The organism is Zunongwangia atlantica 22II14-10F7 (assembly GCF_002094855.1).
Taxonomy (GTDB): Bacteria; Bacteroidota; Bacteroidia; order Flavobacteriales; family Flavobacteriaceae; genus Zunongwangia; species Zunongwangia atlantica.
The window spans coordinates 1-230686 of the sequence record NZ_ARYN01000005.1 but is presented as its reverse complement, the minus strand read 5'-3'; the positions used below and the strand labels follow the sequence as shown (position 1 = coordinate 230686).

The following is a 230686-nucleotide window of genomic DNA, read 5'->3' as shown; positions in this document are numbered from 1 at the left end:
GAGATTAGGACGTTTTTGTATCAAGCATTTTTTAATAAAATGTGCCTGGCATTGCGTAATGATTTAAGCGGATTGCGAAAAAAGAAAAATCAATTCCAAAATCCTAAATTTTAATAAAGCCTTAAACCATCTTTAGCAGTACTTTAAGCTATTGCTTCTAATTTTAGCAATGATTTTATTTGAGATTCTAAATTTGTTAGAAATAATATCCAATATTAATATTGAATCTTGCTTCCCATTTTGGATCTGGATCACCGGTAGAAAATTCGTTATCAAAATCGCCTCCTAACCAGGAATGATTGTATCCTGCAGCATAATCGATATATGTGCTTACCGGCCCCGAATTAATTAGCACACCCAAAACATTCATATAAGAATCGCCAAAACCATCGATACGTTTGTGCATATATCCAAAATCATTGTATATCTCTATTTTTTCTACAAAATCTCTATTGATATAGAAAAGGTGTGAAACTCCAAAGTTGTAGATCTCAAAATTTGTAGCCACTTCGTACGGAGTTCCATAGGCGCCCATTTGGATAATATTTCTGGTTTCTCCGGGAGCATTAGCAGGATCAAATTCTGCTTTTGTAGCCTGTGCTTTTATAAACCAGTCATCAGATTTATATTCGTAATGAATGGCTAGGGCATATCGATTTCCGGTTTCTGTAGTTTCAATATTATACAATCCGCCATATTGTGCAGATAAGCCCACTTTATGCATGGCATCTAAATTGGGTTTGTAAAGAATCTTTCCGGTTATCTGATTTACTTCTTTATTATTACCAACCACATCATAAGAATATCGATTGGGTGAAGCCGGTGAATTATTACCAAAAGTTAGTTCTTCAGCATTTTTAAAAAATCCTGCATGATACTCGAACATATCACCCATATACGAATATCTAATTCCCATATCATAATCGTCTTCTAAACCAACGTAGTATGGTAAATTTAAAAACCAGTTATGAGAATTATAGCGCTCAATACCAAAAGGAACCTGTACTAATCCCATTTGTATTTCGCGCTTGTCGTCTAACCTATATCCAAGCCAGCCCTGCTTCAAAAAACCGCCACCAAAAGCTTCTGAATAAAGTCGATATTCGGCATTTACATACAGGTTTTTATAGGAACCATTTACGGCAAGCCGAAAAACATCAAAGCCAAAATCGCCTCCTCTTTCTTGCATTTCTGGTTTCCAGGAAGAGAGATTGTAATTAAAACGTAAGGCGCCACCAATATCTAATTTCGGTTTTGGTTTCTCATCATTTTTTTCCTGAGCAAAATTTTGATAGGGGAGTAGAATGCTAAATAATAGAAGTGGAAAAAAGTAGTTTTTGAGTAATAGTTTATTCATAGGATACTTTTTTGTTTAAGTTACTATGAATAATTATTAATTTTGTTAAAAAGATAAAATTTTAATAATTAATTAAAGTTTAAGACAGAAAAAAGCCTTCTATGAGCATAGAAGGCTTTAAATAGAAAATTATAAACAAAAAACAGAATTAGACTACAAATTAAGATTGTGCAAGCTGAATCATAATGGCAAGTTCTTCCGCTAACTTATCGGTGTTGCCATTCCAACCTACAGATTTAAATTTAATACGGCCATCAGGTCCTACTACAAATTTTGTAGGAATTCCTGAAACTCCATAAGAATCTACCACTTTAAAATCATTGCTATCTTCAACTTTTTCATCCATTAAAACATGAAAATCATATTCATTATCAGCAATAAATTCGGTTACTTCTTTCATACGAACATCTGGAGTTTGTCTCTCCCAGGTATCAATAAATAAGAATTCTACGTTTGGATTATCTTTATGTGCAACCACGGCTTTTTGCATTCCCGGGAACGACATTTTACATGGTCCACACCAGGTTGCCCAAAAATCTAGAACAACGGTTTTTCCTTTTAATTCTTCTAAACTAACCTCGTTACCATCAAGATCTTTTAGAGCAAATTTGCTAGCATCCTCGTCGATCATCATTTTTTTGATATCGCTTTTAGCTTTTTCATGCCCTTTTTCTTCAAGCATAGCTAACTCGTCTTCAAATCCAGAAGCATCACCACTTGCAGTATAGGCTTCCTTATAGTATTCTTTTAATTTTTCAGAACCTTTATTTTCAGCAATAAAATCGGCCGCCTTTTCCTTGGCAACACCGTATTGCTCATCTTCAACTAAATATTGAATGTATTTTTCGGTAATATCAGCATCGGCCATTTTAGAATTGGTAGCCATTTCCTGATATTTAATCGCTTCTTTTAAATCACCTTGCTTATACATTATTGTTGCATAAGTGTCGCTATACATAGATTTTTGATAATCTAGATTTGCATCGAATTGCGAAGCTGTCTGAGTTTCAGATTTTTCTTTTTTAGGATCGATATTATCTAAAATAGCTAAAGATTTTTTAGAAATTTCCTGGGCTTGATCCAGGTTTTTGTTTTCTTCAACTAATTTCCAGGCGATACTATTATATGCTGAAGCTACTCTTCCTTTTTCAGAAATTTTTGAAGCATATTCCTGTGCTTTGTCAATTTCACCTTCGGCAGCCAGTTCACTTGCCAGCATCGATAACATATAGCTTCTATAAACGTTATCTTTTCCTATTTTATCTTCGTAATCTTTGAAAACTTCTTCTTTAGCATCAATACCTTGTGACTGATACATTTTTTGGTAATAGCTAGATGTAGCCATAGAACCTTTTGGAAATTTTTCAGGAATCAAACTTCTTAAAGAATCTGCAGCTTCTTTATTCCCTACAATAGCATTTACTTGATATAAATTGGAGTAATCTCCTTCGGTTAACGAGTCGTTTTCTTTTGCAGCCTCCATTTGCTTTTCAACAAAAGCACTGGCTTTTTCTTTGTCACCTTTAATCATGGCGATATAAGAAAATGCCCATTTTGTTTCTAAAGAAGGATCCTTTTCAAAATCACTTTCATAGCTGGCAACAATAGAATCTTTAGGTATTTCTACACCTCCGTAGCGCTCACCCAGCCCGTAAAAATTTGCGATCTGCGAAGTACTTCCAGATAAAGGATTGCCTTCTTCATTATATAATGGTAATACAAATCCAGCTTTATTGTTATTATCGTCTATATTGTATTGCTTGAACTGAAATGAAATAGCCGTAGCCGTATCTGGAATTTTAATGCTTGAGGTGTAAAGCATAGCCGAATCCTTAAGCTCTATATCTTCTGGATATATCCCGGTACCAGTCATAAAATTGATGATACCTTTTACCTTCTCATCTTCGGTATCTGGGATACTATCCTTAGATGCATAAGTTATTTTAATTTCATCTCCCGGTTGTGGAAATTCTTTACTTATATGTAAAGCCCCTATATCTTTCCCTTTATCTTCAGGTTCGCTTTCACAAGACGTTAAAGCGGTACATAAAGCTATTGCGGGTAGTATTAATTTTTTCATATTATGATTGATGTTTTTATGTGGTGCGTATGAAAATAGTTAAAAAGAGTTAAAGTTTTATGTTTAAGCGTTGATTTAACATTTAATCTGAATATTGAATAATATAATCGTTTTTAAATGAGTAAAGCGTAAAAATGCGCCCTGATTTTATCAAAAACAAAAAGGCTCTGTTAGCAGTTTTTAGATTACAGAGCCTTTTTTAGAAATAAAATAAATTTCTAATTAGAAAGCATTAATGGTTTGTCTTATCGCAACAAGATTAGTCATTAATTGTTCTAAATATTTTAGGTCTAGCATATTAGCGCCATCACTTTTTGCATTTGCAGGATCAAAGTGCGTTTCTATAAATAATCCATCTACATTATTTACAACTCCGGCTCTGGCAATGGTTTCAATCATATCTGGTCTACCACCGGTCACTCCGCTGGTTTGGTTAGGCTGTTGTAAGCTGTGCGTAACATCTAAAACCGTAGGGGCAAACTCGCGCATGGTTGGGATACCTCTAAAATCTACGATCATATCTTTGTAGCCAAACATAGTACCACGATCTGTAACCATTACTTGCTCATTATTACAGTCGGTTACCTTAGTTACCGCATGTTGCATCGATTCCGGACTCATAAACTGACCTTTTTTTAGGTTTACCGTTTTTCCGGTTTCAGCGGCGGCAACTACAAGATCGGTCTGGCGAACAAGAAAAGCCGGAATTTGTAGAATATCAACATATTCTGCGGCTAATTTTGCGTCGCTAATTTCATGAATATCGGTAATCGTTGGCACTTTAAAAGTTTCAGAAACTTTTCTAAGGATCTTCAAGGCTTTTTCGTCACCAATCCCGGTAAAACTATCGATACGAGAACGATTCGCTTTTTTAAAACTTCCTTTAAATACGTAAGGAATTTTCAGTTTATCGGTAATTTCAACAACTTTTTCAGCAATTCTTAAAGCCATTTCTTCACCTTCGATGGCACATGGCCCGGCAAGAAGAAAGAAGTTATCAGAATCGGCATTATGTATTTGTGGTATATTTTCTAATTTCATTTTTCGAGAATTAATTCAGCAAAGATAACTTAATCAAATTTGCCAACCATATTTTTAGTTTGACAGATATTTTTTTAGTACAAGCCGATATTAGTTGTTTTTAGGGTTAATTTTTTCAGCTCTTTAATAGAGTATTGACGATTATTTAACCTGAATGCTCATTAAAACAGCCTATTTTTGTGCAAAATAAGCCCTACAAACCTTTTTAAATAGATTTTCAGGAAGTAAAACCTTCAGTTTTGTATTGTTAATGCTTCTTTTTTAATCTTTTGAGTGTTTGTTTGAAGCCAAAACCCCAAATTTCAGAAAAAATGAGCTTTTTTAAGATCGATATTATGCGTTTTAGTTTGTTGTTTTTCAGTTTTTTTATGCTGAATTGTTTTAACGGAAACGCGCAGAAAAAGCAGGATGCTGAAGTCTTTTCTTCGGAAGTTAAATCTACAAACTGGAAAGAAATTAAAGACTTTAAAACTTCTTACGATAAAGATGAAATTTCAGATAACCAGGATTATGAAAATCACCCAAAACTAATGGGAATAGTAGATGTAGAAGAAGCCTCTGGTTTGGCATATTCAGTAAAAAATCCAGGAATGCTTTGGACGCATAACGATTCTGGCAACGATAACGAGTTGTTTTTAATTAATGCCCAAACAGGCGAGCTTGAAGCGACTTACGAAATAAAAGGGATTAAAAATAAAGATTGGGAAGATGTAGAGGTAACTATCGATCCCAGATCTGGCGAGCCTTATATTTATATTTCAGATACCGGCGATAATAAAGAGAAGCGCTCAGATTATAAAATTTATCGTTTTAAAGAGCCTAAATATAAAAAGGGCGATAAAAAAGAAAAGTGGAAGCCAAAAGATTTATCTAAGATCAAATTAAAATACCCCGATAAAAACCATGATGCCGAAGCTCTTTTTGTAGATCCTTTTACGCTGGATATTTTTCTGGTCACCAAAAGAGACTCCAGATCGATTGTTTATGTGTTGCCATTTCCTGCAAAAAAGGAAAAAAAGAATAAATTAATTAAAGTTGGTGAGCTTTCTTTTAACCGAGTTTCTGCAGCCAATTTTTCATTAGATGGGACCAGGTTGGCGATAAAAAATAGGGAAGAGATTTTTTATTGGGAGCGGGGAACGGCCGAAACCATTTTTGAAATGTTACAACGTGAACCTCAAAAAGCGCCATATATTCCCGAAGTACAGGGTGAAGCGATAAGTTTTGATGAAGAAGGGAATTATTTTACATTAAGCGAAGCGGCCAACCAACCTGAAGATGCTAAGCTTTACAAATATTATTTAAAAAAATAGTAGTCGGTTTTATCGAATTTTAACTCTAATTTTTTTAAGTGAAAGTAGACAGACTTTAAAAATTTATTCTTCAAATAAATACCTCAGGGACTTGCCTTAAGTGAGTTTGCTATTTAAAATAGTATTCGGTTTTCCATATTTATTTATTCCTAATAGTGGGCGCGTATCTTTGTGAATTTATCTTTATTTCAATTTTAAAACTAAAGCTGCTTTGTAAGTATTTGTGAAACAAATTGTTACTTTTAAATTATTTTTTTCAATAATATTTATTTGGCGAAAAATAGCTGTATATTTGCGCCCTTTAAAAACAGGCTTTTATGGCAGCTATTAAAAATATTGCAATTATTGCGCACGTAGACCACGGTAAAACTACCCTGGTTGATAAGATCATGTATCATTGTCGTTTATTTAGAGAAAACGAGAATACAGGTGATCTTATTTTGGATAATAACGATCTTGAGAGAGAGCGTGGTATTACCATTACTTCCAAAAACGTATCTGTAGTATATAAGGATACAAAGATTAACATTATCGATACTCCTGGTCACGCCGATTTTGGTGGAGAGGTAGAGCGTGTGTTAAATATGGCAGATGGTGTTTTACTTTTAGTAGATGCGTTTGAAGGGCCTATGCCACAAACTCGTTTTGTACTTCAAAAGGCCATCGATCTTGGTTTAAAACCATGTGTGGTTGTAAACAAAGTAGATAAAGAAAACTGTACTCCAGAAGAAGTTCACGAAAAAGTATTCGATTTAATGTTCGAGCTTGGAGCAGAAGAGTGGCAGTTAGACTTCCCAACAGTTTATGGTTCTGCTAAGAACAACTGGATGAGTGAAGACTGGAAAAACCAGACAGAAAATATCGAGCCATTGTTAGATATGGTGATCGAGCATATTCCTTCTCCAAAAGTAGATAAAGAAGGAACACCACAAATGCTTATTACTTCTTTAGATTTCTCTTCTTTTACAGGACGTATTGCCATTGGCCGTTTACAACGTGGAATCTTAAAAGAAGGAATGAATGTTTCTTTGGTAAAAAGAGACGGAACGATAAAGAAAACCAAGATCAAAGAACTTCATACTTTTGAAGGTCTTGGAAGACGTAAGGTAGAAACAGTTGAAGCTGGGGATATTTGTGCGGTTGTAGGATTAGAAGGCTTTGAAATTGGTGATACTATTGCCGATTTTGAAAATCCAGAGGCTTTAAAAACGATTGCTATCGACGAGCCTACAATGAGTATGTTATTTACCATTAACGATTCTCCTTTCTTTGGTAAAGACGGTAAGTTTGTAACGTCTAGACACATTAAAGAAAGACTTACAAAAGAATTAGAAAAGAACCTTGCATTACGTGTTAATGAAACAGATAGTGCAGATAAATTTATGGTGTTTGGTCGTGGGGTACTTCACTTATCAGTACTTATTGAAACCATGCGTCGTGAAGGATACGAATTACAAATTGGGCAGCCACAGGTAATTATCAAAGAGATTGATGGTGTTAAATGTGAGCCTGTTGAAGAATTAACGATCGATCTTCCAGAAAATGTTTCTGGTAAAGCAGTAGAAATGGTAACCCTTCGTAAAGGAGAAATGCTATCTATGGAAGCTAAAGGAGATCGTATGGTTTGTGAATTTATCATCCCATCTCGTGGAATTATAGGTTTACGTAACCAGTTATTAACCGCAACTGCCGGTGAAGCAATTATGGCACACCGTTTTAAAGAATATCAGCCGTTAAAAGGAGGAATTCCAGAGCGTTTAAATGGATCTTTAGTATCTATGGAGAAAGGAACTGCAATTCCTTATTCTATCGATAAACTTCAGGATCGTGGTAAATTCTTTGTAGATCCGGGAGAAGATATTTACGAAGGTCAGGTTATTGGTGAGAACTCACGCCAGGATGATATGGTAGTGAACATCACAAAAACCAAAAAACTTTCTAACGTACGTTCTTCAGGAGCAGATGAAAAAGCGAAAATCGTTCCTGCAATTAAGTTCTCTTTGGAAGAAGCTTTAGAATATATTCAGAAAGATGAGTATGTAGAAGTAACTCCAAATCACTTAAGATTAAGAAAGATCTTCTTAACTGAAAACGAAAGAAAAAGAAATAAGATTATCTAATCGATATTTTTATACCGAAACAAAAACCTCACAGTACTAAACTCGTGAGGTTTTTTTGTTTAGTTGACAGTTGACAGTTCACGGTTTACAGCTGTCAGCGATCAAAATTTAAAATTCGAATAGTTTTATCCTATCTCTTGCCTCCTGATTCCGCAAATTCCAAATCTTTCAATAATTTTCAAATTCGGAATTCGATATTCATAAAATCGTTCATCACATCACCGCATTTTCAAATTATCAAATTCATATTTCAGCATTCAACATTCAACATTCAACATTCAACATTCAACATTACCACATCATCACATTATCACATTTTCAAATCATCACATCATCACATTATCCAAGTCTCTTGTCTCACATCTCACATCTAACGTCTAGTATCTAGAAAAAAAAGACCAAAATTTTAACGAATATTGAATCCTATAAAATCATCGTTTCTGTTGAATAAAGCTGGCGATTTAGCTATTTTTGCATCGTGAAATTCTTGTTTCCCATATTCGCGTTTTTGATTGTTATTCGGCCTGCTTTTCCGGTAGTGGAATATGTGCTGAATTACGATTACATAAGCAAAGAGCTTTGCGAAAATAAAGACCGTCCTGAACTGGCTTGTAATGGGAAATGTTATTTGATGCAGGCTTTAGCTGAAGCTTCAGAAAAAGAATCACAGCAAAAAAAGGAAACTTCAGCAAAAAAAATAGAGATTCCTTTATTTTATGCTGAAAAACAACTGATTTTAAATACCAATTTCGATACTGAAGCGATTGCCCATAACTTCGTTGCAAAACCTCAGTTTTATCAATATTATTCTCTTCAGGATTTCTTTCACCCTCCAATCATTTAAGTTTTCTCGATATTCGAGAATTTAAGGATCAATTTTTAGACTATTCAGAAAATTATTTCTGAATAGTAACTATGTATTTTTAAAAACTTAAAAGTTTAAGATGAAAATTTCAATAAAACTAATCTATAGATCGGCTCTAATATTAGGCCTTACATTAATCGCTGTTTCCTGTGCTGAAAGTACTTCAGCTAAAAAAGAACAGTACGAAGAATTATTTCACCAGGTGTTGGACGTTCACGACGAGGTGATGCCTAAAATGGGTGATATTCCAGAAATTTCGAAAGAACTAAAGGCGATCGCCGATACCAGTAGTACAGCTGAGAAATATCTAAAAGCCGAGCAAAAACTACAGGAAGCCGATAAGCTAATGATGGATTGGATGCATAGCTTTAGCGACGAATTTGTGAAGAATAAAGCGAAAGTTCAAAAAATGACTAACGAAGAACTTCAGCAGCAAATCGAAGCTTTACAGGAAGAACTTGGCGATGTAAAAGCAATGCAGCAAGCTGTAGATTCTAGCATAAAAAACGCACAAGCGCTTACTAATAAATAAGTTTTTCGAATGCGATATTTAGGCTTTTTCGTAGCCTTTTTTATCCTGCTTAAACCCATAATGCCCATTTTCGACTATATTTTCAATTACGATTATATAGTAACCGAATTGTGTATTAATAAAGATCGGCCAGATCTCGCCTGTAATGGTAAATGTTACCTAATGCAGTCGCTGGCCCAGCAGGCAGATGAAGAGCACGAAGAAAAACGCGGAATCTTAGCCAATAGATACGAGCTGCCTTTGTTATATTTTGAAGTTGATGAGGTGATTTTCGATGAAAAACCAGTCAATTTTAAGAAAGCTGAAAAGCAGCAGTTTGCTTATCTGGCACTTTATACTTTTCTCTTTAATAAGAGAATGGTAAAACCTCCTATTGTTTAAAAATTCATTTTAAAAAGGCTAAAATCGGCTTACGCAATAAGACCGACAGCCATAGCTATGTCTGAAATTTCCTAAATCAAATAAAGTTTTTGGAAAAAGGCATAGTGGAAAAATACTATTTAAAATTACTTAAAAAGCACTTCAAAATTTAAACAAAATGAATTTTAATTATATAAAAACTCTTGTAATACTTCTTGCTATTTCGTTAACCGCCTGTTCTTCAGATGACGATGCAGTAAACAATCTAGGTGGCGAAAATAATGTACGTATCGAATTTGATGCCGGTGTTAATGGCGATGCACTTTTGCTTGGTGCCGCTAGTTATACGAATTCTAACGGCGAAAGTTTAACGATTAATCGTTTCAATTATATCGTGAGCAATTTTGTGCTTATCGATGCTGAAGGAACCGAATTTACCTACCCAAAAGATGATAGTTATTTTGTAATAAGTGAGGAAAATGAGCTTACCGAAGTTCTTTTAGAGAATATCCCAGCTGATGAATATGTGGCGCTTCGATTTGGTGTAGGAGTAGACCAGGAAAAATATCAGCAGGGCGCGGAAGGTCAGGGTGATTTTCTTCAAATCGCCGAAGAAAATGAAATGATGTGGTCCTGGCAGGCAGGTTATAAATTCCTGAATTTCGAGGGAACTTTTACCTCAGAAAGTATAACCGAGCCTACAATTTTCCAAATCCACATGGGAAGTCACGGAAGCAGTCTGGATAATTATCGTGAAGTTACATTGCAACTACCAACCGATGCCTTGGTGAGCGAAAATTTGAGTCCGGTGGTACACATGGCCGTAGATGCCAACCAGGTATTGGATGGACAATATAAAATCGAACTTTCTGAAGCGGCTGTGGTAATGATCGACGAAGTTAAAAGTCCGCAAATCTCTGAAAATGTAAGCGGAATGTTTCGGGTAGATCATGTGCATAACGGAGAAAATGTTCAGCATTAATCTGCACTTATTGATGAGTAGATTTACAAATGAATTACTGCTGATATTGCTGGTTTTTGGATTTAATTCTTGCAGTAATGATGAAGCCGAATATATCTCGATCAATCGCGAGTTGGAAGTGAATATTCCTTCAAATTTTCCGGAAATTCAGTACGATTTAAGTGCAAACGCACCAACCGAAAGAGGATTTGAGCTTGGTAAAAAGCTGTTTTATGATGGTAAGTTGTCTTCAAATGGATTTATTTCCTGCGGATTTTGCCACGAGCAGCGTTTTGCATTTACGCATCATGGGCATCAATTTAGTCACGGTATCGACGATCTGGAGGGAACCAGAAATGCGCCCGCTATTCAGAATATGGCCTTTCAGAAAGAATTTGCCTGGGATGGGGCGACTTCGCATCTGGATTTGTTTCCTATAATTCCGATTACCAATGAAGTTGAAATGGGAGAAACAGTCTCGAATGTGATTTCGAAATTAAGAGCAGATGCCGAGTATCAACAATTATTTGCTGAAGCTTTTGAAGATGGTGAAGTAAACAACGAATATTTCTTTAAAGCCTTATCGCAGTTTATGGTGATGATGATCTCTTCAAATTCGAAATACGATAAATATGTGCGGAATGAAGAAGGTGGTGATTTTACCGAAACTGAAGAATACGGCTATGAGTTATTTCAGCAAAAATGCGCTTCCTGCCATACCAGCGATCTTTTTACCGATGATGCTTTTAGGAATAACGGTTTGCCTATCTATCCTGGTATAGATGATATAGGAAGGGCAGAGGTGACCGGAAGCGTAGCCGATAATTACAAGTTTAAAGTGCCAAGCTTGCGAAACGTAGCGATCACTGCACCCTATATGCACGATGGCCGTTTTGGTAGTTTAGAGTCGGTGCTTGATTTCTATCAAAATGGAGTGCAGGATTCAGAAACTTTAGATCCTATTTTAAAACAAAATAACAGATTGGGGATCGATTTAAGCGAAGCAGAAAAAGAAGCTTTGATTGCTTTTTTAAATACCCTAACCGACGAAACTTTTTTAAACGATGAACGATTTGCAGAATATTAAAAGCATAATACTATTGATATTAGGCGTTTTTGGCAGTACTTTTTTAAAGGCCGAAAGCTTAAAAGATTCAACCAATGTCTTTGCGAATTTTAATTTTAAAACTGCTACTGAAGATTTCGGTTTAGTTGAAAATCATAAAACAAGTGCCGAATTTTTTGATTTTGATGATTGTGATGTTTGCGGTTGCGGAAGTAGTGGCGGTAGCATGGGCTACGGTACGATTGGTGATGGTAATTTTGTTGGGGTAAGATATATCACACAACAGTATCGCTCGCGAGATGGGATTTACAATAATTCTCCCTGGATCGATGAGAATTTTAATACTATGCAGGCCTGGGCTAGGATTCCGGTTAGTCAGAAAATTAAACTGAATGTAATTGTGCCATATCATTTTCATAATCGGCAATTTGTAGATGAAACTTCACAACGCATTAATGGTTTGGGAGATATTAGTATACTTGGATTTTACCAGTTAATTTCACCAAAGTTAGACGGATTTTTACCCGAGCAGCAAACCAAATTCAAGCACAGTCTTGAAGTAGGAGTAGGTGTAAAGTTACCAACCGGGGAATATGATCGTGCTAATAATGAAGGCAGTGTAAACCCGAGTTTTCAGGTAGGAACCGGAAGTTGGGATGTATTGCTTGCTTCAAATTATTCGGTAAGTCATAAAAACTGGGGATTGGGAGTTTTAGCGAACTATACAATTAAAACTGAAAACGAGCAGGAGTATCATTTTGGCGACCAGTTTAATTACGGGGTAAATTTATTTAGAACCTTCAACACTTTGAATGCAAAAACATTTACGCCTGTTTCTATTAGTCCGGTTTTGGGCATTTCAGGAGAAGTTTTTGGAGAAAATGAAAGTTACGGTCTGGTCGTTCAGGATACAAAAGGAAATGTTTTATTTAGCCGAATAGGCGTGGAATCTACCTACGGAAAAATATCTGGCGGAGTTAATCTCATGCTTCCGTTATCGCAGGATCTAAATGGCGGCGCTGTTGAAGCCAAAATGCGATTAGGAATCCACCTGAATTTCGTGTTGTAAAAAACAGACTCCAGTAAACTAGCGGGCAAGCTTGTGAGGCATTTTTTTGAAAATCGTCTTTGTATTGAGGCAAGCTCTAGAGCATTTAATCTCGATTATCGAGTAAAAAAGAAAAGCTGCTATTTTTTTACAATAGCAGCTTTTTTATATAAAATCGTCTTAGAAATTTAGAAGGTTATTTCAGAATAAATAGTTTTTCTAACTTCTAACTTAAACCGTTTTCTGCACCACTTCAAAAACACGTTGTCCGTCGCATTTTAGGGTTTTAGAAGGATATTTCAGTAATAAGGCATAATCGTGAGTGGCCATTAAAATCGTGTTTCCGTTTCGGCTAATTTCCTGTAAAACTTCCATCACTTCTACAGAGGTTTGTGGATCTAGGTTTCCGGTAGGCTCATCGGCAAGGATCAATTCAGGATCATTTAAAAGCGCACGAGCAATGGCAACACGTTGTTGCTCTCCACCAGAAAGTTGATAAGGAAACTTAAAACCTTTAGTCTTCATGCCAACCTTTTCTAAAACAAGATCAATCTTTTGATCCATATTGCTTTTGTCTTTCCAGCCGGTGGCCTTCAATACAAAAAGAAGATTGTCTTTAATATTACGATCTGTCAATAATTTAAAATCCTGAAAAACAATCCCCAGTTTTCTACGTAAATAAGGAATGTCTTTTTCCTTTAATTTTCGAAGGTTAAAATCTACGATGGTTCCTTCACCTTCGGTTAAAGGAAGATCGCCATAAAGCGTTTTCATAAAACTACTTTTACCGGTACCGGTTTTTCCTATCAGGTATACAAAATCACCTTTATTTACCGTCACATCAACTTCAGAAAGTATAAGATTTTCACGCTGGTAAATTGCAGCATTTTTAAGTTCGAGAACAACGTTGGCCATAAATCAAAATTCTTTTCAGTATAAAAGCTTTTAAAGCTTATCGCCCAAGACTAATACTTGGATACTCTTATAAACAGACTAAAAACTGAGGCCAAAATTATACAATTTCAAGCTTAATTTTTAGAGGAATTATAAAACACTTCGAGCTATAAAACTAAGGCTAAATATACAGTTTTAGTAGACTGGGCATATACTTTTTTTTACATTAACATAATTATAGTGTTTAATTCGCGTTTAGAATTAAAGCATTAAATTATCTTTGATTACCAAACCTAAAAAACTATAAATGACAACCGGCAAACCTTACCTAATTGTTGTTTTTCTATTGGTGGCAAGTATTGGATTTTCCCAACAGTCTGCCATTTATACCAATGATCTTGTAAAATTTAATAAGGCCTTAGAATTGTATAATAACGAGCAATATCTGGCGGCCCAAAAACTTTTTGCAGATGTTAAAGAAGAAGCAACAGACGAAAAAATAAAAGGCGATTGTGCATATTATGTTGCCAACGCCGCGGTGAGACTAAACCAGCCAGGAGCAGATGAGCTTATGGAGCGTTTTGTGTCTCGATATCCTACCAGTACCAAAACAAATTCTGCCTACCACGATGTAGCAACTTACTATTTTAATACGGGTAAATATCCACAGGCGCGTAAGTGGTACGATATGGTAGATGAGAAAAGTATGAGCCGTGCCGAGTTGGAAAAGTATTACTTCAATAAGGGTTATGTATATTTTCAGACCAACGATATGGGGCAGGCGAAAAATTACTTTAACAGGGTAATGGATTCTGAACAGTATGGTGCGCAGGCAAAATATTATATTGGCTACATGGCGTACGAATCTAACGATTACGACCAGGCGAACCAGTATTTTGATGAAGTAAAAGGAGACGAACGCTATGGCCAGGATCTTTCGTATTATCAGGCGGATATGAACTTTAAGCTTGGAAATTTTGAAAAAGCGATTCAGCTTGGAAAAGAGCAACTGCCAAAATCTAATGTGATGGAAAAATCACAATTAAATAAGATCATTGGTGAGAGTTATTTCAATTTAAAACAATACGATCAGGCTATTCCTTATTTAAAAGAATATCAGGGTGTAAGGAGAAAGTGGAATAACACCGATTATTACCAGTTAGGATATGCTTACTATCAACAGGGAGATTATGCAAACGCAATTTCAGAATTCAATAAAATAATCGACGGGAAAAATGCGATCGCTCAAAATGCTTATTATCATTTGGCGCAATCGTATTTAGAATCTGGACAAAAGCAGCAGGCATTAAACGCATTTAAAAATGCCAGTGAAATGGATTTTGATGCGAAGATCAAAGAAGATGCGATGCTTAATTACGCTAAACTTGGTTATGAAATTGGGAATAGCTACGAGAGTCCTTCTAAGGTTTTAATTACGTTTTTAGAAACTTATCCAAATTCTACGAATAAAGCTGAAGCTGAAGAATTATTGATCAACTCTTTTATTACTTCGGGGAATTTTGAAGAAGCGATGCAGCTTTTAGAAAGTAACAGAAATTTTGCAGATAAAGTAGCATATCAAAAGGTGGCTTATTTCTACGGAATTCAACTTTATGAAGAAGGAGATTATTATGAAGCGATCAAGAATTTTGATAAAGCTTTAAAAGAACCTCGTGACCCAAAAATTACAGCAAAAGCAACTTATTGGAAAGCAGAAAGTGAATTCAATGTAAATAGAATTGACGATGCAATTATTGGTTATAAGGAATTTGGCGGGATGACCGCTGCTTCGGGAACCGATGAAAAAGCAGATCTGGACTACAATATTGGTTACGCTTACTTTAAGAAAAATGAATACGATCGTGCGATAGAATACTTTAAAAGATACGCTGAAAACAGCCAAAATGAGTCAGCTAAAAGAAACGATGCCTATTTAAGATTAGGAGATAGTTACTTTGTGAATAGTCAGTACTGGCCAGCAATGGAATCCTATAATACAGCTATTGCAAACGGCGTTGGTAATGCAGATTATGCAGCTTTTCAAAAAGCTATAAGCTATGGTTTTGTAGATCGTAACGAACGTAAGATAGAAGATCTTTCAGGATTCAACAGTAAATATCCAAGATCAGCTTTTCGTGATGATGCGCTTTATGAATTAGGAAATACTTATGTAGCGACCAATAATACTTCGCAGGCAATTTCTACTTACGATCGTTTAATTAGAGAAGTGCCGGGAAGTGCTTTGGTTCCTAAAGCGATGCTGAGACAGGGATTAATTTATTATAATGGAAACCAGGGAGAAAAAGCACTTTCTAAATTTAGAAAAGTAGTAAACGATTATCCAAATACGCCTGAAGCGATGGAAGCAGTTTCTACCGCACGTAATGTTTACGTAGATCTTGGTAGAACAGATGAATATGCAAGCTGGGTAAAAAATATCGATTTTGTTGAAGTAAGTGATGCAGATTTAGATAATACAACTTACGAAGCAGCCGAAAATCAATATTTAGCGAACAATACTGCGCAGGCAAAATCGAATTTCCAGAAATATTTGAAAAGTTTCCCTAACGGAATCCATGCGATCAATGCTAATTTCTACTTAGCACAATTGCAGTATCGTGAAGGAAATCAGGAAGCATCGATCCCTAATTATAAATATGTGATCGATAAACCAAATAACGAGTTTACCGAACAATCTTTAGCTAGACTTTCTGAAATTTATCTTGAAAATTCACAATATCAGGAAGCGGTGCCATTGTTACAACGTTTAGAGCAAGTAGCCGGCGATGCACAGAATACGATTTATGCACAATCTAACCTGATGAAGTCTTATGACGAGATGAATCAGCCGGGACAGGCTGCAGCTTATGCAGATAAGGTGTTGGCAAATCCTGAAGCCGATAAACAAGCCAGAACCGATGCACAATTGATCGTAGCAAGATCTGCGATTAAATCTGGAAATGAAGCCAAAGCAAAAGCGGCTTATGCTGAAGTTCAGAAAACTGCAACCGGAGAATTAGCGGCAGAGGCATTGTATTATGATGCTTATTTTAAAAATAAGAGCAATAACTACGAAGCTTCAAATGCGGCAGTACAAATCTTGGCGAAAGATTTTTCAGGATATAAAAAATGGGGAGCAAAAGGATTGGTCTTAATGGCTAAAAACTTCTACGAACTTGGGGATGCGTACCAGGCAACCTATGTTTTGGATAATGTGATCAAAAATTTCAGTAAATATCCAGAAGTGGTTCAGGAAGCGCAACAGGAACTTTCCAGAATTAAAGCTGAAGAAGCAAAAACAAATTCTTCAGTACAAACCGGAAATAATTAATCCTTAAAAGGAATTCAACCTAACAACAATTTAAGAGATCATATATGAAATTTGTTTCAATAAAAAGGAGCTTGTTTTTATGTCTGTTTTTAGTAAGTGGCTTTGCTTTTGCGCAAGATCCAATAGACAGTGAAACGGTAACGGTGGTAAAACCCTATTCGCCATCGGTTAGAGAGGCTTCTAAAATAAAAGCAGTGCCGGGAAAAGCAGATTCTGTAAGCACTACAAAAAAGGCGGTGAAATATAATATTTTTTCGGTTCCGGTAGCTTCAACTTTTACTCCGGTAAAAGGTAGAGCAACTAGAGTAGAGCGTGTAAGACCACCAAAAGCTTATGATAATTATGCAAGTTTAGGATTAGGAAATTACACAAATGTTCTGGCGGAATTTTACAGTAACATAGAAGTAAACCGCGATCAGAACTTCGGGGTGTATTTACTACATAATTCTTCCCAGGGAGGTATAGACGGAGTATTGTTAGACAATAAATTCTACGATACTTCATTGAATCTTAACTACGGAAGTAAAGACCGTGATTATTCTTGGAATACTGAGCTTGGTGTGCAACATCAGTTATATAACTGGTATGGAGTTTCTGAAAATGTACCAATGACAGATGCTGAAATACTTTCTATAGATTCTCAGCAAAACTATTATTCGGTTTTTGGAGGAGGAAATATCGAACTTTACGATTCGTTCTTTAAAACTGCAGATCTTGAAATTAGACAAACTGGTGATGCTTTTGGAACTTCAGAGCAAAAAGTAGACCTAAACAGTACCTTAGAATTTAATATCGCAGACGAACTAATTACTACAGATGTTCAGGCGAATTTTGTAAATGGTTCTATGGATAGAATGTATGCTGAAAATGTAGAAAATAAATATACATTTTTAAATGTTGGTGTAAATCCTAGTTTATTGATTTTAAGAAATAACTTAACGCTTAATATAGGTGCTGCATTTTTCTATGGTTTAGATACAGAAAATAGCGAGAGCAATTTCTATCTATATCCAAAAGTTACCGCAAGTTATAAGTTAGCAGGAGATTATTTTACTCCATATGCTGGTTTAGAGGGCGGACTTCAGCAAAATTCATATTACGGTTTTGTACAACAAAATCCTTATGTTTCGCCAACTGCTATGGTAGCGCCAACAGACAATTTGTATAATTTTTATTTAGGAGCAAAAGGGAAACTAACCAACACAGTTTCTTATAACTTTAGAGGAGGCTATAATGCTGAAGATATGAAACCACTTTTCCTTAGAAACGCGTACCAACCAACAATTATGGAAGGTTATGCCTACGGAAACTCTTTTGGAGTGGTTTACGATAATTTAAAAACATTGTCTTTTTTCGCGAATCTTAGTGTAGATGTAAGTGATAACTTTAGATTAGGAATTACAGGTGAATATTTTGATTATGATACTGATGTGCAGCAAGAAGCATGGAATTTACCAAACTTTAATGCCGAGTTAACCGCAGATTATCAAATCACCGAAAAATGGTATGCCGGTGCTAACCTGTTTTTAGTGGGAGAAAGAGAAGCAATGGCAATTATGGATTATCGCCCTGTAGATGGTGGTATCGAGCTAGAACCAACAACTTTAGATAGTTATTTTGATGCTAATGCGCATGTTGGATACCGCTTTAACGATCAGCTTTCTGCATTTGTAAAAGGAAGTAACCTTTTAAATAATGATTATCAGCAATGGAGTGACTTCCAGGTGCAGGGAATTCAGGTTTTAGGAGGCGTAACCTATAAGTTCGATTATAATTAATAAGTGATATATCAGTAACAAAAGGCGATCTGGCAAACAGGTCGCCTTTTTTGTTTTGCTCCCTCATTGAGGGTTTAATTCTCCCAAGTCTCGCTTCGAAATAAAAAAAGATTTACCTATTCGTAGCTCGAGGGCTTACTCCCAGATACTTTGCTTTATTAATACATAAAAATCCTATCTATTTTTTATATTCAATTTAAAAACTTCTTAGTTTTGCCGAACTAAATTGATAACAATAACAAAACATTGGATCATTAAAATTAACAAGTTTAGTATGTTAATTTGCATCCAAAATCGTCAATAACGTAACAGGTTTTAATGGCTAAAAAATTTAAACGTATTAACCGGGATCGTCCTTATTTAAACATCCTGGATTTTCTTGTAAAAGAAAGAACCTTCCTGGGGATTATTATGGTTGGGATTATCGTTGCCGGTATCTCTACAGGTTATGGAAGAGCTGCAATGTGGGTTGGTTTCTTTTTTGCCGCTTACGCAACCGTAGCCAATGATAGTATCCAGTCTTTAGGTACTTTTATTGAAAGTAATAAAGCTAGAAAATGGTGGATCTTATGGCTTTTTGTGGGTTCTATTTTTCTGGTGACCGTCGCGTGGAGTTTCTTTCATTATGATGGAGATGTAACCTATCAACGGCTTTTAAATCCAGATGGGACATCAGATTATCCGCATCCAGAAAAATTTAGCTTTTTCCAGATCATTGCGCCACTGGTATTATTGATTCTTACCAGAATGCGAATGCCAGTTTCTACTACATTCCTTATTTTAAGTGTTTTTAGTGCAGATACCTCTGGAATAACTTCAGTGATTGGTAAAAGTTTATCGGGTTATGTGATGGCTTTTATATTGTCTTTTGCGGTGTGGTATTTATCCTATAATGCGATTCGAAAATTCTTTAAAAGTAGAAAAGCACATACAGGCTGGATGGCGGTACAATGGATTGTGAGTGGATCGCTTTGGGCGGTTTGGGTAATGCAGGATGGTGCGAATATCGCAGTGTTCTTACCAAGACATCAAAGTTTATTTCAGTTTATCATCTTTGCGGTTACCATCTTTTTAGGTTTAGGATTATTATTCTATTTACGTGGTGATCGTATCCAGGAAGTAGTAAGCGAAAAATCTAGAATTTCAGATATACGTGCAGCAACTTTAGTAGATTTAACCTATGTGTTATTATTGATCTACAAGTTGTTTATTAGCACAGTACCAATGAGTACTACATGGGTTTTCCTTGGGGTAATTGGAGGTCGTGAGATCGCTATAAGTCTTGCGCGTAAGAAAAAGGGTAAAAAACATCGAAAGAAAGCTTTCAAATTAATCGCCAGAGATTTTGCTTATGCATTCTTAGGATTAATTATTTCCGTAGCCTTAGCTGCTGCTGCAAATAAGAGTATCCGTGACGCTATCTTTGCAAGTTTTATCGGGTAATTTTCTATAGAATTTCTTCAGAAAATATATAATTTCAATCAAATGCACCTTAGCTAAGGTGCATTTTTTATTTTTACAACTTATCTTAAAAAGTGAACTATGCGTAAGATTTTTACAATGCTATTTGTATCGGTTATTTTATTTTCCTGTGATTCTAAGCAGAAAGTGGATCTAATTGTAACCAATGCAAAGATTTATACCGTAGACGAAGGTTTTTCTATGGCTGAAGCTTTTGCCGTAAAAGACGGTAAATTTGAAGCTATTGGAACAACTTCAGAAATTACATCAGCTTATGAAGCTAACGAAACTATGGATGCCGAGGGTAAAGCGATTTATCCCGGTTTTATCGATGCTCATGCCCATTTTTATCGCTTAGGGCTTCAGCAGCAAATGGTAAATCTGGTAGGAACAAAAAGCTATGAAGATATAGTGGGCAGAATCGTTGAATTTCAGCAAAAAAATAATAAATCTTACATCACCGGTGGTGGTTGGGATCAAAACGATTGGGAAGATAAAGAGTTTCCTACCAAAGATACCTTAGATCGATTATTCCCGGATACGCCAATTGCTTTAAGCCGAATAGACGGCCATGCATTGCTTGTAAATCAGGCGGCTTTAGATAAAGCAGGAATTACTACAGAAACTCCTTTTGAAGGTGGTGATATCGAGCAGAAAAACGGAGAATTAACCGGTATTCTAGTGGATAATCCAATGCAGTTAATTTTTGATTCGCAGCCAAAGCCAACAGAAGATGAAATGGCAGAAGGTTTAATGGCTGCTCAAAAAATGTGTTTTGAGTATGGTTTAACTACAGTGGTAGACGCCGGGATCGATCGTAAAGTGATCGAACTTATGGATAGTTTACAACAGCATAATGATTTTAAAATGAGAATCTATGCGATGATTAGTAATACTGAAGAAAACCTGAATTATTACTTGGACAAAGATCCTTATAAAACAGATCGTTTAAATGTGCGCTCGGTAAAGTTCTATGGGGATGGTGCTTTGGGATCTCGCGGTGCGGCCTTAAAAGAAGAATATAGCGATCGTCACGGTCATTTTGGAGCTTTGCTTTCTCCTGTAGAAACTTTCAAGGAGGTTGCGACTAAAGTTGCAAAATCGAAGTATCAATTAAATACTCATGCTATTGGAGATTCGGCGAATTATGTAGTGCTAAAAACTTATGATTCTTTACTGAAAAATGAAGCAGATAGAAGATGGCGAGTAGAGCACGCACAAATTGTAGATGAAGGAGATTTTAAATATTTCAGTAAAAATATTATTCCCTCTGTACAACCAACGCATGCCACCAGCGATATGTATTGGGCTGAAGATCGTTTGGGTGAACAGCGATTACAGGAAGGTGCTTATGCGTATAAAAAATTATTAGATCAGGCAGGATTGGTTGCTTTGGGAACCGATTTTCCGGTAGAGCAGGTGAGTACTTTTTTAACTTTTTATGCTGCTGTAGCAAGAAAAGATACTGAAGATTATCCTGAAGGAGGTTTTATGAAAGAAGAAGCTTTATCTCGAGAAGAAACTTTAAAAGGAATGACCATTTGGGCAGCTTATGCCAACTTTGAAGAGAACGAAAAAGGAAGTATCGAGAAAGGTAAATTTGCAGATTTTATCATGTTAGATAAAGACATTATGGAAGTAGATGAAAGTAACATTCCGAATCTAAAAGTTTTGGCTACTTACCTGAATGGAGAAAAAGTGTTTTAAGAAACAGAAAAGATTATCTTTGCTAAAATTAAAAACTAAAAAATGGATAACGGAATATACGCTAAGTTTCACACCACAAAAGGTGAGATTTTAGTAGCATTAGAATATGAAAAGGCTCCGGGAACAGTAGGGAATTTTGTAGGTCTTGCTGAAGGAAATTTAGAAAACGAAGCAAAACCACAGGGAACACCTTATTACGACGGATTAAAATTTCACCGTGTAATCCCAGATTTTATGGTACAGGGTGGTGATCCTCAGGGAACCGGTGTTGGTGGTCCTGGATATAAGTTTGATGATGAAATTCATCCAGATCTTAAGCACGATGCGCCTGGTAAATTATCTATGGCAAACGCAGGCCCTGGAACTAATGGGAGTCAGTTTTTTATTACGCACGTAGAAACTCCGTGGTTAGACGGAAAGCATACTGTTTTTGGAAGTGTTGTTGAAGGTCAGGATATCGTAGATAGCATTGCACAGGGCGATAAGATCGAGAAATTAGAGATCATTCGTGAAGGCGAAGAAGCTAAAAATTGGAATGCGGTTGAAACTTTCCGTCAGTTTAATGGTGCTAAAGCCGAGCGTGAAGCTGCTGCAAGAAAACAACAGGAAGAATTGCTAGGGGAATTAGCTCAGGGATTCGAGAAAACCGAAAGCGGTTTACGTTATAAGATCGAGCAAGAAGGTGACGGTAAGCAGGCAGAAAAAGGAAAAACAGTTTCTGTACATTACAAAGGACGTTTAGCTGACGGTACTGTTTTCGATTCTTCTTATAAAAGAAATCAGCCATTAGAATTTCCAGTAGGAGTAGGGCATGTTATTGCTGGTTGGGACGAAGGTATTCTAAAACTGAAAGTTGGAGACCAGGCAAGATTTGTAATTCCTTCTCATCTTGGATATGGTGAGCGCGGTGCTGGTGGAGTAATTCCGCCAAATGCAACATTGATCTTTGATGTAGAATTAATGGACGTAAAATAGTCTGAAAAATTAAGCATAAAAAAAGCTGCTCGATCGAGCAGCTTTTTTTATCTCAAATTCTTATTACCAAATTAGTCCACATTTGGTTGTGGTGTTAACCTTAAATAAGGCTTAACTTCGTTATATCCCTTTGGGAAAAGATCTTTAGCATCTTCGTTAGAAACAGCCGGACTGATAACAACTTCTTCGCCATGTTTCCAGTTTGCTGGAGTAGCTACTTTATGATAAGCTGTTAGTTGTAAGGAATCGATAACACGAAGAATCTCTTCAAAATTTCTACCTGTACTTGGTGGATAGGTTAGCGTTAACTTTACTTTTTTGTCTGGGCTAATAATAAATACAGATCTTACGGTTGCTTTGTTATCTTCATTTGGATGAATCATTCCGTATAAAGAAGAAACATTTTTATCCTCATCAGCAATAATTGGATAATTAAGCTTTACTTCCTGAGTTTCCTCAATATCTTTTACCCAGCCTTTGTGTGACTCAAGATCGTCGATACTTAAAGCGATCACTTTAGTGTTACGCTTATCAAATTCTGGTTTGTAGTTAGCAACAGTCCCTAACTCTGTAGTACAAACCGGAGTATAATCTGATGGGTGAGAGAATAAAACTCCCCAGCTTTCACCTAGATAGTCGTAAAAGTTTATTTTTCCTTCGGTAGTTTCAGCATCAAAATTTGGTGCTGTATCTCCTAATCTTATATTGCTCATAACTGATCTTTTTTAATTTGAATCCAAAATTAAAGAAAATCGAATTAATTAACCTAGTAAATCGATAGGATAATTATGTTTTGTGAAAAATTTAACCTGAAGTCTGTTTTTCCGCAGAAAAATAGGAACCGATTTTGAATGTCCGCAATAAATTATAATGAGGTGTGGTCACCCTGAACTTGCTTCAGGGTATCATCACAATATTTTGTTTTTTAATACAATATGAGATTCCGGATCAAGTCCGGAATGACGAAAACAACGAATTATTACAAATTGCGGATAATCAAGAACTGATTTTGTATAATTTCAGCCACTACTGTTTCCACTTAATATTACAACCAATACTTGGTTTTTGATCTTCAGAAACCTTTTCTCCAGCCAGAATAGCTTCCATGGCATCTCTTAGATCTTTCCCGGTAACCGGTTTTTCATTTCCGGGGCGAGAATCATCTAATTGTCCTCGATAAGCCAGCTCTAAATCTTCATCAAAAAGAAAGAAATCTGGTGTGCAGGCAGCATCGTAAGCTTTTGCTACGCTTTGATCTTCGTCATACAAATAAGGGAACGTATAAGCTTCAGATTGGGCGGTTTCTTTCATTAATTCTGGGCTGTCATCAGGATAATTTTCTACATCGTTACTGGAGATCGCAACGATTCCAAAACCTTTTGCCTGGTATTCTTCACCTAGTTTTGCGATCTCTGGATTTACATGTTTTACAAAAGGGCAGTGGTTGCAAATGAACATGATTAATATTCCTTTTGGTCCTTTTAGAGCTTCAAGATCAAAGGTTTTATCGGTAACTGTATCGTATAGTTCAAACTCTGGTGCTTTAGTTCCTAAAGCCAACATATTTGATGGTGTACGTGCCATAATTTTTTACTATAAATTTACAAATTTGTACTCTAGAATATCTAAATTTCCGTAGAAATACAAATGCTATGGAAATAAGTTGGAGAGACTTTGAAAAAGTTGAAATGCGGGTAGGAACCATCATCGAGGTGAACGAGTTCCCTGAAGCCAGAAAGCCCGCTTACAAGCTGAAAATTGATTTTGGAAAACATATTGGTTTCAAAAAAACATCAGCACAGATCACCAAAAATTATAAACCAAAAGACTTGTTAGGAAAACAGGTAATTGCGGTTGTTAATTTCCCAGATAAACAAATCGCTAATTTTATGAGTGAATGCCTGGTGATGGGAGCAGTTGGTGATCACAATGATATTACACTGATAGAACCTGGTTTGCATGTAGAGAATGGCTTAAGAATTGGATAGTTTTCTATGGGAAAAGAGCTAAAGTAAGGGAGTAGATTGCATATAAAACTTTCGGAGGGACGGATTAAGACCGGTTAAGTAATGGGTGAATGATCTACTCTAGAAATTGCAAATTACTTTTCTGGATAAAGTGAGCACAGCATTCTTAAGGATTATCTCTTTCTATCTCATTGAATTTGTAGATGCAGATGGTCATCATGTCTAACCGCTCGACATCCATGAAATCTCATTTTTTCGCTATTTATATTTAGACGATTCTTTAGATGTGGCTCTAAGAATATTTTTTGGATTTCATTATTCTCTAAAATCGATTGTATTAAGTCTTTAGTAGTGTTTGCTGAAAACTCTAAATCTAAATTTTTTCCAAACGTAAGGTATTTGGGGTAATCATATTGCCAAGCTCCATTATTTTTGCATATGGTAGTTTGGTTAATTTCATTTTTTAGCGGATTTTCAAAAACACCATATCCACTATTTGAAGGTTTCTCATTGGTTAATACCCCTTCTTTGGTTCTATACATTAATGAAATATCTACTTTTTTTCCATCGTTATGACTTAAATGTGGTAACAATGGGAATCCATCTTTGAAGGGGAAATTTGCATCTAGAATAGTTAATTTTAGACCTGGATGTTTTCTAGAAATTGAATTGCCTATATTCTCTATAATGCTATTTAACTCTGGACGAACGTAATTTCTATTCGCTATTTTATAGAAAATTGAATGTAATTTGACATTCTGAGATTCTTTAATTTTTTCTCTACCGAAGTAGGGAGCAATAGTTGGAATTATTAGAAATGTTGAAAGAGCGTAAAGAATGAGAAACACAAATAGCTGAAGTATTCTTTTATTTCTTCTTATTAGTGTAATTGAAGCTAAATAGATAATTCCCCCAACCTGTGTTAGGATTGTAAGAAAGATAAATATTATTAAATGGAAGATAATCTTCATTGTTTTGGTAAGCAGATTTAATTATAACCGGCTTATTTTACTCATTATAATAATGTAGAATATACTTATCTGGAATAGTCCAAATTCACTAACTAACTAACTAACTAACTATCAATTTTTGTTTGATATCTCAGTTCATGATAAGTGTTTTCTTTTATATACAAGTCTTGCGAATAAGACTAGAATTATTAAGTTTCCAATTAACGAAATATGACTGCTGATCTCAACATATTTATTGATCAAGGCAGAGGTTATCCTAACTGTCAAACATAGAAAACCAAGGATGTAAAATAGCTTGAGAATTAGAGGTTCACTTTTTAAAAACTTACTACTGGCATTTTTCATGCTTGTTTTTTATCTATCTCTAAAATTTCTACAGGATTGTTTGCTCGTTCAATCCATTCTGAAACCATTTCCAACAATTTTCATTTTTATGAATTAATTTATTAATGGTTTTAAAATCTGAGTTTTGTAACAGAACTGTGAAATTTGTAATTAAAAATAAGAAGATAGTTTTTTCTATATCAGCTTCCTTCTAGGTCCTAACAACTATCAATCATCGATCGTTTTTCTGTTGATCTTCAAGTAGCTTTCTTATATCTTTTTTATTTCCGTAGATTACCATAATATCACCTTTGTAAAGCTTGGTATCTGCAGATGCTACACCTTTTATATTGGTTATTTTTTTTGCACAGCCCAGATCATTTTTACCTTCGGTAACCTTCATGGTGGTTAAAATAATTAGATCATAGTCTTCTCTAAAACGAATTTCCTGCAATGTTCTGTTATCATATTCGTCTGGTACCTGAACTTCAACAATACTGTAATCTTCATTAAGCTCAAAGCTATCTACTACGCCACGCATATTCAGTTTTTTTGCCCAACGCTCGGCTGTTTCTTCTTCGGGATGAATAATCTCATCTACGCCCATTGCTTCCAAAACCATTTCCTGTAATCCCTGTTGCGCACGGCTAATAAGTCGTTTTACATTTAACTTTTTCATTAAGGCCGTAGTCATCACATTGGCACCCTGGTTTTCTCCAATAGCCACAACTACAACATCTGTATCTCTTAAAGGCAGGTTAGATACTGCAGCAGATTCTGTTGAATCTAAATTAATAGCGTGTGTAATTTTGTCTTTTATAGCTTCGATACGATCCATACGAATATCTACGCCAATAACTTCGTTGTTAAGGGCGGTAAGTTTTTGGGCTAAAGACGAACCAAAGTTTCCTAATCCAATAATGATATATTTCATAATGCTATTAGTTAATTAAAACTTCCTCTGTAGGGTATTTATAATTTAAATGTTTAACATCTGCCAGGAATGCAGCCATAATGGTTAGCATACTTACTCTTCCGGCAAACATGGTAAGGATAATCACGATTTTTGATGCGCTTGAAAAACTTGCGGTAATCCCTAAACTTAATCCAACCGTACTGTATGCTGAAATACACTCGAATGCAACATCTAGTAAGTGCATATCTGGATCAAAAAAAGAGATTAATAAAATAGATAATCCCACAAAAAGTATAGATAATGTCATAATGGAAAAAGCTCTTCTAAGCGAGTTGTTTGTGATCTCTCGATTATAAACTTCTACACGATCTTTTCCTTTGGCCAGGCTAAAAAAGTTAAGAGTGGCAAGAGCAATAGTACTTGTTTTTATACCACCACCTGTAGATCCCGGCGATGCACCAATCCACATTAAAAACATGATGACCATAATGGTCGAGAAATTTAATGCACTCATATCTATAGAATTAAAACCGGCAGTTCTAGGAGTAGACGAGCCAAAGAACGAGGTGGCCAACTTTCCGAAGAAATCATAATCTTGCAAAGTGTTATTCCATTCAAAAAACATAAAGAAAATCGTACCGCCAACAAGTAAAATCGCAGTTGTTACCAGTACAATTCTTGAGTTTAAATTAAGTACCCAGGGCATGTGTACTGGTTGGTCTGGTCTTTTGAAAATGAGTAAATTCTTTTTAATAAAATACTTGCCGTATTTATAAATGTTAAGTACGATAGGAAATCCTAAGCCACCAAGTATAAATAGCACCGCTAAAATGATGTGTAGTGGAAAGTTAAAGCGATATTCTGGTTGGTATAAACTATATTCTAAAGTAGAAAATCCTGCGTTACAGAAACCAGAAATGGTATGAAAAACCGAAAAGAAAATACGGTCGCCAACAGTTTCGAATAACTTAGGGTCTAAGCTTAAATAAATTAAAAGCGCACCAATAAATTCGAATACAAAAGTGATAAAAAGAATCTTTTTTAATGCTGAAAAAACTTCACCAAGGGTTTCAGAGTCGGTTACATTTTTCATCATTAATTGATTCTCGTAGGAAGTGCTTCCGCGGAAAAAATAACTGAAATAACTCGCAAAAGTCATAATCCCTAATCCGCCAAGCTGTATTAACACCAAAATAATTGTTTGTCCAAAAAGCGTAAAATAACTTCCGGTATCTACTACGATTAAGCCTGTAACGCAAACAGCGCTGGTAGAAGTAAACAATGCATCTAAAAATGAAATTCCATCGTGTGTTGCTTTGGGCAACATTAAGCACATGGTGCCTAAAAGAATTAAGATGAAAAAACTAATGATAAATAACTGTGCAGGATTTAAAATCTCCCGATTTATCTTTAATTCGAATCTAGAGAATTCCCTAATAAAATAAATAATAATGGCCAGATAGATCCATCCCATCTTATTGAAAAACTCAAAAATCACAATACTTTCCCTTATCGCATCTATTTGGGCAAGGGCTAAAAGGCCAAAAAGGGAGAAAATAATACTGTCGAAAATCCTCACTTTCTTAGGAAAACGCTCGTTGGCAATAAAATACCGTAGCGCGATAGACGGGATTCCAATAATGAGCGTAATAAAATAAAAGGTTCTAATCTCGATCTCCACAAATTTTTCGTGGGAAAAACCTAAATCAAAAATAATTGCAATTACCGCAAAGAAGCTTAACCAAAAAGAGAACCTTCTTAGGTACTTTAAAATCGTATATTTACTCATACACTACTGAAATTGTAGTAAAATTCAGTTCCGTTGGGTGCAGATCCAAGTACGCTGCACGCTAAAATATAGCGCAAGATAAAGAGAAAAGCATAGACTTAAAGAAAGTTTATTTTAAATAAAACCCAAAATTTACTTTATAATATAGATTTTAATGGCCTTTATCGTTTGCGAACTGTTTTTGGTATTCTTTGTAAACCGGTCTTTAAAGACTGGTAGTGAAGATTAGAAAAATAAAAGGCAGAATGTTTAAAAAAACATCTGCCTTTTTTATCGAATATCAGCGTTTAACTGAACATTTTTTCTGCTTAAAACTACATGTGATCACCAAAGAAAATTGCATTCATCAATAATTTGTTAGTACCGTACCAAAACGCTCTAAAATTGGTGTTATCTGTAAAGTAGATAACGTTTCCTCTACCAAAACCGCCTGTTTTAAAGGGAACGGTGTTTTTAATATCCTCGCTTTTTTCTTCACTTATATAACCGCTAAGTAAAGGATTGTTGGTGTACTGAATGGGATTATTATAACTCTGTTCGTCTGCTTCAACAAAAATAGTGGTGTTTCTAAACAGCGCTAAATTCTCGTTTTTATATCCAAAATTTATAGGATGAGAACGATCTAGTTTTGCTTCAAAAATAGCACCGCCAATTCCCTGTGCGCCGTAAAAATCACTACGCTCTTCAAAACTTATGTTTTTGGCATCGAGACGGCTATTTTTCGTCTTAATTTCCAGTAAATTATTCGAGCTTAAGTATCGAGCTGCATTTTTATAAGCAATTAAAGTACCGCCATTTCTAATCCAGGTTTTAAGTTTATCGGTATCGTTTTCATCTAGGGCAGATCCCCAGCTGTTCACCAAAATAATATCGGTATAACGGCTAAGATCGGCACGGCTAAAATTGCGAGTATTTAATTTGGTTACTTTAATATCGTAACGTTGGTCGAATAAATGCCAAATTTCTCCTGCATCATAAGGAGTAATACCTTCGCCAACCAAAAGAGCGATTTCCTGTTTTTCTAACGGAAGAAAAAAGCGGCTACCAAGATTAATTCCTGAAGTTAAACCAGTGCCAACAGCATCAATCTCGATATTAGCGGTTTTAGAAACATTTTTTATGAAATCGAAAAGTTCTTCCTTATCCAGTTTTTGATTCTGAACCGGGATCATAATGCTTCCGTAGTCATATTCTTTATTTTTAGTACCGAATTTTTTCATGGCAACGCTGGCTCTTAAGCCTTTGTTTAAGATCATATTCAGCGCTTTTGGTGAATTGTAATCATGCCATTGCATTACGTAAGCATATTCGCTTTTTTCTACGGAAGGAACCGCAGGTTTTTCTAGTTCATCAATGGCATCTCCTGCATTGCTTAAAGGAGCATCACTGGTATAATCTACATTGAAAGCAAGCGGAAAAGTCCATGCTGAAATATCATAAAATAAGCTGTCTTCAAATGTGGTTCTTTTCTCGAACATGGCTTCCACCAGGCGATGTTGTCTTTGATTCTTCGGAATAATATATGCTGAACCTGGTTTATAGGTTTTACCATTTTCGCTGAATTCCTCGTTTACCGGATGAATTTCAATTTGATGCCTTTTCATAATTTCAGCTAAATGATAAGCAGAAGTCGCGTCTTTTTCACTTCCAAAGGCCCAGGCACCTTTTGCGGCTGAGTTGCGAGCGTTTTTATAAAAATCACGCTGATAATTCAACAATTTCACCCTCATGTTCTTTGCGGCTTCTAAAGTAGAAAGTGCTGCGGTGAATTGATTTCTAATGGTAAAGGGGAAAGTCAGTAATCCATTATCGGTTTCCTGTGCATGTCCACGAGAACTGGCCTGCTCAAATAAAATTCCAATACTTCCGTTAATATCCGGGAAAGTAGAACCTTTTCCGTAGTAAAAGTCGTCGTAGCTTTCTTCAGTAAAATAAAAGCTGCCTAATTTATCGAAAGCTGCAGCGTGGTATTTTCCAATTTCTTGTGTAAGCTCTTGGTTTAAGTCTGGCGTTAAAGGATGGGTTCTCGACGGAATCCCAGGTTGAAAGAAAAATGACGAATTAGAACCCATTTCATGATGATCTGTAAGAATATTTGGATACCATTTATGGAAGGTTTTAATTCTGGCCTGTGATTCTGGCAACTGCGCCGGTAGCCAGTCGCGGTTAAGATCAAACCAGTAGTGATTGGTTCTTCCGCCTGGCCAAACTTCGTCGTATTCACGATCCTGCGGATCTGCATTGATATTTGCACTACGATTGGTATTTGCCCAATAAGCAAAACGTTGCAATCCATCTGGATTAAAAGAAGGATCAAAAAGAATAATGGTATTATCCAGTAATTTTTCGATCTCATCACCTTCAGCTGCTGCCAAATAGTAAGCGGCAAGTAGCGCGGCATTGGTTCCGCTGGGTTCGTTCCCATGAATCGAAAATCCCTGGTTTACCACAATTGGCATGTTTTCAGTATCGATATTCGCAGAGCCTTCTTCAACTAAAGCTTTATGATTTTGCTGAATTTGGTTAATATTCTGAATGTTTTTTTCAGAAGAAATAGTGAGTAGTAAAAGCGGCCTTCCTTCGTAAGTAGTACCACGATTTTCTATGCTGATGCGTGGGGAGACTTCAGCAAGTTTTGTCATATAGTTTACCAGCCGGTCGTGGCTTACATGCCATAGCCCAGGTACAAAGCCAATAACATCCTGTGGTTTTGGAATATCGGCATTGTAGGTAATGTTTTTTGGTAAATAGTAATCCAGGCTTAAAGTATCGAAATCCTGAGCCTGAAAACTAATGGATGAAATAAGAAAAAAGAGAATTAAAAATTTCTTCATAGTTTAAAATTTTGAGGTATAAAATAAAAAAACCGCCTCTGGTTAGGAGGCGGTTAACAATTTAAGTGTAATTTTTTAGATATCATCAAAGCTTACATCAGTAAAATTTTCTGGAGCAGTTTTAGCTTCTACTGCACCGGTACCTTCGTAAGAAGGTTTAAAGTCTTTTTGATGACGTTCGCTTATTACTTCTTCACCTTTTTCATCTAGGATAAAATCTGTCATTTCCTGAAGAATTTCAGCAAAACCAGCAAAATCTTCTTTATACAAGTAAATTTTGTGTTTTTTGTAATAGAAAGATCCGTCGTCGTTGGTGAATTTTTTACTTTCAGTGATGGTTAGGTAATAATCGTTGGCACGAGTCGCTCTCACATCAAAGAAATAAGTTCTTCTTCCCGCTCTTAGTACTTTAGAGAATATTTCTTCTTTCTCCATCAATCCCTTGTCGCTCATAAAATATAATTCTTTAAATGGTTTAGTAAAGTTGCCCTCAAAAATCTAAAAAAAATTAACATCTTACAAGAAATTTTCACATTTCTTTCTCATTTAACTGTTTTGCGTACAGTTCTTTATAATATCCGTCTGTTTTGATTAATTCTTCGTGATTGCCTTGTTGTACGATATTTCCGTCTTCAAGAATTATTATCTTATCCGCATTTTTTGCTGAAGAAATTCGATGACTCACAATAATTGTGGTCTTATTTCTTGAAATTTTGAAAAGATTGCTAAGAATCGCTTCTTCGGTTTCTGTATCTACTGCTGAAAGGCAATCGTCAAAAAGCAGAATTTGTGGGTTTTGGATAATCGCCCTGGCGATAGAAACCCGTTGTTTTTGTCCTCCAGATAAAGTGATTCCTCGTTCACCAAGAACGGTATCATAACCTTTGCTGAAGTTTTTAATGTTTTTATGAACAGATGCGGTTTTAGCAGCTTCGATTACATCATCGTCTGTTGCGTTTTCTTTTCCGAATTTGATGTTGTTTCTAATCGAATCACTAAACAGGAATGCATCTTGCGGAACGTAACCAATATTTCTTCTTAGGCTATCTAAATTTAGGTTTTTGATATTTTGTCCATCGATTTCTATAGATCCATCTTCTACATCATAAAGTCGGCCAATAAGATCTAAAACTGTAGATTTTCCAGATCCGGTTTTACCAATAATAGCTAAGGTTTCTCCCTGGTTAACTTCAAAAGATATATTTTTAAGGGCAGTAATATTAGTATCTTCATAAGTAAAAGTTACATTTTTAAAGTTTACTTTGCCTTTAATATCATCTTCAGCTTCTTTGTGATTTTTAATTTCTGGTTCGCTATCTAAAAATTCATTAATACGTTCCTGTGAGGCTTCGGCCTGTTTTACTAAAGAAGTAACCCATCCAATCGAAGCTACAGGCCAGGTTAACATATTTACATAAAGTAAGAACTCTACAATAACTCCAAGATTATCGATCTGGCCGGTGATATACTGGCGACCACCAACATAGATAACAAGAACATTACTTATCCCGATAAGCAAAACCATTAGCGGAAAGAAAAAAGCCTGAACTTTTACAAGATCGATATTTTTATCCCTGCTCGAATTCGAAAGCTCTGTAAAGTTGTTATCGGTTTGTTGTTCTAAACCATAAGATTTTATAACAGCAATCCCGCTGAAACTTTCCTGAGTAAAGGTGTTTAATTTCGATAAATATTGCTGAACAATTGTGCTTCGTTTTTGTATTGCAACGCTTAATTTATAAATCGCAAAAGATAAAATGGGTAATGGGATTACCGTATAAAGCGTTAAAACCGGAGCTGCCTGAATCATAAATATAAGAACAACGATTGTTGAGGTAAGCGTAGTAACCGTATACATAATTGCTGGCCCCAGGTACATTCTTACTTTGGTGACATCTTCACTAATACGGTTCATTAAATCTCCCGTACGGTTTTTTTTATAAAAATTAAGCGATAATTCCTGATAATGTTTATATACAACATTCTTTAAATCGTATTCGATATGACGGGAAACCACAATAAAAGTTTGCCGCATTAGAAAAGTGAAAAATGCAGAAATCAATGTTGTGCCAACTAAAAGCAGGATATTTTTAATTAACTCTGCCTTTAAATTGTCAAAATTAGTAAGCTCTCCATTTATATATTGCTCGATAGCATCTGTAGAGTTACCAACAAGCGGTATAAAGTACAAACCAAATATCCTGGAGATGATGGTTACCACCAGTCCTAAGACTAATTTCCACTTATATTTTAAAAAGAATTGATTGAGCGTTCTTAAATGTTTCATCCTTAAAATAAATCTCTGATTTTAAGAATATGTTATTTTTACCATAATTTAATGGTGTAAAATTAAAATATTCTTATTTTTGCGCCGTCATTTTTAGGATATGTAAAAATGACATTAATTTAAAAACCCGCAAATTATGCAAGTTGATGTTTTAAATGCTAAAGAACTTAAAAAAGCTGCACCAGTATTTGGACAGCTTTCGTTCGATAATCATGAACAGGTTGTTTTTTGTAACGACAAAGATACAGGATTAAAAGCAATAATAGGTATTCACAACACAGTTTTGGGACCAGCCTTGGGCGGAACCAGAATGTGGAATTATACCAGCGAATGGGAAGCATTAAATGATGTATTACGTCTTTCTAGAGGGATGACGTTTAAAAGTGCGATTACTGGTTTAAACCTTGGTGGAGGTAAAGCTGTTATTATTGGTGATGCTAAAACCCAAAAGACTCCAGAGTTAATGATGAAGTTTGGTGAGTATGTAGATTCTCTTGGCGGAAAATACATTACTGCTGAAGATGTTGGGATGGAAACTGCAGATATGGATCTTGTAAGAGATGTAACTCCTTATGTAACCGGAATTTCTGAGGAAAGAGGAGGGTCAGGAAATCCATCACCAGTTACCGCTTACGGTGTTTTTATGGGAATTAAAGCTGCTGCTAAATATCAGTTTGGAACAGATGAGTTAGAAGGTCGTTCTGTATTGGTGCAGGGTATTGGACACGTTGGTGAAACTTTGGTTGAATATTTAACTAACGATGGGGCTAAAGTGTACATTAGTGATATTAGCGAAGAGCGTTTACAGGAAGTTCGTAATAAATACGGTGCAATTATTTTTGATGAAGCAGATGTATATAGCGCACATGTAGATATTTATGCACCTTGTGCATTAGGAGCAACGATTAATGATGATACCGTAAAACGACTAAACTGTAAAGTTGTTGCTGGTGCTGCTAATAATCAATTAGCAGATGAAGTTAAACATGGACAGATTTTGCGTGAACGCGGAATCGTTTATGCGCCAGATTTTCTAATTAATGCCGGTGGAATTATAAATGTGTATGCTGAATTAGAAAAATATAGCCGACAAGAAATTATGTCGAAGACCGAAAATATCTACAATACTACCTTGCAAATCCTTGAAACTGCGGCAAGAGAAGATATTACAACGCACTTCGCAGCACTTAAAATTGCAAAGCAAAGAATTGAAGATAGAAAAAAATCAAGTTTGAAGTAGCCAGAATCAAAATATTGGTATTTTTGCAGGGCGAAAGAATAATCTTTCGCCCTTTTTAAATTCTAAAAAAGTTCTTTTACAATTATGTTGACAAGAAGACATATTCGAGTTAAGGTAATGCAGTCCTTATACGCATTCAACCAAAGTGAAAATGACAATCTTGCGAGCGAGGAGAAATTCCTGCTAAAAAGCATGGAAGAGATGTACGATCTTTTTGTGCTTCAGCTAAGTTTGTTAACCGAAATTAAAGCGCATGCCGAAACTTTTTTAGAACGTTCCCAACAAAAACATCTCGCAACACAAGAGGATAAAGATCCAAACAGGAAATTTATTCAGAATTCGGTTTTTGAAATCTTAGAACAAAACACCCAATTAGAGCAAATTATCGACGATCGTAAACTTAATCATTGGAAGTTTGATGATGAGTACGTTGCTATTTTATGGAACGAGATCAAAGAAAGTGATGCATTCGCAAATTATATGGAAACGAGAGATAACTCGTTTAAAGAGGATAAGGATTTTATCCTTGCCATTTTTAAAAAGGTGATTGCGCCAAATGATAAAATTTACGATTATTTTGAAGATAAAAAATTAACCTGGCTGGACGATCTTCCTTTAGTGAATACCGCCGTGGTGAAAATGCTTCAGAAATTAAAGCAAACCGCAACTCCAGAAGATAAACTTCCAAAGCTATTTAAATCTATAGACGATAAAGAATTTGCTGTTAATCTCTTCAGAAAAACCTATCTTAAAGATGCAAAACTTTCCGAAGAAATGCAGGGGAAAACACCAAACTGGGATAAAGATAGGATTGCTGAAATTGACACTGTACTCTTAAAAATGGCGATTTGTGAGTTTTTAGAATTTCCGTCAATTCCTGTTAAAGTGACAATTAACGAATATCTTGAGATTAGTAAAGAATATAGTACCCCAAAAAGTAGTATTTTTATAAACGGAATTCTGGATAAGCTTTCAAAAGAATACAAAACCGACGGGAAATTAAATAAAATAGGGCGCGGCCTTATGTAGTCTAGATTTTTTCTTAATTTTAAACCTCAAATTTATACATATTATGAAAAAAGGAATTTTATTAATAGCAGCAGTGGGAACAATGTTCTTCACTTCTTGTAAAGATGCTGGTAGCAGCGCTTCAGAAAAAGTGAAAGCTGAAAACGTTGATGCAGCAGCAGCACGTGACTCTAAAGCTACAGTGTATCCTGAGCTGACTTTCGATGAAACTGAGTTCGATTTTGGAAATATACCACAAGGAGAGCCGGTAGAGCATGTATTTACTTTTACTAATACTGGTAGAGCGCCTTTAGTAATTACTAATGCAAAAAGTACTTGTGGATGTACTGTGCCAGAATATCATAAAAACGAATCTATTCAGCCAGGAGAAACAGGTGAGATGCTTGTAAAATACAATGGTTCTGGTAGAGGACAGGTTCAAAAAACAGTAACTATCTCTGCAAATACAGAAAATGGACAAGAGCAAATAAAAATTAAAGCTTTTGTAGAAGCAGAGAGCGCAAGCTAAATAAATAGCGAGAATTAATTATATATGGATCAAATACAACAGTTTCTTCCTTTAATCTTAATGTTTGCCGTAGTGTATTTTTTTATGATACGCCCGCAAATGAAAAAGGCTAAACAGGAAAAAAGCTTTATTGCTGAATTAAAAAAAGGAGATCGAGTAGTTACCAAAAGCGGAATGCATGGTAAAATTGTAGATTTTAGTGAGAAAAACAACGCGGTAATTATTGAAACCGGTGCTGGAAAGATCACTTTCGATAAATCTTCAATATCTCTTGAAATGAGCCAAAAGCTTAACGAGCCGGCGAAACCTGCCAAGGAAGATAAAAAGCTAAAAGAAGAGAAAAAGTAATTTACTCTTTTAAAAAATAAAAAAATCCCTTTAGAATTCCTAAAGGGATTTTTTTATGGATATAAAGCAATGTTTAATTTAAAATATCTTTGATCTCCTTTTTTAACGGTTTCAGATTTCTATTAATTATTGCCCAAACAATAGAATTATCGATGCTGTCGTAAGCATGAACTAATCTATTTCTGAACGAAATTATTCGTTTATCATTTTCGATGCTGATATCTGGAGCGACTTTTTTAAATTTATTTAGAGCTTCACCTATAATGGCTAACTGCCTTTCTACAGCACTTTGTGTTTTTAGATCCTTCTCATAGTCATTAAAATCTGAAATGTCTATGATAAAATCTTCTATTAAATCAATAGCGATTAAAATATCAGAGAGATATTTCCTGCTTTTGTCCATCATAGATTAAAATTTTGGTAGACTCGATTTCCTGTCTAAGAATTGGATTTTTAATGGAGCTGTTGGTAAGTAAATCAACTTTTCTTTGAAAAAACTGTTCGAGTTTGTCCCAAATATTCATAAGATTTTCGCCTCTTTTAATAGGGTCGTTATTTTCAATTTCAATTAAAAGATCGATATCACTTGTATCTTCGTTAAAATGATCTGTTGTAGAAGAACCAAAAGCGTATAAAGTTTTAACGTCATGAGTTTTACATAACGTCAAAAAATCAGACATCCTATATTTAATTGATTCTTTCAGATTCATATAGCTAATATAATCTAATTTTTTGATAAGATTTTTAAGAATGTCTGGAGCATTAAAAAGCAGAAGTTACAATAATATAAATCAGCAATTTTTATACTTATCGTGTAATCCTACGCCCTTTTTTATCATTGGAATAATTTTTTCTAATCGCTTTGCTCGCGTTGCTTCTCTTTTGGCTTCGCTAATATGATCGGCATATTCTCTTTGTTTTCCTGAAGTTAGCTGGCAGTAAGATTCGTTTAATTCAGCATCATTTTTTAAAGCCAATTTCAATTCAGTCGGAATCTTAAGATCTTTTTTTCTTGAAGCTTTTATCGTTTTTCCAAGCTTCTGGTTTTCGATCGCTTCTAAAACATACGGAAGCAAAATTTCAGTATTAATTTCTTCGCCTTTTTCAAATCGAATTTGCCGTAAAGCTTTGGTTTTATTTTCCTGGGCATTTACAAGTAAGCCTGTGTTCTGCTGAAGTAAGGCCCCGTTAAAAAACCAGAGCGCAATATGATTTTTAAAGGCTGCAAGTCCTGCAACATTTTTGTTTTTTAGCGTATAAGTTGGCGCTCCCCATTTTATAGTTTCTTCTAAAATGGTTTCCTGAAGCATCTCCCGAATCTGCCTTAATTCGGTTTGCCAATACTCGTGAACTTCAATGTATTCATCTACGTCTTTTACTGCCATAGCGATCAATTTAGCTTAAAATTGATTATAATTTATTTCTTAAATTTTGTCATTCCGGACTTGATCCGGAATCTCATTCAGATCCTAAAAACAGCACTTTGTAGATGAGACCCTGAATCAAGCCTGCCAGCCGGCGAGGCAGATTCAGGGTGACATGAACGATTATAATTTACCGATATTTAATTGATAAATCACCAATCTTGATTTTCTAAAGAATTACCTGGCATTAAGTTCGGCAATTTTTATGATAACTTCAGTAGCTTTTAGCATACTTTCTAAAGGTACATATTCATATTTTCCGTGGAAATTATGTCCGCCAGCAAAAATATTAGGGCAGGGAAGCCCCATAAAACTTAGTTGAGAACCATCTGTTCCACCTCTAATAGGTTTAATAATTGGTGTTACCTCAACCGCTTCCATCGCTTCTTTTGCCAGATCTACAATATGCATCATTGGTTCGATCTTTTCGCGCATATTGCGATATTGATCTTTAACTTCTACCTGTACACATTCGCTATCATACTGTTTGCAAATCTCCAAACCAAGATCCTGGATCATTTGTTTGCGAGCTTCAAAATGCTTTTTATCGTGATCGCGAATAATGTATTGAAGCACGGTTTCTTCAACATCACCATTAATATTGCTTAAGTGGAAAAAACCCTGTCTGCCCTCTGTATGTTCTGGAGTTTCCAATCTTGGTAGCGAGTTGATAAAATCCTGAGCAATATACATGCTGTTTACCATTTTATCTTTGGCATAACCGGGATGTACGCTTTTTCCGCTAACGGTCACTTTAGCGCTTGCGGCATTAAAATTTTCATATTCTAATTCACCAATCTGGCTACCATCCATTGTGTATGCCCAGTCTGCTCCAAACTTAGCAACATCAAATTTATGTGCTCCACGACCAATTTCTTCATCTGGTGTAAAGCAAACTTTTAGCGTGCCATGCTTAACTGCAGGATGCTCTAAAAGATATTTCATGGCCGACATGATTTCAGTAATTCCAGCTTTATCGTCAGCACCTAAAAGGCTGGTACCATCGGTAGTAATAATAGTTTGCCCTTCGTACTGTTTCAAATCGTCAAAATATTCCGAAGACAGCATAATATTTTTTTCAGCATTAAGAACGATATCGCCACCATCGTAATTTTCGATAATCTGCGGATTAATATTCGCGCCATTAAAATCTGGTGAAGTATCAAAATGAGATACAAAGCCAATCACCGGGCATTCTTTTTCAATGTTAGCTGGCAAAGTAGCCATTACATAAGCATTCTCGTCGATACTTACTTCCTGCATTCCCATTTCTTCTAGTTCTGAGGCCAGTTTATTGGCAAGAATCCATTGCTTTTCTGTGCTGGGCGTACTTTCGCTTTCAGGGTCACTTTGGGTGTCTATGCTTATATAGCTTATAAATCGATCTAAAACTTCTTGTTTATTGATCATATTTGTTGGTGTTAGTTGTCTAAAATTACTTGATTCTCTGAAGGATTTTTTCCTGAAATAAATCTTGTTTATCAAATCAAAATTAGCGAATTGACATTCGGGTACAAAACCTTTTAAGATTTAGTATGTTCATTTTTACAATTCATTTATTTTTGCACAAACCAGCCGAATATGTACAAGTCTTTAATTCGCCCGATACTTTTTAAATACGATCCAGAGGCAATTCATCATTTCACCTTTAATACTTTAAAGAAATTAAATAAAATTCCGGGTGTATCCGCAATTTTAAGATCAAAATTCAGCAATAAAGATCCGCGTTTGAGTCGGGAAGTTTTTGGACTCAAGTTTAAAAATCCGGTTGGATTGGCAGCTGGATTCGATAAAGATGCAAAATTATATAAGGAATTATCGAATCTTGGTTTCGGTTTTATTGAAGTTGGTACGGTTACGCCAAAACCACAGCCCGGTAACGATAAAAAACGCTTGTTTAGATTAAAAGCAGACCAGGCAATCATTAACCGAATGGGTTTTAATAATGGAGGTGTTGAGCAAATGGTTGAAGAACTTAAGAAAAATACCGATGTTTTAATTGGTGGTAATATTGGTAAAAACAAGGTGACGCCAAACGAAGAAGCTGTAGAAGATTACAAGATCTGTTTTGAAGCTTTATTTGATTATGTTGATTATTTTGTGGTAAATGTAAGTTCGCCAAATACACCAAATTTACGTGCGCTTCAGGATAAAGAACCTTTAACGCATCTGCTGAAAACTTTGATGGAACTGAATAATGCGAAGCCAAAACAAAAGCCAATATTGTTAAAAATCGCACCAGATCTTACCGATTCTCAGCTTTTGGACATTATCGATATCGTTCAGGAAACTAAGATCGACGGAGTAATCGCAACAAACACCACAATCTCTCGAGAAGGTTTAAAATCTGAAGATAAAAACGAAACCGGTGGCCTTAGCGGAAAACCACTTACTAAAAGATCTACCGAAGTGATTAAATTTCTTTCAGAAAAAAGTAATAAAGCTTTTCCAATCATTGGTGTGGGCGGAATTCATACCGCAGAGGATGCTATCGAAAAGTTAGAAGCCGGCGCAAGTTTGGTGCAATTATACACAGGATTTATTTACGAAGGTCCTGCGCTTATTAAAGCGATCAATAAAAAGATCCTCGAAAACTATCCGAAATTGTAATTTAAAGAGCTTTTGTTAGAACAGATCATTCCATTTTTAACGGCAACAATATTACTTACGCTTGCCCCGGGGCCAGATATTATTTATGTTTTGGTGCAGGGAATGGCGAATGGAAAAAAGCATGCTATTATTACGGCTTTGGGATTAGTTTCTGGAGTGGTAGTGCATACCACTTTGGTGGCTTTTGGCGTTTCAGCAATCATAAAACAGTCGGAGACTATTTATTTGGTTATAAAATGTCTTGGTGCGGCTTATTTGTTCTTTTTGGCTTATAAAGTCTTTAAAAGTGATCCTAAAATAGCTTTTTCTACGGAAGGAATTAAACAAAAAAGTCTGTTTGGATTGTATAGGCAGGGATTTATAATGAATGTTTTAAACCCAAAGGTAACAATCTTTTTTTTAGCGCTTTTCCCCGGATTTTTATGGGAACCTGAAGGAAATACGGTGTTGCAATTCTATATTTTAGGACTCATTTTTATGCTTCAGGGGTTTTTGATCTTTGTATTGGTAGCGATCCTTGCCGGAAGCATTTCAAAATACCTTCAAAAACACCGAAATTCGGGTGTGGTTTTAAAATGGACTCAGGTTTTAGTTTTTATAGGAATTGGAGTTTTTATTCTTATTTAATTCCCAGAAGTTCTTGGTTTGTCAGGATTGTATAAAAATGAGCCCTTTTTTTGTAGAATTTCGACTTGTTAGTTATCATTTATTTTTTCTGAAGCAATTGCTTATTTCTGAATAAACATTAGATTTTATTGGCGCCGCCAAAGGGTATAGTAACCTGAGGCTTGCCTCGAAATTAAAAATTTATTTTTAACGAATGCCTTGTGGGGTTGCCTCAAGGTACTTTACTATCAAAATCTAAAAAACTATCTTTGGGAGCATGGGAGAAATAAAACTTATCGAATGTCCGCGTGATGCCATGCAGGGAATTAAAGATTTTATTCCAACACAGGCCAAAGCAAGATATATTCAGTCTTTATTACAATGTGGTTTCGATACGATCGATTTTGGTAGCTTTGTTTCTCCGAAAGCGATTCCTCAAATGCGCGATACGGCCGAGGTGCTTTCGATGCTCGATCTTAGCAAGACAAAAAGTAAGCTTTTGGCAATTGTAGCTAATACACGCGGAGCTGAAGATGCTGCTCAATTTCCTGAAATTGATTATTTAGGATACCCATTTTCAATTTCAGAAAACTTCCAGATGCGTAATACGCATAAAACCATCGATGAGTCTGTGGAGATATTGAAGGAAATTCTAGACATTGCAGGTAAAGCCAATAAAGAGGTCGTTGCATATCTTTCTATGGGCTTCGGAAATCCCTACGGTGATCCCTGGAATGTAGAAATTGTTGGAGAATGGACCGAAAAGTTATCGGGAATGGGAGTAAAGATCTTATCATTGTCTGACACTGTTGGAACCTCAACCCCAGAAGTCATCACTTATTTGTTTTCAGAATTAATCCCAAAATTCTCCAATATCGAGTTTGGTGCGCATTTACATACCACACCAGGTACCTGGTTCGAAAAAGTAGATGCAGCTTTTACATCAGGTTGTACTCGATTTGATGGAGCAATTCAGGGGTTTGGTGGTTGCCCGATGGCGAAAGATGAGCTTACAGGAAATATGCCTACAGAAAAAATGTACTCCTATTTCAACACCAAAAAACAGAACACAAATCTTAGAATGGGGAGTTTTGAGGCTGCTTTTAATAAAGCTAGTGAAATCTTCGGGGCTTATCATTAGGAAAACTTTTACTTTTCTTCTTATTATTGTGCAGAATTAATAGGTTTAAGGTTTGCGAATCAGATTATTAGGAATTTTCTTTCTTTTTCTTACAAAATTGGCTTGGGCTCAGTCAGATTTCTCACAAGAGCAAATAGCCGATTCGGCTTATTTTTATTTAGATGAAGCCAGTGAATTTCTATTTAATGATTTTAATCTTGCCGAGGAGAAATTAAAAAAGGCGCAAACTTTTGTAGTACAAAGTAAAGATGTTGCTTTAGAAGCTGAACTTGCTCGTAAATACGCTATAGCATTTTATGTAAAGGGTGATTATTATCTTTCTTTAACCCATTTTTTAGAAGCCGAGAAGCTTTTTAGAGAATTAGATGATTGGGAAAGTGTTGGGAAGTGTTTAAATGGGCTTGGCCTTATTCAGCAGGGAATCGATCGTCACATAGAAGCAGTAGACTATTTTAAACAGGCTATAGATTATTATAATTTAGCTGAAGATGATTTTGCCGCTGCACCAGCAGTGATAAATTTAGGGGTATCTGAATTACAAACCGGTGAGCTGGAAAAGGCGAAAGTAACTTTAGATAGTGCTTTAAGTTTAGCCGTAGCTTCAGGAAGAAAGGATATAGAGCATTTAACTTTAAATCATTTAGGAAATCTGGCTTATGAAAAAAGTGAGATTCCTACCGCTTTAAAATATTATCAAAGTGTTTTAAATGATAGTGTAGAGCCCAATAACTGGGAAAAAGCATTTTCGTATTATGGCCTTGCCAGAACCAATTTAGCCTTAAATAATTTAGATGCTGCAGAAGTTTTTGGTTTAAAAGCACTGGATTTTGCAAAAAACAATGCCTCTTTTTTTGAGTTAGAGCGCATCACAGGTGTGTTGTTTGATATTTATGATGAACAGGGAAACCTGGAAAAGGCTGTTGTTTTTTCTAAACAAAATAAAGCTTATCGCGATTCTTTATATAATCAAAAAAGAATACGGGCGATTAATCTCTTAAACCTGGAGCAGAAGGAAGCTGATAATCGCAGGTTAAGAACAGAGAAGATGGAGAAAGATAAAGAGCTTTCTAAGAATAAGCTTATTATCGCGATTCTTTTATTTGCTGGTTTTGTTCTGTTACTCATTTTATTCTTTTGGATAAAAAACTACAAGCAAAAAGAGGAGTTTAGAAAAACCTTGGAAGAGAAAAATAGACTAATACTTCAGAAGAACGATGTGATCACAGAGCGTAACGAAGAACTTGCTAAGATCAATAAAAGTAAAGATCGATTATTTTCTATTTTATCGCATGATTTAAAATCGCCTATTGGTTCAATTCAAAAGTTATTAGAATTAATAAATACGGGTGAATTTACCGAGAAAGAGCAGGCTGAACTTTTGGATGAAATGCTAAAGCAGGTTTCGGCAACTTCTTCGATGCTTCAAAATTTATTGCAATGGGCCAATTCACAGCTTGAAGGTTCTAAAATGTATATTGAAGAGGTTATTTTGCCTAAGCGTGTTAAGGAAATCATGGAGGCGCATTACCTGGTAGCGAAGTCGAAAAACATTCAGATTATCCATGAAATTCCTTCAAATTTGAGTCCGATTTTCTTCGATAATGGTCATTTGTCTATCATATTGCATAACCTTATAAGTAATGCGATAAAGTATACCCATCCTGGGAAAGAGATTAAAATTCATTATAAGGAAACTGAAAAATGCGTGCTATTTAAAATAATGGATGGCGGTGATGGAATTTCGGAAGATCGTATAGTTCAAATTCAGAATTTTAATACACAAATGATGTCTGAATTAGGTACTGAAATGGAAACTGGTACCGGGATAGGATTGCTTTTAGTGAAGCAATTTTTAACGCTGAATGATGCGCGACTGGAAATTAAAAGTTATGATGGGGAAGGATCTGAATTTATCATTTGTTTCAGAAAAAACAATGATTAAGGATTTATTCACCTAAACCTAACGCATTCTACCGAAAACTGTGTATATTTGCATGCAATTAAATTCTTAATTGCCATGATTGCACACGAATCCAAAATTCTGGGAGAAGGGCTTACTTATGATGATGTTCTTTTAGTCCCTGCCTTCTCTGAGGTTTTACCGCGCGAAGTAAATATCCAGACAAAATTTACCAAAAACATAACGATTAACGTTCCTATTGTTTCAGCAGCGATGGATACCGTAACAGAATCCCGTATGGCAATTGCCATGGCTAGAGAGGGAGGTATAGGTGTTCTTCATAAAAACATGACGATAGAGCAGCAGGCTTTAAAAGTGCGTAAAGTAAAACGTGCTGAAAGCGGAATGATTATCGATCCTGTTACCCTGCCAATTTCTTCTACTGTTCAGGATGCTAAAGATCAAATGAAAGAGCATAGCATTGGAGGTATTCCTATTGTTGATGAAGGTGGTAAATTGATAGGCATTGTTACTAATCGTGATCTAAGATTCGAGAAAAATAACCAACGTCCTATTTCAGAAGTGATGACTTCAGAAAATCTTGTAACTGTAGCTGAAGGAACTTCTTTAGAGCAGGCAGAAGATATTCTTCAGGAAAATAAAATTGAAAAACTTCCGGTAGTAAATAAAGAAGATAAGCTGGTTGGCTTAATTACTTTTAGAGATATTACCAAACTTACCCAAAAGCCTAACGCTAATAAAGATAGCTACGGAAGATTAAGAGTTGCTGCAGCAATTGGAGTTACCGGCGATGCTGTACAAAGAGCTGAAGCACTTTATAATGCCGGTGTAGATGCGATTATTATCGATACGGCACACGGGCATACAAAAGGAGTGGTGTTTGTACTTAAAGAAGTAAAAGCAAAGTTTCCAGAATTAGAAGTGGTTGTTGGAAATATAGCTACTGGTGAAGCTGCAAAATATCTAGTTGAAGCTGGAGCAGATGCTGTAAAAGTAGGTATTGGTCCAGGTTCTATTTGTACAACAAGAGTTGTAGCAGGTGTTGGTTTTCCTCAGTTTTCAGCAGTTTTAGAAGTAGCTGCTGCTATTAAGGGAAGCGGAGTGCCTGTTATTGCAGATGGAGGTATTCGTTATACTGGTGATATCCCGAAAGCACTGGCTGCAGGAGCAGATTGTGTGATGTTAGGTTCGCTTTTAGCAGGAACTAAAGAGTCTCCGGGAGAAACCATTATTTACGAGGGAAGAAAATTTAAATCTTACCGCGGAATGGGGTCTGTAGAAGCTATGAAAAAAGGATCTAAAGATCGCTATTTTCAGGATGTAGAAGATGATATTAAAAAACTGGTTCCAGAAGGAATTGTAGGGCGTGTACCTTACAAAGGAGAATTAGAAGAAAGTATCCATCAATTTGTTGGAGGCTTAAGAGCTGGTATGGGATATTGCGGAGCTAAAGATATTGAAGCCTTAAAAGAGCATGCAAAATTTGTGAAAATCACAGCATCTGGTATTCATGAAAGTCATCCACACGATGTTACCATTACTAAAGAATCTCCAAATTATAGTAGATAATCAACGAGTATCGATAAATAAAAAAGCCCGCATTTGCGGGCTTTTTTATTTATTATAACTAATAAGTTTTAGTTGGAATTAGCATTGTTGCTATCTGCTGAAGGTTGTGTAGTATTCACATCTTCAATAGAGATTCCTAATTTTTCCATTACTTTTTCAGTAATATCACTTCCTGGTTTAGAATAAGCTAAAGCACCACCACCTGCATGAAAAATCTGAGTGTAGCCTTCTTCTTTAATAACTTCCTGCATTGCTGCATCTATTTTTTGGTATAATGGCTGGGTAAGCTCGTTGCGCTTCATTTGCATCATAACCTGTGAGCGCTGGCGAAATTGTTTAATCTCATTTTCTAATCCAAGAATCTGGTTTTCGCGTTGCTTTTTAATATCTTCAGTAAAAACAGCAGTACTGTCCTGGTAATTTTTTATTAATCCTTCGTAAGTTCTAATAGCTTGTTCTACATCGGCTTGCAAAGATTCGTTATAATTCTGTACTCCGTTATTTACAGTACTAATTTCAGGCATATTATTAATAATATACTCGGCATCTATCGTTCCTATCTTACTTTGTGCGTTCGCTGCAATTGCGAAAAATAAAAATGTAATTAATACGCTAAATTTCTTCATTTTTTATCTCTTGTTTTGCGCAAATATAATAGGGAGTATTAATTAAACATAGAATTTTTTAGGAAAATGATACTTTTTGAATTTTAAGAAATGAAATTGTAGCGGTTTTTTCGATAAAATACAAATGGAGCTTGATAATCAGGAAGGTTATAGCTTGCAGAACCTTTAGGAATTCTTATTTTTGCTTCACTTAATAAGAAATTTCAGAAAACAACGTTTTTACTGAGGTTGAAAGAATTGTTTACCTGGTTTGAAGATAGTATATAAGGCAATTTTAATAGGCTTTTTGGCGATTTTGGTTATTTCTTGCGATCTTTTTAAATCTCAGGATAATCGTAAAGTCATAGTGCGGGTAAATAACTCTTACTTATACGAGGAAGATATTAAAAGTCTTGTTGGAGAAGGTGTTTCTGATGAAGATAGTGCTATCATTGTAAATAGTTACATAAATAGATGGGCTACGCAGCAATTATTAATAGACAGGGCAAAACTAAATTTACCAGAAGCAAGGCAACGTGAATTTAATGAACTGGTAGAAAATTATAAGAACGAGTTGTATACCAATGCTTATACCGAGGCTGTGGTTTCTAAAAAGCTTGATTCGGTTTTTACAGATACGATAATAGCCAGTTATTATCAGCAAAATAAAGAGAATTTTAAGCTGAGCCAGGATCTCGTAAAACTTCGGTATATAAATTTAGAGGCAAATAATACCAATTTCGATAAAATTAAAGATTGGTTTGTTCGTTTTAATGAAGAGGATAAAGTAAAATTGCAGGAAAATGCCCTGCAGTTTAAAAATTATTCGTTTAATGATTCTGTTTGGATAAAAACAGCAACGGTATATGATAAAGTAACACCGCTTAGTGTAGAAGATAGAGCGAAGTTGTTACAAAAGAATAACTACATAGAATTAAAAGATTCGTTAGAAACTTACTTAATTTATGTAAATGATGCGCTTAAAAAGAACGATCAGGCGCCATTAGAATATGCAAAACCAACCGTGGAACAGATTTTGCTAAACAAGCAAAAGCTGGAGTTGGTAAAGCAATTAGAAAAGGATATTACTAAAGATGCAATTAAAAACAATCAATTTGAGATTTACAATTAAAAGAGGTTTGATGCTGGTAGCCTTGCTGCTTGGAATAAATGCAGGGGCGCAGGAGATTATTGTTACAGATAGTACATCTATACAAATGGAAGATGAGTTGGCACAAAATAAGCCTTTAGCTGAAGAGGAAGGTGCTCGCAGAAAGGTAGATGGTATTGCTGCTGTAATTGGGGATTATATTATTTTAGATAGTGATGTAGATCTTACCAGAAAAGATATTCAGTCACAGGGAGGTAGTACTGTAGACGTTACAGATTGCCAGCTAGCGGGTTCTTTAATGGAGAACAAACTTTATGCTCACCAGGCAATTCAGGATAGTATAATTGTGCCAGATTCACAAATTAATAACTATATCGATCAACAAATTGCCGGTATGGTAAGACAGTTGGGAAGTATAGAAGATGTACTTGAGTTTTACAAAAGAGATTCTGAAGCAGAATTTAGAAATGAATTGTTCGAGCTGAATCAACAAAGCCAGCTTGCACAAAAAATGAGACAAAAAATTGTAGAGAATATCGAAGTTACCCCGGAAGAAGTAAGAGCGTACTTTAATGATATTCCTAAAGATTCATTGCCTGTTTTTGGTGATGAGGTAGAAATTTCAGAAATCGTAGTAAAGCCAGAAGTTCCTGAGGAAGAAAAGCAAAAAACGATAGATCGTTTAAATCAGTTTAGAGCAGATGTGTTAGAAAACGGATCTAAGTTTGCAACAAAAGCGATCCTTTATTCAGATGATACCCAAACCGGTGGAGATATTTTAAGTTTAGGTAGAAAAGATGCTTTTGTAAAAGAGTTTAAAGACGTAGCTTTCTCTTTGCGTGAAGGAGAAATTAGTGAGCCTTTCGAGACCACTTATGGATATCATATCGTACAACTGGTAAAAGTTAGAGGTCAGGAAATTGATGTTCGCCATATTTTATTAATTCCAGATGTTAATAATGCAGCGGTAGAAAAGGCGAAAGAGGAAATAGATAATGTAAGAGAGAAAATTGAAAGTGGTGAGGTAGAATTTGCTCAGGCTGCCAGAGAAGTTTCAGATAGAGATGAAACAAAATCTGATGGTGGTAAAATGAGAAATCCAACTACTGGAGATTTAGGCTTCGATCAAAAGAATTTACCTCCAAGACTTTATAGCCAGATTCAGGATCTAAAAGAAGGTGAGATTTCGTATAGACTTACCGAGCAGGATGAAATGGGACGACCAATTTTTAAAATCGTAAAGATAGATAAAAGGATTCCAGAGCATGTTGCAGATTATGGTACAGATTATATGAAGATTAAGGATCTTGCTCTTCAGGATAAAAGAATTAAAGCTATTCAGGAATGGCAAAAAGAAAAAATCCAGGATACTTACGTTAAAATTAGTGGAAAATACAGAGATTGTGAGTATACTAGCAACTGGTTAAAAAAATAAAATTAATTACTGAATGTCTGACGTTAACTTACTAGAGAATTTTGTAGAAAAGCATAAGAGCTTAAAAAGTGAAATAAGTAAAGTAATTGTAGGACAGGAAAAAGTAATAGATCAAATACTGCTCTCCGTATTTTCCGGAGGGCATTCTTTGTTAATAGGGGTTCCTGGTTTGGCAAAAACCTTAATGGTAAATACCATTTCAAAAGCGCTTGGTCTCGATTTTAAGCGTATTCAGTTTACGCCAGATTTAATGCCGAGTGATATACTGGGGTCTGAAATTCTTAACGAAAAGCGCGAATTTCAGTTTATAAAAGGACCCGTGTTTACCAATATTTTATTGGCAGACGAGATTAATCGTACTCCACCAAAAACACAGGCTGCGCTTTTAGAAGCAATGCAAGAAAAATCTGTAACCGTTGCAGGGCATCGTTATCGTTTAGATTCGCCTTATTTTGTGCTGGCAACACAAAACCCAATTGAGCAGGAGGGAACCTATCCTTTGCCAGAAGCTCAGTTAGATCGTTTTATGTTTGCTATTAACCTGGAGTATCCAACTTTCGAGGAAGAAGTGAACGTGGTTAAAAATACTACAACAGATAAACAGTACGCTGTGCAATCTCTATTTACTTCAGCTGAGATTAGTGAAATTCAGCAGATAATTAGAAAAATGCCTGTAGCCGATAATGTGATCGAATATGCCGTAAAACTGGTTGGTAAAACAAGACCAAATTCAGAAGCAGCTCCAGAGCTTGTGAAAAACTATTTAGATTGGGGAGCAGGCCCTAGAGCTTCACAAAATCTTATACTTGCTGCAAAAACTCATGCTGCGGTAAATGGAAAATATTCTCCAGATAAAGAAAATGTTCAGGCAGTAGCGATAGGGATTTTACGTCATCGAATTATAAAAAACTATAAAGCTGAAGCTGAAGGTCTAACTGTTGAAACCTTAATCAAGGAACTTTTTTAGGACTTAGCTGCTTAAAATTAATTTTTGCTAATAGCCCAAGCTAAGCTTTTTGATTATTTTATTGAAAATCATTATTGAATTCGAGCTATCTCAATTTCAATAATTTTAGACTTATGTGGCTTTATCACCAAATCGCAATTATCGGGTGAGATTCTGCTTTTAAATTATAATCATTTTTTTGAACTATAAATAATTAAGAATGGCTATAAATAAAACTAATCGTAGCCTAACCTTAATTTTATTTGCTGAATTCTTATAAATATCTTGGTAATTTTACGAACCTTGTTTTTTTGAAGGTTTCTTAGTAAGTTTTCTTGAATATTTTTTCAAAGTACTATCCTTTGTAAAGCCTTTTACTCAAACCTTTTAGAAGAGCTTTTCATTTTCGAAATCCGCTTAAATTTCTTATTTTTGTCGGACTTTTTTAGAACAAAAAACTCTTAAAACGATGGCATACGATATTGATATGATCAAAAAGGTGTACGACCAGATGGCAGATCGTGTTACTAAAGCACGTGAAGTTGTTGGTAGACCTTTAACTCTTGCAGAAAAAATTCTTTATTCTCATTTATGGGACGGTGAAGCAACTACAGCTTACGAGAGAGCAAAAGATTACGTAGAATTCTCTCCAGATAGAATTGCCTGCCAGGATGCGACTGCGCAAATGGCTTTATTGCAATTTATGCAAGCTGGTAAAAAGAAAGTAGCTGTTCCTACCACAGTACACTGTGATCACCTTATCCAGGCGAAAATGGGAGCTGCAATCGATCTTCAAAGTGCCAATAAATCTAGTAGTGAGGTATTCGATTTCTTAGAATCTGTTTCTAATAAATACGGAATTGGTTTCTGGAAACCGGGTGCAGGTATTATTCACCAGGTAGTATTAGAAAATTATGCATTCCCAGGAGGAATGATGATTGGTACAGATTCTCACACTGTAAATGCAGGTGGTTTAGGTATGGTTGCTATTGGTGTTGGTGGAGCCGATGCTGTAGATGTAATGGCTGGTATGCCTTGGGAGCTTAAATTCCCTAAACTTATTGGTGTTAAATTAACTGGTAAACTTTCTGGGTGGACAGCACCAAAGGATGTGATTCTTAAAGTTGCAGGTATCCTAACTGTAAAAGGTGGTACTGGAGCAATTATCGAATATTTTGGTGAAGGTGCTCGTTCTATGTCTTGTACTGGTAAAGGTACGATCTGTAACATGGGAGCTGAGGTTGGTGCAACTACTTCAACTTTTGGTTACGACGAGTCTATGGAGCGTTATTTAAAAGCGACTAACCGTGAGGATGTTGCTGAAGCTGCTAACGCTGTAAAAGAACACTTAACTGGTGATGACGAGGTTTACACTAATCCTGAAACTTATTTCGACGAAGTTATCGAGATCAATCTTTCAGAATTAAAGCCTCATTTAAATGGGCCATTTACTCCAGATCTAGCGACTCCAATTTCTGAAATGGGAGAAAAAGCTAAAGAAAATGACTGGCCAATTAATGTAGATTGGGGATTAATTGGTTCTTGTACAAACTCTTCTTACGAAGATTTAACTCGTGCAGCTTCAATTGCACAACAAGCGGTTAACAAGAAAATTAAATCAAAATCAGATTTTGGTATTAACCCGGGATCTGAACAAATTAGATATACTGCAGAGCGTGACGGACTTCTAAAAATATTTGAAGATTTAGATGCTACTGTATTTACAAATGCCTGTGGGCCATGTATCGGTCAGTGGGATCGTAGCGACCGTAAAGGTGAAGAGAAAAACACTATTGTACACTCTTTTAACCGTAACTTCTCTAAGCGTGCAGATGGTAACCCAAATACGCATGCTTTTGTAGGTTCTCCAGAGATGGTCGCTGCAATTGCAATTTCTGGTCGTTTAGATTTCGATCCAACTCGTGATAAATTAATCAACGAAGATGGGGAAGAAGTAATGTTAGATGAGCCACAAGGTATCGAGCTTCCAACAAAAGGTTTTGCTGTAGAAGATGCAGGTTATATCGCACCAAAAGAAGATGGTAGTGACGTAGAAGTAAAAGTTGCTGAAGATAGTGAGCGTTTACAATTACTTACTCCTTTTGAGCCTTGGGACGGTGAAAACCTAATGGGAGCAAAACTTCTTATTAAAGCCTGGGGTAAATGTACTACAGATCACATTTCTATGGCTGGTCCTTGGTTACGTTACCGTGGTCACTTAGATAATATTTCTAATAACTGTCTTATAGGGGCAATTAATGCATTTAATAAGAAATCTAACTTTGTAAAAAGCCAAATCACCGGAGAATACGATGGTGTGCCAGCGGTACAAAGAGAGTATAAAAAAGAAGGAATTCCAACTGTAGTTGTAGGAGATCACAATTACGGAGAAGGATCGTCTCGTGAGCATGCTGCTATGGAGCCTCGTCACTTAGGTGTTAAAGTGGTATTAGTTAAATCTTTTGCTCGTATCCACGAAACTAACCTTAAGAAACAAGGTATGTTAGGACTTACTTTCAAAAATGAAGAAGATTACGATCTAATTCAGGAAGACGATACATTCAACTTTATAGACCTTGCGGAGTTTGCTCCAGATAAGGATCTTACAATTGAGATCGTTCATGCAGATGGATCTAAAGATACGATCAAAGCTGAACATACGTACAACCTGCCACAAATCGAATGGTATAAGCACGGTTCAGCATTAAACTTAATTAAAAAGGAAAACGCTGCTTAATTAAGTATCAAACTTAATCAAAAAGCCCTCGTGAAAACGAGGGCTTTTTTTGTTTAAAATCGATTTTGGTTATTTCCTATTTTAATTTTAGTTCTATAATTTTTGGTTTTTCAGCAGTATCCAGAATCAAAAAATTACCATTTTCTAAACTACTAATTGTTTCTGGGTGTGGGAAATCATGCCGACTCATTTTGTATAAAGTTGGCTTCTTATTATTTGCTGAAACTTTTAAAACTTCATGATGCTTTGTATCTAGAATATGTAAATTCCCATCAGCATCTTTACTTATCGCATTCGGTAAAAATCTATATGCTGATTCCTCATTTTTTCTTTCAGAAAATAGCTCACTTTTCAGCTCAATTTCATATTCAGCATTAAAATCAATTTGCTTGGTTGTCATGCTAAAGGCATACACTCCTTTTCTTCCTTTATGCTGAAATTTGTCGTTTTTAACGGCAATTATTAATCGATTGGTTTTGGCATCATAAGTAAGACCAGTGGCATTTCTAATGCTGTCGTTAAAAAGCTGATATTCGTTAATTTCAGGCTTATTTTTATAATTTTTTAGTCGAATAAGAATCCCTTCTTTTTTCAATATATAAGCAGTGTTTTCAATAATTTCAAGATCAGTATAATTAGTACTGTGTCCAAATTCGATCTTATTTTCGATGCTTTTGGTCTTTATGTTATAAATAAAGAGGCTTCCTTCGTTTTTTGTAATGCAGGCGATACGCTCTTTGTCGATTTTGCTAATTCCTGTAGTGTTTTTTAATTGCGGTGGTAAATTCCAGGTATCAATAATCTGATACTTAAAAATATCGTATTCGGGGTTTTTTGTTCTGAAACTAAGTATCAGGATAGTCACTAAAACTGAAATCATTCCACTTAAAATCATACTTTTCTTCTTCATCTTTTCCATTTTTTCGTTTGCTCAAATATGAAAACTGAATCTGGAAAGAATTTGGACTTTTTGCCGTCTAACTATTAAAACTAGCTTAAATATGTTACGCGATAAGGTGGTTGAGATTCTTTAAAATCCTCGTATTTCAATTATTTTTGCTGAAATTACCAGTTATGAAGAAGCTTTTTAAAAATGAATGGGTAAATATCATTTTGGTTGTAATTATCATTGCAATGCTACTACCACAAACCAGAACACCTATAGCAATTGTTTTTAATAAGTTGATAGCTTTTAGCCCTGGCGTTACTGATGAAGAAGAACGGCCAGAGATCGAATCTTATAACTGGACTTTAGAAGATCGTTTTAAAAATGAAGTCGATTTTAGACAATTTAAGGACAAAGTTATTTTAATTAATTACTGGGCTACCTGGTGCCCGCCGTGTATCGCAGAAATGCCGAGTTTAAATGATGTTTACCAAGATTATAAAGATCGTGTGGTTTTTCTTTTTATAAGCGGAGAGGAATTTGAAACCAGCCAGGGATTTATGAATGCCAAAGGATATGATCTACCGGTTTATCGTATGAAAACTAATTATCCAGATCCTTTAGAAGGTTATAAGTTGCCAACTTCTTATCTTATTGATAAAAAGGGACGAATTGTGATTAAAAAAGAAGGCGCAGCAGATTGGAATAGCGCTGGTTTTAGAAATACTTTAGAGGAGCTTTTGGCCAATTAGAGACGGAATTTTTTAAAGAAAGAAACAATAAATTCTGGGTCAAAAAGACTAAACATGATCTTTAGATCTTCAGTGAATGTTGTTTCTTCGTCTAAAAAAGCGAAAATCTCTTCAACTGAATTTTTCTGATAAAATTTGCTGAATATTTGCTCTCCTTTGTCATTTCTTCGGGCTAAAACATCTAAGAAAATAGCGTCGTAAAATTTATATTTACTTCTAAAGAGATCTTTTGAAGGTTCATAGCCAGATTTGATGTTTTTGATGATCTTTGTGATCTTTTTCTCGGTGTGTTTAAAGGAATATCCTGTTGAAGCCTTAACCCAACCGCCACCAGTACCGATTTTGGTGATTTTAGGGCTATTATTTTTTTCGAAAGGAAAGTCTGTCATTGGGATAATTCCTTGTTCTTCATTTAAAACTTCGTAATTATCTAATTTTAGATATTCTGAAAGATATTTTTGCAGCTGTTTGTCGTAGATTTCTTCTTCGGTAAGAAAAGGGGTGAAAAACGTGTATTCTACAAGCGCTTCAGTTGCTGAAAATGGTAAAATATAGGTAAAACTCGTACTGTTTTTATAAGTCAGTCTAAAATCCATCATCGTAAATTGATTTGGATTAAAAACAGGTGTTTCGGTTTTTACGTGATAACCTTTAAAATGTTGATAGATTTTTGTGTAATCCTGAGTTTCTTGATATTCTGAAGGGATTCTACTGTCAAAGAAATGTGTAGCGTTGTAGGTTTTCTTTTTCCCTACGGCTTTCATGGTTACAGGATCGATTTTTGAAATTTCATCTTCAATTAAAAAAAAGTCTTCAGATTTACGAATTTCGGCTAGAGCATATTCAAAGAATTTTTCTGAAGTCAGCATTTTGTAAGAATACAGTGTTAGCTCCAAATTTTCTTCAGTAGTGGTGGCTATAAATTTTCCTTTATGCCATTCCGCAGAAATTAAAGAATCCCAGCGACTATTGCCTTTTTCCCAAAAGCACCAGGTTTTATCTTTAGCAATTTTAAAAGAAGGATCGATAATCGCTATTTTCTTTCCTTTAAAGAAAACATCATCTTTTAAGCGTAAAGCTAATTGAAGTCCTGCCAGGCCGCCCCCAACAATTGCATAAAAATAAACAGGGCCTAACATAAGTAGGATTTACTTAGATTTTTTGAAGTATTTAAAAGGAACCAGCAACATCCCAAAGTTTTCACCATCTTCTTTACCAATGTGCTTATGGTGCATTTTATGCGCTCTTCTAATCCCTTTTGCATACGTTCCGTTAGCGTTTCTAAAGATTTTAAAGCGCTGGTGAATAAAGATGTCGTGAACGCTAAAATAAGCGATCCCATAAGCTAAAATTCCTAGGCCAATAGGCAAAGTAAACCAAACGTCTTCGTAACGCCATAAAAGAAAGCAGCCAATACTTACGGCAGCGTAAAAAACGAAAAATAAATCATTACGTTCCCACCAGCTGCTATGATCTTTTTGATGATGATCTTTATGCAGGCTCCATAAAAAACCATGCATAATATATTTATGTGTAAACCAGGCCATACCTTCCATACCAACGAAGGTGGCTAAAAATATAGCGATCCAAAGAATTGTAATCATAGTCTAAATTTACAAATTATATAAGATTAAGGCGGCAAGAGATATAAGATTTTGCAAGCAAACCTGCTTTTTGATAATCTGATACTCTAATTCGCTTTTTCTTAATTTCTAAAGAAGGCGTTTGTTTTAGTTTATAAAGTAGTTTTTTGTAATAAATATAAGCCGTGTAAACTCCAAATTTCGCTTCAACCGGTAAATGTATAATTCCGTTTAAGCCTTTTCTAAAATCTTCTTCAATTTCAGCAATAATACGTTTTTTACTGGCTTCGTCTAATTGATCAAGATTGGTGTTTGGGAAATAACTTCGGTTTAAATCTTCAAAATCGGCTTTAAGATCTCTAAGGAAGTTTACTTTTTGAAAAGCCGAGCCTAAACTCATGGCAGATTCTTTAAGCTCGTCATATTTTTTTTGATCACCTTTTACAAATACCTTTAAACACATAAGACCTACAACATCTGCGCTTCCGTAGATATACTCTTTGTATTCGTTAATGCTAAGGTAATCTGATTTATGAAGATCCAGCTGCATACTTTTCATAAAAGCCACGTACAATTCTTTATCGATGTTGTACTTGTGTACCGTTTCCTGAAATGAGTTAAGAATAGGGTTTAAACTAATTTTATCTTCTAAAGCCTTGTAAAGATCGATCTCGAAATCGTTGAATAATTTCTCTTTATCGTAATCATGAAAACTGTCTACGATTTCGTCTGCAAATCTTACAAAACCATAAATATTGTAAATGTCCTGCCGTATACTTGGAGCCAGCATTTTTGTAGCAGAAGAAAAAGAAGTACTGTAAGCATTGGTAACTTCTTTACTGCACGTTCTGGAAACAACGTCAAAAATAGATTTCATAGCATTAAATTTTATTTTTTGTAATTAATCCGGCGGTTAATTTTCCCGAGATTAGTGATGGTGGAACTCCCGGGCCGGGTACTGTAAGCTGTCCTGCAAAAAATAAATTCTTTACTTTTTTGCTTTTAAGCTTTGGTCTTAAAAATGCTGTTTGGAGCAATGTGTTAGCAAGCCCGTATGCGTTTCCTTTGTAAGAATTATAAGCTTCTTTAAAATCGTTTACACAGAAGGACTCTTTAAATATAATGTTATTTTTAACACTTTGGTTTGTGATATTCTCGAATCTTGTGATAATTTTTTCGAAATATTTATTTCTAAGCTCTGGAGTGTCTTCGATATCTGGAGCAAGCGGAATCAAGAAAATCCCTGCTTCGTTACCTTTAGGAGCAACATTATCATCGGTCACTGAAGGAAAACTGGCGTAGAAAAGTGGATTTTCTGGCCATTTTGGAGCGTCATAAATATTTTGAGCGTGTACATCAAAATCGGTATCAAAAAACAAACTGTGATGCACGGTATCTTTTAACTTTTTATCGAAACCAACATAAAAAAGTAACGAAGAAGGCGCAAAAGTTCTACTTTCCCAATATTTCTCTGAGTATTGACGATGTTCTTGCGGAAGTAATTGTTCGCTGTGGTGATAATCTGCGCCGCTAAGTACAATATCGCTGGCTATAAATTCATCGTTTACATACAGGCCTTTTGCAGTCCCGTTTTCTACTTTAATCTTAGAAACATTGCAGTTTGTTTTTATTTTAACTCCAAGACTTTCGGCTAAGGATTGAATACCTCTAATAACTTCATACATTCCGCCTTTTGGATGCCAGGTGCCGAGACCAAAATCGGCATAATTCATAAAGCTATAAAAAGACGGCGTGTTGGTAGGTTTTGCTCCTAAAAATAGTACCGGAAATTCAAGAATCTTGATAAGGTTTTCATTGCTGAATTCTTTTCTGACCTTTTTTGAAATCGTGCTAAAAAATTGTCCAATTCTGGCAGCGGTTTGCGGAGTTACGAGTTCTAGCGGAGACACTCCGGGACGATAAACTACATCTTTAATGGCAATGTCGTAATTTTCCTGCGCTTCTTTTATAAACTTCTTTAAAGGTTTAGAACTCCCGGGTTCTTCTTTCTCGAAAGCTGCATAAATTTTTTCAAGACTATCTTCAATACTTATAAAATGGCCTTTTTGAAAATAAACACGGTAGGCAGGATCTAGTTTTATAAGCGTATAAAAATCCTCTGGTTTTTTGCCAAAATCGGCAAAGAAGCGTTCAAAAACATCGGGCATCCAATACCAGGTAGGACCAATATCGAAGGTAAATCCGTCTCTTTTTAATTGGCGAGCTCTACCTCCAATTTCAGCATTTTTTTCATAAATGGTGATATCATAACCTTCTTTTGCCAGGTAGCAAGAGGCGGCTAGTGAAGCAAATCCAGAGCCGATAATGCTTATTTTTTGCTTCATTTTATATGGTTTTAATGAAATTATTTAAATCGCGGTACACTTTTATGTTTTCTGGAAGCAGCGTATCTTTTATGGTATTTGCCTTATGCCCAAAAAGATTTAGTTCGTATTGGCGGTGATCACAAATTATTTCCTGAAATTCAGTAATAAACTCTGGCATATTTACTGGAGCAATGGTGCAATAACTTAAAAATCTTACGTTAGGATAGCGTTCCAGTAAAAACTTCATATTAGAAAGTGGTAAACTTGGTCCTAAAAAGATGGTTTGATAACCTGCATGTAAAAGCAGGTATTGAATGTATAATATGCCTATATCGTGGATTTCGTTTTCCGGTAAAAAGAGAATAAAAAGATCGTCTTTGGTAGGTTTTCTACTGCTTTTTATTTCAACGAGATTTAAGTAAAGCTTCTGTTTAATTAGATCTACAATATAATGCTCGTGTATAGGTTTTATGGTATCGGTTTGCCAAAGCATACCAACTTCATTTAAAAGTGGAAGAAAAATATCGTTAAAGATTTTTTTGAAGTTCTTTTTCTCGATCAAGGCTTTGTAAGTCCTATCAAAAAGCTCTTCGTCGAAATTCATCATCGCCATTTTAAACTGATTAATCGCTCTATTTTCCTCGCTTATGCTAGAGGTAATGCGATGAACCATAGCCGTAATTTCTTCCTCGCTAAGTTTTGAAATTCTTGAAATCTTGTAACCGTTTTCGTTAAGAAAAGCGATGTTTAATATTTTTTGAAGACTAGAGCTGTCGTACATCCTTATATTGGTTTCTGTACGTTCTGGTTTTAAAATATTATAGCGTTTTTCCCACATTCTTATGGTGTGAGCCTTGATGCCGCTAAGATTTTCGAGATCTTTAATACTGAAGTTTTGCTTAATTAATTCCATATAATCCTATGATACTAAACAAATCTAAAGAAATAGAAACTGTAATTTACATAGGGAAAAGTTAAAATGTTTAATGTAGGGTTTAATTAATTAAACAAAATTAAAAAAAGAACAAAAAAATACGCCTGTTGATGGATCATTCTCAAAAGTTGTGTGTGAATTGAAATATTAATTAGATTTTTGTTTTCTAAACAGGAAGCATTGGATCCATATATAGACCTACTCAAGATATTATTACCAGAATTATTAATCACCCATTTTGATCTAACCGGACATCAAACAGAAGGGGATTTATTACACCTGGATTTTGAAGAGAAGCCTGATATTCCTAAAGAGTTCTCCTCTAAACTAGTCATAGCACACGGGTTTCATAAGGAAATAACAATCCAGGATTTTCCTGTACGAGGTAAAAAAGTATTCCTGCATATAAAACGCCGTCGCTGGCTGGGTAAACAAGATAAAGAAGTTGTACAGCGTGACTGGAACTTAGTAGCACAGGGAACCCGAATGACCACCGAGTTCGCTGCTTTTTTAAAAGGACTTAGTCAGTACTAAAGCCTCTGACTGTCATACCATCGGGGCTTTTTACGGAGTAAACGGAAAGAAGCTCCAGCGCCAGTATAAAGATTATTTAAGCGATTTTAAAGAGTGGGATCAAAAACCTCATTCCAAAGAATGGCTCATTTTCCCCAAAAATATAAGCTCTAAGCTCTCTATAGATGAGACTGCACTCTCCAAAGGAGAACTTTATACCATCATCACCAATAAAGGAGCTAAGGGGAAAAAGGGCAGTATTGTAGCTATTTTCTCGGGAACCAAGGTAGAACCCATTATAGAACAACTCCTTAAAATACCAGCTTCAAAACGAGCACAAGTCAAGGAGATCACCCTAGATATGGCCAATTCCATGAAAAACATTGCCAGGAAATGCTTCCCTAAGGCTGTACAGGTCACCGATCGCTTCCATGTGCAAAAACTTGCCTTTGAAGCCCTACAGGATATTAGGATCAAGCACCGATGGGAGGCGATAGATCTGGAGAACGAACAAATCAAACAGGCCAGGTTAAAACAGAAAAGTTGTAGTCCAGAAATCTTTGCAAATGGGGACACCAGAAAACAATTATTGGCGCGTAGCCGGTACCTGCTCTATAAAGCACCTTCCAATTGGACAGAGAACCAGCTCCAACGCAGCAAAATACTCTTCGGGCAATACCCGGATATAAAGTTGGCATTTAAGCTTACACAAAGGCTTAGAAATATATTTAACAATGCTAAATCAAAAGAAGGGGCATATACAAAACTAGCCCACTGGTACAAGGATGTAGAGGATACGGGTTTTAAGGCATTTAATACTATTGCCAATACCATAACCATTAACTACAGGTCTATTCTAAACTACTTTATCAACCGAAGTACAAATGCATCAGCAGAATCCTTTAATGCAAAAATAAAAGCATTTAGAGCTCAGTTTAGAGGAGTGAAAAATATAGAATTCTTCCTGTACAGATTAACCACAATTTTTGCGTAAACACAACATTTAGGCTTGATCCCTGTTGATTTGGCGATTTGGTAACTAATTTAGGACTATAAAATATTATAAGATTAACCCCAAAACTATAAGCTGATATTGTGAGTTTTTAGAGGGTATTTTTATTTGAAAAGGTATAAAATAGTACCAGTTCTTAAACTACCTAAATGTGTTTTGAAAATGTAGTGATAAAATAAAGAGAATAAAAGGTGTTTGTGTGCCCAGGATGGGAGTCGAACCCATACGCCCTAATGGACACATGGCCCTCAACCATGCCTGTCTACCAATTCCAGCACCTGGGCAAATGCGCCGCAATTAACGGGCTAAAAGAGTTTGAGAAACTCTAAATAAAAAAGTGATCTGGCTGGGGCTCGAACCCAGGACCCTCTCCTTAAAAGGGAGATGCTCTACCAACTGAGCTACCAGATCAAATTTATATTTAATAAAAATAAGAACAAAAAGTGATCTGGCTGGGGCTCGAACCCAGGACCCTCTCCTTAAAAGGGAGATGCTCTACCAACTGAGCTACCAGATCATTAATTATGCATCCATCGTTTTGCGAATGCGGGTGCAAATATATAATCAATTTTTTATTTTTCAAGCTTATTTTAAATTAAATTTGCTTTCAGTAGAAATTAACTTGAAAAAAACGGCTACGATATGAAAATTTTCCTGAACGGTTACATGGGATCTGGGAAGTCTCACATAGGTAAAATACTTTCTGAATCAATGGGTTATCCTTTTGTGGATATGGACGATCAGATAGAAATTATGGAGGGAAGAAGCATCCATGAAATTTTTCAAAAAAAAGGAGAATTATATTTCAGAAAATTAGAAAACGAGGTTTTAAAGGATATTTTGGCTTCAAAATCTGAAATGATTGTGTCGCTAGGAGGTGGTACACCATGCTACGGAAATAATTTTGATCTTATAAAAGAAGATCCAGAAAATAGAACAGTATACTTAAAAGCTTCCGTAGAACAACTAACCAGCAGGTTGTTTTTAGAGAAAGTACATCGCCCGGTGATTAGTCATTTAGATACCAAAGACCAATTAGAAGAATTTATTAGAAAGCACCTTTTTGAAAGAGCTTTTTATTACAATCAATCCAGCATCATTGTGGATGTAGATGGTGCTACACCCACAGCGATTGTAGAAAATATAAAATCTAAACTGGATTAAACAAGCTCAGCTCTATCCTTACCTTCTTCAAAAGTGATCTTTACCATTTCGTTTAAAGAAGTAGAAAGTGATATGCCCTTAAAATCGGCTTTTACAGGGTACTTTTTGTGATTTCGGTCTACAAGTACCGCTGTTTTAAATTGCTTTAACGGGACGTCTAAAAAATGACGTACACCGTAGATTAGTGTGGTGCCCGAGTTTAGAACATCATCTACAAGAACGATGGATTTTTCACTATAGTCCTGGGCTGGGATAGAAGTTGTTATTGAATTCAAAGGGTTTTTTTTATCCACTTTAACCTCACAAAGAATAATCTTAAGTGGGGAAATTTTTTCTAGTTCGGTTTGAATTCTTTTGGCTAGTTTAAAACCTTTACGGGCAATCCCTGCCAATACGATTTCTTCTTCGTTAATATTATTTTCGTAGATCTGAAATGCAATACGTTTGGTTTTTTGTGCAATTTCAGCATGATTTAAAATCTGAACTTTTTCTTTCATTTAATCACTATTAAGTGGTTTTGTCTTCGTTTTCAGTTTCACCGGCATTATCAAACCAATCTTCGATGTCTCGGCGATCTTTTTTTGTGGGTCTTCCGGTACCTTTTTTTCGGTAATAATCTTTAGAATATTTTAGAAGGTCTAATTTTTCCAAAGCTTCTTTTGGTGTGTGATCCTGAACGTAAATACTCACAAGTTTTGCTCCAACGCGGCTGGGAGGAAGGTCTAATACCTCTAACTGATAGTCTATCTGGTTTTTTCTAACCAGTAGTTTGTCACCGGGAAAAACCTCTTTAGAAGGTTTCATGTTACTACCGCTCATTTTCACTTTGCCCTGCTTGCAGGCATTGGTTGCAATGCTTCGGGTTTTAAAGTACCTTACGCTCCATAAAAATTTATCAACTCTCATAATAAATGGTCCTTAAAACTGTTCTATTATCATAAACAAAAATACAAGATTATTGTATCTTGCGCCCTTAAAAAACGAGACAATGCGATTGAACAAATATTTTTTAGCCGGATTTGCTTTGGCCGGCCTTATTTTTACGAGTTGTAATGACGATGACGACGGTACAGTAGATCCGATAGAATTAAGGGACGAGCAGGAGCAAAGAACGGCCGATGATGATAGTCTTGTAGAATATTTACAAACTCACTTTTATAATTACGAAGAATTTGAAAATCCAGCAGCAGATTTCGATTACAATATCGTTTTTGATACCATTGCTGGTGAGAATAGTGATAAAGTCTCTATTTGGGAATCCCCAAATTTTTCAACAAAAATAGTTACCTATCAGGCTAACGAAACTGAATTAGATTATAACCTATACCTGTTAGAGGTTAGAGAAGGAGAAGGGGACCAACCACATTTTACAGACTCTACTTATGTGCGCTACAAAGGAGAATTACTAAATGCTGAAGTTTTTGATAATAGTATAAATTCTCCTGTATGGTTTGATCTTATTGGTTATGTTTATGAAGATTTCAATAGTGCAGGTCAAAGACAACTTGCCAGAGGCGGCGGAGTGATACCAGCCTTTAGAGAGTCTTTAACTGAATTTAGAGGAGCTTCAAGTTATAGTGTAAACCCAGATAATACGATCCAATGGTCTAATGATTTTGGGATAGGTGCTTTATTTGCACCATCTGGATTAGGGTATTTTAACGGTACCAGTCCTGGGTATGGATATAGCCCATTAATTTTCACCTTTCATTTATTAAATGTAAATGAAGCAGATCATGATGGAGACGGTATCCCAAGTTGGATGGAAGATATTGATGGAGATGGAAATGTTTATGACGATGATACAGATGGCGATGGACTTCCTAATCATTCAGATCCAGATGACGATGGGGATGGTTTACCAACACGCCAGGAAATTATAATTAATGCAGATGGGACATTAACTTTCCCGGATACCAACAATAACGGAACTCCTAATTATTTAGATGCAGATTCTTTTGAGCCTGTAGAAGAATAAAATTTAAGCTAAGATTATATGAAAAAAAGGCTCCTTTTTTAAGGAGCCATTTTTGTTTTGGGGTGTAAAAGATTCTTTTAAAGAGCCAGAGATAAACTCAAAATCCATTGTGACGGTCTTGAGTCTATACTGAAGTTATCACTTGCAGTGTCGCTAAATGCCGTATTATCTGTAAAAGCACCTTCATACCTTACATCGATACCAAGATTACCCAAATTAAGGCCAGCGCCTAATTGATAACCTACCGTAATATCGTTTTCTACATCGCTAATTTCAAAAGTACCATTATCTATTTCGTTATTGGTAATATACTGAAATGATGGACCTGCTTTTATATTTAAAGGTCCAAGAATATCGATACCCAGTAATACGGGTAAATCTATTTTGTCTAGATTATAGTCAAAAGCACCGTAATCTGTAGTAAGCTTGGTGTATACAAGCTCTGGTTGAATAAATACTGAAGAAATTCCAAATTTTGCAAAGATACCAAAGTGATATCCCGCTTTTGCTTCTCCTTCTGTAATGTCTGGAAAATCATCTACGGCATCCTGAAAGCCATCGATATCACCAGTAGATCCATAATTTAAACCTCCTTTTATACCAAATTCAGAAGATTGCGCCCAAAGTCCTGTAGAAGCTAGGCAAAGCATAATGATTAAAACTTTTTTCATGATTATAATTATTAGTTAGCAATTAAACGCAAATTAAGAAGTAAAATTTTGGCTGAAAATAACAAAGCCTTTTAAAGTCATTTTAAAAGGCTTTGTTTTACAGTATTTTAACGCTTTTTAAGCTTTTATTTACGTTTTATAACTTTTTCTGAAGCAGCAACTATAGCTTCAGCATTAAGTCCGTATTTTTCCATTAATTGCTCTGGCGTACCACTTTCACCAAAGGTATCTTTAGTAGCTACAAATTCCTGCGGAGCTGGGAAATGTTCAGCTAATGTTCTGGAAACACTTTCTCCTAAACCACCAAGGAAGTTATGCTCTTCAGCTGAAACAACACAACCAGTTTTCTTTACAGATTTAATGATCGCTTCTTCATCTAAAGGTTTTATGGTGTGAATATTAATGATTTCAGCACTAATTCCTTTTTCTTCTAGAGCTTCACCAGCTTTAATGGCTTCCCATACTAAGTGACCTGTAGCGATAATTGTAACATCGGTACCTTCATTCAGCATAATAGCTTTACCAATTTCAAATTTTTGATCGGCAGGTGTAAATATTGGCACTTTTGGACGCCCAAAACGAAGGTAAACAGGACCTTCGTGATCTGCAATTGCAATAGTGGCTGCTTTTGTTTGGTTATAGTCACAAGGATTGATAACCGTCATTCCTGGTAACATTTTCATAAGACCAATATCTTCAAGAATCTGGTGGGTTGCACCATCTTCTCCAAGGGTTAAGCCGGCGTGAGAAGCACAAATCTTAACATTTTTCCCAGAATAGGCGATAGACTGTCTAATCTGATCGTAAACACGACCTGTAGAAAAGTTTGCAAAAGTACCAGTATAAGGAATGTAGCCTCCAATAGTTAATCCTGCGGCCATTCCCATCATGTTTGCCTCAGCAATTCCTGTTTGGAAAAAACGCTCTGGATTAGCCTCGATAAAGTCGGCCATTTTTAAAGAAGGGGTAAGATCAGCACAAAGTGCTACAACTTTATCATTGGTTTTACCAAGCTCTGCAAGCCCTGCACCAAAACCACTTCTTGTATCTTGTTTTTCAGTATAAGTGTATTTTTTCATTGTATTCTTTTTTGGAAAAGAGTTTTAGTAATCGCCTAAAGTTTCCGGATTTTGTGCAAGTGCACTTTCTAGTTGTTCGTCGTTTGGAGCTTTACCATGCCATTCGTGTGTGTGCATCATAAAGTCTACGCCGTTACCCATTACGGTAGTCATAAGAACACAAACAGGTTTACCTTTACCAGTGTGCTCTTTAGCTTCGTTTAATCCTTCGATTACTTTTTCTATGTCGTTTCCTTCTGCAATTTCTAAAACGTCCCAACCAAAAGCTTCGAATTTAGCTTTTAGGTCTCCCATGTTAAGTACTGTATCTGTACTACCATCGATCTGCTGGCCGTTTACATCTACAGTAGATATAATGTTATCTACTCCTTTAGCACCAGCATACATAATAGCTTCCCAGTTTTGTCCTTCCTGTAATTCACCATCACCATGAAGTGTATAAACCAGTTTACTATCTTTATTTAATTTTTTAGCCTGCGCAGCACCTAAAGCTACAGACATTCCCTGACCTAAAGATCCAGAAGCAATTCGTATTCCTGGAAGGCCTTCGTGAGTTGTTGGGTGTCCTTGCAAGCGAGAATCGATCATTCTAAATGTTCCTAATTCTTCAACAGGAAAGTATCCGCTACGAGCAAGTACACTATAAAATACAGGAGAAATATGACCGTTAGAAAGGAAGAAAAGATCTTCATTTACACCATCCATATTAAAACTAGGATCGTGGTCCATGATTTCCTGATAAAGTGCTACAAAAAATTCTGTACAACCAAGAGAACCTCCAGGGTGTCCAGAGCTAACTTTATGAACTTGTCTTACGATATCCCTGCGTACTTGGGTAGCAAAACTTTTTAATTCTTCAATGTTTGCCATTATATAGTTATTGTTGTGAATATTTAATGCTAAAATAAGCTAATAATATGCTTTCTCAAAACGAAAAGGAGTGAGTATTTTATATAAGTGTTAAAGTTACACTTTATTTTTGGAATATCTTAATACTTTAATTTGCAGAAATGTTAAGTATCTTTGCAGCCATTAATTTTTTATATGGAATTCGAACTTTTAAAGACCGATCCCGCTAGTAAAGCCAGAGCCGGTAAGATAACTACAGATCACGGAGTAATAGAAACACCTATTTTTATGCCTGTGGGCACTGTAGCTTCTGTAAAAGGAGTGCATCAAACTGAGCTAAAACAAGAGATCAATCCAGATATTATTTTAGGAAATACGTATCATCTTTATTTACGCCCTAAAACCGAGATTCTTAAAAAAGCAGGTGGTCTTCATAAATTTATGAACTGGGATCGCAACATCCTTACCGATAGTGGAGGTTATCAGGTATATTCACTTTCGGGTAGAAGAAAAATTAAAGAAGAAGGGGTAAAGTTTAAATCTCATATTGATGGTTCTTATCACGTTTTTACTCCAGAGAATGTAATGGAAATTCAGCGAGAGATAGGTGCAGATATTATTATGGCTTTTGATGAATGTACTCCTTATCCATGTGATTATAACTATGCTAAAAGATCGATGCATATGACGCATCGCTGGTTAGATAGATGTATTAAACATTTTACTGAAACTCCGCCGCTCTATGGATACGATCAAACCTTATTCCCAATCGTTCAGGGAAGTACTTATAAAGATTTAAGAAGACAATCTGCAGAATATATTGCTTCAAGAAATGCTGAAGGAAATGCTATTGGAGGTTTATCTGTTGGAGAACCTGCAGAAGAAATGTATGCAATGACCGAGGTGGTTACTGAAATTCTTCCTGAAGAAAAACCAAGATATCTAATGGGAGTAGGAACTCCTATCAATATTTTAGAGAATATCGCCCTTGGAATCGATATGTTCGATTGTGTAATGCCTACCCGAAATGCAAGAAACGGAATGCTTTTTACCGCTCATGGTACCATTAACATCAAAAATAAGAAGTGGGCAGATGATTTTTCACCAATCGATGACATGGGAATCACTTTTGTAGATACGCAATATTCTAAAGCATACGTTCGTCATTTATTTACCGTTAATGAAATGCTTGGCAAGCAAATTGCTACCATCCATAACCTCGGATTTTATCTTTGGTTGGTGCGTGAGGCAAGAAAGCATATTTTAGCAGGAGATTTTAGAGCCTGGAAAGATATGATGGTGAAACAAATGGATAAGAGACTATAAAAAAATCGTAGTTTGAAAATTTTAGACTGGTACATTTTAAAGCGCTATTTAGGAACCTTCAGTATGATGTTGTTACTGTTTATTCCTATTGGGATTACAGTTAATCTTGCTGAAAAAATCGATAAGATTTTAGAAAATGAAGTTCCTTTTGTTGAGGTAGCCGAATACTATCTAAATTTTACGATCTATTTCGCTAATCTTTTATTTCCGCTTTTTCTTTTCCTCTCTATAATTTGGTTTACCTCAAAACTGGCTAATAATACAGAGGTTATTGCCTTTTTAAGTAGTGGGGTTTCATTTTATCGATTTTTAAGACCTTATATAATTGGGGCAACCATTGTTTGCATTGCCGCTTTAGGATTAAGTATGTTTTTAGCGCCTAAAGCCAGTAAAGGATTTAATGAATTTAAGTATGAATATTTAAAAAGAGGTCACGAAACTCAGGAAACCAAGGATGTCTATCGCCAGGTGAACGATAACGAGGTAATTTATGCCAGTCATTTTAGACCAAAAACGCATACGGCAAGTAATTTTACTTTAGAACATTTTGATGGAAATAAATTAGAGTTTAAAATTAGTGCTTCCAGATTAAAGTTTAATACAGAAGATTCTACCTATACTTTATCGAATGTTGATAAGAGAATAGTTGGTGAGAACGAAGATATAATTAGTAAGCAAACGCGTTTAGATACTATTTTACCATTTGAATTTGACGAATTAACGCCTGAGACTTATATCGCTGAAACATTAAGTTTTTCAGAATTAAACGAATTTATAGAGAAAGAAAGTAGGCGTGGATCGGGGAATATGAATATGTATCTGGTAGCGGCTTATAAGAGAGTAAGTATTCCGGTTTCAGCATTCATTTTAACCATCATTGCGGTTGCTGTTTCTTCGATGAAACGTCGCGGTGGGATGGGAGTAAATCTTGCGGTAGGAATTTCATTGGCATTTATATTTATATTTTTTGATAAGGTTTTTGGTACAATTGCCGAGCAATCAACCTTTTCACCTCTTTTAGCAGTATGGATCCCTAATATATCTTTTGGTGTTTTGGCGGTGTTTTTATTGTTAAAAGCGAAGCGTTAATAAAAATAATTGAGCTAAGGCTTTAATTCTTCGATTTAAAGTTTGTTATATTTGTAGGCTCAAATTAAAACAACCATAGCTACTTATGGAATATTTAGACTTTGAATTACCGATTAAAGAGCTTGAAGAGCAGTACGAGCGCGCCTGTAATATTGGCGAGGAAAGTGAGGTAGATGTAACTGCTACCTGTAAGCAAATCGAGAAAAAACTTCAGGAAAAAAAGAAGGAGATCTATAAAAACCTTACTGCATGGCAAAGAGTGCAGTTATCTAGACATCCTAACCGTCCTTATACTTTAGACTATATTAATGCAATTTGTGGAGACACATTCTTAGAACTACACGGTGATCGTAGTGTGAAGGATGATAAAGCCATGATTGGAGGTCTTGGTAAAATTGGTGATCAAAGTTTTATGTTTGTTGGCCAGCAAAAAGGATTTAACACTAAAACACGCCAGTACCGTAATTTTGGTATGGCTAATCCAGAAGGCTATCGCAAGGCTTTACGTTTAATGAAATCTGCAGAGAAATTTAATCTTCCTGTAGTGTGTTTTGTGGATACTCCGGGAGCATATCCAGGTTTAGAAGCCGAGGAAAGAGGACAAGGTGAAGCGATTGCTCGAAACATCATGGAAATGACTCGCCTTAGCGTGCCAATTATTGTGGTAATTATTGGTGAAGGTGCCAGTGGTGGAGCTTTAGGAATTGGTGTAGGAAACAAGGTTTTAATGTTAGAGAATACCTGGTATTCTGTAATTTCACCAGAATCCTGTTCTTCTATTTTATGGAGAAGCTGGGAATATAAAGAAACTGCTGCTGAAGCTTTAAAACTTACTGCTGAAGATATGAAAAAGCAAAAGCTTATCGACGAGATCGTAAAAGAACCACTTGGTGGTGCGCATAGCGATCGAGAAGGAGCTTTTAAAGCAGTAGAAAAGTCTATTTTAAAATCTTTTGAAGAGCTTAAAAACTTATCAAAGGAAGATTTGATAAGTTCTAGAATGGATAAATATTTAGATATGGGTGTCTATAAAGACTAACCCGTTAAAAATCATACGATACTAAGGGAATCCGAAACAAACGTTTCGGATTTTTTTGGCCTTATCAACAAAAAAATAAAGTTTTCAACAACCAAATTGTTTACTATTAGTGAACTAGAAAATGCTTATTTCTTAAGAGCTATTTAACAAATTGGTTACATTCGTGCTATGGAAAAAATCGCAACATCACCAGCATATAATAAACAAAACTCTAACGTAATTAGCCTGGAGAAAGGTAAAATTCCTCCGCAGGCTGTTGATTTAGAGGAGGTTGTTCTTGGTGCGATGATGATCGATAAAAAAGGAGTAGATGAGATTATCGATATTCTACATCCTGATGCGTTTTATAAAAATTCGCATAAATTGATTTATGAGGCTATTTTTAAGCTTTTTGAAAATACCGAGGCAATCGACTTATTAACGGTTTCTAACCAGCTTAAGAAGGATGGGAACTTCGAAAAAGCAGGTGGAGACTATTATTTAATTCAGCTTACGCAAAGAGTTTCCTCTTCTGCACATATCGAGTTTCACGCTAGGATTATTTTACAGAAATATATTCAGCGTAGTTTGATTAAAATTTCTGCGGAAATTATTGAAGAAGCCTATGATGAAAGTGTAGATGTTTTTGATCTTTTAGACTCAGCTGAAGCAAAACTGTATGAGGTTACTCAGGGTAACATTAAAAAATCAACCGAATCTGCCCAGAGCTTGGTTATTCAGGCAAAAAACAGGATTCAGGAAATTTCGAATAGAGAAGGTCTAAGTGGGGTGCCTTCAGGCTTTGATAAGCTGGATGAACTTACTTCAGGATGGCAGCCTTCAGATTTAATTATCGTTGCAGCACGTCCTGGTATGGGTAAAACTGCGCTTACCTTATCGATGGCAAGAAACATTGCGGTAGGGCAGGGAATACCGGTAGCCTTTTTCTCTTTAGAGATGTCTTCAGTACAGTTAATTACGCGTTTAATTTCTTCGGAAACAGGACTTTCTTCAGAAAAATTAAGAACGGGGAATCTAGAAAAACACGAGTGGGAACAGCTTAACGTAAAGGTAAAAGACCTTGAAAAAGCACCACTTTTTATAGATGACACGCCATCTTTATCTATTTTCGACCTTAGAGCAAAAGCACGTCGTTTAGCATCGCAATTTGGTATTAAACTGATCGTGATCGATTACCTTCAGTTAATGACGGCCGGTGGAACGCAAAAAGGAGGAAACCGTGAACAGGAAATCTCGACAATCTCACGTAACCTTAAAGCGCTGGCAAAAGAATTAAATGTACCGGTAATTGCACTTTCTCAGCTATCGCGTGCGGTAGAAACTCGTGGAGGTAGTAAAAGGCCATTACTTTCAGATCTTAGGGAATCTGGAGCGATCGAGCAGGATGCCGATATTGTATCGTTTATTTATCGACCAGAATATTACAAAATTGAAGAATGGGATGATGAAGAACGTTCTCCAACTGAAGGGCAGGGAGAATTTATCGTTGCAAAACACCGTAACGGTGGTCTGGAAAATATCCGTCTTAAATTTATTGGTCATCTTGGTAAATTTGATAACTTAGAAGACTTTGATTCTCCTTTCGAATTTCATTCTAAAATGAACGATGGTGATGATAACGAGTTTGGAAGCTCAAATCTTCCAAGTCCAAGTGCAGATGAAGCTTTTGGAAGTTCTATGAATGATTTTAATCAGGATGATGATAGTGACGTTCCGTTCTAAATTCAGAAATACTTTAAAAAATAACGAAAGACAGTTTAAAGCAGCTTTGCTTTTTACTGTCTTTTTCTTTTTAGGTTTTTCCGGTTTTGCCAATAAAATTCTGGTGCCTATGGATCCAGAAGCCCAGGAAAATCATTTAAAAGCCTACGGAATTACATATTTCGCGCTAGAAAATCAGATCAAAGCCCAATGGTTATTAAATTATCGTGGCGGCTCTTTTCTTTTTGAAGCTGAAGAAAGCTTAGAGCGAGAATGTAAGATTAGAGGCGTTTCTTTTGAAATCTTAACCGATAATGATGCTAAGGCGATATTGGATGAAATTTCGAGTCCTTCTAAAAATATGGAAAGCGTAATTTTAGAAAAAGCGCCAAAGATTGCGGTGTATTCGCCAAAAGGAAACAAACCATGGGATGATGCAGTTACAATGGCACTTACGTATGCTGAAATTCCGTATGAAACCATTTATGATACTGAAGTTTTAAACGATGCACTAATTTTATACGATTGGTTGCATCTACATCACGAAGATTTTACGGGGCAATATGGTAAGTTTTATAGAGCATATCGAACCGCGCCCTGGTATATTGAGGATAAAAAAAATGCTGAAACTTTGGCTTCAAATCTTGGTTATGATAAAGTTTCAAACGAAAAACTTGCTGTTGCCTTAAAGATTAGAGATTATGTAGTTGGCGGCGGATTTATGTTCGCCATGTGCAGTGCTACAGATAGTTTTGATATCGCGCTGGCTGCAGAATATACAGATATTGCAGAGCCAATGTTTGATGGAGATCCAAGCGATCCCGGATATCAATCTAAGTTAGAATTTGATAATACATTCGCTTTTACAGATTTTATCCTGGAAAGAAGTCCTATGGTTTACGAGTTTTCGTCTATAGATATGACGTCTAAACGTGCCGTGCCTATGGAGAAAGATTATTTTACGCTTATGGATTATTCGGCTAAATGGGATGTAATTCCTACCATGCTAACCCAAAACCATACAAGATTAGTAAAGGGATTTATGGGGCAAACTACAGCCTATAATCCAGAGAATATAAAAGCCAATGTGCTGGTGATGGGAGAGAATAAGGTAAACGGGGAAGCACGATATATTCATGGTGTAAAAGGCAAAGGTTTTTTTACGTTTTATGGAGGGCACGATCCAGAAGATTATCAGCATAGGGTAGGAGATCCAAAAACCGAGCTAGAATTACATCCAAATTCTCCCGGATATCGATTAATACTGAATAATGTTTTATTTCCTGCAGCTAAAAAGAAAAAGAAAAAAACATGAAAACTAAGCTTTTAACACTTAGAATACTTACAGTATTTATGGTGGTTTTAATTCTTATAGAAGTGCTGTATTTATCTAAAACTTTTGTTTTAGATGCCATCCTGAATGGTTTTTTAATGATAGTTATTGGTGTTTTAAGTTTGGTTTTGGCGTATTTAAATTATAAAAAGAAAGATTGGTAAGATGAAGACATTTCAGAAACAAATAGCATTAAAACCTAAATCGCGTGGATTTCATTTAGTAACCAGCGAAATTGAAGATCAGTTTCCCGAGATTGGTGAAATTCAGCAGGGAATTTTTCAGGCGTTTATAAAACATACGTCCGCGGGATTAACGATAAATGAAAATGCAGATCCTACGGTAAGAGAAGATTTTGAAAGTCATATAAATAAAATGGTTCCTGAGAATCAGCCTTATTACCACCATACTTTTGAAGGTTCAGATGATATGCCGGCGCATATTAAAGCGTCACTTATGGGAACATCTGTACAAATCCCAGTAACAAATGGTAGATTAAACCTGGGAACCTGGCAGGGGATTTATTTATGCGAACATCGTAATTACGGCGGTTCACGTAAATTAGTTCTTACGCTAATGGGATCCTAAAATTGAATAATTTTCAAATAAACTAAAATCGCCAGCAATTGCTGGCGATTTTAGTTTATTTAAGTTCGTTTTTAAATTTATTGGCACCGCTAAATAATACCCGAAGCTTGCCCCGAGATAGTTTACTCTAAACTCGCCTTAAGGGGAGATTCGATAATTTTAGCTTGTTTTTTTAGTAGTTTTATCCAGTCTTCTTTGCTACTTACATCTCCGCTTTTTTCCCAGGCAAATCCTGCATAATAGGTGAATTTATCTTTAGGAGCAGTAGTGATTAAAAGGTTGCTTTGATCTGGAACTTTACTAACATAAGCAAATGCCGAATCGATAGCTGCTGGTGCTATTACGATTCCTTCACCAACTTTAGCATCGTCTATGCTTTCCCAGTGCATTACCCAACCTTCTTCTTCATTAATTTCGTATTCTCCCTGATTGTTATGTAGTGTAATTCCCGTAGCATAGTTTGGGATTCCGTCTTCAGCTTCAAGGCTAATCTCGAATTTAGAGAAATTGGAGCCAACGGCTAAGCTTATCCTTTTTGTTTCCTTTACATTGTAAGGTCCCCAAGGATCGTAGCTTAGTTCAAAAATGGTTTTTAATGGTCCGCTTGCGATGGTTTTATATTCCATAAAATTTTTGGATACATATAAGCTATCGTCTTCAAAAATACCAATGCCGCCTAATCCACGGCTATTACCTACATGATAAGGATCGTAACCTTCGCCATGATCTGTATGATAATATCCGGGACTTTTTACATGCTCTGCGTACCATTTATTAATGATCGATTTATTGGTTCGTTTTAGCCAAATATCGATTCCGCTAGAAAGGGTACTTCCTGCAACACCTTCTAAAGCTTCTTTCTGGCCGGTTGGGCCATAAGTTCTAAAAGCAATTTTATCGTTTTCCCAGGCATAATCGTCTGTTCTTTCAGGTACAAATCTAGAATAAGCTACAGCTTCTTTCTCTGGCATCGTAAATGAGCTATCACTAACTATTTTATAGGTAGAAGAGGTATTTGCGCTTACTCTTGCCATAAATAAAAATTCTTCTGGGGTACCATCTTCATCGTAATCGATCCATTGATGTCTTAAAGTTTTTCCTGCAGAATCTTTAATATGAATATACTCTATAGGAGTTTCTTCAAACTTGTTTAATAATTTTTCAGCTTCAAAACTTACAATTTCACTTCTATCAAAATCCAGGTCGTTACTTACTGAAAGTGAAATACCGGGTTCTTCAGCTTTTTCAGTTTTACATCCGGTAGCAAGCAATAGCCCCAGAATAGAAGTGGTAATTATTCTTTTCATTTTTTGTTGAGGTTAGGTTATCTTTTTTGTTTTTAGGTGAGGTCTCTATTCAGAGAAAATTCAGAGGGTAACTGGCCAAATTTCTCTTTAAAAATCTTTCTGAAATATTTCATGTTATTAAAGCCAACTTCAAAAGCAGCCATAGATACATTTAATCCTTCTTTTTCTATTAAATATAAGGATTTATCCAGTTTTATATCACGAATATATTCATTAATACTCTTGCCGGTAAGCGCTTTTATTTTTCGGTATAAAGATGCACGACTCATCCCCATTTCTTCAGAAATTAACTCGACCATTTTACCTTGTACCTGTATATGTTCGTGTACTTTCTTTTCGAATTTTTTAAGGAATTTCTTTTCAATTTTAACTTGCTGGCTTTCGACAGTATTTGCAGTTTCCTCATTTTCTTCCTTTTGAAGAAGATTTTTTTGCAGTGTAAATTTCCTGTCTAATAGATTTCTAATTCGGGCTTTAAGAATAGCAGTGCTAAAAGGCTTGGTAATATAATCGTCTGCGCCTTCTTTATAACCAATCACGATAGATTCCTGAGTGTCTTTTGCTGAAAGTAAAATGATAGGAATGTGCGTCGTTTCCTTTCGAGATTTTAAAGTGTTGGTAAGATCGATACCACTTTTTTCTGGCATCATAATATCTGAAACTATAAGATCTGGCACATGTTTTATGGCCATATTTATGCCTTCCTGCCCATTTAAAGCATGTAAAAGATCGTATTTTTCTTTTAGAATCGATGATAAGTAGTGATGAATATCTGGATTATCATCGATAAGGAGCAAAAGCTCTCTATCGGCGTTTGGGTTTAATAAAGCGCGAGTTTCTAATTCCTTATTCTCGTTTAGAATTTCAGCAGTTACATTTTCAAAATCGTGTGCTTCAATAGTATCGGTATTTGCTAGATGCTCTGGTTTTCCTTTTGGTAAAAATACTTTGAAAACAGTATGCTGATTTTCGATACTTTTAGCATTAATTTTTCCGCCGTGAAGTTCTATAAATCGTTTGGAAAGTGCTAGACCTATTCCGCTGCCATCTTTCTTCACTTTTTCGTCAGAATGATAATACCAATCGAAAATATGTGGTAAGATTTGTGCTGAAATGCCCGCACCATTGTCTTTTATTGAAAATTGATAGCCATTTCCCTTTGTTTTTAGCCTTATAATAATTTGATCTCCTTTTGAAGTGTATTTTAGGGCATTAGACATCAAATTATTGAAGACAATATGTATCTTATCAAGATCACAATAAATTGAAGCCTCTTCTATATCGAAATTCTTAATTATTTCAACACTTTTTTTCTGTGCTATAGGTTCGTACATTTCAATCCACTTCGATAAGGATTTTGCGAGATTATGTTTAGTGATTTTTAGTTTGTTTAAACCATCTTCGGTTTGTCTAAAATCAAGTAATTTGTTAATTCTACCCAATAAAGTTTTAGCATTCTTTTCAATGATTCTTAAACTATTAGTATGCTCTTTCTTTCTAATTTCGCCAAGTAAACTTTCCACTGGTGCCAAAATCATGGTAAGTGGTGTTTTCAGTTCGTGTGAGAAACCGGTGTAAAAACGAAGTCTCTCTTCGTTAAGATCCTGTTCTAACTGGCGTTGATTTTTCTCAAAAACCAATGATTGTTTCAGTTTAATTTTTTCAGTATAATATCTTAATCCGAACCAAATGAGAAGTAGGGCTGTGATTAAATATAGAGCATATGCCGGCAGTGTTCTCCAAATTGGTGGAATTACCTGAATGAATAATTGATTTGAAGATTCCAGATAATCATTATTGTTGGTTTTTAGCTTTAAATTATAATCACCTGGTGGCAGCTGACTAAAGTTTATACGATTAGCATTTTTAATATTGATCCAGTGATCGCTGTAACCTTCCAAAATATAGGAATATTCAATATTATCTGATTTTGGATATTTTAAGGAAGCAAAATCTAATGAAAATAACGCCTGATTATAATTAATACGAAGTGTATCGGTAAGTGAAATAGATCTATCTAATACTGTTTGTGTGCTATCGCTAAGACTTAAACTTTTACCGTAAATTTCAAGATTTTTAAACACGGTAGGGAACACTGTTTTCACAGGATTTGATAATTCTTTGGTTTCAAAAATATTAAGACCTTTATTTCCTCCAATCAGCAATGTGCCGTTTTCGGTTAAAAGGCTGGCGCCAATATTAAATTCACTTTCCTGTATATTATTAAAATTGTTAAGATTTCTAATCTTATTGGACTGTAGGTTATATAAACTTATCCCGTCATTAGTACCTATCCAAAAATTGCCAGACAAATCCTGGGTAATAGAATTTATCGTGTTATTACTTAAACCATCGTTAGTAGAAAAACGTTGTACTATTTCAGTTTCTAGGTTTACTTTTAGTAAACCTTCATTCATGGTGCCCACCACTAGGTTGTTCTTATCTATAAAATGAACACTAAAAACAACGTTTGTTGGAAAATCGATATTTCCTGTATGAAAACTTGAATATTCACCTGTTTTATAATTGTATTTGATTAGGCCATTGCCGTAGGTGGCAAGCCAAATTTCATCAGGATCCTTTTGAATGATATCACGAATATCCAGCTTACTAAGGTCGTCTATATATATAAACGTATCTTGTTTAGGATTGTATTTGTACAAACCTCCCCGGTTAGTCCCTACCCAAATATTACCCGCAAAATCCTCGAATATCGATCGTACATCACTACCTTCAGATACTTTTTGGTCTAAATAGGTTGTAAGTTTCTTTGTTTTTAGATCGAATTTTGAAATTCCTTTTCTGTAAGTGCCAATCCAAAGATTGTTTTTAGAATCTTCCAATAATGATAGAACCAGATCTGTAGGAAGCGGAATGTCTAATTTAGAAAATTGTTTAGTTTCTGAAGAATAGGTATTGATCCCACCACCATCAGTGCCAATCCAGATATTATCGTTCTTTCCTTTTGTAATAGCTTTAACGCGATCATGCGAAATTTGAATCTCTTTGTTAGCAGAATGATCAATTAGCTGAATAGACTCTCCTTTGGGATCTACAAAATCTAAACCAGCTTCAGTCCCAATCCATATATTTCCGTTAGAGTCCTTAAATAAGTTTAGAATGTTACGGTTAAAAACACTGCTTCCATCAGTTTTAGGTGAAAAAGACTGAATCCTAATATTATTACTATTAGATAATGAATTAGGATCAAGAATATTAAGTCCGCCATTTCTTGTACCTATCCAAAGCATTCCCTGATTATCTTCAACAAGACTTCGAATAGCATCATCTGTAAGTTTACTGTTTTCCTTATTAATATGTATTATCTCATTTTTATCATTGATAAGTTTTAAGCCTTCATCTGTGCCAACCCAATGTTTTTTTTTAGAATCGGTATATATTGTATTGATCCTGCCTTGAAAAAGTTTCTCGATTTTGGTCACAGTGGTGTCATTAATATCGATGCTGTAAACTCCATTATTATAGGTGCCTACTAATATGGAGTGCTCATCTTTTATATCTAACGAGCTTATACGGTAGTCTCTAAGTAAAACAGGTTCAGGATTACCGTTAAATTGTACGGCGATATGCCTGTTTCCTTTTATAAAATGTACTCCATAAGAATAATCGCCCACAACAAGCATGTTTTTAGAGAATTCTAAAATGCTTGTAATCCCGTCAGACAGGTATGAGTTTTCTGGTGATTTTTGCTGAAATAAATGTTTCTGAATTTCGTAGGTGTGAATCCCTCGATTGGTGGCCAGGTACAAATCGCCATTATTTGTGGGAACAATTTGTTGAATATAATTATTGATAAGCCCTGAATTTTCCTTGTCGAACTTCTCAAACTCGCTTCCATCAAATCTGTTTAATCCAGAATTTGTTCCTATCCAGATAAATCCAAGATCATCCTGAGTAATCGAACTCACCATATTATTAGACAATCCATTTGAAGTGTCATAATGGTAAAATTTAAGGTTCTTTTTTAGCGCAGATTTTTCCTCTTGTCCAAAGCTGTTTAGTGGAAGATAGAAACAGAATACAAGGAAAATACTTTTAAGGCTATTCCGCAAGAATCTATAATTAAGAAATAATTTAGAATTCATTTTTTTTAACTATTTGGTGACTTTGAGGCTTAAATATCAATTTGTACCCACTTATTGATCAAATTATACCCTTATTTAATAATAAAAAAGTTATAAAATTGTGAAAGCGTTAATGGGAGCTGTGAATATAATAAAACGTTTTCTTAACATAAAATTATAAATCAACTAATTAAACATGAAAAGAATGCAAAGCAAAATTACTAAGAAGTACAGAAGCAATTTTTTGAAGAATTGTCTAGCAAACTAAAAAGGATGTCAAACTAATATAAGAATCTGTCATACAAGATTTTTGTATAAAAACTAATCAGATGCGTAAAGAAAAAATATTTCTTTTATACTCAACTTTTATCATATTCTTTTTCAATCTGCAGGTATATGGTAACACTGAACCCATAGAAGTTCAGGGATTAAAAGTTTCAGGAACTGTAATTAGTGCAGACGATGGAATGCCTATCCCTGGCGTAAATATTATGGAGAAAGGTACTAATAATGGTACAGCCACAGATTTTGATGGGGATTTCGAAATTACTGTATCTGGTAAAGATGCAGTATTAGTATTTTCTTTTTTAGGATTTGAACCAAAGGAAGTAACTGTTGGGGATAATACAAAAATAGATGTTAGCCTAGAGACTAGTGTAGGTGCCTTAGAGGAAACTGTAATTATAGGTTTTGGAGGAAAACAAAAGAAGGCAAGTCTTGTAAGTTCTATTACTTCAGTTTCACCTGGAGAATTAAAAGGGCCTACCAACAACTTAACCACAATGATGGCGGGTAGAGTACCCGGTATGATTTCATATCAGCGTTCTGGAGAACCAGGAGCAGACAATTCAGATTTCTTTATTCGTGGATTGGGAACTTTTGGATCTGGAAAAAGAGATCCTTTAATCTTAATCGACGGTATAGAATCTACAAGTACAGATATGGCTAGGTTACAGCCAGATGATATCGAATCCTTTTCTGTATTAAAAGATGCAGCTGCAGCATCTGTTTATGGAGCAAGGGGAGCAAATGGGGTGGTTTTAATTACAACCAAAACAGGTAAGGCTGGTAAAACAAAGTTTAGCTTTAGATCTGAAACCAGAATATCTTCTAACACAGATAACTTCGATTTTGCCGACAATATTACGTATATGAATATGGCAAATGAAGCGGCACTTACCAGAGATAGAAATGCGGTACTTCCTTATAGCCAAACTAAAATTGATAGAACTGCAGCCGGTGCTAATCCATTGCTTTATCCTAATAATAACTGGATAGAGCAGTTAATAAGTGATTATACCGTAAACGAGAGTTTAAACCTTAATGCCAGCGGAGGTAGTGAAAAAGCCAGATATTATATTTCAGGAACTTATAATATCGATAATGGGGTTTTAAATGTTGAAGGGCTAAATAACTTTAATAGTAATATTAAGCTAAGAAATTATTCTTTAAGAAGTAATATTAACCTTCAATTAACCCCTACAACTCAGGCTCGTGTAAACGTCTATGGGCAGTTTGATGATTATAACGGTCCTGTTGGTGGGGGGCAGGCTATTTTTAATAGTGCTGTATGGTCTAACCCGGTAGCTTTTCCTGCCGTATATCCTGCGGAATATTTGCCATATATAGAGCATCCACTTTTTGGAGGTGCTCCAACAGGAGTTGCTAGCGAAACCTTATTAACAAACCCTTATGCTCAAATGGTAAGAGGTTATCAAACTAATAAAGCTTCAACCATACAGGCACAAATAGAGTTACAACAAGATTTAGGTTTTATTACTGAAGGTCTTAGAATTCGTTCTATGGGATATATAAGAAGATATTCTTACTATGACGTTTCAAGACAGTATAATCCTTTCTACTACAGCTCTAGTATAAACCCGGTAGATGGTAGTATTCAACTTCGAGTTTTAAATGATGGTAGTGATACTTCTATAGGAACTATAGGGACAGAATATCTAAACTATTCTGAAGGAGCCAAAAATCTTGATTCTAGAATATATAACGAAACTGCAATTAATTACGATCGCGTTTTTGATGAAAAGCATGCGGTTTCTGGGATGTTACTTAACCTTATTTCCAGTTATGAAACAGGAAACGCTGGTAGTGTTCAAAATAGTTTAGCGAATCGAAATCATGGTATTTCAGGAAGATTTACTTATGGATATGATGATCGCTATTTAGCCGAATTCAATTTTGGGTATAATGGGTCTGAAAGATTCGCAAATGGTAATCGATATGGGTTTTTCCCTTCTGGAGGTTTAGGATATAGAATTTCTAATGAGAAGTTTTTTGAGCCATTAGAAAATACGATTACTAACTTAAAGTTTAGAGTAACTTATGGACTTGTAGGTAACGACCAGATTGGTAATACAGATGAAAGATTTTTTTATCTCTCTAATGTAAACCTTGAAAATGCAACTTATGGAGCTTCTTTTGGACAGGAGTTTGGATATTATAGAAATGGAGTTTCTATTTCTAGGTACGCAAATCCAAATATTGGTTGGGAAGAATCTGAGCAAATTAACCTGGGGATGGACCTAGAGTTATTTAACTCTTTAAGTTTTGTTTTAGATGTATTTAGGCAAAAGAGATCAAATATTTTGCAAACTCGATCAGAGATTGGATCTGTAATAGGTCTAACCGCAACGCCACAAACAAACTATGCAGCAATGCAAAGTGAAGGTTTAGATTTTGCATTGGATTTTAATAAGCAAATAAATTCAGATTGGTGGACGCAGGCAAGAGCTAATTTAACCTATTCTACAAGCGAAATTTTAGAATTTGATGAAGTAAATTACCCAGATGATCTTTATTATAGATCTAGAATAGGACAAAGTGCTGCGCAAACCTGGGGATATATTGCAGAAAGACTTTTCGTAGACCAGGAAGAAGTAAATAATGCACCTACACAATTTGGTACTTATTCTGGAGGAGACATAAAGTATAGAGATGTAAATGGTGATGGGATGATTTCTCAAAGTGATATGGTGCCAATTGGATTGCCTACAACACCCGAAATCATTTATGGTTTTGGAGGTACTGTTGGATATAAAAATTGGGACTTTAGTATATTCTTTCAGGGTTCTGCAAGATCTTCATTCTTTATAAATTCAGAAAACATATCACCATTCGTAATTAATGGAGGTGCTCAAAACGGGCTTTTAAATGTGATTTCGGAAGATTATTGGTCTGAAGACGATAGAAACTCTTATGCTTTTTGGCCAAGATTAAGCCAGACGTTTATCGAAAATAATAATCAAACTTCTACTTGGTGGATGCGTAGTGGTGATTTCTTAAGGCTAAAAACAATGGAATTAGGATTTAGCCCTAAAGGGAAGTTGTTAGATAAGTTGCATATAAATGGGATGAGGTTATATGCGAGCGGACTTAACCTGGCGGTTTGGAGTGATTTTGATCTATGGGATCCAGAAATGGGTGGTAGTGGATTAGGTTATCCTATCCAATCGGTTTATAACATCGGAATACAGTTAGACTTTTAAGAAAGGAACTTATGGAAATTAGATTAGAGAAAAATAAAATTAAAAGTATATCTAAAAAACTAAAAACAAGGTTTAATGGCCTTGCCTTGGGAATGTTATCTATGCTTGCTTTACAATCTTGTGAAGATAACTTTTTAGATGTTGTGCCAGATAATATTGCGACTATAGATCAGGCATTTAACTTAAGGAATGAAGCAGAGAAGTATTTGTTCACTTGTTATTCCTATATGCCTCGTAGCGCAGATATGCACCATAACCCTGCGATGTTAGCAGGAGATGAACTTTGGATACCAGATCAAAGACAGGCGTATACAGTGTATAGCCTAGATATTGCTATGGGCTTGCAACGAGTTTCAAATCCATATTTTAATGCTTGGGACGGTTATTACCAAGGAGGTGGCCCTAATGATAGTTATCCGCTTTTTGACGGAATAAGACACTGTAACATATTTATTGAAAATATGCAGAATCCAGATCAAGTTCCAGATATTACAGCATCAGAACGTGAACGCTGGATAGCAGAAGTTAAGGTTCTAAAAGCCTATTATCATTTCTATCTAATGAGAATGTATGGGCCTATTCCAATAATGCGTGAAAATGTAGCTATCGATGCTCCGTCAGAAGCATTAAATGTAGCAAGAGAACCCTTTGATGACGGTATAGACTATATAGTAAGCTTACTTGATGAGGCTGCAGCGGTTTTACCACCGGTAATTACCGATATTAATACAGAACTAGGTAGAATTACAGCTCCTATTGCAAGAGGAATAAAAGCTAAAGTTCTACTTACTGCTGCAAGTCCATTGTATAATGGAAACACAGATCTAGCATCTTTTGTTAATGCTGAAGGAACTCCTTTGATTAACACTCAGTATGATGAAAACAAATGGCAGTTAGCGGCAGATGCTGCATTAGAAGCTATTGAAGCTGCGGAAGGTGCTGGAAACAGTTTATACGAATTTCCTGGATCTGCGTTTGCATTGTCTGATACTACTGAAACTAAACTTTCTATTAGAAATGCTGTGACCGAAAGATGGAATAGTGAAATTGTTTGGGGAAATACACAAAGTCGTGCTACAGATATACAAAGACAAAGTATGTCTCCATTAACCGCAGAACATGGACATAGAGATGCTGAAAAGGTATTATCTCCTACTCTAGAAATGGCACAGATGTTTTATTCCAGTAATGGTGTGCCGATAAATGAAGACAATACTTTAGATTTCACTGATATTGAAGAATTAAGGGAAGCAGGACAAGATGATCGTTTTAATATCCAATTAGGTTATGAAACATCTATTCTAAACTTTAATCGTGAACCAAGATTTTATGCAGATTTAGGTTTTGATGGATCTATTTGGTATAAGTACGATGCAGGTTCTGAGGACACACGTTTTCATATCGAAGGGAAGTATACAGATTATGCAGGAAGTAATCATGCATTTTATTTCAATGTAACAGGTTATTATCTAAAAAAACTGGTAAACTGGAATCAGAGTTTTAGTTCATCAGGAGCAACTTATAGATCTTACGCATGGCCAGAAATGCGTCTGGCAGATTTATATCTAATGTATGCAGAAGCTTTAAATGAAGTTTCGGGTCCTAGTGCTACGGTTTATGATTATTTAGACAGAATACGAACTAGAGCTGGTTTAGAAGGTGTACAGGAATCTTGGCAAAACTATTCTGTAAACCCAGAGAAGCCTAATACTCAAACTGGTTTAAGAGAAATTATCCATAGAGAGAGAAACATAGAACTTGCTTTTGAGGGACACAGATATTGGGATCTTTTAAGATGGAAAACTGCCGTGCAAGAATTAAATGAGCCTATTTTTGGTTGGAACGTGTATGGCGATGACGATATCTCTTATTATCAGGTAACAACATTGTTTCAACAACGATTTGTAGCACCAAGAGATTACTTCTGGCCAATGGCAGAAAATGCGTTGTTGCAAAATTCGAATCTGGTACAAAATCCAGGATGGTAATTAAAAACAAAAATTATGAAATTAAAATTTTCAAAATATTTAGTTGTTTCGTTTATAGGATTACTACTATCCTGTTCAGACGAAGACCTCCAAACTCCTTTAGAGCAAAATAGTACACCTCCAGAGCAGGTTAGCGATGTTCAGGTAGAAAACTTGCCAGGGAAAGCAAGGTTAACATATACTCTTCCGGTAGATCAGGATTTACTTTATGTTCAGGCCAATTATACGTTGGAAAATGGAAGAGAAATAGAAGTAAGATCATCTTATTATAATAGCACCATGTTATTAGAAGGTTTTTCTGGTAATAGTGAAAGAGAAGTTTTTATAAGTACTGTAAATCGATCTGAAGTATCATCAGAGCCAGTTAGTGTTGCTGTAAATCCAGGACCTGCACCAATTTTTGATGTTTTCGAAACTATTGAAACTGGAGCTGCTTTTGGTGGTATTTATTTGAATGCAGATAATCCAACCAGAGAAGATATTGCCATTTTGGTAATGGAAAAAGACGAGCAGGGAGATTGGGTAATTAATGATAACAGTATATATTCTTCAACTAACGAAATTGCCCATTCTATTAGAGGAATGGATACAATTCAAAAAGAATTTGCATTTACGGTAAGAGATCGTTGGTTAAATTATACAGATACGTTATTTACAGATATTACTCCGCTTTTCGAGGAGGCAATTCCAAAAACAGGATATAGAGGTGTAGTATTACCAAATGATGCACCACGTCATAACAGTACACCTATAGAAGGACTTTGGGATAATAATATTTGGGATTGGCCTGGGGTTTATCTTACTAGCGGAACTTATAATGATGGGCCACATATTTTTACTTTCGATATTGGTCTCGAGGCTCAGTTAAGTAGAGTTGTGATTTGGGATTATCCTGAATATTTTAATGGTCGTTCTTTTTATTATCAGGCAAATATGAGACGTTTTCAGATCTATGGTTCTACAGAACTGGAAACTACTGGAGACCTTGATAATTGGATATTATTAGGGGAATATGAAGAAGTTAAACCATCAGGCCTACCATACGGGCAACAAAATGATGAAGACTATCAGGTAGCTTCTGCCGGATTTAGTTGGGATATTCCAATTGATGTGCCTAAAATTAGATATTTAAGAGTTTTATGTCTGGAAAATTGGGCAGGTGGTGAAAATCTTGCAATAAGTGAAGTGCAGGTTTATGGTAATACTAATTAATAGATGAAATTATAATATTATGAAACTGAAAAAACGATCATATTTAACGCTTATTCTTTTTTCTCTTTTCATCTATGCCTGTTCAGATATGGACGAGATGGATGAGTATAAAAGATACACTAACGGAAGGGAAATTTCCTATACCGAGAAAATGGATTCTGTAAATGTTTTTGCAGGAAGAAATAGAGCACAACTTCAGGGAATTGTAAATGCAGATCCAAAAATCACAAATTTTAGAGTGTATTGGAACTCAAAAAATGACTCGGTTACTGTTCCTGTAGAAAGATCTCAGGGGATAGATACCCTTAGCGTGATCATAGATAATCTACCAGAGAATATTTACAATTTTGAAGTAAGAACTTTTGATGATGAAGGTAACCAGTCTATTCCAGTTTATATAACTGGAAATGTTTACGGAGAGCGTTATCAGGAATCATTAGGTAATCGTCGATATATTTCTCATAGTCTAATTGGGTCTAACCTAACTATAGATTACGCATCGATGGATTTGTCATCTGGAGTAATAGGAACAGAAATCGCTTATGAAAATGACGAGGGTGGGCAATCAGAGTTTTTTGTACCTATCGATAGCACAAATGTTATATTAGATGACTTTTTAGGAGGTTCTACATATTCTTATAGAACATTATTTGTTCCAGAGGAAAATGCAATAGATACTTTCTACACGGCCTACGACGAGTTTACACCGCAGTTCCAAATTACAGATCCTCCATATTTTACAAATGCAAGTTTCCCTTTTGAAAGAATTGCTTATGATGGCGCACGTTGGGGAACTCCTGCAGGTTGGATTCATAATGCCGCAGCTTTAAATCATAACGGTTTTGGAGCTATGGATGGAGATATCTTTGATCTTGAAAGTGGTTGGGGACAAGCCGATATTATTAATGGTAAAGTGTATCAAACAATGGTGTTAGAACCAGGCAGATATGTGTATACCATAGATATTAGCGAGATTAATTATGAAGGTGCAGATAACAATCTTGATAAAGGATATTTCACGGTTGCTGAAGGTAGTACCTTACCAGATGTTGATGATGTAGAAACTTCAGATGATGTTTTTGCTTATGAGCGAATTAATAGAGCAAACGGACTTCTAAGAACCTTAACTTTTACAATTACTGAAATTACTCAGGTATCCATTGGTATTCAAACAACCAATGATCAGGGAGCAGGCCGATTTATTAAGATTAATGAATTCAGTTTAAATAGAATCACTGAAGCCCCATACTTAAGAAATGCCTCTTTCCCTTTCGATTTAGCTGCAGATGGTGGACGTTGGGGAACTCCAGAATATTGGATACATAACGATGCCGCCTTAAGCCATAATGGTTACGGTGCTGCAGATGGTAATGTAGATGATCGTTTCGATCTTGAAAGTGGTTGGGGAGAGCCTAATATTGTAAACGGGAAAGTATATCAGGTGCTATATTTAGAGCCGGGAACCTATAGATATTCGATAGACATTTTTGCTACAAATTACCAGGGAGATGATGCCGAATCTGATAATGGTTACTTCACCGTAGCATTAGGCGATACTTTACCAGATGTAGATGTTGTAGAAACAGCTGAAGAAGTTTTGGCCTGGGAACAAATACATCGTGATAATCTTGCCCCGGTATTAGAATTTACGCTAACTCAAACATCTGAAATTGCTATTGGAGCGCAAACCACCAATGCCGAAGGTGTAGGAAGATTTATGCAAGTAAGTGAATTTACATTAGAAAAAATAGATTAACACCAATCTATACCAATAGATTCGGGGATCTAGAAATAGATCCTCGAATCTTAAAAAAACACTGCACTGTAAAATCCATTTTTGGATACTTAAAATGATTCAAATTTTAAAAGCACAAGTGAGATGAAAATTTATTTAAATGCATTATTACAAAAAAATTATGTTCTTTTTTTCCTAATTGTTGGTCTTTTTTCCTGTAGCGAAGATTCTACGGTAGACAATGTTCCTACCGAACCTGAAGTTAGTGAGGATATTTCTATAGCTAGCTTAAGTATTAATACGCCAATTAGAATTGCAGCTCATTCAGTTTTGTTATCTGGTGAGATTTTAAACGATGGAGGTGGAAGCGTTACTGAAAGAGGAGTTTGTTTTTCCCTAAATGAAGGTGCTACTATAGAAACTGGTCACCAGATTGCATCATTAGTAAGAGGATCTGGAGAATTTGAAACTGAAATTCAGGGATTGGAAGATGGTGAAGATTATTATCTTAAAGCTTATGCTGTCAATGAAAAAGGTGTTGGTTATAGCGAGGAAATCATAATTAGTACACCAATTGCTAATCCACCAGTTTTTGAAAATGATCGCCAGGCAGTTGCAGGGGCTCATGATGTTTTCTTCTATGTAAATTTATTAGAAACAGGAGAAGGAGCTATAGAAGAAATTGGATTAGTATGGGGTGAAAACGAAAATCCTACTTTAGAAGATCATGTAGAAATTAATGAAGATTTATCACAATCTTATCTTCAGCGTATTTCAGGATTAGATTCAGAAACCACTTATTATGTTAGACCTTATGCTCAGTCTAGAGGGAATATTATTTATGGAGATCAAGAACAAATTACCACTATAAAACCTGGTAATTTTACATTTTGGATGCAGGACGTTCCTACAAATGCAGACCAGGAAACTATAGATGCTTATGGTCGAATAAGAGCCGCTTTTGAAAGTGCAACAAATTACTACAACAATTATACGTCAATCGAAAAACATGTAACAGTTAACTACTCTCCCGGAACTCCAACAGCAGATGGTAGTTTTTCAGGAAATATTAGAGTAGGTACAAATCAGGGGTATCAAAGAACTGGAACCGCACTACATGAAATGGCTCATACCGTAGGTATTGGTACACATAATGTTTACTGGGATTTAATGAATGGATCCTGGGAAGGTGCAAATGCTCCAAGAATTTTAAAAGTTATGACGGCGGGAGCCGAAGCAACGGTAAGCGGAGACGGAACTCATTTCTGGCCGTATGGTATTAATGGAGCACATGAAGATACAGGAGAAGAAATGCTTTATATCATTCATGCTATGATAATGCAAGGTTTTAAACTTGATGGATTACCGTCAAATTAATTGATTATATTAAAGTTTAAGTAAGATTGAACGATTTGTACCCTATTTCATGACGGTTCTTAGCTCTTATTTACTATAGAAATTGCTTATCATTGTCCATCTATATTAGTTAAAAAATTAAATGCTTCATAAATTTCATATTCCTCTTTTAGCGATCATTATTTCGCTTAGTTCCTGCTCCTCGATCAAAATAAAAGATATAGAAGTAGGAGAAGGCTGGGCAAATAATTCGGTAAATACAACCATTTTTAGAAAGAATGCGGTGGCATCTACTGGCGATTTTCAGTTTCTAGGGTACTATGATAATAATGGGCAAATGATTATTGCAAAAAGGGAGCTTAAATCATCGAATTTCGATTTAAGTAAATCTAATTTTAAAGGCAATGCAAAAGATGCACATAATTCTATAAGTCTTGCCGTAGATGGAGAAAAGAAGCTACATGTAAGTTGGGATCACCACGACAATCCTTTAAATTATGCTGTAGGAAGTTCAGTTTTAAGTGCGGAATTGGGAGAAAAACAAAGCATGACAGGCAAGGATGAAAATAAACTTTCTTATCCGCAATTTTATAATCTTAAAAATGGGAATCTTTTGTTCTTATATCGTTCTGGGCAATCTGGCAAAGGCAAACTAGTTTCAAAACTTTATAATACTAAAACTCAAGATTGGACAGATTTGCATGAAAATCTTATAGATGGCGAAGGAGAACGCAATGCTTACTGGCAAGCTAGTGTAGATATGCAGGGAACAATTCATTTATCCTGGGTTTGGCGAGAAAGCTGGGATGTTTCTACCAATCATGATATGGCCTATGCAAGGTCTAAAGATGGTGGTAAAACCTGGGAAAGATCGAATGGAGAGAAATATGAGCTACCTATCACGGCAGGTACGGCTGAATACGCCTGGAAGATTCCGCAGAATAGTGAATTAATCAATCAAACCTCTATGACGGCCGATAAAAAGGGAAATCCTTTTATCGTAACCTATTGGACAGAAAATAATAAAACCGATTATCAAATTATTTATGCTGAAGATGGAAAATGGAAGCATGAAAACACCAATTTTAGAAACTCATCATTTCACTTAGGCGGTGGTGGTACCAAAAAAATTCCAATTTCCAGACCAGATATTTTAATTAAAGAAACTAAAACCAATCCTGTCATTTATCTTTTGTTTAGAGACGCCGAAAGGGAAAATAAAGTGTCTATGGCATATCACAAATTACATAGCGACAAGCCTTGGAAGGTGATCGATCTCACAGAAGAATCTGTTGGGGAGTGGGAACCAAATTATGATTTGCAGCTTTGGGAAAACGAAGAAAAATTACATGTTTTTGTTCAAAAAGTTACCCAGGTTGATGGTGAAGGACTTGCTAAAGCTAAACCTACAATGGTGAGGATTTTGGAAGTTTCAAATTTGCCGAAAAATTAAATAATCTTATAGTTCAAAATCCTAATGAAATTAAATACGCTTAAAATATTCAGTTTTGTTGTTTTTCTTAGCATTCTTTCGTGTAAAGAGAACAAAGAGACCGAAGAAAATACAACGAGTCAAACTTCAGAAGAAAAAATAACTAAGAGTGTTTCCGAAGAAAAAATAGATTCAGTAAACCAGTTGGCGGCAAATCAATATTTATCGATGGCTAAAAACCTGGAAGAAAGTAGATATCCAAAAACATTTTATCCTGAAATTAACAAATTTGAAACCAGCAATTCTGGTTGGTGGACAAGCGGATTCTATCCTGGTACGCTGTTATATCTTTACGAAGAAACCGGCGAGGATAGTTTGAAGATCGAAGCTGAAAGGATTTTGACAGATTTAAAAAGTGAAGAATCGAATACCTCTACACACGATCTTGGATTTATGATGTTTTGCAGTTTTGGAAATGCCAATCGTATTGATCCAAAACCAGAATATCAGGAAATTTTAATGAATAGTGCTAAATCTTTGGCCACTCGTTATAACGATACGGTAAAAGCGATTAGATCCTGGGACAGTGCTTCCTGGAACAAAGCCGGTGAAGATGATTTAGTAGTCATTATCGATAATATGATGAACCTTGAACTGCTGTTTTGGGCAACAGAACATAGTGGCGATAGCACTTATTATGATATTGCAGTAAATCACGCCAATACCACAATGGAAAATCATTTTAGAGAAGACTATAGTTCGTACCACGAAGTGATTTATGATGAAGCTACTGGTGATGTGAAAAAGCAAATTACCAATCAGGGGTTTGCAGACGATTCTAACTGGGCAAGAGGACAGGCCTGGGGATTGTATGGATATGTAGTGATGTATCGTGCAACTAAGGATGAAAAGTATTTAGAAATGGCAAAAAATATTGCTGAGGTAGTACTAAATGATCCAAACATGCCAGAAGACAAGATACCGTTTTGGGATTTTGATACCGATAAGATCCCTAATGATCTAAAGGATAGTTCGGCAGCTGCAGTGATGGCTTCGGCTTTGTTAGAATTGTATGAATATACAGATGATGCTGAATATTTTACTGTTGCTGAAGAAATGTTGGAATCTTTATCCAGCCCAGAGTATTTAGCAGATCAGGATGAGTTAGGCGGATTTTTACTGAAACATGGAGTTGGAAATATGCCAAACAAAACTGAAGTAGATGTGCCTTTAACTTATGGTGACTACTATTTTGTTGAAGCTTTAAAAAGATATCAGGAAATTTAAAACCGTAAATCGATTATATTATACTATGAAAAAGACCTTTTTTAGCCTTCTTAGTTTGCTGTTTTTTACCGCAACATACGCACAGCAAAACGAGTGGGAAGACCCAACTACAATAGACCGTAATAAGCTTGAAGGGCACAGTGATTTTGTATTGTACACTTCAGCAAAAAAAGCATTACAAAACGATCCAACAGCATCCAATCTTTACCAAAGTCTTAATGGTACCTGGAAATTTAATGTGGTGCAACATCCCAGTGAGCGTCCAAAAGATTTTTATTCAGAATCTTTAAACGATAGTAATTGGGATGATATTAAAGTACCTTCCAATTGGGAATTAGAAGGTTTCGATCTTCCAATTTATACCAATGTTACCTATCCGCATCCTAAAAATCCACCGTATATCGGATTTCCTTCCGAGGAAAAAACAGAAAGTGGAGAAACCATCAATAAAAACTCAAAAGATGGCGATGAAGAAATTTACAATCCGGTAGGTTCTTACCGCAGAACATTTAGCGTTCCAGAAGCTTGGGAAGATCATGAAATTATCCTTCGTTTTGGTTCTATTTCTGGTTATGCAAGAATCTTTGTAAATGGAGAAGAAGCAGGAATGACCAAAGCTTCTAAAACTCCGGCTGAATTTGATATTACCAATTTGCTAAAAGATGGCGACAATCTTTTGGCCGTGCAGATCTTTAGATGGCATGATGGTAGTTATTTAGAAGATCAGGATTTTTGGCGCTTAAGTGGTTTAGAACGTGATGTGTATTTACAGGCGGTTCCTAAAACAACGATCTGGGATTATTTTGTGACCAGTGGTTTAAGCGAGGATTATCAGGATGGAGAACTAAATGTGAATGTACAGCTGAAGGAATTTGATAAAGGAAGTATCAAAAAACCAAAAGTGAAATTTGCTTTAATGGATCCTTCTGGGAAAGAGGTATATACTGAAACGAAGTCTTTAGATAAAAATGCGACAGAAGTAAGCTTCAGCAAAACGCTTGCTGAGGTTGAACAATGGAGCAATGAATTTCCAAATTTGTACAATTACAGCATTAGTCTGTTAGACAAAAAAGATAACGAGATTGTCGCTATTGCAGGAAGAACAGGTTTCCGCGAAGTAGAGATCAAAAATGCGCAATTAATGGTTAATGGAGAACCCATTACTGTTAATGGTGTGAACTTACACGAACATCATCCAGATAAAGGGCACACACCAGATCGTGAAATGATGCGTAAGGATATCGAGGTGATGCAAAAAAATAATATCAATGCGATACGTATGAGTCATTATCCTCACGATTCTTATATCTACGAACTTGCCGATGAATACGGAATGTACGTAGTAGATGAGGCTAATATCGAAACGCATGGAATGGGAGCCGAATGGCAGGGGAATTTCGATAAATCAAAGCACCCGGCCTATCTTGAAGATTGGGCACCAGCTCATTTAGATCGTATTAAAAGAATGGTAGAATTCCACAAAAATCATCCTTCGATTATCGTTTGGTCTTTAGGAAACGAAAGTGGAAACGGACCTGTTTTTTACGATGCTTACGATTGGATCAAAGAACGTGATACTACACGTAAAGTTCAGTTTGAGCAGGCGGGTGAGAATCGCAATACAGATATCGTTTGCCCTATGTATCCTGGCATGAATTACATGAAAGAATATGCCGAGGATGATAGCAAAGAACGTCCATTTATCATGTGTGAATATTCTCATGCAATGGGGAATAGTAACGGAAACTTCCAAGAATACTGGGATATTATCGATAATAGCGATCATATGCAAGGTGGTTTTATTTGGGACTGGGTAGACCAGGGATTACGTGCTAAAACCGGAGATGGTAAAGAATTTTGGGCTTATGGTGGTGATTTAGGTGCAGATAAATTGCAAAACGATCAAAACTTTAATGCTAACGGATTGGTAAGTGCAGATCGTACGGTACACCCAGCTTTAGAGGAAGTAAAAAAAGTATATCAAAACATCAAATTTGAGCTTGATGGAACTTCTATTGTAGTAACCAATAAATTCGATTTTACGAATCTTGAAGCTTTCGATTTTAAATGGGAATTACTTGGCGATGGTGAAGTTGTAAAAACCGGAAAATTCACAGTAGATGTAGCGCCAAATGCAACAAAATCGGTTAGTATTTCTTTGCCAGAATTAGGTGATAAAGAATATTTCTTAAGCGTTTATGGCTACACTAAAAAAGCCAAAGCGATGGTTCCTGCTAATCACGAAATTGCCAGAGCACAATTTAAAGTAGGAGAAAACACATTTTTTGCTACTGCTGAAGGGGAAACTTCAGGAAAACTTAAGGTGAAAAAGCAAGGAACTGAATTTCAGTTTTCAAATGACATGATTGAAGGTGTTTTTAATACGGAAACCGGAAGTTTTGAAGCTTATCATTTAAAAGGAGCTGAAGAATCACCAATATCGGTATTTCCACAACCTTATTTTTGGAGAGCACCAACCGATAATGATTTTGGAAATGGCATGCCAAGAAGATTAAAAGCATGGAAAGAGGCGACCAATAATTCAGAAGTGACCAATGTTGAGGTTGCTAAAAAATCGAAAGAAGGTCAGTTAATTACCGTGACGTATCAGCTTGCTGGCGTAGATGTGCCTTATACCGTGGAATATTTTATTGAAAATAACGGGAATATTAAAGTCACTGCTACTTTAGATAGTGAAAAAGACCTTCCTGAACTGCCACGTTTTGGAATGCGAATGATCCTTCCGGGAGACTATGAAAACCTTGAATATTACGGTCGTGGTCCGTGGGAAAATTATTCTGATAGAAATACTTCAGCCTTTATGGGCATCTATGAAGATAAAGTTGAAAACCAGTTTGTTTGGGAATATATCCGTCCGCAGGAAGCCGGTTATAAAACCGATGCACGATGGATTCAGCTTGAAAATAAAATGGGTGGTGGCTTAAAGATTGTTGGTGAGCAGCCATTAGGATTTAGCGCTTTAAATGTTTCTACGGAAGATTTAGATCCGGGAGAATGGAAAGCACAACGTCATCCAACCGATATTTCTGTTCAGGATAAGGTGTTTTTACATGTAGATTTTAAACAACGTGGTCTTGGTGGGGATGATTCCTGGGGACGTTACCCGCATAGACAATATCGTTTAGAAGACAATAAATATAGCTATTCGTACACTATTTCTTTGCTGAAATAGAATGTCGAAATTGTATAAAACCAGCATAAAACTTATAAAACCTTAATTCTAAGAGTTAGATTCTAAAAAAAGAGTCTAGAATATTTACAGTGTGAGTTGAGAACTATCCCCTAAATGGACGTATTTCCTCTGGGGATAGTTTACTTGATCATCATGATATTTCAAAACATTAAATGTCTTTTGGGACAAGTTTTGGAGTGTCTATTATAAGTTGAAATCGAAGCCAAAAGCTATTTCGATACCTCTTGAATTGCATTTTTTTAAGCCGAATACATTAATATGTTTCAAAAAATATCAATTTTAGTCATTTTAGCGCTGTTTTTTCAGTCTTGTGCTGTTCAGCAAAAAAGTAGCGTTCCTGAAGGATATAAACTCATTTGGGCAGATGAATTTGAAGACGGAACCAAACCAAATCCTGCATTTTGGTCTTATGAAAATGGTTTTGTGCGGAATGAAGAATTGCAATGGTATCAAGCTGAAAATGCTAATATTCAGGATGGCAAACTGGTTTTTTCAGGAAAAAAAGAATCGGTTAAAAATCCACAATATCAGCCGGAGAGTAAAAATTGGAAAGAAAATAGGGAGTTTGCAGAATATACTTCAGCAAGTATAAATACTAACAGAAAATTCGATTTTCAATTTGGTATTTTAGAAGTTAAAGCAAAGATCGATACTTCCATGGGGATGTGGCCGGCGATCTGGACGCTGGGTATCGAAAAAGGATGGCCTTCTAATGGAGAGATCGATGTAATGGAGTATTATTTAGTCGATCAAAAACCTGCAATTTTAGCCAATGCCGCCTGGAAAGGAAAAACATCATATGTATCTTGGGATAGCGAGAAAATTCCGTTTTCAGAATTTCTTCAAAAAGATCCAAAATGGGCAGACAAATATCATATTTGGAAAATGGATTGGACGGCAGATTTCATTAAAATCTACCTTGATAACCAATTATTAAATACGATAGATCTTACTAAAACTAAAAATCCAGACGGATTTAATCCTTTTCATCAACCACATTATATTTTACTCAATCTGGCCATTGGAGGCAATGGCGGTGATCCTTCGAATACAAGTTTTCCAAGAAAATACGAAGTAGATTATGTAAGAGTATATCAGAAAAAATAAATTATGTTTAAATTATCGAATATCAGCTTTCTGGTAAGTTTACTTTTTTTAAGTTTCAATCTAAATGCTCAGGAAGTAGATCAACCCGCGCCTAAGGAAGTGCGTGAATTTTACGTGAACTCTTTAGTTAAAATAGCAGATCCTGTTTTAAGCAATCTGGCTAAAGGAAAACTAAAAGAAAATATGCCAATAGAACGTTCGCCGGGTGCCTGGGACGATCGTACTCATGTCACTTATCTAGAGGCTTTTGGGAGAACATTATCTGGAATTGCACCCTGGTTAGAACTTGGGCCAGATGATACCAAGGAAGGGAAAATCAGAAAAAAATATATCGAATTAGCGCAAAAAGCGATCGATAAAGCAACAGATCAAGAATCTGCAGATTTTATGAACTTCAACAAAGATCGCCAGCCTTTGGTAGATGCTGCTTTTTTTGCTCAGGGCTTACTTAGAGCGCCAAAACAGTTGTGGGAACCACTTTCAGAAACCACAAAAAAGAATGTCATAAAAGCGCTAAAATCGTCTAGAGATATCGAACCTTACTACAGCAATTGGTTGTTGTTTACGGGAATGGTAGAAGCTGCTTTACTGAAGTTTGATAAAAGCACCGATATGGTTAGGCTTTCCTATCCAATCAACAAACACATGGAATGGTATCTGGGCGACGGAATGTACGGTGACGGGCCAGATTTTCATTGGGATTACTACAACAGTTTTGTAATTCAGCCAATGTTACTGGATATCTTAAAAGCAATGGATGAAGCCGGAGTTGGCCGAAAAGAAGATTTTAAAAAAGTACAGCAGCGCGCGCAACGTTACGCCAGTATTCAGGAACGATTAATTTCTCCCGGCGGAACCTATCCACCAATTGGAAGATCTTTAGCTTATCGTTTTGGAGCATTTCAATCACTTTCACAAGTGGCGCTATGGAAAAACCTAAGCAAAGAAATAGAACCATCTCAGATTCGATCAGCACTTTACGCTGTAATAAAAAGACAAATTGAAGCTGAAGGAACTTTCGATAAAGATGGTTGGCTTCAGGTTGGTCTTGTTGGTCATCAAAATAATATTGGTGAAGGTTATATTTCTACCGGAAGCCTTTATTTAAGTACAGAAGCGTTTCTTGTTTTGGGACTTTCACCTGAAGATGAGTTCTGGACGGCACCGGCAAAACCATGGACTCAAATGAAAATTTGGAGTGGAAAAACCATTCCAATAGATCACGCACACTAATTCCCCCACGAAAAATGAAAAATCCGAAATTCAAATACCTCATTTTATTTGTGTTGTTTTTTACGACTGTTAGTCTAAGCGCACAATCTACCGCACCAAATTACACGGCTTTTTATCCAGGCGAAATATGGAAAGATACCGATGGAAACCATATTAATGCCCATGGAGGAGGCATTATGTTTAAAGATGGTAAATATTACTGGTATGGCGAACACAAAGGAAAATCTAGTTTGGCCCGAGTTGGGATTACCGTATATTCTTCAGAAGATCTATATAATTGGAAGAATGAAGGCGTAGCACTTTCAGTGGCAAAAGATCCAGATTCAGAAATTACTTCAGGCAGTGTAATGGAACGTCCAAAAGTGGTTTATAACGAAAAAACCGATAAATACGTAATGTGGTTTCATTTAGAATTAAAAGGTCAGGGTTATGCCGCTGCCAGAACAGGAGTAGCTACCAGCGATTCTCCAACAGGGCCGTTTACCTATTTAAAATCTTACCGCCCAAATTCCAAGAAATGGCCACAAAATTTTAAAGAAGAATGGAAAGATACTCCTAAAAGTGGTGAACCAAAAGAATGGTGGACACCAAAATGGAGAAAAGCGCTAAACGAAGGAATGTTTGTAAGACGAGATTTTGAAAAAGGACAAATGTCACGTGATATGACGATTTATATTGATACCGATGGTACGGCGTATCACATCACTTCTTCAGAAGAAAATCAAACCTTGCATATTTCAAAATTAACCGATGATTATCTTGGTTTTACAGGAGAATGGGTGCGTATGCAACCTGGTGGGCAAAATGAAGCGCCGGCTATTTTTCAAAAAGACGGCTATTATTACATGATCACTTCAGGATTAACCGGTTGGGCACCAAATGCAGCAAGATCCTTTAGAGCTAAATCTATCATGGGACCCTGGGAAAAATTAGGAAATCCCGCAAGAGGAAAGTATGCCGATAAAACCTTCTTCTCTCAAAGTACTTTTATTTTACCGGTGCAGGGAAAAGAGGATAGTTTTATTTTTATGGCAGATCGTTGGAAGCCTGAAAATCATATCGATGGCCGTTATATCTGGTTACCTATCGAGTGGGAAAATGATAAACCGGTAATTAGATGGAAAGAAAATTGGGCATTATAATATGAATGCTCAAAGATTAAATGCATTAAATTGATTTAAAAAGTGTATATTTAACACTTAACTAATAAAATCTGAAAATCTAACCACAATGAATATCAAATTCTTATTTAAGCCGAGTGTTTTTGTTTTGTTATTATGCTCTTTAGTGCTGTTTTCCTGCGCTGATGGAAAGAAAGAAAATGAATACACAGCTTACTTATTTACGTATTTTACCGGTAATGGCGATGGCGAAGAAGCAATTCGTTATGCAATAAGTGAAGATGGCTATAACTTCCATGCTTTAAACAACAACGAACCTATAATAGATTCGGATTCTATAAGCCGAAGCGGTGGTGTTCGTGATCCTCATATTTTAAGAAAAGAGGACGGCAGCGGTTACTACATGGTGGTTACAGATCTTTTAGCACAAAAAGGTTGGACAAACACAGCGATGACGCTATTAAAGTCTGATGATATGCTAAGCTGGTCCAGTACGATTATCGATATTCCACAAACTTATCCAGAATTTTCTGAAGTGATGCGTGTTTGGGCGCCACAAACCATTTATGATCCTTCAGCGAAAAAATATATGGTTTACTTCTCGATGTTAGAGCCGGGAAGTTATGATAAGATCTATTATGCTTATGTAAACGAAGATTTTACAGGATTAGAAAGTGCGCCAAAACAGTTGTTTTTCAATCCAAATGAAAAAGCTTCTATAGATGGCGATATTATTAAAAAAGACGGTAAATTTTATTTGTTCTATAAAACCGAAGGTGATCGCGATAAAGGAATTAAAGTTGCCATTTCAGATTCTTTGACTTCAGGATATAAAGCAGAACCTGGTAATGTAGACCAAACCGATAAAGCCGTAGAAGGATCTGGAGTTTTCAAATTAATAAATTCTGAAGATTATATCCTGATGTACGATGTGTATATCGACGGTAGTTACCAGTTTACTAAAAGTTCAGACTTAAAGAATTTTGAGATCGTAGATGAAGATATTTCTATGAATTTTCATCCAAGACATGGTACCGTAATGCCAATTACTACAGAAGAAATGCAGCGTTTATTAAAAGCCTTTCCTTCAGATGATCTTACTGGCGTAACGGGCGCTTCAAATTCAGCTATAAAAACCAACAATATTGTAATAAAAAGAGATGAAAATACTATTTATCTTCCTCTAAAATATGGGGCAGATTTAACCAATTTTGATCCTGAGCTTAAAACACTTCCTGGGGTTGCGGTTTCTCCTGAAGGTGCTCAGGATTTTTCTAATGGGCCGGTTTCTTACGAAATTTCGACTGGTGAGGAGGTAACAAGCTTTGAGGTTACTGCAGCAGTTGCCAATAATCCGGTGGTAGAAGGTTATTATGCAGATCCTGAAATTATTTATTCTGAAAAAGATAAGAAATACTATTTATATCCAACCAGCGATGGTTTTACCGGTTGGTCTGGAACTTATTTTAAAACATTTTCTTCTGAAGATCTGGTAAACTGGACAGATGAGGGAGTAATCTTAGATTTGGAAAAAGACGTTGAATGGACCAGCAGAAACGCATGGGCACCAACCATGATCGAAAAAGAAATAGACGGCGCCTATAAATATTTCTATTATTTCACCGCTGCTCAGCAGGTAGGTGTAGCGGTTTCAGATAGTCCAAAAGGACCATTTAAAGATTCTGGAGCACCATTAATTTCAGAAAAACCAGAAGGTATTCGTGGTGGGCAAAATATCGATCCAGATATTTTTGAAGATCCACAAACAGGAAAAAATTATTTGTACTGGGGAAATGGATTTTTGGCTGTTGTAGAGCTTAATGATGATATGACGACTATAAAAAGCGAAAAACCTAAAGTGATCACTCCAGATGGTACATTTAGAGAAGGCGCTGAGGTATTTTTTAGAAACGGAAAATATTATTTTATGTGGGCTGAAGATGATACCAGAAGCCCTAATTATAAAGTGCGTTATGCCACAGCTGATAGTCCGCTTGGTCCGCTTAATATTCCTGAAGATAATATTGTAATCCAAAAAGATGTAGAAAAAGAAATTTTGGCTACAGGTCATAATTCGGTTATCCAGGTACCTGGAAAAGACGAATGGTATTTGGTATATCATCGTTTTACTCGTCCTAAAGGAGAAGCAATGGGAAGAGCTGCAGGATACCATAGAGAAGTTTCTATCGACAGTCTTAAATTTAACGAAGATGGTTCGATCATTGAAGTTAAGCCAACTTTAGAAGGCATCGCACCTTTACAATAAGACCATGAGAAATTGGATGCGATTTTGTATGTCTTTGATGATTATTTTTGGAATTGTTTCTTGTAAACAAACTGCTTCTGAAGATAAAGCTGAAATAAATTCCGAAGAAAATCTAGACTCAAAAAACCAGGTTCAGGATAAAATGGCCGCTTATTTAATGGTCTATTTTAAGGATAACGACCATAGCCTGCACATGGCTTTAAGTAAAGACGGTAAGAGTTTTACCGATATTAATGAGGGTAATGCCGTAATTGCCGGCGATACCATTGCTGAACAAAAAGGAATTCGCGATCCACATATCTATCGTGGGCCAGAAGGAAATTTCTACCTGGCAATGACAGATCTTCATATTTTCGCAAAACGTGACGGACTTCGTAAAACCGAATGGCAACGTGAGGGTGAGAAATATGGCTGGGGAAATAATCGCGGATTTGTACTAATGAAATCTAGTGATCTAATTCACTGGAGTAAAGCAAATGTTCGTTTAGATCAATCTTTTGATGGTTTTGATGAAGTCGGAGCAGCCTGGGCGCCAGAGACGATATTCGATAAAAAAGCGGGTAAATTTATGCTGTATTACACCATGAGAATGGGAAATGAGCGTAACCAGATGTATTACTCCTATGTAAATAAGGAGTTTGATAGTTTACTTACAGCCCCACAATTGATCTTCGATTACCCAAAAGAAGTCTCTTATATCGATGCCGATATTAGTGAAATTGGCGATAAATTTCATATGTTTTATACACCACACGATGGTACGCCGGGAATTAAGCAGGCAGTTTCTTCAGAAATAAATAAAGGATACCAATATCAGGAAAGATGGATTGATGAAGAACCACAAGCCAGTGAAGCGCCAAATGTGTGGAAGATCATCGGTGAAGATAAATGGATCCTGATGTATGATATCTACGGAATTCAGCCACATAACTTTGGATTTTTAGAAACCACAGATTTTGAGAATTTTATAAATCTGGGACATTTTAATGAAGGAGTGATGAAAGCCACTAATTTTTCTTCACCAAAGCACGGTGCGGTTATTCATCTTAGTCAAAAAGAAGCTGAAAATTTAGCTGGTCATTGGAATTTTGATTTTTAAAACCTGAGGTATGAAAGTGAAATTTGGATTGTTAGTCTTGCTATTTCTTTCGCAATTATCGATTGCCCAAAAAAATATGGACGCGTATCTTTTTGCCTATTTTGAAGGTACAGGAAAAGGCGAGCTTAGAGAGCAATTGCGATTTGCAGTTAGTCATGATGCTAAAAACTGGAAAGCTTTAAATAATAATCAGCCCATTATAGGATCAGATACAATTTCGAATTCTGGTGGAATACGTGATCCTCATATTCTAAGAAATAAGGATCAATTTTTTATGGTTGCAACAGATATGTTTACCGTAAAAAATGGTTGGGGAAGTAATCCCGGAATCGTTTTAATGCATTCTGATAATTTGATCGACTGGAAAACTTCAGCAATAGATTTCAAAAAACAATATCCTAAAACTTTCAAAAATGTACACTGGGTTTGGGCGCCGCAAACTTTTTACGATACTGAAAAGGATAAGTACCTTATCTATTTTACAATCCGATTTGAAGGAGAAGACAATCTGGATTTTTATAGCGCTTACGCCAATAAAGATTTTACAGATTTTGAAAGTGAACCAACTTTAATGTTTCGCGCCAAATATGGTGCGATAGATGGAGATATCATTTATAAAGATGGACTTTACCATCTGTTTTATAAAGGAAATACCAAAAATGAAAAGGAAGAGGAAATAAAAAATGGAATTCAGCAGGCGGTGAGTAAGTCTCTTGAAGGACCGTGGAAAGAAGATTTTAAATACTTAGATGTGTATGCCGGTACAAAAACACATGTAGAGGGCTCTTCAGTTTTTAAACTGAATGATAGCGACGAATATATTTTAATGTACGATTTGTATTCAAGTGGTCGCTATGAATTTCAGAGAAGTAAGGATCTCTTTAACTTTTCAGAAGAAACCGAAAGTTTTACCAAAGATTTTTTTCCGCGCCATGGTAGCGTAATTGGTTTAACCAAAGAAGAAGTAAAACGGCTTAATGAAAAATGGGGTGGTGCACCCGAAAAAGAATAAATTAAGATTAATGAAAATGAGAAAGGTTATTTTAGTGATGATATGTTCACTGTTTGGAGTGAGCATTTATGCGCAAAAAGATTCATCTATGGTTTTTAAACCTACACAAAACCCAATCTTTACGCATAAATACACTGCAGATCCTGCTGCTTTTGTAGACGATGATGTACTGTGGTTATTTACCGGGCACGATTACGAAGGTGGCCAAAAAGGATATAAAATGAAAGATTGGCTGGTGTTTTCTACGAAAGACATGAAAACCTGGGAAGAACATCCTATTCCTTTAAAGATTACAGATTTTGAATGGGCAACAAGTGGAGATGCTTATGCGGGCCACGTAATGAAAAGAAATGATAAATATTATTGGTACATCAGCACCAATTGGAATGGTATAGGCGTTGCTGTTGCAGATAAACCAGAAGGTCCTTACAAAGATGCACTGGGAAAACCATTATTGACTAATGAAGATTGTTTTGCATCTACGCATTCCTGGACGTGTATAGATCCTGCAATTTTTATTGATGACGACGACCAGCCTTGGATATTTTGGGGAAATGGAGTTTGCTATTACGCCAAGCTTAAAGATAATATGATAGAGATCGATGGGGAGATCAAGAAAATAGACTTTGAAGGTTTAGAATTTACTGAAGCTCCCTGGGTTCACAAAAAAGACGGGAAATATTACCTAACCTATGCTACAGGTTTCCCCGAGAAGATCGCTTATGCCATGGCAGATGATATCGAAGGGCCTTACGAATATAAAGGCATCTTAAATGAGATTGCGGGAAACAGTAATACCAATCACCAGGCGATCGTAGATTTTAATAACGACTGGTATTTTATTTACCACAATGGAGGAATCCAAACTGATGGTTCCAGCTATAGTAGATCTGTTTGTATCGAAAAAATGGAATACAATGAAGATGGTACTATTAAGCCTATCGTAATGACGACTAAAGGAATTTATGCAGAAGAGTAAATTACCTTAGGGCAAGCCCATAAGGCATTCATTGGAAATAAATTTATAATTTCAAGGCAAGCCTTCGGGTATTATACCCATTGGCGGTGCCAATAAATTATTCTCTTTCAGATAGCCCGAGGCCAAGGTCTTCTAAAGATTTTCCTTTGGTTTCGGGCATCATAAATTTTACGTATAATAGTTGTAAAACCATCATAAATGCAAAACAGGCAAATACCCAGCCCGCACCAATACTTCCAAATAAAACTGGTACTAGTGACGGAATAATAGCTGCAAGTACCCAGTGTGTTGAAGATCCAAATGCCTGCCCGCCGGCGCGTAAATGATTCGGGAAAATTTCAGAAATAAAAACCCAAATTACAGAGCCTTGCCCAATTGCATGTGCTGCGATAAAAATAAAGATGAAAATAGGAACACTCATCCCACCCCAATCTAAAAAGAATGCAGCTGAAACCATTGCTAAAGAAACAATATAACCAATAGATCCTATAAACATTAAGGTTCTTCGTCCTAACCGATCGATTAAAAATAAAGCCAGAAAGGTGAAAATAATGTTGGTAACGCCAACCCCAATACTACTTAATAAAGAAGCGCTTTCTTCTAAACCGGCTTCTTCAAAAATTCTTGGTGCGTAATAGAGTAGGGCGTTAATTCCCGAAAACTGATTGAAAAAAGCAATAAGAAATGCTAAGATCAAAGGTTTGCGATATTTCTTCATAAAGATATTTTCATTAGAAGATTTCCCATGATCTGCCTGTCTTTTAATTTCTGCGATCTTGCTGTCTAAATCTTTAGAGGTGTCGATTTTAGCTAAAATAAACCGTGCTTTTTCCATTTTGCCCTGCGAAATTAACCAACGCGGACTCTGCGGAATAACCAGCACCAAAAATGTATAAATTAAAGCAGGTAAAGCTTCCATGCCAATCATCCAGCGCCAGGGTTCGCTTCCGGTTTCTCGTAAAAGATAATTTGAAGCATAAGCCGCTAGCATTCCTAAAACAATATTGAATTGATAAAAGGCTACTAATCTTCCCCGATCTTTTTCAGGAGCAATTTCAGAAATATAGGCGGGCGCAGCGATCGTTGAAGCTCCAACTCCCAAGCCACCAATAAATCGAAATATTCCGAAGGTATAAGGATCATCTACCAGGGCAGATCCCAAAGCTGAGATCACGTATAAAATTCCTATAAAAAATAAACTCTTTTTTCTTCCGAAGAAATTTGTTGGGAAACTTCCAAAGAGTGCTCCGGCAACCGTACCCCATAATGCCATGCCAATTACAAAGGTGCCATGAAAGGCATCTGAACTTTGCCAGATTTGTTGTAATTGCTTCTCAGCTCCCGATATCACTACAGTATCGAAACCAAATAGAAATCCTGCAAACGCGGCGCAAAGTGACCAGAGTACGATTTTATTCATTTTGTTAAAATAAAATTTAAATTTTTTTAGAATATAGCCATTTTTATTGAAATGATAATTTAAGCTTTAAAATTTCAGGAATTTGTATTTCAGGAGATTAGTGAAAATCCGCAATTATTTGATTCTGATTTTAGGCGGGGTAAAATTGAGACACCTACGAAAACGATATTGTGAAGATTTTATATCTTCGAGTTAAACCTTACACAAATGCTTTTTAAGTCTATGGATTGAAACTATTTTCGCTGAGTATTAACAACAAAAAAACTAAAAACTATGGCATCTTATTTAAGAACGGAGGAGATTAAAACATCATTGAGGGTATTGGTAAATCAGTATATCGAGGAATGCACGGATTGTGAAAAAATTCCGCAGGACTTTATCGATTTACTACGTCATAATTTTTTAGCAAAGTTTGTTTTTTATAACAAGAAAGATAAAACTATAGAAATTGGCATTAATCAGGGATCCTCGCCACAAGGATATCCAAATATTAAAGTTTTTACATTTCCTGTACATAAAGCTACAGAATGGTTGGATGAATCTTTTAAAAGCGGTAAGAACGACCTTGAATTCTACGGAAAACTATTAAATAGAAACGATATTATTAGCTCATCAGAATTAGTGTTGATCTAATAAGTACTTAAATGTTGTGATACAAGCCCCGGAAGTTTCTTTCGGGGTTTTGTTTTGTTGGCACCGCCAAAGGCTATGATACCTCGAGGTTTGCCTCGAAATTAAATATTTATTCCCAACGAATGCCTTGTGTACTTGCCCCGAGGTGTTTTACTTATCGAAGTTTTCGTGCTTTTTCAACAAGTGTTTTCACCTGAAGATCTCCAAAACCGTAAATACTTTCTCTTTTACTGAATTCTTTAAAAACAGGAATAAATTCTTCAGTTTTCAGCTTATTCATGATTTCTAAAATAACTTTTACCGGGCGGCCAGGATCATTTTTATGCGGAATCCTAGCTATATGAGCTTCAACTGCTGGTGCCAAAAAAGGAAATTCTTTTTGAAGATTTTTAGCCGCTAATTTTAATTCTTCCAGATCATTGTTTTGATAATATAGCCAGAGTGCTGCAAAATCTTGAATCTTATTTATCGATTTTCGATGTTTGTAGGCTTCAATTAATTCGGTTTTACTTAATCCGCCAAAACCAAATTGGCTAAGTTTATTTGGCATCACTAAAAAAACCTTGTTCAAATGTGGATTTTGAGCAATTAAGGTGCTTACAAACCAAAAATTAACCTGGCAAAAAAGATCATGCTCAAACCAAAGATTAATTTCGCAGTCTTCTTTAATATCTAAGATCTTCTGAAACTCAGATTTTACCTTTTTAAGGTAATTTTCTTCAGTTTCAGCATAAGTTTTAGCAATAAATTCAGCTCTTTTCTTGAAAAATCGGTCAAAATCAACTTCCTGGGTAGGGCCTTCAATCAAACATTCGCGTGCGATGATTAAACCGCCTTTAATTGCGGCGGGAAATTGATGTTTTAAGGCATCGCCGTTTAAAATGTGATATTCAGCTGGCATATGAAAAAAATGAATACTTAAAGATAGTTCATTTTAGCGCAAAAAAAGAAATCCCAAATTCAGCAAAAATCAGTATTGAAATTGCATAATTTGAGATTCTATTTTTTAATCCCTCATTGAGGGGTTGTTTTTACTTGGCTTTTCCCAAGGTTCTTGATTTTACCCAACAATGTTGGCTACGATAAGTTTCGCGTGAATACGTGAATTTTCTATAAACCATTTGTGAGTTTCCATTCCGCCGCAAATAACACCGGCGAGATAGATGCCAGGAATATTGGTTTCCATCGTATTTTCGTTGTACATCGGGATGCGCTTACTCTCGTCTTTTAGAGAGATTCCTATTTTATTTAAGAACTCGAAATTAGGTCGATAACCGGTTAGAAGCAGCACAAAATCATTTTCGATATGCACCTCGCCATCCTGTGTTTGCACGATAACTTCGTTCTCTTTAATCTCTTTGATGCTCGAATTAAAATGGGCTTTAATGCTTCCTTCTTCGATCCTGTTAACGATATCTGGCCTAACCCAATATTTTACTCGTGACCCAATATCTTCAGCTCTAACGATCATGGTCACATCTCCACCTTTTCTGTAAATTTCTAAAGCAGCATCTACAGCCGAGTTGCTAGCACCTACAACAATGGTTTTTTGCGTAGCGTAATAATGAGGATCGTCGTAATAGTGTGCTACTTTTGGAAGTTCTTCACCCTGTACGCCAATATAATTTGGAATATCGTAGAAACCGGTAGCCACTACAACATTTTTAGCTTTGTACGAGCCTTTTATGGTAATCACTTCTTTTACAGCCGAATCTGATTTTACTTCATTAACCTTTTCGAACAAGCGAATGTTCATTTCGTTAGAAGTAGCAATTCTGCGATAATATTCTAATGCTTCCGCTTTTCTTGGCTTAGGATTGGTGCTTATAAAAGGAATTCCGTCCAGCTCCAATTTTTCAGAAGTAGAAAAGAAAGTCATATTCGTGGGATAATAATAAAGGCTATTCACCAAACAACCTTTTTCCAGGATTACATAGGATAAACCGTGTTTTTCAGCTTCTAGACCGCATGCAATTCCTATTGGGCCACCACCTATAATTACAATGTCGTAAGTATCGTTATGAGTTTGCAAGATTCTTAAGATCTTTAATAGTTTCTAATTGATTTTCAGCTTTAAAAACAAAACTACCAGCAACCAGAACATCTGCACCAGCTTTTGTTAATTCTAAAGCATTTTTATTGGTCACCCCACCGTCGATCTCGATCAAAGTTTCAGCGTTTTGATTTAGGATCATTTCTTTTAAACGGCGTACTTTATTGTACGTATGCTCAATAAAAGATTGTCCGCCAAAACCGGGGTTAACGCTCATTATAAGTACTATGTCGATATCTTTTATCACATCTTTCAATAAATCTACATTAGTATGAGGATTTATAGCAACACCGGCTTTCATACCTTCGGCTTTTATTGCTTGTAAAGTGCGGTGTAGATGTGTACAGGCTTCAAAGTGTACGGTAAGATGATCTGCGCCAAGCGCTGCAAAATCTTTGATGTATCGATCTGGATCTACGATCATAAGATGTACATCCAAAGGTTTCTTAGCATGTTTTTGAATCGCCTTTAAGACTGGCATTCCAAATGAAATATTGGGAACAAAAACACCATCCATAATATCGATGTGAAACCATTGTGCTTCGCTATTATTAACTGTTTCGATATCGCGTTGCAGGTTTGCAAAATCTGCAGCGAGTAGGGAAGGGGCAATTATCTTTTCTTTCATTGTTACAGAATGTTTCTCTAACAAAAATACTAAGAATATGTTTGACGTGTAAAGATTATAAGGAAAAGCTTAAGCGGCTTCTTTATCGATTTTTAATTGAATATCTTTGAACAACCTAAAGCAAAAAGACCATGATTTTTATCGAAAATGAAGGAAATAACGATCCTTTTTTAAACCTAGCCTTAGAAGAATATATACTGCGGAATTTTAAACAAGGTCAGGACTATTTGTTGTTTTATATCAATGAACCTTCAATTATTATAGGTAGAAATCAAAACACGCTGGAAGAGATCAATCAATCTTATGTTGAAGAAAACAATATTAAGGTAGTCCGTCGAATTTCCGGAGGTGGCGCCGTTTACCACGATTTTGGTAATTTGAATTTCAGTTTTATTACAGATTATGATGTAAAGAGCCTGAATAATTTTAGAAAATTTACAGAACCTGTAATTAAAGTGTTGAATAAAATGGGCGTTCCGGCCGAATTAAAAGGACGTAATGATATTGTTGTGAACGATCGAAAGATCTCGGGTAATGCACAGTTTAGTAGCGTAAAAAGAATGTTTAGTCATGGTACGCTGTTGTTGGATTCAGATTTAGATGAAGTCACCAGGGCGCTTCAGGTAAAAATGAGTAAAATTCAGTCTAAAGGGCATAAATCTGTTCGTAGCCGGGTAGCTAATATTAGTGAGTTTTTGGAGGAATCTTTAGATATAGAAACTTTCAGAAGCATTATTTTAAAAGGTCTTTACGAAGAACGTGAGGAATTTGAAACCTATCACTTAACTCCAGAGGAATGGGAAGGTGTTCATAAATTGAAAGCTGAAAAGTATGATTCCTGGGATTGGAATTATGGGCGATCACCAAAATTTAATATTCAGCGAACCAGACGATTCCCGATTGGCGAGATCGATCTGCGAATTTTTGTAGATAAAGGTCTTATTGAAGAGTTTAAGATCTTCGGTGATTTCTTTGGTAAAGAACCGGTTTCTAATATCGAAAATAGATTAATTGGTGCACGTTACGATAAATCAGAAATAGAATCGCTTTTGGCAGATATCGATACTAAATTTTATTTTGGAGATTTACCAAAAGAAGATTTTATCGATCTTATTTATGGAGAAGATGAGGTATAAATCCTCAGAAAAGTGTGAACTTCAATATTAATCTACAAAAGCTTTTAGGATATTTTGTACTGCAGTTTGCGAAGAATGATCCAGATTCTTTAAAAACTGCAGGTAATAATTTTCATTTAATTCTTCAGATTGATTGTATTTGGTTAAGAAATCACAGCAGTAGTCGTCGTATTGATCCTGTTTGATCTCTCTATTAAATACTCTAAAAAGATTGCGATGTCTATCATCGTTTTCGATTTTTTTAAAAAGCTCTTTAATCGTAATCGCATTACCTTCAATAACCTGAAAGAAATTTCCCTGGGAATATAAAAGGATTCCAGAGATGTCATTCGCCATATTATTTCTTTGTGTTTGGGAAAACAAAATTTCAATGTGATTTTCTTCCATTCTATCATTCTCACTGCTCACATAGCAAATTGCCCAACGTTTCATAGGATTTTGTTTAAATTCGATCTAAGTTAAGTTTGAAATTATAAATAAGAGGTAAGAAATTACTGATTTACAAAAGCTTATAAATGAAGCGACCCCGGGTCATCACTCCGGGGTCATTCATCAATCAAAAAACGAACAGTTATTTTCATGGTTGGGTCATCACTCCCACCACTAAACTGTTGTCATCTTAAATATGTTTATTTCTTAGTTTCAAATTTTAATATTCCAATTTAAGCAAAAGTCCGGCCACTTTTTTCAGCTTTGAAGACTTCAGTCTAAATCAGGTTCAAATTTAATAAGTTTCATTTAGAAACAATAAATTTTAATTTAACTTTAATCTTTTTAAATGTTTAGAAACGTATTCCTGCTTTACAATTTTAATAAAAATAGAATTTAGCAAGTATAAAAAAATATTAAAATCTAAATTTTGATTTTGATGATTTTGAATGTAGAAAGTAAATCAGACTTGCGAAGAGCTCAATTTTTGAGGCTAAATCTTGAGTTTATTAAAAATTACAAAAGCTTATAAATGAAGCGACCCCGGGTCATCACTCCGGGGTCATTCATCAATCAAAAAACGAACAGTTATTTTCATGGTTGGGTCATCACTCCCACCACTAAACTGTTGTCATCTTAAATATGTTTATTTCTTAGTTTCAAATTTTAATATTCCAATTTAAGCAAAAGTCCGGCCACTTTTTTCAGCTTTGAAGACTTCAGTCTAAATCAGGTTCAAATTTAATAAGTTTCATTTAGAAACAATAAATTTTAATTTAACTTTAATCTTTTTAAATGTTTAGAAACGTATTCCTGCTTTACAATTTTAATAAAAATAGAATTTAGCAAGTATAAAAAAATATTAAAATCTAAATTTTGATTTTGATGATTTTGAATGTAGAAAGTAAATCAGACTTGCGAAGAGCTCAATTTTTGAGGCTAAATCTTGAGTTTATTAAAAATTACAAAAGCTTATAAATGAAGCGACCCCGGGTCATCACTCCGGGGTCATTCATCAATCAAAAAACGAACAGTTATTTTCATGGTTGGGTCATCACTCCCACCACTAAACTGTTGTCATCTTAAATATTTTTAACCTAAATAGGTTTTTAAAATCTTACTGCGAGATGTATGTTTTAATCTTCTAATCGCTTTTTCTTTGATCTGTCTTACACGCTCACGAGTAAGATCAAAAGTTTCGCCAATTTCTTCAAGCGTCATAGGGTGTTGATCTCCTAATCCAAAATATAAGCGAATAACATCAGCTTCACGAGGAGTAAGCGTTTCTAAAGCACGCTCGATCTCTGTTCTTAGCGATTCATGTAAAAGATCTTTATCTGGGTTTGGAGATTCACCAGATCGTAATACATCATATAGGTTAGAATCTTCACCTTCTACCAAAGGAGCATCCATCGATACGTGACGACCAGAGTTTTTCATAGACTCCTTAACGTCATTAATCGTCATATCAAGCTCTTTTGCAATTTCCTCGGCACTTGGTGGGCGCTCGTGAGATTGCTCTAAGAAAGCAAAGGTTTTATTGATCTTGTTAATAGATCCAATTTTGTTAAGTGGCAAACGTACAATACGAGATTGCTCTGCTAATGCCTGTAAGATAGATTGTCTAATCCACCAAACGGCATAGGATATAAATTTAAAACCACGAGTTTCATCAAAACGTTTCGCAGCTTTAATAAGTCCTAAGTTACCTTCGTTAATAAGATCGGGAAGTGTTAATCCCTGGTTTTGATATTGTTTCGCTACAGAAACCACAAAACGTAAGTTCGCTTTGGTTAATTTCTCTAATGCACGGTTATCACCCGCTTTAATTCTTTGTGCTAATTCTACCTCTTCGTCTGCGGTAATTAAATCTACTTTACCAATTTCTTGCAAATACTTATCTAGCGAAGCAGTTTCACGGTTAGTTACCTGCTTCGTAATTTTAAGTTGTCTCATCTATCTTCTCCTTGGGTTTTAATTGTGAATAGCTCTTGTATATGTTTATACGTAAGAAGACCAAAAAATGTTACAAAATGTTTATTTAATTTTTATTTAGGCGTTACCCAAAATACTTATTTTGGGTCGGGCTTTCTGCTGCAAGTCCGCGTTGCTTGCAGCAACTACGGGCTTTACGCGCCAATCCCTAACGCGATATGAAGATTACGTTTTTAATTAATAATGGGTATTAAATTTTTTAAGACTATTCTAGATATATGGATTATTTTCAAAAAATACTCAAAGGCTTACCCAGAAGAAGTTTAGTGAAAACGAAGTAAATTTAATTAGAAGTAACTTAATAGATCGTTTATTTTATCAAATTTTGGTTTTAGCGGTTAAAATAGATGAAGTTTTATCTATTCATTTTAGATGTAAACGTGATTTATTATTAAAATTGTTTAAATTGGTAAAACAATTTTAATATAATTCTTAATGAGAAATATTATTATCATTATGGCTGTTTTTTGTTTCCTTGGTTGCGAAAAAGAAGAGGATCAGGTCATTTCACCAATAACTGCAGAAAATACATTTTCATGTTCAATTAATGGAGTTACTTTTATTCCAGAAACTCATGGTGGATTTATCCCGGTTGCTGGAATTATAGTAAGTGTTTTTGATAATAATAGTTGGAGAATTATTCTTGGCGACGATAAATACGATCTGGTTTTCTTTATTAAACATATCGACCATACTGGAGGATACGAATTACACCCCAATGAAGGGGAGAAAATTTTTTATGTGGAAGATGAAACTGGAATCGTTTTAGAAAATAGAACGACGAGTGAAACATTTATATCTACAGAGAACTCAGGAACTATTGATGTTTTAAGCTTTGAAGGGGAAGAGAAGTTGATGTTTCAGTTTGATGAAATCGAACTGTCGTCTTTAAACAATCCATCCTCAACTATTATTTTAACTGAAGGGAAGTTAAATATTAACAGTAATACATTAAATCAAGAAGAATAAGGCTTTAGTTTATTTTTACAGAATAGTATATTAAATAAAAAAGGCATCGAATTTCGATGCCTTTTTCTAAGATTATATAATCTAAAGGATTATTTGTTGTCATTTCTAGGTTTGCGATCATCACGCTTGTTGTGATTACGATCACCGCCTTCTTTACGTTCTGGACGCTCTGTACGTTCAGGTCTTGGAAGTAAAGCTTTTCTAGAAACTTTCTCTTTTCTGGTCTTAGGATCTATACCAAAGTATTTAACGTCGATAACATCACCAAGATTTACAACATCTGTAACGTTATTAGTACGTTCCCATGCAAGCTCAGAGATGTGAAGCAATACTTCGTTTCCTGGTGCTTCAAGATATTCTACTACTGCACCAAAATCTAGAAGTTTAATCACTTTTACTTCGTAAACACTTCCTTTTTCTGGCTTAAAGGTAATAGAGTCGATTTTAGCAAGAACTTTATCGATACCTTCCTGGCTTGTACCAAGAATTTCAACAATACCTTCTTCAGTAACAGGATCTTCATTAATAACGATCTCTGTTTTTGTTTCTTTTTGTAATTCCTGGATCACTTTTCCACCAGGACCAATTAATGCACCAATATAATCTCCAGGAATTCTTCTGGTGATAATTTTTGGAGCGTGAGCTTTCACGTTAGTATTAGGCTCTGCAATAGTATCGGTTAGTTTACCAAGAATATGTAATCTACCGTCACGTGCCTGCTTAAGCGCTTTTACTAAGATTTCGTAAGAAAGTCCTTTAATTTTTATATCCATCTGGCAGGCAGTAATACCATCTGCAGTACCAGTTACTTTAAAGTCCATATCCCCTAAGTGATCTTCATCACCAAGAATATCAGAAAGTACAGCGAAATCTTCACCATCAGAAATTAATCCCATAGCGATACCAGAAACTGGTTTTTTAAGCTGAACCCCAGCATCCATTAGTGCCATTGTACCTGCACAAACAGTTGCCATAGAAGAAGAACCATTAGATTCTAAAACTTCAGAGACAACACGTACAGTATAAGGGCAATCTGCAGGAATCATTCCTTTTAAGGCTCTTTGTGCTAAGTTACCGTGACCAATCTCTCTTCTGGAAGTTCCTCTAATTGGATAAGCTTCACCGGTAGAGAATGGAGGGAAGTTATAATGTAAGTAGAAATTCTCTTCACCCTGATATGTTGGAAGATCTACCTGGTTAGCCTCACGAGACGTACCTAAAGTTACGGTAGCAAGCGCCTGAGTTTCCCCTCTTGTGAAAACAGATGAACCATGTGGAGAAGGTAGATAATCTACTTCACACCAAATTGGTCTAATCTCGGTAGTTTTTCTACCATCTAAACGAATTCCTTCTTTAAGAACTACGTCTCTAACCGCTTTTTTATGTGCTTCACCAAAGTAAGAACTAATTAGCTTTTGCTTTTCTTCTAATTCTTCTTCAGTAAACATAGCTAAAACTTCTTCTTTTAAATTAGAAAAAGCTTCGCTTCTTTCCTGTTTTGTGCTTCCCTGCTTAGCAACATCGTAAGCCTTTTGGTAAACAGCATCATAGATTTTTTGTTGTAAATCTTCGTCACCTTCAGCAACTTCGTATTCACGAATTTCAGTTTTTCCAGCAGCAACACGCAATCTTGATTGTGCCTCACACTGTACTTTAATTGCTTCGTGAGCAAACTTGATGGCATCTGCCATTTCTTCTTCAGAAATTTCGTCCATCTCACCTTCTACCATCATTACAGAATCGGCAGAAGCACCAACCATAATATCCAGATCAGCTTTTTCCAGCTGCTCGAAACTTGGGTTGATCATTAATTCACCATCGATTCTAGCAACTCTTACTTCTGAAATTGGAGCTTCAAAAGGAATATCTGAAACCTGAATCGCTGCAGAGGCCGCTAAACCTGCAAGTGCATCTGGCATTACTTCAGGATCATGAGACATTAACTGAATCATTACCTGAGTTTCGAATTTATAATCTTTAGGGAAAAGAGGTCTTAGTACACGATCTACTAATCGCATTACTAAAATTTCTTCACTACTTGGTCTTGCTTCACGCTTAAAATATCCGCCTGGGAAACGTCCCGCTGCAGCAAATTTTTCACGATAATCTAGCGTTAAAGGGAAAAAATCCATTGTAGTAGGAGTGTAAGATGACACTACTGTACATAAAAGCATAGCGTCTCCCATTCTAACAACAACAGAGCCATGAGCTTGTTTTGCTAGTTTTCCGGTTTCGATCGAAATTTCTCTTCCATCTCCAAGATCGATAACCTCTTTAAAAGTTTGTGGAATCATAATTTTGCATATTTGATCTGAATAACTTCACCAGATCTATTTTGTTAAACAAAGGTCTTTCCGTCTTTATCTGGACGGCCAGGAGTTGTGTTGTTGTCGTTGCAGGCAGACCAATGAAAAACTACCCTTACTTGGGTGACAATTTCTAAAATAGGAGTAATCCTATTGTGTAAAGAACTTATTTTTGGGTATTTACAGCTACCCGGGCTGTATAAAAAAAGGGGGCAAAAAGCCCCCTGAAAATTATTTTCTTAATCCTAATTCCTTAATGATCGCACGATATCTCATGATATCTTTTTTCATTAAGTAATCAAGAAGTCTTCTTCTTTTACCTACAAGACCAACAAGAGAACGCTCTGTGTTGAAGTCTTTACGATTGCTTTTTAAATGCTCAGACAAATGAGAAATTCTGTAAGTGAATAATGCGATTTGTCCTTCAGCTGAACCAGAATCGTTTTTACCGTTTCCGTACTTTTCGAAGATTTCTTCCTTCTTTTCTTTAGTTAAATACATTCCAATATTATTTAAATGATTTTTATGTATTGACAGTTTTTCTGTCAGGCCGCAAATGTACTACTTTTTTGTACAATTGCTATGTATTCTTTAAATTTTATTTTTCTAGCAATTAAGCTCTTACCGGTTGATTTTGAATAAGATCCAGGTAAAGGTTTACCTTGTTCTTAAGTTCAGATCTTTTGGTGATAAAATCTAAAAACCCGTGTTCTTTCAAAAATTCTGAAGTTTGGAAGTCTTTAGGAAGATCTTTACCGGTAGTGTCTTTAACCACACGAGGTCCGGCAAATCCAATAAGTGCTCCAGGTTCAGAAATATTTATATCTCCTAACATTGCAAAGGAAGCTGTTGTTCCTCCGGTTGTAGGATCTGTACATAAAGAAATATAAGGAAGTTTAGCTTCAGCCAATTGAGCTAATTTTACTGAAGTTTTTGCTAACTGCATTAAAGAAAGTGCAGCTTCCTGCATTCTGGCACCACCAGATTTAGAAATAATCATAAAAGGCAGGTTGTTCTGAATTGCATAATCTGCAGCACGAGCAATTTTCTCACCAACTACAGATCCCATAGAACCTCCAATAAATTTAAAGTCCATACAGGCAATAACCAGTTCTTTTCCTTTAGATTTTCCTACAGCTGTTCTAACAGCATCTTTAAGTCCTGTTTTATCCTGGGCGGTTTTTAAACGATCAGTATATTTTTTGGTGTCCTTAAAGCTAAGAGGATCTTTGGCAGAAAGCCCTTTGTCCAGTTCTTTATATTTGTTACCATCAAAAAGGATCTGGAAATATTCATTACTTCCTATTCTTACATGATAACCATCCTCTGGACTTACATAGAAATTACTTTCTAGTTGTTCTGCATCAACGATTTTTCCTGTTGGGGACTTATACCATAAGCCTTTTGGAACATCTTTCTTCTCCTCAGTAGGGGTTTGGATACCTTTTTGTGTTCTTTTAAACCAAGCAGCAGCCATAGTATTTCAAGTTTTTATCTCCCTCGTTCAATCAACTTCATTTACGAAAGAGCAATTAATATCAAAAAATAAAAACAGCTGAAATTTAATAATCTCAGCTGTTTATTAAGCTTATTCTTATAAAGTATTTACGTTGTTAAGATCTTCGAAAGCTTTCTTTAAACGAGTTTTAAAAGTAAGTTCTCCTTCACGTACCCATTTTCTTGGATCGTAATATTTCTTGTTTGGAGAATCTTCACCTTCAGGATTACCAATTTGCGAAGCAAGATAATCTTTGTTATCGCTTACGTAATCTCTAATTCCTTCAAGGTATGCGTATTGAAGATCTGTATCGATATTCATCTTAATAACTCCATATCCAATAGCCTCACGAATTTCTTCTACAGTAGATCCACTACCACCGTGAAAAACAAAGTCGATGTGGTTTTCTTCAACATTGTATTTTTTAGTGATATATTCCTGAGAATCTCTAAGGATGGTTGGAGTAAGTTTTACGTTTCCTGGCTTATAAACACCGTGAACGTTACCAAAAGCAGCAGCGATAGTAAACTGGTCACTAACTTTGCTTAATTCTTCGTAAGCATAAGCTACTTCTTCTGGTTGAGTGTAAAGTTTAGAAGCATCTACATCACTGTTATCAACTCCATCTTCTTCACCACCGGTAATACCCAATTCAATTTCAAGAGTCATACCCATTTTGCTCATGCGCTCTAGGTATTTTTTACAAATCTCTAGGTTTTCCTCTAAAGACTCTTCACTTAAATCGATCATGTGAGAGCTGTAAAGAGGTTTTCCGGTTTTTTCAAAATGCGCTTCACTGGCATCTAATAATCCATCTATCCAAGGTAAAAGGTTCTTGGCACAGTGGTCTGTGTGCATTATTACTGTAGCTCCATAAGCTTCAGCTAATGTTTGTACATGCTTAGCACCGGCAATACCACCTGCGATGGCAGCTTTTTGTCCTTCGTTAGAAAGACCTTTACCAGCGTTAAATTGAGCACCCCCGTTAGAGAATTGAATAATAACAGGAGAGTTTAATTCAGCAGCAGTTTCTAATACAGCATTAATACTGCTTGAACTGATTACGTTAACAGCAGGAAGGGCAAAGCCTTTCTCTTTAGCGTAATTAAATATTTCTTGTACTTCCTTTCCGGTTGCTACACCAGGTTTAATGTTGTGACTCATAATTTAAGTTGAATTAGGTTTACAAAATTAATAAAATAAACTGGGTTAGAAAGGATAATTGATACCAACATTATATACTGCACTGCCAAAATTATATTCTTTAAACCATCTCTCACCTAATGTCCTGGCAGGATTGTAGGTTTTAAATCCTATATCGAATCTAAGGATAAAGAAATTAAAATCATATCGTAATCCAAAACCAGAACCTACAGCCAGATCCTGAAGGTCTGAGAAGGATGTAAATGTAGAGGCCTCGTCTTCTACGATATCTAAAACATTCCAAATATTACCAATATCAACAAAAAAGGCACTGTTTAAAGATCCAAAAAGATTGTAACGATGCTCGATATTAAAGGCAAGCTTCATATTGGCTTCATTAAATTCGTTTCGCCCACCGCTGCTACCCGGGCCAAGATCATAGGCCTGCCATGCACGGTTGTCGTTAGGCCCACCGGCAAAAAAACTTCGGGTAAATGGGATACTATTGGCATTTCCGTAGGGTATGGCAACACCACCAAATGCTCTAATAGCAAAAATATTATCGTGACCTAAATCCCAGTGTTTTATAAAATCGATTTCTGGTTTTATATACTGTGAAAAATTAACCCCTAAAACATCATAATTGCCATTCTCATTTTTATTTAAGTTGGCAATTCCCGCAACGGCAGATAAAAAGTTTCCGGCAGTTTCAATTTTAAATCGAAACCTTGTAAACTCACGATCGTAAAGATTATCTTTTGTATTCCATAAATAGGTGTAATTAGAGGCGAAAATTAGGTTGTTTTCTGTGAGTCGCTGTTTTCTTTCGCCAATATTTCTTACAATCTGCGATTGATTATCGGTTAATCCCGTGGTGGCACTTCTATTATTTTGTACATCGTTAATAAATGCATCGGCTCCATTTGGGATGGTAAGACTTCCACTTCCATTTAAGTAAGCAGGATCTGTAACCACGTTAACCGAATTTACCACCTCGTTTAAATCCTGATAAGAGCTGCGATAAACATTAAAATAGTTATCTGCATTTAGGTTACGTACATATTGAATGTCTAATAAATCTACGCTGTTAGATAATCTTCTAGACGGCGTCCATTTATAATTTAGCTCTCCTGTAATATTTTGTTTATCCAGCCCAATATTGGTTTGTGTGCTTACGCCCAGACTTAGTGAGGTAAACGGAGACATATATTTTGGGATAAATCTTTCAGTATTAAAAGGTAAAAATATCCTGGGGAAACTCAAGCTAACATCACCTCCAATTTCGGTAATATCAAAAAAGCGATCCTGATCACTTGTTGTTACAGCATCTTTAGATGATCCTATACTTCCGCGGGCAGAGATTTCAAAATTCTCAGCACCACCAAAAACATTCCGAATTAATAAAGATCCCCCAAAACCAATCCCAAATTGCTGAATATTAGATTGAGAAACATCAAAATCGAAACCTAGAGAATATTTTTGCTGCGGCGTTAAAAATATATTGGTAATCAAATCTGTCCCGGTACTATCTGCCGGATCTGGCATGTACTGAATATTAGGATATTTAAAAACGCGATAAGAATTTAAACGATTATAGGTTCTTGTACGATCGATATCACGGTAAATTCTGCCTGGTCTGATAAAAACCGCATCGGTAATTGCTTCTGGCTTAAAATCTAGCTCATCATAAGAATAGAGATAAAAGTCTCCTTTTACCTGCGCACTATCCAATAATGGTTTGTTTTTATTTACAAACTTATAGTCGGTAATAATATTTACACGGCTAATTTTGTGAATTTTAAAGGTCTTTTTTACCGTATCTTCTTCAGTAGTTGGTAAATCGCCAATAATCACACTGGTATTTACATTGTGATTTGTGTTAATTGTATCGGCATCAAAACTTATATATTCCTGTTCAAAATTATAAATACCGTTGTTTCGGAAAAGCGAGGTTAAACGATCCCTTTCTGCATTAAAATCTAAAGTTTTGTACTGTACTCCAGATTTTATGATAGAATTCTGGTCGTGTTCATTATAAATTGAATCCAATACCGGTGAGCTGATTCTGGTTTTAATCGAATCGATATCGTAAGGTGTGCCGGTCTCTACAAAATATTCTACTCGTGCGCGTTTTTCTTTTTTAAGCGGAATAATTTCTGAGGAGGTTTCTACGTTAAACCAACCATTGTTCCAGTAATAAGCCTGTAATTCTTCTTCAGAATCTTCAATATCTTCATTTCTAACTGTAACAGGAGCTTCCCCGGTACGTTTTATCCAGGCGTTAAAATCTTTTTTATTCTGAATTAATTGATCAAACTGTTTTCTGGAAAGACGGTTAACCAATCTTCTGAATTTAACCGAGTCCTGAATGTATTTTCGGTCTAAAATAGAATCTATATTTGGTCGCGCAAGATTGTAAAAATGAAGTTGAAGCGGAATACCCAGTAACCGCGTATTAGGCTCTTTATCTAATTGATTGTAGATATTTGCCTGGCTTATTTTATCGCCGTTTACATAAATTTCATTTTTTTCTAAAAGCTGCTGGTTTTCGTCTAAGCGTTTTACCGCATCACACGAAAATAGAAAAAGGGGGACTAAAAAAAATAATGATATTTTTGCGAAAAGCCTTTTCAAACATTAGGTTTTAAAGTGATCAAAAATACATTTTTTGTATGGTTAGTAAAAGCCAAATTAAATTAATAACGAGCCTTGGTCAAAAAAAGTACCGTCAAAAAAACGGACTTTTTGTTGCTGAAGGAATTAAAGTGATTCGGGAGCTTTTAAATTCTGATTTTCAGTTGGAAAAATTATTCGCTTCAGAGGCGATTTTCGATGTTTCTGAGGATCAATTTATTTTGGCTGAAGAAAGAGAGCTAAAGAAGATTAGTTTTCTTAAAACACCGCAAACTGCTTTGGCACTTTTTAAAATTCCGCAGCAAAATTTAGGGATATTAGACGATCTTACGGTCGCTTTAGACGGTGTTCGTGATCCAGGAAATTTAGGAACTATAATTAGGCTTTGTGATTGGTTTGGCGTGAAAAATTTAGTGTGTAGCCAGGACACGGTAGATTGTTTTAATCCCAAAGTGATCCAATCTACCATGGGATCGATTACTCGTGTAAACGTAATTTATAAAAATCTGACTGAATTCTTACAATCTCATGATCTAGTGAGCTACGGAACCTTTATGGAAGGTGAAAATGTGTATCAGAAAAAGCTTCAGCAAAAAGCTGTGTTGGTAATGGGTAATGAAGCCAACGGAATTTCTCCTGAAATTGAAAAATTGATTTCAGAAAAAATAAGTATTCCGCAATTTGGCCAATCTCAGGAAACTGAAAGTTTAAACGTCGCTACGGCTACAGCAATTTTTCTTAGTGAATTCCGAAGAAATTAATCTCCTTAATTTTTATAAAAAAGGCTTGAATTTTATCGAATCTTACCTGGTATTCTAGAATTACTGATGTGAAAAATTAAAAAAATCTGCAGCGATAATTTACTGAAAAGTAAAGTTTAAAAATATCGCCCTGGTCGTCATTTTATCGATATTCCCAGTAAACGGGCTATTTGGATTATCATCACGAATTAACTCATCATTAAATCCAAAAACTCCGCGAATAGAAGGCGTAAATTTGAAGTAATATAGGTAAAAATCGATACCAAAGCCAATTTCCCAATTGTAATTATTAGTGGTCATTCTAAACTGCCCATCTTGATTATCATCGGCATTGTCTTCGTTACTGGAAAGGTTAGCCGAATATGAAACGCCTCCAACCAAAAAAGGCCTAAAGTTATTAAGACGGTTAGTGTTTATTTTTAGCAATAGCGGCACATGAATATAGGTAGAATTGATTTCGCGATACCTGTTTTCTTCGTTTACACCGTTTCCTAAAGGAAAATAAAATCCTCGGGAAGCAAAATTAACACCCGGTTGTAATCTTAGGTCAAGATTTTTATGAAGTTTTAAGTTTCCTAAAAGACCAACATTAAAACCAATATTTCTTTGTACAGCTACTTCGCGACCGGTACGAGGACTGCGATCGTACTCATTATATTTAAAGTTGAAATCGTACGAATTGAAACCAAGAAAATAACCCCACGACCATCGTTTATTATCGATATCTACACTTTGCTGCACTTTTTCTTTAGAAAAAAGCTGCGCTTGCGTTTGTGTAAACGAAAATAGAATGATGAATAGTAAGAAATATCGTTTCATACAATTACCTTAATAATTACTTAGATGCATTATAAATGGTTGCAACTCCTAAAGTTTGAGGATTACTTGCTACAGATATAAACCCAATTTTCTTTAAAATATTGTTGAATTTTTCTCCGTAAGGAAATTCTGCCGCACTTTTACTTAAATAGGTGTAAGCTTCTTTGTCTTTAGAAAACAATTTTCCAATAGTAGGTAAAATAAAACTGCTATAAAATCTATAACCTTGTTTAAACGGAAATTTGGTAGGAACAGAAGTTTCTAGAACAACAAACAGTCCGCCTTTTTTAAGTACACGGTAAATTTCTGAAAGGCCAAGTTCTAAAGTTTCAAAATTTCTAACTCCAAATGCAACGGTGATCACATCAAAAGAATTATCCTCGAAGGGTAAAGCTTCAGAGTCTCCCTGGATCATTTCAATCTGAGTTTGCAGGTTTTTGGCCATAATTTTTTTACGACCAACTTTTAGCATTCCTTCAGATAAATCTAAACCAACGATCTTTTTAGCATCGGCAGCTTCAGCAATTTGTATGGCAAGATCTCCCGTACCTGTGGCAATATCTAAAACAGTTTCTGGCTGGTGATTTTTGGCCATTTGCACCACTTTTTTTCTCCAGCTAACATCTGTTCCCATAGAAATTACACGATTTAAACCATCATAATTTCCAGAAATATTATCAAACATTTGCTCTACCTGCTGCTTTTTGGTTTGAGTAGAACCTTGGTATGGAGTAACTTTTTTGTCCATTTTTGCAATTTTGGCTCAAAGATAAGTTTTATAGAATAATTAGTAGATAAAGATTTCTGAATTGTTCTTATCTCCTCAGTTTTAGGTTTATTCAAAAATAACTTACATTTGCACTTCTTTACAATTCTAAGCTGTTATATGAAGATAATTATCGCCGGCGCGGGTGAAGTGGGCTTTCATTTAGCTAAATTACTTTCTTTTGAATCACAGGACATAACCCTGATCGATCCTAACCGGGATAGATTGCAGTATGCAGATACGCATTTGGATATTCGTACCATAAAAGGGGATGCCAGTTCTATTGCGATTTTAAAGGAGGCACAGGTAAAATATACCGATATGTTAATCAGTGTAACTTCTAGCGAGGCCACTAATATTACCGTATGTGTTTTAGCGAAACAGCTTGGAGCAATGCGAACCATTGCCCGAATTTCGAATACGGAATTTTTAGAGAAAAAAGAAGAGATTGGTTTTACCCAATTTGGGATAGACGAATTAATTTCTCCGGAAGCACTTGCGGCGCGTGAAATTGGATTATTACTGAACCAGTCGGCTTTTAACGATTCTTATGAGTTTGAAGAAGGAGCGCTAACCATGATTGGTTTAAGTTTATCAAGAACGGCGCGTTTTGTTGGGAAAACAGTGAAAGAAGCGGCAAGGATATTTCCGCAGCTTAACTTTGTACCCATTGCGATTCAGCGTTTTGGAACGCAGTATACTTTAATTCCGCGTGGAGATACTCAATTTAAAGAAGGTGATCAGGTTTATTTTATCACGCTTAAAAGTGGGGTAGAAGAATTATATAAACTTACCGGAAAAACCAAACAGGAAATTAAAAGTGTAATGATCCTGGGCGGTAGTAAGATTGGAAGAAAAACGGCGAGAGATTTATGCCGAAATAACTTCAACGTAAAACTTGTTGAAACCAATAAAGATAAAGCCTACGATCTTGCAGACGAGTTGCCTAATACTTTGATTATTCATGGCGATGGGCGTAATGTAGAATTACTGGAAGAAGAAAACATTCACGATATGGATGCTTTTATCGCCGTTACCGGTAATTCTGAAACAAATATCATGTCCTGCCTGGTAGCTAAATCTAAAAGTGTAAAGAAAACGATCTCTTTAGTTGAAAATATGGATTATTTTCAGCTAAGTCATTCTATAGGAATCGATACACTGATCAATAAAAAACTTCTGGCGGCTAATAATATCTTTAGATATATAAGAAAAGGAGAAGTGGTTGCTATGACCAAGCTTAATAACATGAATGCCGAGCTTTTGGAATTTATTGTGAAGCCGGGATCTCAGGTAGCCGATAAAAAGATTAAAAACCTTGATTTTCCTCGTTCAGCAATTATCGGTGGAATTATTCGTCATGGCGAAGGAATTATCGCTTTAGGTGAATTTTTAATTAAACCCGGAGACCGAATTGTGGTTTGCTGTCTTCCAAGATCTATTAAGAAGGTTGAAAAATTATTCCTGTAATGCCAAAATTAAACTTTAAGGTCATTTTGCATGTCATGGGGCTGCTGTTAATTTGTAACGGTGGTTTTATGTTGCTATCGGTACTTATTAGTTTTATTTATAAAGATGGCGTAACGCTTGGGATGTCTGCCGCAGCTTTGGTGACCTTGCTTATTGGTACGCTACTCATGTTTACCACTCGTGGCCATAGAAAAGAATTAAAAGTACGGGAAGGTTATATCATTGTAAGTTTTGGCTGGATCTTTATGGCGCTAAGCGGTTCGTTGCCTTATGTGATGACCAAAGCGATACCAGATTTTACCAATGCTTTTTTCGAAACCATGTCTGGTTATACCACTACTGGTGCATCTATTTTAAATGATATCGAATCCATACCGAAAGGAGTTTTATTCTGGCGGAGTTTAACGCACTGGATAGGAGGGATGGGAATCATCGTTTTGGCGATTGCTATTTTACCATTATTGGGAATAGGAGGAATGCAGTTATTTGCTGCGGAATCTCCCGGGCCAAGTGCAGATAAATTGAAGCCAAGAATTACCGATACGGCAAAGCGATTATGGTTAATTTATGTAAGTTATACTGCTGCTGAAACGGTGTTGTTGATGCTTGCAGGAATGGACTTTTTTGATGCCATAAACCACGCATTTAGTACGTTGTCTACTGGAGGATTTTCTACCAAAAATGCCAGTATGGCCTATTGGAACGATAATCCAATGATCCAGTATATTATTATCCTGTTTATGTTTTTGGCAGGGAGTAACTTTGTGATGAGTTACTTTGCCTTTAAAGGTCGTGTTCAACGTGTTTTGCAGGATGATGAGTTTAAATGGTATTTCTATTTTGTAGCTGCTTTTACTATAATTTCAGCACTAATCGTATATTTTCAGGCAGATGTTTCTTTGTCTTCTATCGATCACCCAATGGTTTGGGGAGAAGGCGAAAGTGCTTTTAGACATTCCTTATTCCAAGTGTTAACGGTTATTACCACCACAGGATTTGTATCGGCAGATTTTACGATGTGGACGCCATTCTTAACGATCTTTTATTTTGGGATGTTCTTCCTGGGTGGTTGTGCAGGGAGTACAGCCGGTGGTGTAAAAGTGATGCGCCATATTATTATGATTCGTAATGGATTTATCGAATTTAAACGTACTCTTCATCCCAATGCGATCTTGCCGGTACGCTTCAATAAAAAGTCGATTAACAGTGGTATTGTATTTAATATTCAGGGATTTTTTATTCTTTATATGTTATCCTTTATAATTGGTGCGGTGGTTTTAGCGGCTTTAGGATTAGATTTTGAAACAGCCATTGGTGGTGCAGCCTCTTCTTTAGGAAATATTGGTCCTGCTTTTGGAGCTTTAAGCCCCGTAAATAACTTCGATCTTTTACCCGATTTTGGTAAATGGTGGTGTTCTTTTTTAATGCTTATAGGAAGATTAGAATTGTTTACCGTTTTAATTATCCTTACCCCATTCTTCTGGAGAAATCGATAAGTTTCTATTTACTCGATAATCGAGATTAAATGCTCCGAGGCTTGCAGTGATACAGGGACAATTTTCAAAAAAATGTTTTAACGGCTTGCCCTGAGGTAGTTTATTGTAAAAGTCAGGTTGAGAAAGTAGAAGGCTTAACTTTATAAATTATAGAAATAAAAAAACCGGCGCATTGCCGGTTTTTTATTATTGCTTTTTAGAAAATAAACCTATTCAGATAAAGCAGATTTTATTCTTTTTAAAGCTTCTTCGATTTGAGCTTCGCTTGCTGCGTAAGAAATTCGAATACAATCTGGGTTTCCAAAAGCGTCACCTGTAACCGTTGCTACAAGAGATTCTTCTAGTAAAAACATAGAGAAATCTGTAGCATTATTTATGGTGTGTCCTTTAATTGTTTTTCCGAAGTAATAAGAAATATTAGGGAAAACGTAAAAAGCACCTTCTGGCTCTGTAGTTTCAAAACCTTCGATTTCATTTAGTAAATCGATAATTAGCTTTCTTCTATTTTTAAAAGTGTCAACCATGTAGCTAATTTTGCTAACTGGAGCTTCCAATGCAGTAATTACTGCTCTTTGAGCGATACAGTTGGCGCCACTGGTCACCTGTCCCTGTAATTTGTTACAAGCACGTGCAATCCATGCAGGAGCACCAATATAACCAATTCTCCATCCTGTCATTGCAAAAGCTTTTGCAACACCATTTACAGTAACGGTACGATCGTACATGTCTTCAAATTCTGCCATTGAAGCATGACCACCAATGTAGTTGATGTGCTCGTAAATTTCGTCACTTACGATTATAATGTCTGGATATTTCGCTAAAACATCAGCTAAAGCTCTAAGCTCTTCTTTGGTGTACACCATACCACTTGGGTTACATGGTGAGCTGTACCAAAGCATTTTAGTTTTAGGTGTAATTGCAGCTTCAAGTTGTTCAGGAGTCATTTTAAAATTAGACTCTAATGTTGTAGGAACTTCAACAGGAATACCTTCAGCAAGCTTTACGATTTCAGCATAACTAACCCAATAAGGACATGGTAAAATAACTTCGTCTCCTTCATTAAGCATCGCTAAAGCTACGTTCGCCAAAGATTGTTTAGCTCCTGTAGAAACCACGATTTGAGGATGCGTATAGGTTAAATTATTATCTCTTTTGAATTTGGTAATAATAGCATCCTTAAGTTCTACATATCCATCTACCGGGCTATAAGAGTTATAGTTATCATTAATGGCCTGGATGGCAGCATCTTTGATAAAATCTGGAGTGTTAAAATCTGGCTCTCCCAGTGAAAGCCCAATAACATCCTTACCTTCAGCTCTTAATTCACGCGCTTTCGCTGCCATAGCCAGCGTTTGCGAGGTTGCTAAATTGTTAATCCTGTTAGAGAGTTTTTCTTGCATTTTAAAATGATTAATAAATAAGTATTAAGACGATATTGCAGGTTTTGCCCCCATCTCTTTTAAATATTTAAAATGGGCAATAATCGCTGCGCGTGTGGTTTTATATTCGTTATATGGTAAATTACATTCCCTGGCAGTTTCTTTTACGATCTCTGCGATTTTAGAATAATGAATATGACTAATATTTGGGAATATATGATGCTCTACCTGGTGGTTGAGGCCACCGGTAAACCAGTTTACTATTTTATTTTTTGTTGAAAAATTAACCGTGGTAAATAATTGATGAATCGCCCAGGTATTTTTCATAGAACCAGTATTGTCTGGTAAAGGCATATCGGTTTCTTCAACAACGTGAGCTAACTGAAATACTACGCTTAAAATTAAACCAGCAGTATAATGCATTACAAAAAATCCTATAAGTATCTTCCACCAGGCAATCGATAAAATAAGCATAGGAACGATAATCCATACCGATACATAGATTAATTTAGTTATTGCAACAGTGCTCCATTGTTTTAATGGATTCGGCATTTTTCCGTAGGAAAGTTTTCTTTTAAGATACCTTCTGGTTTGTTTAAAATCTGTAGTAATTGCCCAATTAAAGGTTAAAAGACCATATAAAAATATCGAATAATAATGCTGAAATTTATGGAATCTTCGCCATTTGGCATGTTTTGAAAAACGAATAATCCTACCTGCATCCAAATCTTCATCATGTCCATGAATATTAGTGTAGGTGTGATGAAGTACATTATGCTGTACCTGCCAGTTATAAACATTACCGGCAAGAATGTAAATAGTACCTCCCATAAATTTATTTACCCACTTTTTAGAAGAGTAAGAGCCGTGATTGCCATCGTGCATAATATTCATCCCAACTCCAGCCATACCAATCCCCATCACAATGGTTAGTAAAAGCATCCACCATTGGGAAATATTTAAAGTAAGAATAAGAAAATAAGGTGTTAAGAACATAGAAAACATGATACCTGCTTTAAGGTGCAATTGCCAGTTTCCTGTTTTTTTAATGTTATTTTCTTTAAAGTATGTATTTACTCGCTTGTTTAAGGTTCTGAAAAAATTGGCAGAATCCTTTCGCGAAAATCGTATATGCGGTTGTGATAAATCCATTTCTAATCTTAATCTATAGTCAAAGGTAAAATATTATACTTTCGAAACGAATTAAATAGCCACTTTAATACTAAATTTCTAATTTTGTTCAAAAATTGATCAGTTGGAATTAATTAGGAAATATTTTGACGGGCTTAGTCCGCAGCAATTTGCTCACTTCGAACAGTTAGAAGAACTTTATAAAGATTGGAATCTTAAAATTAACGTGGTAAGTAGAAAGGATATCGACGAATTATACTTACGTCACGTTTTACACTCTTTAGGAATTGCCAAGGTTCAAAGATTTAATCCAGATTCGCACATTCTTGATGTGGGAACAGGCGGTGGTTTTCCCGGGATTCCTATAGCGATACTTTTTCCTGAAGTAAATTTTCATTTGGTAGATTCTATCGGAAAAAAAATGAAAGTTGTAGAAGAAGTAGTGGCAGGTTTAGGCTTGCAAAATGTAAAAACCACTAACGATCGTGTTGAAAATGTAGGTGGACACTACGATTTTATTATTAGTAGGGCTGTTGCTGCTATGCCAACTTTTGTACGATGGACAAAAGGTAAAATTGCCAAAAAAAGTACGCATGAGTTAAAAAATGGAATTCTTTATTTGAAAGGAGGCGATCTTACAGAAGAGTTAGCAGATTATCAAACTGCCAAAATCTACGATTTAACCGATTATTTTGAAGAAGATTTTTTCGAAACAAAAAAAGTGGTGCATTTACCATTAAAATATAGAGGATAAAAAAAGCGGAGTTTCGACTCCGCTTTTTTTTAGGCTTGTTATTTTAGAAAAAAAATAAGTCTGAAATTATCGAATATTGGCTATGGCTTTTATAGCTTTCTTTGGCAAAAAAGGAGAGCCTTAGTTTTTAACGAATTTTAGGTTGGTAACTCCGTTTTCAGTATAAATTCTTAGAATATATACGGCAGAACTAATTTTACTTTCTAGCGGAATATAAATTTCATCTACTGTAGGGATGTCGTGGTAATCTTTTACCAGGCTTCCATTAATATTGTAGATTAAAACTCGGTCTATTTTTATCAATTCTGGGTTTTCCAGGTAAACACTTTCATCTTTAGAAAGGTAATATACTTTAAAGCTTCCTGTTATGTCGTCATCGTCGGTTTCTTCGTTTTCAGGAAGATCTGGTTTTTCAGGATCATTAGTATCGTCATCTGGATTTTCATCATCTGGATTTTCTTCAGAATCGTCTTCATTATCATCTGGAGTTTCTTCTTCCTCATTTTCCTCGTCATTTTCATCCTGCTCTTCAATTTTTTGGAAGGTGATCGCAAACCTGTCATTATAATACCCGCTATCGATTGTTGCTGTATACCTTTCAGTTTTTAAATCGAAGTATGTACTATCAGTACGATCTAATAGATAAATTTCCTTTTCTGAAGGAATGTTTTCAAGAGAATCGATTTCAATATAAAATTCATTATTAGATCTAACCAAAACTCCCAGGTCTAGTTCTCTTTCTTTATTGAAATCTGGCACTCCCTGTATTACAAGTGGCTGATTATCTATTAACCAGAACATATCTTCTCTTTGGCGATCGTAAAGCGGAGCATCGTAGCCAAGATCAAATCCAGAGGTTGTATTTTCATCGGCGCCAACAACAATTTGTCTGTGGATTCCGTCTGGTGATCTAAAGTTTAATCGTATTTTTTGGCGATCGTCAGTTTTTAAATTTACACTAGCATTAAGTGTTTTCATAAAAACACTTTCTGGTCTTAAGAATTGAGATTCTTCTGAGGTATTTTCCTTTCTAAAAACTCTTTGTTCATTTCTAAAAAGGATATCTCCTTCGCTAATAGTGATATTACTAAAAGTTTCACTTAAATAACTGCTAACAAAAAAGCCTTGTCCAATAGGAATATATCTACCGGGAAGCCTTTCACTTTGTGAGCTGTTTGCATTTATGCGTTCATCTGTTGCGACAGCAGGAACACTTCCTATTAAATTTAATGTGGCATAACCACCAACATAGTCTTGTAAATAATGAGAGTTGGTTTGCCCAAAATGATCCCAAAAATAAACAGCTCCGTTAAAAAGGTTTTTGTCTCCGGTTGCTCCATTAACTGTCTCACTGCTTAGATTGTCTAAAATAAACTGTTCGCCATCTATTGCTGAAGGATAAGGGTTGCCAATTAAAAAGTTTTCCCGAGGTTTAATAGGAAGTAAAATGTTTCCATTGTTAGGTAAACCTGAAAACGTATAATTTTGAAGAGAAGAGATATTAATAGCACCCGATGTTCCTTTCATGGTATAACCAACACCTGCGCTTAATGGCGTATTTTGGTCTATTTGTTGCCAACCGGCATAAGTTGCGGTTTGATGGAATGTGTTTAACCAGTAAGTGCTAATTCTTTTTTCTCCCGAATAATTGCGAGTATCTGCCCAGGTATATTGTCTTTTAAATGAAATATCCTGAATATTTTTAGGATCGGTTCCGTCTTTTAAAACTTCTGCAATGGTAAAACCAGAATTAGGTGAACCTGTACTAACTGGTGAAGACCAATAGTTGTAGTTATATGAATTTGCAGTTCCCTGTTGATCTCTTTGAATACTTCCGGTACTATTAGCATCTAGTACACTACCTTCGGTTTGAATAAGTTGAGATTCCCCATTTAAATCTATAACACCATCAAGTTTTAAATAATCTGTGATAATTAATGGATTTCCAGCGCTGGCTTCTGGAGGATTTGTACCATTGATATCCAGCGTATCAGAAATAGAGATTAAACCAAGTAATTGTAGCGGCTGGGTAGTACTGGTGAAAGGATAAAATACATTTTTAGAAATTTCAACAATATTCCAGTCGATCGTAGTATTTCCGTCTATTCCATAAGCGCCTGGCGCTTTCCAAACCTGTCTTTCTGAAACTTCTTTTTGATTTATTACTGAAGCTAATCTCCAGGTAGCATTGTTTGTCCAGTCCTGATTTTCTTCATTTAAAACATAGGGCAGGGGAGCTGTGTTTTCCTGAGACGTACTAATATTTCTCATTAATCCGCTAGAATTATTCCCGGTAAAATCTGGAGTTACACCATCAGCAAGTGCTTCAGAATTTCCAATGAGCTGGTAGTAGGCTTCAAGATTATCCCAGTTTAAATCTCCGGGAACATCGAGAGGTAAAACAGTTCCTCTTAAAGGATTGCTGTTAATTTCTATCCGTTGGTTCATTAAAAATCTTAGCTGTTCTTCTGTAAGGCTCTTATTCCAAATTCTAAGTTCCTCGATCCAGCCATTAAAGTAATTGGAAGGGATATCTGGATTTGCGCTATTGTAGATGGCACCAATTATAAATGGAGCTGAGTTGTCTGCCGGTAAATTTGCGCTACGACTTGCTAATCGCACACCATCTACATACAGGCGTATAGTGCTATTCTCGTAAATTACAGCTACGTGATGCCAAATTCCCTGAGAGATTCGATAAGAGGTAGAAATAGAATTCCCGTTCCATCTAAATGCAGGTGAACCAGAGTTAATCACAAAATCGTAACCACCGGTATTAAAATTTTGAAGATCCTTTTTTGCTAATATTGTTTTTGTACCAGTAGTATTTTCAGCTTTTATCCATGATTCGATAGTAAAAGATTCTTTTGTATTTATGTCAAAAGAATCGCTCATTAAGATATGATCATCTACACCATCGAAATCTAGCGTACTACAATCTGCAGACATGTTTAGATGAAGTTCATCATAATTAGAACAATTCTCATTGTAGATTGTCCATCTTAAAATGTATTCACCTTCATCTCCGCTAAAATCTGAATTAGGATTAGTGGGATCACTGAAATTATAATTTGCAGGACCACTTTCTACCGTCCAAATACCTGAGCCTACTTCTGGTGAATTCCCTTCTAATGAAGTTTCGTAATATCCGCAACCTAGAGCCTGATCACTTCCGCTAATTGCCTGTGTTAGTTGTTCTGGTTGCGTGATTGTAATGGTTTGTATGGCCTGGCATTGGTTACTATCAATAACAGTTACGGTATATTCTCCTGGGTCTAGATTATCTAATGTTCTACTGGTGGAGCTTTCGGCGTCATTCCATAAATATTCGTAAGCTTCAACATCTTCTGTGGTATATGGAGTACCACCGGTAGGATTTACAGTAACACTGGCTTTATCTCCGTAGCACACTGGTTGCTGGATTTCAAATTCCATAGTGATTGGAGTGTCTGGCTGGGTAATCGTAACAGTTGGAATCTGAAAAACACTTCCTTCAGCATCTCTTACCCAAACATTATAATCTCCTGCTTTTAAAATTCGGAATACATTGTCAGATTGATAGCCGCCGTTAGCATTAGATCTGCTATACTGGTAAGGAGCTCTACCGCCAGAAGCCTGAACAGTAATTGTTCCTAATTCTGAATCAAAACAATTTAGCTGATTAGGTGTTGCCTGAGCATACAATGGCGTGAAAATAATTTCCTGGTTGTTGGTAGAATAGCACTTAGGGTTTTGGCTTTGCCCACAGGATCTATTTTTGTTGTTTGAATAGGTTAGGTAAATATTATCTATAGATACTTCGTCTCCGCAATTATAGTTAATTGGTATCGCCCTGGCTTCAGATGGTATTTCCTGCTGTTCGTAGAAACATCCATTTTCTTTTACAACAGTTGTAATTCCGGTTTCTAAGCTAGTAACACTATAAGTAAACTCAGCATAAAGAGAATATCTACTAGGATTCTGATCTAGACGAACATAAATGTACTTTTGCTCGCCATCGTTACAATTAGAAGAATTTACACGGTTACCATTGGCATCTCCAATATAATAACCAATAAGGCTAAAATCGTTAGAACCGCAGTTATCTACATAGCATTCTCCTACATACTGATAATAAACAAAATCTCTACTTACGCCTTCAGCATCAGTAACAGTTAAAGTTATCGTTCGGTTTCCTTCATTTGGATAAGTTACTCTGTGTGGCCCTAAACCTGTATTGGTTGTATATTCGCCATCAGTATCAAAATCCCAAGAATAGGTGTAGGGAGCAACGCCACCTTCTGCAGTGCCATCTAAAACTTCAAAATAAGAAGTTCTAATGGTGTCTTCACCTTCACAAATAGATGTTGGTAGAATTTGAGCTCTTAAGATTTCGTTTATTCTAACATTTATAGTTTGGCTACAGCGATTTCTATCGGTAACCTGAAGGCTGTAATTACCAGCCGCTAAATCTGAAGCTCTTCTTGTAGTAGCTATAACAGTAGCGCTTCCTGCTAATCTCCATTGATAAGTGTATCCAGCTGTACCGCCGGTAACATTAGCTGTGGCGCTTCCTGTTCTAGAATTAAAAACTGTTGTCCTGGTAGTGCTGGCAGTAACCGAAAGTGGAGCAGAGGGCTGAGTTAAATTTATATTTTCAGCAATGATTTGTTCACAAGAAGTACTATTTTGATCTCGTATTTTTAAGCTGTAGTTTCCGGTAGACAGGTTGTTAAAATTAGCCGAATTACTCCAGGTATTTCCATTGTCTATACTAAACTGGTAATTGCCACTACCGCCAGTGATGCCCGTGAAATTAATGATGCCCGAGTTTCCACCAAAACAAGAAACGTATGTGATATTATAACTGGCATTAAGTCTAGCCGGTTGCGTAATATTTGCTATTTGTTGCAAAGAACAATTGTTCGCATCTCTAATAAAGATGGTGTAATTTCCTGCTGGTAAATTTGAAAATGTTTTATCGGTTTGAAAATTGATATTATCTATCGAATATTCGAATGGGGCGGTTCCTCCACTAATAGTTCCAACCGAAATCTCGCCGGTAGCAGTGCCATAGCAGGAAACATTTGTGATGCTCGCTGAGGTTGCGCTAATTGCATTAGGTTCTGAAATCTCAATAGTTGCAGAAATCACACAATCATTAGCATCGATGATCGATAAGGTATAAGTTCCTGAAGATAAATTGCTAAAATCTCCATCAGATTGGTAGTTGATACCATCTATGCTATAAGAGTAAGGTTGAGTTCCTCCAGAAATTGTTCCTGCTGAAATTGAAGCATCATTCCCACCAAAGCAAGAAACGTTAGTGCTCGTTGGTGCCGTCATTTCCAATTGCTCTGGCTGGGTAATTTCGATATTGGTAGAAATCGAGCAGTTATTTTGATCACGCACCGTCAGCGTATAATTTCCGGCTGTAAGATCTTCAAAAAAAGTTGAGTTTGTAAAAAAATCGATTCCGTTTATCGAATATTGATATGGAGCAGTTCCCCCTGAAATAGTTCCTGCAGAAATTGAAGCATCATTTCCACCAAAGCAAGAAACGTTATCGCTTGTTGCTGCCGTCATTTCTAATTGCTCTGGCTGGGTAATTTCGATATTGGTTGAAATTGAGCAGTTATTTTGGTCAATTACCGTCAGTGTATAATTTCCGGCTGTAAGATCTTCAAAAGTTGAGTTTGTAAAAAAATCGGTTCCGTTTATCGAATATTGATATGGAGCAGTTCCCCCTGAAACAGTTCCTGCGGAAATTGAAGCATCATTCCCACTAAAACAGGAAACCTTGGTGCTTGTTGCTGCCGTCATTTCTAATTGCTCTGGCTGGGTAATTTCGATATTGGTTGAAATCGAGCAGTTATTTTGATCAATTACCGTCAGTGTATAATTTCCGGCTGCAAGATCTTCAAAAGTTGAATTTGCAAAAAAATCGGTTCCGTTTATCGAATATTGATATGGAGCAGTTCCGCCAGAAATTGTTCCTGCTGAAATAATCCCGTCATTCCCACCAAAGCAAGAAACGTTATCGCTTGTTGCTGCCGTCATTTCTAATTGCTCTGGCTGGGAAATTTCGATATTGGAAGAAATCGAGCAGTTATTTTGATCAATCACCGTCAGTGTATAATTTCCTGCTGCAAGATCTTCAAAAGTTGAGTTTGTAAAAAAATCGCTTCCATTTATCGAATATTGATAAGGTGGAGTTCCCCCGGAAATAGTTTCCGCAGAAATTATCCCGTCATTCCCCCCAAAACAAGAAACATTTGATGAGGTAAATGATTCGATTAGAAGTTCGTTTGGCTGAATTATGGTTATGGATTCACTACCGTTATTTCCTGCATCATCTGAAACTGATACAATATATGTGCCTGATTCTAAATTCGAAATATCCTCATTGGATGATGTAAACGAATTTGGTCCCGACCAAACATAGGTGTAATTACCGCTGCCCCCAGATACTTCAATATTAATACTACCATTGCCAGCATTATAGCAAGTTAAATTTGCTTGTGAAGAAGTGATAATAAGATCCTCTTCCAGTCCAAAAGATGTGGATTGGTTTGTAAGGAATATTATAAAAAATAATCCCAGTATTACAATAGCACCGGGGAAAGTAGTTTTCTTCATAGGCATTTTTGCGTATGCTTCTTCAACTTTACTCGATAATCGAGATTATATTTTCCGATTCTATTTAGATTTCTATCCTTTTAGAAATGTCTCGGAATAAAATCATTTTCTAAATATATCTATTAGACTCGCCTTTAGATAGTTCACTATTTTAAATTTAAGGTCAGCTATTTCCAAACATTTGTATGAACTTAAATTTTTACAGGGGCGAATGTAGTGTTTTTATTTAAAAATATCGACAAAAGGTTGATTTTTAGGGGTAAGTGTTATTTAAAATACCTGTTTTTTCTTTTTGTTAACTTATTTTAAGAAGTGTTGTAAGTTAATTTTAGTCCTGGTTTAATTTGTTGAAATTTGAAATTTTCAAAATAAAAAAGCCATCCAATTTGGATGGCTTTTTTTGTAAAATATTATAAACTGAAAGATTACTCTTTCATAAAAGGATATTTATAATCTGTTGCTGGAACAAAGGTTTCTTTAATTAGTCTTGGAGAAATCCAACGCATTAAGTTTAGTTTAGATCCTGCTTTATCGTTGGTTCCACTTCCTCTTGCTCCACCAAATGGTTGCTGTCCTACAACAGCACCTGTTGGTTTATCGTTAATATAGAAGTTTCCGGCAGCATTTTGTAAGATGTCTGTAGCTTTTGCAGCTTCATAACGATCTCCAGAGAAAATGGCTCCGGTAAGTGCATACTCACTTGTGTTATCCACGATGTGAAGTGTTTCTTCCCACTTATCGTCTTCGTAAACATAAATAGTTACTACTGGGCCAAAAAGCTCTTCTTCCATAGTAGTATAATGTGGATCTTTAGCCAAAATAACCGTTGGTTCTACAAAGTATCCTACAGATTTGTCATAATTACCACCAACAACAATTTCAGCATCGTCGTCTTTTTTTGCTTTATCTATGTAAGATGCAAGCTTATCGAAAGAACGTTCGTGAATTACTGCAGTGAAGAAATTAGTTAAATCTTCTGGAGAACCCATTTTAATTGACTGAACATCCTCTACAAGGAAATCTTTGATCTCTGGCCATAAGCTTTTTGGAAGGTAAACTCTGGATGCAGCACTACATTTTTGTCCCTGAAATTCGAAAGCTCCCCTAGTAATTGCGGTAGCAACTTGTTTAGGATTTGATGTAGGGTGTGCGATAATAAAATCTTTCCCACCAGTCTCCCCAACAATTCTTGGATAAGATTTATAGGTATGGATGTTATTACCAATTTTAGCCCAAATATTTTTGAATACAGCGGTACTACCAGTATAGTGAATACCTGCAAAGTCTGGACTTTTAAGAACAGTATCGGTAATCATTTCTGGATCTCCCATTACCATATTAATCACACCATCTGGCACACCTGCTTCTTTAAAAACTTCCATTAAAACCTGTGCAGATAGCATTTGGCTATCACTTGGTTTCCAAACTGCAACGTTACCCATTAAGGCAGCACTACTAGGTAGGTTACCGGCAATTGCAGTAAAGTTAAACGGAGTAATGGCATAAACAAAACCTTCTAATGGTCTATATTCAACACGGTTCCAACATCCATCTGAAGAATTTGGTTGCTCGTTGTAAAGCTCTGTCATATACTCTACGTTAAAACGTAGAAAATCACAGATCTCTGCAGCCGAGTCTATTTCTGCCTGAAAAATAGTTTTAGACTGTCCTATCATTGTAGCAGCATTCATCTTTTGGCGATATGGCCCAGAGATTAGATCTGCAGCTTTTAGGAATACAGCAGCTCTTTGTTCCCACTCTAATTTTGCCCATTTTTTACGAGCCTCTAAAGCAGTTTCAATGGCTTGCTCAACATGTTTTTTTTCAGCTAGATGGTAAACTCCGCATTCATGTTTGTGGTCGTGAGGAGGATTAATGCTGGCCGTTTTGCCGGTTCTAATCTCCTCAGAACCTATGTAAAGCGGTACATCAAATTTAGTATTGTACAGCTCTTTATATGTTAATAATACTTCTTCTCTTTCTGGTGTTCCTGGAGCGTAAGTTTTTACTGGTTCATTTACGGCCTTAGGAACGTGAAAAAATCCTTTTCCCATGTTATTGTATTTCTTGTTTTTATAGGTTTTTAATTCATTCTAAAGGTAAAAAAATAATAAAGAATTAAATTAACCAAATTTAGCTTTTAAGTAAGCTTAACTTTTTTCGTACTTTCAGCTTTTCGTTTAAGAAAAAATTATGTGTACAGTTAGTATTTTTCCAAAGGGAGAAGATTCAAATTCTTTCGTATTAAGCTTTAACCGCGACGAGGCGACAGAACGTCAAACTTTTGCTCCAGAGCGAGAAAATGTTAATGGATGTGAAATGATTTTTCCAAAAGATGCCGTTGCCGGGGGCACTTGGCTTGGTGTGAGTGAGAAAAATCGACTGGTGGGCATTATGAATGGCGAATTTAAAGCGCATAAGCGAAATTTGCCATATCGAAAAAGCAGGGGAGTGGTAGTTAAAGAGTTTTTAGCTACGGAAGATATAAAAATGTATGCTGAAAATTACGATTTTGAGGGTATAGAACCTTTTACGATGTTATGTTTAGAATGGGCTTCAGATTTAGTAATTACTGAAATGGTTTGGGATTCGAAGCAACTTCATTTAAAAAATATCCCTCTGAAACCTCGAATTTGGTCCTCATCTCCGTTGTATAATTCAGCAATGAAAAAGCAACGAGAAGATTGGTTTGATGATTTCAGAAACAAAACAACTATTACCGCGGAAGCTATTTGGGATTTTCACCATGAAGCAGGTGTAGGCGATCGAAATATAGATTTAATCGTAGATCGTGGATTCTTAAAAACGCAAAGTATCTCTCAGGTTGAAATTAGCGAAAATAAGAAGCAATTTAAATACGAAGAATTAGCTACCGGAAATATAAAAACAATTTATCTGGACGATTTAGTTTAGAGCAAATGGAGCGCTTAACTTAAAACAAGGTATTTGTACTCTAAATTTTCTGGTAGAAGTGAAATTAATCATATTGTAGTAACCACTCATTGCGCCAAATGGCGTGTTTAAGAGACAACCGCTTTGGTATGTGTGCTTTTCACCTGGTTTTATTACCGGTTTTTTTCCAATAACGCCTTCACCTTCTACAGTTTCGGTTTTATTTAAGGCATCTTTAATTTTCCAGAATCTTGATTTTAATTGTACAGAATCGTTGCTTTGATTTTCAATAGTTACCTTATAACCAAAAGCATATTTTACCTGATAGCGATCGTAAAGAATGCCATCAAAGAATGTTTGTACAGAAATTTTAATGCCTTTAGTAATTTGTTCAACCATATCCAACCTCTAAAAAAATGCGAACGAGCCAAATACCGATAATAGCCCCACAATTGTGGCTAAGGTAAAAAATATTATGTTGAGAATCACAAATTTAACAATGGTTTTGAATTTTCCCTGTTGGTAGAATTTTCGTAGTCCCTGGTATAAATATCCTATAAAAATGATATTCGCAATATTTACGGCATAGCTGTTTTTTGTGAGATAATCTATAATTAGTGCAAGACTATATAAAATGAAGCACATACTTTGCGTATGGAAAGCAAATGTAAGATGCTCCATATAATTATATTTAGATCGAATATACAGCAAGCTTAAGAAGAGTGTGAAAATAGGCAGAAATACAAAAATTATGAATGGAAGCTTACTAATTAGATAGTTAAGAAAAAACTGTGGGTTTTCGCGTAAAACTTTAAAATCGATAACTTTTTTATATAACCAACGATTATAAGCAGAATTTTTAAGTTCTAATTTATTTAAAGCGTCTAAGGCAATTGCATTTTCGGTTTCCTTATAATAATGATAAAATAAGTTGATTTTAGCACTAAATGCATCGCTTATAGACATCGTGTCTATTTGTTTTTGTGTTACTAAGTAATCTTTATAGCTCTTTTTTTCTGAAGACTTAAATTTAACTAGAGAGTCGAGTTCTTTAAAAGGGATACCTTCAACTTCAATATCTACATGGTTATTTTCGTTGATTTTTTCTATTTCGTTAGCCAGTTCTTCTGGCTCTTTTCCCAGATTTAATCCTTCAAACGAGGTATCGTATCCGTATATTAAAAAGAATATAATAGCGGTAGTTAAGAAGAAACGATAAGGATTAACATAGCGCATTCGTTTCCCCTGGATATAATCTTTTGAGATTTTTCCTGGCTTAAAAAGAAGTACTCGCATGGTTCTAATAAACCTGGAGTCGTAGGCAAAAAGGCCAGAGAAGAATTCAGAAAAGAAATCGCCCAGGGCAAGTTTTTTGGTAGAGTTTAACTGGCCGCAATTTGGGCAAAATTTATGCTCTTCTTCTAAACTTCTTCCGCAGTTAAGGCATTCTTCACCGCGATACTTCACTAAAGATCGCTTAGATTTCATGTAATTATGTGCAATTGGTTAGTTGCTAATATTCTCGGAGTTTGCCATTCCCATTCCTATAATCCTGTCGTATCTTCCCCCGATTTCCCGATAATAGATAAGCACGCGATATTCATTTTCAGTTTCGTCGTAATTACCACTTATAAAACCATCATCAATACTTCCGTCTTCGTTTACAAGAATGTATTTATAATTGTAGTAACCCTGTTTAAAAAGGCGGGCATTTTCGTAATATCCGGTTTCTTCGTTGTATTTAAGCGCTGTACTGTTATCGATCGTGAAATTATTAAAATTTCCGTAAATATGTAATTTTCCACCATTTAATGCTTCATAATTTTTTAAAGAGAAGTGAATCCAGGTATATTCAGCTTCAGTATTTACGTCTTCAGCATCAAGTTGTCTAACAACAAAACTACCGTTAATGTCTGGATTATAGGTGTATGGAGTGGTAGCTCTTGCAATATCTCTATTTAAATAATGATGATAAAGTTGATCAACATCGATTCTTGCAATATCTGCAGTTGTGGCTCTTAAATCTTTAGTGTCGAATTGTAAATATTCATTCCCTCCCCAAAAAGATGTTGGCATATCATAGCGATAAATTAATTGGTTACCAACTGTATATTGAGGTTTGATATTCTTAATGGCAGTTTTTAAGTTGTTATTCTGGATAATTACTGGTTTTACCGTTTGATCTGGATTTCGTAATAAAATATTGGGAGATTCTACTGTGAAATTTACTGCTTGTTTCGTGTCAATAAAATTAAGATCTCTGGCTCTTTTTATGGCTGTTGAAATATTAGTTTTAGACTCGTAGATCATAAATTTTCTGGAAAAAACTAATTCTTCATTCTCATTGAAAATTTTGATCATATAGTTTCCAGAAACTTTTAAAGCTTTAGTGTATTGGTTTGGAATACTTAATTCGTAGTGCGAAAAGGGCTGAAGTGTGTTGTATGAATTGCGATAGTTCATAATTCTAATATCATCCAGTCCTTCTAGATATTCATTTTTGGATAGTTGAGTTGGTTCCCAGTCATAATCATAATGCTCTATTTGGTAATAATAGTCGGCTTCATCACCAATTATGTCATCGAATGTTAAATTTAACATTCCGTTTATGGGGATAATTGGGTTGCCGTTATTGAGCGTGTTTTCCCCATATAATTGCACAGTTCTTATATAATTTGGTGGCGCGGTTTCTTCTGCTGTCTGGCTAATAGCAAGGCTTGAAAAGCATAGGAGTACTATCGAGAAAATTAATCTATTCATCGTAAAAAAATATGGGTAAATGTACTTACAATTAACATACCTGTTTTTAATGCTTCTTATTTTAACAATTGACTAACCCGAAAAAACCTTAGTTTGTTGGGAAAAATCTCGTGAAAAATATAAATTTGCACGACTTTAAAATAAACTTTATAACATACACTCCATCCTATGTCAAAAGACATTCGAATTAAAAGAGGACTTACTCTACGATTAAAAGGGGAGGCGGAAAAACAAATAGTTGAGGCCCCAAGGTCCAAGACCTATGCGATTAAACCTCCAGATTTTCACTCAGTTGTTCCTAAAATGGTTCTTAAAGAGGGAGCCAAAGTACTTGCAGGAGACGAAATTTTCTTTTCTAAGTATACAGAAGAAGTGAGATTTACTTCGCCAGTAAGTGGAACCCTGAAAGAAATTAAAAGAGCTGAAAAGCGCCGAATAGTTGAGGTGATTATCGAAGCCGATGCTACAGATTCTTACAAAGATTTTGGAAAGCTTAATGCAGCAACCGCTCCGGCAGAAGCTGTTAAAGAAAAAATCCTTGCAAGTGGTTGCGGTGCTTTTATTATGCAACGTCCTTACGACATTGTTGCAGATCCAAAAGACACGCCTAAGGCGATTTTTATCTCAGCCGTAACAACAGCACCTTTAGCAGCAGATTTAGGCTTTGTTTTAAAAGACAAAGTAAAATCTTTTCAAGAAGGGATTTACGCTTTGCAAAAACTAACACCGGGGAAAATTCATCTTTCTGTAGATGATTCTTCTTATCCTGTTCTTAAGGATATTGAGGGTGTGGAGTTGCATAAAGTTAGTGGTCCTCATCCTGCTGGGAATGTTGGTGTGCAAATCCATGAAATCGATCCTGTAAATATGGGAGAGAGAGTTTGGGTTGTTGGCGCAGATCATGTTCCAGTAATTGGTAACCTGTTTTTAACTGGATATTTTCAGCCTAAAAAATTGGTAGCTGTTGCAGGTAGTGAAGCTAAGGATAAAAAATACTATGAAGTAATTATTGGTGCAAACTCTGCAGATCTTATTGGTAATCAAATTCCAGATGATGTTCGTATCATCTCTGGTGATGTGCTAACAGGAGACCAGATTTCTAATAATCATTACTTAGGTTTTTACCATAACACATTAACCTTAATTCCTGAAGGTAACAACTACAGAATGTTTGGGTGGTTGCCTTTTACATACAATAATATCCACTCTAATTCGAAAACTTCACTATCCTGGTTGTTTCCGAAGAGAAAATACGAGCCAACAACAAACCTTCACGGTGAAGAGCGTGCATTAGTAGTTACTGGAGAAATGGAAGAAGTTTTTCCTATGGATATTTATCCAATGCAATTACTAAAAGCATGTATGGCTGGAGATCTCGAGAAAATGGAAAATTTAGGGATTTACGAAGTAGTTCCTGAAGATTTTGCATTGATTGATTATGTAAACACTTCTAAAATAGAAGCTCAGGAAATCATTCGTCTAGGTTTAGATTTAATGATTACTGAAGTAGGATAAAAAGTTTAATTATGGAATGGATAAGACAACGATTAGATAAATTTAAAGAGCCTTTTGGTAAGGGGAAGAAGCTTGAAAAGTATGCTCCTGCCATTAATGCTCTTGATACTTTTTTGTTTACGCCTAACCACACCACTAAAACTGGTGCGCACATTCGTGATGGGGTAGATTTAAAAAGAACAATGATTACAGTAGTGTTAGCCCTAATCCCAGCCTTGATTTTTGGTATGTGGAATGGTGGTTACCAGTACTTACATCAATTACCAGAATATGCAGATGGTGTTCCTTTTATGGATGCCTTTTTAGAAGGAGCTATTAAGATTGTTCCTATGATTGTAGTTTCCTATGCTATTGGTTTAGGAATCGAATTTGCTTTTGCAATTTTTAGAGGTCACGAAGTAAACGAAGGTTACCTTGTAACTGGTTTACTTATTCCTATGGTAATGCCAATTGATATTCCGCTTTGGATGGTTGGTGTTTCTGTAGTTTTCTCTGTTATTATTGGGAAGGAAGCTTTTGGAGGTACAGGAATGAATATTCTTAACCCGGCTTTAACGGCACGTGCATTTGCATTCTTTGCATATCCAACTTATATGTCTGGTAACACAGTATGGGTTCACAATGCAGCAAGCGTAGATGCAATTTCTGGAGAGACTATTCTTGGTAAACTGGCTTCAGGAACAGAAGTTCCTTATAGCACGATGGATATGTTTTCAGGTTTAATTCCTGGATCAATTTCAGAAACTTCTACGATTTGTATTCTTGCTGGTGCATTACTTTTAATTCTTACTAAAGTAGGTAGCTGGAGAATTATTGTTAGTGGTTTTGCTGGAGCAGCAGTTATGGCTTTAATATTTAATTCACTTCCATCTTTAGGAGTAGAAGGTAATGATCTTACTAACTTCCCTTGGTATAATCACCTTGTAATTGGTGGTCTTGCTTTTGGTGTGGTGTTTATGGCAACAGATCCTGTTTCTGCAGCACAGACCATGAAGGGAAAATGGATTTATGGATTTTTAATTGGATTCTTTGCAATCATGATTAGAATCTTTAACCCTGCATACCCAGAAGGAATTATGTTAGCTATCTTACTTATGAACGTATTTGCTCCTGTAATCGATCACTATGTGATTCAGAGTAATGTGAAGAAGAGAAAGAAAAGATTGGCTACAGTTAAAGAAGTGAAAACAGCTTAGTTATGGAAGAGAAAAAAGTAAATAAAACAAATACCAACGGTTATACCTTTATCTTCGCCATCATTATGGTGTTGGTAGTAGCCAGTGTACTTGCTTTTACGGCAACATCACTTAAGCCTTTGCAAAATGAGAATGTTCGTAATGAAAAAATGCAGAACATCCTAGCAACTGTTGGTATAGAAACCAGTAGAGATAGTGCACAGGCATTATACGATCAATACATTACAGAAACAGTTTCTTTAAAAGAAGATGGATCTGTAGACGAATCTATAGATGCTTTTGAAGTGGATCTTACAAAAGAATTACGTAGACCGGTTGAAGAGCAGGTTTATCCATTATACATAGCAGATATCGAAGGTTCTAAATATTACATTATCCCACTTAGAGGAAAAGGACTTTGGGATGCAATCTGGGGTTATATTTCTCTTAAGGATGATGTGAATACAGTAAAAGGAGCTGTGTTTGATCACAAAGGGGAAACACCAGGTCTGGGAGCTGAGATTACACAGGTATGGTTTCAGGAACGTTTTGCAGACGAAAAAATATTCGACGAAAACGGTAATCTTGTAGGTGTGTCTGTTGTAAAAGGAAGTAAGGGAAATTCTAATAAGGATGATAATCAGGTAGATGCCATTTCTGGAGCAACAATTACCGGTAACGGAGTTTCTGAAATGATCTCTGAAAGATTACAACATTATCTTCCTTATTTCAAGCAACAAACTGACGTTAAAGTAGCAACTAAGTAATTATGAAGACAGATAAAACAAAAACTTCTACAGATTCAGCTCAAAAAGCTGCTGAGAAGAAAAAGGATGAAATGATTCTGTTCTTATCAAGTTCAGAAGAGAAAGAACATTTTCTGTCTAAGAATAACAGGAAATTATTATCAGATCCATTTAACGACAATAACCCAATTACCGTACAGGTATTAGGTATTTGTTCGGCATTAGCGATTACAGTACAGTTAAGGCCTGCATTAGTAATGTCTTTAGCGGTAATAGCAGTAGTTGCTTTTTCTAATGTGATCGTTTCTTTAATTAGAAACTTAATTCCTAACCGTATCAGAATTATTGTACAGTTAGTAGTAGTAGCGTCTTTGGTAATTTTAGTAGATCAGGTTCTTAAAGCTTATTCTTACGATGTGAGTAAACAGCTTTCGGTTTTCGTTGGTCTAATTATTACAAACTGTATTGTAATGGGACGTTTAGAAGCTTTTGCTTTAGGAAATGGAGTTTACAAATCTTTTCTTGATGGTATAGGAAACGGAGCTGGTTATGGTTTCATTCTTATCGTAGTAGCTTTCTTTAGAGAGTTATTAGGATCTGGAAAATTATTTGGATATGAAGTTTTAGGGCATAAAGCACCAACATTAGCAGATTCTACTGGTCTTTATGCATTAGGATATGAAAATAATGGTTTAATGTTGTTGTCTCCAATGGCTCTTATAATCGTAGGAATCATTATCTGGGTACAACGCTCAAGAAACCGTACACTAATTGAAGATTAATAATCAACAGCGAATTATCTTATTATGGAATATTTAAATTTATTTGTTAGAAGTATTTTCATAGAAAATATGATTTTTGCCTACTTCTTAGGAATGTGTTCCTATTTAGCAGTGTCAAAAACAGTGAACACCGCTGTTGGTCTTGGTGCGGCAGTAATATTTGTACTTACCGTAACTGTACCAATCAACTTTCTATTAGATCAATATTTATTAAGCCCTGGAGCCTTATCCTGGTTAAGTCCGGAATATGCAGATGTAGATCTTAGTTTCTTAAGTTTTATCATGTTTATCGCGGTAATCGCGTCTATGGTACAGCTTGTAGAAATGATTGTAGAGAAATTTGCTCCTGCTCTTTATGGTGCATTAGGTATTTTCCTTCCGCTTATCGCAGTAAACTGTGCAATTTTAGGAGGATCTTTATTTATGCAACAAAAGAATTTTGGCGGAATAGGAGAAGCAGTAACCTACGGTTTAGGTAGTGGTATTGGATGGTTTTTAGCGATTATAGCCATTGCAGCGATTAGAGAAAAAATTACCTACTCTAATGTTCCAGCTCCATTAAAAGGTCTTGGTATTACATTTATCATTACCGGATTAATGGCAATTGGATTTATGAGTTTTATGGGTATTAAATTATAAAAGAAAAACAACAACAATGACAGTTATAATTGCAAGTATAGTTGTATTCTTAATTTTGATCCTTCTTTTAGTTTCTATTCTTTTAGGAGCTAAAGCGAAGCTAATCCCTTCGGGACCGGTTAAAATTAACGTAAACGGAGAAAAAGACCTTGAAGTTAGTTCTGGTGGAACGCTATTGGGAACTTTAGGTTCAGAAAAACTTTTCCTTCCTTCTGCCTGTGGTGGAGGTGGTACCTGTATCCAATGTAAGTGTATCGTAACTGAAGGAGGAGGTTCACTTTTACCAACTGAGGAACCACATTTTACTCGTAAGGAAATTGCGAATGGATGGCGTTTAGGTTGCCAGGTGAAGGTAAAACAAGATATGAAAATCCAGATTCCAGAAGAAGTTTTTGGAATTAAGAAATGGGAAGCAACAGTAGTAAGAAACTATAACGTAGCCTCTTTTATTAAGGAGTTTGTAGTTGAAATTCCTGAAGATATGGATTACAAAGCTGGAGGTTATATCCAGATTGAAATTCCGAAGTGTGAGGTTGCTTATAAAGATATAGATATTACAGCACACCCAGAAGAGCACCCAGAAAATCCTGAGAAATTCAAAACCGAGTGGGATAAATTTAATTTATGGCCACTGGTAATGAAAAACAGTGAAACTGTAGAGCGTGCTTACTCTATGGCCTCTTATCCTGCTGAAGGTCGTGAGGTTATGCTTAATGTTCGTATTGCTACTCCGCCATGGGATAGAGGTAAAAATAACTGGATGGATGTAAATCCAGGTATTGCATCTTCATATATTTTCTCTAAAAAACCAGGTGATAAAGTAACTATTTCTGGTCCTTATGGAGAATTCTTTATCAACGAAAGTGAAGCAGAAATGCTTTATGTTGGTGGTGGAGCAGGTATGGCACCTATGCGTTCTCATCTTTATCATCTTTTCCGTACTGTAAAAACAGGTAGAAAAGTTACTTATTGGTATGGTGGTCGTTCTAAGCGTGAATTGTTCTATACAGAGCATTTTAGAGCATTAGAAAGAGATTTCCCTAACTTTAGATTTTTCCTTGCACTTTCAGAGCCTATGGAAGAGGATAACTGGAAAGTAAAAGATGGAGTTGATGGAGAAGGAGATGGTTTTGTAGGCTTTATTCACCAGGTAGTAATTGATAATTACCTAAGTAAGCATGACGAGCCAGAAGAAATAGAACTTTATTTCTGTGGACCTCCATTGATGAACAAATCTGTGGAGAAAATGGGAGAAGATTTTGGTATCCCACCAGAGAATATAAGATTTGATGATTTTGGTGAATAATCCAAATTCAATATAAAGTAAAGCCGACTAAAATTAGTCGGCTTTTTTTATACGCTTTTTGCAAAGCTTTGTTCTCCTATTTGTAATTTTGTAGCATGGCAAAAGAATTAACAGAACAAGAACTTCATAACCTTGCAATGAATGTAGTGGGTGAAGATTTGGAGAAACAAGGATATGAATTTTTAGGAGTAAACAGTAGTATAAAAGCTAATCCACAATTTGTAGCTTTAAAAAATACAAAACTCCATTTTGTTGTGGTTCGTGCTATTAAGTATCCAATGGATCCACGTGTGATGGATAGGATTTATATGGAAACAATGAAGCAGCATGCCGCAAAATTTAATGCAAAAACCTTTTATGCCGGGGTAGGTATAGCGAATGCTAAAGACTATGAATTACCGGTAACTCACGAAGAAAATTATATTGTAAATTACGATGGCTGGCAAGAAATTTAGATTACCAATATCGATATTCGTTGTTTTAATCGCATGTTTTTTTACAGCTTGTGAGGGCAATGAATTTGAAGAACAAAATTACTCGGGACAGGCTTTAGGTACTTCTTATCATATCAAAATCTTTACAGGAAAAGAAGATTTACAGGTAGAAGAAGGATTGGATAGTATTTTTAAGGTGATTAATCAATCAATGAGTACCTATTGGGACGATTCAGATATATCTCTAATAAATCGTGGAGTAGATTCAATAAAAATTGATAATCATTTTAAGACAGTTTTTAAAGCTTCATGTAAAATTTATAAAGAAACTAATGGGTATTTTGATCCTACGGTTGGAAATCTTGTAAACGCCTATGGATTTGGCCCAGATAAGCGGTTAGATGCTTTAGACGATAAAACCATCGATTCTTTATTGCAATATGTAGGGTTCGATAAATTAACACTAAGTTCTAAAGGTGAAATTATAAAGAAGAACCCTAAAATTTATCTTGATTTTAATGCCATAGCGAAAGGATATACTATAGATGTGATTGCAAGCTTTTTTGAAGGCAAAGGAGTGTATAATTATCTAATTGAATTAGGGGGAGAGCTGGTTAGTAAAGGGGAACATATTACAAAGCAAAAGCCATTTGTTGTAGCTATAGACGATCCTTTGCAGGAAGATGGAGCAAGAACTTATCAAGCAACTTTAAAGTTGAAAAACAGAGCTATGGCAACATCAGGGAATTATCGAAAATTTAGAGTAGATTCGATTACTGGAGAACGTTTTGTTCATACTATAAATCCACTTACCGGAAAGCCAGAAAGAAGCAACCTATTAAGTGCATCTGTCTTGGCTGAAAGTTGTATGCTTGCCGATGGGTATGCGACTGCATTTATGGCCTTAGGCTTAGAAAAGGCGAAAAAATTATCATCTAAATTAGATAATATTGACGTGTATTTTATTTATGCTGAAAATGATTCTACAAAAGTGTATACTTCTGAAGGTTTTCAGGAAGTTTTAATAAGTCAATAATGATATTCAGAATGATTTTACTGAATATATTTTGTTGGTAACGCAATTTTTTCTGAGTTCAAGAAATTTAAACTTCAGGTTTGTAACAAACCGGAATTATCTCACCTTTTGCCAGTCTAAATTTATCAACTTCTGTAGCGGGTAATTCTTTTGTGAAGTTTACTTCATCCACCTTAAAGCCAATGCTTCTTAGTTTATCAAAATAATCCCTTCCATAAACACGTACATGGTCGTATTGCCCAAAAATTTGAGCTCTTTCTTTAGGATCTGTAATGCTATCATCCTCGAAGGTAGTAGCACGATCTAATTCCTGCGGAATTTGTAAAACAGCAGTTCCTCCCGGCTTTAGGACGCGAAATATTTCCTGCATGGCTTTAGTGTCATCTGGGATATGTTCTAAAACATGATTACACAAAATGAAATCATATTCATTATCCTTAAATGGTAGATTGCAGATATCTGCTTTCACATCGGCTAAAGGAGAATTAAGATCTGTAGTAGTATAATCAAGATTGCTTAATTTTCTAAAACGTTTGTAAAAAGCCTGCTCTGGGGCAAAGTGCAGTACTTTAATATTTGCTTTAAAAAAGCTTGTTTTTTGTTTTAAATAAAGCCATAAAAGCCTGTGGCGCTCTAAAGAGAGCGTTGATGGGGATAAAACATTTTCCCGCTGATTCTCGTATCCATAAGGTAAAAACTTTTTAAAATTTTTACCATCTATAGGATCTGTATAGGCATTGCCTTTTAGTGTTAATACCAAAAATGGCCTAACAAAATAACTAAGACGTATTAATAACGGTCTTGGTACTGTATTGAGAATCTTCTTAAAAAGCCTTTTCATTTAAATATATCTTTCCGGAGCCAAAGATATTCAAATTAATGCTTTCAGCAGGATTTTATATCGAATGTCTAAACTTCGATATCTCCCCAGTTCTCACCAGATTTAATACGGTAAAGTTGCATTTCTGAAACTCCAAATTGTTTTGCAAGAATACGAATTCTTGTTTTTCTATTTGGGTCCAGTAATTTCTTTTTAAGGATTACCGCCTGTGCATAGGTTAATTTTGAATAAGAAGTAACTTTTCTAAGTTTACGCTTTTTCTTATTCTCTTTAACGCTAGGGCTGTTATATTGATGTGCAACCCATTCATCTTTGGTTGCCCAGGCAATATTTTCTACGCGGTTATCGTCTTTTTGAAAATTCTTATGGATTACATATTTATCACCTTCTTTTTTGTCCAGAAAAAGTTCTGCAACAATACGGTGTATGTAATACGTCTTGGACTTTCCAGACTTTAATTTCACAGCAAAATTAAGGTAGCCTCCAACACGGCCGCCACGCATTAATTCGCCTTCTTCTTTGTTTTTTAGGAAGCTAACCAGTCTACCGTAATTAGATACTTTGTAGACAAAACGGTCTTCCCATTCTTCTTTGTGTAGGGTTTTCCAAACCTCTCCTCTGAAATTTTTAATCATAGGTTTTTGCTCTAAATTCGTCTTCTTCGTTACTTTCTATGCCTAAAGCTTCATAGATATAACTGAAGGTGGACAACAGCTCCGGTTTGCCGTCGATTAAGGCTACATCGTGTTCAAAATGTGCACTTGGTTTGTTATCTGAAGTTAGGATAGTCCAGCCATCGGGAAGCTGTTTTATACGACGTGTACCCAAATTAGTCATGGGTTCTATCGCTACAACCATTCCTTCTACAAATTTCTTTCCGCGACCTCTTTTACCGTAATTTGGCATTTCAGGATCTTCATGCATTTTAGCGCCAAGGCCGTGGCCAACTAGCTCACGAACAACTCCGTAACCATGGTCTTCAGTAAATTTCTGAATAGCATAGCCAACATCACCGACACGGTTGCCGGCTTTGAACTCTCTTATTCCTATGTAAAGTGATTCTTTAGTAACTTCCAGGAGTTTTTCAATTTCTGGGGCGATCTCTCCAACAGCGAAAGTATATGCATGGTCTCCGTAGAAACCATTTTTTAAAGCACCACAATCAATAGAAATAATGTCACCTTCTACAAGGGGTTTGTCGTTAGGAATCCCGTGCACTACTTGTGCATTAGGACTCATACATAGGGAATTTGGGAAATCATACATTCCAAGAAATCCAGGATGAGCTCCGTGATCTCTAATAAATTCTTCAGCCATTTTATCTAACTGAAGGGTAGTGACACCAGGTTTAACCTCTTTTGCCAGCATTCCCAGGGTTTTAGATACGATTTGTGCACTTTCCCTAATTAATTCAATTTCTTCCCTTGTTTTAGGTATAATCATTAGTGTTAATCTTTATAGTCTACCGAAAAATCGGTTTTTCTTTTTTTTAAATGGTTTTTGGGGCTTGCTACCTGTTTTAGTAGAAATCATTTGATAGATTTCTCCCCAACCTAACATACCTCCTATGTTACGGTCGTCAATAAAAATATCAGCCAAAATCTTCCGACTTAAGCTTTCATCAAAATTCTCTTCAGGGTAGCTCTTATTAACGGCATAGAAATTTATGCCATTTTTTTTACAAAATGTTACGGCCTCTTCTAAACGAGTGCCTTTGCGGTAAGTCCAAAGAATAAGGTTGTGCCCATCATCTTGTAGCTTTTTTAATGTTTCAAAAGCAAACAAAAGAGGCTTTCCTATTTCTGGGTACTTATTTTCTACAATAGTACCGTCAAAATCTATCGCTATTGTTAGTGTAGGGGACATAACGTTCAGCAAAAATAAATGAATAGCAGTTAACTATCCGTTTTCAAATACTTATTTATTTACTCGGCGTATGAGTTTTTGTAATCTTTACCGCTAACTATTTTAGCGATATCTTCCTCAAGACTTTCCTGTGCAAACTCTACAAATCGGTTCACTTCCTTTCCATTCTTATAAAAAATGATTGTAGGAACACGATCTAAATCTACTTTTTCTTCATATTTCTCTGGTGTAGATTTGCTGTAATCTACTGCAATTGCAGTTAAATTATCTAAGTTATAACCAGTTTCATCTAAAATCTTGAAAAAACGAGGTGTTTCTCTTTTGCTATCGCCGCACCATGTTCCCATAAAAATAGTGATCTCATAATCGTTTATGTTTTCTTTTATGGTTTCTATGGCTTTGGTATTAGGCTTAAACTGTTCGTATCTTGGCTCAAACCATGCGGCGTATGGCTGTTGAAGTAAATCTGCTTTTTTGAATTTACCAAGAAGCATACTTTGTTGCATAGCGGCCACCTGTGATTCTTTTATATTTTCTTTCGAAGTATTTATGGTACCGCACCCTAAAAGTGCGGCAACCATAAATGGGATTAATTTTGTCATCTTTTTTGTATTGCTTAATTTATTAAACAAGGGAATCTTGCGTCATTAATTCAGGTTTATCTATTCCCATTAATTTTAAAATTGTTGGTGCAATATCCCCTAATTTACCATCTTTTATTTCTTTTACGTCTTTGTCTAAAAGAATTAATGGCACCGGGTTAGTTGTATGCGCGGTATTAGGAGAACCATCTTCGTTAATCATCGTTTCACTATTACCATGATCTGCAATTACAATTACAGAATAATCATTATCCATCGCTGCTGTGCAAACATCCTTAGCACATTCATCTACGGTTTCACATGCTTTTACGGCAGCTTCAAAAACTCCTGTATGTCCTACCATGTCGGGATTCGCGAAATTTAAACAAATAAAATCGGCAGACTTCTTATTTAATTCCGGTACGATTTTATCTCTAATTTCGTAAGCACTCATTTCTGGCTGTAAATCGTAAGTTGCAACTTTTGGAGAATTACACATAATTCTTTTCTCTCCTTTAAACGGCTCTTCACGACCACCAGAGAAGAAGAAAGTAACGTGCGGATATTTCTCGGTCTCAGCAATTCTTATCTGCTTTTTCCCAACAAACTCTAATACTTCACCTAAGGTACTTTTTATGTTTTCTTTTTTAAAGATCACATTTACGTTTTTAAAGCTATCGTCGTACTTGGTTAAAGTTACATAGTAAAGAGGCATTTTTTTCATTTCATACTCTGGGAAATCGTCCTGACTTAATGCCTGCGTTAACTGTCTACCACGATCTGTTCTAAAATTAAAGAATATTACAACATCTTTCTCTTGTAATTTAGCAACAGGTGTGCCATCTTCTTTAGTGATAACGATTGGCTTTATAAATTCGTCTGTTACATCGTCATCATAACTTTCTTGAACAGCTTTTACGGCGTCCTTGGTTTCTTTTCCTTCACCTTTAACAATCAGGTCATAAGCTTTTTCAACTCGTTCCCATCTTTTGTCACGGTCCATAGCATAATAACGCCCAATTATAGAGGCTAATTCAGCATTGGTTTCATCTAAATGTTGTAGAATTTCTTCCACAAAACCTTTTCCAGAACGTGGATCAACATCACGACCATCTGTAAAAGCATGTAGATATTTTTTCTCTATGCCATACTCTTCAGCAGCGCTAATAAGACCTTTTAAATGTTTTATGTGAGAGTGTACACCACCATCACTTAAAAGTCCCATAAAATGGATTGGCTTATCATTCTTTTTGGCATATTCAAACGCCTCACGTAAAGCCGGCTCTTCTATTAGTGTTTTGTTTTCTACAGCCTGGTTAATTTTTACCAGATCTTGGTATACAACACGACCTGCTCCCAGATTCATGTGGCCAACTTCACTATTTCCCATTTGCCCTTCTGGTAAACCAACGTTCATTCCGTCAGTTCTTAGTTGCGCATGTGGATATTTTTCAGAAATTTCGTCTACAAATGGTGTTTTGGCTTTTGCTACAGCAGAAACTTCTTCATTTTGAGTAAGTCCCCAACCGTCCAATATCATTAATAATACCTTCTTGTTCATTGTAATGGTGTAAATTTTGGATAAAGATAAAAACAAATTAAAAGTTTGCTAAATGCTGCAACCTTAATGTTTTATTAAAGTTATTCACTTTTTGGCGAATAAAATTGATATCCTAAAATATTTCTTCACGAAAACGATTTAAAACCTCAAAAATATAATTTTGAAAATAATTTTAACAAATTTAAATATTAAATTTTAACATTTAATGGTTCGGTTTATGCAATAATAGGTTTGAAACAGCGTTCGTAAACTAACATGTTTTATATTGAAAAATAAGCTTCAAGAGCTTAAAATTCAAATATATATCGCAAAAATTGTGTAAGCATGTTATTTTTTGTATGTTGGCAAAAATTTTAGATAAAATTAACAAAAGAAACCCCAAAATGACGAAACGATTAATGACTGTAGCGGTAGTTTTGATGTTCTCAACTGCCTTTTCGGGATCCACTTCAACTTCTGAAATTTCAATTAAAAAGGAACAAAAATTATTAGCGGAATTAGATAATTTCGAAATTAAAAAGACCGAGCTTACTTTTGAAGATAAAGTAGGTATGTTGTATGATACTTTTAAAGACAGGAATGAAAGTATGCCTAATCTTGGTACTTTTCAGAATGCAATGAAAGGTTATTACAAGCTTGAAGATGAAGGGAAAGTAAATAATAAGTTGCTTACAATTATCGATTTTGACCTTTCCTCTAAAATGAAACGTTTTTGGGTTTTAGATATGGAAAATCATGATGTACTTTTTAATACTTTTACCTCACACGGTAAAAATTCTGGTTGGGAATTCGCTAAAACCTTCTCTAATGCGGTTAATAGTCATAAAAGTAGTTTAGGTTTTTATGTAACCGGTGAAACCTATTACGGTAAAAATGGACTTTCTCTTTTTATCGATGGAATGGAAAAGAAATTTAACAGCAATGCGAGAAAACGTTATGTTGTTATTCACGGTTCAGATTATGTGACTGAAAAATTTGTGGATAGTAGGGGTAGAGCAGGCCGTAGTTATGGTTGTCCTGCTGTTCCTAGAAAAATTTCAAAAGAGATTATAAACACAATTAAAGGAAATTCTGTTGTGTACATTAATAAGAGTTCTCAAGACTATTTAGCTAACAGTACTTTTTTAAACGATAAGGCTTAGGTTAGATATATCTTGAATTATAAAAAAAGAGGGCTGAAATTGTACAATTTCAGCCCTCTTTTTTTATAGCTTTTTTAAACTTTATGCCCGAACATCTGAATATTCTGCATAGCGATCAAACATCACTTCAGCGAAAGGGCAAAGCGGTTCAATTTTAAGATCTTTTTCTCTTGCAAATTTAACGGCTTCGGCGACTAGCTTTGTAGCTTTTCCTTGTCCTTCATATTGTCGTTTCACTTCGGTATGATCTATAGTAATAACGGCATTTGTAGATTTGGTATAGGTAAGCTCAGCGATAATACCTTTCTCGCCTTCCATATAAAACATGCCCATGCGATCGTTTTCTCTATGTTTAATTGGGCTTTTCATAGTTTTTATTTTAATATGGCATCAACTATTCCGTAGTCTAAAGATTCCTGTGCATCCATCCAGTAATCGCGGTTAAAATCCTTCATTACTTTTTCAAAAGTTTGTCCGCAATTTTCAGCAAGAATTTTAGCACTAAGTTCTTTAGTTTTTAGGATTTCTGTTGCCTGAATTTCGATATTTGAAGCCTGACCTCTGGCTCCCCCAGATGGTTGATGAATCATTACCTTTGCATGTGGCTGGATAAAACGTCTTCCTTTTTTTCCTGCTGAAAGAAGTATAGATCCCATAGATGCCGCAAGGCCGGTACAAATTGTAGAAACCGGCGCCTCTATAGCCTGTATGGTATCGTAAATAGCAAATCCATCGGTTACATATCCACCTGGACTATTGATATAAAGCTGAATTTCTTCTTTTCCTTCCAAGTCAAGATAAAGTAAACGATCGATCACGTGTTTGGCCGATTTATCATCTACCGGTCCCCACATAAATATCTTGCGTTCTTCTAAAAATTTAGCGTCTATTTTATCCTGAATTTTTCCTGGCTTATCTTTCATTATGCTTTCTTTTCAAAAAATTATTATCATATAAAAATATGATTAATTTTGAAGAAAAATAAAATTTGGAGCTTTCATTTAACAGGATTTTAAAGGAAGAAATTGATATTATAATTCCGCTTATCCAACAACTCGCCATAATACCTATTTCAGCTGAAGTTTTAAAAGAACGATTTACAGATATGTTTTCTCAAAATTATACCTGTTATGGCATTTTTGATCAAGATAATATTATTGGAGTATTTGGTATATGGGAAATGACCAGGCACTATGCAGGTAAAATGTACGAAGCAGATCATATTGTTATTGCTGAAGAATACCGCGGAAAAGGAGTAGGGAAGCGCTTATTTGCTTTTATAGATGATCTGGCTAAAAAGAATAATGCTGCCACGGTAGAATTAAATACCTATGTAGAGAATTTTAAATCGCATAAATTTTATATGAATGAAGGATATGTGATACGTGGATATCATTTTCAGAAAAAATATTGAAAATTATTTGGAGTGAAAGGCAAATCTAATTTATCTTTGCCATCGCTTTAGGCGGGAGTAGCTCAGTTGGTAGAGCGTCAGCCTTCCAAGCTGAATGTCGCCGGTTCGAACCCGGTCTCCCGCTCAATAAAAACCCTGTTGGTAAAACCTTCAGGGTTTTTTAATATGCTGATATTAGTGATTTAGAGCTACTTTTTTTGTGGTTATAAAAAATAAAAGCCTCGCATTGCGAGGCTTCTTAATTTCCTAAAATAGTATTTATTACGGCCATTACCTTAGGAAAAGATCTTTAGAATAAATTCCCGGCAGGGGGTAACCACATGTTAAGGATATCAGAAGTGAACGCAAAAATATGATGAAAGAAGTAACAGCGATCACCCCAGCCGAAAATTAACCTATTAACTAACAACCAAAATCGTTTTCATAGGCACTAATCAAACAATTTATCTAAGAAGCCAGTAATCTGGCTAATGTACTATTAGAAACAACATTCATTGCTGTTGGATATTCTACATTTATAATTTCGATATCAGAGTCTTTTAAAAAAGGAATAATATTAAAGGCATTTTTCCTTTTACATTTCATTGTTCTGCCGTCAGATGGTAGGTAAGCATGCGTAATTTTTTGTCCTTCGATAAAATTATTAAACGCATTCTTGGTGCCACCAAAGAAAATATCGATGGTTAACGAATTAATCATTTCCTGATATTTATTTTCAAGAACATTAATTGCTTCGTTATAAGCTTCAGATTTTAATTCTTCCAGATGATCATCTTTCGAGTAAAAAAGAAGCTCTGTGATAGACGATGAAAGTGATGCTCCGTAAACCAAAACAATATTGGTTTTTTGCTCGCAATCATCTAGCGCACGCTTTAAAAGCGTTAGAGAATTCACAGAGAAATCTGTCGGAATTAAAATCTTTCTCATAGCAATTTTGTTTCTAACAAACTTATCTCATGATTGTTAGAATGCTATTAATAAGAGATTAGAATACCATTAGAATTTAAAGGGCGATAGGGATTTTAATTTCCATAACAGTTCCTTCTGTTTTGGAAGAAGTAGCTATTACGCTGCCATTGTGCATGTTAATTACATTTCGGGTAAGAGGTAATCCTATTCCGTAGCCATGAAAATTTTCAGTATTGCTACCTCTAAAGAAAGGATCAAAGATGTATGGCAGATCATTTTCGGGAATTCCTATGCCTGTGTCTTTTACAACAATGATCACATCCTTGTCTGAGGCTGCCAATGCAAAATTTACTTTTTCGTTCTTAGAATATTTGCAGGCATTCATTACCACGTTAGAAATGGCAAGGTGTAATAGTTGTGCGTTTCCGTTTACAGAGAGTTTCTCAGGATTTTCAGGTAATAGGTCAAAATCTAAATGGATGTGAGCATCTGGGTAGATTTTTTCAACGGTTTCTTTTACATCGATAACCAGTTCATCTATTCGTAGACTGGTAAAAGTTTGTGCTTTACCATCATAACCCGTTTGGGCTAAAAAAAGTAAAGCTTTTGTTTTTTTATCCAGTTTGCCTGCTTCTTCCAGAATATTTTTTAATGATAATATATAATCTTCTTTAGAACGTTCTTTAGCAAGTGTAACATCCGCCTCTCCGATAATAGAGGTTAGAGGCGTGTTAAGTTCGTGAGAAGCATTACTAATAAAGTTTTTCTGAGTTTCAAAAGAAGTTTCCAGCCTGTTTAACATGTTATTGAAGGTAGAGGTAAGACTGCGAAGTTCTTCATTATCTTCTGGCTCTCTAAGTCGAAAATTGAGGTTTTCAGTACTAATTTTTTTCATATCCTCAATAATGATCTGTAACGGCATAAGCACTCTTCTGGAAAAGAACCAGGCAATAAATACTATAATTAAGATTGAAATTAATAGCGCTATAAATAACAGGTTTCTTAAATAAACAATATGGTGAGTGTTGTAATAGTTTTCTGCAGAAACAATAACCAGATAATCCCTGCCGCGATTATGATATTTAATTCCTGAATAAAACGTGTTTTTCTCTTTATAATAGGCACGTTCTAAATCTTCGATATCTTCCAGAAAAGAAATAGGGATCGATAAACTTGATTTTGAATGAATATCAAAGCGTTGTAGATCTATAATCGTGATCTTTTCGTTAGGTAGTTCTTCCAGAAAATCCTGCCGTATTTCTTTAACTGCATTAATGTCCTGATCGTCCTCTAACTCGATCTTTGCCATGGTAATGGCTCTAATCTCCAGTCTTTTATAGAAATCTGTGTACGAGTAATCACTGATGGAAAAATAAATGAATCCGCTAAAAACAAGAATGTAAGCGAGAAATATAGAAGTAAGAAAAAGAATAATTTTATTCTGTGTCTTCATCGTCTTCTTTTAAAACATATCCCATTCCTATTACAGTATGGATAAGTCTTTCGTTATTTTCTTTTTCTAATTTTTTCCGAAGGTAATTTACATAAACATCTACTACATTAGTGCCAATATCATAATTAACACCCCAAACATTTTCCAGTAATTCTGTTCGTGAAATTACTCTTCCAGGTGCTTTTAAGAAGGCAAGTAAGAGTTTATATTCGGTAGAAGTTAATGCTATTTTTTTACCATTTCTGCTTACAGTTTTTGCAGAATCATTCAGTTTAATATCTGCAAATCTATAGCTGTTATCTGGTATGTTAGAGTTAAAATTACGTGATCTACGCAGTAAACTTTTAACTCTGGCAATTAATTCTATAAACTTAAATGGCTTTGCTAGATAATCATCAGCACCGCTATTTAAACCCATTGCAATATTTTCAGAACTTCCCAAAGCGGTAAGAAACAGGATAGGAACCTGCTTGTTTTCTTCTCTAACCGCTTTACAAATCTCCATACCATTCATCTCTGGTAGCATAATATCCAGGATAAGTAAATCGAAATTATTAGAAATGGCCATTTGGTAGCCTTCTTTTCCATTTAAAGCAATACTTACCTCAAAACCTTCTTCTGTAAGCCCTTTGTTGATAAATGCACAAACTTTAGCATCGTCTTCAACAAGTAATATTTTTGCGTTTTTTGTATCCATAGCAATTCTAGATAGGCCTAAAATAAAAAGAAAATTATCAATAGCGCAGGAAAAATGATATAATAAAAAAGCGGCCATAAAAGCCGCTTCTTAATTTCAACTAAAAAATTTCAATTAGCCGTTCATGCTAATAAGAAATTCTTCATTATTATTTGTTTGCTTAATTTTTTGCTGAATAAATTCCATTGCTTCAACAGGATTCATATCGGCAAGATATTTACGCATTATCCACATACGTTGGATAGTTGTTTCATCTAAAAGAAGATCATCACGACGCGTACTTGAAGAAATAAGATCGATTGCTGGGAAAACTCTTCTATTAGAAATTCTACGGTCTAACTGAAGCTCCATGTTACCGGTTCCTTTAAATTCTTCAAAGATAACCTCGTCCATTTTAGAACCTGTATCTGTAAGGGCCGTAGCAATGATAGAAAGTGAACCACCACCTTCAATATTACGTGCGGCACCAAAGAAACGTTTTGGTTTATGTAGCGCATTAGCATCTACACCACCACTTAATACCTTACCACTGGCAGGTTGTACGGTGTTGTAAGCTCTTGCAAGACGTGTAATAGAATCTAATAAGATCACTACATCGTGCCCGCATTCTACAAGACGTTTAGCTTTTTCTAAAACAATATTTGCAACTCTTACATGCTCGTGCGCCTCTTTATCGAAAGTAGAAGCAACAACTTCACCCTGTACGTTACGTTGCATATCGGTAACTTCTTCTGGACGTTCGTCGATAAGAAGGATAATTTGATAAACTTCTGGATGGTTTGCAGCAATGGCGTTAGCAATGTCTTTTAATAACATTGTTTTACCAGTTTTAGGCTGCGAAACGATCATGCCACGTTGTCCTTTTCCAATAGGAGAAAATAGATCCATCACTCGTGTAGAAATAGAACTTTCTTTATCTGCGATGTTAAATTTCTCTTTTGGAAAAAGCGGAGTAAGATGCTCGAAAGAAACACGGTCTCTTACTACCTGTGGGTCAAGACCATTAATTTTATTGATCTTGATTAAAGGGAAATATTTTTCACCTTCTTTTGGAGGTCTAATTTGCCCTAGTACTGTATCACCGGTTTTTAATCCGAATAAACGAATTTGAGACTGTGATACATAAATATCGTCTGGAGAAGTAAGGTAATTATAATCTGAAGATCTAAGGAAACCGTAGTTGTCCTGCATAATATCCAGTACGCCTTCACTTTCTATAATCGCATCAAATTCATAATCTGGCTCGCGGTAGCGGTTACGGTTGTCGCGGTTACCGTTGTTTTTATGATTATTGTTGCTGTTGTTATCGTTGCGATTATCCTTCTTGTTGTTATTGTTTCTGGAATCTTTACGGTTGTTGTTTCTGTTATTGTTGTTATTTCTAGCAGAATGATCCTCTTTATTAGATTCCTGGTCTCTCTTAGGAGCTTTATTTTCTGGCTTAGGAGTGTTGTCCTGGTTTTCCTTTTTAGGAATATCCTTTTTTACTTCTGAAGAAGTTGTTTCTTCAGCTTTCTTTGGTCTGCCTGGTTTTTTGTCACTACCAATTTTCTTTCTTGGTCTTTTTGGCTTATCCTCGGTTTTTTTCTCTTCGGCCTTTTCTTCTTGTAGAGCTTCTTTGGTCTTTGTAGGGTTAGCAGCCTGATAATCTAAGATTTGATAAACTAGATCTAATTTTTTAAGACTTCTAAACTTTGGGACGTTTAGAGATTTAGCAATCTCCTGAAGCTCAGGTAGCTTTTTAGCTTTTAATTCAGAAATTTCAAACATGAATAGTCAAGAATAAATTTGTTTGGATTGATTGTATAGACTTCTTTTTGGAAGAATAGAAAAATAAAATTTTTGGAGTCATAAGTAACCTGTAAAGAACCGGTTACGAAATGTGTATGCAATTATACAACTTTATTTAGAAAAATAGCTGTTTTTTCTAAAAACTTTATTTTATTTTTGTCGGCAGATTTAAGATAATATGCTTCAAAGAATACAAACAGTTTATTTATTAATGGTAGCAATAGTAAGCCTTTGGCTTATATTTGTATTTGCATTGTGGCAAACTGAAGAAGGTAGCGCGGTTTACGCTTTAGATCAATTAACGGTGTTTATCATGTTTATTGCCTCTGGATTATTATCTTTGATCAGTATTTTTATGTTTAAGAATAGAAAGCTTCAATTTGTATTGGGGCGTATCAATATAGTATTAAACTTTTTTATACTAGGAGTGTTTGTTTATTGGTCACTAAGTTTACCCGGAGAAATGAATATTTCAGAGAAGGGTATTGGGATGTTTCTTCCTATCATTTCTATCGTTTTTCTAGTTTTGGCAAATAAAGCCATTAAAAAGGACGAAGATCTTGTAAAATCTGTAGATCGATTACGATAAGCCTATCATCTTAGTAGTATTAGTGCGTTAAAAACCCGAAGTGAAGACTTCGGGTTTTTTTATTGGCCCTGCCAAAGGCTATAATACCCTAAGGTAATTTGCTGATCATTTTCAAATAAATTCTAGATTATTGCCAAGTTGAAATTTGATGTTTTAAAGCTAAATTATTTAAGCGCTGAGCTCAAATCGTCTTCCTGGAATGCCTACAGCGACTGTTAATTTCATGTTGCATTAGTTAACTGCTTACTGGAACTGCTAACTTAATATTGATTAATACTGAAGCTGCCAACTGAATATCGAAAACTATTTCCCTGCCAGTTCGATAACTTCCAGGTCTTTAATGTCTTCACCATCGATTACAAATCTTAGCATAGTTCGTTGTTTATGCCAACCGTGTTTTCCTGCAGCACCGGGATTCATGTGTAGCAATCCTAAATCTTTATCCATCATTACTTTTAAAATATGTGAATGACCACAAATAAATAATTTAGGCGGATTTTGCCTAATCTCGTCTCTTACCGCCGGATTATATTTTTTAGGATAGCCACCAATATGCGTAATCCAAACATCTACACCTTCGCACATCCAGCGTTGATTTAAAGGAAATTCTTTTCTAATTTCAGCATTATCGATGTTTCCAAAAACGGCGATAAGCGGTTTTCTGGTCGCTTTTAGTTTATCGGTTACCTCTATAGTTCCAATATCGCCGGCATGCCAAATCTCGTCGGCTTGTTCAGCATAATGGATAATTCTATCGTCAATATAAGAATGTGTATCGCTTAATAATAAAATCTTTTTCAAAGCAGAATTGTTTTCAGGTTAAAGCTTTTGCTTAAGTTCGATTTAGCAGAATAAATGCCTTATCTTTGTGCGCTGCAAAATTAGAAAATTCAGTTTAGCTTTGAGGTATTTTATAGATTTAGCCTATTTGGGTACTGCTTATCATGGTTGGCAAATTCAGCCAGATGCTGTGAGTGTTCAGCAGGTACTTCAGGAGGCGCTTTCAAAAATTCTTCAGCAAGATATAGAAGTAGTAGGAGCGGGCAGGACAGATGCCGGTGTGCATGCCAAACAATTGTATGCGCATTTTGATGCTGAGGTGAAATTCGATGAAAAAACACTTCAATTTAAACTGAATTCACTTTTACCAAAAGATATTTCGGTTCGGCAATTATTTAAGGTTCAGCCAGAAGCACATGCGCGTTTTGATGCGTCTAGCCGAAGTTACGAATATCATATTGTAAATTCTAAAGACCCATTTAAGATCGATTTGGCGTACTATCTTTCAAAGCAACCGGATATCGAAAAAATGAATCGCGCAGCGGCTATGTTGAAAGATTACACTAATTTTAAGTGCTTTTCAAAAAGCCGAACCGATGTAAAAACGTATAATTGCAGCATTACTGAAGCTTTTTGGGAACAAACTGAAGACGAGCTTATATTCCATATTTCAGCAGATCGTTTTTTGCGAAATATGGTGCGAGCGATCGTTGGAACCTTGCTAGATATTGGTCTTGGTAAAAATTCGGGTGAATTTTTGAAAGAAATCCTTAAAAGCGAAGACAGAAGTATGGCTGGAACTTCGGTTCCGGCACATGGTTTATATTTAACCAAAATAGAATACCCTAAAACAGCACTTTTTGATGGCCTCTAAAACGGGAAATGCATTTGATTTTGATCTTTTTAAGCGCCTGCTTAAATATACAAACCCCTATAAGTTAACTTTTTATTTTGTAGCTATAACGGCTATTTTATTGTCGTTTTTTGCAGTAGCAAGACCTTATTTGTTGCAGGTAACCATAGACGATTCTATCACACCAAAAGATAACGGAAACCTAATTTTCTACGTTTCTTTAATGATAGGTTTTCTTATTCTTGAAGTTACCTCACAGTTTTTCTTTATCTATTTTGCCAACCTCTTGGGGCAGGATGTGGTACGAGATCTAAGGGTGAATTTATTTAAACATATGCTTCAGTTTAAAATGAAGTACTATGATAAATCTGCGGTTGGGCGATTGGTAACACGTGCGGTTAGTGATATCGAAACGATTTCCAGTATTTTTAGTCAGGGACTTTTTATGATCATTAGTGATTTGTTAAAAATGATCGTGGTACTAGGTTTTATGTTTTATAAAAGCTGGCAGTTAACATTATTGGTTTTAACGGTATTACCTTTTATTATTTACGCGACCAGAGTTTTTCAGAAAAAAATGAAAATTGCTTTTGAAGAAGTGAGAACTCAGGTAGCCGATCTTAATACTTTTGTGCAGGAGCGAATTACCGGGATGAAGATCGTTCAGCTTTTTAATCGTGAGAAAGCCGAATACGATAACTTTAAAAATATCAACGATAAACATCGAAAAGCTTGGGTAAGAACTGTTTGGTATAACTCTATTTTCTTTCCTATTGCTGAAATGTCTACTTCGATCACCGTTGGTCTTATCGTTTGGTTTGGTGGTTTACAGGCGGTAAATGATAATCCAAATATCACCCTTGGTGTAATTATCGCTTTTATTGAATTATCACAGATGTTATTTAGACCATTACGTCAAATCGCCGATAAATTCAATACGTTGCAGATGGGGATGGTTGCCGCAAATCGTGTTTTTGGGATTTTAGATACAGATTCTACAATTACAGATGAAGGAGAAAAGGAGCTTCAATCTATTAAAGGAGATATCGAATTTAAGAATGTTCGTTTTAGTTATGTAGAAGGCGAGGAAGTGCTACGTGGAGTAAACTTTACGGCAAAAGCAGGAGAGACGATCGCCATTGTTGGGGCAACAGGAGCAGGGAAATCTACGATTATTAATCTGCTGAACAGATTTTACGAGATCGACAGCGGAACAATTGCTGTAGATGGTATCGATATTAAAGATGTGACTTTAAAATCGCTGCGTTCTGAAATTGCGGTGGTACTTCAGAATGTATTTTTGTTTGCCGATACGATAATGCATAATATCAAATTAGATAATCCAGATATTACTGAAGACGATGTGATCACGGCTTCAAAACAAATTGGGATACACGATTTTATAAGTTCCTTACCAAACGGCTATCATTATAATGTGAAGGAACGTGGTGTAATGTTAAGTTCTGGGCAACGTCAGTTAATCTCTTTCTTGAGAGCTTATGTTAGTAATCCTAGTATTTTGGTATTGGATGAAGCAACATCTTCTGTAGATACTTACAGTGAACAGCTTATCCAGGATGCTACAGATAAAATTACCAAAGGAAGAACCTCGATCGTTATTGCGCATCGATTGGCTACCATCAAAAAGGCTGATAAGATCATGGTAATGGATAGCGGTGAAATCGTAGAAATGGGAACGCATGACGAATTATTACTGAAAGATCATGGTCATTATCGCAAGCTTTACGAAGTGCAGTTTATGACTGAAGAATCAGCTTAAGTCGGTAGCTAAAAAATTTAATCTCGTTTTATCGAATCTTGGCAATATAAACTTAGTTTTTTTTAAACCGAATGTTGAAAAGCTTCACCTGCACCCATTGCAACGATAATTAAAGCTGAAACTATCACAACTCCAAGTAGAACTATAAAAGTAATTCCTATGAACAGCAAAATATTTAGCAAAAGCTGGGAGAGCGTTAGCTTGAGCAATCTTTTATAGCAATAAGCCGTAAAAAGCATAAAGAGCAGATTTAAGATATTCCCAATAAAATAAAAGTTACCTCCAAAAATTGCGGCAAAGACCAACAAAATAGCACTTATCATAGTGTACTGGCTGGATACATATCCCATCACAACCAAATGCTCTGTATAGTTATATTTTTTACGATTAAAGAACGATAATTTCGCCATTAACGCATATACCGGAATTAGCAATATCGAGATAAGCGAATAATAATCGTAAATAGAATTAAAAATTAGAATTTGGTCTGCATTATCAGTTATTCCGGGTAATTCTAAACTTTCAGGATAAAATTTTCTAAGAAAAAATATTTGAAAACCGGCAAGAGTAAGTCCGATCGTAAAATAACTAATAACATTCAAATATCTTTTCCTTACTCCGTTGATATAACCATCGATAACTTTTTCTGGAGCTGTAAAAAGAGTAGTGAAAGTCTTTAAAAAAGTATTGTCAATATTTAAAAAAATGCTGCTGAATTCTTCAAAAACCAGCTTAAGATCTAATCTGGAATCTATTTTTTTTGCTCCGCAGGCATAGCAATACTCATGCTCACTAGAAAGTGGAGCCTGGCAGTTTTTGCAAAAATAAGCTTCAGAATGTAGAATTTCGTCTTTCATATAACCTCGAAAAAATCAGTATAGACCTTTAGAAATTAGAACATAAATACTTGTTCGCTTCGCTTTTAGAGACTTAAAACTTTAGACAGGAGAAAATAGATTATTGAAATTAGACTTTTAAAGTTTCAATTAATTGAAAAAACTTGTTTTCTGATCTTCTCAAATCTCAAATCTTCTATCTCAGGTCTTCTTTTAATCGCTCACGTAATTCAGTATTACTTTCAAACATGGTAAATTCTCCATCACGGATGTAAGAAATTTGTCCTGTCTCTTCACTCACTACAAGTGCTAAAGCATCGGTTTTTTCAGTAATTCCAACAGCAGCGCGGTGTCTTAATCCAAATCGAAGCGGGATCGATCGATCGTTAGAAACTGGCAAAATAACCCTTGTGGCTGTTACTTTGTTTTCTTCGATCACCATAGCGCCATCATGCAGCGGACTATTCTTAAAGAAAATCGACTCGATTATTGGCTGATTTAATTCAATATTCATCTCGTCACCACTGTTCTTTACAAAATCTAATTTGGTACTTCTTTGGATCACGATTAGTGCTCCCGTTTTTGTACGTCCCATAGATTCGCAAGCATCTACGATTACATCTACATTAGTAGCACCATCATCAGAATCGTTACGGGTAAATTTTAAATTTCTAAAGAAACGCCCGTTATATGTAATATTTGCAGACCCGATCATTAAAAGGAATTTCCTTATTTCCTGCTGAAAAACTACAATTAAGGCAAACATTCCTACGCCCACAAACTGGTCTAAAACGCTACTTAAAAGTTCCATTTGAAGCAGCTGCGTAAGTCGCCAAACCAAATAAATGATCACGATACCAATAAAAATGTTTACCGCTACGGTACCTCTAACAAGTTTATAAACATTGTACAACAAGATCGCGATAAGAACAATATCGAGAATATCCAGGAAGCGAATACTTAAAATATCCAAATTTGCGAGGTTTTATGTAAAAATAGAAAATAAAAGATTATTTGCTGAAATGCGATACTAATTTTATAGCTTCTATCGCTTCTTTAACATCATGAACTCTTAAAATCGATGCACCTTTGGTAAGCGCTAAAGTATTTAGAACGGTAGTGCCGTTAAGTGCTTCGGTTGGATCGATATTCAACGTTTTGTGGATCATTGTTTTTCTAGAAATCCCAATAAGCACTGGAAGTTTAAAGCTAGAGAAAAGATCTGATTTTTTCAGCAATTCAAAATTTTGCTCGGTTGTTTTTGCAAAACCGAAGCCAGGATCTAAAATAAGATCGTTAATGCCTAAATCTCTTGCTTCTTTAATTTTTTCTGAAAAATAATAGGTGATGTCTCCAACCAGATCCTCATATTCGGTTAATTGTTTCATGGTTTTTGGTGTACCACGCATATGCATCATAATATACGGAACCTGATATTGTGCGATTACGTGCATCATTTTTTCGTCCAGATTTCCGGCTGCGATATCATTAATTATTGCTGCACCAGCTTCGATAGCTTCAGCAGCAACCTTACTTCTAAAAGTGTCTACAGAAATTAAAATTTCAGGAAATTCTTTAACCAAAATTTCGATAGCAGGCACTACCCGGTTTAATTCTTCATCTTCAGCAACATCATTGGCATCTGGGCGACTGCTATATCCGCCAATATCGATAAATGTAGCACCCTGCTTCAGCATTACTTCGGCTTTTTTAAAAAGATCGCTTTCATTTTGCATTCGGCTATGTTCAAAAAAAGAATCGGGCGTAATATTTAATATTCCCATTACTTTGGGAGAAGAAAGATCGATAAGCTTGCCTTTGCAGTTGATGGTCATGCTGTTAGAAGTTTTAAATTTTGGGGCGGTTCAAAATAATTTTGACCAGCTGGAATATTTGCCCGAAATTTACGCAAATTACCACGGTTTTATGCAAGATACCTCGAAACAATACGATGCAGTAATTGAAATCTGCCGCAGTTTGTTTACCAAGAAAATGAAAGATTATGGTTGTGCATGGCGAATTTTAAGACTGCCATCTTTAACAGATCAAATCTTTATTAAAGCACAGCGAATAAGAAAGCTTCAGGAAAATGAAGTGAGAAAAGTAGATGAAGACGAGAAATCTGAGTTTATTGGTATTATCAATTATTCGATCATGGCGCTTATTCAGCTTGAAAAAGGAATTGCAGATCAGCCAGATTTGAGTGCAGAAGAAGCCTCGCAACTTTATGACGAAAAGATAGCTGCAACCAAAGAATTGATGATGAATAAAAATCACGATTATGGCGAGGCGTGGCGTGATATGCGTATAAGTTCGTTAACCGATCTTATTCTTCAGAAATTATTACGCGTAAAGCAAATTGAAGATAATAAGGGGAAAACTTTGGTAAGTGAAGGTATTGATGCCAACTATCAGGACATGATCAATTACGCTGTGTTTGCAATGATCCATTTTGCTGAAGCTGAAGAAAAATAGTATCCAAAAACCACCAATATTAAGATGAAGTTATTAGTGAAATTCGCCCGCATTTTTGTTGGGGTCCTTTTTATTTTTTCAGGATTTATAAAACTGAACGATCCTATTGGATTCTCTTATAAACTTCAGGAATATTTTTCACCAGAGGTTTTAGGTTTAGATTTTCTATCTCCTTTTGCGTTGGTAATTGCCATCTTAATTTGTGTTTTCGAGCTGGTATTGGGAATTATGCTGCTCATTGGATATTTGCCAAAATTCACGATGTGGAGTTTGGTGCTAATGATCATTTTCTTTACTTTTCTCACGTTCTATTCGGCTTACTTTAATAAAGTGACCGATTGTGGTTGTTTTGGTGATGCTATCCCGCTCACACCCTGGCAAAGCTTTACCAAGGATCTTATCTTGTTGGTTTTTATCTTGATATTGTTCTTTAATAAAAAGATGATCACTCCAGTTTTTGTCCCAGCGAGCCATCGCTGGATCATTTTCTTAAGTTATATGTTATGTTTTTTATACGCCTATTATGTGTTGATGCATTTGCCGGTTATCGATTTTAGACCTTATAAAGTAGGAAATAATATACCAGAACTACGTGATATCCCTGAAGGTGCAGCAACCGATGTTTTTGAATATCATTGGAAATTCAACGTAGATGGAAAGGAAGAAGTGGTAGTAACCGATGGAAGTTATCCACAACATGAAGGTGAGTTTGTTGAGGTAGATACTGAAATGATCGAAGAAGGTTATGTGCCACCAATTCACGATTTTCAGATTTTGGATGATGGAGAAGATATCACTTCAGATATTCTTGAAGCCGAAAAAGTATTACTAATTGTAGCTTACGATCTAAATCTTACAGAAAAACAAGGTTACGAAGCTATTAGATCTTTAGAGAGAGAAGCTAATAGCAAAGGTTATCAGGTAGTTGGTTTAACAGCTTCAGGAGATGCTTTAAAATCACAGATCAAAGAAGAATTCAGTCTTAATTTTCCTTTTTATCAAACCGATGCTACTGCACTTAAAACCGTAGTGCGTGCCAGTCCTGGAATTTTAGTTTTAGAAAAGGGAACAATAACACAAAAAAAGCACTGGTCAGACGCTTCAGCTATAAAATTATAAGCAAATTCTAAAAAGTCTTAGAAGATTAATAAAAAGCTATAAAAGCCTTTTATACAAAGGACTTATGTGTGATCGAATCGGTATATTTGTAGAAATCAGCTTAAAATTTAAACAATTTTAGATTATTAAATTATGAGAAAAAATATTGTAGCCGGAAACTGGAAAATGAATAATGACCTGGCTCAAACCCAGGAGCTTATCGCAGATCTAAAAAAACAAGTTTCTGCAGATCCAGCAGCAACGATAATAGTTGCGCCAACGTATACTAATTTATATCCTGCTTTTAAAGCTTTAAAAGATACGCCAATTAGCGTAGCAGCACAAAATATGCATCAAAATGCAAATGGTGCTTTTACAGGAGAGATCTCTGCAGCGATGCTTAAAAGTGTAGGTGTAGAAACGGTAATTTTAGGACACAGTGAAAGACGTGCTTATTTTAAAGAATCTAACGAGCTTCTTGCTGAAAAAGTGAATACGGCTTTAGAAAATGATATGACTGTAATTTTTTGCTTTGGTGAAGAATTAGAAGATCGTAAAGCAGATAAGCATTTCGATTTAGTTCAAAGTCAGCTTAAAGAAAGTTTATACCATCTTTCTAAAGAGAGCTGGAAAAATATCATCCTTGCTTACGAGCCAGTTTGGGCTATTGGTACAGGAGAAACAGCATCGCCAGAGCAAGCTCAGGAAATGCACGCATTTATTAGAAAGAGTGTTGCAGATGCATACGGAAGCGAAATTGCAGAAGAAGTTTCTATCCTTTACGGTGGTAGCTGTAAGCCTGGAAATGCTAAAGAAATCTTTGCAAACAAAGATGTAGATGGTGGTTTAATTGGTGGAGCAAGTCTTAAAGCAGAAGACTTTTTAGCAATCGTGAACTCATTTTAAAAATGGCATCAAATTATCTAGAATTTCAGTTTAAAATAGATCCACCGGTTCCTGCTTCAGAAATATTAATTGCTGAATTAGGTGCTTTGGGATTTGAGAGTTTTGTGGAAAATGAAGATGGCGTTACAGCATATATTCTGAAAGATGAATTTCAGGAAGAAATGCTGGCTGAGGTTCAGATATTAGATTCTGATGAATTTGAAATCTCCTATTCTTCTTCTGAAATACAACAGGTAAATTGGAATGAAGAATGGGAGAAAAATTTTCAGCCCATCGTGGTTGATGATATTTGTAGTGTACGGGCTCCTTTTCATCCAAAACCAGAAACTGAATTCGATATTGTTATCGAGCCAAAAATGAGTTTTGGAACCGGGCATCATGCAACAACCCACATGATGATTCAGTTTATCCTGAAAAACGAATGGAAGGGAAAATCTGTTTTGGATATGGGCTGCGGAACCGGAGTTTTAGCCATCTTAAGTGCACAAAAAGGTGCAAATCCTGTGGAAGCCATCGATATTGATAACTGGTGCTATCTAAATACACTGGAAAATATTGAACGTAATAATGTTCCTGAAATTAGCGTTAAAGAAGGAGGAGCGGAATTGCTGGGCGAAAAAAAATATGACGCTATAATAGCGAATATTAACCGTAATATTTTGCTGAATGATATGGCGAAATATGTTTCGGTATTAAAACCTGGTGGAGATTTGTACTTAAGTGGATTCTATAAAGAAGACATCCCGATTATTCAGGAAGCTTGTGAAAAGCTTGGATTAAAATTTCAGGAAAATCTTGAAAAAGACAAATGGGTGTCGGTAAAGTTTTCTTTATGAGAGTTTTAACTTACTTTTTTGTATTTTTGCAAAGTATCTGAATCAAAATTAATACCCTATGAGTACCCAAGAAGAAGTTTTAGAGAAGGTAGATACCAAAGTAGACAAAGAAAACGAGATTGTTTTATATAACGACGATTACAATACGTTTGATCATGTAATCGAGACTTTAATTTACGCTTGTGATCATACTCCAGAGCAGGCTGAACAATGTTCTATTTTGGTGCATTATAAAGGAAAATGTACGGTAAAAACAGGCGCTTTTGATGATTTAAAACCAAGATGTTCTAAGCTTTTAGACGCAGGTTTAAGTGCAGAAATTGTCTAAGCTAATATTGTTGAAATACAGCATAAATTCTTTTTTATGAGAAATGCTGTTAATCGCTATGCGTTAATACTTTATAATTTTGATCTGTTTTTTCTTCAAAAAAAGTATCAAAAAGTTTTTCTGAATCTAAAATAAAGAATATATTTGCACCCGCTTAAAGCATTTGCCTTTAGCGAAACAAATAAAGGCCTCGTGGCGCAACTGAATAGCGCATCTGATTACGGCTCAGAAGGTTGCAGGTTTGAATCCTGCCGAGGTCACTTTTAAAGAAGATAGAAAGAACTAAAACCCTGTAAATACTATGATTTACAGGGTTTTATGTTTTTAGAGGGTTTTGTTTGTGAGCATTTTATTACCTTTAGTAGTTCACAGATCGTCAACATAATTTTATTCTGTCAACATGTTGACACTTTGATTATCAGTGATTTAAAATTTGGTGGTTTGACTTTCGTCTTTACTGAGTATTAACTTAAAGACGACTATTATGCGTACTTCAAAAACTTTTTCCATTTTATTCTGGGTGTATTCCTCCAGAGTGAAGAACAATCAAACTAATCTTTATGTCAGAATCTCTCTGGACAATCAACGGGTAAATGTTAGTTTGAAATCCAAAATCCCCTATGATTTGTGGGATGCTACAGCCCAACGCTTAAATGGTAATTCTAAACTTGCCAAAGAATCTAATAACCTAATAGATGAAACCCGGACGAAGATTTTTCAGAACTATCAGGATTTACGCTTCCAAAATAGGGAGGTAACCGCGGAGCTTTTAAAAGCTAATTTCTTAGGAGAAGGTCCAAAAGATAAAACATTGGTTGACATTTTGGATTATCATGCTCAAAAAATCAATGGTACATTAACCAAAGGCACTATCCGAAATTTTAAGATTACTGAAAACTATATTTATCGATTCTTAAAAGAAGAACTTCATACAAATTCTATCTACTTAAGTGAGCTTAATTATAAGTTCATTAATGATTTTTCGAATTTCCTTTTTACATGTTGGCCAAAGGGACATATAAATGCTATGAGTCATAATACGGTGATGAAGCATGTTCAACGCCTTAGAAAAATAGTAACATTGGCTTTTCATCTAGAATGGATCGATAAGGATCCTTTTGTTCGTTGGAAGCCCACCTTTGAGAAGAAAGAGCGTGATTTTCTTAATTCAAACGAATTAAAAATAATAGAGGATTTTATTTTTCATAACGAGCGATTGGATAGGGTAAGAGATCTATTTATATTCAGTTGTTACACTGGCATTAGTTTCTCGGATATTAATCAACTTACGAAAGATAATATACGGATAGGATTAGATGGGCAAAAATGGATATTTACCTTTAGGAATAAAACGAAAACAAAGGTCAAGATTCCCTTGCTTGACAAAGCTTTAGAGCTTATTGAAAAATATGAGCATCATCCTATGACAGCAATAGCTGGGAGTCTTTTGCCTTTAATTACCAATGTTAAAGTGAATTTTTATTTAAAAGAAGTGGCAGAGCTTTGTGATATAAAGAGAAACCTTACGTTTCATATGGCCAGACATACTTTTGCTACTACGGTAACCCTGGCAAACGGTGTTCCTATAGAAACTGTATCAAAACTATTAGGGCATACGAAAATAGCCACTACTCAAATTTATGCTAGAGTTTTAGAAGATAAGTTGAGTAACGATATGTCTGATCTTAGTAAGAAATTACGGAATCGATAAGTCTTTGTAATTTTGAAATTGAAAAGGATAGTTTTCTTAACTATCCTTTTTTTGTGCCAATAGTTGGCAATTATTTACGTTAATAATTGTTGATAAATCTTAATATGTAAAGGCATTTTTTACTAATTCCATTTCATTTCTAGGAATCCCTAGATCAATGGCCAATTGTTCCCATTGTGAGACATTTTGCTGAATATGACTTAGAATTTTGGTAGACTCCTTTTCATCCAAACGAAAGTACGGAGCCACTTCTCTTACCAAATCTAAAGCATTGTCATTTTCTGAAATATTAAGTTTTAAACCTGTGCCATTCGGAGTAGGATTGATATCGTAAGCCGGTGAAAGTATCCAACCGGGATCCGTTAAAAGGAAACCGTGATTGCGAAGGTGATCATCCGTATTCGAAATACAAACATTAAAAGCAATACGTGTCCACAATTTCCTGAGGTCATTATTTAGATTAGCTCCACTCCGCATTAGAAATTCCACAAGCTCCAAGTAACTAGCACCATCTTGATAGTCAGTTCCATCAGTATATCCTAATAAAGTCATAGCAGAAACAAAGTGAATACGATTACCATTGTGCTTACGATCAAATCGTTGTGTTAGAAATGTATTCTGGTGATGTGAGAATTTTTGTATTCTGGACGATGCCATTTCAATACCGGATTGAATGGCTAATCGATATGCAAGCATTTCTCAAGCCCCCATATCCAGGCTATCATTTTGACATGGAAATTTTGACTTGGAAATTTAGCACTCCATAAGCCTCCATCTACATCTCGGACATTGGCCTTAGGTCGTGCCCCTCCTAAAGAGGATCCTGGGGCCATTAACATATTCAGCCATTTTAGGTATTCCGGATTTTCTGAGGCATTTTCCTTTTCTAGCTGTAGGCCGGCAAGTTCGAGATCTCTAAGTGCAGCAAAAGGAGGTGCAGCCATTGCTTTATCATCATCCAAAAAAGTACCATTCGGTACAGTTTTAAAACGAAGTCCTCCCATTCGTTTATTATCATAAACACGAAGTAGATAATCCGATTCCATTTGAGTTTTAAGCCGGTGGTCTTCTTTCCTGGCTTTAGCTGCTTCTTTACGCATCATCACCCGTCCCCAACGATCAGGCGAGGAGTCTAAAAAAATTCCGAAGTTAGATTTTTCATCATTTAGATATTGGGCTCCTTCGAATAATTGTAAATCTGGATCTATGATTTGTGCGTAATCCGATGCTAAACATTCTTTATCGTATTCAAATGAAAAGATTTCTTTACCTCTTGATGGTGTGGCGTATAAACTACCTATTAATATAGGTGATTCAATTCCAGTCCAATGCGCATAACCAAAATTTCTTTCTCTGGTGCCATTATTTCTTGGTATTTTTTGGTCCTCGCTCCTTAACTATTAGGTCAGCATCCTGTATTTTTCTACCTAATACATCATCGTCGGCCAAAAGCAAAAATCTTTCTCCAGACCTAATACTAATAAAACTTGCAAAACAATACCTAAAGAAACCGCGGGATTCCCTTTTTCGAGGGATGAAAGCGTGGGACGGGAAATTCCTGCTCGCTCCGAAACCTGATCCATGGTTAGTTTCCTACGTAAACGTGCTAACTTCATATTTTCTCCTACTGCTTGTAAGAGTTTCTTGTTTTTAGGTAATAATACGATGCTGTTTCTAGGTATAATGTTAAATAATTTTTACAAAAATAGTAAAAAATGTAAATACTATTAAACGTCATAAATGGAGTTTATCGGAAGCTTAAAATAAAAAGAACTATTTTTTAAATTAATATAGTATATTGTTTTTAGAATCAATTTTTTACTTGTATTGCCTATATCGAAGGCAATTTTGTTAGCTTATGAATACTACGATCAAAGAAATAGCGAGAAAAGCAAATGTTTCACTTGGAACTGTGGATAGAGTGATTCATGATCGAGGTAAGGTTGCTAAAAAGACAAAAGATAAAATTTTAAAAATTTTAGAAGAGACAGGATACAAACCAAATATTTATGCAAGAGGTCTTGTTTTAAATAAATCGTATACTATTGCAGCACTAATACCAGATTATAATAAAGGCGATTATTGGGAATTACCAAGTTTAGGATTAAATTCTGCAGCGCAGCATTTAAGTCAATATAATATTAAGCTAGAATATTTTCATTTTGATCAAAATAATCCAGACTGCTTTAAAGAAAAATCTCATGTTTTATTAAGATCTAATCCTGATGGTGTAATAATCGCACCTGTCGTAAATTTTGAAGCCTCTTATTTATGTAAGAAATTAAACCATTTAAAAATTCCTTTTTCTTTTATAGATTCTAAGATGGAAGAGACGGAGTATATGTCGTTTATAGGTCAGGACTCTTTTCAAAGTGGTAAGTTAGCGGCTAAACTAATTAATTCCTTGGTATATGAAAAGGGCAAAATTTTAATTATCTCTATTAGAAATAATAGTGAATTCAACAAAACTCTTCAAAAGAGAATTGAAGGTTTCAATTATTTTTTCGAAGAATTAGATTCCGCGCAAAAGTTAGAGATTGAAGAATTTAGCATAGATCAGAATATATCTAATTGGGACAAAGAATTAAAAGAAATTTTAAAGTCTAGAAATGCCTCTGGTGTATATGTGCCCTCATCTACAGTATACCACGTTGCTCGTATAATAGAGGATAGCCAACTTAAGATAAAGTTAGTAGGTAATGATTTAATAAAAAAAAACATTCAATACATCGCATCAGGGATTATAGATTATGTTATTGGTCAGCGTCCAGAACAGCAAGGTTATTTGGCTTTTGATAATTTTTATAAATATTTAATTACAGGTCAAAAAGTAACTCGAGATAATTATCTGCCATTAGATATCGTAACAAAAGAAAATTTATATTATTATAAATAATTATGAATATATCAATGTGTACGTGCACATTATATGTTAAATTAATTTTGAATTCAAAATTTTAAGAATATATTAGCTTCAAGCATAAAAAACGATTTAGTCATTTAGAGGTGTTTTATAAGAATAGCCTCGAATCTAAAATACACACAGAATTAATTTAATATGAAAAGAAGAAGTTTTGTGCAAAAGGCAGGGATGGGTGCGATTGGAGCAATAACTGCATTTTCCACTTCAAATTCAATGCTGTTTTCAAAAAAACAAGTAGTTAACATAGGAATTATTGGCACAGGAAATCGTGGTAGTGGACTTATACCCATTATCGAAAAAATTCCAAATCTTAATTTAGTAGCTTGTTGTGATATTTTACCATTCCGATTAGATCAAGCATTATCACGAGCTTCAGGTAAAGTTAAAGGTTATTCTGATTACAGAAAAATATTAGATAATCAAGATATTGATGCGGTTTTAGTTTCTACACCTTTTAGTACTCATGCTGATATAGAAATGGACGCCTTAAGTGCCGGAAAGCATATTTATGGCGAAAAGACTACTGCAAAAGGTTATGGCGATATTGCTAAACTAAATCAAAGTATGAAAAAAACGGATTTAATTTTTCAAACTGGTCATCAATATCATAGTTCAAGATTATACACTCACGTAGTTAATCTAATAAGAGACGGAAAGGTGGGAAATATTACAGCTTTTGAGTGCCAATGGAATAGACATGGCAGTTGGCGTCGACCTGTGCCAGATAAAAAGTTTGAAAAAGAAATCAATTGGAGAATGTATAGAGAATTTTCTGGTGGATTAGTAGCTGAATTATGTTCTCATCAAATTGATTTTGTAAACTGGGTTTTAGATGCAGTTCCGCAGCAGGTTATGGGTGCCGGAGGAATAAATTATTGGAAAGATGGTCGTGAAACCTATGATAATATTCATCTCATCTATACCTATCCAGATGGCATAAAAGCTAAATTCACTTGTCTTACTACTAACGCATTGGATAATTATCAGATTAAAGTACTAGGAGATAAAGGGACAATAATTTTAGATTACGAACATGCATGGTTTTATCCAGAAGGGAGTTATGACCAGAAAAAAATTGGAGAGGTGGATGGAGTGTCAGGAGCGACTATTCAATGGGAGAAAGGAAAAGGAATTCCTATAGAAGTAAATCATACACATTCTAGTGAGCAGGCGTTAATTGACTTTGCAAATAGTGTAATTGATAATAAAAAGCCAAAATCTAATTTAGTAACAGGTAGTAAAACTGCAATTGCAGTACAGATGGCTTTAGATGCAATGTACCAAAATAAGATAGTTTTTTGGGAAAAGGAGTTTTCGAATATTACAGACGAATAGTTTAAATAATACATTTTGAATTTCAGTTATTTTCAATAATGTGTACGTACACATTATTGAAAATAACTGAAATTTTATTGTGAAAATTCAAAACATTGAATCTAAGTTTAAATAAAGTTGCTTACGGATTTAATTTGAAGATTGATCAAATAACCATGTTGAATTTAAAGCTATTCTAAAATTCATAAAATAAAATTAGAAAAATGAAAACAATAGTAATTACTGGTGCTAGCGGTATATTATGTAGTAACTTGGCCACCGATTTAGCTAAAAAAGGACATAAAATTGCATTACTTGACCTCAATATAGATAAAGCTCAAATTTTAGCTAATAGTATTAAAAGTAAAGGTGGAAAAGCATTAGCTCTTGAAGTGGATGTTTTAAATAAAATATCTTTAGAAGCCGCACGTATTGAAGTTAATCGAATTTTTGGGCCTTGTGACATTTTAATAAATGGCGCGGGGGGAAACCATCCTAAGGCTACTACAAATGATCAATTTTATGAAAATATACATGGTGTTGAGTGTAGTTTCTTTAACCTAGAAGCTGAAGGTATAAAATTTGTTTTCGATTTAAATTTTATGGGTACTCTTTTACCAACTCAAGTATTTGCAAATGATATGGTGAAAGTAAAAAATGGAAATATTATAAATATATCATCAATGAATGCATTTCAGCCATTGACAAAAATTCCGGCCTATAGTGCTGCTAAGGCAGCTACATCGAATTTTACACAGTGGTTATCTGTTTATTTTTCAAAAGTAGGAATTCGGGTAAATGCAATTGCACCTGGCTTCTTTTTAACCGAACAGAATAGAGAACTACTTACAACGAAGAAAGGTAACCTTACGGCTCGTGGTGAAACTATTATTAAAAGAACGCCATTAGGTAGGTTTGGTACACCTGAGGATCTAATTTCTACCACGGAATGGTTATGTGATGAAGCATCAAGTTTTATTACTGGGATTGTTATTCCTGTTGATGGAGGGTTTAGTGCTTATAGTGGGATTTAAAACCTTATTTATGAAAGCTGGATTAGAACAAACAATGAGATGGTATGGGCCTACTGATAATGTGACCCTTCTTGATATTAAGCAAGCTGGAGCAACTGGAGTTGTTACAGCGCTTCATCATATTCCAAACGGTTCGATATGGACTAGAGTCGAAATTTTGAAACGAAAGCAGGAAATTGAAGCTGTAGGTTTAAACTGGTCGGTAGTTGAGAGTGTTCCTGTACATGAGGATATTAAAACTCAAACAGGTAAGTATGAAAATTACATTAATAATTATTGTGAAACTATAAAGAATTTAGGGCAATGTGGAATAAGAACAATATGTTATAATTTCATGCCAGTATTAGATTGGACAAGAACCGATCTTGATTACTCAATGGAAGATATGTCTACTGGTTTAAGATTCGAAAAAATAGCTTTCGCAGCATTTGAATTGTTTTTGCTTAGACGGGTTAAAAGTTATGAACGGTATTCGGAAGAAGATATCTTAAAAGCAAAAGAATACTTAGTAGGAATGACAGATGAAGAAAAGAAGCTACTAGTTAATAACATTATAGCGGGCCTTCCAGGAGCAGAGGAAAATTATAGTTTAAAAGATTTTAATTCAATATTAGACCGCTACAACGACATAGATGATAAAAAGTTAAAAAATCATCTCGTATATTTCCTTAAGAGAATTATTCCAATTGCTCAAAAAACAAATGTAAATATGTGTATTCATCCAGACGATCCTCCTTTTCCTATTCTAGGCTTGCCTCGAGTAGTTAGTACTTCAAAAGATATAGAAGAATTATTTGAAGCCGTTGACGTTATAAATAATGGATTAACATTCTGTACTGGTTCATTTGGTGTTCGAGAAGATAATAATCTTTATGAAATGATTTTACAATTTGCGAATCGTATACATTTTGTTCATTTGCGTAGTACTAAGAGGAGTAATGAAGGAAATTTTTACGAAGCCAATCATTTAGAAGGAGATGTTGACATGTATCGGATAATAAAAGCTTTACTCAAAGAACAACATTGTCGTTTAAAGTACGGAAGAAAAGATTGGAAAATACCAATGCGTCCTGATCATGGACATAAAATGCTTGATGATTTAAAGAAAAAGAATAATCCGGGATATTCAGCTATTGGACGCCTTAGAGGCTTAGCAGAGCTTAGGGGTGTACAATTTGCAATACTCAAAAGTTTTCTTTATAGGGAATTCAATAATTAAAGCTTAATAAAAGTAGCGTTCAAAGGCTTCTTTCACGATAGAACCGTTTTTACATTTAAATTCTGTTAATTATGATTATCTCCTATATAAAAAGTTTATGGAATTAAGACCATTAGTTGAAATGAGAGTAAAGATCATATTTGTTAAACTTCAACTTATTTTATTTTTATCAAATTAATTAAATGCACCTGCGCAAGAATCTATTGCCTTTCAAGATTCGGTCGAATTTAATGATAAATTTTCCATTATTGGTTATGTAAGGGGAAAGCCTGTATTTCATTATAATTATGCGTTTCAAGCTCGAAATAACTTTAAAAATGATGCTTTCAAAAGAAATTGCTTTATATATCCAATTTTTACTCCTTCAGGAGAAATTATTACTGAAGGTTTTCCTGAAAAGCATAGTCATCATCATGGAATGTTTAGTGCTTGGGTAAATACTCGATTTAAGAATAAAAAAAATGATTTTTGAAACCAACATCTTGGTACAGGTATAGTTGTTCATAAGCAAATTCTAAAAGCCGAATCCGGAAATCGATTTGGAGAATTAGTTACTGAACAAATTCATTTAGCACTTATTAATCAAGATTCTATACCGGTTATAGAAGAAACATGGAAAATTTAGTTATAGAATTCAAAGAATCCTTTTATGTGGGATATAGAAATTGTACAGCATAATATTTCAAACTCTACTTTGAAGATTTTAAAGCACCACTATGGAGGTTTAGCTTTTCGAGGAAGAGACCTTTGGGTAAAAAATAAAACGGGTCAGAAAAACAATTGTTTTCTTCAAGAAGACTTCAAAATTATTACGAATACTTCGGATTCAAGAGTCGTGTCTAATCATACTATTGTAGAATGGATTAATATGTATGGAACAATTTTAGGTAAAAATGCAATTTAACCGTTTTGCCGCAATCAAGTAGTATTGATCATTTAGATTTTGTAAGGGTGCATCCAGATTTGCCTTATTTTTCTTTTACTCCAGTAGTTAATGAAGGTTTTAAACTGAAACCTGATGACAAATTTTTAAAAAAAATATCGAGTAATTACCTCAGGAAAACCAATAGTAGAGTGGATTCAATGGTTATTAGAAAATTATAAATTGTAATTAAACTTAGAAAATAATTGAAAAAATAATTTTAAAAAAAGTCGAAAATTTTAATTATTCAATTAGATGAGAAAAATAATATACATATATTTTATCCTGTTTTGTGGTTGTCAAATATTGAAAACAGACATACCAAATCCTAAAAGATATGAAGATCAGATAAAAAACTTCATACCTCCTTCAAATATTGATTCAAATTTAAAACCTGTAGCACTTTTTACTGGTAGTTCGAGTATAAGAAGATGGAATAATTTAACCAATTCTTTTCCTTCATACCATGTTGTAAATACTGGATTTGGTGGATCCACAATGAAGGATTTGGAATATTATTTGGATCAAGCAATATTACAGTATAAACCAGATATAATCTTTATTTATGAAGGTGATAATGATATAAAATTAGGAATGAAAGAAAAGCAGATTATGAGATCTACACGAAAAATAATTGAGAGAATTAGAATCGAACTTCCAGAATCTCAGATAATATTAATTTCAATAAAGCCTAGTATTGATCGTTGGAATCTTAAACAAGATTATCTAAGATTAAATAAAAGATTTTTTCGTCTTGCAGATAAATATGATGAAGTTTATTATATCGATATGTGGAGTGAAATGCTTCAAAAAAATGGAAAACCTAATTCAGATATTTTTATCCAAGATGGGATTCACTTGAATAACAAGGGGTATGATATATGGAAAAGTGTTATTCAAGAATTTCTACATGGAACTGATGATTAAAGTAGCTCTACTAAAAGGATTTTTTTCAATCTCTATTACTGAATTACATTATGCAATAATAAAGGATTATAAAAAGAAAGTTAATAAGTTGGTCATCACAATATTAATGTTGTCTTTATCATGCTCTAAATACACTATTAGAGCTTCAGAATCGGTGTAAACCAATCAAAGTAAGAAAGAGAAGCCGAGTAATCAGAAATATAATTTACCACATTCTTATTTTTAATGTTTGTATTTATAAATAAAAAAAACTTATTTATCGAAGTCAACTAGTATTTTGATAATAATGCCTTGAACTAGATAAAACTAGCTTCTAAGACAAAGTTATACCTTTTATTGAATGATCAGTTTTGGGAAATAGAATGAATAATAAGGTTTCATATTTATCTCCTAACTCCTTTCTCAAAATTTTAAAACTTTTGGTTATAAGAGCTTCCACTGTTTTGTTTGAGATATTTAGGTATTCAGAAATTTCTTTATTTGTAAGACCCTCCTTTTTACTTAAAGTAAATACTTCTTTACATCTTTTAGGTAATTTTTCGATTTCCAAGGTCACAATTTTTATAAACTCATTCAAGTTCCTGTCTTCTAATTCATCAACCACTTCGTACATATTTTCATAATATTTTTTTTCAAGAATCATAGTTGCCTTTTCCTTTCGATAATAGTTAATAAATGTATTATAAACAGTTTTATAAAGGAAGCTTTTTATTGAATAGTCGGGATTTAACTTTTTACGATACTGCCAAGTCTTGAGAAATGCACTTTGAACAATATCCTGTGCAAGGGCCTTTTCATCTACAAAGGTTAGAGCATATGCGAATAATTGTCTGTGATATTTTTCAATAAGAAAAGAGTAAGCTTTCTCCTCTCCATCTTTTAAATATTTCACAAGTGAATTATTGTTATCGAATTGGCTTACAGGCTTCATAAATTGTCAAAATTGATAGTTTGTATTTCCGAATATATAAAAAAATTAAATAAAAAGTTAGGGTATTATTAATTTGCTTTGTAATACTAATATACGATGAGATATTTTATGCACGACAAGAATACAGAATTAGCACTATTACGATATTTGAATGGATCAGCTAAAGAAAATGATTTGGTCTTATTAAATGATTGGGTTGCAAATCCGAATAATAATGCAATTTTTAAAAAATACTTAAAAGCTCATTTTGCAATCTATTTAGGAATGAATGATCAAGACTTTAGACAAATGGAGAGTAATCTTATTCAAAAAATAAGAGATGATAAGAGTAAATTAAAAAGAAAAAAGCGAATTGTATTTTTGAAATATGCAGCAGTATTTGTCTTATTAGTTTCTGGACTTTATTATTTTCAAACGGAAATTTTACAAATGCATCACGTCGAAAACGTTGTAGTTGGTGATGATAAAATAATTTTAGAAAGTTCCGATGGTAATATTGATATCTTAGATAATAATACTCAATTTGCTATTAAAGATAACAAAGGACTAGTTATAGGAAAGCAGTTAGGTGATAAAATCGTCTATACTAAAAATAAGTCTATAACTGAAATGTCATATAATACACTTAAAATTCCATATGGTAAACAGTTGGAGGTGGTTTTATCAGATGGTTCCGAGGTAATGCTTAATTCAGGTTCTACCTTTAAATTTCCACAAAATTTTATAGAAGGTAAGAAAAGAGAGGTCTTTTTGGAAGGGGAGGCATTTTTCGAGGTGACCAAAGATTCATTACATCCTTTTATTGTTAATGCAAATGATTTAAATATAAAAGTTCTTGGAACGGAGTTCAATGTTTCGAATTACAATGAGGACATTGATACGGAAGTTGTTTTGGTTGGAGGAGCTGTAACTCTCAAATCTAATGATTTGGAAAGTGAAGAAGTACATCTTTCACCTGGTCAAAAGGGTATTTTTTTGAAAGAAGGAAATAAGATAAATACCGAAGAAGTTAATGTCTCTCTTTATACAGGTTGGTTAGATGGAATAGTAGTTTTTAGAGAAACGACTTTTGAAAATATTACTAAAAAGCTAGAAAGGCATTTCAATATAAAAATTATTAATACTAATTCAGAGCTAGCCGAAGAAAAGTTTAATGCTACCATGGACTTAAGGAACGAGGATATAAATCAAATTCTCGAGTATTTCAAAAAAATATACGATATAGATTACCAGGTTAAAAATAATGAAGTCATAATTAAATAAAACTCCTTTTATGTAATACCAAAAATCACCAGAAGAGATAATCACTTTAAAATCGGGAAATGGTTCCAGCATTTCCCGATAAATACTAAGTGATTAGATTATTTAATCACTAATTAATCAAATTTAAAATTATGAAAAAATTGTGGAATTCAAAACTTTGGTTTTGGAGATTCAAATTGGACCTTAAAATGAAGCTTTCACTTATTCTTTTTGCTATAACCATAGCTGTTCAAGCAAATAGTACCTATTCTCAAGGCACTCCCATTTCTTTAAAATTTGAAAATGTCAAAATAGGACGAATCATTGATGAGATTGAAGCTAAAACTGAATTTAAATTTATTTATAAAACCAACACTATTGATATTAATCGAAATATCAGTATAAATGTTAAGAAAGAAAAGATTGATAAAATTTTATCAATTCTTTTTGATCAGGATAAAGTATCATATGAAATCTATGATGTGAAAATCCTGATAAAGCCAGCCCCTAAAATAGAAAGTGAATCAAACGATTCTTATTCTTTTACCAATCAAGAACAGAAAAAGGTTGCAGGTTTAGTGACGGATGTAAATGGTGTGCCGCTAATGGGTGTTAACGTTTTGGAGAAAGGTACTTCTAACGGAGCCGTTACAAATTTTGATGGTGAATTTTCACTGAATTTAGAAAATACTAATTCTATTTTGGTGTTCAGTTTTTTAGGTTTTGAAACCCAAGAATTAAAAGTTGGCGATGCTACAGTAATAAACGTAAGTTTAGAAGAAGGGCAAAGTGGGTTGGAAGAAGTTGTCGTCATAGGGTACGGATCCACTAATAGAAAAGATGTAACGGGATCAATTTCTACTGTAGATAGCGATGAAATAAATGCTTTACCTACAACAGATGTTCAGCAGGCGCTGAAAGGACGTTCGGCAGGGGTTAGGGTTTCTCAAAACTCAGGTCAACCCGGCTCTGGAGTTCAAGTACAAATTCGTGGAGGTAATTCATATCTAGGTAATAATAATCCGCTTTATGTAGTTGATGGATTTCCTTTAACAGGAGGAATTGAATTTTTGAATCCTGCTAATATTGAGTCTGTAAATATTTTAAAAGATGCATCTGCAACCGCGATTTATGGATCGAGAGGAGCAAATGGGGTTGTAATGATTACCACTAAAGGAGGTGGTAAAGAAAGAAAAGGTGTTATTGATATACAAAGTTATTATGGCATTCAAAAAGTTTTAAAGACCTATGATTTAATGAATTCACAACAATTTGCAGAATTGGCGAACATTTCAGCAGAAAATAGTGGGGATCCTCAGCCATTTGATTTAAGTAATCTTCCTAATGTCCAAACAGATTGGCAAGATGAAATTTTCAGACTAGCAGGAATTCAAAATCATACTTTAACCTTTTCTGGAGGTGGCAATGGATCATCATATTCTGTTTCAGCAAATTATTTTGAACAGGATGGAATAATCAAAAATACAGGTCAAAAGCGTGGATCGGTTAGGTTATCATTAAATCAAAAAGTTAATGATTGGGCACGTATTACTGCTAATGCAGTTTCTACTAGAAGTGAAATCAAGGATGCAGATGTTAACAATGGAAATGCAGGGAATAATATATGGTCAGCAGCTTTGCAAGCTCCACCAACTGTAAGCGTATATGATGATGAAGGAAACTATAGCGATGTTGGAATTTATCCATTTAGTCCAACGGCTCTTAGTAATCCACTTTTATATACAGAGAGAAAGGAATTGTTTACATCTTCCAAAACTTTAAGTAATCTCGCATTAGAATTAGATATTCTGGAAGGTCTAAAATTTAAGGTATTGGGAGGCGTAGAGCAGGAATATCTTGAACGAAACTTTTATTCTCCATCTATTATAGTTAATAGAACACCCCAAGGTCTAGGTTCTTTCCAGATGACGAGAGATATTTCCTACCTGAATGAAAATATTTTATCTTATAAAACGAATGTAGGTGATAATGATAAGCTTTCAGCTATCGGAGGTTTTACAATACAAACTTTCCAACGCAAACTCAATAATTCGAGTGCCAGTGGATTTACAACAGATATTTTAGAAGATAATTCTTTAGGAAGTGCAGAAAATACTAACCCTAATACTTCCAACGTAAGTGAATGGAAATTACTCTCTTGGTTAGGTCGTGTAAATTATGATTTAAATGATAAATATCTTTTCACAGCTAGTATTCGCGCTGATGGATCTTCTCGCTTTGGAGAAAATAATAAATGGGGGATTTTTTCTTCTGGTGCATTTGCATGGAGGCTTAGTAATGAAGAGTTCTTGAAGAATGTAGATAATCTTTCAGATTTAAAATTAAGAATTGGATATGGAGAGACAGGTAGTACGGCTATTGCAGCATATCAATCACTGAATACGCTTGGTGAAGAACGTGCTACTTTTGGAAATTCGGATGTTATTGGTTTTGCCAATGTTTCAGCTCCCAACCCAGATCTAAAGTGGGAAACTACTCAACAATTAGGAATAGGAATAGATGCATCATTTTTTCAGGATAAGTATCGGGTAACAGTAGATTATTATAAGAAAAACACCGAAGACCTTTTGGCTATTATACCACTTCCAGGATCTACAGGATTTACTTCTCAAATCACAAATCTGGGGGAAATTGAAAATACAGGTATGGAATTCTCAGTAGGCGCATTTTTTGGGAAAAATGATTTTACTTGGGATGTGAATGCTATGGTTTCTTTTAATAAGAATAAGGTCGTTACCATTGGGCAGGATATTCTAGGCGGGTCACTTGATATACCATTCAATTCTCCTATTAACTTGGCGCGTGAAGGAGAGCCTTTAGGAGTGTTCTATGGATATATTGAAGATGGATACGACGACAATGGAGTAATTAAATATAAGGACTTGAATGGGGATGATCAAATAAACAGTGAAGATCAACAAATTTTAGGAAATCCTTATCCGGATTTTATCTATAGTTTAAATAATACGTTAAGATTTAGGAATTTGAGTTTGAATATATTTTTCGAAGGATCGCAGGGGAATGAACTTTTTTGGGCCACTGGGGGATATATAGCTACTTCTTTTGGAACTGGAGGTAATCAAATCGTTGATGTTTATAATGATTATTGGACTCCTACAAATACAGATGCGGCTTATCCAGCACCCAGCTCTAACCGTGCCCAGATTCGAGTATCAGATAGATTTATAAAAGATGCCTCTTACTTACGATTAAAAAATGTTAAGCTGGGGTATACTCTATCGGGGGAGCAGATAAAATGGGGAGTTAATTCAATGGAATTATATATAAGTGGACAAAACTTATTTACTGTATCAGATTTTCCAGGACTTGATCCAGATGTAAATACGAGGGCAGGAACTGGAGATTTGCGATTAGGTATTGCTCAAACTGCTTATCCTACCGCTAGGATTTTTACGCTAGGCGTGAACTTAAAGATTTAATCAGTTTAAAATATTAAAAATGAAAAAAATATTGACCATAGTATTATTAATAGCTGTATGCATACTCTACAATAGTTGTGAGAGTGCTTTACAGGAGAATCCAAAAAGTCGACTAGTAAAAGAAAATTTTTATAAGAATGGCGCGGATGCATTATCAGCATTGACCTCGGTATATGGAATTTTTAGCAGGGAGGGTGAGTTTCCAACTATTTTCTATATGTCATTATTAGAGAATCGCTCAGATTATTCTGAGGGTCGTGGAAGTCAGGCCGGTTTTAGTACTTATGATTCCCCTATGGATAATACAAGTCAAAGCCGTGTTTTTGCAGCATATAATGACCTTTACCAAGGAATAAACAGGGCTAATGCGGTTATAGACAATGTTGGGGGGATTGAAAATATGAATACTGAATTGAGAGATCAGTATATTGCTGAAGCTCGATTTTTAAGAGCTTTCTTTTACATGAACTTAGTTAAATATTGGGGAGGTGTTCCTTTAAGGCTAGAAGAATTTACTTCTTTAGACCAAATTCCTGCTCCAAGAGCATCAGTTTCTGAAGTTTGGGAACAGATTATAAATGATTTGACTGAGGCTATTCCAAATTTAGCTGACACTTTCCCTGAATCTGAGGCCGGAAGAGTAACTTCCTGGGCAGCCAAAGCAGCTCTAGCTGATGCTTATTTAAATATTGAAGATTGGACTAATTCACGTGATATGGCAGAAGATATTATCTCAAATGGTCCATTTTCTTTAGTAGAAGTAAAGGTTGCTGATGATTTCCTTCAGATTTATGGACCAGAGTCGATTACTCATTCTGGTGAAATATTTTCAGCGCATCAATCCGAAACTAATGGAAATGGAATTGCCACACATATTCACAGACCTAATACGGGATTTTCAGTTGGAGGTTATTATGCATGGTTGCCTGTAGAGGGTAGTCTAGTATGGGATTGGGATACTAACGATCTTCGTCAACAATTCTCAATTTATACAGAATATTTTGATGAAAATGGAGAATTACAGCCATTGCCAGCAAGTACACCTAAACTTTTTAATAAATACAGAGATGCGGGAACGACAGGTAGTTTTAATGGCAGAAATAATATTCCTTTTTATCGATTAGCAGAAATGTATTTAATATATGCGGAAGCTTCTAACGAAATCGATGGTCCTACTGCACTTGCTTTAGAACGTCTTAATATTGTGAGAAGAAGAGGATATGGATATCCTATAAACTCACCTTCGGATCAGGATTATCCACAAAGTATGAGTGCTAGTGAATTTAAGGATGCTGTATTGAAAGAACGGGTATATGAACTTAATCTTGAAATGAAAAGATGGAATGATCTTTTAAGAACTGGAAGAGCTCAACAAGCGATCGAAATCACTGGAAAATCATGGAGTGACGTAAGTTTACTTCTACCTCTCCCGATTGATGAGATAAATAATAACCCTGCCCTGGGGCCTGAGGATCAAAATCCTGGCTATTAAGAATTTCACGATGAAGAGATGTGTATACAAAAAGAATAAAAAGATTAGGACTAATTTTAGTTTAAGTTCGAACAGCATTTCTCGATGGTGTATAGTATTGATAGCTATATCTCAATTCATTTCCTGTCTACCTGCGAAGGATAATGAAACCAAGGGAACTAATCAAAAAGAAAAGAGTAGGCCTAATATCATAATGATCTTAGCAGATGATTTAGGTTATGGCGATTTAGGCGTATACAACGATTACTCTTTAGTTCCAACTCCGAACTTGGATAATCTGGCATCTGAGGGAATTCGTTTCACAGATGCCTATTGCCCAATTGCTGTCTGCTCACCAACGAGGTATTCTTTAATGACTGGAACATATGCATGGCGAAGCAGAAAGAAGGACGGAGTTATGAGAAATTATGAAAAATCTATGATGGAAGATAGCCAACTAACCTTACCACAGATGCTTAAAAAAGTTGGTTATAGGACAGGAGGCTTTGGTAAATGGCATTTAGGAACAGAATTTCCAACTTTAGACGATGAAAAACCAGTTGGATATGGAACCTTTTATCATTCACAAAATGGATCTAATATTGATATCTCAGGTAAAGTTTCAGATGGACCAGTAGATCATGGATTCCAACATTGGCTCGGATTCAGCTGTGCTAGTGAATGTTTTGTATTTAAAAATAAGGAAATCGTTGGAGCTTTAGAACATGATTTCTATACAATTGAAAAAACACCTGGTAAGGAAAAGCTAGATATTATTTCTATGGATAGTTATCTACCGCTAATAACCGATGCCTCAATTGAATTTTTGAATGAAGCTCAGCAAAATAAGGAGCGGCCATTCTTTTTATATTATGCACCATATGTTCCACATGTTCCTTTAGCTGTAAGTGAATCTTTTTTAGGTTCTACCGAGGCCGGTCCCTATGGAGACTATGTTCATGAATTAGATTTCTATATAGGGAAGTTATTAGATCATCTTGATCGTTTGGGACTAAAAGAGAATACAATTATTCTTTTTGCAAGTGATAATGGTTCAGCTTTTAGAACATCTTACAATGGAATGGATGCTTCAAATGCAGCAAATAAATTGCCAGGTCATTATGTTGATTTGGAAGGAAAGTATAAAGCACCTGAAGATTTATCAAAAATTAAAAAGCATAGTCCAAATGGTATTTTAAGAGGCGTAAAACGTAGTGCATGGGAAGGAGGAGTGCGAACACCTTTAATTGCGCGTTGGCCAGGACATTTTCCCGAGGGTAAAGAATCTAATGAAATAATGTCCTTAACCGATATCATGGCAACTTTAGCGCCAATAGTGGGATATGAATTAGAGAAAGGGGTGACACCCGATGGTATTAATAATATTTCAGCATTTTTAGGAGAGGTTAAAGAAAAAAGATCTTCAATCGTATTAAAAGCAGGGAATGATGTGTATGCGTTACGACAAAAGGAATGGAAATTTATTGAGGTTCCGCGAGAGAATAATGAACCATTTTTCGAATTGTATAATTTAAAAAATGATCCGTCAGAGAACACGAATTTAGCAAATAAATATCCAGATAGAGTTTTTGCCATGAAAAGAGATCTGGATCTGATATTGAAAGAAAATTCTACTACAAAATAGTTACGATAAAATGGATAAATTGAATAGAATATTATTAGTACTGATGATGTTATCATTTACATACGGTATATACGGTATGGTTTGTATGCCAATTATACCCAATTGTGACAAGCTGATAAGCAAAAAATCATATAAGGCTGATGTAATAATTTATGGAGGTACCTCTAGTGCTGTTATTGCCGCGGTACAAATAAAAAAGATGGGGAAATCAGTAATTTTGGTTTCCCCAGATAAACATCTTGGAGGACTTTCTTCTTCAGGATTAGGATATACCGATACAGGGAATAAAGCTGTAATAGGTGGTCTGTCTCGTGAATTTTATCATCGTATTTATAACTACTATGCAAAGGAAGAAACCTGGAAGTGGCAAAAGAAAGAGGATTATGGAAACCAAGGACAAGGAACTCCGGCTATAGATGGAAAGAATAGAACTATGTGGATTTTTGAGCCCCATATTGCCGAGCAGGTTTTTGAAGATTTTATAAAGGAATATAATATAATTGTCCATAGGGAAGCGTTTCTGAATAGAAATAGTGGAGTTGAAGTAAATGATGGGGAAATCAAAAGCTTTAGAACTTTATCTGGACAAAAATATGCAGCAAAGGTTTTTATTGATGCTACTTATGAGGGTGATTTAATGGCTGCAGCCGGGATAAATTATCATGTTGGGAGAGAAGCTAATAACAAATATGATGAGAAGTGGAATGGAGTCCAAAAAGATGTTTTTCACCACAAGCACAATTTTATGGATTTTAATATAAGTCCTTATAAGAATCCTGAAAATCCATCTAGCGGATTAGTGCATGGCGTATCTAAAGAGCATCCGGGAAAAACTGGGAGTGGAGATAAAAAGCTTCAGGCCTATAATTTTCGTTTGTGTTTAACACAGGTAAAAGATAATTTAGTTCCATTTTATAAGCCAGACAGTTATAATGAAGATGACTACGAACTTTTAGCCAGACTGTATGAAGCAGGTTGGGATGAAACTTTTAATAAATTCGATCCAATTCCTAATCTCAAAACAGATACAAATAACCATGGGCCTTTTAGTACAGATTTTATTGGCGCTAATTATGAGTATCCGGAAGCTTCTTACGAGAGAAGAGCAGAAATTATTAAAGATCATGAAAATTATCAAAAAGGTCTGTTTTATTTTATTGCTACAGATGAAAGAATTCCTGAGGACATTCAAAATAAAATTAAGACTTGGGGTTACGCAAAGGACGAGTTTCAGGATAATAATAATTGGCCGCACCAAATTTATGTTCGCGAGGCTAGGAGAATGTTAGGAGAATATGTTATGACAGAGCATGATATACTTGGCCATAAAAAAGTTCCTCAACCTATAGCAATGGGGTCTTATACAATGGATTCTCACAATGTTCAGCGATATATAACACCAGATGGATATGTACAAAACGAGGGCGACTTGGGTATTAAACCTAAAAACCCTTACCAAATAGCTTACGGAGCTATAGTTCCGAAGAAAAAGGAATGCTCGAATCTTCTGGTACCTCTGGCTTTATCTAGTTCACATATTGCTTTTGGATCCATTCGAATGGAACCAGTTTTTATGATCTTAGGACAAAGTGCAGCGACGGCTGCTATTATTGCAATTGAGGAGAAAAAGCCCGTTCAGGAGATCAATTATAAAAGTTTAAAAGCAGAACTGAAGAAGGAGGGACAAATAATTGAATTGTAGTACCCCATTTCATTTAATTTCAAAAAAATTTAAAATGGAAATCAATAAACTCTATTTATTGATAGGTGTGGTATTTATACTTTTTCCAATAAATAAATTTTTTGCGCAAAACATTACACTAATAAATGCTGGAATTAGTGGTAATACATCATTGGACGTTTTAAATAGATTGAGTAGTGATGTTATACCATTTGAACCGGATTTAGTGATACTTATGATAGGTACGAATGATTTGTTGAATACTAACAATTTATTGGGTTATAAAGAATATGAAAGCAACCTTGTTGAAATAGTGAATGCTTTAAGAGAAAGGTGCATAAAAATACTTTTGTTGAGTCCTCCACCTGTTGATGAAGTTTATTTATATCAAAGGCATGATAAGAGAAAGTATAAAAATCGCCCAAATAAAATGCTTAATAAAATAAGTGAAAGTATGAAGAGACTTGTGGATAGAGAATATGTGAAATTTTTTGATCTCAACAATGAATTACTTGTAAAAGGCATCCCTTATCATAACAAAGACAAAGTAATTATGAATATGAAGAATAGTGGTCGTGAAGATGGGGTTCATCTTACTCCTTTTGGATATAGACTTATAGCAAATATGATTGCAAAATATCTCAAAAGTTATAATTGGGTATTACCACAAATGAAAATTTTATGCCTGGGGGATTCAATCACCTATGGGAAGTATGTTTTAGGAGAAGGAACATCAACAGGACATACATATCCTTTTTTTTTAAAAAGAAAACTAAATCAATCATAAAGAACTATAAATGGATTTTATAAGAAACATTGTTGAAAGAATGCTTATTTGTTATCTATTCTTTTTACAAATGGGTATCATTTGTTTCGGACAGACAAAAGAGCTTTCTGAAAATCTAAAATTATCTACAGAAGCTTCTAAGGATAGCGCTCAGGTTTACAACTTGATAATTCTTGCTGGCCAGTCAAACATGGTTGGGAGTGGTAAAAAAGATCAAATACAGGTACCATTTATAAGTGATAATATTACTTATTATAATTATGGTAAACGTATGAATCTGCAAATTGTATCAGAGGATACCTTTGGTCCGGAAATAGGAATTATGGAACAGTTGTCTATAAAGTTTCCAAATAAGAAATTCATTATTCTTAAATATGCTGTAGGAGGAGCTTCAATGTATGGTTGGTCTCCCGAAAGAGATGAAAAAAAAGTTGAGAAAATGGGGCATCCGCACTTTGGTAAGATGAGCGATTCTCTATTTAAATATACCGATCTCGCTATTAAAGGGAAAATTACTGAACCAATTGCTTTTGTATGGATGCAGGGGGAAACCGATGCGAGATTTGAAATTGCGGGGCAGGAGTATGCTTCAAATTTTCAAAAATTGATAGAAAAGGTAAGGAAAGAATATCATAAAGAAGATCTGCCAATTATTTTTGGAAAGGTTAATCCTATTGCTAGCCGATATCCTGGCTTATTGGCATTGCAATCATCCCAAAGATACATCGCAAAAAATATAGCGAATACCTATTTGGTAGATACAGATGGGTTAGAAAAGCGATCAGATAGTCTTCATTATTCTTCTGAAGGATTATTAGGATTAGGTGAGCGCTTCGGAAAGATTCTCGTAAAGATTATTGAAGAAAAATATTGATCTGAATATGTGAATATTCAATAATTATGAAACACTCAAAAAATAAATTATAGTGAATTTAATTGTTCTCATTATTATCTCTGCAATTATCCTAATTACAGCATATTATACTTACGGTAAATATGTATCTAAAAAATTGGGTGTAGATAATTCTAATATTACACCCTCTAATACTTTGGAAGATGGTATTGATTATGTGCCAACTAAATCGCCAATAGTTTTGGGTCATCACTTTGCATCTATCGCGGGCGCAGGGCCTATTATTGGGCCGGTAATTGCGGTGGCTTTTGGATGGATTCCGGCTGTGATCTGGATTATAATAGGTGGGGTCTTTTTTGGGGCAGTACATGATATGGCCAGTATGCTCGCATCGTTAAGACATAAAGGTAAATCTATAGGTTATGTGATCGAAAAGCAAATAGGCGCTAAAGGGAAGGTTTTATTTCTAATATTTAGTTTTTCAACACTAATACTAATTGTAGGTGTTTTTGCTGATATTATAGCAAAAACTTTTATAAATAACCCATCTGTAGCTTCATCTTCAATATTGTTCATCATCTTGGCTGTGGTTTTTGGTGTAGTAAATAAAGCCCTTAAAAATTCGAAATATGCTTTTGTTATAACTTCAATAATTGGGGTTGTCCTAATGTACTTTTTTGTGTATCTAGGAAAATTCATACCTATAAATATTGGCTACAATTTATGGGTTATAATCTTATTAGGTTATGCATTTATAGCTTCTGTAACACCTGTAACTTTACTTTTACAACCAAGAGATTATTTAACCAGTTATTTACTTTATGGACTTATAATCGCAGCGGTTATAGGTATTTTTATAGCAAATCCAGAGGTTAAGATGGATAATGATATTGTATTTAAATCTCCTGATTTAGGATATATCTTTCCCGTGTTATTTGTAACCGTTGCTTGTGGAGCAATAAGTGGATTTCATTCTCTGGTAGCTTCAGGAACTACTTCAAAACAGTTAAATAAAGAGTCTGATGCTAAAATCGTAGGCTATGGAGGTATGCTTATAGAGACATTTTTGGCGATTCTTTCAGTAATAGCAGTTATGGTAATTTCTCGAGAAGAATATGTGAGCCAATTATTAAATCATGGTCCGGTGTCTTTATTTGCAGATGGCTTAGGCAAAATAATCGCTGCTATTGGCATCTCAAAACAAATGGCTACATCGTTTGTTGCTTTAACAGTATCTGCATTTGCACTTACCACCTTAGATACATGTACGCGCCTTGCTAGATTTACTTTTCAGGAATACTTTGATGATAAAGAGCATAGTACGATCAAGAAAGTTGGTGCCAATCGATATATAGCTACTACAGTTGTAATTCTATCTTCTATTGTATTGCTATCTACAGGAGAATTTGATGTTTTGTGGCCAATATTTGGATCTGCAAATCAACTGCTTGCTGCTCTGGCTTTGTTGGCCATCGCTGTCTGGTTAATTAAGAAAAGGATTAATGCCTCTTTCGTGTTAATCCCCATGTATGTAATGTTTGCAGTTGCATTAAGCTCCCTTTGTCTTTTTGCAATTACAAATTATCAAAATGGCACTTACATTTTGGCCATTTTGGCTGGTGCCTTATTTCTGCTCGCAATTGTATTGTTATGGTTAGCAAAAAACAGTTTAAAAAGAGAACAGCTTCATCAGGATTTTAATATTCCTGGAAAGAATGAGGATTTAGGAATGATCAAATCAAAAAATAAAAACCTATGAAAAATATTATAATTGGATTCATAATAGTGTTTATTTATTCGAAAGCGTTAGTTGTAAATGCGCAATCAAATTTTAACAATATAAAGGCTAATATACCTAAACACATTAGTACTCCTTCTTCTAAGAATTCAGTATTTCTGAATTCTAATCCAGCTTTTTCAAACTCATCCAAATGGCAATTAATAAAGTTTGATTCGCTTCATTTAGGAGGTCAGGAAATTTCAAACCCTGATTATATTGATCAGGAAGGATGGATGGATGCTGTAGTTCCAGGTACTGTATTAACATCATTAGTAGAAAATGGCGTGTATCCAAATCCATATTATGGAGATATTAATAAGCGTACTCATAATGTAATACCAGATATTGCAGATGCAGGGCGAGAATTTTACCATTATTGGTATCGTACAAGTTTTAATGTTCCGGAGTCATTTAAGGACAAGAAAATATGGTTAAAATTTAATGGGATTAATTACAAATGCGAGATTTGGTTAAATGGCCAAAAGTTAGGGAATATGGCTGGTATGTTTAATTCGAAATCTTTTGATGTTACCAAGATCGTAGATCCTGAAAAATCGAATACTATCGCTGTAAATATCTCTCCGGTAGATTTCCCAGGACAAAGCGGCCGTAAAAATAAAAAACGTTCTGGAGCCAAAGGTGAAAATCAAAACGGAGGAGACGGTAATATAGGTAAAAACACAACGATGCTTATGAGTGTTGGTTGGGATTTTACATTTCAGGATGGGATTAGAGATAGGAATACGGGAATTTGGAAGGAAGTTGAATTGTACGCAACAGGAGATGTAGTTTTAAAAGATCCATTTGTTCAAACTAAGTTGAATTTGCCTGATACTACACTATCAAAGCAAACAATTTCTGTAGATGTATTTAACTCTTCAGAAGAAAATGTTTCCGGAGTTTTATCTGGAGTAATCGAGGAAGCTGATGTTAATTTTGAAAAAGAAGTTACATTAAAACCAAAACAACAAAAAACAATTGTCTTTACTCCTGAAGAATACGAACAGTTAACAATAAAGAATCCTAAGCTATGGTGGCCAATTAATAAGGGGGAGCAATTTTTATACAATCTTGATCTAAAATTTATTCAGGATGGGATGATTAGTCATGAAAAATCTACTCGTTTCGGAATAAGAGAAATCAAATCAGATCAAAACACACCCGATAGCTCACGTCGATTTATTGTGAACGGGCATCCTATTTTTATTAGGGGTACCAATTGGATTCCTGAAGCAATGTTAAAAAATTCAGCAAAAAGAACACATGCTGAACTTACATATACCAAACAGGCAGGACTTAATTTATTACGTTTTTGGGGCGGGGGAATATCTGAATCTGATTACTTTTTTGATTTGTGTGATGAAATGGGATTTCTAGTTTGGAGTGAATACTGGATGACGGGAGATACGCAGCCGGTGGTGGATACTACTCTTTATCTTAATAATATTGAAGCTACAATTAAAAGAATTAGAAATCATGCTTCTTTAGCGTACCATGTATCGTCTAATGAATCTACCGAAATTCCCGGAGCTTCTGATTTAATAAAAAAGTTAGACCCTACCAGAGGGTATCAAATGCAATCTGAATGTTGCGGGGTTCATGATGGTAGCCCATATAAATTTGAAAATCCTATGCAGTACTATGAAAATACAGCTTCAAAAAGGGGAAGTAGGGTAGATGGATTTAATCCGGAGTATGGTACTCCTATTTTACCAACAGTAGAATCTTTGCGATTAATGATGCCTGAAGAGGACTTATGGCCAATAAACGATTCTGTTTGGAATTATTTAGATGGAGGAGGCTTTCATAATATAACTACAAAATATATGGACGCGGTAGATGAGTTTGGTAAATCTAAGTCTATCGAGGAATTTGCTCAAAAAGCACAATTTGTGGGAGCAATGAATTATCGTGCTATTTGGGAAGTTTGGAATGAAAACAAATTCTCTTATGGAGATCGCTTTGCCAGTGGATTTTTATTTTGGTATCATAATAGTCCTGTTCCGCAAACTGCCGGTAGAATGTATGATTGGAGCTTAGAACCTACAGCAGCGCTTTATTACTCGCAGAATGCTCTAGAGCCTTTGCATGCCCAATTCGATTATGTAGAGAATACGGTTTCAGTATACAACGACTACAGGAAAGATTTTTCAGGCTACTCTGTAGAAGCAATAATATATGATATACACTCAAAAAAGGTCTGGAATAAGAAGGTGACTACGGACATTCCAAACGATGGAGTAGCAAACGATGTGCTTAAGATTGATTTTCCGAAGGATTTAAGTCAGGTTCATTTTATAAAATTATTACTTAAAAATAAAGAAGGTGAATTAGTTAGCGATACTTTTTACTGGCGTTCTAACGACAGCTATAAAGGAGCGTGGACAATGACAGGTCCGGCGGTTTCAGGTTTTAAGGAAATGAGCCAGTTGAATAAAGCAGAACTTAAAGTAAGTATAAAGGAGATGAAGAATCAAATTGAAGTAAAGGTGAAAAATGTATCAAACGCACTTAGCTTTTTCACACAATTAAAACTTCAGGATAAATCAGGTAAAAGTATTAGTCCAACCTTTTATTCTGATAATTTTTTCAATTTACTTCCTAATGAGTCAAAAACGGTAGTACTTACTCATTTAGATGATCTATTAGCCTTAAAGCGAGCAACTTTAAAAGTTGAATCTTATAATGCGGATTTGCATACTTATGAGATTCAGATAGGTGATTAAAAGAAATAATAAAGACTCAAGTAATATAACATAGTTATGGGAAAACAATTGATATATGTAGTAGTTCTATTATATGTAGTTGCTTTAAAAGGGCAGAGTAAAGAGGTTGAAGATAGTTTGGCTCTTAATCATTCAACAGAAGCAACAAGATTAGACTCCTATATTAAATATGATGATACTAGGGAAACGAATTGGGATAATAACTATAAATTGGTAGGTATAAAATCTTCATTCGACGCTAATGTCCAAAAAGCTTACTTATTTAAGTCAGTTAGTGAAACACCTCGTCCACTAATTGTAAGTCTTCATACTTGGAGTGGTGATTATACTCAGAAAGATGAGATCGCTGATTTGTGTAGACTAAAAAATATAAACTATATCCATCCTAATTTCCGTGGGCAAAATACTAAACCAGAAGGGTGTATGAGTAAATTGGCTATTTCAGATATTGATGATGCTATTGCCTATGCTTTAAATCACTTAAATGTTGATACCTCCAAAATTTATGTTGTAGGTGTTAGTGGTGGTGGATATGCAACACTTAGTACTTTTATGAAATCCAAGCACAAAATTAGTAAGTTTTCAGCATGGGCTTCAATAACTGATCTGGTAGCCTGGTATGAAGAGAGTAAGATTCGCAAAAATAAGTACGCTCAAAATATACTAGATTGTACTGATTCTGGTATCAAATTAAATATAGATGCTGCAATAGAGCGGTCTCCTTATTACTGGGAAACTCCTATCGAAAAATTGAATAATGCGGAATTACATATATATGCAGGAGTTTTTGATGGTATTCAGGGAAGTGTGCCTATAACCCAATCAATAAACTTTTATAATAAATTATTGTCAGATTTATCCGTAACAGATAAAACAGTATATGTATCTGATGAAGAAAAATTAAAGCTTCTTGAATGTAGACAAGCTCTTGGTAATTATGGTAGCTTATATGATAGACAAATCATCCTTGTTAAAGAATATGGTAATTTAAGCCTAACAATTTTTGAGGGTAATCATGAAATCTTACCTGAATATGCAGTACAGGCTTTAATTAACTAATATAACAAGAAGGTGAAACTATAGACTTAAAGGAAAACTTTTCGTAAACAAAATTTATAACTAAGATGCATTTAATTCATTCTATACTCCTTTTAGTTAAGTATATCAATTGTACAATAACTTATAGTATTATGTTCGTGTTTATATTGTCAACTATAGGCTGCAAAAATTCTACAGAAAGAAATTCTGTTGCAGGAAATAAAGATCAAGAAACAGCTAATCTAGATAGACCAAATATAGTATTTGTTATTAGCGACGATCAATCATATCCACACGCATCAGCTTATGGTGAAGATTGGATAAGAACACCTGGGTTTGATAAAATTGCTGCTGAGGGTATACTGTTTACAAATGCATTCTCAGCATCTCCTGGTTGTAGCCCCAGTAGAGCCGCAATATTAACGGGGCTTAATACCTGGCAATTGAAGCAGGCAGGAACCCACGATAGTGAATTTCCACTGGATTATAAGGTATTCCCGGAAATTTTAGAAAAGATTGGATATAAAGTTGGATTTACCGGTAAGGGGTGGGGGCCAGGTAATTGGGGAGCCAGTGGTAGAAGTCGTAATCCTGCAGGAGAAGAATATGATATGGCATATACCAAACCCAATTTAAAAGAAGTAAGTAGCATTGATTATGCTGAGAATTTTAATCAATTTTTGCTGGAAAGAAATAAAGATGAACCATTCTATTTCTGGTTTGGTTCTCGTGAACCTCATAGAGTTTATGAAGAAGGATCTGGAATAAGGTCAGGTAAAAAAATAGAATCCGTTTCAGTTCCGGCCTTTTTACCGGATAGTCCTGACGTAAGAAGCGATCTTTTAGATTATGCCTTAGAGATCGAATATTTCGATCAACAACTTTTAAAGGTTATTACAAAATTAGAAAAGGTCGGAGAACTAGAGAATACCTTAATCATTGTTACATCAGATAATGGTATGCCTTTCCCATACGCAAAGGCTAATGCAAACGAATATGGTACGCATGTGCCATTAGCCATTAGATGGGGAAAGAAATTAAAAGGAGGTAAGCTTGTGAAGGATTTAGTAAGTCTAATAGATATTGCACCTACTATTCTTGAAGCGGCATACGGAGAGAATTATCCCGAAATAATGAGAACCTACCCAATGGAGGGAAAAAGTCTTTTAAAATATTTTGAGCCAAAACTAAAGAATCTTGAAAAAAGGAATGCTGTTTATATGGCTAGAGAGCGGCATTCAAGTTCTAGATGGAATAACCTTACATATCCTCAACGTAGTATAAGGACAGATGAATATTTATATATCAGAAATTTTAAACCAGAACGATGGCCAGCCGGTGCTCCACAAAAAATTGGGAAGGATGGAATTCTAGAAAAAATGGATGGTGGTTATCATGATATAGATGCTTCACCAACATTAGATTATATGATTGCCAATCAAGTGGAAGATAAAACGGCATCTCTTTTTAAAAATGCAGTTAATAAGAGGCCGGCAGAAGAACTTTATGATATAAAAAATGATCCATATTGCTTAAATAATCTGGTAGGGAATAGAACATACAATAAAACTCTTTTAGATCTAAGAGCCAGATTAGGAGCTTATTTAATGAGAACAGAAGATCCCAGGGTAACTGGGAACGGAGATGTTTATGAAACTTATAAACGCTACTCTCAGATAAGGAAATTTCCAGAGCCAAAATGGAATCAGGATAGTGCTAAAAATTTCGATAATAAATATTTAGAGAACCAATTGCTAAAAATAGATTAAATGAACTCAAATTATGGGTGTATTACATCCGCCAAATAGATATCAATATGAAAAACCAGATAATTACTTTACTACTATTTTTAATAGCACTAAATGGACATAAGGCTTATTCGCAAATCAATGATGTAACTACCCCATTACATAATTTAAAGCCAAATTATGTGATTCCATATAAAGTTCCAGAGATTAATGAAGTTGAGAATGCATTAGATAAGGTATATCATTTTTTAGAAAATAGTACTGCTTCAACATTAATTAATAGTTCAAAGAAAGAAGTGAGAAATCTAAAGGAGGTCGATGCTAATACCACATTTGCACCTTCTTCTTTCCGCTTAACAAGCTATGAGTGGGGTGTTACCTATGCCGGTATGCTACATGCTACTGAAGCTACCGGACAACAATATTTTCAGGACTATACAAAATCACGGCTAAAACTCATTTCAGATCTTGCTATATCGCTTAAAGACAAAAATGTTGAGAAAAAAACGGCTGTACATTCTGTTTTAAAACCTGATGCCTTAGATGATGCAGGTGCCCTTTGTGCAGCGATGATAAAGGCTGAACGGGCTGGTCTGAATTTAGAATTAGAACCTTTAATATTAAATTTTATAGAATACATCAGTGAAAAACAATTCCGATTTCCGGATGGGACATTAGCTCGTAACCGACCTCAAAAAAATACACTATGGTTGGATGACCTTTTTATGAGTGTTCCGGCATTGGCACAAATGGGTAAATTTACTGGTGAGGATAAATACTTTGATGATGCCGTGAATCAGGTAAAGCAATTTTCTAAGAGGATGTTTAATAAGGAAAAAGGGATTTATATGCACGGCTGGGTAGAATCCATGAATATAAAACCAGAATTTCACTGGGCTAGAGCAAATGGATGGGCTGTAATGGCCATGATAGAATTATTAGAGGTGCTACCGGAAAATCATCCTGGTAGAGAAGATGTTTTAGAGCAATTGCGGCTTCACATTCAAGGTCTCGCTTCCTATCAGGACGCGACGGGATTTTGGCATCAGTTAATCGATAGAAATGACTCTTATTTAGAAACCTCTGCAACTGCGATATATACTTATGCTATTGCTAAAGCCATTAATAATGGATATGTTAATGAAATGACCTATGGGCCAATGGTATTATTGGCATGGAATGCTGTAGAGACAAAAATAGATAAAGATGGCACTGTAGATGGTACCTGCGTGGGTACAGGTATGGGGTTCGATCCCGCGTTTTATTATCACAGACCAACTCACAAATATGCGGCGCATGGTTATGGTCCTGTACTATTAGCAGGTGCAGAGATAATAAAACTATTAAAGAATGAAAATTTCCAAATAGATGATAGCGCAATTCAACTATCAAAAGCAAATTAAAATCATATAAGTGATAGGAAAGATATTCCTTTATAATAAAAATTAGAATTAACCTAAACCAATATTATGAAACATACAAAGCTTACAACTTTATTTACCCTGTTGTTATTGCTAATGATAGCAGGCTGTAAAACAAAGAAAAAAACAGATGAGAACAGTTATTCACTAATAAAAGGAAACACGCTAGATGGTTGGACGCAAAAAGGTGGATACGCAAAATATACTTTAGAGGATGGTGTTGTTGTTGGAGAAACTGTTCCAGAGGATTCCCCTAATTCATTTTTAACTACCAATCAACTTTATGATGATTTTATACTCGAGCTCGATTACAAGGTGGATCCAAGTATGAACTCTGGTATTCAAATAAGAAGTAATAGTAAGCCAGAGTTTCAAGATGGCAGAGTGCATGGCTACCAGGTAGAAATAGATCCGTCCGATCGTAGTTGGAGTGGGGGGATTTATGAAGAAGCAAGGCGAGGTTGGCTGGTATCGTTAGAAGAAAATCAAACTGCAAGAGAAGCTTTTAAACAGAATGAATGGAATCATGTACGGGTAGAAGCGATAAATGACTCTTTAAAAGTTTGGTTAAATGATGTGCCTACAGCCTTTTTAATAGATGATGAAACAAAAACCGGTTTTATTGCTTTACAGGTACATCGAATAAAACCTGAGGAGAAACCCGGGAAGAAAATTATGTGGAAGAATATTATGATTCAAACAGAAAATTTAGAGGGGGCTTTAAGGAAAATGGACCTAAATCCTGTTAGGACCAAAAATAATTTAACTAGTAGAGAAAAAGAGAATGGGTGGAAAATGTTATGGGATGGTAAATCTACAAATGGGTGGAAAGGAGCAAAGCTAGATAGTTTTCCTAACGAAGGCTGGGTTATTGAAGATGGCCACTTAACTGTGCTTTCTACCGGAGGTAAGGAATCTGATGCCGGAGGGGATATAGTAACTGAAAAACTATATAAAGATTTTGAACTTAAGGTCGATTTTCAACTTACAAAGGGCGCAAACAGCGGAATTAAATATTATGTAGATACAGATTTAAATAAAGGACCCGGATCCTCTATAGGATTAGAATATCAAATTCTGGATGATAATAATCATCCAGATGCTAAATTAGGAAATCATGAAGGTAGTAGAACTTTAGCCTCTTTATATGATTTAATTCAAGCTGATGTTAATAAGTCAGTTAACCAAATTGGGCAGTGGAATAGTGCTCATATTATTTCTAAAAATGGTGTGGTAACCCACTTTTTAAATGATAAGAAAGTCTTAGAATACGATCGATTTAGTGAAAACTTTAAAAAACTGGTTTCAGAAAGTAAATACGATAAATGGCCGGATTTTGGCCAGCTCGAAAAAGGACAAATATTATTACAGGATCATGGGGATCGCGTATTATTTAAGAATATAAAAATTAAAGAATTATAATATGTCTTCAAGAAGAAAATTTTTAAAAAATACTGCACTTGGTGGAACAGCTTTAGCATTTTCAAGTTCTTTAATGGGGATGCCGGCGAAAAGTTACAATAGGATTATTGGCTCAAATGATAGATTAAATGTCGCCATTGCCGGATTAGGAAGACGACTTGCTGCATTTTATAATCCAATAGCACTAAAGGAGTCTAACGTGCATCTATCATATTTATGTGATGTTATGGAAAGTCAGCGAGCGAAAGCTTTAAATAATTTTTCAGAACGGATAGCATATAAACCAAAATTAGAGGTCGATATACGAAAGATCATTGAGGATAAAGATATAGATGTTCTTTTCAATTTAACCCCAGATCATTGGCACACACCAGGCTCTATCATGGCTTTGAAGGCGGGTAAACATGTATATGTTGAGAAGCCATGTAGCCATAACATGAATGAAAATGAATTATTGGTTCAGGCAGCCAATAAGTATGATAAGCTAGTCCAGATGGGAAACCAACAACGTTCTTCCGGTCATACCATAGATATCATTAACCAAATACATAATGGAGTTATTGGGAAGCCGTATAAGGCAGTTGCATTTTATGTAAATTCCAGAGATGCTGTACCAGTTCAAAAGAGGGCCGCAGTACCACAGGGCTTAGATTGGGAGTTATGGCAGGGCCCAGCTGTACACAGAGAATATACCTCTGAAACCTGGAATTATAACTGGCATTGGTACGGTTGGAATTATGGTACTGGAGAAGCAGGGAATAATGCGACTCACGAATTGGATGTTGCCCGTTGGGCTTTACAGGTGGAGTATCCGGAATATACAAAAGTGCTGGCTCATAAACGGCAATTTAAGGATGATGGATGGGAAATGTATGATAGCATGGAAGCTACTTTTAGTTTTCCTGATGATAAGGTTATTCAATGGGATGGGAAAAGTAGAAATGGCTATAATACTTATGGAGCAGGAAGAGGAACGATTATTTACGGTAGTAATGGTGCCGCATTTGTTGATAGGGAAAGATATGAAATAACAGATCTAAACGGAAAGATAATTAAAGAATTTAAGTCTGGCTCTAATGAATCTGGAACTGCTTTGGGTGGAGGAGGAGATACCTCGACTGCGCATGTATTAAACTTTTTCAATTCAATAAGAGGGAAAGATAAATTGCAGGCTCCTATAGCAGATGCGGCTGTAAGTATGGCAATGGTACATTACGCAAATATAGCCTACAGAACAGGTAATGAATTCGAGATCAATTCTAAAACAGGACATATTTATGACCGAAAAGCAATGAAATTATGGGATAGAAAATATGAAAAAGGTTGGGAGCCGAGTTTTTGATTTTTTTTGTGTTTATCGAAAATATTGATCACTAAGGTTTTGAAAACCTCTTAAGACAGAGAAAAATCAGTTAAAACCTTCAGCATAACTTAATCAGATTTAAATATTAAAAAAATAACATATGATTATAAAAACTAAAACCAGGATAAGCCTTATAATTTGCATTTTAGGAATTATCACTACCTGCTTTGGGACCTCAGTTAGTGAAAAAAGCTTCGAATTAACATCACCTAATGGTAAGTTAAAGGTCTTAATTAGGGTTGGCAAAAATATAAAATATTCATTGATCTTTTCAGATAAATTACTATTAGAAAATAATGAACTGAAGCTTGTATTGAAGGATAAAGTACTTGGCGAAGCTCCAATTATCAAATCTCAAAAAATGGGAGAATTTAATGAAGTTTTAACTCCCGTAGTACCACTTAAGTTTTCTAAAATTACAGATCATTATAATAATCTATATTTAGAGTTTGAGAAAGACTTTGGGGTAGAATTTAGAACATATGATGATGGATTTGCTTATAGGTTTATAACAAAAATTCCAGGAGAAATAGAAATTATAGATGAGTGTTTTTCGGTTAATTTCCCAGATGAATATAAGCTTCATTTACAGCAAACACCTTCTTTTAAGACAAATTATGAATATCCTTATACCCATTTAGGATCAAGTAAATTTGATGAAGAAAATAAAATGTCTACGTTGCCGGTATTGGTAGAAACAAAGAATAAATATAAAATTCTGATATCAGAATCTAATTTATTCGATTATCCCGCCATGTTTATTAGGGGAAAAAATACAAACGGAGTTCAATCGATTTTCCCAAAAAATCCAATAGAGTTTGAGCCTAATAATGATAGAAGTTTAAAGATCATAAAGGAAGCAGATTATATAGCTAAAACAGATGGTAATAGAAACTTTCCCTGGAGATATTTTATGGTATCTGAAAATGATGGAGACCTCCTTGAAAATACATTAACATATCAGTTAGCACCGAAAAGTAAAATAAAAGACCCATCCTGGATAAAACCGGGTCAGGTAAGCTGGGAGTGGTGGAATGGAGCTTCTGCATATAATGTGGATTTTGTATCTGGATATAATGAAGAGACTTATAAGTACTATATAGATTTTGCCTCAGAATTTGGTATTTCTTATATAATAATGGATGAAGGTTGGGCAAAGAGTACTACAAATCCATATACACCAAATCCAGATATAGATTTATTCGAGCTAATTAAATATGGGAAAGAGCGTAATGTCGATATTGTTTTATGGCTACCATGGTTAACCGTAGAAAATAACTTTGAGTTATTTAAAACCTTTAAAGAATGGGGGATAGCAGGTATAAAAATCGATTTTATGGATCGTAGCGATCAATGGATGGTTAATTTCTACGAGAGAGTAGCAAAGGAAGCAGCAAAGCATAAATTATTTATTGATTTTCATGGAGCATTTAAGCCTGCTGGTTTAGAACGAGCTTATCCAAACATTTTAACCTACGAAGGGGTTTTGGGAATGGAACAAATGAGCAGGGCGACCCCTGATAATAGTATTTACTTACCATTTATGCGAAATGCAGTTGGTTCTATGGACTATACACCTGGAGCAATGTTAAGTATGCAGCCTGAAATTTATCATAGCAAACGTCCTAATTCTGCCGGTATTGGCACTAGAGCTTATCAAATGGCGTTGTTTGTAATTTTTGAAAGTGGGCTTCAGATGTTGGCTGATAGTCCTTCAAATTATTATCGTGAGCGTGAATGTACAGAGTATATAACTAATGTGCCGGTGACCTGGGATGAAACTCTTTCTTTAGATTCTAAATTAGGAGAATATGTGATCATTGCAAAGCGCAAGGGAGAAGATTGGTACATCGGGGCGATGACCAATAATAATGAAAGTTCGAGGCTTATTGAAGTATCCTTGGATTTCCTATATGGCGAGGACACTTATGAAATGGAATACTTTGAAGATGGAGTAAACGCCGCAAAGCAGGCCATGGATTATCGTCATTCTAAAAAAGTAGTAAAAAAGACCGATAAGTTAAATATTAAAATGGTTAGAAATGGAGGTTTTGCAGGAGTATTAAAGAAAATACACTGAATATTTTAATAATTGAGATGGAATAGGTCATTTTTAGTTTAGAACACCTAAAATTATAATTTTAACTATTAATGCACTTAATTAGGTATTGAGATTTAAAAATTTTATTCTTTATATGAAATTAGTAGTGATTCTTGCTTTTATTATAACCTTGATTTCTTGTAAAGAGAAAAAATCAACTTTTTTCGAACATTCTCCGAAAATTGAAAAAATATCTTTGAAAACCCCATTTAATATGCCGAAAATTAAGGTTCCAAATTTTTCAAATTGCGAGCGTTTTGTCATAACGGACTTTGGAGCAAAAGGGGATAAAGAAACTACTTCTAAGGCTATCAAAATGGCTATAGAAAAAGCAAATAAACAAGGTTGTGGAGTTGTAGTTATTCCAAATGGAGAATGGTTGACGAAGAAAATTCACTTGAAAAGTAATGTAAATCTCCATTTAGAAGATAGCGCAAAATTGATATTTTCTGAAGATCCGGAAGATTACTTACCTGAGGTATTCACTACTTGGGAGGGGATGGAATGCTATAATTACTCTCCATTAATTTATGCTTTGGAATGCCAAAATATAGCTATAACGGGTAAAGGTAAATTACATGCTAAAATGGACGTCTGGAAAACTTGGTTTTCCAGACCAGAGGCACATTTAAACAGTCTGAAGCGTTTATATAATTTAGCATCATTTGACAAGCCTGTTAAAGAAAGACAAATGGTAAATGATACTTCACATTTTAGACCTCAATTTATACAATTCAATAGAAGTGAAAATATTCTTCTTGAAGGGGTGACCATTGTAAACAGTCCTTTCTGGACTATTCACCCCTATTTGTCTAAAAATGTGGTAATTAGGGATGTTAAAGTTAAAGCTCACGGACATAATAATGATGGGGTAGATCCAGAAATGAGTCAGAATGTACTAATTGAAAACTGTATCTTCGATCAGGGCGATGATGCGATTGCTATTAAATCGGGAAGGAATCAAGATGCCTGGCGTCTAAATACGCCATCAAAAAATATTGTAATGAGAAATTGTGTCATGAAAAATGGGCACCAGTTAGTAGCCATTGGTAGTGAATTATCGGGAGGTGTGAAAAATATTTTAATTTCTGACTGCGAGGTGATTTCAGGGGCATCGATGTTTCATCTTGTTTATATTAAGACTAATGAACGTCGAGGAGGCTTTGTAAGTAATATTCATGTGAATAATATAAAATCTGGAAGTATCAAAAAAGGAATTTTGGGTATTGAAACGGATGTCCTATATCAGTGGCGAGATCTAGTACCTACAATCGAAAAAAAACTTACTCCAATTAAAAATATATATATAAATAATATACACGCTTCAAAAGCAGAATATGTAACCCTTATTAAAGGACAGAAAGATCTAGCAATTGAAAATGTAAAAATTTTAAATGTAGAAGTAGACACAATTCTAAGTAAAAAATACATTAATAGTAATATCAATGGATTTTATGTACAATAAATTGCTAGTTGTGTTATAAAATTGCACAATTAGGGGTATTTCTGATTTAAGTAATGAAGGAAATCCATTTTTGATGAAAAATCGAATACTCATTCAATTCGGAAAATTGATCACTCTACTATTCACTTTTAGATCGATATGTCGTTCACCATTTGCTTCGTTGAGATCAATCAACAGCCGTTTATCTTTAGCCATGGAAAACTTATCATATGCGACGACAAAACTCGCTTTTGCTCCACCAGTTATTTTAGTAGGTATTTGGTGGGAGTATATAGGTTTTTTCAGAACACTTTGCATGGATTTTTTCTTTCCCCTTTGCTTCGTTTGTACATAGAGTTTCAGAAAATTAAGATCATAGTCCAGAGTAGAGGTATTGCTTAATTGAAATTTAAAATACAGCTGATGATCCCTAAACACAATATTTTGAAGTTCCAGTTTGATGCCATACTTACTTTTTTTCTTTTTTCGAATATGCTCCTGACTATTTAAAATCGTAATACAAGTAGATTGATAATCAGTACTATCTATTTTATTTATAAGAGAATCACTTGTAATATTCTGATTCTTTTGCTGTTCCGATACTTCTGTTTGATAGTGTTCGTTTCCAATACTTGATTCCGCACTCAAAAAATAAGTGAGTTTGGAGAGTTCTTTTCTATACTTTAGGATATAGCTATATATGGAACCATCATTGCAGATCACCAGTAAATTGGTAAGTGTACCGGGACTGGCCTGTAAAAGTCCAAGATTTTGCTGCTGATCACGATTAAATGTAAAAGCAAAATTTTCAGCTCCGGTAATTCCCTGACGAATTGGTTTTGGAAAAAACAAGGCTACATTATAGGTTTCGTTAGCATAAAGGGTATCCAGTGCTTTTGAAGTTTCTGCTTGAATACTTCCATAGAAAAGGATAAGAAAAAGAGTAAGTACAGTTTTCATGGTTTTAAATTTTAGAAGGTTTTAAAAGAAGTTTATAGTTATTGCTAATGGTGACTTTGATATTGCGGTGATTTTTTCTGAAAATCCGTTGAAGACCACTGACCTGTGGAACTCCTGTTATTTGAATATCATCAACGACATCTCCAATGACTTCCTGGCTTGCTTCGGCCTGAAAGCTATTTTGGATATAAATACCAGCATTACCGTCACTCTGATCATAAGCCATTAAAGCTATAGGTTCATGGTTGATTCGTGAGATATCAATGAGCACGCGATTAGGTTGAAATCGTACAAACCCGAATAGTTTGGTGTTTTTAGGATATCGATGACCATTGATACTACAATCTTTACGTAATCGCAGTTGCAAGCGATAACCGGATCGAACGACCTGATGCCCATCAACAACAGCTGGAATAACAGAGTCTGTAAAAGTATTATGGAGTAATTGCTTTTCGGAATGTGCCGCAAAAAACAATTGATGATCTAATGCCCGCTCTTTTATATTAAAATGATTTTTAAAAGAGTGAGAAGATCTGGTTAAGCTAGGATTTAAATGATTTGCTGAACTATTCCCGACCGCTGTTTTTTTTGAGCTTTGCGTATGTGGCGGTGGATTGGGTAGTAAACTATCCTGCATGGGAATGGAGGGATTAATCCCACTGGATGGACTTCTATTATTCAGGCTATCTTTATCATATTCCTGGTAAATACTAGGCGCGGTTCGCTCTTTTGTTTCTTCCAGATTATTGAGTGCTTCTAATTTGGAAGTATAGGTTATGGGCTCTTCAGAGAGTTCGGGGATACCCGTGCGTTGAAGGTTTATATCTTCCTGCCCATCATCAAGATACCAAAAGATGGCGCCGACAATAAAGGCAATTACAATTACCGTAAGAGCGATAAAAACAATACTGTTTTTAGGTATTTTCATGATTTTTAATTTTAATCAGTTACTTTTTGAAGGGAGTTTTCGTAAAAGTCAGTGATCAGCATTCCATGCGGATTTTTAGGAAAATACCGTTCTACCCGGAGTATTTTTCCGGAAGTAATAAGCTCATAGGTATCCGTAATTCCCCCACGGTTAATTTTAAAAATTGTGGTGGTTCGAAACGGAATAGGAAGGTTTTGTAAATCAATTTCACTTTGTACCCGAGTAACCTGTTGTACTAAGGAGTATTGTAGCAAGCGATTATAAACACCATCAGCCTTTTTTTGTTGGTATAAATCACTTACACTTTGATCCCCGAGCCATAAGGCTTTTTCAATGTGTTTTTCGTAGGTTCCTGATTCCAGATCGTAAAAATACCGATGGAAATTGTCCAAATGCGACAATACTTCCACATCCAGATGGTCTTTTTTGTTTTCCCAAGTTAAGGGGAGTACATTGCCATTGGCATCAACAGCAAATGCATTATTTAATGCTTCATTATGGATGGAATAGGTTAGCCATGCGGAGTAGCTAATCGCAAGGAATGCACCAATGCTTATACTTATGGAGACCAGACGGTTTAATTTTAGTATTGCAAAAATATCAGTATAAGGTGTTTTCATAATTTAATGGATTAGAGATGAATATTACCCGATAATCGGGAATTGATACGCTTAAGCGCTACCTGAATTAGAAAGGTTAATCAACTATTTCATGAGGTAAATAAGCGAAGACTAAAACTGGTCGCTTTTTTATAGAGTTTAAACTTCAGGAATACAATAAAGCCTATGGAACCTGCTTCAATAATGATGTTGATTAGTGGATTATCCATCGTTATACCGAGAAGCTCATTCCAGAAATTTGCATTGATTTGGGTATAAAGTGTATTGATGAAAATGTTAACTAGGAAAAATGCCGGAACCAGCATGTAAACAGCGGTGTAGAGTCTAAAGAACTGGTACGCCATAGATCGGAATTTATCGAAGACCGAAAGGCTGATGATCAGTGGGAAAAATGCTTGCATCAGTCCTAATAAAAAATAGCGCTCGGCCAGAAATAATGGATAGATAAATAGATCCAGAATCCATAAAAACAGACCCGCCATAAAGGAAATCATTTTGATTCCGTAAAGTGGAGTAACCAAAACATCGTATAAGGTTGCCAGTGCCTTTTGCGCTACCTCTATACCTCCGGCAATACCGGTATATTCTGGTTCCAGTTCCATTTCCTGTAGCTGAAGAGGAAGCAACGGAGGTGCTGTATCCCGATAGTCCTCTTCAATAGCAACAAGAATAGTGTCAAAGAAGCCCAAAAGCTGCGTGGAAAACACAACGATTAAGATAACGGCAAAATTTTTGACTAATGCCCCGGGGCTGAGTCCCCAGGTATATCCTTCACGGTCAGCAATTCCCTCATTGTATTTTTTCAGAATGTTCACTAGAAATAATACAACACCAAGTCCTTTTATTCCGGTGATGGTATACTGAGAGAAGTCACTGTCTTTAATAATCTGAAAGACACTATCTACGTATTCCAGACCAATACTATAAGCAAGCAAAGCATTCATCAAAATTCATTTTCGCGGTTATTGATTTTATCCTGCATCTCCCGGAAGGAGATGATGTCCCGGTATCTTTTTGTTTTCTGATTGATTTCCATTACCATTTTCCGGGAGGCCTCTTTTTTCTCCTGAAGGATTTTAGCCCGTTCTGCATCGCTCATTTTGAGATAATCACTAGATAAAATACTTTCCATATAACTAAGATCTTCAAGGCTGGTTTCAATGATGCGATTAAAAGCATCACTGACCCTTTCGATTTCTGAAGGTCGGATATAGGGAGAGGCTAAGATTTCCCGAAGATCATCACGAACCATCCGGTATAGGCGCTGGTTATTTTCGGTAATTTCCTGAACGGCATGTAATTGTTTGACAACATTGGTTACCTTTTCCAGATTTTCTTTTTGCTCCTTTAAGAAGTTTACGGTCTGTACTAAATTGGATGTTTGTTTGGCTGATTCGATCAATTGTTGCGCCAAGCTGATAAAGTTGGTATTGTCATAGACCGGCATTCCCTGAGCTTGTATGTTTCCCGGAATTAGTATTAGAAATGAGATTATGGTAATACATAAAAGGTGCTGTTTAGCGGTAAGTAAAGTTTTCATAAGCTGTAAGTTTTATGGATTTAAAAATTCTTTTATAGCCGCTTCCATATCATTGGTTTTATTGTAATTGGCCATTATCGCTTCGTTTTCGGCACCATCGGTGAGGTAAGCGGCATAAACTTCGGGAGGTACTTCCAAACGAAAGATGTTACTTTCTTTTCCAATCTTAATGAAGATCTCGGTATACTTTCGCGACCCCGAGAAATTGTTACGGATGGATCGCAGTTGCGTTAGATCATGATCGGATAACTTCAATCTCGAGGCGAGTTCATCGTATCCTTTCTCATTGTTGAGACTATAAATGACCTGCGTATTTTCAAGAATACTGGCAGCCGTTGTATTTCCTGGGAGTTGATTGATCGATTGGAGGATGATACCGATGGCACCGTTTTGTTTACGAATGGCCTGATAATAGAATTCAACGCTTTCGAGTACATTATCAAATTTGAGTTGCTTAGCGAATTCATCAAACAAAATAATTCCACGTTCGGATCGGTTTCTCCAAATCGTTCGCTGTACCGCTGTTTTGATAAGCTTTAGCATTACCGAAAGAATTTCTTTGTTATCACGAACTTCATCAAGTTCAAAAATTATTAAGCGTTTATCTTCCAGTTTATAGGTTTGATCTTCCTGATTTTCAAATAGGAAACTATAGATCCCGTTCTCCACATACTCAGACATAACATGAAGAAAATCAGATCGGTTAAAGTATTCCATTTTGATTCCCAGTGCTGCAGGTAGTGATTCCCCGGAGTCATCAATGAAATGATAGAAGCCGGCTAAAGAAGGAATCCCGGATTCTTGTTGGTAATAGGCTTTTAAGATCTTTTTGAGTGCTACAGATTGCGCTTTTTCAATCCTGGTGCCGGGAGCGAGGAGCTCAAATATAAATATGGCCAGATCTTCAAGCCGTTCGGTAGTGAGATCTTTAGCTGTAGCGATATAGAAAGGATTGATCCCAAGACTTTCTCCCTCATGATATCGCATTACGGTATATTGCCCGGGATAGAGCTTGGCAAGCTTTGTATAGGAACCTCCAAGATCGATAATTACCAGACGAATTCCCTGCTCAAAATACTGACGAAGTATATTATTGGCTAAAAAAGATTTCCCTTCCCCGGTCGGGGCGAAAATGGCAAAATTACGAGCTTTTATTCGTTTCTTTCGTTCATCCCAAACATCCTTAAATACGGGTATATTATAAGCCCTGTCATTAAAAATGATGCCTTGTGGATCAGATCGGTATGAGGTGTTATTGATTAAAAGACATAAAGCATGTTTAAGTTCACTTACATAAAGATCGTGGTCTTTGAAATTAGTAGCATGAGCCCAGTAGCTGTTAAGGATATAATGCTTTAAAGCTTCCCCTTTCGGAGCATAGGGTATAATATCCAACTCCTTAAATTCCGAATTGATTTTTGAGGCAATGTTCGAGAGCCGGTATGGCTTTTTTGTCCAGTATATAATATTTAAATGCCCTCTTATAAATCGGGACTGCTCATCATCGTTAATGCGGTCTAGGATTTCCTGTATTTTACCTAAAATGATTTTGTTTTGGGAACCAAAATTGACACTTTTTTTCAATGCCTCAATTTTTTGTTCCAGGATCCGGCGCCATTTGTATTTATCATCAAGGATCATAATCTGATTAATCATATGATTTTCGTGAAGGGCGAGACCAAGACCATCAATAAATCCCATTTGAAAGCTAAAGGTGTCGGAAGTAAAAGCTTCATTGATTTTACTGGTATGCAGCTGATCGCCAAAACACAATTCATTATTGATGGCCATAGCACCATAATGATGTTCTCCAACACTTACACCATCACGATGCAGTAACATATCTGTTTTATGATCTTCGTGATATCCATTAAAATAATCTTCTGTAAGTTGGAGCGATTGCTCAGGAGACAATGGACTTAAGCTAATTTTTCGACTATTGTTTAGGAAGGAAACCGCATCTGATACACTGCTTACAAATTGATCTACACGCTCGGATATGCGTTTGGGAATTGTGGTATTCAGCTTTTTGAACGGATTGACAAACCGAGTACTTTGAATGGATTTACCGGCTGGAAGGACAAAAAATAAATGACACTCATGATAGAGATATTCCCTTCCCTTAAAATAGGTATAAGTTGCTTTTTCTAAAAAGCGCTGTTTTGGAAGGGCCGAAGCGGAATATTCCTTTTTGTGATAGGTGTCTTGCTTGTGAACAAGGCATCCGGAAGGCAATGATTTTAGGGATTGAAACCAGCTCGAATGCAGCTTTTCAAAATCTTTTTCAGAAAGAGAATAGATTTCCGGTAGATGTACACTGTAGCCTAAAATCACGTTACCGTTATTGGCATAAGCTAAATTACCATCCATATGGATTAGCGGATGATATTTTGAAAATTCAAGTCTTTTCATAAGTTATTCCTGAATAAAATTTATTGGTGATATGCTTTGGAAATCGTCCCTTTGGTGCGAATGAAAGAGGACGGTTGCTCATTCGCAGTAATAGGATGTATAATCCAAGGTTCCATAGTAATGCGCTAGCAATAATTGTCATGCTAAAAGCAAAAATGATGATCAAAAGGGAGCCGATTACCGATACCATACATAGAGCGAATAGGGGTATCGGTAATCCAAAAATAATGGCACCCTTACGGATATTGCGGTAGGTGTCAAAAGAAGTCATATTCTTTTCTTTAAACCACAATACCAAGGATATAGGAGAAGATTCCTACCACGGCTCCGGCAATAAGTACAAATACCAATACCCGGGTAATCCCTTTTTTAATATCCGAGTTCTCTCCAAAGAAATGACCGGCATTAAAAAGAAAGCCTACTAAAAAGATCACTGCCAAAATAATAGGAAATACACTTCGGATCGTACTGGCGATATCATTTACGGAATCTTCAATACCCCCAATCTGAGCAAAAAGTGGCGTCGCAAAAACGCTTAACATTAAAGTAAGTACAATTGATTTTCTCATAACATAATGATTTAGAATTTGTTATGATAAAGTTATAGTTTTAAGGATGTAAAATACTGTAAATCAATAATTTGTGAATAAAATAAAGTTTAGTATCAGATGATAGATTTTAGTGCTAATTGTCAATAAATACTATGATCAGAACCAATGATCTGTTGATAACTTATTAAATGGAATATATCGGAGGTCTCAAAAACGTCAATGTATCGTTCATTTACCTAAAGTTTATTTTTAAAATCCCCGAAAATATACTTCAAAAACATACGCAACTTTTTCATTATCAGTGTATCTATATAGAAACCAATACTAGTCATTATGAAAAAAGTTTACGAATTAATTTTGTTGCTATTCATTGTTGCTTCCTGCAGTACGAATCCTGAAAATGACAATAGTTTTTCCTTTTCTAATGGGAATACCTCGGAATACGACGAAATGGGAGAGTTTCAAACTAGAGATCAATATGAAGAATATGTAGAGAATCCATTTGTATATACGTCAGAAGCTCCAATTTCCACATTCTCCATTGATGCCGATGGTGCTTCCTATGGGAATATGAGAAGATTTATAATGCAGGAAAATATGTTACCTCCAAGAGGAGCCATTCGTACAGAGGAGTTTATTAATTATTTTAACCTGGATTACGACTTTAATGGAGGCGAACATCCCATTAGTTTAAATGGGGAGCTTAGTGGAAATCCATGGAATAGTGAAAACAAATTGATTAGAATTGGAATAAAAGGTAAAACAATACCTGAAAGTGAAGATGTACCATCAAACTTTGTCTTTCTTATTGATGTCTCAGGATCGATGGCCAGTGAAGACAAGCTGGAACTTTTAAAGAATGGTTTTAAATATTTCGTTGATGGATTAGGGGCAGAGGATCGTATAGCAATAGTGACTTATGCCGGTAGTGCCGGAGTCTTATTAGCATCAACTTCCGGGACAGAAAAAAACACTATCAAAAATGCAATCGATCAATTAGGTGCGGGAGGAAGTACAGCCGGAGCAGCAGGAATTTCTACTGCATACGAGATCGCACAGGAAAATTTTATCGAAAATGGCAATAACCGAATTATTCTGGGAACTGATGGCGACTTTAATGTGGGAATAAGTAACCGAGAGGAACTCATAGCGCTTATAGAAGAGAAAAGAGTTTCCAAAATATTTCTAACCGTCTTGGGAGTAGGTCGGGGGAATTTAAACGATGCTGCCCTGGAGCAGATTGCCAACCATGGAAATGGAAATTATGAATATATCGATAATCCGGAGCAATTACGGAAAGTCTTTATTTACGATTATAGTAAATTTTATACCATAGCCAAAGATGTTAAAGTTCAGGTAGCTTTTAATCCTGAAGTAGTGGAAGCTTATCGCTTAATTGGATATGAAAACAGAATTTTAGATACAGAAGATTTTGAAGATGATACGGAAGATGCCGGGGAGATCGGTGCAGGGCTAAATATCACTGCACTCTATGAAATTGTTCCTGTTGGTAATGTTTCTGAAAACCTTTCAGCTTTTACAGTAGATTTTCGATATAAGTTACCGGATAGCGATGTTAGCGTTCCTATTCAGTTAGAAATTTTTGATGAAGCAAAAAGTTTTTCTGAGTCATCTGATTTTATGAAGTTTACCGCCGGTATTTCAGCATTCTCGATGCTCCTTTCTGATTCCGAATATAAAGGGACAAGTAGTTATGATCAGGTATTGGAATGGATCAACAGTACCAATTTACGAGATGAACATGGCTTTAAAGCGGAGTTTAAAGAAATAGTCGCAAAGGCCAAAGATTTGTGATTATTTAATAGTAATGATAGTTATATACCGGATAATAAAAGGAATGTGCCGAAAGCATATTCCTTTTATTTTCTTTTGTCTCCGGTGTGTTTCTGAAAGGCGATGAGATTAAACATTTCTTTCATTCGGCTTCGTACTCGTATACCATAACGCGATTCTAATTCTTCAGCGTTGAGGTTAGTGGTAGCATGTGTTTTAAAGGATCCTTTACTTAGGTTATGACGTTCATATCGGGAGAGTAAAACCTCGCCCATGACATTACAATCTTTTCCGTAAAATCTTCCGGGAAGTTCCACTCCAAGATCATCAAAACAATAGTAGCCTGAATTCCCATAATCTTCAATAGTTTTATAACCGATATGGTTGAATCCGAAGCTTACATTACGGCATGGAATCATTTCGTAAAAACGCCGCTGTGGATCCAGGTGTCGTAATAATTTCATGAGACTGGTTTTACCACAGCCTACAGGTCCGGAAAGTAATATTCCTTTATTGATATCAATATCATATTTCGCACAGGTGGTTGCATCCCTAATCATGTAGGAACACAATTGTAATAGTATTTTTCGATCGTTACTGAATAGCTCAAAATGTGATCCAAACAGTAATTTTCCTTTGGCTTCCAGGTAAACCAGAATTTTAGAAAAATCATAGTGTACACAGCAGCCATCAAATCTTCCGAGGGAATAGGTGACGCCACCTTCAACAATTTTAGAGGGGTTGTCCATAATCTTTATCGTTAGTTGTTTTTAAGTAGTCTATATCCTTTTCAGATTTGGGATGCCTGATCTTGTTTTTCTTTTCAAAAGCATGTTGTGTATCGATCCATTTTTTCGCGAGTGATTTCCAGTTCTTAATGGCTAGACCATCACCGGTAACCCAATTTTGTCCATGATAGTGATCAAAAAAATGATTGGCACTGGATTTTTTTGATTTTAAATTTTTAAAAAATAAAATAACCTCCTGCCGGTTTGGTGTTTTAATGTTTATAGGTTTATTATGTTTTATATTAGATACGCATGCTTGTTCGCTCACGGGATACTTCCGATCGTCGAGCTGTTCAGTGGTGGGATGGTAGCGTTCGGCAATCTGTTCTAATTTGGGATCGTAACCGGATGCTAATTCCTGCTCGGTATTGTCAAGAAGTTGCATCCGAATTCTACTGCCTTTAAACGGATTGAAAGAAGGGTAATATATTAGATATCCCCAGTCGTGTAGTTGTACAATACAACGATGGTATGTTGAAGTAGAACCGATCTTGGAAATTTTCATAAGCAAATGCCTATCAGCATAAAATTCAATGGCAAAACGACTTATATTCCATTCCTGAAAAAGAGCCATGTATAAACTAACATGGGACGGACTTAGCCGGCTATCTTTGTAAAACTGCTCATAGGCCGCGGTCAGTAGTTTGATATAATTGCGCATTAAAGTTTCATTTTATGATGAATACTGTTTTGATCTAAAACTTTTTGAATCTGCCGGGTATCGTAATAAATAATGCCTCCCATTTTAGTATAAGGCAGGGTACCGTTAATTCTTAAGTTTTGAAGTGTTCCCGGACTGATTTGAAGCATATCCATAACTTCTGCAGATTTTAAATAGCGTTTTACTTTATTCTTAGATTGTGAGGTGAGCAGTTTTTTAATGTCTTCGAGTAGCTCTACTTTAAATTCTCTTAAATCGTCGGTTGTAATAATTGTACTTGGCATAATAAATTGGTTTTAAAAAAAAGGACTATCAAGGTTGATTGTTTTTAAATGATAGCCCTTTCCATGATTTGACTTTCGTTCTGTAAAATTGGTGGACTTTGATGGTCTTTTTTCGGTAGGAGCTTCGTAGTACGATAAACTTTAACTTTTGATAGGATTTAGCTTGTTATGACCTGATTTAAATATTGGGAAGGAAGAATAAGAGGGAGCTAAGGCGCGAAATAGGAAAAAATTTTACGAGAAATGAACTTTTCGTAGTACGAGTTAACTACGAATATCTATTTTTTATCGTCTTCTCGCATTTTAGCGTCCATGATTGCGGCAAGCGAATGAAGATATTTGGTACGAGGATCTTTACGGGATTTTATTTCGCCGTATGTTTTGTAGAAATTATCGATCTTGATATTAAAGAAATCTTCAAAAGCCGCAAAAAGCGTTTTTAGATCTACGGTTCCATGATTGATGTCTCCATTGAAATAAAAAGAATAGATCATTTCGACCAAATTGGTTTTGGTACCGGACCAAATTAAAAGATTAGGTTTTCGTTCCCTGAAATTACTGCTGCTTCCCGGTTCTATTCTTTCCAGTTTTTCCCGAATATAATGAATGTAACGGTACAGCGCCTGTACCTGAGACCAAAGCAAATCATGAGAGGTGGAGAATTCCGGGTATTGGTAGTAGAAAATATTGGGGTTAAACGAGAAATCTCTTTTCCCGTGACGACTAAAGAACATATGATCAAGATACGTATGTCCCTGTTCCATATAACTTACAAAACTGTTATTCTCCGAAAAGAATTGATTGATCTTTTTCATTTCTTTCTCGAGAAATCGCACCTTATTAGAAATACCGATTTTTGGTAGTTTAATCTCACAATGACGTACCTGAGAGAAGTAGATATGGTAACTCATTGGGAGAGGTTTGATATTTCTGAAGAAGTCTATTTCTGACTGGGGATCTTCAAAATCATTCTTATCCACGTGTTTTTGAAGTTTAGTAAGCGTTTTTACCGAGAGCTGAATTCCGGATTCAGCCTTTTTAAGATCGGAATCTCCGGAATGAATCAGACTATCGATGTTTTCGCTAAAAGTCGACATAATGTTCTCGATCATGGGGTGCGTATTTAAGGATAACAAATAGTGACGTTGTTGTGCTAGTTTCAAATTTGAATCGTATAAGTAATCTGGATCAAAGAAAATTTAATGCGTTTGGGAAATATAGACTTCTAATCTGTTCTTAACCATTCCAAGGACTCCATGGCAAAATTGTCCTTTGCTTGTAGATATGCACATTTCTCAATGATCTTTGCGCCAAGCTTCCGTTTTTCAAAACCCGCCGTAAGTCCGAAATCGACCCGTTTATAATCTAGAGCTTTCGATCTTTTAATAGTATGATAGAGTAAGTGTCTATAGATGTTGTATCGATATGCGAATGTGTAATCCATACCAATAATTGCAGGCGTATAAATCCCACTTTTGTTTTTATAACAAAACATTACTCCTACTAAATTTTGATCGGGCTCTTTTAAAGAAATCAATATAAATTCCCATTGAGGAGCGTCCTTCATATGGGTAAATAAACTAAAGGGATAAGTAAAAGTATTTAAACCCAAATTTTGATTCTTTACCGACTGGTATAACTTGTAGCATTGTAGCAGTTCTATATTATTGATAGATTGCCTGTAATCTATTTTTAAATCATTTTCAAAAGCAAGAATTTCTTTTCTAAAATGCTTACGTGATCGTTTACTTAAAATTTGAATATATTCCTTTTGATCTTTCCATTCGAACGTATCGAAAACCGCAGATTCTGGCATGGCAACCTGAATAAAACCTTTTTTATGTAGGTATAGTTTGATTTCGGTATCCTTTTGATCAAAATCGCGCAGAATGACATAATCTGGATTCAATTTTTTGTCAAGAATTTCTATTTGTTCCAGTAGGAGATCAAAAGCCTGTTTCCAAAGCATGTGATCCCTATCGAGAAATAGATGGTTACCTTCGGTGACCATGGATCCCATACAAAGGCAATAACTTGTGTGATAGTAAGGATTTGACTTTCTTTCCTTTTCTATTCTTACGGAAACAGAGCTTGGAGCCAGCATATCTTCTTTCCACAACCCATAAGTAAAAAAAGTAGAAAGAATACATTTATCATTTTGGTCCAAGATATTGAAATAAAAAAATTGAAGTTGATGTTCAGGTGTTTTTTCATGCTTAAAGATTTTTTCTAAAGTCACCAGACCATCCCAGTCATAAAAGCTATTATTTCCAACTCGCTCATTCCAAAAGCTTGGAGATATTTCTTCAATAGAATTATATTTTTTAAGACTTAATTTTTTATCTAGTTGTTTAGATTTTTCAGAGCCTTTGATCGTCCGACCAAATGCTGCAGATACCCGGTTAATATTAGTCCCCGTATCATGTAAAGCTTTAGGATATTCTTTTTGTAATGTCTTTACAAAATCCTCGATATCCTTTTGTTGATTATGTCTCGATATACTAATGCGTAATCCGGTATTTTTGATTGGAACAGCAGGAAAAATTCCAAGATTGGTATAAAAGCCTTTGGCTATTAATCGTTTAATAAGATTAAAACCAGTCTCTGGCATACCCGTTCCTATGTAGAATATCGGAGAATCGTTATGTGTAATTAATGGAAGCCTAGTGTTTTTTAGGCATTGATCCATAAATGAAATACGATCATAAAGTTCCTTTTGTAATTGATAGATTTCGGGAGATAAATGAATTTTCGCAGAAGCTATTGCAGCACCAACGGCGGCTGGATCTAGTTGAATAGAAAACGTAAGTGGTCCTCCAAAATTTTTAATTCTTTCCTGAATCTTTTGATCTTTACAAACCATAACTGCACCACTAGCTCCAAAAGTTTTGCTTAGTGTGGAAATGAGAATTACTTTTTCTGGTAATTCTTTGAGAATACTCATCACATAACCACTACCGTTAGCACCTTTCCAACTCATTCCATGGACATCATCAAAGTATAAATAAAGTTGACTATATCGTTTGGCTAGTCCTATTAAATCTTCGATAGGTGCATAATCTCCGTACATCGAATACATCCCATCAGCCATAAACCAAATTTTGTTGCATTTCGATTGTAATTTTTTCAATTTTTCTTCCAGCATGTCAAGGTTATTATGGCGAATCATTTCGACTGGAACTGAACGTAGTTTTAGTGGCTGTATGGCACTTTGAACACTCCAGTGTACCTGATGGTCTAAGATAATTCCATCGCCATCATTCACAACAGAGGGAATAACACCTAAATGTCCTAGAGTACTGTTCTTGGTCACCACGACGAAATGATCATTATATATTTTGGACAGTAAGGTCTCTAGTTCGCGGTATAAAGGATGAGAAACATAAGATTTAGACATTGGGAATTCTGTTCCGTAGGCTTGTATGGCTTGAATAGCGCCTTGTTTTAAACGCTCATCCTGTTCTAACCCCAGATAACCTGTAGTTCCAAAATTGAACAAATCCTTTCCATCAATTTGAAGTTTTCTTCCATTGATAGAATTTCCATCAGCATACAGATGAAGAGCGCCGGATTCTTTGGCACTTGTCATCACCGAGATTACGGTGTTTAGGATATTATTGTACTTAATTTTCGCCATTTGTTATCATTTAAACTCCTATCAAGCTAAAAAAACAACCGCTTTGTTTTAAGAAGAAACATTAAAATGGTCTACGAGTCAAATCATGAAATTTAAAGTCAAATAGGCGTATTTACTGGTATTTTCTATGAATTATTGTAATCTATTGATTGTAATGTTAAATTAAGGTTATGAAAATTTTTCCTATTTTTAGAATAGAAATAGGGATACAAATGTTTAAAGGAGAAGATTATGCACACTTCTGGGTCGAGGAGGGTATTCTTAATTTTATATATAAACCCAATATAATTCTCGATATCAATGAAGCTCGGGCTGTGGTAAAAGCCAGATTACGACTTCAGCAAGGAAAAGTATACCCCATTTTATGCGACATAAGACAGCTTAAAACTTCTAGTAAGGCAGCAAGGGAATATCTCGCTGTTGATGGATGCCTGAATGCATTAGCGGTTGCCTTTGTTATAGAAGAAAGCTATTTTGGAACCATGATGTCGGCATTTAGGGAGATTAGTAAGCCTAATGTCCCCATTGAGACTTTTACAACCACTTCAGAAGCCTTAAACTTTTTGAAGCAATTTGAATAACCTTATAACCCACCAAGTTATGAATACCCCAACTTTCAAAGCCAGGGTACAGGAGATTCTGAATTTTATTACAGAAATCACTCTTGGTACCTATACTTACACCTTGCCACTTAGAAATCAAAAGGATGAGCTCGAACAGATTGCAATTTCTCTCAATATTATGGTTGAAGAAATTAATACAGTAGTTCACCAAATCAATTTTGAAAAGAGTAAAGAAGCGATTGAAAATGTCATCATTAATCTGGATGAGAATTTACAGATCACATCATTCTCTGAAAATATTCGTAAAATCCTAATGTATAAAGAGGAACATCTTTTAGGAAAACCTTTGAAATTGATCCTAGGTGATCGGATTGGCCTAAATGAACAGATCGAGAAATTTATGACTGATGTAGGTCAATATCGCTTACCAATTAGCATTGAGCTAAAACATCATTGTGGATATTCATGGTCGGGATATGGCTATCTTCATCCTTTAATTTCAGGAGAACAAACAGGCTATTGTCTTTCCGTTTTTAAAGCAGTTTATTGTAATGAACGTTTAAAAAATGAGCTTAAAGACCGTAAGGAAGGACAAATAAGATATCCAAGTGAATATCGAAGTCTCCTTTTGAAAGATCAACGGGACTTAGTAAGAACATTACATGCCTATATTATTAAAAGATTGGATCGTCCACTTCCGAAACTGTCTTTGATAGCCAGAGAAGTAGGCGCTAGTGTGAGTAAAATGACCGTGATATTTAAGCGTACTTATGAAGAATCCATTAATGAATACCATCTAAGAAAACGACTGGAAAAGGCCTATGCTCTTATCCGAGATACTTCAATGTCCATAAGTGAAATCTCAGAAGAATGTGGCTTTTTGAGTTTAGCACATTTCTCAAGATCCTTCAAAAAGCATTATAGTGTGGCACCAAGTAAAATAAGAGCATTATAAATATTTAGCCTTAAGTTCAAATTGAAAATCGTTTCAGGCAAAAGCTTTTGGATCAATATGGTGAACTTTAAACCATAACTCCAAAAAATGCGAATGGGATGAATCAAATGAAATATAAATATCAAGGAAAGTTGAATGGGACTACAATAAACTTTTTTAAGCTTGGAATTGCCCTATACTTAATTCTACTATTCGCATATACCGGTTTTTCAAAACTTATAGATACTAATGCGCTTTTTACGACCTTAAGGAATGCACCGCTATTTTTTACAGAACATACCGCTGATATACTTTCCTGGTTAATCCCTTTGGGGGAAATTGGTATAGCCGGAGCAATCATATTTGAAGATTTTAGAAAAATCGGTCTTTTAAGTAGTGTAATACTCTTAAGCCTGTTCACTGCTTATACACTATGGATTGTTTTTATAAGCCCTTATGAACCCTGTACATGTGGAGGCATCCTAAGCCTTCTCAGCTGGAAGCAACACTTGCTGCTGAATACTATAAGTCTTGTATTAGCCACTACCGGATTATATTTCGAAAAGAATAAAAAGCTATAAAGAATTTATCGCGATGAAGACAGGAACGGAGGCCGAACACCTGTAAATAAAGTAGGCATTTTAATGAATTTAAATACTTAAATTATGAAAAGAAGTAAGTTAATATTACCGTTAATGGCGTTTATCTGTGCCATAGGAATGTCATTTACCACAGCTCAATATTCGCAGGAGGAACACGACTATGTTGATTTAGGAAATGGATCCTGGTTTGAAATTGATGAAGTAGATTGTGGAGAAGGAAGTGAAGAATGTAGAGTTCAAATAGGGGAGGATGGTCCAATCTATCAAGTCTATGACGAACAAGACAATACAACTTCGAAACAAGGTGATTCCGATGAACCTATTGTAATAGATCCAAGCTAATAGTTTGGAAAGTTTAATTGTAACAGCACATCGTGGATACACGATGTGCTTTTTTCAGATTTATTTTTGAGCCATTAAGAGTTCATATTTTGATTCTTCTTCCAAATATTGATTAGCGGTTTTTGTTAAATCTTCGATACATAGACTATTAATAAATTTTTGTACTTCCTCAGCTATTATTATTTGTTGATCGTTTAGATTTTTTAAGAACAAGTTTTCTAGTTCGCTTTTGGGATGATTTAGAATATTGGAGGAATATTTTTCACGGAATTGATTCTTTATCAACTCGAAAATGTCACTTGATATATTCCCTTTTTTTATGTCAGAAATGATTTCTTTAACTCTTTGTAGAATAAAATCAAGTTCTTTAGGTTCGCATACAAGTCTTAAATTTATCTCATATCTGTCCATCAGTTCATTATAGCCGCCTGCCACTCCATAAAAATATAGTGACAGCTTATTTTTAGTTCGTAAGTCATTTAGAATGCGATTGATTATTTTTCCTAAAATTTGTATTCTTAACTTTTCTTTCCAATTATTATTTTGATCCTTCTGACGTATGTATTTTAAATTGTAATAAACATTTTCTGTTGAATAGGAATCTGGTAAATCAATTCTCTCAAACAACGGAGCTTCAGGTAATTCGGGAATGAAAGTAGGACATGTGTTTTTTGCGGATCCTGACTGCTGAAGATTAGATAAGTTTCCAAGGTACTTATCTAAAAGTGGGAGAATACTCTCAATTTCGAAGTCACCTGTAAAAATGAATTCGAAATCTTCGGCATTCCCGAATATCTCTTTGTAAATATGAAATGATTGATCAGGATTTACCTTATGCATGGTATTGATTTTTTCAACTCCATATGGAAGAGCTGAATAATCTTCAGTAAGGTTTGCCATGGCATCTAATAAATCATTAATGCCATTTTTACTCCTATTTAAATATTTTAATTGATTCCTTTTCCAATTGTCAAACCCTATGATAGCCTGATTCGGTTTATTGAAAAACAAATATATAAGTTGTAGGAGTTTTTCAAATTCAGCTTTTGATACTTTTCCCTTAATTCCTGAGTTTTTCAGGTTGATATAAGGTGAAATTCCTAAATACATCGATTCTGTAGATTCAAAAAAGCGAGCTAAATTAACATTATTCAGGCTTCCAATTCCAGACTCTCTTATGAGGAAAGGTGCGTAAACCGCTGAATAATAGTGCTGTTCTTTAAAATATTCAGCTCCTTTCTTACTAAAGCCATGAAAAAAAATCTTACCATTTTCTTTCTCAGTTGGCGAAGGCATAAACGTGAGTTTTAGACCATTATTAAGACGATACCGTATAACTTTCTCAGCATTTGAATTCAGCTTTGTATATCCTTTTGAGATAAATGAATTTATTTCATCGGAAGACATGAGACTCAGGTTTTCCGCTTCCATTTTATATTTACCTATATTTTTGTCACTTGAGTTATTGATTATATTACGAAGATTCTTTTCGTTGAAAATCTCCATATTGTAGTCGGCAGGAAGCACAAGAGCTATATCCTTTGGACCTAATGATAAAGTTTGCCGAATTCTATTATTTAACTCTTTGGCCGAAAGGTCTTTTATATACCTTCTTGTAAGCTCTATTTTTTTTGGTGGTAAAATCTCATCTTTTAAGGCGTATTTTTGAATTTGCTCTAACCAATAATCTTTAGAATCCTTCAAGCCATTAGGTAATTGATCAAGCATTTCTTTTTTTATGAGCTCTAATTCCTCTTTCACAACACCATGAAGATGAAGTTGATTTACTAGTGAGAATGTTTCTTTAAGTGCATTCTGAAAATGATCATATTCAGAATTGATTGATAAACGGAATAAACCTGCATTTCTATCTACTTTCCGGGAAAGATTGAAATGGGCAGAGTATTTATTGTTAGTTCTTGAATTATTCTTCAACCGATCTCTTAGTAGACGAGCGAATAAATCATCTTTTATTGCATTGAAAAACTTTTCCTGCGGATTTAGTTCTACTGTACTCAAAGGATTTTGATAAAAGAAATTCATAGTAATTGGATTTCCTAAAACTTTTGATATTGAATCTTTAAAGGATGTTTCTACTGCAACAAATTTCGATGAATTAGCATAGTATTCTGAATCACAATTGTGAGAATTTAGTCTATTATCAGGGTTTTTTAATGGTGAAAAGACTGAAATAATTTCTCTTTCAATTTGATCAATATCCTCAAAGTTACCAGTAATAATAATAGACATTTGATCAGGACGGTACCACTCGTGATAAAATTGCTTTAGGTCATCTGAAGAAAACTGATTCATATGTTTTAAGAAGTTTTTCAAATTAGGATGGCAAGGGAAAAGCTGATGGGACAAAGATTTTTCATTCATATAATTTGTACGATTCCCATCTCCACCTCTATATTCTTGTATTAATACTCCTCTTTCCTGCTCCACAGTTCTTTTTGATATCATCAAACCATCGGCTATATCTTTAAACCATAAAAAAGCTGTGGTTATAGCTTCTTTCTGATCTGCTTGAGTATCAAAATTGTACGATGTCCAAATAGTGTTTGTATTTGCACCTATAGCATTGGCGTCTATTTCTATAGATTTTAAGAGTTTGTAATTACTTTTAATACCTTCATCAAAATTTTCGGTTGCTCGAAATGCTAAATGTTCAATCGCATGGGCAAAATTGGTTTCATCTGGTTTTTCATCTTTCCAACCTACTTTAACAATAAATCTTAGTTTTAATCCAGAATCAACGTTATTTAATGGCTTTAAATAATAGGAAAAACCATTATCCAGAACATTGTAATGGATACTTGTGTCTAGTTGAAGCGAATCTCTTTTGATATTTTCTATAACCTGAGAATATGAAGATTGAATAGAAAGTAAGCAGATAACAAACCATAGATATGTGTGAATTTTCATATTTATCGTCTAATATTAATAGCCTAGGTTTTGACTCAGATTTGGATTTTTCATACGTTCCTGTGAGGGAATAGGAAATAATAAATCCGTTTCTTCCCACTGTGAATGGGTGCCTAAAATATCTGTAGCTTTATCAGTTCTTTTTAAATCAAACCAGCGATGCCCCCATTCAGCAAATAATTCCTTTCTCCTTTCTGCCATGATAATTTCTAATACCTCGGAGTCATTAATATTTGGATTTATATCAGCAATTAAATCTAGTCCTGCTCTCTGGCGAATGATGTCTAAATCAGCTATAGCACCATTTCTGTTATTTGTATGTAATCGAGATTCTGCTCTTATCAGGTATTGTTCCGCAAGACGTAGTACCATAGAATATTCCGTAATTGGGAAGTCTCCGCTATTCCATATTTTGTATTTATATACAAAAAACTCTTGAAGAGATTCATTATACCCGATCCAATGCAATAATCTAAGGTCGTCATTAGTGAATCCTTGAAAAAAATCATCTTCAATGGCATTGCTAACAAAGAAGGGCAGTAGAGTGCTGTGAATAAATAGATTTCCTTCATTTGTTTGCGTGTTTCCTCCCCTTCCAATGGGAGAGAGTTGCCAAATCGCTTCCTTGCTATTGGCTAAAAAAACTTCATCTAAATTTTCTAAGAGTTCGAAATCCTGAGTATTAGCTATTACTTCGCTACTTAATTGGGAGGCCAACTCCCATTGTTCTTGATAAAGATAAAATCGTGCTAAAAAAGCTTTCACAGTGAATACATCCACTTGAATTCTTTCTTCTCTTGGATCTGTATCTGTTAATAATTCGGCAGACATCAATAGGTCGTCCAGAATCTGATTGTAAATTTGTTCCTTTTCCGTTCTTGATGCTAGTGCATTATTCGTGTAATCTGAGCTGAGTATCAATGGAACTTCACCATAGAGATTTACTAAATAGAAATAAGTGAAGGCGCGTATAAAACGTGATTCACCTTCTAATCTAAGTCTTAATTCTTCATCAATTTCTGTCGCTTCAGATAATCCCTCCAAAAATGAGTTCACCAAATAAATACTATTGTAAGCGCTAGACCATAAATTGTAATTATATTCATTGTCCGGTATAATTTCATTTTCTTCAAACTGTAACCGATCCAAATTTGTGGTTCTTATATTTTTGATGTTATCAGCAGATAAAGCGGTCAGGTACGTAATACTACTCGAAGAACCATTGATATATGAAGCCAGAAATAATTGATTGTAGATGCCGTTCATAGCACTGATAACCGTATTTTCATTCCGGAATACTTCTTCTCTTACCAACTTATTATCAGGAGGAGCTACTTCTACAAAATCTTCACAGGATACTAGAAATAAAACCGCAGATAGCGTTAAGATATTTTTTATATATAAATTTATTTTCATGATTTCTTTTTAAAATTTGATTTGAGCACCACCACTGATACTTCTTAAACTTCCAATTTCGATTCCTGATAATGAAAGTTGAGGATCTATTCCCTCATAAGGAGTGATGGTAAATAAGTTTTGACCGTGAATAAAAAGTCTTAAGGCATCTATACCTATGTTATCTAAAAAAGCCTTAGGTAAATCATATCCAAAGGATATTGTCTGTAGGCGAATAAAAGACGCATCCTGAACAGGAAAATTTGTGTTAAGGACATTTGTGAATGCATTTCCCGCCTGGGAAGATTGAGAAATGGTTTGAAAAGTACTTTCTCCATTTAATTTGGCTAAAACAGTCCTTAAGGGATTAGAAGCCCTTCCAGCATTAAAAAGGGAATGTAAACCAGATTTTTTTTCAAATCGAAATAAAAACTGAAGACTAAAATTTTTAAATTTTAAATTGTTATTGATTCCCCCATAAAATTCACTATTTCGATCGATAATTACTATTCTATCCTCATAATCGAAGCTTCCATTGGATGAGCCGGCCATAGTGA

193 protein-coding genes, 5 tRNA genes and 1 pseudogene are annotated in these 230686 nt (G+C 35.3%); 111 read left to right on the top strand and 88 right to left on the bottom strand.

Annotated features, from left to right (window positions below):
* Window positions 1-196 precede the first annotated feature (196 nt).
* From IIF7_RS07125 to kdsA, 3 genes are all read right to left on the bottom strand, one after another.
* Window positions 197-1357, bottom strand: a complete 1161-nt coding sequence (locus IIF7_RS07125; RefSeq protein WP_084840984.1) for a hypothetical protein — start codon at window positions 1355-1357, stop codon at window positions 197-199.
* Between the two features lie 160 nt (window positions 1358-1517).
* Window positions 1518-3437 (bottom strand): TlpA disulfide reductase family protein, encoded by a 1920-nt coding sequence (locus IIF7_RS07120; protein WP_084840983.1) that lies wholly within the window; start codon window positions 3435-3437, stop codon window positions 1518-1520.
* A 222-nt stretch (window positions 3438-3659) separates the two neighbouring features.
* Complete coding sequence (gene kdsA / locus IIF7_RS07115) at window positions 3660-4478, bottom strand: 3-deoxy-8-phosphooctulonate synthase (protein ID WP_084840982.1); 819 nt, start codon at window positions 4476-4478, stop codon at window positions 3660-3662.
* A 311-nt stretch (window positions 4479-4789) separates the two neighbouring features.
* Between kdsA and IIF7_RS07110 the strand changes: the two genes are divergently transcribed.
* The 8 genes from IIF7_RS07110 (at window position 4790) to IIF7_RS07075 (ending at window position 12764) form a co-directional block, all read left to right on the top strand.
* Window positions 4790-5791 (top strand): hypothetical protein, encoded by a 1002-nt coding sequence (locus IIF7_RS07110; protein WP_084840981.1) that lies wholly within the window; start codon window positions 4790-4792, stop codon window positions 5789-5791.
* 317 nt (window positions 5792-6108) lie between these two features.
* Entirely contained in the window at window positions 6109-7911 is a 1803-nt protein-coding gene (gene typA, locus IIF7_RS07105; RefSeq protein ID WP_084840980.1) for a translational GTPase TypA, read from the top strand.
* A gap of 508 nt (window positions 7912-8419) precedes the next feature.
* Window positions 8420-8755: a hypothetical protein gene (locus IIF7_RS07100; protein ID WP_084840979.1), complete on the top strand. Its 336-nt coding sequence runs from the start codon at window positions 8420-8422 to the stop codon at window positions 8753-8755.
* A 100-nt stretch (window positions 8756-8855) separates the two neighbouring features.
* Window positions 8856-9308 carry a peptide chain release factor 1 gene (locus tag IIF7_RS07095; RefSeq protein WP_084840978.1) on the top strand — a complete coding sequence of 151 codons (453 nt, stop codon included), beginning with the start codon at window positions 8856-8858 and terminating at the stop codon, window positions 9306-9308.
* A 60-nt stretch (window positions 9309-9368) separates the two neighbouring features.
* Window positions 9369-9689 carry a hypothetical protein gene (locus tag IIF7_RS07090; protein WP_084840977.1) on the top strand — a complete coding sequence of 107 codons (321 nt, stop codon included), beginning with the start codon at window positions 9369-9371 and terminating at the stop codon, window positions 9687-9689.
* Window positions 9690-9846: 157 nt separating this feature from the next.
* Window positions 9847-10650 (top strand): MbnP family protein, encoded by an 804-nt coding sequence (locus IIF7_RS07085; protein WP_084840976.1) that lies wholly within the window; start codon window positions 9847-9849, stop codon window positions 10648-10650.
* A gap of 13 nt (window positions 10651-10663) precedes the next feature.
* Window positions 10664-11716: a cytochrome-c peroxidase gene (locus IIF7_RS07080; RefSeq protein WP_176218915.1), complete on the top strand. Its 1053-nt coding sequence runs from the start codon at window positions 10664-10666 to the stop codon at window positions 11714-11716.
* Complete coding sequence (locus tag IIF7_RS07075; RefSeq protein ID WP_245801568.1) at window positions 11694-12764, top strand: transporter family protein; 1071 nt, start codon at window positions 11694-11696, stop codon at window positions 12762-12764. Before IIF7_RS07080 ends, IIF7_RS07075 begins: the two co-directional genes overlap by 23 nt.
* Window positions 12765-12974: 210 nt before the next feature.
* Here the strand turns inward: IIF7_RS07075 and IIF7_RS07070 are convergent, their stop codons facing one another.
* Complete coding sequence (locus IIF7_RS07070; RefSeq protein WP_084840975.1) at window positions 12975-13658, bottom strand: cell division ATP-binding protein FtsE; 684 nt, start codon at window positions 13656-13658, stop codon at window positions 12975-12977.
* Window positions 13659-13944: 286 nt separating this feature from the next.
* Here IIF7_RS07070 and IIF7_RS07065 point away from each other — a divergent pair, with 286 nt between their 5' ends.
* From IIF7_RS07065 to IIF7_RS07045, 5 genes are all read left to right on the top strand, one after another.
* Window positions 13945-16968, top strand: a complete 3024-nt coding sequence (locus IIF7_RS07065; RefSeq protein ID WP_084840974.1) for a tetratricopeptide repeat protein — start codon at window positions 13945-13947, stop codon at window positions 16966-16968.
* Window positions 16969-17012: 44 nt separating this feature from the next.
* A complete protein-coding gene (locus IIF7_RS07060; RefSeq protein WP_084840973.1) occupies window positions 17013-18746 on the top strand; it encodes a TonB-dependent receptor in 1734 nt (577 codons plus the stop codon).
* Between the two features lie 318 nt (window positions 18747-19064).
* Entirely contained in the window at window positions 19065-20189 is a 1125-nt protein-coding gene (locus IIF7_RS07055) for a hypothetical protein (protein ID WP_084840972.1), read from the top strand.
* A 99-nt stretch (window positions 20190-20288) separates the two neighbouring features.
* Window positions 20289-21914 carry an amidohydrolase gene (locus IIF7_RS07050; RefSeq protein ID WP_084840971.1) on the top strand — a complete coding sequence of 542 codons (1626 nt, stop codon included), beginning with the start codon at window positions 20289-20291 and terminating at the stop codon, window positions 21912-21914.
* Window positions 21915-21956: 42 nt separating this feature from the next.
* Window positions 21957-22889, top strand: a complete 933-nt coding sequence (locus tag IIF7_RS07045) for a peptidylprolyl isomerase (protein WP_084840970.1) — start codon at window positions 21957-21959, stop codon at window positions 22887-22889.
* Window positions 22890-22960: 71 nt separating this feature from the next.
* Here the strand turns inward: IIF7_RS07045 and IIF7_RS07040 are convergent, their stop codons facing one another.
* A complete protein-coding gene (locus tag IIF7_RS07040) occupies window positions 22961-23602 on the bottom strand; it encodes a peroxiredoxin (protein WP_084840969.1) in 642 nt (213 codons plus the stop codon).
* 313 nt (window positions 23603-23915) lie between these two features.
* Complete coding sequence (locus tag IIF7_RS07035; protein ID WP_176218914.1) at window positions 23916-24473, bottom strand: thioredoxin family protein; 558 nt, start codon at window positions 24471-24473, stop codon at window positions 23916-23918.
* A gap of 68 nt (window positions 24474-24541) precedes the next feature.
* Here IIF7_RS07035 and IIF7_RS07030 point away from each other — a divergent pair, with 68 nt between their 5' ends.
* Window positions 24542-24877 (top strand): tRNA-binding protein, encoded by a 336-nt coding sequence (locus tag IIF7_RS07030; RefSeq protein WP_084840967.1) that lies wholly within the window; start codon window positions 24542-24544, stop codon window positions 24875-24877.
* A 167-nt stretch (window positions 24878-25044) separates the two neighbouring features.
* Here IIF7_RS07030 and IIF7_RS07025 read toward each other — a convergent pair whose 3' ends face one another.
* The 6 genes from IIF7_RS07025 to IIF7_RS07000 all read right to left on the bottom strand — a co-directional run bounded on the left by IIF7_RS07025 (window position 25045) and on the right by IIF7_RS07000 (window position 33977).
* Window positions 25045-25827: a hypothetical protein gene (locus tag IIF7_RS07025; RefSeq protein ID WP_084840966.1), complete on the bottom strand. Its 783-nt coding sequence runs from the start codon at window positions 25825-25827 to the stop codon at window positions 25045-25047.
* Between the two features lie 556 nt (window positions 25828-26383).
* A complete protein-coding gene (locus IIF7_RS07020) occupies window positions 26384-27085 on the bottom strand; it encodes a potassium channel family protein (protein WP_084840965.1) in 702 nt (233 codons plus the stop codon).
* Between the two features lie 7 nt (window positions 27086-27092).
* Entirely contained in the window at window positions 27093-28856 is a 1764-nt protein-coding gene (locus tag IIF7_RS07015; protein ID WP_084840964.1) for a TrkH family potassium uptake protein, read from the bottom strand.
* A 314-nt stretch (window positions 28857-29170) separates the two neighbouring features.
* On the bottom strand, window positions 29171-31690 hold the full coding sequence (locus tag IIF7_RS07010) for a M14 family zinc carboxypeptidase (protein WP_084840963.1): 2520 nt from the start codon (window positions 31688-31690) through the stop codon (window positions 29171-29173).
* Window positions 31691-31765: 75 nt separating this feature from the next.
* Window positions 31766-32143, bottom strand: coding sequence for a PUR family DNA/RNA-binding protein (locus IIF7_RS07005; RefSeq protein WP_084840962.1), 378 nt, complete (start codon window positions 32141-32143; stop codon window positions 31766-31768).
* A 76-nt stretch (window positions 32144-32219) separates the two neighbouring features.
* Complete coding sequence (locus IIF7_RS07000; protein ID WP_084840961.1) at window positions 32220-33977, bottom strand: ABC transporter ATP-binding protein; 1758 nt, start codon at window positions 33975-33977, stop codon at window positions 32220-32222.
* 136 nt (window positions 33978-34113) lie between these two features.
* Here IIF7_RS07000 and IIF7_RS06995 point away from each other — a divergent pair, with 136 nt between their 5' ends.
* The 4 genes from IIF7_RS06995 to yajC all read left to right on the top strand — a co-directional run bounded on the left by IIF7_RS06995 (window position 34114) and on the right by yajC (window position 37102).
* Window positions 34114-35217 carry a Glu/Leu/Phe/Val family dehydrogenase gene (locus IIF7_RS06995; RefSeq protein WP_084840960.1) on the top strand — a complete coding sequence of 368 codons (1104 nt, stop codon included), beginning with the start codon at window positions 34114-34116 and terminating at the stop codon, window positions 35215-35217.
* An 84-nt stretch (window positions 35218-35301) separates the two neighbouring features.
* A complete protein-coding gene (nusB, locus tag IIF7_RS06990; RefSeq protein ID WP_084840959.1) occupies window positions 35302-36246 on the top strand; it encodes a transcription antitermination factor NusB in 945 nt (314 codons plus the stop codon).
* 43 nt (window positions 36247-36289) lie between these two features.
* On the top strand, window positions 36290-36754 hold the full coding sequence (locus IIF7_RS06985; protein ID WP_084840958.1) for a DUF1573 domain-containing protein: 465 nt from the start codon (window positions 36290-36292) through the stop codon (window positions 36752-36754).
* Between the two features lie 24 nt (window positions 36755-36778).
* A complete protein-coding gene (yajC, locus tag IIF7_RS06980; protein WP_084840957.1) occupies window positions 36779-37102 on the top strand; it encodes a preprotein translocase subunit YajC in 324 nt (107 codons plus the stop codon).
* A gap of 73 nt (window positions 37103-37175) precedes the next feature.
* Here yajC and IIF7_RS06975 read toward each other — a convergent pair whose 3' ends face one another.
* The 4 genes from IIF7_RS06975 to pepT all read right to left on the bottom strand — a co-directional run bounded on the left by IIF7_RS06975 (window position 37176) and on the right by pepT (window position 39936).
* A complete protein-coding gene (locus IIF7_RS06975) occupies window positions 37176-37508 on the bottom strand; it encodes a HepT-like ribonuclease domain-containing protein (protein ID WP_084840956.1) in 333 nt (110 codons plus the stop codon).
* On the bottom strand, window positions 37477-37782 hold the full coding sequence (locus IIF7_RS06970; RefSeq protein WP_139801281.1) for a nucleotidyltransferase family protein: 306 nt from the start codon (window positions 37780-37782) through the stop codon (window positions 37477-37479). The genes IIF7_RS06975 and IIF7_RS06970 overlap by 32 nt, the downstream gene beginning before the upstream one ends.
* 111 nt (window positions 37783-37893) lie before the next feature.
* Entirely contained in the window at window positions 37894-38487 is a 594-nt protein-coding gene (locus tag IIF7_RS06965) for a YdeI/OmpD-associated family protein (protein WP_084840954.1), read from the bottom strand.
* A gap of 216 nt (window positions 38488-38703) precedes the next feature.
* The gene (gene pepT / locus IIF7_RS06960; RefSeq protein WP_084840953.1) at window positions 38704-39936 is read right to left on the bottom strand and encodes a peptidase T; all 1233 of its coding nucleotides are present in this window, start codon (window positions 39934-39936) and stop codon (window positions 38704-38706) included.
* Between the two features lie 171 nt (window positions 39937-40107).
* On the opposite strand from pepT, the gene IIF7_RS06955 reads away from it, so the two are divergent.
* From IIF7_RS06955 to guaB, 5 genes are all read left to right on the top strand, one after another.
* The gene (locus tag IIF7_RS06955) at window positions 40108-41136 is read left to right on the top strand and encodes a quinone-dependent dihydroorotate dehydrogenase (protein WP_084840952.1); all 1029 of its coding nucleotides are present in this window, start codon (window positions 40108-40110) and stop codon (window positions 41134-41136) included.
* A 12-nt stretch (window positions 41137-41148) separates the two neighbouring features.
* Entirely contained in the window at window positions 41149-41763 is a 615-nt protein-coding gene (locus tag IIF7_RS06950) for a LysE family translocator (RefSeq protein ID WP_084840951.1), read from the top strand.
* Window positions 41764-42019: 256 nt separating this feature from the next.
* On the top strand, window positions 42020-42883 hold the full coding sequence (locus tag IIF7_RS06945; protein ID WP_084840950.1) for a hydroxymethylglutaryl-CoA lyase: 864 nt from the start codon (window positions 42020-42022) through the stop codon (window positions 42881-42883).
* A gap of 52 nt (window positions 42884-42935) precedes the next feature.
* Window positions 42936-44825 carry a tetratricopeptide repeat-containing sensor histidine kinase gene (locus IIF7_RS06940; RefSeq protein ID WP_084840949.1) on the top strand — a complete coding sequence of 630 codons (1890 nt, stop codon included), beginning with the start codon at window positions 42936-42938 and terminating at the stop codon, window positions 44823-44825.
* Window positions 44826-44900: 75 nt separating this feature from the next.
* Window positions 44901-46373, top strand: a complete 1473-nt coding sequence (guaB, locus tag IIF7_RS06935; protein WP_084841024.1) for an IMP dehydrogenase — start codon at window positions 44901-44903, stop codon at window positions 46371-46373.
* A 68-nt stretch (window positions 46374-46441) separates the two neighbouring features.
* Here the strand turns inward: guaB and IIF7_RS06930 are convergent, their stop codons facing one another.
* The gene (locus IIF7_RS06930) at window positions 46442-46999 is read right to left on the bottom strand and encodes an OmpH family outer membrane protein (protein WP_084840948.1); all 558 of its coding nucleotides are present in this window, start codon (window positions 46997-46999) and stop codon (window positions 46442-46444) included.
* A 250-nt stretch (window positions 47000-47249) separates the two neighbouring features.
* On the opposite strand from IIF7_RS06930, the gene IIF7_RS06925 reads away from it, so the two are divergent.
* The 4 genes from IIF7_RS06925 to IIF7_RS06910 all read left to right on the top strand — a co-directional run bounded on the left by IIF7_RS06925 (window position 47250) and on the right by IIF7_RS06910 (window position 53207).
* Window positions 47250-48110 carry a peptidyl-prolyl cis-trans isomerase gene (locus IIF7_RS06925; RefSeq protein ID WP_245801566.1) on the top strand — a complete coding sequence of 287 codons (861 nt, stop codon included), beginning with the start codon at window positions 47250-47252 and terminating at the stop codon, window positions 48108-48110.
* Window positions 48073-49524 carry a peptidylprolyl isomerase gene (locus tag IIF7_RS06920; RefSeq protein ID WP_176218913.1) on the top strand — a complete coding sequence of 484 codons (1452 nt, stop codon included), beginning with the start codon at window positions 48073-48075 and terminating at the stop codon, window positions 49522-49524. Before IIF7_RS06925 ends, IIF7_RS06920 begins: the two co-directional genes overlap by 38 nt.
* Before the next feature lie 13 nt (window positions 49525-49537).
* Window positions 49538-50491 carry an AAA family ATPase gene (locus IIF7_RS06915; RefSeq protein ID WP_084840947.1) on the top strand — a complete coding sequence of 318 codons (954 nt, stop codon included), beginning with the start codon at window positions 49538-49540 and terminating at the stop codon, window positions 50489-50491.
* A gap of 448 nt (window positions 50492-50939) precedes the next feature.
* Complete coding sequence (locus tag IIF7_RS06910) at window positions 50940-53207, top strand: aconitate hydratase (RefSeq protein ID WP_084840946.1); 2268 nt, start codon at window positions 50940-50942, stop codon at window positions 53205-53207.
* Between the two features lie 76 nt (window positions 53208-53283).
* Here the strand turns inward: IIF7_RS06910 and IIF7_RS06905 are convergent, their stop codons facing one another.
* Window positions 53284-54117 (bottom strand): hypothetical protein, encoded by an 834-nt coding sequence (locus tag IIF7_RS06905; protein ID WP_139801280.1) that lies wholly within the window; start codon window positions 54115-54117, stop codon window positions 53284-53286.
* Between the two features lie 164 nt (window positions 54118-54281).
* Here IIF7_RS06905 and IIF7_RS06900 point away from each other — a divergent pair, with 164 nt between their 5' ends.
* Window positions 54282-54845: a TlpA family protein disulfide reductase gene (locus IIF7_RS06900; protein WP_084840944.1), complete on the top strand. Its 564-nt coding sequence runs from the start codon at window positions 54282-54284 to the stop codon at window positions 54843-54845.
* On the opposite strand, the gene IIF7_RS06895 is transcribed toward IIF7_RS06900, so the two are convergent.
* The 5 genes from IIF7_RS06895 to IIF7_RS06875 are packed head-to-tail and all read right to left on the bottom strand — an operon-like array spanning window position 54842 to window position 59668.
* The gene (locus IIF7_RS06895) at window positions 54842-55984 is read right to left on the bottom strand and encodes a lycopene cyclase family protein (protein WP_084840943.1); all 1143 of its coding nucleotides are present in this window, start codon (window positions 55982-55984) and stop codon (window positions 54842-54844) included. The two genes, IIF7_RS06900 and IIF7_RS06895, sit on opposite strands and share 4 nt — an antisense overlap.
* 9 nt (window positions 55985-55993) lie before the next feature.
* Window positions 55994-56449 (bottom strand): sterol desaturase family protein, encoded by a 456-nt coding sequence (locus tag IIF7_RS06890; RefSeq protein WP_084840942.1) that lies wholly within the window; start codon window positions 56447-56449, stop codon window positions 55994-55996.
* A 16-nt stretch (window positions 56450-56465) separates the two neighbouring features.
* The gene (locus IIF7_RS06885) at window positions 56466-57305 is read right to left on the bottom strand and encodes a phytoene/squalene synthase family protein (RefSeq protein WP_084840941.1); all 840 of its coding nucleotides are present in this window, start codon (window positions 57303-57305) and stop codon (window positions 56466-56468) included.
* 4 nt (window positions 57306-57309) lie between these two features.
* The gene (locus IIF7_RS06880) at window positions 57310-58773 is read right to left on the bottom strand and encodes a phytoene desaturase family protein (RefSeq protein WP_084840940.1); all 1464 of its coding nucleotides are present in this window, start codon (window positions 58771-58773) and stop codon (window positions 57310-57312) included.
* 1 nt (window position 58774) lies between these two features.
* Window positions 58775-59668, bottom strand: a complete 894-nt coding sequence (locus tag IIF7_RS06875) for a MerR family transcriptional regulator (RefSeq protein WP_084840939.1) — start codon at window positions 59666-59668, stop codon at window positions 58775-58777.
* A 201-nt stretch (window positions 59669-59869) separates the two neighbouring features.
* On the opposite strand from IIF7_RS06875, the gene IIF7_RS06870 reads away from it, so the two are divergent.
* A complete protein-coding gene (locus IIF7_RS06870; RefSeq protein WP_084841021.1) occupies window positions 59870-60223 on the top strand; it encodes an ISAon1 family transposase N-terminal region protein in 354 nt (117 codons plus the stop codon).
* 19 nt (window positions 60224-60242) lie between these two features.
* Window positions 60243-61196, top strand: a complete 954-nt coding sequence (locus IIF7_RS06865) for an ISAon1 family transposase (protein ID WP_084840938.1) — start codon at window positions 60243-60245, stop codon at window positions 61194-61196.
* A gap of 218 nt (window positions 61197-61414) precedes the next feature.
* Here the strand turns inward: IIF7_RS06865 and IIF7_RS06860 are convergent.
* From IIF7_RS06860 to IIF7_RS06850, 3 genes are all read right to left on the bottom strand, one after another.
* A tRNA-Leu gene (locus IIF7_RS06860) sits at window positions 61415-61498 on the bottom strand.
* A gap of 54 nt (window positions 61499-61552) precedes the next feature.
* A tRNA-Lys gene (locus tag IIF7_RS06855) sits at window positions 61553-61625 on the bottom strand.
* A gap of 33 nt (window positions 61626-61658) precedes the next feature.
* Window positions 61659-61731 (bottom strand) — tRNA-Lys (locus IIF7_RS06850).
* 125 nt (window positions 61732-61856) lie between these two features.
* On the opposite strand from IIF7_RS06850, the gene IIF7_RS06845 reads away from it, so the two are divergent.
* Window positions 61857-62378 (top strand): shikimate kinase, encoded by a 522-nt coding sequence (locus IIF7_RS06845; RefSeq protein ID WP_084840937.1) that lies wholly within the window; start codon window positions 61857-61859, stop codon window positions 62376-62378.
* On the opposite strand, the gene IIF7_RS06840 is transcribed toward IIF7_RS06845, so the two are convergent.
* Together IIF7_RS06840 and IIF7_RS06835 are read right to left on the bottom strand one after the other, a co-directional pair.
* Window positions 62375-62875 (bottom strand): phosphoribosyltransferase family protein, encoded by a 501-nt coding sequence (locus IIF7_RS06840; RefSeq protein WP_084840936.1) that lies wholly within the window; start codon window positions 62873-62875, stop codon window positions 62375-62377. The two genes, IIF7_RS06845 and IIF7_RS06840, sit on opposite strands and share 4 nt — an antisense overlap.
* A gap of 10 nt (window positions 62876-62885) precedes the next feature.
* A complete protein-coding gene (locus IIF7_RS06835) occupies window positions 62886-63284 on the bottom strand; it encodes an RNA-binding S4 domain-containing protein (protein WP_084840935.1) in 399 nt (132 codons plus the stop codon).
* A gap of 82 nt (window positions 63285-63366) precedes the next feature.
* On the opposite strand from IIF7_RS06835, the gene IIF7_RS06830 reads away from it, so the two are divergent.
* Window positions 63367-64356: an FKBP-type peptidyl-prolyl cis-trans isomerase gene (locus tag IIF7_RS06830; RefSeq protein ID WP_084840934.1), complete on the top strand. Its 990-nt coding sequence runs from the start codon at window positions 63367-63369 to the stop codon at window positions 64354-64356.
* A 77-nt stretch (window positions 64357-64433) separates the two neighbouring features.
* On the opposite strand, the gene IIF7_RS06825 is transcribed toward IIF7_RS06830, so the two are convergent.
* The 3 genes from IIF7_RS06825 to IIF7_RS06815 form a co-directional block, all read right to left on the bottom strand.
* Window positions 64434-65027: an outer membrane beta-barrel protein gene (locus IIF7_RS06825; RefSeq protein ID WP_084840933.1), complete on the bottom strand. Its 594-nt coding sequence runs from the start codon at window positions 65025-65027 to the stop codon at window positions 64434-64436.
* 125 nt (window positions 65028-65152) lie between these two features.
* On the bottom strand, window positions 65153-66106 hold the full coding sequence (locus IIF7_RS06820; RefSeq protein ID WP_084840932.1) for a transketolase family protein: 954 nt from the start codon (window positions 66104-66106) through the stop codon (window positions 65153-65155).
* 24 nt (window positions 66107-66130) lie between these two features.
* Window positions 66131-66976, bottom strand: a complete 846-nt coding sequence (locus IIF7_RS06815; RefSeq protein ID WP_084840931.1) for a transketolase — start codon at window positions 66974-66976, stop codon at window positions 66131-66133.
* A gap of 174 nt (window positions 66977-67150) precedes the next feature.
* On the opposite strand from IIF7_RS06815, the gene tgt reads away from it, so the two are divergent.
* The 7 genes from tgt (at window position 67151) to IIF7_RS06780 (ending at window position 74031) form a co-directional block, all read left to right on the top strand.
* Window positions 67151-68281 carry a tRNA guanosine(34) transglycosylase Tgt gene (gene tgt / locus IIF7_RS06810; protein WP_084840930.1) on the top strand — a complete coding sequence of 377 codons (1131 nt, stop codon included), beginning with the start codon at window positions 67151-67153 and terminating at the stop codon, window positions 68279-68281.
* Window positions 68282-68293: 12 nt separating this feature from the next.
* The gene (locus IIF7_RS06805) at window positions 68294-69370 is read left to right on the top strand and encodes an LptF/LptG family permease (protein WP_084840929.1); all 1077 of its coding nucleotides are present in this window, start codon (window positions 68294-68296) and stop codon (window positions 69368-69370) included.
* 85 nt (window positions 69371-69455) lie between these two features.
* Window positions 69456-70409, top strand: coding sequence for an acetyl-CoA carboxylase carboxyltransferase subunit alpha (locus IIF7_RS06800; RefSeq protein ID WP_084840928.1), 954 nt, complete (start codon window positions 69456-69458; stop codon window positions 70407-70409).
* Between the two features lie 168 nt (window positions 70410-70577).
* On the top strand, window positions 70578-72131 hold the full coding sequence (gene dnaB / locus IIF7_RS06795) for a replicative DNA helicase (RefSeq protein ID WP_084840927.1): 1554 nt from the start codon (window positions 70578-70580) through the stop codon (window positions 72129-72131).
* Window positions 72109-73425 carry an asparagine synthetase B gene (locus IIF7_RS06790; RefSeq protein WP_386274464.1) on the top strand — a complete coding sequence of 439 codons (1317 nt, stop codon included), beginning with the start codon at window positions 72109-72111 and terminating at the stop codon, window positions 73423-73425. The genes dnaB and IIF7_RS06790 overlap by 23 nt, the downstream gene beginning before the upstream one ends.
* The gene (locus tag IIF7_RS06785) at window positions 73422-73607 is read left to right on the top strand and encodes a hypothetical protein (RefSeq protein WP_084840926.1); all 186 of its coding nucleotides are present in this window, start codon (window positions 73422-73424) and stop codon (window positions 73605-73607) included. Before IIF7_RS06790 ends, IIF7_RS06785 begins: the two co-directional genes overlap by 4 nt.
* 1 nt (window position 73608) lies before the next feature.
* The gene (locus tag IIF7_RS06780; RefSeq protein WP_084840925.1) at window positions 73609-74031 is read left to right on the top strand and encodes a secondary thiamine-phosphate synthase enzyme YjbQ; all 423 of its coding nucleotides are present in this window, start codon (window positions 73609-73611) and stop codon (window positions 74029-74031) included.
* A gap of 122 nt (window positions 74032-74153) precedes the next feature.
* On the opposite strand, the gene IIF7_RS06775 is transcribed toward IIF7_RS06780, so the two are convergent.
* Window positions 74154-75338, bottom strand: a complete 1185-nt coding sequence (locus tag IIF7_RS06775) for a DUF4861 family protein (RefSeq protein ID WP_084840924.1) — start codon at window positions 75336-75338, stop codon at window positions 74154-74156.
* Window positions 75339-75370: 32 nt separating this feature from the next.
* Window positions 75371-79444 carry a hybrid sensor histidine kinase/response regulator transcription factor gene (locus IIF7_RS06770; protein WP_084840923.1) on the bottom strand — a complete coding sequence of 1358 codons (4074 nt, stop codon included), beginning with the start codon at window positions 79442-79444 and terminating at the stop codon, window positions 75371-75373.
* Between the two features lie 308 nt (window positions 79445-79752).
* Here IIF7_RS06770 and IIF7_RS06765 point away from each other — a divergent pair, with 308 nt between their 5' ends.
* The 15 genes from IIF7_RS06765 to IIF7_RS06695 all read left to right on the top strand — a co-directional run bounded on the left by IIF7_RS06765 (window position 79753) and on the right by IIF7_RS06695 (window position 103967).
* Window positions 79753-82926, top strand: coding sequence for a SusC/RagA family TonB-linked outer membrane protein (locus IIF7_RS06765; RefSeq protein ID WP_084840922.1), 3174 nt, complete (start codon window positions 79753-79755; stop codon window positions 82924-82926).
* An 11-nt stretch (window positions 82927-82937) separates the two neighbouring features.
* Complete coding sequence (locus IIF7_RS06760; RefSeq protein ID WP_084840921.1) at window positions 82938-84914, top strand: RagB/SusD family nutrient uptake outer membrane protein; 1977 nt, start codon at window positions 82938-82940, stop codon at window positions 84912-84914.
* 15 nt (window positions 84915-84929) lie between these two features.
* A complete protein-coding gene (locus IIF7_RS06755) occupies window positions 84930-86126 on the top strand; it encodes a DUF4959 domain-containing protein (RefSeq protein WP_084840920.1) in 1197 nt (398 codons plus the stop codon).
* 19 nt (window positions 86127-86145) lie between these two features.
* The gene (locus IIF7_RS06750; protein WP_084840919.1) at window positions 86146-87882 is read left to right on the top strand and encodes a DUF4998 domain-containing protein; all 1737 of its coding nucleotides are present in this window, start codon (window positions 86146-86148) and stop codon (window positions 87880-87882) included.
* A gap of 123 nt (window positions 87883-88005) precedes the next feature.
* On the top strand, window positions 88006-89238 hold the full coding sequence (locus tag IIF7_RS06745; protein ID WP_084840918.1) for a hypothetical protein: 1233 nt from the start codon (window positions 88006-88008) through the stop codon (window positions 89236-89238).
* A 121-nt stretch (window positions 89239-89359) separates the two neighbouring features.
* Window positions 89360-90670 (top strand): BNR repeat-containing protein, encoded by a 1311-nt coding sequence (locus tag IIF7_RS06740; RefSeq protein ID WP_084840917.1) that lies wholly within the window; start codon window positions 89360-89362, stop codon window positions 90668-90670.
* A gap of 24 nt (window positions 90671-90694) precedes the next feature.
* Window positions 90695-91936, top strand: coding sequence for a glycoside hydrolase family 88 protein (locus IIF7_RS06735; RefSeq protein WP_084840916.1), 1242 nt, complete (start codon window positions 90695-90697; stop codon window positions 91934-91936).
* 25 nt (window positions 91937-91961) lie between these two features.
* On the top strand, window positions 91962-95129 hold the full coding sequence (locus IIF7_RS06730) for a glycoside hydrolase family 2 TIM barrel-domain containing protein (RefSeq protein ID WP_084840915.1): 3168 nt from the start codon (window positions 91962-91964) through the stop codon (window positions 95127-95129).
* A gap of 279 nt (window positions 95130-95408) precedes the next feature.
* Entirely contained in the window at window positions 95409-96257 is an 849-nt protein-coding gene (locus IIF7_RS06725; protein ID WP_084840914.1) for a glycoside hydrolase family 16 protein, read from the top strand.
* A gap of 3 nt (window positions 96258-96260) precedes the next feature.
* Entirely contained in the window at window positions 96261-97490 is a 1230-nt protein-coding gene (locus IIF7_RS06720; RefSeq protein ID WP_084840913.1) for a DUF2264 domain-containing protein, read from the top strand.
* Between the two features lie 14 nt (window positions 97491-97504).
* The gene (locus IIF7_RS06715) at window positions 97505-98632 is read left to right on the top strand and encodes a glycoside hydrolase family 43 protein (protein WP_084840912.1); all 1128 of its coding nucleotides are present in this window, start codon (window positions 97505-97507) and stop codon (window positions 98630-98632) included.
* Between the two features lie 88 nt (window positions 98633-98720).
* Window positions 98721-100877, top strand: a complete 2157-nt coding sequence (locus tag IIF7_RS06710; protein ID WP_084840911.1) for a family 43 glycosylhydrolase — start codon at window positions 98721-98723, stop codon at window positions 100875-100877.
* Window positions 100878-100881: 4 nt separating this feature from the next.
* Complete coding sequence (locus tag IIF7_RS06705) at window positions 100882-101976, top strand: glycoside hydrolase family 43 protein (protein WP_084840910.1); 1095 nt, start codon at window positions 100882-100884, stop codon at window positions 101974-101976.
* A gap of 10 nt (window positions 101977-101986) precedes the next feature.
* Window positions 101987-102988, top strand: a complete 1002-nt coding sequence (locus IIF7_RS06700) for a glycoside hydrolase family 43 protein (protein ID WP_084840909.1) — start codon at window positions 101987-101989, stop codon at window positions 102986-102988.
* 16 nt (window positions 102989-103004) lie between these two features.
* Window positions 103005-103967 (top strand): glycoside hydrolase family 43 protein, encoded by a 963-nt coding sequence (locus IIF7_RS06695; RefSeq protein WP_139801279.1) that lies wholly within the window; start codon window positions 103005-103007, stop codon window positions 103965-103967.
* 97 nt (window positions 103968-104064) lie between these two features.
* On the opposite strand, the gene IIF7_RS06690 is transcribed toward IIF7_RS06695, so the two are convergent.
* Window positions 104065-105387 (bottom strand): sugar porter family MFS transporter, encoded by a 1323-nt coding sequence (locus tag IIF7_RS06690; protein WP_084840907.1) that lies wholly within the window; start codon window positions 105385-105387, stop codon window positions 104065-104067.
* A 273-nt stretch (window positions 105388-105660) separates the two neighbouring features.
* On the opposite strand from IIF7_RS06690, the gene IIF7_RS06685 reads away from it, so the two are divergent.
* Window positions 105661-106020 (top strand): hypothetical protein, encoded by a 360-nt coding sequence (locus IIF7_RS06685; protein WP_084840906.1) that lies wholly within the window; start codon window positions 105661-105663, stop codon window positions 106018-106020.
* 154 nt (window positions 106021-106174) lie between these two features.
* Here the strand turns inward: IIF7_RS06685 and IIF7_RS06680 are convergent, their stop codons facing one another.
* The 3 genes from IIF7_RS06680 to rpe all read right to left on the bottom strand — a co-directional run bounded on the left by IIF7_RS06680 (window position 106175) and on the right by rpe (window position 108701).
* On the bottom strand, window positions 106175-106921 hold the full coding sequence (locus IIF7_RS06680) for a DUF1835 domain-containing protein (RefSeq protein WP_084840905.1): 747 nt from the start codon (window positions 106919-106921) through the stop codon (window positions 106175-106177).
* Between the two features lie 159 nt (window positions 106922-107080).
* Window positions 107081-108052 (bottom strand): YpdA family putative bacillithiol disulfide reductase, encoded by a 972-nt coding sequence (locus IIF7_RS06675; protein ID WP_084840904.1) that lies wholly within the window; start codon window positions 108050-108052, stop codon window positions 107081-107083.
* On the bottom strand, window positions 108039-108701 hold the full coding sequence (gene rpe, locus IIF7_RS06670) for a ribulose-phosphate 3-epimerase (RefSeq protein WP_084840903.1): 663 nt from the start codon (window positions 108699-108701) through the stop codon (window positions 108039-108041). The genes IIF7_RS06675 and rpe overlap by 14 nt, the downstream gene beginning before the upstream one ends.
* Window positions 108702-108832: 131 nt before the next feature.
* On the opposite strand from rpe, the gene IIF7_RS06665 reads away from it, so the two are divergent.
* Entirely contained in the window at window positions 108833-109837 is a 1005-nt protein-coding gene (locus tag IIF7_RS06665; protein WP_084840902.1) for a lipoate--protein ligase, read from the top strand.
* Between the two features lie 27 nt (window positions 109838-109864).
* Here the strand turns inward: IIF7_RS06665 and IIF7_RS06660 are convergent, their stop codons facing one another.
* Together IIF7_RS06660 and IIF7_RS06655 are read right to left on the bottom strand one after the other, a co-directional pair.
* Window positions 109865-110269, bottom strand: a complete 405-nt coding sequence (locus tag IIF7_RS06660) for a BLUF domain-containing protein (RefSeq protein WP_084840901.1) — start codon at window positions 110267-110269, stop codon at window positions 109865-109867.
* 1089 nt (window positions 110270-111358) lie between these two features.
* Window positions 111359-112222 (bottom strand): sigma-70 family RNA polymerase sigma factor, encoded by an 864-nt coding sequence (locus IIF7_RS06655; protein WP_013070425.1) that lies wholly within the window; start codon window positions 112220-112222, stop codon window positions 111359-111361.
* Window positions 112223-112696: 474 nt separating this feature from the next.
* On the opposite strand from IIF7_RS06655, the gene IIF7_RS06650 reads away from it, so the two are divergent.
* On the top strand, window positions 112697-113230 hold the full coding sequence (locus IIF7_RS06650) for a hypothetical protein (protein ID WP_084840900.1): 534 nt from the start codon (window positions 112697-112699) through the stop codon (window positions 113228-113230).
* Between the two features lie 89 nt (window positions 113231-113319).
* Here the strand turns inward: IIF7_RS06650 and IIF7_RS06645 are convergent, their stop codons facing one another.
* From IIF7_RS06645 to tamL, 5 genes are all read right to left on the bottom strand, one after another.
* Window positions 113320-115524: a polyribonucleotide nucleotidyltransferase gene (locus tag IIF7_RS06645; protein ID WP_084840899.1), complete on the bottom strand. Its 2205-nt coding sequence runs from the start codon at window positions 115522-115524 to the stop codon at window positions 113320-113322.
* 243 nt (window positions 115525-115767) lie between these two features.
* The gene (rpsO, locus tag IIF7_RS06640) at window positions 115768-116037 is read right to left on the bottom strand and encodes a 30S ribosomal protein S15 (RefSeq protein WP_084840898.1); all 270 of its coding nucleotides are present in this window, start codon (window positions 116035-116037) and stop codon (window positions 115768-115770) included.
* A gap of 112 nt (window positions 116038-116149) precedes the next feature.
* A complete protein-coding gene (gene accD, locus IIF7_RS06635; protein ID WP_084840897.1) occupies window positions 116150-117013 on the bottom strand; it encodes an acetyl-CoA carboxylase, carboxyltransferase subunit beta in 864 nt (287 codons plus the stop codon).
* Between the two features lie 117 nt (window positions 117014-117130).
* A complete protein-coding gene (gene fbaA, locus IIF7_RS06630) occupies window positions 117131-118198 on the bottom strand; it encodes a class II fructose-bisphosphate aldolase (protein WP_084840896.1) in 1068 nt (355 codons plus the stop codon).
* A 45-nt stretch (window positions 118199-118243) separates the two neighbouring features.
* Entirely contained in the window at window positions 118244-120811 is a 2568-nt protein-coding gene (gene tamL / locus IIF7_RS06625) for a translocation and assembly module lipoprotein TamL (protein ID WP_084840895.1), read from the bottom strand.
* A gap of 38 nt (window positions 120812-120849) precedes the next feature.
* Between tamL and IIF7_RS06620 the strand changes: the two genes are divergently transcribed.
* Entirely contained in the window at window positions 120850-121572 is a 723-nt protein-coding gene (locus tag IIF7_RS06620) for a TrmH family RNA methyltransferase (protein ID WP_084840894.1), read from the top strand.
* Between the two features lie 99 nt (window positions 121573-121671).
* Here the strand turns inward: IIF7_RS06620 and porT are convergent, their stop codons facing one another.
* Together porT and ubiE are read right to left on the bottom strand one after the other, a co-directional pair.
* A complete protein-coding gene (porT, locus tag IIF7_RS06615; protein ID WP_084840893.1) occupies window positions 121672-122391 on the bottom strand; it encodes a type IX secretion/gliding motility protein PorT/SprT in 720 nt (239 codons plus the stop codon).
* 16 nt (window positions 122392-122407) lie between these two features.
* On the bottom strand, window positions 122408-123139 hold the full coding sequence (gene ubiE / locus IIF7_RS06610; RefSeq protein ID WP_084840892.1) for a bifunctional demethylmenaquinone methyltransferase/2-methoxy-6-polyprenyl-1,4-benzoquinol methylase UbiE: 732 nt from the start codon (window positions 123137-123139) through the stop codon (window positions 122408-122410).
* Between the two features lie 138 nt (window positions 123140-123277).
* On the opposite strand from ubiE, the gene trkA reads away from it, so the two are divergent.
* Window positions 123278-124627, top strand: coding sequence for a Trk system potassium transporter TrkA (gene trkA / locus IIF7_RS06605; protein WP_084840891.1), 1350 nt, complete (start codon window positions 123278-123280; stop codon window positions 124625-124627).
* Entirely contained in the window at window positions 124627-126123 is a 1497-nt protein-coding gene (locus IIF7_RS06600; protein ID WP_084840890.1) for a TrkH family potassium uptake protein, read from the top strand. Before trkA ends, IIF7_RS06600 begins: the two co-directional genes overlap by 1 nt.
* A gap of 209 nt (window positions 126124-126332) precedes the next feature.
* Here the strand turns inward: IIF7_RS06600 and IIF7_RS06595 are convergent, their stop codons facing one another.
* Together IIF7_RS06595 and IIF7_RS06590 are read right to left on the bottom strand one after the other, a co-directional pair.
* Window positions 126333-127523: a pyridoxal phosphate-dependent aminotransferase gene (locus IIF7_RS06595; RefSeq protein ID WP_084840889.1), complete on the bottom strand. Its 1191-nt coding sequence runs from the start codon at window positions 127521-127523 to the stop codon at window positions 126333-126335.
* 24 nt (window positions 127524-127547) lie between these two features.
* The gene (locus tag IIF7_RS06590; protein WP_084840888.1) at window positions 127548-128654 is read right to left on the bottom strand and encodes a fatty acid desaturase family protein; all 1107 of its coding nucleotides are present in this window, start codon (window positions 128652-128654) and stop codon (window positions 127548-127550) included.
* A 103-nt stretch (window positions 128655-128757) separates the two neighbouring features.
* On the opposite strand from IIF7_RS06590, the gene rsmG reads away from it, so the two are divergent.
* A complete protein-coding gene (rsmG, locus tag IIF7_RS06585; RefSeq protein WP_084840887.1) occupies window positions 128758-129387 on the top strand; it encodes a 16S rRNA (guanine(527)-N(7))-methyltransferase RsmG in 630 nt (209 codons plus the stop codon).
* A 120-nt stretch (window positions 129388-129507) separates the two neighbouring features.
* On the opposite strand, the gene IIF7_RS06580 is transcribed toward rsmG, so the two are convergent.
* Window positions 129508-136005 carry a LamG-like jellyroll fold domain-containing protein gene (locus tag IIF7_RS06580; RefSeq protein ID WP_176218912.1) on the bottom strand — a complete coding sequence of 2166 codons (6498 nt, stop codon included), beginning with the start codon at window positions 136003-136005 and terminating at the stop codon, window positions 129508-129510.
* A gap of 425 nt (window positions 136006-136430) precedes the next feature.
* On the bottom strand, window positions 136431-138059 hold the full coding sequence (pruA, locus tag IIF7_RS06575; RefSeq protein WP_084840885.1) for an L-glutamate gamma-semialdehyde dehydrogenase: 1629 nt from the start codon (window positions 138057-138059) through the stop codon (window positions 136431-136433).
* 139 nt (window positions 138060-138198) lie between these two features.
* Between pruA and IIF7_RS06570 the strand changes: the two genes are divergently transcribed.
* Window positions 138199-138918 (top strand): NRDE family protein, encoded by a 720-nt coding sequence (locus tag IIF7_RS06570; RefSeq protein ID WP_084840884.1) that lies wholly within the window; start codon window positions 138199-138201, stop codon window positions 138916-138918.
* On the opposite strand, the gene apaG is transcribed toward IIF7_RS06570, so the two are convergent.
* Genes apaG through IIF7_RS06555 form a run of 3 tightly spaced genes read right to left on the bottom strand, consistent with a single transcriptional unit; the run spans window position 138910 to window position 141657 of the window.
* Window positions 138910-139296, bottom strand: a complete 387-nt coding sequence (gene apaG, locus IIF7_RS06565; RefSeq protein ID WP_084841019.1) for a Co2+/Mg2+ efflux protein ApaG — start codon at window positions 139294-139296, stop codon at window positions 138910-138912. The two genes, IIF7_RS06570 and apaG, sit on opposite strands and share 9 nt — an antisense overlap.
* Window positions 139297-139305: 9 nt before the next feature.
* Window positions 139306-140385 carry a DUF3667 domain-containing protein gene (locus IIF7_RS06560; RefSeq protein WP_084840883.1) on the bottom strand — a complete coding sequence of 360 codons (1080 nt, stop codon included), beginning with the start codon at window positions 140383-140385 and terminating at the stop codon, window positions 139306-139308.
* Window positions 140386-140403: 18 nt separating this feature from the next.
* A complete protein-coding gene (locus IIF7_RS06555; RefSeq protein WP_084840882.1) occupies window positions 140404-141657 on the bottom strand; it encodes a type IX secretion system plug protein in 1254 nt (417 codons plus the stop codon).
* A 168-nt stretch (window positions 141658-141825) separates the two neighbouring features.
* Here IIF7_RS06555 and IIF7_RS06550 point away from each other — a divergent pair, with 168 nt between their 5' ends.
* From IIF7_RS06550 to IIF7_RS06515, 8 genes are all read left to right on the top strand, one after another.
* The gene (locus IIF7_RS06550; protein WP_084840881.1) at window positions 141826-143172 is read left to right on the top strand and encodes a Na(+)-translocating NADH-quinone reductase subunit A; all 1347 of its coding nucleotides are present in this window, start codon (window positions 141826-141828) and stop codon (window positions 143170-143172) included.
* 11 nt (window positions 143173-143183) lie between these two features.
* Window positions 143184-144368, top strand: coding sequence for an NADH:ubiquinone reductase (Na(+)-transporting) subunit B (locus IIF7_RS06545; protein ID WP_084840880.1), 1185 nt, complete (start codon window positions 143184-143186; stop codon window positions 144366-144368).
* A 2-nt stretch (window positions 144369-144370) separates the two neighbouring features.
* The gene (locus IIF7_RS06540) at window positions 144371-145114 is read left to right on the top strand and encodes a Na(+)-translocating NADH-quinone reductase subunit C (protein WP_084840879.1); all 744 of its coding nucleotides are present in this window, start codon (window positions 144371-144373) and stop codon (window positions 145112-145114) included.
* Between the two features lie 2 nt (window positions 145115-145116).
* On the top strand, window positions 145117-145875 hold the full coding sequence (locus IIF7_RS06535) for an NADH:ubiquinone reductase (Na(+)-transporting) subunit D (RefSeq protein WP_084840878.1): 759 nt from the start codon (window positions 145117-145119) through the stop codon (window positions 145873-145875).
* 24 nt (window positions 145876-145899) lie between these two features.
* A complete protein-coding gene (gene nqrE, locus IIF7_RS06530; protein ID WP_084840877.1) occupies window positions 145900-146514 on the top strand; it encodes an NADH:ubiquinone reductase (Na(+)-transporting) subunit E in 615 nt (204 codons plus the stop codon).
* Window positions 146515-146530: 16 nt separating this feature from the next.
* Window positions 146531-147820 (top strand): NADH:ubiquinone reductase (Na(+)-transporting) subunit F, encoded by a 1290-nt coding sequence (gene nqrF, locus IIF7_RS06525; RefSeq protein ID WP_084840876.1) that lies wholly within the window; start codon window positions 146531-146533, stop codon window positions 147818-147820.
* 95 nt (window positions 147821-147915) lie between these two features.
* Window positions 147916-148275 (top strand): Na(+)-translocating NADH-quinone reductase subunit F, encoded by a 360-nt coding sequence (locus IIF7_RS06520; RefSeq protein WP_084840875.1) that lies wholly within the window; start codon window positions 147916-147918, stop codon window positions 148273-148275.
* Window positions 148256-149290 (top strand): FAD:protein FMN transferase, encoded by a 1035-nt coding sequence (locus IIF7_RS06515; protein WP_084840874.1) that lies wholly within the window; start codon window positions 148256-148258, stop codon window positions 149288-149290. Before IIF7_RS06520 ends, IIF7_RS06515 begins: the two co-directional genes overlap by 20 nt.
* Window positions 149291-149357: 67 nt before the next feature.
* Here the strand turns inward: IIF7_RS06515 and IIF7_RS06510 are convergent, their stop codons facing one another.
* The 6 genes from IIF7_RS06510 to gpmI all read right to left on the bottom strand — a co-directional run bounded on the left by IIF7_RS06510 (window position 149358) and on the right by gpmI (window position 154139).
* On the bottom strand, window positions 149358-150131 hold the full coding sequence (locus IIF7_RS06510; protein WP_084840873.1) for a class I SAM-dependent methyltransferase: 774 nt from the start codon (window positions 150129-150131) through the stop codon (window positions 149358-149360).
* A 68-nt stretch (window positions 150132-150199) separates the two neighbouring features.
* Window positions 150200-150766: an HNH endonuclease gene (locus IIF7_RS06505; RefSeq protein WP_084840872.1), complete on the bottom strand. Its 567-nt coding sequence runs from the start codon at window positions 150764-150766 to the stop codon at window positions 150200-150202.
* Window positions 150759-151574 (bottom strand): type I methionyl aminopeptidase, encoded by an 816-nt coding sequence (gene map / locus IIF7_RS06500; RefSeq protein WP_084840871.1) that lies wholly within the window; start codon window positions 151572-151574, stop codon window positions 150759-150761. The genes IIF7_RS06505 and map overlap by 8 nt, the downstream gene beginning before the upstream one ends.
* Before the next feature lie 12 nt (window positions 151575-151586).
* Complete coding sequence (locus tag IIF7_RS06495) at window positions 151587-151997, bottom strand: BT0820 family HAD-type phosphatase (RefSeq protein ID WP_084841018.1); 411 nt, start codon at window positions 151995-151997, stop codon at window positions 151587-151589.
* 59 nt (window positions 151998-152056) lie between these two features.
* Complete coding sequence (locus IIF7_RS06490; protein WP_084841017.1) at window positions 152057-152599, bottom strand: thioredoxin family protein; 543 nt, start codon at window positions 152597-152599, stop codon at window positions 152057-152059.
* A gap of 22 nt (window positions 152600-152621) precedes the next feature.
* Complete coding sequence (gpmI, locus tag IIF7_RS06485; protein ID WP_084840870.1) at window positions 152622-154139, bottom strand: 2,3-bisphosphoglycerate-independent phosphoglycerate mutase; 1518 nt, start codon at window positions 154137-154139, stop codon at window positions 152622-152624.
* Between the two features lie 383 nt (window positions 154140-154522).
* On the opposite strand from gpmI, the gene IIF7_RS06480 reads away from it, so the two are divergent.
* Window positions 154523-155281 carry a murein L,D-transpeptidase catalytic domain family protein gene (locus IIF7_RS06480; protein WP_245801565.1) on the top strand — a complete coding sequence of 253 codons (759 nt, stop codon included), beginning with the start codon at window positions 154523-154525 and terminating at the stop codon, window positions 155279-155281.
* Between the two features lie 81 nt (window positions 155282-155362).
* On the opposite strand, the gene IIF7_RS06475 is transcribed toward IIF7_RS06480, so the two are convergent.
* Window positions 155363-155650 (bottom strand): GNAT family N-acetyltransferase, encoded by a 288-nt coding sequence (locus IIF7_RS06475; protein WP_245801563.1) that lies wholly within the window; start codon window positions 155648-155650, stop codon window positions 155363-155365.
* 5 nt (window positions 155651-155655) lie between these two features.
* On the bottom strand, window positions 155656-156204 hold the full coding sequence (locus IIF7_RS06470) for a ClpP family protease (RefSeq protein ID WP_084840868.1): 549 nt from the start codon (window positions 156202-156204) through the stop codon (window positions 155656-155658).
* A 65-nt stretch (window positions 156205-156269) separates the two neighbouring features.
* Between IIF7_RS06470 and IIF7_RS06465 the strand changes: the two genes are divergently transcribed.
* Together IIF7_RS06465 and IIF7_RS06460 are read left to right on the top strand one after the other, a co-directional pair.
* Window positions 156270-156695, top strand: a complete 426-nt coding sequence (locus IIF7_RS06465) for a GNAT family N-acetyltransferase (protein ID WP_084840867.1) — start codon at window positions 156270-156272, stop codon at window positions 156693-156695.
* Window positions 156696-156746: 51 nt separating this feature from the next.
* Window positions 156747-156819: transfer RNA gene (locus tag IIF7_RS06460), tRNA-Gly, on the top strand.
* Between the two features lie 323 nt (window positions 156820-157142).
* Here IIF7_RS06460 and IIF7_RS06455 read toward each other — a convergent pair.
* The 4 genes from IIF7_RS06455 to rho all read right to left on the bottom strand — a co-directional run bounded on the left by IIF7_RS06455 (window position 157143) and on the right by rho (window position 161524).
* Window positions 157143-157622: a hypothetical protein gene (locus IIF7_RS06455; RefSeq protein WP_084840866.1), complete on the bottom strand. Its 480-nt coding sequence runs from the start codon at window positions 157620-157622 to the stop codon at window positions 157143-157145.
* 76 nt (window positions 157623-157698) lie between these two features.
* Window positions 157699-159057, bottom strand: a complete 1359-nt coding sequence (locus IIF7_RS06450) for an ATP-binding protein (RefSeq protein WP_084840865.1) — start codon at window positions 159055-159057, stop codon at window positions 157699-157701.
* On the bottom strand, window positions 159041-159754 hold the full coding sequence (locus IIF7_RS06445) for a response regulator transcription factor (protein ID WP_084841015.1): 714 nt from the start codon (window positions 159752-159754) through the stop codon (window positions 159041-159043). Before IIF7_RS06445 ends, IIF7_RS06450 begins: the two co-directional genes overlap by 17 nt.
* A 114-nt stretch (window positions 159755-159868) precedes the next feature.
* On the bottom strand, window positions 159869-161524 hold the full coding sequence (rho, locus tag IIF7_RS06440) for a transcription termination factor Rho (protein WP_084840864.1): 1656 nt from the start codon (window positions 161522-161524) through the stop codon (window positions 159869-159871).
* Window positions 161525-161723: 199 nt separating this feature from the next.
* Between rho and IIF7_RS06435 the strand changes: the two genes are divergently transcribed.
* A complete protein-coding gene (locus IIF7_RS06435) occupies window positions 161724-162134 on the top strand; it encodes a DUF4293 domain-containing protein (protein ID WP_084840863.1) in 411 nt (136 codons plus the stop codon).
* 303 nt (window positions 162135-162437) lie between these two features.
* Here IIF7_RS06435 and IIF7_RS06430 read toward each other — a convergent pair whose 3' ends face one another.
* On the bottom strand, window positions 162438-162935 hold the full coding sequence (locus IIF7_RS06430; protein WP_084840862.1) for a metallophosphoesterase family protein: 498 nt from the start codon (window positions 162933-162935) through the stop codon (window positions 162438-162440).
* Between the two features lie 100 nt (window positions 162936-163035).
* Here IIF7_RS06430 and truA point away from each other — a divergent pair, with 100 nt between their 5' ends.
* Both truA and IIF7_RS06420 read left to right on the top strand, forming a co-directional pair.
* A complete protein-coding gene (gene truA, locus IIF7_RS06425) occupies window positions 163036-163788 on the top strand; it encodes a tRNA pseudouridine(38-40) synthase TruA (protein ID WP_084840861.1) in 753 nt (250 codons plus the stop codon).
* Complete coding sequence (locus IIF7_RS06420; protein ID WP_084840860.1) at window positions 163778-165547, top strand: ABC transporter ATP-binding protein; 1770 nt, start codon at window positions 163778-163780, stop codon at window positions 165545-165547. The genes truA and IIF7_RS06420 overlap by 11 nt, the downstream gene beginning before the upstream one ends.
* Window positions 165548-165609: 62 nt before the next feature.
* Here the strand turns inward: IIF7_RS06420 and IIF7_RS06415 are convergent, their stop codons facing one another.
* From IIF7_RS06415 to folP, 3 genes are all read right to left on the bottom strand, one after another.
* Window positions 165610-166404 carry a DUF3667 domain-containing protein gene (locus IIF7_RS06415; protein WP_084840859.1) on the bottom strand — a complete coding sequence of 265 codons (795 nt, stop codon included), beginning with the start codon at window positions 166402-166404 and terminating at the stop codon, window positions 165610-165612.
* Between the two features lie 175 nt (window positions 166405-166579).
* On the bottom strand, window positions 166580-167356 hold the full coding sequence (gene cdaA, locus IIF7_RS06410) for a diadenylate cyclase CdaA (RefSeq protein WP_084840858.1): 777 nt from the start codon (window positions 167354-167356) through the stop codon (window positions 166580-166582).
* Window positions 167357-167393: 37 nt separating this feature from the next.
* Window positions 167394-168218 carry a dihydropteroate synthase gene (gene folP, locus IIF7_RS06405; protein WP_084840857.1) on the bottom strand — a complete coding sequence of 275 codons (825 nt, stop codon included), beginning with the start codon at window positions 168216-168218 and terminating at the stop codon, window positions 167394-167396.
* Between the two features lie 91 nt (window positions 168219-168309).
* On the opposite strand from folP, the gene IIF7_RS06400 reads away from it, so the two are divergent.
* The 7 genes from IIF7_RS06400 (at window position 168310) to IIF7_RS06370 (ending at window position 173737) form a co-directional block, all read left to right on the top strand.
* Window positions 168310-168858 (top strand): DUF1599 domain-containing protein, encoded by a 549-nt coding sequence (locus tag IIF7_RS06400; RefSeq protein ID WP_084841014.1) that lies wholly within the window; start codon window positions 168310-168312, stop codon window positions 168856-168858.
* Between the two features lie 24 nt (window positions 168859-168882).
* Window positions 168883-169977 (top strand): BT_3928 family protein, encoded by a 1095-nt coding sequence (locus tag IIF7_RS06395; RefSeq protein ID WP_084840856.1) that lies wholly within the window; start codon window positions 168883-168885, stop codon window positions 169975-169977.
* Window positions 169978-170109: 132 nt separating this feature from the next.
* Window positions 170110-170862 (top strand): triose-phosphate isomerase, encoded by a 753-nt coding sequence (tpiA, locus tag IIF7_RS06390; protein WP_084840855.1) that lies wholly within the window; start codon window positions 170110-170112, stop codon window positions 170860-170862.
* Between the two features lie 2 nt (window positions 170863-170864).
* Window positions 170865-171698 (top strand): 50S ribosomal protein L11 methyltransferase, encoded by an 834-nt coding sequence (gene prmA, locus IIF7_RS06385; RefSeq protein ID WP_084840854.1) that lies wholly within the window; start codon window positions 170865-170867, stop codon window positions 171696-171698.
* A gap of 58 nt (window positions 171699-171756) precedes the next feature.
* Window positions 171757-172026: an ATP-dependent Clp protease adaptor ClpS gene (locus IIF7_RS06380; RefSeq protein ID WP_084840853.1), complete on the top strand. Its 270-nt coding sequence runs from the start codon at window positions 171757-171759 to the stop codon at window positions 172024-172026.
* 186 nt (window positions 172027-172212) lie between these two features.
* Window positions 172213-172286, top strand: a tRNA-Arg gene (locus IIF7_RS06375).
* A gap of 224 nt (window positions 172287-172510) precedes the next feature.
* Window positions 172511-173737, top strand: coding sequence for a site-specific integrase (locus tag IIF7_RS06370; RefSeq protein ID WP_084840852.1), 1227 nt, complete (start codon window positions 172511-172513; stop codon window positions 173735-173737).
* A gap of 99 nt (window positions 173738-173836) precedes the next feature.
* Here IIF7_RS06370 and IIF7_RS21275 read toward each other — a convergent pair whose 3' ends face one another.
* From IIF7_RS21275 to IIF7_RS21060, 3 genes are all read right to left on the bottom strand, one after another.
* A complete protein-coding gene (locus IIF7_RS21275) occupies window positions 173837-174394 on the bottom strand; it encodes a HipA domain-containing protein (protein WP_317041868.1) in 558 nt (185 codons plus the stop codon).
* 20 nt (window positions 174395-174414) lie between these two features.
* A complete protein-coding gene (locus IIF7_RS21270; protein ID WP_317041867.1) occupies window positions 174415-174840 on the bottom strand; it encodes a hypothetical protein in 426 nt (141 codons plus the stop codon).
* Window positions 174841-175164: 324 nt separating this feature from the next.
* On the bottom strand, window positions 175165-175320 hold the full coding sequence (locus IIF7_RS21060; RefSeq protein WP_245801570.1) for a helix-turn-helix domain-containing protein: 156 nt from the start codon (window positions 175318-175320) through the stop codon (window positions 175165-175167).
* Window positions 175321-175595: 275 nt separating this feature from the next.
* Between IIF7_RS21060 and IIF7_RS06355 the strand changes: the two genes are divergently transcribed.
* From IIF7_RS06355 to IIF7_RS06320, 7 genes are all read left to right on the top strand, one after another.
* Window positions 175596-176633, top strand: coding sequence for a substrate-binding domain-containing protein (locus IIF7_RS06355; protein WP_084840851.1), 1038 nt, complete (start codon window positions 175596-175598; stop codon window positions 176631-176633).
* Window positions 176634-176795: 162 nt separating this feature from the next.
* The gene (locus IIF7_RS06350; RefSeq protein ID WP_084840850.1) at window positions 176796-177995 is read left to right on the top strand and encodes a Gfo/Idh/MocA family protein; all 1200 of its coding nucleotides are present in this window, start codon (window positions 176796-176798) and stop codon (window positions 177993-177995) included.
* Between the two features lie 203 nt (window positions 177996-178198).
* Complete coding sequence (locus IIF7_RS06345) at window positions 178199-179008, top strand: SDR family oxidoreductase (protein WP_084840849.1); 810 nt, start codon at window positions 178199-178201, stop codon at window positions 179006-179008.
* 10 nt (window positions 179009-179018) lie between these two features.
* Entirely contained in the window at window positions 179019-180227 is a 1209-nt protein-coding gene (uxuA, locus tag IIF7_RS06340) for a mannonate dehydratase (RefSeq protein ID WP_084841013.1), read from the top strand.
* 202 nt (window positions 180228-180429) lie between these two features.
* Entirely contained in the window at window positions 180430-180699 is a 270-nt protein-coding gene (locus IIF7_RS21200) for a DUF6807 family protein (RefSeq protein ID WP_084841012.1), read from the top strand.
* A gap of 177 nt (window positions 180700-180876) precedes the next feature.
* Window positions 180877-181131 (top strand): hypothetical protein, encoded by a 255-nt coding sequence (locus IIF7_RS06330; protein WP_084840848.1) that lies wholly within the window; start codon window positions 180877-180879, stop codon window positions 181129-181131.
* Between the two features lie 273 nt (window positions 181132-181404).
* On the top strand, window positions 181405-182076 hold the full coding sequence (locus tag IIF7_RS06320) for a GDSL-type esterase/lipase family protein (RefSeq protein ID WP_084840846.1): 672 nt from the start codon (window positions 181405-181407) through the stop codon (window positions 182074-182076).
* Window positions 182077-182389: 313 nt separating this feature from the next.
* Here IIF7_RS06320 and IIF7_RS06315 read toward each other — a convergent pair whose 3' ends face one another.
* Window positions 182390-183007 carry an RNA polymerase sigma factor gene (locus IIF7_RS06315; RefSeq protein WP_084840845.1) on the bottom strand — a complete coding sequence of 206 codons (618 nt, stop codon included), beginning with the start codon at window positions 183005-183007 and terminating at the stop codon, window positions 182390-182392.
* Window positions 183008-183103: 96 nt separating this feature from the next.
* On the opposite strand from IIF7_RS06315, the gene IIF7_RS06310 reads away from it, so the two are divergent.
* The 16 genes from IIF7_RS06310 (at window position 183104) to IIF7_RS06235 (ending at window position 209211) form a co-directional block, all read left to right on the top strand.
* Window positions 183104-184270, top strand: a complete 1167-nt coding sequence (locus tag IIF7_RS06310; protein WP_084840844.1) for a FecR family protein — start codon at window positions 183104-183106, stop codon at window positions 184268-184270.
* Window positions 184271-184458: 188 nt separating this feature from the next.
* Window positions 184459-187710: a SusC/RagA family TonB-linked outer membrane protein gene (locus tag IIF7_RS06305; protein ID WP_176218911.1), complete on the top strand. Its 3252-nt coding sequence runs from the start codon at window positions 184459-184461 to the stop codon at window positions 187708-187710.
* 217 nt (window positions 187711-187927) lie between these two features.
* Complete coding sequence (locus IIF7_RS06300) at window positions 187928-189202, top strand: RagB/SusD family nutrient uptake outer membrane protein (protein ID WP_176218910.1); 1275 nt, start codon at window positions 187928-187930, stop codon at window positions 189200-189202.
* Between the two features lie 193 nt (window positions 189203-189395).
* Window positions 189396-190826 (top strand): sulfatase family protein, encoded by a 1431-nt coding sequence (locus IIF7_RS06295; protein WP_176218909.1) that lies wholly within the window; start codon window positions 189396-189398, stop codon window positions 190824-190826.
* Between the two features lie 10 nt (window positions 190827-190836).
* Window positions 190837-192528 carry an FAD-dependent oxidoreductase gene (locus tag IIF7_RS06290; RefSeq protein ID WP_317041866.1) on the top strand — a complete coding sequence of 564 codons (1692 nt, stop codon included), beginning with the start codon at window positions 190837-190839 and terminating at the stop codon, window positions 192526-192528.
* Between the two features lie 34 nt (window positions 192529-192562).
* Complete coding sequence (locus tag IIF7_RS06285; protein WP_084840840.1) at window positions 192563-193294, top strand: SGNH/GDSL hydrolase family protein; 732 nt, start codon at window positions 192563-192565, stop codon at window positions 193292-193294.
* A 10-nt stretch (window positions 193295-193304) separates the two neighbouring features.
* Window positions 193305-194168 carry a sialate O-acetylesterase gene (locus IIF7_RS06280; protein WP_084840839.1) on the top strand — a complete coding sequence of 288 codons (864 nt, stop codon included), beginning with the start codon at window positions 193305-193307 and terminating at the stop codon, window positions 194166-194168.
* 52 nt (window positions 194169-194220) lie between these two features.
* On the top strand, window positions 194221-195906 hold the full coding sequence (locus IIF7_RS06275; protein WP_084840838.1) for a carbon starvation CstA family protein: 1686 nt from the start codon (window positions 194221-194223) through the stop codon (window positions 195904-195906).
* Window positions 195903-198653, top strand: a complete 2751-nt coding sequence (locus tag IIF7_RS06270; protein WP_084840837.1) for a glycoside hydrolase family 2 protein — start codon at window positions 195903-195905, stop codon at window positions 198651-198653. Before IIF7_RS06275 ends, IIF7_RS06270 begins: the two co-directional genes overlap by 4 nt.
* A gap of 36 nt (window positions 198654-198689) precedes the next feature.
* Window positions 198690-199712 (top strand): alpha/beta hydrolase family protein, encoded by a 1023-nt coding sequence (locus tag IIF7_RS06265; protein ID WP_084840836.1) that lies wholly within the window; start codon window positions 198690-198692, stop codon window positions 199710-199712.
* A gap of 131 nt (window positions 199713-199843) precedes the next feature.
* Window positions 199844-201460, top strand: a complete 1617-nt coding sequence (locus tag IIF7_RS06260; RefSeq protein WP_084840835.1) for a sulfatase family protein — start codon at window positions 199844-199846, stop codon at window positions 201458-201460.
* A gap of 47 nt (window positions 201461-201507) precedes the next feature.
* Entirely contained in the window at window positions 201508-202842 is a 1335-nt protein-coding gene (locus IIF7_RS06255; protein ID WP_084840834.1) for a glycoside hydrolase family 88/105 protein, read from the top strand.
* 66 nt (window positions 202843-202908) lie between these two features.
* Complete coding sequence (locus IIF7_RS06250) at window positions 202909-204282, top strand: 3-keto-disaccharide hydrolase (RefSeq protein WP_084840833.1); 1374 nt, start codon at window positions 202909-202911, stop codon at window positions 204280-204282.
* A gap of 1 nt (window position 204283) precedes the next feature.
* Window positions 204284-205624, top strand: a complete 1341-nt coding sequence (locus IIF7_RS06245) for a Gfo/Idh/MocA family protein (RefSeq protein WP_084840832.1) — start codon at window positions 204284-204286, stop codon at window positions 205622-205624.
* A 121-nt stretch (window positions 205625-205745) separates the two neighbouring features.
* On the top strand, window positions 205746-207725 hold the full coding sequence (locus IIF7_RS06240) for a glycoside hydrolase family 97 protein (protein ID WP_084840831.1): 1980 nt from the start codon (window positions 205746-205748) through the stop codon (window positions 207723-207725).
* A 115-nt stretch (window positions 207726-207840) separates the two neighbouring features.
* Window positions 207841-209211 (top strand): glycoside hydrolase family 28 protein, encoded by a 1371-nt coding sequence (locus IIF7_RS06235; protein WP_084840830.1) that lies wholly within the window; start codon window positions 207841-207843, stop codon window positions 209209-209211.
* Between the two features lie 93 nt (window positions 209212-209304).
* Here IIF7_RS06235 and IIF7_RS06230 read toward each other — a convergent pair whose 3' ends face one another.
* The 7 genes from IIF7_RS06230 to IIF7_RS06195 form a co-directional block, all read right to left on the bottom strand.
* Window positions 209305-210150, bottom strand: coding sequence for a DUF4138 domain-containing protein (locus IIF7_RS06230; protein ID WP_084840829.1), 846 nt, complete (start codon window positions 210148-210150; stop codon window positions 209305-209307).
* Window positions 210151-210154: 4 nt separating this feature from the next.
* Entirely contained in the window at window positions 210155-211078 is a 924-nt protein-coding gene (traM, locus tag IIF7_RS06225; RefSeq protein ID WP_084840828.1) for a conjugative transposon protein TraM, read from the bottom strand.
* A gap of 11 nt (window positions 211079-211089) precedes the next feature.
* A complete protein-coding gene (locus IIF7_RS06220) occupies window positions 211090-211698 on the bottom strand; it encodes a conjugal transfer protein TraK (RefSeq protein ID WP_084840827.1) in 609 nt (202 codons plus the stop codon).
* A gap of 89 nt (window positions 211699-211787) precedes the next feature.
* Window positions 211788-212642, bottom strand: coding sequence for a hypothetical protein (locus IIF7_RS06215; protein ID WP_084840826.1), 855 nt, complete (start codon window positions 212640-212642; stop codon window positions 211788-211790).
* Window positions 212642-213238, bottom strand: coding sequence for a conjugal transfer protein (locus IIF7_RS06210; protein WP_084840825.1), 597 nt, complete (start codon window positions 213236-213238; stop codon window positions 212642-212644). Before IIF7_RS06210 ends, IIF7_RS06215 begins: the two co-directional genes overlap by 1 nt.
* Before the next feature lie 12 nt (window positions 213239-213250).
* A complete protein-coding gene (locus tag IIF7_RS06205) occupies window positions 213251-215650 on the bottom strand; it encodes a TraG family conjugative transposon ATPase (protein ID WP_084840824.1) in 2400 nt (799 codons plus the stop codon).
* A gap of 281 nt (window positions 215651-215931) precedes the next feature.
* Window positions 215932-216219: a hypothetical protein gene (locus IIF7_RS06195; protein WP_084840822.1), complete on the bottom strand. Its 288-nt coding sequence runs from the start codon at window positions 216217-216219 to the stop codon at window positions 215932-215934.
* Window positions 216220-216534: 315 nt separating this feature from the next.
* On the opposite strand from IIF7_RS06195, the gene IIF7_RS06190 reads away from it, so the two are divergent.
* Complete coding sequence (locus IIF7_RS06190; RefSeq protein WP_084840821.1) at window positions 216535-218016, top strand: vWA domain-containing protein; 1482 nt, start codon at window positions 216535-216537, stop codon at window positions 218014-218016.
* Window positions 218017-218081: 65 nt separating this feature from the next.
* Here IIF7_RS06190 and IIF7_RS06185 read toward each other — a convergent pair whose 3' ends face one another.
* The 5 genes from IIF7_RS06185 to IIF7_RS06165 all read right to left on the bottom strand — a co-directional run bounded on the left by IIF7_RS06185 (window position 218082) and on the right by IIF7_RS06165 (window position 223365).
* Complete coding sequence (locus tag IIF7_RS06185) at window positions 218082-218744, bottom strand: P-loop NTPase family protein (protein ID WP_084840820.1); 663 nt, start codon at window positions 218742-218744, stop codon at window positions 218082-218084.
* Window positions 218728-219444: a hypothetical protein gene (locus IIF7_RS06180; RefSeq protein ID WP_084840819.1), complete on the bottom strand. Its 717-nt coding sequence runs from the start codon at window positions 219442-219444 to the stop codon at window positions 218728-218730. Before IIF7_RS06180 ends, IIF7_RS06185 begins: the two co-directional genes overlap by 17 nt.
* Window positions 219444-219728, bottom strand: a complete 285-nt coding sequence (locus IIF7_RS06175; RefSeq protein ID WP_084840818.1) for a helix-turn-helix domain-containing protein — start codon at window positions 219726-219728, stop codon at window positions 219444-219446. Before IIF7_RS06175 ends, IIF7_RS06180 begins: the two co-directional genes overlap by 1 nt.
* Window positions 219729-220006: 278 nt before the next feature.
* Complete coding sequence (locus IIF7_RS06170; protein ID WP_176218908.1) at window positions 220007-220840, bottom strand: RteC domain-containing protein; 834 nt, start codon at window positions 220838-220840, stop codon at window positions 220007-220009.
* Window positions 220841-220953: 113 nt separating this feature from the next.
* Window positions 220954-223365: an aminotransferase class I/II-fold pyridoxal phosphate-dependent enzyme gene (locus IIF7_RS06165; protein ID WP_084840817.1), complete on the bottom strand. Its 2412-nt coding sequence runs from the start codon at window positions 223363-223365 to the stop codon at window positions 220954-220956.
* Between the two features lie 170 nt (window positions 223366-223535).
* Between IIF7_RS06165 and IIF7_RS06160 the strand changes: the two genes are divergently transcribed.
* The 4 genes from IIF7_RS06160 to IIF7_RS06145 all read left to right on the top strand — a co-directional run bounded on the left by IIF7_RS06160 (window position 223536) and on the right by IIF7_RS06145 (window position 225806).
* Complete coding sequence (locus tag IIF7_RS06160; protein WP_084840816.1) at window positions 223536-223946, top strand: DUF7793 family protein; 411 nt, start codon at window positions 223536-223538, stop codon at window positions 223944-223946.
* Between the two features lie 19 nt (window positions 223947-223965).
* Window positions 223966-224883 (top strand): AraC family transcriptional regulator, encoded by a 918-nt coding sequence (locus tag IIF7_RS06155; protein ID WP_139801278.1) that lies wholly within the window; start codon window positions 223966-223968, stop codon window positions 224881-224883.
* Between the two features lie 98 nt (window positions 224884-224981).
* A complete protein-coding gene (locus IIF7_RS06150) occupies window positions 224982-225443 on the top strand; it encodes a MauE/DoxX family redox-associated membrane protein (protein WP_084840814.1) in 462 nt (153 codons plus the stop codon).
* Between the two features lie 84 nt (window positions 225444-225527).
* Entirely contained in the window at window positions 225528-225806 is a 279-nt protein-coding gene (locus IIF7_RS06145; protein WP_084840813.1) for a DUF6520 family protein, read from the top strand.
* A gap of 60 nt (window positions 225807-225866) precedes the next feature.
* On the opposite strand, the gene IIF7_RS06140 is transcribed toward IIF7_RS06145, so the two are convergent.
* The 3 genes and pseudogenes from IIF7_RS06140 to IIF7_RS20815 form a co-directional block, all read right to left on the bottom strand.
* Window positions 225867-228734, bottom strand: a complete 2868-nt coding sequence (locus IIF7_RS06140) for a M16 family metallopeptidase (RefSeq protein WP_084840812.1) — start codon at window positions 228732-228734, stop codon at window positions 225867-225869.
* 15 nt (window positions 228735-228749) lie between these two features.
* A complete protein-coding gene (locus IIF7_RS06135) occupies window positions 228750-230150 on the bottom strand; it encodes a RagB/SusD family nutrient uptake outer membrane protein (RefSeq protein ID WP_084840811.1) in 1401 nt (466 codons plus the stop codon).
* 9 nt (window positions 230151-230159) lie between these two features.
* A pseudogene (locus IIF7_RS20815) lies at window positions 230160-230686 on the bottom strand (SusC/RagA family TonB-linked outer membrane protein); the annotation flags it as partial.

Bases quoted from the DNA above. Each gene is read 5' to 3' on its own strand.
- IIF7_RS06705 (WP_084840910.1), top strand. From the start codon at position 100,882: ATGAGAAATTGGATGCGATTTTGTATGTCTTTGATGATTATTTTTGGA.
- IIF7_RS06495 (WP_084841018.1), bottom strand. From the start codon at position 151,997: ATGTCCCCTACACTAACAATAGCGATAGATTTTGACGGTACTATTGTA.
- IIF7_RS06400 (WP_084841014.1), top strand. From the start codon at position 168,310: ATGCAAGATACCTCGAAACAATACGATGCAGTAATTGAAATCTGCCGC.
- IIF7_RS06555 (WP_084840882.1), bottom strand. From the start codon at position 141,657: ATGAATAGATTAATTTTCTCGATAGTACTCCTATGCTTTTCAAGCCTT.
- IIF7_RS06880 (WP_084840940.1), bottom strand. From the start codon at position 58,773: ATGAAGCAAAAAATAAGCATTATCGGCTCTGGATTTGCTTCACTAGCC.
- IIF7_RS06875 (WP_084840939.1), bottom strand. From the start codon at position 59,668: ATGGAATTAATTAAGCAAAACTTCAGTATTAAAGATCTCGAAAATCTT.
- IIF7_RS06345 (WP_084840849.1), top strand. From the start codon at position 178,199: ATGAAAACAATAGTAATTACTGGTGCTAGCGGTATATTATGTAGTAAC.
- IIF7_RS06445 (WP_084841015.1), bottom strand. From the start codon at position 159,754: ATGGATACAAAAAACGCAAAAATATTACTTGTTGAAGACGATGCTAAA.
- IIF7_RS06790 (WP_386274464.1), top strand. From the start codon at position 72,109: ATGATAGTGACGTTCCGTTCTAAATTCAGAAATACTTTAAAAAATAAC.
- rpsO (WP_084840898.1), bottom strand. From the start codon at position 116,037: ATGTATTTAACTAAAGAAAAGAAGGAAGAAATCTTCGAAAAGTACGGA.
- IIF7_RS06310 (WP_084840844.1), top strand. From the start codon at position 183,104: ATGAGATATTTTATGCACGACAAGAATACAGAATTAGCACTATTACGA.
- IIF7_RS06930 (WP_084840948.1), bottom strand. From the start codon at position 46,999: ATGAAGAAATTTAGCGTATTAATTACATTTTTATTTTTCGCAATTGCA.
- IIF7_RS06645 (WP_084840899.1), bottom strand. From the start codon at position 115,524: ATGATTCCACAAACTTTTAAAGAGGTTATCGATCTTGGAGATGGAAGA.
- IIF7_RS07070 (WP_084840975.1), bottom strand. From the start codon at position 13,658: ATGGCCAACGTTGTTCTCGAACTTAAAAATGCTGCAATTTACCAGCGT.
- folP (WP_084840857.1), bottom strand. From the start codon at position 168,218: ATGACCATCAACTGCAAAGGCAAGCTTATCGATCTTTCTTCTCCCAAA.
- IIF7_RS06265 (WP_084840836.1), top strand. From the start codon at position 198,690: ATGGGAAAACAATTGATATATGTAGTAGTTCTATTATATGTAGTTGCT.
- IIF7_RS06745 (WP_084840918.1), top strand. From the start codon at position 88,006: ATGAAAATTTATTTAAATGCATTATTACAAAAAAATTATGTTCTTTTT.
- IIF7_RS07035 (WP_176218914.1), bottom strand. From the start codon at position 24,473: ATGGCACGTACACCATCAAATATGTTGGCTTTAGGAACTAAAGCACCA.
- IIF7_RS06475 (WP_245801563.1), bottom strand. From the start codon at position 155,650: ATGAAAAGCCCAATTAAACATAGAGAAAACGATCGCATGGGCATGTTT.
- IIF7_RS06180 (WP_084840819.1), bottom strand. From the start codon at position 219,444: ATGCGCAATTATATCAAACTACTGACCGCGGCCTATGAGCAGTTTTAC.
- IIF7_RS06570 (WP_084840884.1), top strand. From the start codon at position 138,199: ATGTGTACAGTTAGTATTTTTCCAAAGGGAGAAGATTCAAATTCTTTC.
- yajC (WP_084840957.1), top strand. From the start codon at position 36,779: ATGGATCAAATACAACAGTTTCTTCCTTTAATCTTAATGTTTGCCGTA.
- IIF7_RS06415 (WP_084840859.1), bottom strand. From the start codon at position 166,404: ATGAAAGACGAAATTCTACATTCTGAAGCTTATTTTTGCAAAAACTGC.
- IIF7_RS06700 (WP_084840909.1), top strand. From the start codon at position 101,987: ATGAAAGTGAAATTTGGATTGTTAGTCTTGCTATTTCTTTCGCAATTA.
- dnaB (WP_084840927.1), top strand. From the start codon at position 70,578: ATGGAAAAAATCGCAACATCACCAGCATATAATAAACAAAACTCTAAC.
- IIF7_RS06235 (WP_084840830.1), top strand. From the start codon at position 207,841: ATGAAATTAGTAGTGATTCTTGCTTTTATTATAACCTTGATTTCTTGT.
- IIF7_RS06285 (WP_084840840.1), top strand. From the start codon at position 192,563: ATGGAAATCAATAAACTCTATTTATTGATAGGTGTGGTATTTATACTT.
- IIF7_RS06320 (WP_084840846.1), top strand. From the start codon at position 181,405: ATGAGAAAAATAATATACATATATTTTATCCTGTTTTGTGGTTGTCAA.
- IIF7_RS06770 (WP_084840923.1), bottom strand. From the start codon at position 79,444: ATGAATTCTAAATTATTTCTTAATTATAGATTCTTGCGGAATAGCCTT.
- IIF7_RS06300 (WP_176218910.1), top strand. From the start codon at position 187,928: ATGTCATTATTAGAGAATCGCTCAGATTATTCTGAGGGTCGTGGAAGT.
- IIF7_RS06510 (WP_084840873.1), bottom strand. From the start codon at position 150,131: ATGAAAAGGCTTTTTAAGAAGATTCTCAATACAGTACCAAGACCGTTA.
- IIF7_RS07095 (WP_084840978.1), top strand. From the start codon at position 8,856: ATGAAAATTTCAATAAAACTAATCTATAGATCGGCTCTAATATTAGGC.
- IIF7_RS06450 (WP_084840865.1), bottom strand. From the start codon at position 159,057: ATGAAGACACAGAATAAAATTATTCTTTTTCTTACTTCTATATTTCTC.
- prmA (WP_084840854.1), top strand. From the start codon at position 170,865: ATGGCATCAAATTATCTAGAATTTCAGTTTAAAATAGATCCACCGGTT.
- IIF7_RS06355 (WP_084840851.1), top strand. From the start codon at position 175,596: ATGAATACTACGATCAAAGAAATAGCGAGAAAAGCAAATGTTTCACTT.
- IIF7_RS06845 (WP_084840937.1), top strand. From the start codon at position 61,857: ATGAAAATTTTCCTGAACGGTTACATGGGATCTGGGAAGTCTCACATA.
- IIF7_RS06915 (WP_084840947.1), top strand. From the start codon at position 49,538: ATGTCTGACGTTAACTTACTAGAGAATTTTGTAGAAAAGCATAAGAGC.
- accD (WP_084840897.1), bottom strand. From the start codon at position 117,013: ATGGCTGCTGCTTGGTTTAAAAGAACACAAAAAGGTATCCAAACCCCT.
- IIF7_RS06965 (WP_084840954.1), bottom strand. From the start codon at position 38,487: ATGGCAGTAAAAGACGTAGATGAATACATTGAAGTTCACGAGTATTGG.
- IIF7_RS07065 (WP_084840974.1), top strand. From the start codon at position 13,945: ATGACAACCGGCAAACCTTACCTAATTGTTGTTTTTCTATTGGTGGCA.
- rpe (WP_084840903.1), bottom strand. From the start codon at position 108,701: ATGAAAGAAAAGATAATTGCCCCTTCCCTACTCGCTGCAGATTTTGCA.
- IIF7_RS06315 (WP_084840845.1), bottom strand. From the start codon at position 183,007: ATGAAGCCTGTAAGCCAATTCGATAACAATAATTCACTTGTGAAATAT.
- guaB (WP_084841024.1), top strand. From the start codon at position 44,901: ATGATTGCACACGAATCCAAAATTCTGGGAGAAGGGCTTACTTATGAT.
- IIF7_RS06715 (WP_084840912.1), top strand. From the start codon at position 97,505: ATGAAAAATCCGAAATTCAAATACCTCATTTTATTTGTGTTGTTTTTT.
- IIF7_RS06765 (WP_084840922.1), top strand. From the start codon at position 79,753: ATGCGTAAAGAAAAAATATTTCTTTTATACTCAACTTTTATCATATTC.
- IIF7_RS06165 (WP_084840817.1), bottom strand. From the start codon at position 223,365: ATGGCGAAAATTAAGTACAATAATATCCTAAACACCGTAATCTCGGTG.
- IIF7_RS06590 (WP_084840888.1), bottom strand. From the start codon at position 128,654: ATGGATTTATCACAACCGCATATACGATTTTCGCGAAAGGATTCTGCC.
- IIF7_RS06890 (WP_084840942.1), bottom strand. From the start codon at position 56,449: ATGATTACAATTCTTTGGATCGCTATATTTTTAGCCACCTTCGTTGGT.
- IIF7_RS06480 (WP_245801565.1), top strand. From the start codon at position 154,523: ATGACGAAACGATTAATGACTGTAGCGGTAGTTTTGATGTTCTCAACT.
- IIF7_RS07090 (WP_084840977.1), top strand. From the start codon at position 9,369: ATGCCCATTTTCGACTATATTTTCAATTACGATTATATAGTAACCGAA.
- IIF7_RS06720 (WP_084840913.1), top strand. From the start codon at position 96,261: ATGTTTAAATTATCGAATATCAGCTTTCTGGTAAGTTTACTTTTTTTA.
- IIF7_RS06505 (WP_084840872.1), bottom strand. From the start codon at position 150,766: ATGATTAAAAATTTCAGAGGAGAGGTTTGGAAAACCCTACACAAAGAA.
- IIF7_RS06520 (WP_084840875.1), top strand. From the start codon at position 147,916: ATGGCAAAAGAATTAACAGAACAAGAACTTCATAACCTTGCAATGAAT.
- IIF7_RS06250 (WP_084840833.1), top strand. From the start codon at position 202,909: ATGAAACATACAAAGCTTACAACTTTATTTACCCTGTTGTTATTGCTA.
- IIF7_RS06685 (WP_084840906.1), top strand. From the start codon at position 105,661: ATGGCATCTTATTTAAGAACGGAGGAGATTAAAACATCATTGAGGGTA.
- tgt (WP_084840930.1), top strand. From the start codon at position 67,151: ATGGAATTCGAACTTTTAAAGACCGATCCCGCTAGTAAAGCCAGAGCC.
- IIF7_RS07010 (WP_084840963.1), bottom strand. From the start codon at position 31,690: ATGAAGAAATTTTTAATTCTCTTTTTTCTTATTTCATCCATTAGTTTT.
- IIF7_RS06985 (WP_084840958.1), top strand. From the start codon at position 36,290: ATGAAAAAAGGAATTTTATTAATAGCAGCAGTGGGAACAATGTTCTTC.
- IIF7_RS06545 (WP_084840880.1), top strand. From the start codon at position 143,184: ATGGAATGGATAAGACAACGATTAGATAAATTTAAAGAGCCTTTTGGT.
- nqrE (WP_084840877.1), top strand. From the start codon at position 145,900: ATGGAATATTTAAATTTATTTGTTAGAAGTATTTTCATAGAAAATATG.
- pepT (WP_084840953.1), bottom strand. From the start codon at position 39,936: ATGATCAATAAACAAGAAGTTTTAGATCGATTTATAAGCTATATAAGC.
- IIF7_RS06760 (WP_084840921.1), top strand. From the start codon at position 82,938: ATGGAAATTAGATTAGAGAAAAATAAAATTAAAAGTATATCTAAAAAA.
- IIF7_RS06730 (WP_084840915.1), top strand. From the start codon at position 91,962: ATGAAAAAGACCTTTTTTAGCCTTCTTAGTTTGCTGTTTTTTACCGCA.
- IIF7_RS06185 (WP_084840820.1), bottom strand. From the start codon at position 218,744: ATGGACAACCCCTCTAAAATTGTTGAAGGTGGCGTCACCTATTCCCTC.
- IIF7_RS07015 (WP_084840964.1), bottom strand. From the start codon at position 28,856: ATGAGTAAATATACGATTTTAAAGTACCTAAGAAGGTTCTCTTTTTGG.
- IIF7_RS21270 (WP_317041867.1), bottom strand. From the start codon at position 174,840: ATGATGCGTAAAGAAGCAGCTAAAGCCAGGAAAGAAGACCACCGGCTT.
- IIF7_RS06835 (WP_084840935.1), bottom strand. From the start codon at position 63,284: ATGAGAGTTGATAAATTTTTATGGAGCGTAAGGTACTTTAAAACCCGA.
- IIF7_RS06885 (WP_084840941.1), bottom strand. From the start codon at position 57,305: ATGAAATCTATTTTTGACGTTGTTTCCAGAACGTGCAGTAAAGAAGTT.
- IIF7_RS06370 (WP_084840852.1), top strand. From the start codon at position 172,511: ATGCGTACTTCAAAAACTTTTTCCATTTTATTCTGGGTGTATTCCTCC.
- IIF7_RS06815 (WP_084840931.1), bottom strand. From the start codon at position 66,976: ATGGCAAACATTGAAGAATTAAAAAGTTTTGCTACCCAAGTACGCAGG.
- IIF7_RS21275 (WP_317041868.1), bottom strand. From the start codon at position 174,394: ATGGCATCGTCCAGAATACAAAAATTCTCACATCACCAGAATACATTT.
- IIF7_RS06895 (WP_084840943.1), bottom strand. From the start codon at position 55,984: ATGTTAGGCCCTGTTTATTTTTATGCAATTGTTGGGGGCGGCCTGGCA.
- IIF7_RS07085 (WP_084840976.1), top strand. From the start codon at position 9,847: ATGAATTTTAATTATATAAAAACTCTTGTAATACTTCTTGCTATTTCG.
- IIF7_RS06830 (WP_084840934.1), top strand. From the start codon at position 63,367: ATGCGATTGAACAAATATTTTTTAGCCGGATTTGCTTTGGCCGGCCTT.
- IIF7_RS07060 (WP_084840973.1), top strand. From the start codon at position 17,013: ATGAAATTTGTTTCAATAAAAAGGAGCTTGTTTTTATGTCTGTTTTTA.
- IIF7_RS06135 (WP_084840811.1), bottom strand. From the start codon at position 230,150: ATGAAAATAAATTTATATATAAAAAATATCTTAACGCTATCTGCGGTT.
- trkA (WP_084840891.1), top strand. From the start codon at position 123,278: ATGAAGATAATTATCGCCGGCGCGGGTGAAGTGGGCTTTCATTTAGCT.
- IIF7_RS06840 (WP_084840936.1), bottom strand. From the start codon at position 62,875: ATGAAAGAAAAAGTTCAGATTTTAAATCATGCTGAAATTGCACAAAAA.
- IIF7_RS06190 (WP_084840821.1), top strand. From the start codon at position 216,535: ATGAAAAAAGTTTACGAATTAATTTTGTTGCTATTCATTGTTGCTTCC.
- IIF7_RS06270 (WP_084840837.1), top strand. From the start codon at position 195,903: ATGAAAAATATTATAATTGGATTCATAATAGTGTTTATTTATTCGAAA.
- IIF7_RS06665 (WP_084840902.1), top strand. From the start codon at position 108,833: ATGATTTTTATCGAAAATGAAGGAAATAACGATCCTTTTTTAAACCTA.
- nqrF (WP_084840876.1), top strand. From the start codon at position 146,531: ATGACAGTTATAATTGCAAGTATAGTTGTATTCTTAATTTTGATCCTT.
- IIF7_RS07080 (WP_176218915.1), top strand. From the start codon at position 10,664: ATGAGTAGATTTACAAATGAATTACTGCTGATATTGCTGGTTTTTGGA.
- IIF7_RS06435 (WP_084840863.1), top strand. From the start codon at position 161,724: ATGCTTCAAAGAATACAAACAGTTTATTTATTAATGGTAGCAATAGTA.
- IIF7_RS06595 (WP_084840889.1), bottom strand. From the start codon at position 127,523: ATGCAAGAAAAACTCTCTAACAGGATTAACAATTTAGCAACCTCGCAA.
- IIF7_RS06600 (WP_084840890.1), top strand. From the start codon at position 124,627: ATGCCAAAATTAAACTTTAAGGTCATTTTGCATGTCATGGGGCTGCTG.
- IIF7_RS06515 (WP_084840874.1), top strand. From the start codon at position 148,256: ATGGCTGGCAAGAAATTTAGATTACCAATATCGATATTCGTTGTTTTA.
- IIF7_RS06245 (WP_084840832.1), top strand. From the start codon at position 204,284: ATGTCTTCAAGAAGAAAATTTTTAAAAAATACTGCACTTGGTGGAACA.
- IIF7_RS06150 (WP_084840814.1), top strand. From the start codon at position 224,982: ATGAATCAAATGAAATATAAATATCAAGGAAAGTTGAATGGGACTACA.
- IIF7_RS06255 (WP_084840834.1), top strand. From the start codon at position 201,508: ATGAAAAACCAGATAATTACTTTACTACTATTTTTAATAGCACTAAAT.
- nusB (WP_084840959.1), top strand. From the start codon at position 35,302: ATGTTGACAAGAAGACATATTCGAGTTAAGGTAATGCAGTCCTTATAC.
- IIF7_RS06230 (WP_084840829.1), bottom strand. From the start codon at position 210,150: ATGAAAACTGTACTTACTCTTTTTCTTATCCTTTTCTATGGAAGTATT.
- IIF7_RS06550 (WP_084840881.1), top strand. From the start codon at position 141,826: ATGTCAAAAGACATTCGAATTAAAAGAGGACTTACTCTACGATTAAAA.
- IIF7_RS06580 (WP_176218912.1), bottom strand. From the start codon at position 136,005: ATGAAGAAAACTACTTTCCCCGGTGCTATTGTAATACTGGGATTATTT.
- IIF7_RS21060 (WP_245801570.1), bottom strand. From the start codon at position 175,320: ATGGATCAGGTTTCGGAGCGAGCAGGAATTTCCCGTCCCACGCTTTCA.
- IIF7_RS06175 (WP_084840818.1), bottom strand. From the start codon at position 219,728: ATGCCAAGTACAATTATTACAACCGACGATTTAAGAGAATTTAAAGTA.
- porT (WP_084840893.1), bottom strand. From the start codon at position 122,391: ATGAAACGATATTTCTTACTATTCATCATTCTATTTTCGTTTACACAA.
- IIF7_RS06775 (WP_084840924.1), bottom strand. From the start codon at position 75,338: ATGAAAAGAATAATTACCACTTCTATTCTGGGGCTATTGCTTGCTACC.
- IIF7_RS06395 (WP_084840856.1), top strand. From the start codon at position 168,883: ATGAAGTTATTAGTGAAATTCGCCCGCATTTTTGTTGGGGTCCTTTTT.
- IIF7_RS07050 (WP_084840971.1), top strand. From the start codon at position 20,289: ATGCGTAAGATTTTTACAATGCTATTTGTATCGGTTATTTTATTTTCC.
- IIF7_RS07025 (WP_084840966.1), bottom strand. From the start codon at position 25,827: ATGAAGATTATCTTCCATTTAATAATATTTATCTTTCTTACAATCCTA.
- IIF7_RS06920 (WP_176218913.1), top strand. From the start codon at position 48,073: ATGCAATTAAAAACAATCAATTTGAGATTTACAATTAAAAGAGGTTTG.
- IIF7_RS07125 (WP_084840984.1), bottom strand. From the start codon at position 1,357: ATGAATAAACTATTACTCAAAAACTACTTTTTTCCACTTCTATTATTT.
- gpmI (WP_084840870.1), bottom strand. From the start codon at position 154,139: ATGAACAAGAAGGTATTATTAATGATATTGGACGGTTGGGGACTTACT.
- IIF7_RS06455 (WP_084840866.1), bottom strand. From the start codon at position 157,622: ATGAGAAAGATTTTAATTCCGACAGATTTCTCTGTGAATTCTCTAACG.
- IIF7_RS06380 (WP_084840853.1), top strand. From the start codon at position 171,757: ATGAGTACCCAAGAAGAAGTTTTAGAGAAGGTAGATACCAAAGTAGAC.
- IIF7_RS06240 (WP_084840831.1), top strand. From the start codon at position 205,746: ATGATTATAAAAACTAAAACCAGGATAAGCCTTATAATTTGCATTTTA.
- IIF7_RS06820 (WP_084840932.1), bottom strand. From the start codon at position 66,106: ATGAAAAAATACACTTATACTGAAAAACAAGATACAAGAAGTGGTTTT.
- IIF7_RS07120 (WP_084840983.1), bottom strand. From the start codon at position 3,437: ATGAAAAAATTAATACTACCCGCAATAGCTTTATGTACCGCTTTAACG.
- IIF7_RS06560 (WP_084840883.1), bottom strand. From the start codon at position 140,385: ATGAAATCTAAGCGATCTTTAGTGAAGTATCGCGGTGAAGAATGCCTT.
- IIF7_RS06900 (WP_084840944.1), top strand. From the start codon at position 54,282: ATGAAGAAGCTTTTTAAAAATGAATGGGTAAATATCATTTTGGTTGTA.
- IIF7_RS07000 (WP_084840961.1), bottom strand. From the start codon at position 33,977: ATGAAACATTTAAGAACGCTCAATCAATTCTTTTTAAAATATAAGTGG.
- IIF7_RS07005 (WP_084840962.1), bottom strand. From the start codon at position 32,143: ATGAGCGACAAGGGATTGATGGAGAAAGAAGAAATATTCTCTAAAGTA.
- IIF7_RS07045 (WP_084840970.1), top strand. From the start codon at position 21,957: ATGGATAACGGAATATACGCTAAGTTTCACACCACAAAAGGTGAGATT.
- IIF7_RS06955 (WP_084840952.1), top strand. From the start codon at position 40,108: ATGTACAAGTCTTTAATTCGCCCGATACTTTTTAAATACGATCCAGAG.
- IIF7_RS06160 (WP_084840816.1), top strand. From the start codon at position 223,536: ATGAAAATTTTTCCTATTTTTAGAATAGAAATAGGGATACAAATGTTT.
- fbaA (WP_084840896.1), bottom strand. From the start codon at position 118,198: ATGAGTCACAACATTAAACCTGGTGTAGCAACCGGAAAGGAAGTACAA.
- IIF7_RS06155 (WP_139801278.1), top strand. From the start codon at position 223,966: ATGAATACCCCAACTTTCAAAGCCAGGGTACAGGAGATTCTGAATTTT.
- IIF7_RS06710 (WP_084840911.1), top strand. From the start codon at position 98,721: ATGAATATCAAATTCTTATTTAAGCCGAGTGTTTTTGTTTTGTTATTA.
- IIF7_RS06280 (WP_084840839.1), top strand. From the start codon at position 193,305: ATGGATTTTATAAGAAACATTGTTGAAAGAATGCTTATTTGTTATCTA.
- IIF7_RS06295 (WP_176218909.1), top strand. From the start codon at position 189,396: ATGATCTTAGCAGATGATTTAGGTTATGGCGATTTAGGCGTATACAAC.
- IIF7_RS06995 (WP_084840960.1), top strand. From the start codon at position 34,114: ATGCAAGTTGATGTTTTAAATGCTAAAGAACTTAAAAAAGCTGCACCA.
- IIF7_RS06260 (WP_084840835.1), top strand. From the start codon at position 199,844: ATGTTCGTGTTTATATTGTCAACTATAGGCTGCAAAAATTCTACAGAA.
- ubiE (WP_084840892.1), bottom strand. From the start codon at position 123,139: ATGGACAAAAAAGTTACTCCATACCAAGGTTCTACTCAAACCAAAAAG.
- typA (WP_084840980.1), top strand. From the start codon at position 6,109: ATGGCAGCTATTAAAAATATTGCAATTATTGCGCACGTAGACCACGGT.
- IIF7_RS06305 (WP_176218911.1), top strand. From the start codon at position 184,459: ATGAAGCTTTCACTTATTCTTTTTGCTATAACCATAGCTGTTCAAGCA.
- IIF7_RS06945 (WP_084840950.1), top strand. From the start codon at position 42,020: ATGGGAGAAATAAAACTTATCGAATGTCCGCGTGATGCCATGCAGGGA.
- IIF7_RS06975 (WP_084840956.1), bottom strand. From the start codon at position 37,508: ATGATGGACAAAAGCAGGAAATATCTCTCTGATATTTTAATCGCTATT.
- map (WP_084840871.1), bottom strand. From the start codon at position 151,574: ATGATTATACCTAAAACAAGGGAAGAAATTGAATTAATTAGGGAAAGT.
- IIF7_RS07040 (WP_084840969.1), bottom strand. From the start codon at position 23,602: ATGAGCAATATAAGATTAGGAGATACAGCACCAAATTTTGATGCTGAA.
- apaG (WP_084841019.1), bottom strand. From the start codon at position 139,296: ATGGTTGAACAAATTACTAAAGGCATTAAAATTTCTGTACAAACATTC.
- IIF7_RS06220 (WP_084840827.1), bottom strand. From the start codon at position 211,698: ATGAAAACACCTTATACTGATATTTTTGCAATACTAAAATTAAACCGT.
- IIF7_RS06750 (WP_084840919.1), top strand. From the start codon at position 86,146: ATGAAACTGAAAAAACGATCATATTTAACGCTTATTCTTTTTTCTCTT.
- IIF7_RS06205 (WP_084840824.1), bottom strand. From the start codon at position 215,650: ATGAAAAGACTTGAATTTTCAAAATATCATCCGCTAATCCATATGGAT.
- tpiA (WP_084840855.1), top strand. From the start codon at position 170,110: ATGAGAAAAAATATTGTAGCCGGAAACTGGAAAATGAATAATGACCTG.
- IIF7_RS06740 (WP_084840917.1), top strand. From the start codon at position 89,360: ATGCTTCATAAATTTCATATTCCTCTTTTAGCGATCATTATTTCGCTT.
- IIF7_RS06420 (WP_084840860.1), top strand. From the start codon at position 163,778: ATGGCCTCTAAAACGGGAAATGCATTTGATTTTGATCTTTTTAAGCGC.
- IIF7_RS06905 (WP_139801280.1), bottom strand. From the start codon at position 54,117: ATGAAGAAGAAAAGTATGATTTTAAGTGGAATGATTTCAGTTTTAGTG.
- IIF7_RS06800 (WP_084840928.1), top strand. From the start codon at position 69,456: ATGGAATATTTAGACTTTGAATTACCGATTAAAGAGCTTGAAGAGCAG.
- IIF7_RS06210 (WP_084840825.1), bottom strand. From the start codon at position 213,238: ATGAAAACTTTACTTACCGCTAAACAGCACCTTTTATGTATTACCATA.
- IIF7_RS06215 (WP_084840826.1), bottom strand. From the start codon at position 212,642: ATGAATGCTTTGCTTGCTTATAGTATTGGTCTGGAATACGTAGATAGT.
- IIF7_RS06695 (WP_139801279.1), top strand. From the start codon at position 103,005: ATGAGAAAGGTTATTTTAGTGATGATATGTTCACTGTTTGGAGTGAGC.
- IIF7_RS06140 (WP_084840812.1), bottom strand. From the start codon at position 228,734: ATGAAAATTCACACATATCTATGGTTTGTTATCTGCTTACTTTCTATT.
- IIF7_RS06680 (WP_084840905.1), bottom strand. From the start codon at position 106,921: ATGCCAGCTGAATATCACATTTTAAACGGCGATGCCTTAAAACATCAA.
- IIF7_RS06290 (WP_317041866.1), top strand. From the start codon at position 190,837: ATGGATAAATTGAATAGAATATTATTAGTACTGATGATGTTATCATTT.
- IIF7_RS06735 (WP_084840916.1), top strand. From the start codon at position 90,695: ATGAAATTAAATACGCTTAAAATATTCAGTTTTGTTGTTTTTCTTAGC.
- kdsA (WP_084840982.1), bottom strand. From the start codon at position 4,478: ATGAAATTAGAAAATATACCACAAATACATAATGCCGATTCTGATAAC.
- IIF7_RS06540 (WP_084840879.1), top strand. From the start codon at position 144,371: ATGGAAGAGAAAAAAGTAAATAAAACAAATACCAACGGTTATACCTTT.
- IIF7_RS06535 (WP_084840878.1), top strand. From the start codon at position 145,117: ATGAAGACAGATAAAACAAAAACTTCTACAGATTCAGCTCAAAAAGCT.
- IIF7_RS06755 (WP_084840920.1), top strand. From the start codon at position 84,930: ATGAAATTAAAATTTTCAAAATATTTAGTTGTTTCGTTTATAGGATTA.
- IIF7_RS06650 (WP_084840900.1), top strand. From the start codon at position 112,697: ATGAGAAATATTATTATCATTATGGCTGTTTTTTGTTTCCTTGGTTGC.
- IIF7_RS06910 (WP_084840946.1), top strand. From the start codon at position 50,940: ATGGCATACGATATTGATATGATCAAAAAGGTGTACGACCAGATGGCA.
- IIF7_RS06145 (WP_084840813.1), top strand. From the start codon at position 225,528: ATGAAAAGAAGTAAGTTAATATTACCGTTAATGGCGTTTATCTGTGCC.
- IIF7_RS06780 (WP_084840925.1), top strand. From the start codon at position 73,609: ATGAAGACATTTCAGAAACAAATAGCATTAAAACCTAAATCGCGTGGA.
- IIF7_RS07075 (WP_245801568.1), top strand. From the start codon at position 11,694: ATGAACGATTTGCAGAATATTAAAAGCATAATACTATTGATATTAGGC.
- IIF7_RS06620 (WP_084840894.1), top strand. From the start codon at position 120,850: ATGGTTAGTAAAAGCCAAATTAAATTAATAACGAGCCTTGGTCAAAAA.
- IIF7_RS07055 (WP_084840972.1), top strand. From the start codon at position 19,065: ATGGCTAAAAAATTTAAACGTATTAACCGGGATCGTCCTTATTTAAAC.
- IIF7_RS06785 (WP_084840926.1), top strand. From the start codon at position 73,422: ATGAAAACTAAGCTTTTAACACTTAGAATACTTACAGTATTTATGGTG.
- IIF7_RS06490 (WP_084841017.1), bottom strand. From the start codon at position 152,599: ATGACAAAATTAATCCCATTTATGGTTGCCGCACTTTTAGGGTGCGGT.
- traM (WP_084840828.1), bottom strand. From the start codon at position 211,078: ATGAAAATACCTAAAAACAGTATTGTTTTTATCGCTCTTACGGTAATT.
- uxuA (WP_084841013.1), top strand. From the start codon at position 179,019: ATGAAAGCTGGATTAGAACAAACAATGAGATGGTATGGGCCTACTGAT.
- IIF7_RS06655 (WP_013070425.1), bottom strand. From the start codon at position 112,222: ATGAGACAACTTAAAATTACGAAGCAGGTAACTAACCGTGAAACTGCT.
- pruA (WP_084840885.1), bottom strand. From the start codon at position 138,059: ATGGGAAAAGGATTTTTTCACGTTCCTAAGGCCGTAAATGAACCAGTA.
- IIF7_RS06470 (WP_084840868.1), bottom strand. From the start codon at position 156,204: ATGAAAGATAAGCCAGGAAAAATTCAGGATAAAATAGACGCTAAATTT.
- IIF7_RS07110 (WP_084840981.1), top strand. From the start codon at position 4,790: ATGAGCTTTTTTAAGATCGATATTATGCGTTTTAGTTTGTTGTTTTTC.
- IIF7_RS06690 (WP_084840907.1), bottom strand. From the start codon at position 105,387: ATGAATAAAATCGTACTCTGGTCACTTTGCGCCGCGTTTGCAGGATTT.
- IIF7_RS06725 (WP_084840914.1), top strand. From the start codon at position 95,409: ATGTTTCAAAAAATATCAATTTTAGTCATTTTAGCGCTGTTTTTTCAG.
- IIF7_RS07020 (WP_084840965.1), bottom strand. From the start codon at position 27,085: ATGAAATATATCATTATTGGATTAGGAAACTTTGGTTCGTCTTTAGCC.
- IIF7_RS06660 (WP_084840901.1), bottom strand. From the start codon at position 110,269: ATGAAACGTTGGGCAATTTGCTATGTGAGCAGTGAGAATGATAGAATG.
- IIF7_RS07030 (WP_084840967.1), top strand. From the start codon at position 24,542: ATGGAAATAAGTTGGAGAGACTTTGAAAAAGTTGAAATGCGGGTAGGA.
- IIF7_RS06170 (WP_176218908.1), bottom strand. From the start codon at position 220,840: ATGATCGAGAACATTATGTCGACTTTTAGCGAAAACATCGATAGTCTG.
- IIF7_RS06970 (WP_139801281.1), bottom strand. From the start codon at position 37,782: ATGTCTGATTTTTTGACGTTATGTAAAACTCATGACGTTAAAACTTTA.
- IIF7_RS06350 (WP_084840850.1), top strand. From the start codon at position 176,796: ATGAAAAGAAGAAGTTTTGTGCAAAAGGCAGGGATGGGTGCGATTGGA.
- IIF7_RS06195 (WP_084840822.1), bottom strand. From the start codon at position 216,219: ATGAGAAAATCAATTGTACTTACTTTAATGTTAAGCGTTTTTGCGACG.
- IIF7_RS06330 (WP_084840848.1), top strand. From the start codon at position 180,877: ATGTGGGATATAGAAATTGTACAGCATAATATTTCAAACTCTACTTTG.
- IIF7_RS06825 (WP_084840933.1), bottom strand. From the start codon at position 65,027: ATGAAAAAAGTTTTAATCATTATGCTTTGCCTAGCTTCTACAGGACTT.
- rho (WP_084840864.1), bottom strand. From the start codon at position 161,524: ATGTTTGAAATTTCTGAATTAAAAGCTAAAAAGCTACCTGAGCTTCAG.